Source organism: Enterocloster sp. OA13 (assembly GCF_022440595.1).
Lineage (GTDB): Bacteria > Bacillota > Clostridia > Lachnospirales > Lachnospiraceae > Enterocloster > Enterocloster hominis.
Window position 1 is genome coordinate 57,672 of record NZ_JAKNTF010000001.1, and the last position, 230,686, is coordinate 288,357.

Below are 230,686 nucleotides of genomic sequence, written 5' to 3' on the forward strand. Positions count from 1 at the left end.
CCAGGAGGATGGTTCCCACAATCAGGAAGGTGCTGGACAGGGAAGGACTTCCTGGTGTCTAGAATCCGCCTGGCCCTCAGTTCCGGCAGATGTCCAACTCCTTCATCTTTCCGGCATTTTAAACCCTGCAAGGGCCTGGTTCAGATAGTCATTAAAGGGCTTCATTTTCAGGAAAATATCCACGGCCAATTGTAAGAACTGTTCCGTATCCCCAACAATTGAATCGCTGACCGGATATTCCAGGTACCAGCTTTTAAATTTCAGATATTCTGCCATAGGATGTTCCCTGTCGTAGCCGCGGGGGACATTTTTAAGTGCCATGCCCCTGACCGTGAAGGTTTCCTTGAAATCAGGAGACTGGATAACCTGTTCCCACTGGCCGGGATGCGTAAGGATATGGTCCCGTATCATGGCGGTTGCATCCTTAAACATATCCGTGAAAAGCCCTCCTCCTAAAAAGGACTGGCCGCCGGGTTTTATCATGATATAATATCCCACCGGGATGGGAAGCTTCCCTTTCGAGGAAATATGGGCGCGGAAGGCCGGATTATAAGGGGATTTGTCATGACTGAACCGCGTATCCCTTACCAGCTTAAAGGTCAGGTCCCTGGGATTCTGGTGCAGGATGCTGCGGTCGGTTTTCCCAATCCTGTAAATCAGTTCCTGGATCAGGCCCTCAAATTCAGTCTTGGCTTTCTGGAATCCCTCTTTATGGGAGTGATACCATTGGCGGTCGTTGTTATGGTTTAATTCAGTCAGGTATCTTAATATTGTGTTGTCCGTCATTGACAGTCCCTCCTATGCGTTTTTTACGAATGACAGTGCCGCGGATCCTAAAAAACTGGAAAAGAACTGTTTTGTCCGTTCCGGTGATTCATACATCCGGCAGAATGTAAAATGGGAAGCAAGGCCATCAATGTCTTCCATGGCGTTCTTAAAATTCTCGGCTGTTTCGGGATTGATTTCCTTTGCAACGGTATAATCCAGGGCCTGGGGATCCAGCCGCCGGCTTTTAATGGCATAGTTTATCCGGCTGGCACAATGGCATGTCCCGGAGCCGTATTCGCCGCAGTATTCGGTGAGGAAACCGGCCATTTTCCTGCGTATCCTGGAAAGGCGCTGGCGGTAAGCTTCCGGCGTCATGTTGAGTATGGTCCCGGCTGTGTGGCTGTCTAATTTGAACATGGTGCCCAGGATGAAGATACAGCGGCTTTCCATATCAAGACATTGGAGCATTACATTGGTACAGGACATTTTCAGCTCCTCTGCAAGAAGCTCCTTGTCAACGTCCTGGGTCAGGTCAGGAAGATCCCCGGGCATTCCGCAGCGGATATCATTCCCATAGAATTCAAAATCCAGCGGACGTCCGGCAAACATATGCTTTTTGTAGTTAATCAGGTGGTTGGTGGCAATGCGGAAGACCCAGGTGGAGAAGCTGCTCTCCTTCTTAAAAGAGGAAAGGTGGGTCATCACCTTCAGAAGGATGTCCTGGGACGCGTCCTCGGCGTCAGGAAATGTCCCAAGCATCCGCAGGGAGAGATTGAAGACCATGTCCTGTATGCTGCCGATCAGCGCCTCAAGGGATTCCCTGTCCCCGGCAGCGGCCTTGTCAATTAATTCTGATACATTCTGGTTTTTATTCATTTTCTTATACCTCCTTATTAATTAGACAAGGCATTGGGGGATGTGTGACAGATAAATCTTATTATACAGTCATATCTGGTGTCCCGTATAGTTCTTTTTGAAACCTTACCGCAAAAGTTCAGATGGTACCTCCTCCATAGGCGGGTATCATGTCAATAAAGTCCATACCTGGCCTATCATGAAACGGATTATCTGGAAAGCCGGAGCCTTTCATGATATATTTAATACAGATGCCGTAAGCCACACTCTTGACGGAAAAGGAGCCAGCCCATGCTGATGGTAGAAAAGAAGTGTCCCTGGTGCGGACGTGAGATTGCTAAGCCTAAGTTTTACCGTGGCACATGTGAACATTGCCGGAATGTCTATGAAAGTTTTGTCTTTACTTATGAGAGAAGCCGTTTTACCGGAAAGGTCAGATGGCGGGGGGAGATGAGCCTGCCTGTTTCTTATCTGGTGAGGCTGCTGATTGTGGCGTTTTTCGGGTGGAATGCCCTGCGTGTGCTCCGTCACAGCCATGGGATGTCCCTGTTGCAGGCAGTCATGGCCCTGGCATTTGTTTATTTAATGTTCATCCAGCCCACCCATGTCTATTTGAAAAAAGTGGAAGGAAAAGAAGGCGGGGGACAGCCGGTTTTAGAGGAGGAGTGTATACGAAGGGCCGTATTCCTTTCCGGAGAACCTGTTTATTCATATTATAATACCAGGATGGAAATGGAGATACTGGATCCCGGCGATGCATCTTCTCTTGGAAGGAAGGATGCTGTCTTTCATTTAGCGGAAAATCTGGATGTCATCATGGAGATACCGCCGGATTATCCGGAATATTTTCAACGGCCGGGCATGCCCTTTAAACTATATGACAGGAATGGAACGTGTGTGAACCATGGGATTACGCAGGAATTGTACAGCGAAAACCCGGATCTGTTCCAGGTGCAGCTTAGTCTGTCCGGTCAGGACGGAAAGCTGGATAAAAAAAGTTTTTATCTGGCCTGCGTACCGGTGGTATCGGCGGAGGGAGATATGGAAGGCGGCGGGATTGGCAGTAGCAGAGATGCCGCCCACAGAAACGGACCTTCGGTCGAAAATAAGCTTTTATACGCCATCGTAGACTCCTATGACGGCATGGAAAGCCTGAAGACAGGCGATGCGGTCTATGAGATGATGCTGTATCACTGCAGGGAGATTCAGAAGACAATGCTTCTTCCCGCCGCCATACGCCTGTATAGGGAGGATGGAAAGTTTGTGGGAGGGGGTACGGTTACCTATTATTATTCTAAGCGGTATGTATTTGAAAATAAGAGAAAGTAAATTAGGAAGGTGATGGAAATGATGGAACAGATGTCATTGTTTGATGACCGCGAGGTCTATAATCCCCTGGCAAGCCGGCTCAGGCCGGATGACCTGGACGGGTTTGTGGGGCAGGAACATCTGCTGGGAAAGGGAAAGATACTCCGCCAGCTCATAGAGCAGGACAAGATCCCGTCCATGATATTCTGGGGACCGCCGGGGGTGGGCAAAACCACGCTTGCAGGTATCATAGCCCATAAAACCCATGCTGAATTCATTAATTTCAGCGCGGTCACCAGCGGTATAAAGGAGATTAAGGAGGTGATGGCCCAGGCTGAGAACAGCCGGAGGATGGGGATTAAGACAGTGGTATTCGTGGACGAGATCCACCGCTTTAATAAGGCACAGCAGGACGCCTTCCTCCCCTATGTGGAAAAGGGAAGCATCATACTGATTGGGGCAACCACGGAGAACCCTTCCTTTGAAATCAACGGCGCCCTCCTTTCACGGTGCAGGGTATTCGTGCTCCAGGCCCTGACCCAGGAAAATCTTTCCAGCCTGCTGAAAAAGGCTTTAAAGAGTCCCAAGGGGCTGGGTTATCTGGATGTGGATATTGATGACCATATGCTGGATATGATAGCCCAGTTTGCGGCGGGAGATGCCAGGACCGCCCTCAATACCCTGGAGATGGCTGTGACCAACGGGGAAATAAGTGCGGATAAGACCGCGGTTACCATGGAGGTGCTGAAGCAGTGCATTGGGAAGAAAAGCTTCCTCTATGATAAGAAGGGGGAGGAGCACTACAATATCATTTCCGCACTCCACAAGTCCATGCGCAACTCTGACCCGGATGCAGCGGTTTACTGGCTGGCAAGGATGCTGGAGGCAGGGGAGGACCCTCTGTACGTGGCAAGGCGGTTAATCCGGTTTGCCAGTGAGGATGTGGGGATGGCGGACAGCCAGGCCCTGCCCCTTGCGGTGGCAGCATACCAGGCATGTCATTTTCTGGGTATGCCTGAGTGCAATGTACATCTGAGCCATACGGTCATTTACCTGTCCATGGCCCCCAAGTCCAATTCCGCCTATGCGGCCTATGAGACAGCCAAAGAGGATGCCCAGGCAACCATGGCAGAAACAGTCCCCTTGAACATAAGGAACGCGCCCACGAAGCTGATGGAAGAACTGCATTATGGGGAGGGGTATGTATATGCCCATGACACAGGGGAGAAGATGGCCCGCATGCAGTGCCTTCCGGATGCGCTTATAGACAGGGAATATTACCATCCAAACGGCCAGGGGAAGGAGCCGGAAATTAAAAGGCGTCTGGAACAGATAAGACAATGGAAATCCGGACAATCGGCAGAAGTGTGACAAAGATAAAGCGGCCGTATCCGTGGCTTCCCGATGGGAAGTGAAACGGATGAAAGCCGCTTTTTTAATATGTTTCCTTGTTTATATAGACTTTAATTATAAAGACTTTAATTATAAAGACTTTGCCTCAATACATCCAGCAGATATGCCATGTCCACTGGTTTGGATACAAACCCGGTCATGCCGGCCTGGACAGCAGCATCAGAGTCTTCCTTAAAGGAATTGGCAGTCATGGCAATGATGGGAATGGAGCTGCCGGCCGGATCCGCGCTGGCCCGGATCCGTCTGGTTGCCTCCAGGCCGTCCATCACCGGCATGCGTATATCCATAAGGATTACATGATACGTGCCGGCCGGGCTTTTAGTAAAATGCTCCAGCGCTTCCAGTCCATTGGATACGCGTTCTACATTGGCCCCATTCATCTGAAGCAGCTCGGTCGCGATTTCTGCGTTCAGGTCATTGTCTTCAGCAAGCAGGATCCGCATACCGTCCAGGGGGGCGGCCCCGGGCGTTTTTGGCTCTGGGACTGAGGGCGCAGGGTCCTCAGGGGATGCGGACAGCTGAAATACAACCTGAAAATAAAACTCAGCCCCCTTGTGAGGGGAACTCCTTACCTTCAGCTCACCGCCCATGGCGTTTACAATATTGCTGCTGATGGGAAGGCCAAGGCCTGTCCCGGCGCTTTTTGCACTGGAAGACCCAATCTGTTCAAAGGAATCGAAAATCTTTTTCTGGTATTCTTCCGCAATCCCGATGCCGTTGTCCTTTACTGAGAAGAGGAACGCTGCCTTGGTTTCATCGGATTCTGTTTCCTGGACAAGGAGTTTTACCTGGCCGTTCTCAGGCGTGAATTTGACTGCATTGGACAGCAGGTTGACCAGTACCTGCCTTAAACGGACAGGGTCGCCCTGGATATCGGAATGGATGATCCCTAAATCCACTGTGAACAGGATGCCTTTGGATTCCGCCTGGCTGCGCATCATCCCCTCCAGGTCTGATAACAGGTGGCGGAGGTTGAAACTCTCGTCCATGATTTCCATTTTCCCATTCTCAATCCTGGACATGTCCAGAATATCGTTAATGAGGGACAGCAGGTACTGGGAGGAGGACAGTATCTTTTTTAAATTTGTCTCCACCCGTTCAGGCAGCCGTTCCTCCATACAGGTCAGGTTTGCCAGCCCCATGATGGCGTTCATGGGTGTACGGATTTCGTGGCTCATCCTGGATAGGAACTCTCCTTTGGCCCGGCTTTGGGCTTCTGCTTTTTCAAGCTCCCCCTGAATCATGGCGTTCTTAAGCCGCGCCTTCATGATGAAGAGGATGGATATGGCTGACAGCAGTACAAACGCACTGAAGATAGCTATAAAAGCCACTGGGTTGGCATAAATCAGCTCACCCATTGTCATGGACGAGTACCCCATGGATACCAGATTACGGTCGGAAATGGAATTCTTTTCCTCTTCAGACAGGCTGGAGATGGATTTATTCAGGATTGTCATCAGATCCGGATTAATGGGGCGGTCCATTGCAAAGCTGATTTCCATGTTATTGTTGATACTGCTCAGCGGTATGATGTTGGTATACCTGTGCATCTGCATCTCATGTTCGATTGCAGGGGAAATACCATATACAAAATCAATCTCCCCCCGGTTAACAGCATCCAGGTAATCACGCGGCGTGGCAAAGCAGCGCACCTGTGCAGCGGAAACAGAATCCGGAAGACGGCATCCGGCCATGATTCCGGCTGTCAGACCCTCGGAGGGATAGTTGGCGGATTTGTTTTTGACAATGATATTATTAAGCGTTATATAGGATTTGGAAACCGCAAGGCCGTCAGCGGCAGCCGATTCCTGGGAATCCAGATAATAGCCCAGCATATCAGCCTTTCGATCCTTTACCAGTTGTACGGCCTCCCCGTAGGTATCCGTAAACACATAATTGAAGGACAGGCCGGAATAATCCGAGATGTTTTCCAGCAGGTCGGGAAGGATTCCGCTGTGATGGTCTGTTTCATCGCCCAGGCAATAGAACGGATGCCAGGCATTTACCACGGCAACGGTTACGGCCTGTTTGGATGCAATGTAGTCCTGTTCCTCACTGCTGAACTGGATTTTGGAATTATTAATATTGTTAAAGTTCCTGTCATAATGTTCTTCAGCAAATTTGGGGTCGGAATTAAGGATTTTCTCAAGTCCCATGTTCAGCCCGTCCAGTATATCATCATTTCCGGCATGGGTTACGATATAATAAGGCTGCGCCGGAAATTCCGCAGCAACCCGGTAATGGTCGGCTTCCGATTCATTGCCCAGAAGAAGGTCCACTTCCCCGGCTTCCAGGAAGCGGTACATGTTGCCGTCCCCTCCAATCTCCTTAGAGGAATAGGTACGGATACCGCACTGGAGGTTATTGATCAGGAGGAAATCCCGGAGTCTTTGGCGTTTTTCAAGGGCATTTTCATATACACCGATTATCTTGCCGTTCAGGGTGCTGGGTTCGTAGCTTTTTATGTCCTGGTCATCTTTGTTGCAGAGAAGTACTGCTTTACTGTTGCCCATACTGTATTTGGGGTAGGCAATCTGGGACTCATAGCCGTTCAGATGAAAGATACCCCCTAATAAGTCATATTTTCCTGCAAGGAATTCATCCAGGAGGAAATCCGGGTCAACGCTTACATATTCATAATCCCAATTGTTGTATTTTGCGATTTCATTGAGATAATCGACCATAAGTCCCTTGTAATTGCCATATGCATCAGGATAACATATGCCAGGTACGGGTGAAAATGCCACGGTAAGGGTCCGCGCATCCGCATCCGGTATGTCTTTGTAGGCCGCCGGGGCAGAAGAAGGACTGGAAGCATAAATAATGCCTGTCCACAATGGGGACAGGGAAAGGACAAGAGCCATGATTATTATAATTGTACCCGCACCGCGGTGACGTTTTTCCATGTCAGCACCTCATACCATAGACTACACTATTGGATTATTCTATCACATTTATCATGAAAGAGGCAACCGCATGGTAGGTTATTTGCCAGAAATAATTAAGAAAACCGTTCTTGTTTTTGTTTTTTGCCATGTTATACTGAATCCATGAGATAGAAGATAATGGAAAAGGAGGAGAATATCAGATGCGGGAATATAAGTCCGTTGTAATCGCCCTGATTGCAGCTGTCAGTGCAGTTGCCTGTGTGAGCATTTTTACAGGAGGTCTGGTGGACTACAAGAAAACGGGAGGGGGAAGCGGGATTACGGCCACCGGGTCAGCAAGCTGTGATTTTGAATCTGACCTGATTGTGTGGAGGGGAAGCTTCTCTGTCCACGGAGATACGCCGAAGGAGGCATACAGCACCATTAAAAAGGATGCGCAGCTGGTGAAAAAGTACCTGGAAGAAAACAGTGTGGACGAAGATGAGATGGTATTCAGCTCCATCAACATTTCCCAGACCTATACATCAAGATATGATGAAGAGGGAAGATATCTGGGAGAGGAACAGGACGGCTATGACCTGACGCAGGGCATGACGGTCACCTCCCATGATATTGACAAGGTAGAGGAAATCTCCAGGGATATCACCACGCTGATTGAGGCAGGGGTGGAACTGGAATCCGAACAGCCGGAATACTATTACACAAAGCTGGATGAAATGAAGCTGGATTTAATTGAGAAGGCAACGGCCAATGCTAAGAACCGGATTGATATCATGGCGGCGGGAACGGGCGGAGCCCCCGGAAAGCTTCTGAGCGCCAACCTGGGCGTGTTCCAGATTACGGCGAAGAATTCCAGTTCCGAGTCGTACAGCTATGACGGGGTGCTGGATACCAGTTCAAGGTCCAAGACCGCGATGATTACGGTCCGGCTGAATTACAGCGCCCAGTGAGGACCGGCATGGAATCCTGCGAAGCATGCAGCCGGCAATCGGTAATCTGGGCCGGATGGTTATGGTAATCACTAAAATCCCGCCCAACGATTCCGCGGCATACGAATGGTTTCTAAGTCAGAATTACCCTGCCGGGGATATCAAGGTAATCATGGCAGACCTGATCCATGGCAATCGCGATGAAATGATTATACTTGAACGGTTGGAAACAGATTATTTTTCTGGGATACTGCATATATACCATGTTTCTGATGAAGGAGATGTGGTTGAAATCTATGAAGATGATGTAGGGGAGGTGCAGTTAGGATGGAGATGGTATTACCTATATAAGGATATGGATGACAGTCTGTATTTTGGCGGGGAATATTAAAAGTGTGCAGACCGGTTTATAATACAACCTGTCTGTACGGTCAAGCAGTTGGAACTGCCTGACGTTCTGTTTCATGCGAAGTAATAGTACTCCGTACCCTGTATGGAAATTGTCATGCTGGGATGATTAAGGATATTCCTGATATCCCTCAGTATATTTTTTAATGATTCCATAAATACTTCTTGCGTTTCAACCTCCACAGGATTTCTCACGGTTGTAATTACATGAGCATATTCTGTCAGTCTGCATCCCCTTATTTCTCCACAAACCAGGTTTTTTCTATCGATGAGACCTGTTATATATTTACTGCTTCTTAGAAATTCCTTGTCCGCACACTCTTCCCATAAATGGGACAGATATTCATCGGTATAAAATCTTGTGTCAATTCCAAAAATCGTTATTATATATCTTTCGGTTTTCATAATTCAACCTTCGGTTTTTTATTATTATAATATGTCTTATGAAAGGATTTGCCACAAATCAATTCCAGACCAACAGGGCGTTCGTTCGGTATCCCCCAAATCAGCCATCTGATATCCGGCAACACCTATTTTGTCCCATCCTGCGGCTATATCTTTCTGGTAACGCAACGGGAAGTATCAGCGGGCCGTTTCCTTGCCCCCTGTCAAGGAACATATGGAAATAAAAGCGGCGTTCCTATCTTCCTATATGGAAGTTAGTAAACGCCGCCTGTGCGGTGGTACATGGTACCTTTCTATTCCTTATGCAGAAGGACTACTCCCCCAGTGGTTTCACCTTCTCCACATAGATTTTCCTGAACAGGATGGAACTCAGTACCACGGAGGTGATTTCAGCCAGGGGGATGGAATACCATACGGCATGGAGTCCGAATGCCCGGGCAAAGAAGTAGGCCAGCGGGAGGATACATACCAGCTGTCTGGCGATGGATACAATCAGGCTGTATACGCCGTTGCCCATGGCCTGGAAGACAGAACCCACGATGATGCAGTAGCCTGCAAAGAGGAAGCTGAGGCTTATGATCCTGAGGGCAGGTACTCCGATGGACAGCATGTCCGCGTCCGCCTGGAACAGCTCAAGCAGCTGGGGCGTCATAAGCTGGAATACGGCCAGGCCGATGAGCATGATAAAAACTGCGATACCGATACTCAGGCGGATGGTTTCCATGATACGCTTTTTGTTACGGGCGCCGTAATTGTAAGCAATAATAGGAATCATACCGTTGTTCAGCCCGAATATGGGCATGAAGATAAAGCTCTGAAGCTTGAAATATACGCCAAAAACGGCTACGGCTGTTTCCGAGAAGCTGATAAGGATTTTATTCAGTCCAAAGGTCATGACGGAACTGATGGACTGCATTATAATGGAAGGAACACCCACCTGATAGATGATGGAAATGGTCCTGCCGTGTGGGGAAAATCCTTTGAAGCTGATGCGCACATCCTTGTTTTTTGCATGGTTCAGGATGGCGGCTAAGACCATGGCAACAATCTGTCCGAATACAGTGGCAGCGGCAGCGCCACGGATTCCCATGGCAGGAATGCCAAGAAGCCCGAATATCAGGATCGGGTCCAGTATGATGTTGATGATGGCGCCGGTGCCCTGGGTAATCATGCAGTAGAAGGTCTGGCCCGTGGACTGGAGGATACGCTCGAACATCATTTCCCCGAACAGGCCGAAACTGAAGATACATACAATCTGCAGATATTGGATTCCATATTCAATGATGACCGGGTTATCTGTCTGGCTCTCGAAGAAGATACGCGCCCCGAATATTCCGAACAGGGCAAAGAACAGGAAGCTTACGAATGCCAGGAACAGGCCATTGACAGCGGCCAGGTTGGCATTTTTTGCATTCCGTTCCCCCAGGGAGCGGGACAGAAGGGCATTGACACCCACACAGGTTCCTGCGGACACTGCAATCAGCAGGTTCTGGATGGGAAATGCCATGGAAACAGCAGTGAGGGCTGCCTGGTTAATCATGGATACAAAAACACTGTCCACGATGTTGTAAAGCGCCTGGACCAGCATGGAAATGATCATCGGCAGGGACATGGTAACCAACAGCCTCTTAACGGGCATGGTGCCCATCTTATTCTCTTGTGACATGTAATGACATCCTTTCTCGTTTGTACATGAAAGCTATTGTAGCATTTTCTATATGGTAAAGTCAATGGCATGAAAAGGTCTTGTCCAGGTATTATCTGATGTTATGTAAAACAGGTGACATTTGATTAATATATGCTGGACATGGCGGAATATCTGTGATATCATAAAATAGTAATAATTACTATTATTAAGCAAACGAAGATCAGTAAGAGAAAGGGGTAGGGTTATGGCAGTATACCGTTGCAGGTTCTGTGGTTCAGTGTATGATGAGGAGAAAGAAGGAACAAAGGTCAGTGAACTTCTGGTCTGTCCTGTGTGCAGGGTGGCTTCTGATAAGATGGTGCTGGCTGGCGGCGGGGCAGATGAGCCTGCGCCAGATGAGGAATCCTCCGGAGGGCCGGGCCAGTCAGTACACGGCCTGGGACAGGAAACAGCAGCGGCAGGGCGGAATGGGACACAGCCCGCACCGGCAGATACGGTTTCCTCCGGTCATATTACCGGGGAAGCGCCCGGGTATGACCCGGAATATGCCAGGGTGGGGACGGACAGCCGCTACATGGATGAGATTCATGAGATGGCGGTAAAGGGCCAGTCCATCATTGCCGCCATGGGTACCCAGATGCCCATGCCGGGGTGGGACGACATCCTGTTTTTAGGGGCACAGTTAAATCCTATGCCGTTAGATGAGCATGCCCCGGTTAAGACGGAGACCATTATCGGGAAACATGCAAGGAAACCCATGGTACTGGAGCATCCGGTGTATATCTCCCATATGTCCTTTGGCGCCCTGTCAAAGGAGACCAAGACCGCGCTGGCAAAGGGAAGCGCAATGGTGCGTACAGCCATGTGTTCTGGCGAGGGAGGAATCCTTCCGGAAGAGAGGGAGGCCGCATACCGGTATATTTTTGAATATGTACCCAACCTTTATAGTGTGACAGAGGAGAACTTAAAGAACGCGGATGCCATAGAGATTAAGATTGGACAGGGGACAAAGCCTGGCATGGGAGGCCATCTGCCGGGGAAAAAGGTGACGCCTGAGATTGCGGCGGTCAGGAACAAGCCCCTGGGGCAGGATGTGATCAGTCCCTCACGCTTTCCGGGTATTGACACCAGGGAGGACCTGAAGGCGCTGGTGGAAAAGCTTCGTGAGGAATCAGACGGAAGGCCTATAGGCATTAAGATTGCGGCGGGCCGGATTGAGCGGGATCTGGAGTACTGTGTGTTTGCCGGGCCGGATTTCATAACCATTGACGGCCGCGGCGGCGCCACTGGGGCCAGCCCGAAGCTGATCCGGGACGCCGCCAGTGTCCCCACCATATATGCCCTGTACCGCGCCAGGAAGTACCTGGATGAAGCGGGGGCGGACATTGACCTTGTGATTACAGGGGGACTCAGGGTATCCTCTGATTTTGCCAAGGCCCTGGCCATGGGAGCGGATGCGGTTGCCATTGCCTCTGCAGCCCTGATTGCCGCCGCCTGCCAGCAGTACCGCATCTGCGGCACCGGCATGTGCCCGGTGGGCGTGGCGACCCAGGATGAGGAACTGCGCCGCCGTCTGCCAGGAGAAGCCGCCGCCATGAGGGTCGCTAACTTCCTGCGGGTATCCCTGGATGAGATTAAGACATTTGCAAGAATTACAGGCCATGACGATATCCATGATATGGATGTGGATGACCTGTGCACCATCAACCGGGAAATCTCTGGATTTACCAATATAAGGCATGCCTGATTAGCAGTATGTCCTGTAAACCTGCTCGAAAATCTCCACATGGTGCCGCTCATCCAGTATGATACGGCGCAGGATATCTGTGATATTCTCGTCCCGTATGTAGGCAATCTGATGCTGGTATTTGCTGATGGCGGCCTTCTCACTGTTGATGGCATTGTGCATCAGCGCCGGGAGTTCGCTGGGGTATTGGTTGTAGCTGGGGGACCAGTAGGTTTTTTTACAGCCGTAATGGGTCCACATCCTTGGGGCTTCCCCCAACTGCAGCGCCAGTTTTCCGAAAATTTCCAAATGATGCATTTCCACAATGCTTACCTTGCGGAATATAGTGGCAATCTCATCCTTTTCTTCCATAATCAGGTTATTATATACATACAGGCTGATGGCGGACATTTCAGAGTTAAGGCCTCCGATGTTGTCCAACATGGCCTTGGCATAGGCGGGATTTTTCATTTCGACCTTAATGGGCGGATAGGGAAGGTCGGCTGTGTATCGGAAATCGTCCATGGATAACATGCTATGCTCCTTTATGATATTAAGATTCCATAGTCCAATGTATGAAAAAGGACGTCTGAATATACAAATTTTCTAAAAATGAAAAGTGACAAATTTTAGTTCTTGACTTTATCACGCCGATGTACTATTTTAGTAGATAAATAATTAAAAGCAATGAAAGAGACTCTTGCCTGAGGAATGTAACAGGAAGGGGGCGTCACCGACTGAGAGCGCCGCCGCGCAGGACTGGGCGAAGGGAACACTCTGGAGCTGGTATATTGAAGCGGTTCTGTCCGTACACGGCCAGGACTGACAGTAGGTATACCCGTTGCACACGTTACGTGCAGAGAGAGGAGAACGGACACCTTATGAAGAATGGCGCTGATTTGCGCAGTGCAGCGCTGTCATACAGGTCAAGGTCTCAATGCGGGTGGTACCGCGGGAATGTCTTATGGATGTAATCCCGTCCCGGAATGCAGTTACTGTGTTCCGGGGCGTTTTTTATTGCAGGAAAATGTTCTTACAGGAAAATATTCTTATAGGCAAATGTTCTTGCAGGAAAATGTCCCGGAACCGGATGTCACTGGCGCGTTACAAAATAATAAAACCAATCCAGCGCCAGATTGCAGGCCAGAACGTACCGGTGTGAGGTCTTTATCCAGATAGGGGATTTCTATCCTCATGCACATGCCGGACGTTCCGAAAGGAGCGAATACCATGGAATTTATCAGCGGAGTAAGGGAAAAGGAAGTCCTGGGAATCCAGGAAGTGATAAGTGGGAATCATGAGGGCAGGACGGTCCGCATGAACGGAACCGTGCACACCATACGCCACATGGGCGAGGTGGCATTTGTAATCCTCAGGAAAGCGGAGGGGCTGGTGCAGTGCGTGTGCGAGGGAGCTGCCGGGGATGTGGATATAAAAGATTTAAAGGAAGAATGCGCGGTAGAGGTAAAGGGCGCTGTGAGGAAAGAGGAAAGGGCGCCCCATGGATTTGAAATCCGTCTGGAGGATATAAGGATCCTGTCCCGTCCCGCGGACACCATGCCTATCCCGGTGAACAAGTGGAAGCTTAACACTTCCCTGGAGACAAAGCTGGCACTGAGGCCCATTTCCCTGCGCAATATAAGGGAGCGGGCAAAATTCAAGATTCAGGAAGGAATCGTAAGGGGATTCAGGGATTACCTGTTCAGTCAGGGCTTTACGGAAATACACACGCCTAAAATCGTGGCCAGGGGGGCGGAAGGCGGTTCCAATGTGTTCAAGCTGGATTATTTCAATAAAAAGGCGGAGCTTGGACAAAGTCCCCAGTTTTATAAACAGACCATGGTGGGTGTTTATGACCGTGTGTTTGAGACAGCGCCTGTGTTCCGGGCGGAAAAGCATAACACCACCCGCCATCTGAACGAATACACCAGCCTGGATCTTGAGATGGGCTATATCGATGGATTTGAAGACGTGATGGACATGGAGACAGGCATGCTCCAGTATGTCATGGAACTGTTAAGGAAGGAGTATGGGAAGGAACTGGATATACTGAAGGCAGGGCTTCCCGATGTGAGCCGGATCCCCGCAGTGCGCTTTGACGAGGCTAAGAAGCTGGTGTCTGGGAAATACAACAGGAAAATACGCAACCCATATGACCTGGAACCTGAGGAGGAGCTGCTGATTGGCCGTTACTTCAAAGAAGAGTATGGAAGCGATTTTGTGTTTGTGACCCATTACCCTTCTAAAAAGCGCCCCTTCTATGCAATGGATGACCCGGAGGATTCCAGGTTTACCCTCAGCTTTGACCTTCTGTTTAAGGGGCTGGAGGTTACCACGGGCGGACAGCGGATCCACGACTACCACGCTATCCTTGAGAAGATAGGGAAGCGGGATATGGACAGGGAGGATATAGAATCCTACCTGATGATTTTTAAATATGGAATGCCGCCCCACGGCGGCCTTGGAATCGGCCTTGAGCGGCTGACCATGCGGCTTCTGGATGAACAGAATGTAAGGGAGACCTGTATGTTCCCCCGTGACGTGACAAGGCTGGAACCGTAGCGCGATGTGACAAGGCTGGAGCCGTAGATGGTATGGATGCGCAGCAGTCTGCAGATAGAAAGGAGTAAAAATCATGGCAAATATCATAGATGACGGGACCATTGAGTATGTGGGTATCCTGGCCAAGCTGGAGCTTTCGGAGGAAGAAAAGCAGGAAGCCAAAAAGGATATGGGACGCATGCTGGATTATATTGACAAGCTGAATGAACTGGACACAGAGGGAGTGGAACCCATGACCCATATCTTTCCTGTGAGCAACGTGTTCCGGGAGGATGTGGTGTCTGGCGGGGAGGACCGTGACAATATCCTTGCCAATGCGCCGGAACAGAAGGATGGGGCGTTCAAGGTCCCGAAGACCGTATAGGGAGTCAGAGCAGGAGGACAGGAAGAATGGGATTATCAGAATTAACCGCCCTTGAACTGGGCAGGTATATTAAGGAGGGCCGGGTGACTGCCGTAGAGGCTGTCCAGGCGGCCCTGGAGCGGATAAAGGCATTGGAGCCGTCCATCCACGCATATGTGACCGTGGATGAGGAGGGAGCGTTAAAACGGGCGTCAGAGGTACAGGGACGGATTGAGGCAGGAACCCTTACCGGTCCCCTGGCCGGGGTGCCCATGGCCGTGAAGGACAACATGTGCACAAAAGGACTTAAGACCACCTGCAGTTCCAGGATACTATACAATTTCATACCCACCTACACGGCCCAGGCAGTCCTTAACCTGGAACAGGCAGGAGCCGTGATTCTGGGAAAGACCAACATGGATGAGTTCGCCATGGGGAGCACCACGGAAACCTCGGCCTTTGGCGTCACCAGGAATCCCTGGAACCCGGAACATGTTCCGGGCGGTTCCTCAGGCGGTTCCTGTGCGGCTGTGGCTGCCGGTGAATGCTTTTACGCCCTTGGCTCGGATACCGGCGGTTCCATCCGCCAGCCCAGTTCCTTTTGCGGCGTCACGGGAATCAAGCCGACATACGGGACCGTGTCCCGCTACGGCCTGATTGCCTATGGTTCATCCCTGGACCAGATCGGGCCTGTGGCAAAGGATGTCTCTGACTGCGCGGCCATACTGGAAACGTTGGCAGGCCACGACCCAAAGGACAGCACCTCTGTCAGACGGGACAGCTATGACTTTACCTCCGCCCTTGTGGATGATGTGAAGGGCATGCGCATCGGCGTCCCGGAAAGCTATCTGGGAGAGGGCCTGGATCCTGAGGTAAGGGAAGCGGTGCTGGAAGCGGCCCGGGTGTTAAAGGAAAAGGGAGCCGTGGTGGAAACCTTTGATCTGAAGCTGGTGGACTATGCCATCCCTGCCTATTATGTTATCGCATCCGCGGAAGCCAGTTCCAATCTTTCACGCTTTGACGGCGTGAAGTACGGATACCGCACGCCGGACTATGACGGGCTTCACAGCATGTATAAAAAGAGCCGTTCCGAGGGCTTTGGGCCTGAGGTGAAGCGGCGTATCATGCTGGGATCCTTTGTATTAAGCTCCGGTTACTATGACGCATATTATCTGAAGGCGCTGCGCACAAAGGCCCTGATTAAACAGGAATTTGACCGTGCCTTTGAGCGCTTCGACGTAATCCTGGCGCCTGCGTCCCCGGACACGGCCCCGCGTCTTGGGGAATCCCTCAGGGATCCCTTAAAAATGTATCTGGGCGACATTTACACCATTTCCGTGAACCTGGCAGGCCTGCCAGGGATAAGCGTTCCCTGCGGCAGGGATTCAAAGGGACTTCCCATCGGCCTGCAGCTTATTGGGGACTGTTTTAAGGAAAAGGATATCATCCGGGCAGCCTATGCATATGAATGCACAGGAAAACGGGAGATGCCGGATATGTCCCATTTGGATGTACATTCCGGGAAAGAGGAGGCCATATCATGAGCAGACAGTATGAAACCGTAATCGGGTTGGAGGTCCATGTGGAGCTGGCCACCAAGACCAAGATATTCTGTTCCTGCCCCACTGCATTCGGAGGAGCGCCTAATACCCACACATGTCCTGTATGCACGGGCATGCCGGGTTCCCTTCCGGTGCTGAATAAACAGGTGGTGGAGTATGCGATGGCCGTGGGCCTTGCGGCCAACTGCCGGATTAACCAATACTGCAGATTCGACAGAAAGAATTATTTTTATCCGGATAACCCCCAGAACTATCAGATTTCCCAGCTGTACCTTCCCATATGCCACGAGGGCTGGGTGGAGATAGAGACTGCATCCGGGGTAAAGAAAAAGGTGGGAATCCACGAAATCCACATGGAGGAGGATGCAGGCAAGCTGATCCACGATGAGTGGGAGGACTGTTCCCTGGTGGATTATAACAGGAGCGGCGTGCCTTTGATTGAAATCGTATCCGAGCCGGACATGAGGGATGCCCAGGAGGTAATCGCATACCTGGAGAAGCTGCGTCTGATCATCCAGTACCTGGGCGCCTCTGACTGTAAGCTGCAGGAAGGCTCCATGCGCGCGGACGTGAACCTGTCTGTCCGTGAAGCGGGCGCCCGGGAATTGGGCACCAGGACGGAGATGAAGAACTTAAACTCCTTCAAGGCCATTGCAAGGGCTATTGAGGGGGAGAGGAAGCGCCAGATTGAACTTCTGGAGGAGGGCAAAAAGGTAATCCAGGAAACACGGCGCTGGGATGACAACAAGGAAAGCTCCAAAGCCATGCGTTCCAAGGAAGATGCCCAGGATTACAGGTATTTCCCGGACCCGGACCTGGTTCCGGTAATCATAAGCGATGAATGGATTGCGGATGTCAGGGCAAGGCAGCCTGAGCTGCGCACGGAGAAAATCGCCCGTTATATGGAAGAATACGGACTTCCCCAGTATGATGCCGGGCTGATTACCAGTTCCAAGCACATGGCTGATTTGTTTGAGGAAACGGTCAGACTGTGCAACCGTCCAAAGGAAGTGTCCAACTGGCTTATGGTGGAGGCCATGCGCCTTTTAAAGGAACATGAGATGGACACGGACGATATCCGTTTTTCACCCTCCAACCTGGCGTCCCTGATACGGATGGTGGAGCAGGGGGATATCAACCGCACGGTTGCAAAGACCGTGTTTGAGGAGATTTTTTCAAATGATGTGGAGCCGGAAACATACGTGGAGGAAAAAGGGCTGAAGGTGGTAAATGATGAAGGCGCCCTGCGCAGTGCCATTGAAAGCGTATTCGCGGCCAATCCCCAGTCCGTGGCGGACTACCATGGGGGCAAGGAAAGAGCCATGGGATATCTTGTGGGCCAGACCATGCGGGCCATGAAAGGTAAGGCGGACCCTGCCATGGTGAACCGGATTGTGAAGGAGATGCTGTCCCGCTGATTGGAGAGAAGGAATGGACGGTCCCAAAAAGGCACTCTATAAGTAAAGGCACAAAAAGAGAAGGGAAACATAAGCACAACTTTCACCAATATAAGAAATTTTTGTATTGACGGAAAGCCCCACTTGGTGTATGCTTATGTACAATGCACGAAAGTGTAAACTGGTGGCTGACAGATGTACGCCTGCTGGCTACAAAAGAGTAAAAAGAATAATGAAGGGTATCAAGGAGGATATTATGAAGCCATATGCAGAGATGACCAAAGATGAACTTGTGGCACTGCGCAAGGAACTGAAGGCACAGTACCGCGAAATGCAGGGTAAGGATTTAAAGCTGGATATGTCCAGAGGCAAGCCATGTGTGGAGCAGTTAGACCTTTCCATGGGACTGATGGATGTCCTCAGCAGCAATGATGACCTGACCTGTGAGGACGGGACCGACTGCCGCAACTACGGTGTGCTCACCGGTATTGACGAGGCAAAGGAACTGCTGGCTGACATGATGGAAGTGAATCCTTCCACGGTTATCCTGTACGGCAACTCCAGCCTGAACGTTATGTACGACACGGTATCCCGCGCCATGACCCACGGAATCATGGGCAATACCCCATGGTGCAAGCTGGATAAGGTTAAATTCTTATGCCCCGTTCCCGGATATGACCGTCATTTCGCCATCACTGAGTATTTTGGCATTGAGATGATTAATGTCCCCATGACTCCCCAGGGTCCGGATATGGATATGGTGGAAGAGCTGGTGGCATCGGATGACTCCATCAAGGGAATCTGGTGCGTTCCCAAGTATTCCAACCCACAGGGCTATTCTTATTCCGATGAGACCGTGCGCCGCTTTGCAAGGCTGGAGCCGGCAGCGCCTGATTTCAGGATTTTCTGGGATAATGCATACGGTGTGCACCATCTCTACGACCATGACCAGGACCACCTGATTGAACTCCTGGCAGAGTGTAAGCGCGCAGGCAACCCGGATCTGGTATATAAGTTTGCGTCCACCTCCAAGATCAGCTTCCCTGGTTCCGGCGTTGCGGCCCTTGCCACCTCCCACAACAACCTGGAGGACATCAAGGCACAGTTGAAGAACCAGACCATCGGCCATGACAAGGTAAACCAGTTAAGGCACGTGCGTTTCTTCGGGGATATCCACGGGATGGTGGAACACATGAGAAAGCACGCGGACATCATCCGTCCCAAGTTTGAGGCAGTGGAAGAAATCCTTGAACGGGAACTGGGCGGCCTTGGAATCGGGGAGTGGACCCAGCCAAAGGGCGGTTACTTCATTTCCTTTGATTCCCTGGACGGCTGTGCAAAGGACATCGTGGCAAGATGCAAGAAGGCCGGCGTTGTGATGACTCCTGCCGGGGCAACCTATCCATATGGAAAGGATCCTCAGGACAACAACATCCGTATTGCCCCGACCTATCCGCCGTTAGGCGATCTGGTTACCGCATCTGAGCTGTTTGCCCTGTGCGTGAAGCTTTCCAGTGTTGAGAAGCTGTTAAAGGGCATGGATTAAAGTACCCTTTTAAGGAAAATGATTCAAGTGTAAAAACAGGATCTTTATCAGATAATGATAGGGAGCGGTTCATCCATCCGGAGGGACCTGCTCCCTGTTTCCGTTTTTGCGGCTGAGCCTGCTCTGTTCAGGAAGGCCGATGCAATCATAAGCCGCTTATGCGGCAGGAACATCTGATAAAGGAGGCCAGGGGCCATGAAAGGCGCTTCAGGACGGTTTAAAGGCAAATACGATCTCTTTACCATCTATTTAGTACCAGGCGCAACGGTACTGTTAGCATCCCTTGACAGCTGGACCGACACAAACCTTTCCGTTCTTGGCAATCTGTCAGGCCATAAGTTACTGTTTGCCGTTTGGGGCATTTTTACCGGAATATACTACTGCATCTATGTCCGCTATCTCTTTAATATAGGAAGATACAGGAACATTGCCGGGAAAAGCCTGGTGTACACCGCGGCGGCATTCCTCCTTACAGCGGTTATGATTCCCTATACCCCGGAACAATATCCCTTAAAAGCCCATCTGCACGTGCTGCTGGCATTTTTATCCCCCATCCTTCTGGCATTGGGTATTGTAGGCTTCCTGCGTTTCCTCAGCAGCAGGGACAGGCCAAGGTACAGGCAGGCATGGAATATCATGTGGCTTATGGCTGCCTGCGCCTGCCTGCTCCTTTTGCGGGCAGGTTTTATCACCAGCATCCTGGAAGTGTTCCTGGTGATTGGGCTGTGCGGGTATCTGCGGTATATGGAACGGCTCCTGGTAAGCCGGTAAAACGGTGTTTCGGTGCCTGGAAAAATCCGGACGTGAAAAGAGGCGGAAAGGTCGAATCCTTTCCGCCTCTTTTCGGGCAGTAAAAACAAACCGTTTATATGGAGTGTATTAGAGATATCTCTAACACGTTAGGGGGGCATTAGAATGTGACTTCCTCATCATAGAAGCAGCATTTCAGCAGCTTTTCCATTTCAGCAGGAGTGATGGCCCTTGGGTTGGAACCCGTGCACGCATCACCTACAGCCAGTTCTGCAACGGTTGGCAGCTTATCCATGAATTCCTTCTCATCGATGATCCCGCCTTCATAGTCCCTGATGCAGGTTGGGATATCCAGAGCCTTGTTCATTTCACGGATACGTGCAATGAGGGCATCGGTCAGTTCCTCGTCTGTGTTTCCTTCCAGGTTGATGAATCTGGCAATCTTAGCATATCTTGCAGCGGCCTCAGGTTCTTTGGAGTTATATTTAATAACCTTTGGCAGGTACATTGCATTTGCACAACCGTGAACAATGTGGCCGCCTGAATATGCTGCACCGGTCTTGTGGGCCATGGAGTGGACGATTCCAAGCAAAGCATTGGAAAATGCCATTCCGGCCAGACACTGTGCATCGTGCATCTTATCACGGGCTTCCATATCACCGTTATAAGATGGTATCAGATACCCGTTAATCATCTCGATGGCATGGAGGGCTAACGGGTCCGTATACTCGCAGTTAAGGGTTGACACATATGCCTCGATGGCATGTGTCATGGCATCCATACCTGTGTGTGCGGTCAGCTTCTTCGGCATGGTCTCAGCCAGGGCCGGGTCAACGATAGCCACATCAGGTGTGATGTTGAAATCCGCAAGAGGATATTTGATTCCCTTGCTGTAATCAGTGATAACGGAAAATGCGGTCACTTCCGTGGCAGTGCCGGATGTGGAAGGAATCGCACAGAATTTTGCCTTGGTGCGCAGGGTCGGGAAATTAAATGGTATGATTAAATCGTCAAAGGATGTGTCGGGGTACTCATAGAATGCCCACATGGCCTTGGCAGCATCGATGGGTGAACCGCCGCCCATGGCAACAATCCAGTCAGGCTGGAAAGCCTCCATGGCTTTTGCGCCCTTCATGACAGTCTCAACAGAAGGATCTGGCTCAACGCCTTCAAACAGCTCTACTTCCATGCCGGCTTCCTTCAGATAATCCACAACCTTGTCCAGGAATCCGAAACGCTTCATGGAGCCGCCGCCCACAACAACAAATGCTTTCTTTCCTGTCAGTGTCTTTAATGCTTCAATCGCATCCTTGCCGTGATACAAATCCCTAGGTAATGTAAATCTCATGATAATACCTCCCAGTATATGTAAAATTTATTTAATTTGTTATTTCTTTAACAACTATATGATAGCATGGTTTGCCATGTATGGGTAGGTATGAAAAAGGAATACCGGTATTCCACCACGGATATTGTGCAATTTGTAATAAATATAAAGATAAAAAAACTATTATGGGGAGATAAGCTGTGATATACTGATAATAATTATGCAAAAGGAGGAGAGCCTGAATGAATTTTTTTATGGGTAAGAAGTTTGTGGGTCCTGGCGGGAAAAGCGGAAAAGACGGACCGGAAGTTGTCATTGACAATGGCGCGGAAAGCAATAAGAAGATGAAGCGGATGCTGCGCCCTGTTAAGTTCATAATCATCCTGGTGCTGGTGGCGGTAGCTGCCCTGGATTCCTTTTATACGCTGTCCGAGAATGAGATGGCTGTGGTCACCACCTTCGGAAGGCCTTCCAGTGTCATGACCTCAGGACCTAAGTTCAAGTATCCCTTCATACAGAAGGTGTATAAGATGTCCAAGGAAATCAGGGGCATGCCCATTGGCTACGACCCGGATTACAGTGCCCAGACAGGCGGAGCGCCGCTCATTAACAGCCATATCAATGCGTCCAGCAGGGTGGATGACGGGGAGGGCGGGCCGGAAAACACGGTATCCATTCCTTCTGAATCAGAGATGATAACCAAGGATTTCAACTTTGTGAACGTGGATTTCTATATTGAATACCAGATTGTGGATCCCATCAAGGCTTATATCAACAGCCAGTATGCCATATCCATCCTTAAGAACCTGGCCCAGTCCTATATCAGGGACACGGTGGGTTCCTACAGCGTGGACGAGGTCATCACCACCGGCAAATCCGAGATACAGGCCAGGGTCAAGGCCCTGCTTTCCGAGCGCCTGGAGCAGGAGGACATCGGAATCGGTATTGTCAATGTGACCATACAGGATGCGGAGCCTCCCACCGAGGCAGTGAACAATGCGTTCAAGGCAGTGGAGGATGCCAAACAGGGCATGGACACCAAGATAAACGAGGCCAAGAAGTACCAGTCAGAGCAGCTGCCGGCGGCCAATGCCAGGGCGGATAAGGCTGCCAGGGATGCGGAGGCTTACAGGCAGCAGCGTATCAGCGAGGCGGAGGGACAGGTATCCCGTTTCAACGACATGTATGAGGAGTACGCCAAGTACCCGCTGATCACGAAGAAGAGGATGTTCTATGAGACAATGGAGGAACTGCTTCCGGGCCTGAAGGTCATTGTCAATGGTTCGGACGGCACCCAGACCATGCTGCCCCTGGATTCTTTTGTAAGTGACAGCCAGAAGGGAGGTACCCAGGAATGAGGACACTGACAAAGTTTATGAGGAACATAGGGATTGTTGTAATCGTCCTGATGGCCGTCACCATCTTCAACCCGGTAGTGGTGACAAGGGCCAATGAATACAGCCTGATCATACAGTTCGGGAAGGTGGTGCGCATAGAGGACAGCGCAGGCCCCTCCTTAAAAGTACCTTTCCTCCAGTCCGTACAGAAGATACCCAGGTACAAGATGATATCGGACCTGTACCCCAGCGACGTGACCACCAAGGATAAGAAGGTGATGACCGTGGATTCCTTTGTCATCTGGGATATCAACGACCCGGTCAAGTACCTGTCCTCCTTAAACGCCAGCAAGGAAAAGGCAGAGGTCAGGCTGGGCAATGTGGTGTATAACTCAATCAAGAACGTGCTCAGTTCCACCAACCAGGCGGACATCATATCCGGGCGCGACGGCGACCTGGCAAAGACAATCACGGACAACATCGGCACTGCCATGGATTCCTACGGCATCCATATCTATGCAGTGGAGACAAAGAAGCTGGATCTGCCGGATTCCAACAAGGAATCGGTATACCAGCGGATGATTTCCGAGCGTAACAACATCGCGGCCCAGTATACCGCGGACGGGGAATACCAGTCCTCCCTGATTAAGAACGAGACTGACAAGACCGTGAAGGAAACCGTGGCCAAGGCCGATGCGGAGGCTGAGAAGATCAAGGCCGAGGGCGAGGCAAGATACATGCAGATATTGAGCGAAGCCTATAATGATGAGGCCAAGGCGGATTTCTATAATTACGTGCGTTCCCTGGATGCCATAAAGGCTTCCCTGAGGGGGGATAACAAGACGGTTATCCTGAACGAGGATAGTGAAATTGCGCGGATATTGTCTGGTAATTAAGTTATAGCCATGAATTGATATTATATTTGATATTATATATGGAAGAAAGACAGGTGTATTGATGAAACCCATCGATACGCCTGTCTTTGTTTGTTAAAAAAGCAAATGGATACGTGAAATGAGGTGGGATAATAATACAAAATATACATATAAAAATCCGGACTCATAGAAAAACCCTATGAAAAGTGCACGAAAGACACATTGCTTTCAATTGGATATGTATAATGAATGGCTATATAATGAAGATAACCTAAGATTGAGTCAACACTTTTACCACCCCCTGGTCTAAGATGCAATCTCCGGGAGACATCTGCGCAATAATTGTTAAAAAAATAACAAAATGATGAAGGAGGGTATTACATGGCAACTGCACAAGATTACAGCTTAAGGAAAAAGGTATTTGCGGCATCCTGGATTGTCATTTTCGTGGCAGCGGGAATTTCAGCTTATTCTGTGTTTAAAGCTTCTATTATGGAGGCCACGGGGGGAACGGACAGCCAGATTTCCATTGCTTATACCATACAACAGCTGTTTGCGGCCACACTTGGTATTTTTTCCGGCAGGGCGGTTGATAAGATCGGTCCCAGGATCGTGATTTATCTGGGAGGCTTTCTTTATGGCTTTGGCTGGCTGGTGGGAGGGCTTACCACATCGGTGCCCATGTTTTATCTGTTTTTCGGCGTGGTAAACGGAATCGGCTCCGGCCTTATCTATAATTCCTCAGTTGCCACCGGGCTTAAATGGTATCCGGAGAAAAAGGGGACCATGTCAGGACTTTTACTCATGTCGGCGTCCATCGGGCCATTCCTTACCTCCAGGTTCGGCGAAATCCTGTGCAACGGCCTGGGCCTTGGGGCCAAGGGGCTGTCGGTGATAGGGGCGGCCTATATTGTACTGGTGTGGGCAGTGGGCTGGATCATGACTGTTCCCGGCAAGGACTGGGTGGCGCCTCCCATCCCTGCCTCTGTCACGAACCTTGAAAAGGCGGACAGGGAGTACGGACCTTTGGAAATGCTTAAGACATTGCGCTTCTGGCTGATGATCGTGCTTATGTGTCTGGCCAGCATGACAGGAATCATGTTTGTAGGCGCACTTTCAGGGATTGCCCAGGCCCAGCTGGGGGTAGGGACGGCGGCAGCCTCCTGGATTGTGGGAATCAGCGCACTTGCCAACTTTGTGGGACGGATGGGATTTGGCCGTGTCTGTGACAGGCTGGGGGAGGCCAAGACCGTTTTAATCATACTGATAGTGACCATATTGTCCCTGTTCATTATGAGGAATGCATTTACAATCCCGCTTTTCATTACCTGCCTTATATTTATCGGCGCGGCCTTTGGAGGCGTCCTTGTATGCTTCCCGCCATTTACCCAGAAGGTATTTGGAATGGAGAACAGCGGGGTGAACTATGGAATCATGTTTCTTGGCTATGCATCAGGTTCCTACTTTGGCCCCCAGATTGCAGCCAAGACAAAGATGCTGGGACCGGACGGCGCGGTCATGGCCACTTCCTATGCCAATGCCTACAGTATTGCCATAGGGGTCGGGGTTGCAGGAATTGTGGTATGCCTGCTTCTCATGTATGTGAAAGGCCGTTATGCAAATCAGGTAAAGGCAGCATAAAGGAGGAGAATCGTGGATTGTACAATGAAGAATGAGTTTTCAGGTTTGACCGTCCTGGATCTGTCCAGATATCTTCCGGGCGGATATGCCACACAGGTCCTGGCTGATATGGGCGCGGAGGTCATCAAGGTGGAGGATACGGGCAGGGGGGATTTCTGCCGCCATGATGAACCAAGGATGAATGGGGAGAGCTATTATTTCACGGCGCTTGCAAGGAATAAGAAAAGCCTGTCCGTGAACCTGAAATCCGAAGAAGGAAAGGAAATATTCCGTAAGCTGGCAAGGAAGTCGGATATCATCTTGGAGAGCTTCCGGCCGGGGGTCACGGCCCGCCTGGGCATTGATTATGAACAGATAAAGGCTGTGAAGCCGGACATCATATATTGTTCTTTGTCAGGCTACGGGCAATTCCATCCCAACAGCCAGAAGGCCCTCCATGACATTAACATGCAGGCCCAGTCCGGGTACCTGTCCTTAAACGGAGGCAGGACCAGCCCGCTGCACCTGTGCGACCTGGCCAGCGGCATGGTGGCCGCCCAGGCCATGCTGGCTGCCCTTTATCAGAGAAGCGTCAGCGGGAAAGGGAATTATATTGATATTTCCATGTTTGATTCCTTTGTGTGGTGGAACAGCATGCTGGACAGCCGGTATTACTTTTATGGAGGCAGCCTTGAGGCAAGGGACCTGGAGTACCCGGCTGTGTGCTACAACATCTATGATACAAAGGATGGCGGGAAAATCGCGGTAGGGATGGTGGAGGAGAAGTTCTGGAAGGAATTCTGCCGCCTGACCGGGGCGCCGGAACTGGTGCCTGTACAGATGTGCCGCAGGCATGAGGCGCCTGAAGCATTTTCCAGGATGGAAGGAATCATGGCTTCCAGGTCACTGGCGGAATGGAAGGAATGGCTCAGTGACAAGGATCTGTGTATGGCTCCCGTGCTCAGTAAGGGGGAAGCCATCGAGGATATATTGAAACAGGATAATGGGTTGATTGAGTATCATGCCTTCCCCGGGACCGGGAAGGTGCTTCAGACAAATATCCCCCATAAAATGTCCAATCTTCCCCTGTCCCTGAAGGATGCCCTGCCGCCGCCCGCATTGGGGGAACACTCCCGGGAGCTGCTTTTAAGGCTGGGCTATACCGGGGAACAGGCAAAACGGATGGCAGAGGAAGGGGTTATTAAAGTATCAATAAAGGAGGAATAAGGAATATGGGTAAAAATTGGTTTAGTGTGGATCCTAAGGAACATCTTGGCGGTAAGGTGGCGATTGTCACAGGCGGTGGTACGGGAATCGGGGCTGCCTGCGCCGGGACACTGGCAGCGGCCGGAGCCAAAATCGTGGTGGCGGCCAGAAGGAAAGAGAAACTGGAGTCAACCGTGTCAGATATCAGGGAGGCGGGCGGAGAGGCCATTGCGGTCTCTGCCGATGTGACAAAGCAGGAGGATGTTGACAGGATCGTATCTGAAACCATAGCTGCTTACGGAAGGATTGACATCCTTGTATCCAATGCCGGGATGGCCCTTCCCAGATGCCATACCTTTGATGTTACCAGGGAGGACTGGCGCAGGATATTTGACCTGAACCTGGATGCAGGGTATTTCCTGGCCCAGGCATGCGGAAAGGAAATGGCCAAAACAGGCGGAGGGCGGATTGTGTTCATGACTTCCCAGAGAGGTATCTCCGCCATGCAGAACATTGCCCCCTACTGCATTACCAAGGGCGCTGTGATGGCCATGGTAAAAGCGCTGGCCATCGACCTGGCACCGTACCAGATCAATGTCAATGGCGTTGCCCCCGGCTATGTGATGACGGATATGGTATCCGGCCTCCTGGCGGACGAAGCCCGGCTTAAGAACGTGCTGGATAAGACGCCGCTGGGGAAAATGGGCACCACGGACGAGATGGCGGCCGCTGTATTATACTTCTGCCTGCCCCAGTCATCCTACACAACAGGACAGACAGCCATTCTGGACGGAGGCTGGTCCTGCCAGTAAAGGGTCCATGGACAAAGGGTTATTCAGTTACAAGGATTCTAATAAATGGAGCGCGCCCGGCAATCCGGACCGCTCCGGGAAAAATGAGAGGAGATAGAACTATGAGTGAGACAATGTCAGCAATCATCAAAACAGCCCCAAAGCCAGGATGCATGGAGTATGTGACCGATTTTCCAAAGCCGGAGATTAAAGAGGATGAAATCCTGGTGCAGGTAAAGGCCTGCGGCATATGCGGCACGGACCATTCCCTTTACGGGTGGAATGAGGCGATTGCCAAGAACTACAATATCCAGTTCCCGGCGGTTTTCGGCCATGAGTTTTCCGGGGTAGTAGCGGAAATCGGCCCGGCTGCCCCAAAGAATTTTAAGATTGGGGACAGGGTTGTGGTAAATCCCGTGCTGTTCTGTAATGTGTGTTCTTACTGTGCCAAAGGGCAGATCAACATATGTGATAACCGCCCGTTCTATGGAACGGACCTTCCGGGGGCATTTGCAGAGTATGTGGCCATCCGCGGCACCAACCTGATTCCCCTTCCCGACAATGTATCCTATGAAGAGGGCGCGCTGTTGGAAGCACTTGGCGTTGCCATCAATGCGGTTGACCGGGTAAGTCCCCAGATGGGTGACTGCGCGGTGGTGCTGGGCTGCGGAGCCATCGGCCTGCTGATGCTCAAGGTCTTAAAGTACATTGGTATTGAAAAGGTCATGATTACCGGACTTGGGGTTGATAAGAAACGCCTGGCCCTTGCTGAAAAAATGGGCGCCATCCCGATTAACTGCGATGAGTGCGACCCGGTGGAGCGCGTCAAGGAGCTGACTGGCGGACGCGGCGTGCAGGTGGCCTTTGATGCTGCAGGCAATGCACGCGCCGTGGAGCAGGGCGTCCAGATGCTGGCTAAAAACGGAAAAATCGGTATTTCCGGTCTTCCAAAAGAAAAATCCACCCTGGACATGACCACGATTTCCATGCGTCAGTTAAGCATCATCGGCAATAGGGCATATGAGCGCAAGACCTGGTTCCAGGGCCTGGATATGATGGCAAACGGCCTGGATATCAAGGAAATAGGAAGCCACACACTTCCGTTCTCAGAATTTGAGAAAGCCATGAAGATGCTGGATAACAGAGAGGGACTGAGGATCATCCTGGTTCCATAAGGGGCAGCGCCGGACTGGAGGGTTACATATGTCAGTGTTAAAAAGAGAATATGGAAAAGAGCAGCCTTATATAGGATGCGGCATGTTTAAGATAAGGCTGCCCTTCATCCATTTCCGATTTACGGGGCCGGAAGCGATTACCGGCCTCTGCAACAGTGTTACCTCCCTGGCGGCCATTGCCACCCTGGTGGGGATACTGGGAATTGAAAACAGGCAGGCATGGGCCGTGATTGTATTCAGCTGTCTGGCCTACTGCCTCCACTGGCTGCTGGGGGATGCCACGGTAGGAGGGTGGATTACCCCGGCCCTTGCCCTGGTGATAGTATACCTTAATGGTTATGGGGATGGGATTCCCAGGATGCAGGCCATGGGCGCCTTGCAGATTGAGCTTGGGATCATATTTATCGTGCTGGGAGTGACCGGATGCGCCAGGAAGATTACGGGCATGGTACCGCCCTCCATCAAGGCAGGTATTGTGATGGGCACGGCGGTCACCGCGGCCTTCAGCCAGTTTAAGGAAGGTGCGGGATTATACACCTACCCCATTACCATCTTTGCCGGCTCCATGGTGGTTTTCTACTTCATGTTCAGCACTTATTTTAAGAAGCATTCGGAGCGCATCCATATGTTCCGGATCATGGGGCGGTTTGCATTTGCCTGCGGCGTGTTTGTATGTCTCCTGGTAGGGGCGGTGACGGGTGAGATTGATTATTCCATGGTAAGTTTTACGCAGATTCTGGCTGCGCCTGATTTTGCAGGGGCAATCCGTTCCATGTCACCCTTTTATATCGGCTTTGCTCCTGCGGCAACCTGGTTACAGGCCCTTCCCATTGCCTTTGTGGCCTATATCATTGCCTTCGGGGATTTTATCACGGTTAAGCAGCTGGGGATGGATGCTGCCCGGGAGGATGAGCTGGTGGATTATAACACCAACAGGACCAATGTTGTCTGCGGCCTGCGCAATCTGTTCCTGGGCCTGCTGACCCCGTTCCCGCCTTTGGGAGGGCCTATGAGTGCCCCCTATGCGGTCTCCACGTTCCAGCGTTATAAGAACTCGGGCAGGGAAGGCATGGACAGCATATGGGACGGGTATGGGACCAACATGATCCTGGCCGTGGCGGGGCTGTTCTGCTACCCGCTTTACCTGGTGGCGCTGGCCGGTTCCGGGGCAGTCCTGGCGGTCCTGGTCATGATCCAGGGCTATGTGTGTACCCAGATTGCTGTTTCCCTTGCAGGGGACAAGACGGACCTTGGGATTGCAGGTATGATGTCAGGCGTCATGGTGGCCAAAGGAGGGGCGTGGGGGATCGGCATCGGCATCCTTCTTTACTTCCTTTTGTGCGGGCCGGAAAAAATCAGGCAGGATTACCAGTTCAACCTGCAAAAACAGAAAGAGGAGGATGAGGTGTTGCAATGATTGGATTAGAGGGAATTAAGGTGGTGGATCTGACTGCCTATGTGGCAGCGCCTGCATGTCCGCGGATCTTAGGCGAGATGGGGGCCACCGTGTACAAGGTGGAACCCTTTGTGGGAGATGAACAGCGCACCCAGGGAGCCAGCTGGGGGATGAAGTCCAAGACGGAGTTCGACGATCAGGCTTATGATTTAAGTTCCATGAATAAGCAGTGGATCAGCGTGAACCTGAAGACGGCCCAGGGACAGGAGTTTATTTACCGTCTGATAGGGGATTCGGATATCGTGGTTACCAGCTTCCGTGACCCTGCCCTTAAACGGCTGGGTCTGGACTATGAGACGCTGAGCAGTAAGTTCCCCCACATTGTCTTCGGGCAGATGAGGGGATACGGGGAGCGGGGGCCGGAACGGGATTCCAAAGGCTTTGACGCGACCTCCTATTCTTCCAGGGGCGGCCTGGTCATGGCGTTCCCGCAAAAGGGGGAACACTTCGAGCCGGCCAACGTGCCTGTGGCATTCGGAGACTGGAATGCTTCCGTGGCCCTTACTGCAGGTATCCTGGCAGCCCTGGTGCGCAGGCTCAGGTGCGGCAGGGGGGACAAGGTTGTGGTGAACCTCTACCACTGCGCCATATGGGGAATGTCAAGCGCCGTGGCGGTGTCCCAGCAGGGAGGGGAGTATCCGCGGTCAAGGAAGGAGGTCCCCTGCCCTACCAACAACTGTTACCGCTCCAGGGACGGGATATGGTTTTTGATGTGCTTTGGCCATTACAACAAATATTTTGAACTGGTCATGAAGGTCATCGGCCTGGGGCATCTGATCGGGAATAAGGAATATGACACCCTGGAGGTGCTGAACGAGACAGGGAATAACGTGCAGATGATTGCGTGGATGGAGGAAGCCTTTGCAAAGCAGGATTTTGCCTACTGGGAACAGGTTTTTAAGGAAAATGACATCCCCTTCCAGAAATGCTTTACCATGGATGATATCCTGCATGACGAGGAGGCTTATGCCAACGACATCCTGAGGAAAATCCACTATGATTCACTGGGGGAGGTCAGCGTGCCTACCAGCCCTATCCGGTTAAGGAGCGTGGGGGACCCGGTCCTTTTCCGGTCCAGGCCCATAGGGGCCGACACCAGGAAGGTGATGGAGGAATATGGATACAGCCAGGAGGAAATCACCCGTCTGGAACAGGAAGGGGCGGTAAAATGCTACGACGGCCCTCCGCTTCCTGACAGTGTGACAGCACCCAGCCATGGCCCTGGCTTTGACGGAACAGGAAACTGATGAAAGGGTTTTTGCCCCGCAGGAAGATGCGCGGGGCAAAAGCCCTGAAGGTGCTTCAATAAGGAGGTATTTTGTAAATGAATCTTTCGCAGCTTTACTATTTCCGTAAACTGGCTGAAGTGCAGCATTATACAAAGGCAGCCCAGGAGCTTTACATCACCCAGCCCAGTCTCAGCGCCTCCATCCTGTCCCTGGAAAGGGATTTGGGCATTGACCTGTTCCAGAGGGAAGGACGGGGGGTAAAGCTGACCAAATACGGACGTGACTTTTATATCCATGTCTGTAAAGCCCTGGTTGAACTGGAGGTGGGGATTGACAATGCAAAGGAAAACTCCGGAACCATAGGAGGCGTGATTGATGTGGCCTGCATACCCACGCTGTGCGGGGATTTCCTGCCACGCTCCATTAACAGCTATATGCAGGACTGCAACCCCACCGTCAAGTTCAATGTATTCAACGGAATGACCCCGGCTATTGTGGAAGGCGTCCGTTCGGATGCATATGATGTGGGGTTCTGTTCCATGTCGGAAGGGGAGACAGACCTGTGCTTCACCCCTATCCTTTCCCAGGAATACACCACCATTGTCAATAAAAAGCATCCCCTGGCATCCCTGGCCGGCCAGCCCATGAAGCTGGAGGACCTGGAACCATATGAAATCCTCACTTATCCGGAAAACAGCCCCGTGGGCAGGATCATTAAAAAGGAACTGAGGAAGCATAACCTGAAAGCCACCCACTATGGCTATGATGAGACCACCATTGGGGGCTATACGGCCATCAACCAGGTGGTTGCCATTGTGGCCGACACTCCGCTTCTCAAGCAGTTTGACAACCTGGTCCACCTGAAGGTGGAGCTGGAGGCGGAAGCCAGGCTGGTTTATATGGTTTACCACAGGAATAACTATCTGACGCCTGCCGTGAAGAATTATATCCAGCATGTGCTGGACAAGGGGCCTGGATTCAGCGGTGTCCCCACCTAAGGCATGTCCCCACCTAAGGCATGTCCCCCTTAAGGCAGGTCCCCGCCCAAGGCGGTTTTCCGGCTGCTCCTGCGAAGGGATTCATACCGGGCCGAACAGGAACATGGTAAAGGTGGCGTCCGCCACGGTCTTTCCCTCCGGGGTGGTGATTACCACATGGTGGATTGCGGTTTTGCTTCCCTTGTGGATTGCGTCTGCCTGTACATACAGCTTGCCTGAATCCACGCTCTTGATGAAGTGGATGCAGCCCTGCTGGGTTACATTGGACACTTCGTATGCATAGGTGGCCATTCCGGCCGCCATGTCGCAGAGTGTAAAAATCACTCCCCCATGAAGATTTCCATAAAGATTCAGGGAACATGGGAGGACGTCAAGGGCCAGTCTGGCATGGCCTGGGGCGATTTCCAGGATCTGTGCATGTTCCACTCCTGCCAGGGGCTGGATATGGCGGCGGATGCCTTCCAATATATCCTGTCTCATGTCATCAATACCTCCTGTTTTCATTGATTTCTGATGGGGACAATATATCATACAATGTTGATATGCACAATAGAAAACAGAAATCATAGGTATAATCTATAGATTGTGCACAAAACTTGGGAAAAGGCCGATTGGATATGTGAAACAATATATATTATAATGGAATCATCAAGAGATTGTTAAAAAATTGATAAAAATAAATATAACAAGGAGGAATTACCCTATGAGCAAATTATCACCCCAGCAGTTCCAGGATTATCTGATGCAGATCCGCAGGCTTGCCGAAGGCCCCTTGGAGGAAATCCAAAAAGAAGTGGAAGTTACCAACAAGTTCCCGCAGGAGTTTTATGACCTGGCCATTGAGAATGACCTGTACCGCTGTGCGCTTCCTGAAGAATACGGCGGATACGGATTGTCAGAGCTGGAGATCCTTCAGGTACAGGAGGAATTTTCCAGAGGTCCAGGCGGGATGAGGATGCATCTGCATTATGCGATGGACCTGAACTGGAGGATCCTGGATGATTACGGAAATGATGAATTGAAGGCGGAATACATGCCTAAATTCCAGGACAAATCCGTGTTCACCTGTTTTGCCCTGACGGAGGCCACCGGGGGAACAGGCGCTGACCTGCATACAACCGCGGTAAGGGACGGGGACAGCTACATCTTAAACGGGGAAAAGACCTTGATTTCCCATACGGACTGCTGCGAGTTTGCGTATGTCATTGCAGTGACCAATCCGGAGTCTGATAAGGCCGACCGTTTATCCGCATTTTTCGTTCCCATGGATGCCCCGGGCTTTGAGGTAATCAACATGCCCCACATGATGGGATGCAGGGGAGCCGGCCATGGCGACCTTAAGTTCACGGACTGCCGCATCGATAAAAAATATTTACTGGGCCAGGAAGGCCAGGGACTTGAGATTGCCCTCCACTCCTTATCTGTCTCCAGGGCCCATATCGCTGCCAGCAACCTGGGTATGGCACAGAGGATGCTGGAAATGTCCTTAAAGTACGCGGCTGACCGCGTAACCTTCGGCAAGCCCATTGTCACGCGTCAGGCGATTAAGATGAAGCTTGCCAATATGCAGATGAACATCCATGCCCTGCGCTGTATGGTATATGATTTTGCAAAGGATTATGAGGTGCAGGCCGACGGGAAGTACATAGAGGAAAAGGCAGCCATGTGCAAGCTGTTCAGCATTGATACCGTAAGGCTGGTAAGCGATGAAATGCTGGAAATCTTCGGGGGCGTGGGTTACTTTGAGGACAATCCCTATGGTCCGGTTGAGCGCATGTACCGCGACTGCCGCGCCATGTGGCTGGAGGAAGGCGCCCCCACCGTACAGCGCATTACCATTGCTAAAAGCGCGGTTAAATTCGGCGGTCAGGTAGAGTATGTAATCTAAGTATCCGGCCGGGACACATAGCCTTACATCCCGTATGGACAGGGCCGGCAGCCCTGTCCATGCATATTCCGGCCGGACTGCCGGCCGGGGATGGGGAAGGCGGTTCATCATAAAGAGAGGGAAGGGGAAAGAAAATGGCATTACTATATACAGAGGAACAAAAAGAACTCATTGCCCTGGTCCGGGATATGGCGGAACATGAAATCAAGCCATATGTCCAGGAAGCGGACGAAAAGGGAGAGTGCCCCAGGGAGCTGTTTGACTGGGGGTTTAAGATGGGCCTGCACATGCTGGAAATACCGGCCCAGTATGGAGGAACCGGCTTAAGTTATGAGACAACGGCCATGATTTTTGAGGAGCTGGCAAAGGTGGACGCCGGTTATGCAATCACCTTTGTTACCACCTTTGTGGCGCTGCGCAACGTCATCCTGGCCGGGACGCCGGAACAGGCCCAGTATTTTGCGGATATCATCAACCGGGGAAGCTTTGCAGGATTTGCCCTCACGGAACCCAACGCAGGTTCCGACCCGGCAGGCATCAGGGGAACCGCCGTGCTGGACGGCGATGAGTATGTCCTCAATGCCACCAAGACCTTTATTACCAACGGCGCCCTGTCGGACATCTATGTGGGCTTTTTTAAGACCAGCCCGGAGGCAGGACACAAAGGTATCTCGGCCTTTATTATTGACAGGAACATGCCGGGGGTATCGGTGGGCGCCCATGAAAACAAGATGGGGCTCAGGCTTTCCAATACAACGGACCTGATTTTTGAAAATGTAAGGGTTCCCAGGAACCGCATGCTGGGGCCGGAGGGCTCCGGTTTTAAACTGGCATTAAATGCCCTTAACCTGTCCAGGGCCTTTGTGGCAACCCTGGCCGTGGGCATCATGCAGAGGGCGCTGGATGAGGCTGTGAAATATGCAAAGGAGCGCAAGCAGTTCAATACCCCCATTATTAATTTCCAGATGGTCCAGGCGCTGCTGGCCGATATGGCGATTAAGGTTGAAGCTTCCAGATGTCTTGTCAATAATACGATGAGGATGATGGATGCGGGCAGTCTGGTCCAGAAGGAAGGTTCCATCACCAAAACCTTTGTCACGGACTGTGCCCAGGAAGTCACATCCAACGCGGTACAGGTCTTTGGCGGATACGGATACAGCCGGGAATACCCGGTTGAAAAGCTGATGCGCGATGTGAAGGTATTCCAGATTTTCGAGGGCACCAACCAGATACAGCGCATGACCATAGCAAATGTCCTGAATAAGGAATACAGATAAAGGGGGATTATGATGAAGATTGTTGTATGTGTAAAACAGGTTCCGGATACAACAGAGATAAAGATTGATCCGGTAAAGAATACTTTGATACGCACCGGCGTTCCCAGCATTTTAAATCCCTTTGACAGGAATGCAGTGGAAACAGCCCTTCAGCTGAAGGATACTTACGGCGGGAGCGTGACAGTCCTGTCCATGGGGCCGCCTCAGGCCAAGGCAGTGCTGAGGGAAGCGCTTTCCATGGGCGCGGACCAGGCTTATCTCATTACGGACCGGGCTTTCGGCGGTTCCGATACCTATGCAACCAGCTACATCTTATCCAGCGCCATCCGGCATCTGGGCCCATTTGATGTGGTGCTGGGGGGCAAACAGGCCATTGACGGTGACACGGGGCAGACAGCCCCCAGTATTGCAGAGCACCTGGACATGATACGCCTTACCTATATTGTGTCCATGGAAATAGAGGGGGATAAGGTGACTGCAAAGCGCCAGGTGGAAGAGGGCGTGGAGGTCATTGAGGCAAGGCTTCCCGTGCTGTGTACTGCCACCAAGGAAACCAATAAGCCGCGCTATGCAACCATTAAGGGGAAACTGGAATCCCTGAGGGCTGAGATACCGGAACTGACCCTTGAAGACATGAAGGATATCATTGACACCACGAAAATCGGTTTAAAGGGTTCACCTACCAAGGTGAAAGCAACCTTTACCCCAAAGCGCACGGCCACTGGGGTACACATAGAGGGTGGTCCCCAGAAGATGGCGGCCTCGCTCCTGGACTGTCTGAAAGAGTCAAAGGTACTGTAGAAAGGGGGAAGTATCATGGGTTTTGAGCAATATAAGGACGTATGGGTGTTTATTGAATGTTTTGAAGGAACCCCCAAAAATGTTGGACTGGAGCTTTTGGGGCAGGGCAGGAAGCTGGCAGAGGGACTGGGACAGCAGCTTTGCGCGGTGGTGATAGGAAAGGATGTGGAGGAAGGCATCCAGGAAGCGCAAAGACACGGCGCGGATAAGATTTATGTGGTGCAGGGGGATGAGTACCGCCATTATTCGGCGGACGGATACGGATACGCCTTCCTGCAGCTGTGCAGGAAATACAGCCCCAACACCATTCTGGTGGGAGCAACCATCAATGGCAGGGACCTGGGCTCCAAGCTTGCGGTAAGCCTTCACACCGGCCTGACAGCGGACTGCACGGCCCTCAGTGTGGAGGATACGGGCAACGTGGTATGGGAACGGCCTGCCTTCGGAGGCAACCTGTATGCACAGATCCTCTGCAGTGACACACGTCCCCAGATGGGAACCGTAAGGCCTGGCGCATTTAAGAAGCCGGCTCCTGTGGAAGGGAACCAGGCAGTGGTCATACGGGAGGATATCCATGCAGGAAATATCCGTACCCAGGTAGTGGATTTCATAAAGGCCTGTGCGGACGGCACCATACCGGTGGGAGAGGCGGATGTGATTGTATCCGGCGGACGCGGTATGAAGAATCCGGAGAACTTTGCAATACTCAAGGAGCTGGCCGGCCTTTTAGGCGGGACAGTGGGCTGCTCCAGGGCAGCAGTGGATTCGGGCTGGATGCCGCAGTCCAGACAGGTGGGACAGACCGGCTCCACGGTGACGCCCAAATTATATATTGCATGCGGGATTTCCGGCGCGGTCCAGCATGTGGCGGGTATGAGCGGATCGGGAACCATTGTAGCCATTAACAAGGATGCCTCAGCTCCTATATTTGAGGTGGCGGATTACTGCCTGGTGGGGGATCTGTTTGAGATTGTCCCTGCCCTGATTAAGGAGTTAAAAGCCAGGAAGCAGGCCTGAGGAATGTGATGGATGGAATGAAGGTAAACCAGAAGCAGAAGGAGTATTACCTGGAAAAGGGATACTGGGGACATGAAACCCTCCTGGACCGCTTCATGCGGACCGTGGAGCGGTTCCCGGACAGGGAATATGTGGTGGATGACAGGGGGAACCGTCATACCTACAGCCAGATAGATGTCCTTTCCTCCAGGATAGCTTCCTATTTAAAGGATATGGGGATTGTACCGGGAGACTGTGTATCCTTTCAGGTGCCGGTGTGGAGCGAGTTCATTGTAATCGCCATCGGCTGCCTTAAGGCGGGGGCCGTGATGCATCCCATTGCCATGTGCTACGAAGAGCCTGATCTGATCCATGCCATGAACAAAGCCGATACAAAGATATATTTCGGCACTGCCTGGTTTCGCGGCAAGGATTATGAGGCAAGGCTCCTGGCAGTCATGGACAGGATAGCATCCTTACGGCATGTGGTATTCCTGGACAGCTTAGGCCCGGTCAAAGGCGGATTTACAACCTACAGGGAAATCCTTGAAACCTACGGTCCGCTTCCAAAAGAGGAATACGGCCGGATGGACGGGCTTTGTGTGGCGCTGATACTGGGCACATCGGGAACAACCGGAAGCAATAAGGGTGTGATGCTGACCCACAGCAACATCATATTCAGCGAGGAACAATTCAACCGGGAGCTTGGCCTGGACGAAAATGACATCATGTTCATGCCCGCGCCCCTGAACCATGCCACTGGTTTCCACCACGGCATCATTGCCCCCATGTTATTGGGGGCAAAGGTGGTGCTTCAGCAAAAGTTTAAATGCCCCGAGGCGATTGAGCTTATGAACCGGGAGAAATGCACGTATTCCATGGGTTCCACCCCGTTTATCTACGATATCTTAAAATATCTGGAAAAGGAGGGGGGAGGCATTGGGAGCCTGAAGTTCTATCTGTGCGGCGGGGCGCCTGTGCCTGAGGACATGGTCCTGCGGGCATCGTCCTTTGGTATCTGCCTGTGCGAGGTATATGGATCCACGGAAAGCGTGCCTCATGTGTTTGTCAGGCCACGGGAAGCGCTGACGTTAAAAGAAAGGACATCGGGCCGTCCCCTTGAGGGAATCCAGGTCCGGGCCGTGGATGAACGGGGCAGGGATGTGGCGCCGGGAACCGTGGGTGAGGAGATATCCAGGGGACCCAATGTGTTCGTGGGCTACCTTAAGGACCGGGAGGAAACGGACCGGGTCCTTACCGATGACGGCTGGTTTTACAGCGGTGACCTCTGCGTCATGGACGAAGCGGGTAATATCCGCATTGTGGGCAGAAAGAAGGACATGATTGTCAGAGGCGGGGAAAACCTGAATTCTAACTATATCGATGAAGCCATGGAGGGATGTCCTGGTGTGGCGGACCATGCTGTAATCGGAATGCCGGACGAACGGCTGGGCGAGCGTATATGTGCGTATGTGGTTCCGGAACAGGGGGTATCCGTGAGCCTGGAACAGGTATTGACCTTCATGAAGGAAAAACACGTGCCCAAGCGTTACTGGCCGGAACGGCTGGAACAGATAAAAGAAATCCCGAGAACCGGAAGCGGCAAGGTGAAAAAATATCTGCTTCTGGAAGACTTGAAGAAGAGGGGGTGAGGCTTTGAAAGAGCAGGTTTTTGGCCCCAGAAGAAGCCGGGCCGCCAGAAAGCCCCTTATCCAGTGTCCCGGCGTGGTGTTTTACCGCTGCCATACCTGCGGAAGTGTCTACCAGCGCACCGGATGGACCCAGGCAGAACCTGACATAAGCTGCTGCGGCATCAGGATGGAGCCGCTGGTACCTGTGCGGACTGAGGTCATGGGAAGGTGCGGCACCTTGAGTTATAAGATTGTGGGCGGCTATAACGACAACGCCGTCCAGGTATTCTTTGATATGGAAGAGGGCCATGAACTGGAGTGGCTCTATCTGAAAACCTTTACCGGGGGCTACATGAAATATATAGGGCCTGGAAAACGGTCCCCCTGCGTGTTTGCCCTGGCGGATGAGGATGCATTTTCCTATTGTGATGAAGACCCATGCCTGGAATGCACGTTCTGGTGTAAGCGGGGGTTTGTGGTCTATGGTTATGTGAGTAAGCTGGGACTTGTGGAAATGCCTTTGGACCAGGTCTCGCCTTACTGGCAGTCCGGAGCAAAGTAAAAGCCGCCTTACCGTTCTGACAGGCGGCTGATCATCCGGGCCAGGCATTGAAGGAATTCGTTCTCATCCTTTGAGAAGGAGTAACCGCTTCTGTAGATTAACATATCCTTGTGGATATTGCCGGGATAGCTGCAGTGCTTCTGGATCAGGCCGGTGCTTTCCAGGCAGCTGTAAGGCACCGGGGAGGTCCACATATAGGAACCGGGAATCTGCTTCAATATCTCAAACTGACTGCCTCTGTCATAGATGGAAATGGTTTTACGCGAATTTCCGCCTGTGGCAGAGGCGTCCTGCGCTTCAAAGGTAAAGGACGGGTTCTGGATATCGCCCTGGACGATCTCCAGGCAGTCTGTAAAGTCCAGATAGGTAAGGCTGTCCCTGTCCGCCAGGGGATGATTGGGGGACATGAGCACGTTGCAGGAGAATTCCCACAGTTCCTTCCAGTCCAGGTTTTCATCCTGAAGCATTTTCATGTAATAATTCTCATAGAGGGCCTGGCAGCGTATGATCCCCAGGTCAAAGGCCTTGGAGGACACGCCGCGTATGGTATCCTTGGAATTGGTTTCCTTGTAGCTGAGGCTTACGCTGGGGAAGGCCCGCATGTCCTTCAGGTAATCGGTAAACGCATAGGAAATATAGGTGGCCCTGGGCACGCTTAAGCTGACCTCCAGGGCCCGTTCGCTGTTTTTGACACAGAGGGCCTCAATCTGTTCCTCCTGGACCAGGATGGCCTTGGCATACCGGAGGAATTCCTCCCCACGTCTGGTGGGGACCATGCCGCGGCTGGTGCGGTCGAATATGGGGCATCCCAGTTCGCGCTCCAGTTCCCGGATGATCTTGCTCAGATGAGGCTGGTTCATATAAAAATTCTGGGCTGCTTTTGTGATGGAACCGGTTTTTTCCACTTCAACGGCGTACTTCAAATAAGAAAGATTCATATACAACTCCTGGTATTTTTATGTTATACTATACCAGTATATACCAGAACCGGAATTTTGAAAAGGAAAACAGCAGGGGGTTAACATGGATAAACTGGATTACAGAATACTGAACATACTAAAGGAAAATGGACGGGAGACAGCATCCGATATCAGCAAGGCCATCCATCTGTCTGTGTCAGCTGTGCTGGACCGTATTAAGAAGATGGAGGAAGCCGGGATCATAAAGGGATACACGGTCAGGGTGGATGCAAAGGCCCTGGGCAATGATGTGACGGCCCTGATGGAAATCAGCCTGGAGCATCCCAGGTTCCATGACTCCTTCACGGAGATAATCCTGGAACATCCCAATATTCTGGACTGCTACTATCTGACAGGGGATTATGATTTTGTGCTGAAGATATCCTGCTCCTCCTCAGATGAACTGGAAAGCATTCACAGGACCATCAAAAGCATACCGGGCGTCTCGGCCACCAGGACGCATTTTGTATTAAAAGAAATCAAAAATGTATATTCCGCCATCCCGGAAGAGGAAAAGAAGCGCTTCTGAACACATGAATGATTGGAGATAATAAGAATGAAGACATTGGGCTATTATAATGGAAGGTATGACGAAATTGATAACATGACCATTCCCATGAATGACCGGGTATGCTGGTTCGGGGACGGCGTGTATGACGCGGGCCCCTGCCGCAACTATCATATATTTGCCCTGGACGAGCATGTGGACCGCTTCTTTAACAACGCAGGACTTATGAAGATACAGATGCCCTGTACCAAGGAGGAGCTGAAGGCCCTGTTAAATGACCTGGTCAGGAAGATGGACACAGGGGACCTGTTCGTATATTATCAGGTGACAAGAGGCACGGCCGCGCGTTCCCATGAGTTCCCGGCGGACTGTCCGGCCAATCTATGGGTCATGTTAAAACCCCAGAAAGCACCGGAGCTGACAGCGAAAATCAAGCTGATAACAGTGGAGGACACACGTTTCTTCCACTGTAATATAAAGACCCTGAACCTGATTCCCAGCGTCATGGCTGCCCAGAAAGCCAGCGAGGCCGGGTGCCAGGAAGCCATTTTCCACCGCGGCGGCCGCGTGACGGAGTGTGCGCACAGCAACTGCCATATAATAAAGGAAGGAATCCTGTACACGGCCCCGGCAGACAACCTGATCCTTCCCGGCATTGCAAGGGCGCATCTGATCAGTAATTGTAAGAAGCTGGGGATTCCTGTGAGCGAGACGCCATATACCCTCAAGGAGCTGATGGATGCCGACGAGGTGCTGGTAACCTCATCCACCAAGCTGTGCATGTCGGCGGATGAGATAGACGGCAGGCCCGTAGGAGGAAAGGCGCCGGGACTCCTTAAGAGGATACAGGATGCGGTGAAGTCTGAATTCCTTGAGGAAACCGGTACTGCCTTGGGCAGATAGCGGGTGCTATATTTCTCAGTTAATTGTGTAAGGCAAGGGTTTGGCTGCCTTGACTTTTACAAGGTGCAGTGATAGAATGAAAGGCATGAAAAAGACAGGCGCAAAGATATCATTATTAATCAGTATAATCATAATAGGTACGGCTTGGCTGGCAGGATGCAGCAGGAAGAATGCGGATCCTGTCAGTCGGTCGTCTTTTTTGTTGAACACGTTCATTACAGTGACCCTGTATGATTCTCAGGACGAGACCATCCTGGACGGCTGCATGGAGCTGTGCTCTGATTATGAAAAGCTTCTGAGCAAAACCCTGGAAAGCAGTGAAATCTACCAGATGAACCATAGAAAAGCAGGGGATCGCACCTTCACGGTTTCCGGCGGCACGGCCCGTGTCCTGCAGAAAGGGCTGGAATACAGCCGTATTTCAGAGGGGGCCTTTGACATTACCATCGAACCCTTAAGCACGCTCTGGGACTTCACAGGCAGGGATCCCCAGGTTCCCCGGCCGGATGAAATCCAAAAGGACCTGAAAAAGGTAGGATATGAAAATGTCACACTGGATGGAAACCAGGTGACCTTCTCAAATGATGGGACAACCATTGACCTTGGCGCCATTGCAAAAGGCTTCATTGCAGACGAGATGAAGGCTTACCTGAAGGAAAAGGGCGTAAACAGCGCCGTCATCAACCTGGGAGGCAACGTCCTGTGCGTAGGCAGCCGTCCTGACGGCAGTCCCTTTAAGATCGGACTCCAAAAGCCCTATGCCACCCATACCGAAACAGTGGCGGCCCTGGATATTACCGACATGTCCGTGGTGTCGTCCGGTGTCTATGAGCGCCATTTCATAAAAGACGGCGTCAACTATCACCACATACTGGACCCATCCACTGGTTATCCTTATGAGAACGGCCTGATACAGGTTTCAATCATCTCGCCTCTTTCCGTGGACGGCGACGGTTTAAGCACCACCTGTTTTGCCCTTGGCTTAGAGAAGGGGATGGCGCTGATTGATGGCATGGATGGGATATATGCGGTATTCATGACCGAAGACGGGACGCTGCACTATACTGAGGGCGCAGAAGGGTTTTTGGACTGAAGTTTTTTGGCCTCAGATTTTGGCCTCAGATTCCTCACCTCAATATTGAAAGGCTGGAAAAGGTATGGTATGATGGATGGGAATGTGCGGCCGTTTCAGGAAGGCTGGATTCCATGAATATAATAAGGAAAGGATACCTTGATTTCCAAAGGAGCAAAAATGCTGCATAAGATATGGGAAAAATGTGTGAATTATGAAACGGTCAGTTACCTGATATGTGGTTTCCTTACCACGGCAGTGGACTTTGCCGTATATACGGTTTTAAGACAGATGGATATAGGGGTGGGGATATCCCAGGCCCTGTCCTGGATGGCGGCTGTCCTGTTTGCCTATGTGGTGAACAAGCTGGTTGTCTTCCGCAATTATAACATGAGGCCCTCCTATCTGGTGAAGGAGGCAGGGGCGTTTGTGGCAGCCAGGGCATTTTCCGGCGTGGTTACATGGGTCCTTATGGTGGTCATGGTGAAACTGGGGGGAGACAGGGGGTTTGTATATGAGTTATTCTGTAAATTCACATCCTCTGTGCTTAACATGGTGTTGAATTATGTTTTCAGCAAGCTGTGGATATTCAAGAATAAGCCTGAGTAGGGAAAGGTGACTGTGATGGAACGTGATGAGATCGAGCGGGTTGAACGTGAGCTGGATGCAATCTTAAAGCTTGTTCAGCCGGAAGCGCCCATGCAGGATAAAACTCCGGGGATGGATACGGACCAGGAGGCAGCAGGAGAACAGAAGATAAAAGGCTCAAAGGAAATGGCCCGGGAGGAATGGGCTTTTTCCGGGGAGCAGGAAGAGATTGGAGTACAGACTATGCCGAATAAGGCTCCCGGTGAAGAAGAGATAAAGAATGAGGAACAGCTCCCTTCGCAGGAAAATGCGCCGGAGGAAACTGTTACGGATTCAGGGAAAGAAAAAAAAGAAAGCCAGTCAGGGCGGAAAAGGACGCAGGGAAAAGCGGATAAAGGGAAAAAGCATGGCTTTTGGAATCCGGCCAGGGGCGGACGGCCGGAAGGGGCAATGGCCCGGGACGGTATAACGGATTGGCAGCAGGACAACGGCCCGGATGGCGAGGATGACTGGGATTTGGACGATGGGACGGAGTGGTCCCAGGACGGCCGGGTAGAGTGGAATCGGGACGACCGGACGGAGTGGAATCGGGACGACCAGCCGGAATGGAATCGGGACGACCAGCCAAATGTGAAAATGGACGGGTATTCGGGCCAGGGAAGGGTCCGGCCCATACGCAGCCTTCGGCTGTTGAAGCCGTCGGATGGCCTGGCTGCGGCATTTTTCGTGCCTGTCATTGTGATGATCATCATATTTGCCCAGAGAGGCATTTTCCCCTTTGGGGAGGAAAGCTTCTTAAGGACGGATATGTATCACCAGTATGCCCCGTTTTTTTCGGAGTTCCAGTATAAGCTGACCCACGGGGGAAGCCTGCTGTACAGCTGGGATATTGGCATGGGTGTGAATTTTTCAGCCCTTTATGCCTATTATCTGGCCAGCCCGGTGAACTGGCTTCTGATGTTCTGTCCCAAGCAGTTCATCATAGAATTCATGACGCTGGTGATTGTGCTGAAGATTGGACTGTCAGGGCTTAGCTTTGCATGGTATCTGAAAAAGCATTTCGGCACCAGGGATTTTGGTGTTGGGCTTTTCGGGATTTTTTATGCGCTGAGCGGTTATATGGCGGCGTACAGCTGGAACATCATGTGGCTGGACTGCATCCTCCTGTTCCCGCTGATCCTTCTTGGGCTTGAGCGGCTGGTTAAGGGGGAGAGCGGACTGCTCTACTGCATTACCCTGGGCCTGTCCATCCTTTCCAATTATTATATATCCATCATGATATGTATTTTCATGGTCATCTATGTCATTGCCCAGGTAATCATGAATCCTCCCAAAGGACTGGGAAGATTGGTGCTGACAGGTGTCCGCTTTGCCGTATATTCCCTTTTGGCCGGAGGGTTGGCGGCGGTTGTGCTGCTGCCGGAGATATATGCGCTCCAGGCAACTGCTTCCGGGAATTTTGATTTCCCCAAGACCGTTTCCTCCTATTTTTCCATCTTCGACATGATTGCCAGACATATAGGGAATGTGGGCACGGAAATCGGGCTGGACCACTGGCCCAATATTTACTGCGGTGTTGCCGTGCTTATGTTCTTCCTTCTGTATCTGGGCAGCCGGAAGATCGCGTTCAGGGAAAAGGCAGTGTACTGCGGCCTGCTTCTTCTGTTTTATGCCAGCTTTTCCGTTAATATGCTGAACTTCATATGGCACGGCTTCCATTTTCCCAACAGCCTTCCCTGCAGGCAGTCCTTTATTTACATCGCACTGATGCTGGTGATGTGTTATCAGGCATATACGGGCCTTAGGGAAACGCCGTGGAAACATATCTGCCTGGCTTTCTGGGGCGCCGTCATATTCATACTTCTGGCAGAGAAGCTGGTGGATAACCCGGAACAGTATCACTTCTCCGTGTTTTATGTTGCCATCCTGTTCATTGCCATGTACGCAGGACTGGTGTATCAATATAAAAAAGGAAGATGGAGCCTGGATGCCATCGTCCTGACCGCGCTGGCCGTGGTGTCCATTGAGGCTGCTGTCAATACAGCGGTTACCAGTGTCCCCACTACCAGCAGGACCGCCTATGTGAAGGATAACCAGGATGTGCAGGATCTGGTGTGGAACCTGAAGCCGAATACATTTTACAGGGTGGAAAAATCAGACAGGAAGACTAAGAACGACGGCGCATGGATGAATTTCCCATCAGTATCCCTGTTCTCCTCCACGGCGGATGCGTCCCTGTCGGACTTCTTCCGGGTGCTGGGATGTGAAAGCTCCACCAATGCGTACAGCATTACAGGAAGCACCCCTCTGGTGGACAGCCTGTTCTCCGTGCGGTACGGACTTTACCCGGACCAGCAGCCAACGGGAATCCTGATGGAGCAGGCAGGGCGCAAGGGCGGTGTATGGCTTTATGAAAATGCATTCACGCTTCCGGTCGCCTTCATGCTGCCGAAGGATGTGGAGGCCAACTGGATTACGGATTCCGGGAATCCGGCCCTGGTACAGAATGACCTGTGCGATGTGCTGGGAACCGAACACGTGCTGATTCCCAATGAGAGTGTCACGGAAGGCAAGAAGCTGTCATTTACAGCAGAGGCAACCGGGGATTACTATGTATATGTGACCAATAAAAAGGTAAAGGAAGTATCCGTTACCGTGGGAGAACATTCGGACAGCTTTGACAATGTGGACAGGGGATATTTCCTTGAACTGGGCCGTATTACCAAGGATGAGCAGGTTTATATGGAATCCCGGGACGACGGGAACCCTACCCTGCAGGCTGAAGTATGGAGATTCAATCCCGAGGGACTGAAGGCTGTTTACGGACAGATGAACGCCAATCCCATCACGCTGACCAACTGGACCGATACATCCCTTAAGGGCAGTATCACGGCAGATGGTTCCGGCGTCATGTATACCAGCATTCCCTATGACAAGGGATGGACCATAATGGTGGACGGCAATCAAGTGGCACCGAGAAAGCTTTTCGATACCTTCCTGGCCGTGGACTTAAGCGGGGGAACCCATGAAATCAGCATGACATATGAGCCGGAGGGGCTTCGCACCGGGGCATGGATTACCGGGACATCGGCCGCAGTGCTGGGAATCATCGTGCTGGCAGGATACACAGTCAGACGCAAAGAGCAGAAAAAATACGAAAAAGTAAGGAGATAACAGCCATGAAATTATGGGGTGGACGTTTTACCAAGGAAACAAACCAGCTGGTGCACAATTTTAACGAATCCCTGTCCTTTGACCAGAAATTCTATCACCAGGATATAGAGGGCAGCATTGCTCATGTGAAGATGCTGGAAAAGCAGGGAATCCTTTCAGCGCAGGACAGGGATGATATTATCCGCGGATTGGAAAGCATATTATCCGATTTGGAGAATGGACGGCTGACCATATCCCCCGATTCCGGATATGAGGATATCCACTCCTTTGTGGAGGGAACCTTGACGGAGCGCGTGGGGGAGGCAGGTAAACGCCTTCACACAGGACGCAGCCGTAACGATCAGGTGGCCCTGGATATGAAGCTTTATACAAGGGATGAGATTGATGAGATAGAAAAGCTGGTCAAAGACCTGTTACAGGAACTTCTGGTCATCATGGAGGCCAACACAGATACCTTCATGCCTGGATTTACCCATCTCCAGAAAGCCCAGCCCATCACGCTGGCCCACCACATGGGGGCATACTTCGAGATGTTCTCAAGGGACCGCTCAAGGCTTCAGGACATCCGCAGGCGTATGAACTGCTGTCCCCTTGGCTCCGGCGCATTGGCGGGCACCACCTATCCCCTGGACCGGGAATATACAGCCAGCCTTCTCGGGTTTGACGGCCCGACCCTGAATTCCATGGATTCCGTGGCAGACAGGGATTATCTGATTGAGCTGTTAAGCGCCCTGTCCACCATTGCCATGCATTTAAGCCGGTTCTGTGAGGAAATCATCATCTGGAACACCAACGAATACCGTTTTGTGGAAATTGATGATTCCTACAGCACAGGCAGCTCCATCATGCCCCAGAAGAAGAACCCGGACATTGCGGAGCTGATCCGCGGCAAGACCGGAAGGGTCTACGGCGCCCTGGTATCCCTCCTGACCACCATGAAAGGCATTCCCCTGGCCTATAATAAGGACATGCAGGAGGATAAGGAGCTTACCTTTGATGCCATTGATACGGTGAAAGGCTGTCTAGCCCTATTCACAGGCATGATATCCACCATGAACTTTTGCAAGGACGTGATGGAGGCCAGTGCAAAGAACGGTTTCACCAATGCAACGGACGCGGCAGACTATCTTGTGGGAAAAGGCGTCCCCTTCCGCGATGCCCATGGAATCGTAGGCCAGCTGGTCCTTCTGTGCATCCAGAAAGGCATTGCCCTGGACGACCTTTCCCTGGAGGAGTACAGGCAGATAAGCCCTGTATTTGAGGAGGACGTGTATGATGCCATCAGCATGAAAACATGTGTGGAAAAGCGTATCACCATCGGCGCCCCGGGACAGGATGCCATGAAGCAGGTGATTGGGATCTATAAAAAAATGCTGGCAGAGTAACCGCCCTGGGGAGCGCGTTGGCGGGGATATCGGCCAATGGAAATGCAGGTGTGGATGAAAAGTGGCAGCTGGAGCCGTAGCGGCAGGAGTTGAAACTGTTATGGCTGAAATGATTATGGCTGAAATGATTAGGACTGAAACGGTCACAGTTGAAACGGTTAAAGCCGTAATGTGATTCAAAAGACAAAGGGGTAAAGAACCTGAATCTGTAATTTGAGGGATTAAGGGGCTTTATCCCTTTGGTGTCTTTTGGTTATGGATGTATGGGGGCTATATCCGTGTGGTGATGGGGTTGGCAAACATGGCTGGTTGTGTTGGTGTGGCTGGTTGTGTTGGTATGGCTGGTTGTGTTGGTGTGGCTGGTTGTGTTGGTGTGGCTGGTTGTGTTGGTGTGGCTGGTTGGATGGACATGGCTGGTTGGATGGATGTGGCTGGTCCTGTGGATATAGCCGGCTATACAGACATAACTGTCCTTAAAAAACATTGTCTTGACGTATTTTATAATTAAATATATAATATTTACATCGCGCTAGTTGTAAAAACAACGGAAAGAGGGGAGAGTATGGAGGAATATCTTCACCGTGTGAAAAAATCTCCATTATTCTATGGGATTAATGATAACGAGCTTTACACGCTTTTAAAGTGCTGCGCAGCAGAGCAGGTGCCCTATGAGGACGGGGAATATATCTTCCGGATGGGGGAGTCGGTCAATAAGGTGCTGATTCTGTTAAAAGGCAGGGCGCGCGTGATACAGGAGAATTTCTGGGGACACCAGGAGATGATTTACCATATCAGGGAAGGGGAGCTGTTCGGGGAGTCTTATTCATGTGCAAGGACCCCGGTGCTGCCTGTGAGTGTGGTGACCGAGGGGCCGTGTGAGGCATTGTTCCTGAACTATCAGAGGATGATTACATTCTGTTCCCTGGCCTGCGAGTTCCATACCAGGTTCATCCATAATATGCTGCGGCTTGTGTCGGAACATAATGTGAAGCTGGAGAACAAACTGGAACATGTGTGCAGGAAGTCAACCAGGGAAAAGCTGCTGTCCTATCTGTCGGAGCAGGCCATCTCCCAGGGGGGAAGGGCCTTTGATATTCCCCATAACCGGCAGGAGCTGGCAGAGTACCTGTGCGTGGACCGGAGCGCCATGTCCAATGAACTGAGCAAGATGCGCACCGAGGGAATCCTGGATTTCCAGAAAAACCATTTTGTGCTGTATGACCGTTATGACGGGGAACAGAGGGAAGGTGCCTGAGGTGAAAGCGTATGGGGGAAGAACGGTGGGGGAGATAAAGGACATAAGGACGTAAAGGTATAAGGATATAAAAACATAAGGATATAAGGGTGAATGGAAAAGAAAAGACGCTCAGCATTTTCAGCAGGGCGTCTTTTGACATTGCTTGTATATAATGGCTTGTTCTGCATAGGGTAGCTTATCCCGGATAGGGTAGCTTATTCCGTATATAGTAGCCTATTCCGGATACACGGCATTAAGGCATTTTTCAACAGCATCCTTAGAAATCAGGTTAATGGCCCGGGAGTCATCCATCCTGGTATAATATCCGGTTCCTTCGTCATTTGGGCTTCCGATGAAAAGGGTGACGGTTCCGGTATCCCCGCCCTTTTCGTATGTCCACGAAAGCGTCATGTCGGGGGTGGAGAGTCCGTAGCTTCCCAGTTCCTCGTCCGTTGCCTTATAGGTGGTGCAGGACTGGATGGACAGCCCGCTGATGGCCTCGGCCAGGTTATTGAGGTCGGAATTATCCGGGAGACGGTTTGCCTCATCATCAGGAGAACCTTTATACCAGGCAATATTGTTATCCGCATCCACAGTCTTTTTGGAAAATACCCTGGTGGCGCCATTCCTGGTAACCGTGATTTCCTTTATGTCGGTCCCGGCAACATAGGGCAGGGATTCGGTTTCCACAAAGTCATAAAGGCCTTTGCCGGATGTTTCTGTCAGATAGTTTCCTATGGTATATACCTGGCTGCCGCCTTCCAGACATGCATAGTATTCAGCTGCAGTACTGGCATATCCGGCCGCGGTGTCACCGGTACCAGCCACCTGGTTTCCAATCATCAGGGTTTGGGATGTCCCGTCTTCTGATGTCATGGAGAATTTTACGGCAGGAGGGTTAAGTCCATAGGAATCCAGGCTGTCCGGTGTTTCCAACTGCCGCCCGGCACTTAAACGTGCCAGCGTATCCGCCAGCGTGGTAACCGTGTACTGGCGGATGGGACAGTCCTTATCAGACTGGTAATACCAGGTATCGCCCTCCTTTTTAAAAGCCAGGCCCTGTTGTCCATCCTTCTCCCAGCTGATGGAAGTGAGTCCCTGGAGATTGGTCACATAAATCTGTCTGTCTTCTGTCTGCCCTGCAAGCGCATCTGCCTTCTTGTGCTGGTTCCAGGTTATAAGTCCGTAGGCGGCGCAGAGGACGACCAGGACAACGGCGGCAGGGACCAGTGGGTTTACTTTCTTTTTCATTCAGATTGCCTCCTTACAGCTTACGGCGCTTCATCCAGATTACAAAACCAGCAATCAGGAAGATGACCGGAATGACGATGATGAACAGGGCGCTCCAGAGTCCACCGGATGTTATCATATTATAGGTAATATCCAGACTCTTGCTTGGAATGGACAGGGTGGTGATACCCGGCATTTTGTAGGATACGACATTCATGAATATGGCCAGGTTGGAAATATTCGGGAAACGCATCAGTATATCATTGTCAATGAAAGCCGGGGCTGTGATGACTGTGAACACGGAGGACGTATCCTGTTCTTCATTGACTGTCTCTACTGCGGCGGCGCCAAGTGTGTAGGTGCCGTCTGTCTTTTCCTGTGTGACAGGGTCGACCAGGATCCCGGAATCAGAGGTGGTGAGGAACGGGGAAACGGTCAGACCGTCCCGCAGGTTATCCTGGATGGTCATGCCAGAGGGCTGTACGGCCAGGGCCGCCTGACCGGAGTCCACTCCGGTTAAAAGACCGCTTGAGAAATCATAGTCCGGAATCACATTAAACGGATTGTTGTTATAAAAATGCTGCGGCGCTGAATCTGCTACAAAACCGTTCTTTAAATCCATACCATACATGGAACACAGGGAGGTTAGGTTGGTAAGTGTGTCCTGGGTGGTGCCTGCCAGGAGCAGCAGGTGCCCGCCGTTCTTCAGGTAATCGGTGAGTGTGGTTTTCTCATCCTCGCTGATATCCTTTTGGGGATTGTTTATGATCAACAGGCTGCAGTCTCCGGGGACGGCGCTGTCGGTCAGGAGGTTCAGTTCTTTGGTTTCCATGCCTGACTTATCCATGGCATCGCTGACCGTTGGGGACAAGGCTGCTTCCTGGTGGCCGGACAGGGTATATACGGTGGTCCGGGTTTCATTTGTCACATAGTTGATGGCGCTGGTAATCTGTCCTTCCCCGTCAAAGGCTGTCTCCCGTACCTGCTGGTACTGGTAGTAGGCCATTAAATCAATCTGGATGATATCGCTGAAAGGGATGGCGGTTTTTTTGCCGGTGGCATCGCAGGTTACCAGGATCTGGTTGGTTTGCGTATCCAGGGTGGTCAGGATATCCGGGTGCAGTACCGGGTCATCCTCTGATACCTTGATATGGCTGGACTGGTCTGCGTACAGCTTTACAAAGGACGTAATCCGGTCATCCACGGTATCGGGGCTGGCTACGATATGGATGGTCACATCCTTGTCAAGTTGGTTAAGCAGATCTTTGGTAGTGTCCCCCAGGGTAAGGATCTGGCTGGAACTTAAGTCGTGCTTCATGTATTTTGCCGGAATTTTCCCTATAATCATATTCATGATGATGATGGCGGCAATGACCACAATGGTGAAGACCGCCATGTAACTGCCCTTTTTTAGTTTTCTTGTCATTTCTTCCTCCTTGCTGCCTGACCTGTCTGTCAGCTCCATCTTCGCTTCTGGGTGGCCTGCACCGTGAGAAAAAGAAGTATGCCGGCCATGCTTACATAGTACACAAGTCCTCCGATATCCAGGATATGGGTGTTGACAATGGAATCAAATACATCGGTCAGGACAATTTTCCCCAGGATATCTTTCAGCGCATGTTCCAGAAGACGCTGGTTTAGCAGATAGGTTCCGATAAGTCCGGCCGCCCCCAGTATTTCCAGTCCAAGGGACAGGGGAACGTGGCCCGTAATACGGTACAGGACGAAGCTTACAAGGCTCCAGAGAATCAGAAGCCCGGCCAGGGAGCCATAGGCGGTGGAGGGCAGGAAGTTTAAAAGCCCGGGCCACAGGATTAAAAGCAGGAGTACCCCGAATGTTCCCGCTGCCGCAATCAGCTGGCTTTCCGTAAGGGAGGATATGAAAAGTCCGATGGCAATGTATACACAGCCCATGAGGAAAAATGCCAGTATGGAGGCGTAGTCTTCCGCCAGGTATGCGGTCCCGTTTGCCTTGATGATTAAGGGACAGAGACAGGCAATGACCATGGGGATTGCGAAAATGGTGACCATGGAAAGGTATTTGCCCAGGACAATGTCCCATACAGACACAGGCGCTGTAAGCAGCATCTGGTCGGTGCGGGAACGGCGTTCATCCGCCATGCTGCGCATGGTCAGTATGGGCACTGCAATCATCAGGATCATCAGGATGGAACTAAGGGTATAGGAAAAATACGGATATCCGTTAATCATGTTGAAAACCATGAAGTAAATGCCTATGAACATGGTTACAAAGGCAATGAACACATAACCGGTCATGGAATGGAAATAGGATTTCAGTTCACGCTCATAAATCGCTTTCATTGATGTTGCCCTCCTCTCTGCCGTGTTCTCCCTTTGGGGAACTCTTTTCCTCCAAGGAACTCTTTTCCTCCAAGGAACTCTTTTCTTCCAAGGAACTCTCTTCCTCCAAGGAACTCTCTCCCTTAAATGAATCTTCCCCCGTCAGTTCCAGGAAGACCTCTTCCAAAGATGCCTTTGATGTGGACATGGAGAGGATTGGCATGTGGTTTTGTGCAAATGTATAAAACAAGGTCTCGCGTATATCTTCCGTCTGGTTAAGGGAATGTCTGTCCGCCTGGAGACTCAGGTGACAGACCGGATTTCCCTCCTCCTGAAGGGCGCTGCTTACGGTGATGGCGGAAATGGGCATCAGCAGGTTCATGATATCATCCCTGGCGCCCTTTACATCCAGTTCCAGTCCCGCGGACCCCTCCAGCTGGCGCTCCAGGTTCTCCGGCGTGTCACTGGCAATCAGCTTCCCTTGGGAAATGATCATGATGTGGTCACAGACAGCACTGACCTCAGAGAGGATATGGGAACTGAGTATGACCGTATGTTTCCTGCCCAAATCACGGATCATATCCCGAATCTCGATAATCTGTTTGGGATCCAGTCCGACGGTGGGCTCATCCAGGATGATTACATCCGGTTTGCCGAGGATAGCCTGGGCCATACCCACCCGCTGGCGGTAGCCCTTGGAAAGGTTGCGTATCAGGCGGCCTTTCACGTCCTCGATTTTTACCAGTTCCATGACCTCGTTAATGGAAGCCCTAAGGCTGTCTTTTGGAAGCTTTTTTAATTTTGCGGCAAATACAAGGTACTCATATACGGTCATGTCCGTATACAGGGGCGGTACCTCAGGAAGATAACCCATGCATTTTTTTGCCTGTTCCGGTTCCTCCAGTATATTATGTCCATCGATTAACACTTCCCCCTCTGTGGCGCCCAGATAACCTGTCATGATGTTCATGGTGGTGGATTTTCCGGCACCGTTGGGACCAAGGAAGCCGTAAATCTGCCCGTCCTCCACTGTAAAGCTCAGATGATCCACTGCCAGATGGCCGCCATAATCCTTTACAAGATTTTTCACTTCAATCACTGGTTGTTTCCTCCCGTCTGTTATTTATACGCATATTTACCAAATAGTTTTAAAATTAAAATGTGATAAAATTGTGTTGAAAATATTATTTTTTTAATAATAGTTTCTAAATTCGCAGAATCACGCACAAAGGCGCAAAATATTGCACAGAAAAATGCAAGAAAGGGTATTGCCCTGCATTGCATCAGTTGGTATAATATAGGACAGTTGGTAAAAAAATAACACAATGAGATGTATTGTGATGCCTCAGGGCATCGGAATGGAGGGAACTATGAATCAGATTGATACCATGTCAGTCAACGCAATCCGCGTTCTTGCAGCAGACGCTGTACAGAAGGCAAAATCAGGCCACCCGGGACTTCCTCTGGGTTCAGCAGCCATGGCTTACGAGCTTTGGGCCAACCATATGAACCATAATCCTAAGAATCCCCAGTGGAAGAACAGGGACCGTTTCATCCTTTCAGGAGGCCACGGCTCAACCCTTCTTTACTCCCTGCTTCATCTGTTTGGATATGGCCTGACCAAGGAAGACATGATGAATTTCCGTCAGATGGATTCCCTGACACCAGGACATCCGGAATACGGCCACACGGTTGGCGTTGAGGCCACAACAGGACCTCTGGGCGCAGGCATGGGTATGGCTGTGGGTATGGCTATGGCTGAGTCCCATCTGGCTGCTGTGTTTAACAAGGACGGATATCCGGTGGTTGATCACTATACTTATGTGCTGGGCGGAGACGGCTGTATGATGGAAGGCATTTCCTCAGAAGCATTTTCACTGGCAGGAACCTTGGGCCTTAGCAAGCTGATCGTGTTCTACGATTCCAATAAGATTTCCATTGAGGGAAGCACGGACATCGCATTTACAGAGAATGTACAAAAGCGCATGGAGGCATTTGGATTCCAGCTGCTGACCGTGGAGGACGGCAATGACCTGGATGCCATCGGCAAGGCCATCGAGGAGGCAAAGGCAGATACCACACGTCCTTCCTTCATCACGGTTAAGACCCAGATCGGCTACGGCTGCCCGGCTAAGCAGGGCAAGGCCAGCGCTCACGGCGAGCCTCTGGGCGATGATAATGTAACTGCCATGAAGGAGAATTTAAATTGGCCGTCCATGGAACCGTTCTATGTACCGGATGAGGTGTATGCCAATTATAAGGCACACGCTGAAAAGGGCGCTCAGGCAGAGGCGGAGTGGAATGCCTTATTTGATGAATATTGCCAGAAGTATCCGGAGATGAAGGATATGTGGGACAAGTTCCATAATCCGGAACTGGCTAAGGCTGCATATGACTGTGAGGAATACTGGGCATATGATGAGAAACCGGATGCAACCAGAAGCTTATCCGGCAAGCAGCTTCAGAAGCTTAAGAACCTGATGCCTAACCTGATTGGCGGCGCAGCAGACCTGGCACCGTCCACCAAGACTTATATGTCGGATATGGGGGATTTCTCCAAGGATAACTATGCCGGACGCAACCTGCACTTCGGTGTGCGCGAACTGGCCATGGCAGCCATTGGAAACGGCCTGATGCTTCACGGAGGACTGCGGGCATTTGTCTCCACCTTCTTTGTGTTCAGTGATTACACCAAGCCGATGGCAAGGCTGTCCGCACTGATGGGCGTGCCGCTGACATTTGTATTTACCCATGACAGCATTGGCGTGGGCGAGGACGGACCTACCCATGAGCCGATTGAGCAGCTGGCCATGTTGCGTTCCATGCCTAACTTCCACGTATTCCGTCCGGCTGACGCGACAGAGACAGCAGCAGCCTGGTACAGCGCGGTTTCCTCCCAGAAGACACCTACCGCCCTTGTGCTTACAAGGCAGAACCTGCCCCAGTTGGCAGGCTCCAGCAAGGAAGCCTTGAAGGGGGCATATATCCTGGAGGATTCTTCCAAGGAAGTTCCGGACGCAATCATCATTGCCACAGGCTCTGAAGTTGAACTGGCCGTAGGCGCAAAGGCTGAGCTGGCTAAGGAAGGCATGGATGTGCGTGTTGTCAGCATGCCGTGTATGGATATATTCGAGGAGCAGTCTGAGGAATACAAGGAAAAGGTTCTTCCAAAGGCAGTGAGGAAGAGGGTTGCAGTGGAAGCATTGGGAGACTTCGGATGGGGCAGATATGTTGGCCTGGACGGAGCTGCGGTCACCATGAAGGGCTTTGGCGCCAGCGCTCCCGCAGGACTGCTGTTTAAGAAGTTCGGGTTCACGGTTGAGAACGTGGTGGAGGCTGTGAAGTCACTGTAATATAAGTCTGTTTCCTTAACTGGTTCAGCCAGATTTATAAAACGAAGATATCATATGGTTATCAATGATAATCCCCGGACAGCGGCGGAAGACAGGTGGTTCTTCCGGCTGGCCGGGGATTTTCTGCATGTGTGATGCAGATTGAATATTTAATGTGGGAATGATATAATCTGGTAAGCACCGGCATGTTTTAGGAACGGGAAGAGGTACGATTGACAGATACAAGCTAAAATGGAGGGACTATGCCCACAGATACATTAACCCTATTTTCACAACCCACAGCCCAATGGTTTAAGGATACGCTGGGCAGGCCTACAAAAGTCCAGGAGGATACCTGGCCAGCCATTGCTTCCGGGCACCCGGTCCTGGTCAGCGCACCTACCGGAACAGGTAAGACACTGTCTGCTTTCCTTGTTTTCATAGACCGTCTGTATGCCATGGCAGAAGAGGGGACCCTTAAGGAGGAACTGTACCTGATTTATGTATCCCCATTAAAGTCACTGGCAGGAGACATACAGGAGAACCTGAACCGGCCTTTGGAGGGAATCCGGCAGGAGATGGAGCGCCGTGTGGGTGCTGCCCGGCAGACAGGATATGCTGGTTTGGCAGGAGATGTCCATCCGGCAGGAAAGATCCATCCGGCAGGAAAAATCCATCCGGCAGGAGATGTCCATCCGGCAGGAACCACCAGCCTGGATATCCGGGTTGGGATCCGCACCGGGGACACCCCTCAGAAGGACCGCCAGAGGATGGTAAAACATCCGCCCCACATATTGATCATCACCCCTGAATCCCTGTACCTGATGCTCACTTCCATGACCGGGCAGAAGGTATTAAGGACGGCAAGGGCGGTAATCATTGATGAGCTTCACGCCTTGATTGACACGAAGCGGGGTGCCCATCTCATGCTGTCCATTGCACGGCTGGACCGCCTTTGCGGGAGGCCGCTTCAGCGCATCGGCCTGTCCGCCACCATAGAACCTCTGGAACTGGCGGCCGCGTACCTGTCCCCGGAACCGGCGGTCATCTGCGCGCCGGCCATGGAAAAACAGATCCGGATTGAAATCCTTGGAACCACACCGTCACAGGGCAGGCGCAAGGACCCTGTGTGGGAAGAACTGGGACAGGCCGTGTACCGGCAGTGTCTGTCCTGCCGCAGTGTCATTGCCTTTTCAGAGGGGCGCCGGTATGCGGAGAAATTAGCCTATTACGTAAATCTCCTGGGCGGGGACGGATTTGCCAGGGTACACCATGGAAGCCTGTCCAAGGAACAGCGGGCAGAGGTGGAGCAGGACCTGAGGGACGGCAGGCTGCGCCTTCTGTGCGCCACCTCGTCCATGGAATTGGGGATTGACGTGGGGGAACTGGACCTGGTGATCCAGGTGGGCTGTCCGCGTACGGTTTCCAGTACCATGCAGCGGCTGGGACGCGCGGGTCATGGCCCGGGCCGGGTCAGCGTCATGTACATGTATCCCAGGACGGCTTCGGAGAGCGTGTACTGCGGGATGACGGCCCAGGTGGCAAGACAGGGCGGTGTGGAGCACACAAAGCCCCCAAGAATGTGCCTGGATGTCCTGGCACAACATCTGGTTTCCATGGCAAATGGGGAAGGCTACTGCGTGGAAGATGTCATGGCTGTCCTGGAACGGTCCTATCCTTTCCGGGATGTGACCGGGGAAGATATAAAGGCAGTCCTGTCCATGCTGGCCGGGGATTATGAACACAGGCGGGACATCCCGGTCCGTCCCAGGGTGCTGTATGACCGGATCCATGGCAGGGTGGAAGGGGATGCCTACAGCCGTATGCTGGCCACGGCGGCTGGAGGGACCATACCGGACAAAGGCCTATACACTGCCAAGACGGAGGACGGTGTAAAGCTTGGGGAACTGGATGAGGAATTTGTCTATGAATCCCAATTGGGAGACAAGTTCATGCTGGGGTCATTTGGCTGGAAGATTACTGGGATTGACAAGGACACGGTCTATGTGTCACAGGTGCCGGCAGAGGGTGCCAGGCTGCCCTTCTGGAAAGGGGAAATCAGGGGGCGCACCTTAAAGACCAGCCGGGAATTCGGGAAAATCCTGGCTGGCCTGGAAGCCGCCCATGAGCAGGGACGGCTCCGGGAAGAACTGTCTGCGCTGGGAATGGATGAGGCTGCGGTTATCAATGCATCCGGTTTTCTGGAGCGCCAGATACAGTCAACGGGCGGGCTTCCGGACAATAAAACCATCGTGGTGGAACATTTTACCGACCACACCGGGTGCCATCAGGTCATGCTCCACGCCTTGCTTGGGCGCAGGGTGAACGGCCCCCTGTCGCTTCTGCTTCAGCACATGGTCAGGAATATCTGCGGTTTTGATATCGGGTGCGTGGACGAGGAGGACGGCTTCCTTCTGTATCCCTATGGCAGCGGGGTGATGCCTGAGGGGCTGCTGTACCGGCTGGAACCTGACCAGGTGAGGGAAACCCTGGAAGCCATGCTTCCCCTCACCCCGTTGTTCGGCATGGCCTTCCGCTATAACGCTGCCAGGGCGCTGATGATGGGGATGAAGCAGGGGGGCCGGCAGCCGCTGTGGATGCAGCGCTTAAAGAGCACGGAAATGCTGGATTCGCTGATGAACGAAAAGGACCATCCCCTGATCCGGGAGACAAAACGCGAATGTCTGGAAGACCAGTGGGATATAGACGGCGTCATCCAGATTCTTCACGAGATACGGGCCGGCCTGATTCATGTGAGGGAGGTCTGCACGGATGTGCCTTCCCCCATGTCCCTGCCCCTGCAATGGCAGGTGGAGGCCGCGGAAATGTACGAATATGCCCCTGCCACACCCGGCATCCGCCAGGCTGTTTATGATGAACTTAAATACCTGGAGGGAATCCGTCCCGCGCCAGAGGCTCTGGAGAAACAGCAGGAACGCACCAGACTTCCCCAGGATGAGGCACAGCTTCATTCCATACTGATGACAGAAGGGGATTTGGAGGCAGGGGAGCTTGACGTGCCTGTGGAGTGGCTGGCAAGCCTGGCAGCCCAGGGGCGCGCCCTCTATATTGAACCTGGCCTGTGGATTGCCGCGGAACAGGAAGAAGAGTATGAAAAGGCATTTTCCATGGACGGGCTGGAGGAAGCCGCGGCAATTGTGCGCCGTCTTCTGCGTTACCGCAAAGGACACACACCGGGGCAGATAGGGGAGCGGTATTTCCTGCCGGAGGAAAAGGTAGGGGTAATCCTGGAGCTGTTGTGCAGCCGCGGTGAAATCGTGGAGGCAGACGGGATTTACTATCACAGGAAACTCTATGACAGGGCCAGGCAGTCCACCCTTAAGAACCTGCGCCGTGAGACAGCTACCCAGCCGGGCGCCCACTATGCCGCGCTTCTGGCCGGGAGGGCAAAGCCATACACCCAGGCCGATGAGCAGCTGAAGAAAACACTTGAGCTGTATTGCGGGAGGATGTTCCCGGTCCGTTTCTGGGAAAATGTCCTGCTGCCCCGCCGTGTCCGCAATTATTCGGAAGGAATGCTGGACCGCCTGCTTGCGGAAGGGGATTATTACTGGAAAATGTCCCCGGACGGTGCCCTTTGTTTTTGCCGCTACGAGGACATTGACTGGGACGCGCCGCTGCCGGATATGGAAGGAATCCTTGGTGGGGAGGAACTGCAGATTTACAGGGAACTGAAGAGAAGGGGGGCCTGCTTCTTAAAGTTCCTGGCAGATATCCCAAAGGAAAAGAGCGCCCAGGAGCTGCTGCTTGGCCTGGCGGAAAAAGGCCTGGTCTGTGCGGACAGTTTTGTCCCGGTCAGGCAGTGGCAGAACCGGGAAAAAGTAAAGAAGGCCACGGCCAGACAGCGGGTCAGCGCCAGGGTGATGGCGCTTTCCGCGGGCCGATGGGATATTGTGCGTCCGCTGAAGCCAAAGAAAATGGAAGAGTGGCTGGAGCTTATTTTCCAGGAACAGCCCGTCATGTGCAGGGAAACCTTCCGAAGGGCGGCCGCAGGGCTTGCAGGTTCGCCTTATCTGCCGGGATTTAGTCAGGCCGGGGCTGCCCGGTCAGACGCAGGAGAGGCCGCCGGGGCTGTCCGGTCGGACGCAGGAGAGGCCGCCGGGGCTGCCCGGTCAGACATGAATTATCAGAACGCCATGGAACTTCTTCGCATCTGGGAATACACAGGCCAGGTGCGCCGCGGGTACTTTGTGGAAGGAATGTCAGGTGCCCAGTTTATCAGAAAAGAAGAGTATGAAGGAGTGACGGCGGCATTGAAGGCTCCGGAAGATGGGATTATCTGGCTGAACGCCGCTGATCCGGCCCAGATATGGGGCAAAATACTGGTCCAGCCTGGGGAAAGGGATTTCCTCAATGTGCCTGGCACGGCTGTTGCCCTTCACTGCGGGCGGGTAACGGCTGTTCTGGAGCGGCAGGGCAGGGTTTTACGGGTGTTTGAATCCCAAGGCCTGGAACAGACGCTTCAGGTATTTGTCAACGATTTCAAGGGAAAACGTCTGTTCCCGGAGCTGAAGCGGCTGATTGTCCGGGAATATCCTGAAGGGACAGGGGAGACTTTGAAGAGGGCTGGGTTTTCCAGGGAAATGAACGATTACGTGCTGTACCGCTGACCATATCGTGTTTTTAAATGTTTGATGTGATACCTCATGATGTATCACATCAAACATGATATATTACGGATAGGAGTACATCGGGATACATCACGGCGCATCACGATATGTTAAAGCTTACAGCGCATCACGACACATCACAGGAAGGGATATCACATGGACATACAGATAAGGGAATATACAAAGGAAGACACAAAAGAGGCAATCCGGATATGGAACCATATCGTAGAGGAGGGGAATGCATTTCCCCAAATGGAATGTCTCACAGAATCCACGGGAGAGGAATTTTTCATGGGACAGTCCTATACCGGGATTGGGGTTGACGGGGACAGCGGGGAGATTGCCGGCCTATACATCCTGCACCCCAATAATGTGGGAAGGTGCGGCCATATATGCAATGCCAGCTACGCGGTCAGATGGGACATGCGCGGCTGTCAGATTGGCGAAAAGCTGGTACGCCACTGTATGGAACAGGGGAAAGCGCTGGGATATGGAATCCTCCAGTTTAACGCGGTGGTCAAAAGCAATGGAGCCGCCCTTCATCTGTACCAAAAGCTGGGATTTACCCAGCTGGGCGTCATACCCGGCGGATTCCTGATGAAGGACGGCAGCTTTGAGGATATCATTCCCCATTATATCGTGCTGTAATATTCTGTTATGATTCCCTTTGGCATACGCTGTCCTGTTCCACCAGTTCTACCGGTGTCAATATCTTCACGGGCAGTACTTCGTAGTCGTCAATCTGCTGGAACAGCATGCGGGCAGCGGTCTGGGCCATGAGGGATGCGTGGATTTCCACGGTGGTTATCTTGGGGACCGAGTATTTTGCCTGGTCTGAATTGTCATATCCGATGATGCTGATATCGTCAGGGACCTTCAGGCCTGCCTGGCGGATGGCCTGGATGGCTCCCAGCGCAAGGCGGTCGTTGAAGGCTACAAGGGCGGTGGGGTAAGAGGCGTTTTTTGCCAGCATCTGCTCCACGGCGGCAAGTCCGGCCTCAAACTCCCAGGAGGTGCCGCCCAGGCAGTATTCATTTTTCAGGGTCAGCCCGGCTTCCCGCAGGGCGGTGACACAGCCGCGGCGGCGTTCAATGCTGGTGGTATAACGGCTGTCCCCGTTGATGATTCCAATGGTCCTGTGCCCCCTTTCGATGAGATAGCGGCAGGCGTTGTAGGTGCCGCAGAAATTATCGGAGAGGATGGAGGTCATCTGGTTGTAATAGCTGTTGACCAGGATGGCCGGGATTCCCAGCCCGATTGCCCGGTCCAGATGCCTGTGAGCCACATTGCTGACAAAGAATATGCCGGAAAAACCATGGGACTGGACCAGACCGTCAAAGTCGTCAGACTCATCCAGGGTTGAATAAATCAGGGTGTAGCCTTGTTTGTGGCACTCCTTTTCAGCGCGGTAAAACAGCTGGGCATAAAATGGCTGGGTGATGCGGGAGCTGTTGTTGTCACCCTTTGGCAGCAGGAATGCAATGGGACCGTTCCTTTTGCCGGGCTTAAAGGGGACCTGGACCTGGGGCATGGATTCCTGGGGGCGCCATACCACGACCGTGCCCTTGCCCGCCCTTTTCTCAACCAGTCCGTCGTCCACCAGAAGCTGCAGCGCCTTGCGCACCGTTGTCCTGTCTACCTGGTAGGTTTCCCCGATTTCACGCTCTGAGGGAAGCAGGGCATCCCTCAGATATTCACTGTCCTGAATCCGTTCCTTCAGGTCCTGGTACACTCTTTTATATAAAAATGTCTTGTTTTCTTTCTGGGCCACAATGGTTCCTCCGTTCCTTCAGGCACATGGCAGTGATGAATGTTTAAACACGCCATTACATACCTCATGTTGTATCTTTATAAATATTATCATGGAATGCATGAAATCTCAAGACAGAACTTGCGCCTGACAGAATGGGGAGGGGGTGGGTATGCGGATGATTTCCAAATACGTCCCGTGTCCTATTGTTCCATTGCTTTTTCAAATGCATCCTTCATCAGCTGTTCTGTCAGGGGGCATGGATTACAGGTGATATGTCCTGTGGTCTTTTTCACCGTATCAATGATGAAGTCCATGTCAGGGGTTTCCTTGATATAGGGGGCAAGACACACCGGCGCTCCGATCTCCTCGCGGATTGCCCTTACGCGGGCAACGGCCCTCCTGGCATTTTCCCGGTCCGTGGATTCCGGTTCTGCAACGCCAAGGGCCTCTGCAATCCTGGCATACCGGGCTTCTGCATGATCCATGTTCAGCTCCATGGCAGCCGGAAGGAAGATGGAACAGGCATCGCCATGGGGAATCTTATACATGGCGCCGAGGGGCTGTGCCATGATATGGGCAATTCCGATTCCTGCCGTGATGGCAAGGCCGCCCAGATAACTGCCCAGCATCATGTCGCCTCTGGCCTTCAGGTTTTGTGGATCATCACATGCATCCTTAAGGCTTTTGTTTATCAGTTCAATTGCTTTCAGGCCGTACATCTCAGTCATCGGGCTGGCGTTTAAGGAAACGTAGGATTCAATGGCATGGCTCAGGGCATCCATCCCGGTTGCAGCCGTTATGTGCCTTGGAAGCCCGGTGGTAAGGGTGGGGTCCAGGATGACGATGTCCGCAATCATGGTGGTGTGGTACAGACTCTTCTTAAGTCCGTTGTAGTTGTTGAGCACCACGCTGGTCTTGGTGGCTTCTGCCCCGGTGCCTGAGGTGGTGGGGACGGCGATGAACAGGGGCGGAACCGCGGTGACCTGTTTCCCGTTCATCTGGTAGTCCTCCACGTTGCCGCCGTTGACAGCCAGCATGCCGATGGCCTTGGCCGTATCAATCACGCTTCCTCCGCCCAGTGCAAGGGTACAGTCGCAGCCCTCGGCCAGGAATATGTCCCTGCCTCCGTTGATCATATGCAGGTCCGGCTCCCCGGCAACCTGGTCATAGCATACGTGTCCAATGCCTGCTTCCTCTAAAAGTCCTGCGATTTTATGGTAGCTGTCAGCGATGCTGCTGTATGTAGCAAAGAATACCTTCTTGCATCCGTACCATTTTAAGAGGGACGGGATATCACTGATCTTGTTTTCTCCGAAGATGACCTGGCGGTTGTTTACGATTTCGAACATGGTTTTAATCCTCCTGAATGTTTTCATATGGTTTATTTGTGGTAAAGTGGATGGTAATGATTATTACATGGTAATGATTGTTAAATGGTAGTGATTGTTAAATGGTAATAATCATTAATGTGGCAGGTAAATCACATAGGGATTATAATACAACAGGTTGTATTTGAATATGCCCTTATAATATACCGAAAAAACCATGATGTCAATAGGGAAATGTAAAAAAGTTGAGAAAAAGATACAACTGGTAGCTAAAAATGAAAAGCATAATATGGAAAGGATACATTTTCCATAAAAATTATTAAAAAATGGTTGAAAAAGAACACAACATGTGCTAATATTTGAGATACAAGGGGATAACAAAATAGCAAAAACACAACAGGTTGTATCAAAATAACCGACAGGAGGAATATTTCATGAAAAAGAGATATCTGCTGGCCATGGGTGCGCTGGTCATGGGACTGGCCTGTACCGGGTGTTCCGGGAACAGCGGGCAGTTAGACGGAGGGATTATAAGGATTGCCTACAATCAGGCGCCCACCCATCCCCATTACCAGGCTCTGGAACGCGCAGGTGAGAAGTTTAAGGAAGCCACCGGGGGGAGATATGAGTTCCTGATTTATCCCAACGAGGTGCTGGGGGACCAGAGGGCTACCCTGGAGCTGATACAGAACGGAGCAATCCAGATGGCCATTGTCAACAATGCCATGGTGGAAAACTATAATAAGGATTTTTCAATCCTGGGCCTTCCATATATCTTTGATTCCCAGGAACACCAGAAGGAGGTATTTACCTCAGGCGTACTGGACCCGCTGTTTGAATCCACTAAGGAGGAAGGGTTTGAGGTCATGGCAGCCTATACCGCCGGTTCCAGGAACGTATACACGAAGAAGCCCATTGAAACCCCAAAGGATCTTGACGGCATGAAAATCCGTGTCATGGAATCGCCTACCATGGTTGCGATGATGAAGTATATGGGCGGCGTGGGAACCCCCATGAGCCAGGGTGAGGTATATACCGCCATCCAGCAGGGCGTGCTGGACGGAGGGGAGAACAATGAGATTACATATGTGGACCTGAAACACTACGAGGTGGCGCCGGTATTCTCCAGAACCCAGCACGTGATGATTCCTGACCTGGTGATTGCGGAGAGTGCGTATCTTGAACGGATGAAACCGGAGGACAGGGAGCTTCTGACCCGGATATTGAACGATTCGGTGGAAGATGAGTTTGACCTGTGGAATGAACAGATTGAGATTGCAAAGGAAGCCGCAAAGGAACAGGGCGTTACATTCGTGGATGTGGATATCCGGCCGTTTCAGGAAAACTGTAAAAAGCTTCATGAGGAAGCGGTCAGCGGTTCTTCCTTTGCCGGGGAACTGTACGACAGGATACGCGCCCTGGCCAGATAGTCCTTGGACGGGGATGGTATGTATCGCGCCTAAACAGCCGGAGGAAGGCGGTTTGGCGCCCATAACTAGGAGGAAATGACATGGAGAAGATGAAGAAATTATTTGACCGGGTCCTGGAGGCCAGCTGTATTGCCCTTATGTCGGTGATGACCATTCTGGTTTCCTATCAGGTAATCACCCGGTATATATTTAATAAGCCAAGCGCGGTCAGCGAGGTACTGGCGAGGTATATGTTTGTGTGGATGGTGCTGCTGTGCGCCGCCTATGTGTTCGGCCTGAGGGAGCACATGAACATCCCGTTTGTAAAGGATAAGCTGCCACCAAGGGGAAGGATTGTGTGTGACATCATCGGCGAGGTCATCATTGCCCTGTTCGGCCTTGGGGTCATGGTGGCAGGTGGATATGCGGGCGCTATGCGTCAGATGGGACAGCTGGATTCCGCCCTGCAGATTTCCATGGGAATCATCTATGCGGCCATTCCCTTAAGCGGGATCAGTATTGTATTTTACTTTTTTTACAATGTCTCAAAGCTCCTTAAGGAGTTTAAACATACAGTGTGCGGTAAGGAGGAAGCGTGATGGATGTAGCTGTAGTAGCTGGAATTATAATGATTGTTTCGGTGGTCGTCATGCTGGTCATGGGCGTGCCCATCGGTATCAGTATCGGTATGTCCTCTGCACTGGCCATGATTACCATACTTCCCTTTGGACCGGGTATTGTGACCTGTGCCCAGAAGATGTTCACGGGAGTGAATTCATTTTCCCTTTTGGCCATCCCCTTCTTTATCCTGGCGGGCAATATCATGAATAACGGGGGTATCGCCATCCGCCTGGTAAACTGCGCCAGGCTCATCAGCGGCCGTCTGCCGGGTTCCCTGGCCCAGACCAATATTGTAGCTAACATGCTGTTCGGCGCAATCAGCGGAAGCGGTACGGCCGCAGCCGCGGCCATCGGCGGCACCATGGCGCCCATTGAACTGGAAGAGGGCTATGACAAGGATTATGTGGCGGCGGTCAATATCGCTTCTGCCCCCACCGGCCAGCTGATTCCTCCCAGCAATACCCTGATTGTGTATGCGACCGTGGCGGGAAGCGTTTCCGTGGCAGCCCTGTTCATGGCTGGTTACATACCGGGGATTGCCTGGGGTATTTCCCTGATGGTCATTGCCGGATATATGGCGAAAAAGAGAGGCTATGTATCATCCTTTTCCGTCACACCCAAGGAGGCTGTCAGGATAATATTGGATGCCCTTCCAAGCCTGCTTCTGATCATCATTGTAATCGGCGGCATCTTAAAGGGCGTGTTCACTGCAACGGAAGGTTCTGCCATTGCAGTGGTCTATGCACTGATACTCAGCTTCTGTTACCGCTCCCTGAAGGTGAAGGACCTTCCGGCCATTATCCTGAGTTCCTGCAAGACCACATGTATCGTTATTTTCATGATTGGGGTTTCATCCATCATGTCCTGGGTGATGGCCTATACCATGATTCCCAACGCGATTGCCAATGCCATGCTGACACTTAGCAGCAACAAATACGTAATCCTCCTGCTGATGAACGTGATTCTGCTGGTGGTGGGCACCTTCATGGACCCCACGCCCGCCGTGCTGATTTTCACGCCTATCTTCCTGCCCATCTGCCAGGGCTTTGGCATGGACCCGGTCCAGTTCGGTATCATGATTGTATTTAATCTGTGTATCGGGACCATCACGCCGCCGGTTGGGGTCATCCTGTTTACGGGCTGCAAGGTGGTTGGGATATCCATTGAGGGAGTGATTAAGACGCTGCTTCCCTTCTTTGCAGCTATTGCAGTGGTGCTGCTGCTGGTAACCTATGTTCCGGCCATGTCCATGTGGATTCCGTCCATGCTGGGCCTGGTGAAGTGACGGATATGATTGGAATATGACATTGACAGGATTGCACTGATACCTAAGAATGATATATAATATGGAGGAAATGATGATGAACGATTGCTTTTACTGTGAAAATGGAGATAAACTCAAAAGCCTGATGATAGAAGTGTGTAAATTGGACTATTCCACCGTGTACCTGAACCGGGACCAGAAGCACAAGGGAAGATGCATCGTGATGTTTAAGGACCATAAGACGGAGTATTTCCAGTTGACACCGGAGGAGAATAGGGGCTATTTTGGGGAACTGGCAAAGGTGGCCCAGGCTGTCTGGAACCTGTACCAGCCTGATAAAATCAACTATGCCACCTTTGGCGACGGCGTTCCCCATGTCCACGTGCACGTGGTTCCCAAGTATGAAGGCGGCCTCCAGTGGGGCGAGGCATTCCATGATGACGTGGACAAGGTGCTTCTGCCGGAGGAGGAATATAAGGAAATGGTGGAGGAACTGAGGAAGGAAATACTGGGTTGAAAATAAGCTCCGAACATTAATATACACAGATACACAGGCAAAAAGCATGCCCCGGACCAGGACCATACATCAATAAACCTGGTTGCGGGGCATTTTCCTATTAATTAATTATCCTTCTTGGCTGCTTTTGCCTCAGCCATCTTCATGGCGCGGACCTTTAAGGGCAGTCCGAACAGTGTGATGAAGCCGTCGGCGTCATGGTGGTCATACAAATCCCCTGTTGTGAAGGACGCCAGGGATTCGCTGTATAAGGAGTAGGGGGATGTGGTTCCGGCCTTGATGATGTTACCCTTGTACAGTTTGAATTTCACTTCGCCTGTAACATATTCCTGGGTGGACTCAACAAATGCCTGGACCGCCTCGCGCAGAGGGGTGAACCATTTTCCTTCATATACAATCTGGGCCAGCTTATTGCCCATGTCCTTCTTGGCCTCCATGGTGGCGCGGTCTAATACCAGTTCCTCTAACTGCTGGTGTGCTTCCATAAGGATGGTTCCGCCCGGAGTCTCATACACGCCGTGGGACTTCATGCCCACCACACGGTTCTCCACGATGTCAACAATGCCCACGCCGTGCTTGCCGCCCAGTTCATTTAACTTGCGGATGATGTCGGAAACCTTCATCTTCTCGCCGTTAACGCTGGTGGGAACGCCTTTTTCAAAGGTCATGGTAACGTACTCGGCTTCGTCAGGCGCTTTCTCAGGGCTTACGCTTAACATCAGCAGATGGTCATAGTTCGGTTCCTTGGACGGATCTTCCAGCTCCAGGCCCTCATGGCTGATGTGCCAGAGGTTGCGGTCACGGCTGTAGCTGTTGTCAGCTGAGAAGGGAAGGTCGATGCCGTGCTGCTTGCAGTATTCAATCTCATCCTCACGTGACTGGATGGTCCATACATCGGTCATACGCCATGGAGCGATGATTTTAAGGTCAGGAGCCAGGGCCTTGATGCCCAGCTCGAAACGGATCTGGTCATTGCCCTTGCCTGTGGCGCCGTGGCAGATGGCGGTAGCGCCTTCCTTGCGGGCAATATCAACCAGGCATTTTGCAATGGCGGGACGTGCCATGGATGTGCCTAAAAGGTACTTATACTCATACACTGCATTGGCCTTTACGCAAGGCATGATGTAGTTGTCGCAGAAATCATCCACCAGGTCCTCTATGTATAATTTGGAAGCGCCGGATAATTTGGCCCTCTCGTCAAGTCCGTCTAACTCATTGCCCTGGCCGCAGTCAATGCAGCAGCAGATTACTTCATATCCAAAGTTTTCTTTTAACCACGGGATGATTGTGGTTGTATCCAGTCCGCCGGAATAAGCTAAAATTACTTTCTCTTTCATATTTATATCCTCCTGAAAATATCATATCTCAATGAACTTTCATAAATATACAACATTATGCAGGAAAATGCAAGCGGAAAAATAAAATATTTAAAAAAACTTGCATATTATGCATTTGTAATGTATAATTATGAAAATCGGGAAGCAAGCAGGGAAATACAGTGGATAAAAACCACAAAACAAGCTTTCCTTTTAAAGGAAAAGTAACTATAATGAAAATGCGAAGGAAGATGATTACATTATAATTATAAATGTAAATGAAGAAATATGAATGAAGAAATGTGAATAGTGAATAAAGAAATATGGATGAAGGAGACTGAGTATGATTAAGGTAGGGATTATCGGTTCCACAGGATATGCGGGAGGGGAGCTGGCAAGGCTTCTGCTCCAAAGGGATGACATAGAGATTAAGTGGTATGGTTCCAGAAGCTACACCGGACAGAAATATGCGTCCCTGTACCCGAATATGTATAAAATCGTGGATGAGGAATGCATGGATGATAATATGAAGGAACTGGCCGGACAGGTGGACGTGGTGTTCACGGCAACGCCCCAGGGCTTGTGCGCATCCCTGGTGGACGAGGAAATCCTGTCCATGGTTAAGGTCATTGATTTAAGCGCCGACTTCAGGATTAAGGATGTATCCGTATATGAGGAGTGGTACAAACTGACCCACGCCGCACCGCAGTTCATAGGGGAAGCGGTATACGGACTGCCTGAGGTCAACCGTGACAAGGTGAAAACCGCCAGGCTCATTGCCAATCCGGGCTGTTTCCCCACCTGCTCCTTCTTATCTGTCTATCCGCTGGTGAAGGAGGGACTGGTAGACCCAGGCACAATCATCATTGACGCCAAGTCCGGCACATCCGGCGCCGGCAGGGGAGCCAAGATGGACAGTCTGTACTGCGAAGTGAATGAGAATATCAAGGCGTACGGCGTGGGTACCCACAGACATACGCCGGAGATTGAGGAACAGCTGTCCTATGCGGCGGGCCGGCCGGTGACCATCAGCTTCACTCCCCATCTGGTTCCCATGAACCGGGGAATCCTGGTGACTGCCTATGGTTCCCTTACAAAGGAAGTTACCTATGAAGAGGTAAAGGCTGTTTACGATAAGTATTATGAGGATGAATATTTTGTCCGCGTCCTGGAGAAGGATGTGGTGCCCCAGACCCGCTGGGTGGAGGGCAGCAACTTTGCGGACGTGAACTTTAAGATAGACCCAAGAACCAGGCGGATTGTGATGATGGGCGCCATTGACAACATGGTGAAGGGGGCGGCAGGCCAGGCCATCCAGAACATGAACCTGATGTTCGGTCTTCCGGAGAATACGGGGCTGAAGCAGATTCCTGTATTTCCATAGGCTGGCCGGGAAAGGAATTATCAGAACATGTCAGGAACAATGGATATACTCATCCGTGAGATGACCATGGAGGATTACGACCAGGTATATGGCCTGTGGACGGAAATCAAAGGATTTGGAATCAGAAGCGTGGATGATTCCAGGGAAGGTGTGGAGCGTTTCCTTAAAAGGAATCCAACCACCAGCGTGGTGGCGGTCCAGAACGGCCATGTGGTGGGCAACATCCTGTGCGGCCACGACGGAAGGACCGGGTGTTTTTACCACGTGTGCGTTGCGCCGGGTTACAGGAAGCACGGAATCGGTTACCGTATGGTGCGCGCGGCCATGGAGGCCCTTCAGAAGGAGGGCGTGAGTAAAATCAGCCTGATTGCATTTAAAAGCAACGATGTGGGCAATGCCTTCTGGCAGGGAATCGGATGGACAGAACGGGAAGATGTGAACAGCTATGAGTTTATATTAAATGAGGAAAACATAACCAGGTTCGTGCGTTGACAGGGATGCATATGGATACCGGTATGAAAAACATACGGAATCATGCATAAGCATACATAACCATATAAAGCTATATATAACCATATAGAACCAAGGATAAGCGGGATGGAGGAATGGAAATGAGTGAAGCGGCATTAAAGAAAATACCCGGGGGAGTGACGGCTGCAAAGGGATTTAAGGCAGCGTCCACGGCGGCAGGCATCAAATATAAGGACAGGAAGGATATGGCCATGATTTACAGCCAGGCCCCCTGCAGGTCGGCGGGTACATTTACCACCAATGTGGTGAAGGCGGCTCCTGTTAAGTGGGATAAGGAGCAGGTCACAGGCGGGGCAGCGGCCCATGCAGTGGTCATCAATGCGGGGATTGCCAACGCCTGCACCGGTGAGGAAGGCATGGCATACTGCAGCCGGACAGCGGCGGCAGCGGCCCAGGTCCTGGGGATACCGCAGGAGAGCGTATTGGTGGCGTCCACGGGCGTGATCGGGAAACAGCTTCCCATGGACAGGATTGAGGCCGGGGTCAAGGCCATGGCGCCTCTCCTTGACGGAAGCCTTGAGAGCGGCACCGATGCCTCCAGGGCCATCATGACCACCGACACGAAGAATAAGGAGGTGGCTGTCCAGGTTGAGCTGGGCGGCGTCCAGGTGACCATCGGGGGCATGTGCAAGGGTTCGGGCATGATCCATCCCAACATGTGCACCATGCTGGGGTTTGTGACCACGGACGCGGCCATCAGCAAGGAACTGCTGCAGGAAGCATTGAGCCAGGACATCAAGGATACATACAACATGATTTCCGTGGACGGGGACACCTCCACCAATGATACCGTGCTCGTGCTGGCCAACGGCCTGGCGGGAAATCCCGAAATCACGGAAAAGAATAGCGATTACATGGCCTTCTGTAAGGCGCTTAACTATATCAATGAAACCCTGTCTAAGAAAATGGCCGGGGACGGCGAGGGCTGCACCGCCCTGTTTGAGGTGACGGTGAAGGGCGCTGCCACAAAAGACCAGGCCAGGGTCCTGGCCAAATCCGTCATCACATCCAGCCTGACCAAGGCCGCCATATTCGGACATGACGCCAACTGGGGAAGGATCCTCTGCGCCATGGGTTACTCAGGCGCTGACTTTGACCCGGAAAAGGTGGACCTGTTCTTTGAGAGCGCGGCCGGCCGCATGCAGATCATAAAGGACGGCGTGGCAGTGGACTACAGCGAGGAGGAGGCCACGAAAATCCTGTCTGAACCGGAGGTCACTGCCATTGCGGACATTAAGATGGGGGATGCCCGGGCAACGGCCTGGGGCTGCGACCTCACCTATGATTATGTGAAGATAAATGCGGATTACAGGTCATAAGACCAGCCGGATAGGCATCAGGCAGCCGTCAGGCAGCCATAAGGAGGAAAATGAGATGAATTTGGAACCAATGCAGAAAGCAGCCGTGCTGATAGAGGCGCTTCCCTATATCCAGCGGTTTAACAGGAAGATTGTTGTGGTCAAGTACGGCGGAAGCGCCATGGTGGACGAGGAACTGAAGAAAAAGGTCATCCAGGATGTGGTGCTTTTAAAACTGGTAGGATTTAAGCCTATCATCGTCCATGGAGGCGGCAAGGAAATCAGCAGATGGGTAAGCAAGGTGGGGATGGAGCCTCAGTTCAAGAACGGACTGCGGGTTACGGATGAGCCTACCATGGAGATTGCGGAGATGGTGCTCAACAAGGTGAACAAGAGCCTGGTCCAGCTGGTCAATGAGCTGGGCATCCAGGCAGTGGGCATCAGCGGCAAGGACGGCATGATGTTAAAATGCCATAAGAAGCTTTCCGGCGGCGAGGACATCGGGTTTGTGGGCGATGTGGATGAGGTTGACCCGAAGATCATCTATGACCTGCTGGAAAAGGATTTCCTGCCCATCATCTGTCCCATTGGTTTTGACGGGGATTTCTACAGCTACAATATCAATGCCGATGACGCGGCCTGCGCCATAGCCACCGCGGTACAGGCTGAGAAGCTTGCATTCCTCACGGACGTGGAGGGCGTGTTTAAGGATTTTAACGATAAGGAGTCCCTGATATCCGAGATGACGGTGGAAGAGGCCCAGAATTTCGTGGACAGCGGTATGCTGGGCGGCGGCATGCTCCCAAAGCTCCAGAACTGCATCAATGCCATGAAGAACGGCGTGTCACGGGTACATATCATGGATGGGCGCATCCCCCACTGCCTCCTGTTGGAGGTCTTCACGGACAAAGGTATCGGCACTGCAATATTTAATTCTGAAGAAGATGAGAGGTACTATCATGGCTGACAATCAGTTGATGGAGCGGGCGGAACACGTCCTTTATAAGACATATAACCGTTTTCCCGTGGTATTTGACCACGGGAAAGGAGTCATGCTGTACGATACGGAGGGCAATGAATATCTGGATTTTGGGGCAGGTATTGCGGTCATGGCCCTTGGATACGGCGATGAGGAATATACCAGGGCAGTGGAGGGCCAGCTTCACAAGCTTACCCACATTTCCAACCTGTTTTATAACCAGCCCTCAATTGAAGCCGGGGAAAAGCTGCTGGAGGTATCCCAGATGGATAAGGTTTTCTTTACCAACAGCGGGACCGAGGCCATTGAAGGCGCGTTGAAGATAGCGAAGCGCTACCACTACAACATGCTCCGCCAGTCCATGGGGGACGGCAGCGACGGATGTGAGGACGTGGAAATGGACCTGACCGGAGAAATCATTGCCATGAACCATTCCTTCCATGGCCGCAGCCTCGGCGCCCTGTCCGTGACAGGCAACGCACATTATCAGGAGCCGTTTAAACCACTGGTGCCGGGAATCCGCTTTGCGGACTTCAATGACCTTAAAAGCGTGGAAGCGCTGATTAATGATAAGACCTGCGCGGTCATCATGGAGACAATCCAGGGGGAAGGCGGCATTTACCCTGCAAGCGAAGCATTCATAAAAGGCGTCCGCAGACTCTGTGATGAACATGGCCTGCTTCTTATCCTGGATGAAATCCAGTGCGGCATGGGGCGTTCCGGGAAAATGTTCGCCTGGCAGCATTATGGGGTAAAGCCGGATGTGATGACCGTTGCAAAGGCCCTTGGAAACGGGCTTCCCATAGGCGCCTTCCTGGCCTGCGGCAAGGCGGCCGGGGCCATGGTGCCGGGGGACCATGGAACCACTTATGGCGGCAACCCGCTGGTGACCGCGGGCGCCAAGGCGGTCCTTGATATCTTTGAGGAGCGCCGCATTGTGGACCATGTAAAGGAAACCGGTGCATATCTTTCCGGGAAACTGGACCAGGTTGTGGAAAAGTATGCAGTTGTGAAGGAACGCCGCGGAATGGGCCTGATCCAGGGACTGGAACTGACCGGACCGGCTGCGCCCGTGGTGACCGCCGCTCTGCTGGAGCAGAAGCTGGTGCTTATCAGCGCGGGGACTAATATCATACGGTTCGTGCCGCCGCTGGTGATTGGGAAGGCGGATGTGGATGAGATGGTGAAGCGGCTGGAGGCTGCCATTGATTCGGCATACGGAAAATAGAAGATGGATTGTTGCGGATACAAAAGGAGGCAGGCCGGGCGGCCCGCCTCCTTTGCTTAGGCGCATCCATGACAGGCGCCTGCTGTGATGTCAATCCGCAGACGAGTTCCGGCTGCGCTTCATCAATTGTTCCATGATGGCCGGATATTCTGCGTCAAGGTGGTAGAAGAGAAGGATTAGGATCATTGCCAGGCCAATCAGCGCGGCCCCGAACACATAAAGGTCATAAATCGTGGCTGTGGCTGCCGCAGGCTGTACTTCAGCCAGTCCGTTATAGCCGCTGTATTCCATGATCAGGCCAATCAGGGCGCTGCCTGCGCCGGACCCGATTTTCTGTCCGCAGGAAGCAGAACTGAGGATGACCCCGGGGGAACGGATTCCTGTTTTCCAGTGGCCGTATTCAACCACATCCGCAATCATCACATAGATTAAGGCATAGGTGGCGGAAAAGCCGAATCCCCGCACAAAGGATGAGGCCATTACAAGGCCGGGGCTGGAAGGATTGAACTGGACCATGAAGCTTCCCAGGATGATCAGCACGCAGCCGCAGATGCACAAGGTGCGTTTGTTGAACCTTCGCAGGGCTGCCCCGGTCAGGGGAATGCCGACCAGCATGACTAACTGTCCCGCCATATTGATGGTCCCCATCAGCTCTTCGTTGTTGAGCAGGTATTTACAATAATAAGTCAGCATCGTGCCGTTAAATGTCATGTACAGGGCGGTACAGATGAAATACAGGGTAATGATCCAGAAATATTTATTTTGTGCCAATACGCGCAGGGCCGTGCCCACTGGCAGCTTTTCGCCGTCCAGCCCATCCCCGATATCCAGCCGCTCACGCGTGTGGGAATAACACCACAGCATCAGGCCCGCAGCCAGGACGGCATAGACGGCAGTGACCTTTACCCAGGCCGCCTGGTTTCCGCCCAGGGCGTTGACTATCTTTAAAAATGTCAGTGTTACCGCAATATTGGCCAGGGGGGACATGGTCATGCGCACCACGTTAAGGCGGGAGCGTTCTGCCTGGTCCCATGTCATGAAGGTTAAAAGTGTGGAAAATGATATCTGCAGCATGGTGTAAACCACGGTCATCAACAGGTTATAGGTGATGAAAATATAAACCAGGCGTACATTTTCAGCTGCCTGGGGCACGGTCATCAACAGGATGAAGGCAGCTGCATACGGTATGGACATGCGCAGCAGCCAGACCCTGGCATGCCCGTGCCTGGACCGGGTCCTGTCTACCACAAGTCCGGCGGCGATATCGGACACGCCGTTGAAAATCTGGGATATACCTATGATGGCCCCCACGGCTGCCGCGCTTACGCCGACCACATCCGTATAGAAGAATACCAGAAGAACCGTTGTGATTGAAAAAAGAATATTTGTGGAAATCTCGCCGCACCCGAAGGAGAAAACCTCCAGCCTGCCTATCTTCCCGCCTGCCGCGGCGTCCTTAGTTGTTGGACACAAATCAAACCCCTCCTTAAAAAATATCCGGATGCAGGACGGCATCCGGATAAGAATCAATTAAATATGCCGGACGTAATTCTGGCAGGTTCCCATGTAATAAGGCATGAAGTCCTCACGGTTTGGATAGCTCTTTGTCTCAAGGGGGTTGGTGTAGGTAATCAGGCACTCCTGATATTCAAAGCCGCAATCCCCTATGACCGGTATCTCATCCAGGGCATCCTTGAATCCTCCGATCAGCTTCAGGGAACCGCTGCCCACCCGTTTGTGAAGGGCCAGGAATTCCCTGCGGCTTACGGCGGCAACCGGGTCATACATCATTTCGTTCTGCTGATGGGTAAGGCAGCATTTTAAATGCGCACCGTAACTGATGACCGGCTCCTGACGTCCCAGGTCAGGCCCCAAGTCAGCCTCAATCTCGGCAATGGACTGTCCAAAACGCACCAGGGATGCGGATACATGGTCATTAAACAGGAAAAATTCGGTCCGGCCGTAACGCTTTGGTTCCCCCAGGAATTCCCGCCCCGAGTAAATGACCGCTTCCTGATTGAAATATACAACCGGGGTATATTCAGCCGGTTCCTTCAGATCCTCATACCGGCAGTCAAAACCGAGTATCCCTAAGTCACAGTATGTATATCCGCGGTCCACTGCCTGTGGCCCGTGATTTTTCACTTTTCCCAGCATCAGGGTTGCCATGGGAAGCTCCGGCATGCGGTAGCAGGGTGGCAGCAGTTCCCTGACAAAGTCCTCATCCGTCCTGAACCTTGCTGTAACACACTGGACCTCATAGGTAATCCCCTTGTTTTCTGATACCATCTGACATACCTGGTCAGAGGCAATAAATGGGTTTTGCATTTGCAATATCCTCCTTATTGGTTTATGACAGCGCTGTTTTGTAATACTTATGTTAGCATAAGGAAACGCCTTAAACTACGTATGGGAAGCAGAATCGCAATCATTTTATTGTAAAAATTTATAATAACTTATAGTGAAAATTAATGAAAAATGTGGCTGCAATTGCATTTTCCCACAGATCATATTACTATGATAACAGGAAACACAATTGTTTACTGCTGCTGGCTGTGCCGCGGCCGGAGACAGGATGACACGTTTAAGGAGGCATTCATGATTGTTGCCGTTTCAACGTTATGTGATGAGCTTAGTGAGTACAACCCGGCTGTTTTGTGGGGGGATGTGAAAATCATCCAGTACTTCCGCCCTGTGTACCATGGGGTGGATAATGGATTTTTCCAGGAAAACCTGTATATTGGAAATGTTTCCCAGCTTCCGGAAAGTCCTCCTGAGGCAGCGTGCTGCTATGCGCTGATACAGGATGTCCCCCTTCCCGAGGCATATGTACAGGCCAGCCGGAACACATACATCCTTGTTCCGGGGCAATATGCATCCATTGATTTATACCATATTGCCTCAGACACATTTGAGAGCCAGGTGATTGTGGGCCTGTTTTCCGCTGACCTGCTCCAGTGTGTGCAGCAGAGGAAAACACCGGAGGAAATCCTGAAGAAGGGCCATGGAACCATCAAAGCGCCCCTGTTCCTTATGGATTTTTCAATGGCGGTCCTGGCACGGGCGGGCGAGGGCATCAGTGACCTGCCGGAACCGGTTTTGCAGGAACTCTTTGGCATGGGCAATCAGAGGTCCGGCGGCGCAGGCGAGGCCCAGCCCTTTTATGAAATGTCCTGGGAAGGTTACCGTCTGATATCCTGCCGCATAACCCTGGGAGGACTTCCAATCGCTTATTTGATAGAGGCTGTTCCGGGCGTGCGGATATCCGACCGTTCCTACAAGCTTTTCAGGGTCCTGAGTGATTTCCTTAGCCTCAGGATGCGGGATGACACCCGGTATCTTCCTGATTTCTATTCGCCGGGCAATACCTTTTTGCATGACCTTCTCCAGCAGGAATCCCCTGATGCCGCGGAAACCGCCCATAGGGCCGAGGCATTGGGGATACATCTGAACCGTTATTGTTTTGTGCTGTCGCTGGAACCGCGCCAGGGGAACGGGACGGACGACCAGATGCGCCTGTTTGCATGGAAGCTGCGCCAGATCCTTTCCATGAATTATATGCTGATCCAGGAAGGGCGCCTGACCGTTCTATATGACACGGATTCCCAGGAACCATTTTCACCGCGTAAGCAGAAACAGCTGGATTCATTTCTTATCCATCACGGGATGATGTGCGTGGCCAGCCTCCCCTTTGAGGGACTGCATGAATTTCCTGAGAGCTGCCGCCAGACCGTGGAAGGGCTGGCAGCTGCCCGTAAGCTCTCCATCCGGGACAGCCTGATATTTTACGAAAGCCTTCTAATCCCCCATATGCTGTTGAGATACGGGGAGGACATGAACCTTAGGAAAATGGTTCCCCCGTCCTTGTGGCTGCTCTGCCGTGAGGATGAAGAGCGCGGACAGGAGTTTGTGAAGACCTTGTTTGTGTATATTGAGAACAACTGTAATATGACCCAGGCCGCAAAGGCCCTGAAGGTGCATTATAATACCCTGAAATACCGCATACAGCGGATTTGCGAGCTGACAGGCATTGATTTTTCCAATCCGGATACAATCCTGCGGCTGCATCTTTCGAAGCATATATTACATATTATTGGGTATTTCTGAACTGTTTCCTGTAAGGAGACAGTTTTCCGTAAGGATGTACTTTCCCATAAGAAATCGGGCATGCTGCCGGCGTAAGGCTGGCGGTATGCCCGTTTTTTCCTGATGTTAAGATATTCTTTCGTTTTCATTTATAAAATGTTATATAAATAATGGATGAAATATTTAGTGTAAACATCTATAATGGCCTTATGAAATGAACAACCTGGCTGAAAGTGTTTATTTTTCTTGTAGTACAGGGCGATATATGATATAACTGTATTAATATGAATAGTACAGTGCAGGCATGGATTCAGGAGGGCAGCATGAAAAGTGACAAAAGGACGGATGACATGGAGCGCAGGATTGCTCCGGACGCAATAGGGGATGGCATGCAAGGCGGGACAATGGAAGGAACCGCAGAAGAGAAAACGGATAGGACAACGGATGGAATAACGGATGGAATAGCAGATGGAATGACGGACGGAATAACAGGCGGAATAACGGACGAAGGTATAAGGGAATCCGAAGAAATAGACCGCAGGGTAGAGGAACTGATGGCGCCGGAAGAGGATGACGGGAACGGCAGGAAAAAGAAAAAGAGGAAGAAGAAAAGAGAGGCCGGGGAAAAGAAGACGGGCCTTATAAAACGTATCAAAGGCTGGAGCCGCAGAAGGAAGATCCTTACGGCTGCCGGTGTGGTGGTCATCGCCCTTCTGGCTGGTTCAAAGCTTGGGGGAGGCGGCAAGAGCCCGGGAATCATGGTGGATGTGATGCCTCTGGCAAAACAGGCCATACAGGAGAAGCTGTCCCTCAGTGGTCCTGTGTCCGGTACCGACAGCGTTGACGTGGTATCCAATATCCATGCCGAGATTGTGACCATGAACATAAAAGAAGGCGACCAGGTAAAGAAGGACCAGGTGCTGGCGGTGCTGGACAGCACGGACCTGGAGCGGGAAGTGCAGATTGCCCAGAACGCATACGACCTTGCTGTGAACAACAAGCAGGAAAAAGATAAGGAAGCGGCCCTTGGATACGAGAAGGCAGTCCAGGATTTCCAGAAAGCCAGCCTGGACCACAGCCGCAACAGCCAGCTGTTTGCCAGCGGCGACATTTCCCAGATGGAAATGGAGGCCAGTGCCAACGCGCTGAACGATGCCAGACGCGCCATGGAAGGATATACCGTGGAAAACGGCAGGGGCAGGGCGGATAAATCCTATGACATACAGATAGAGAATGCAAGGTTTGACCTGGAGAAGAAAAAGGAAGAGCTGGAAAATACACAGATAAAGAGCACCATTGACGGAACCGTGGTCCGGGTGAATTCCAAGGTTGGCCAGTTTGCCGACAAGGTGGAGGATGACAAGCCCATATTCAGCATCGAGAATCTGGAGCAGCTGGAACTGGAGATTAAGGTCAGCGAGTTTTCCATCGGCAAGGTGAAGGTAGGGCAGGAAGCGGTCATCAGCGCGGACATTCTGGATGGAGGTACCGTTAATGGCGAGGTCATTAAGATTTCCCCCACAGGCGAGGAAAAGGGCGGCGGTTCAACGGAGCGCGTCATCCCCACAACCATCCGCGTGGACGGTCAGGATACCAAGCTGATTGCAGGCATTACTGCCAAGGCGGAACTCCTGATCCGTGAAGCAGAAGACGCGTTCGTGGTGCCGACCACCGCGCTTTTGGATGAAGGGGACACTACATATATTTTGATTGTCCAGGATATGAAGATTAAGCGGATACCGGTAACCCTTGGGGTGGACGGGGATGTGTCCGTGGAGGTCATCCCGGCAGACGGCACGGTTCTGGAAGAAGGGATGCAGGTTGTCATGAACCCGGGACCCCACCTTATGGACGGCACAGATGTTATTGTGCGTCCGCAGTAGGGGGAGGCGCCTTATGATAAAAAGTAAGAAGACCATGGATGCAGGCAGCGGCGGTCCGGCCCGGATTTCCAAAGAAGATATCATCAAAATGGTCCTGCGCAGGAAAAAGCCGCTCCATGAGACAGCAGGAAGCGGTCCCCTCCTGAAGCTTGAGAACCTGGTCAAGATATATGACACAGGCGCCATCAAGGTGCTGGGCCTTAAAAAGATAAACCTGACCGTGGACCGCGGGGAGTTCGTGGCAATCATGGGACATTCCGGTTCCGGTAAATCCACCCTGATGAACATACTGGGGTGCCTGGACCGGCCCACCCTGGGGCATTATTATCTGGATGGCGTGGATGTGGCTGAGATGACGCCGGATGAACTTTCTGATATCAGGAACCGGAAGATTGGGTTTGTGTTCCAGTCCTTTAACCTGATATCCAGGACCTCCGCGCTTAAGAATGTGGAACTTCCCATGACCTATGCCAGGGTTCCCAAGGCAAAGCGTGTGGAGCGTGCGCATATGCTGTTGGAACGGGTGGGGCTGGGCGCAAGGCAGGACCATATGCCCAATGAGCTTTCAGGCGGACAGCGCCAGAGGGTTGCCATTGCCAGGGCGCTGGCCAACGAGCCGCCTTTAATCCTGGCGGATGAGCCTACCGGTAACCTGGACACGGCTTCCTCCATTGAAATCATGGAACTGTTCCGGCAGCTTCACAAAGAAGGGGCCACGGTTGTGGTGGTAACCCATGAGGAAGACATAGCCGCATTCGCGGACCGGGTCATCCGGTTCAGCGACGGGCAGGTACAGAGTGATACACTTAACACCCATCATCCGGGCGGAGGTCCGGATGACAGGGTGGAAGATATGCTAAAAGTGGAAGATATGCTAAAAGTGGAAGATATCCTAAAAGAGGAGGCAGAAGATGCTGATTGAGAATATGAAGATGGCATTTTCCGCCATCCGCGCCAATAAGATGCGTTCCGCCCTGACCATGCTGGGCATCATCATCGGTATTGGATCCGTCATATCCATTGTATCCATCGGCGATACCATGAGAGGATTGTTCGCCGATTTGTATAAGGATGTGGGAATCACCCAGGCGTATTTCTCCATCGGGTACTGGGTGGATGATGTGAGGCAGAGCGACTATTTTAACCTGGATGAGATGGAGCGGGCCAGGGAGGCCTTCAGCGACCAGATTGCGTATATTGACAGCAGCGCCTTTACCAGCGATGAAGCCTCCTATAAGCGGACAAAGATTAAGTTCGATTATCAGGGCATCGATTATAATTACCAGGATGTACAGCCTGTGAACATTGTGTACGGGCGTTATCTGAACGAGGGCGATATCCTTGGCAGGAAAAAGAATGTGGTCATGGATACGGACAGCGCCAGGATGCTGTTTGGGGTGGAAAATGCAGTGGGCAAGACCTTCAGGACCACCCTGTACGGCTCCACCGATGATTTTACGGTGGTGGGCGTGTACCGGAAAAATATCAATGCCTTCCAGGCCCTCATGATGGGCGGCAGCAACAGCGATAAGGGGTCGGCGTTCATTCCCTATACCCTGCTGACATGGCCCAATGATAATTTTTACCAGCTGCACGTGTATGCAAAGGAGGATGTGAACCTGGACCTGTTTTTCAGCCAGTTCAAATCCTATGTTGCGAAAATGCACGGCAGGCAGCCCGAGGATATCTATATGTACACAGCCATGCAGGAGATGACCTCCGTGGATTCCATGATGGGAGGCCTGTCCATGGCGGTGGGTGGGATTGCGGCCATATCCCTTCTGGTCGGAGGCATCGGCATCATGAACATCATGCTGGTATCCGTGACCGAGAGGACCAGGGAAATCGGTATCAGGAAAGCCCTGGGCGCCAGGACCCGTGATGTACTGATCCAGTTCCTGACAGAATCCGCCATATTGTCGGCGTGCGGAGGCATCATCGGGGTAATCATGGGCGTTGGGCTTGTGTCCATGGGAGGAGCGCTCCTTGGGATGCCGGTCATCATTAAGCCGGGAGTCATACTGGTGGCTGTATCCTTTTCAGCTGTGGTTGGAATCTTTTTCGGACTCTACCCGGCGTCCAAGGCAGCCAAGTCAGATCCCATTGATGCGCTGCGGTATGAGTAGGGCAATATGGCTGTATGGCAGCACAAAGTGAAACGGTTCATGTGTGCCGGAAGAAAGAACCAGATCATCTTCCGGCGTGCATTGGAAAAGAGGTAGTGGATGACAGAGAACAGAAGGAAGGCAGAAGATAGGCTGAAAACATATGGCGGTGTTCGTGAACATGCGGCCAATGGACGCGTTATCGGAGGAGCGGACAGCGCAGCCGGAAAAACAGCTGGAAAAAAATCCGGCAAAAAAGCTGGCAAACAATCTGTCAGGATGCCTGGCGCAAGTACGGTCAGGAATCCGGGTATGCGCCTGAGGATACTGTGCCTGGCGGCATCTTTAAGCGTATCACTTCCGGTGACAGCATGGGCCAGCCCGGAGTTTGCCTATTCCACGGAAAAATGGGCGTCCCTCAGGGATAATGTGATGGAATATGAGGAGCTGGCGGACCTGATTCATGAATACAATGCAACCATAATCAACAACCGGCTTGAGTATGATGATTACAGGGGCAAGAGCAACGATGACCTGAAAAACGCATATCAGGACGTGGCTGACCATCTCTATGATGCCAGCGATAAAATGATGGATACCACGGACGAGGACCAGCCGGGATACGGAAGCGTGGCTGCCAACGCAGCCCTTTCACGGGTTCAGGCCGAGCAGAACCAGGATACGGCCGACTCCATGAATGAGGACGGCTATGTAAAGAAAATGGAATATGACAGGCAGGAGGCTTCCCTTGTAAAGGAGGCCCAGACCAAAATGAATTCTTACTGGCAGAAAGCCAAACAGACGCCTGCGCTGGAGGAAGCGGCCCGGACAGCCCAGAGCCAGTATGAATCCATGGGTGTAAAGGCAGCCCAGGGCATGGCGACCCAGGCAGAACTTCTGGCGGCCCAGGAAAAAGTAGAGGCGGCCAGGGCAGCCATAGAAACCAATGAAAAGGAACAGGACGCGCTCCGCCGTGAACTGTGTGTGATGACGGGCTGGAGCTATGATGCTGAACCGGAGATACGGGAAATCAGCATACCAGGGATGGAGGAAGTGGACCGGATTGACCTGGCAGCTGATAAGGAAAAGGCCCAGGAAACCAACTACAGCCAGGCTGCCAATGAACGCCGCTTGAAGCACACTGGCAATGGGAACCAGTTCGACGTCATGGTGCGGAAGGTGGAAAGCGGACTGCAGCACATAGAGGCTGATGTGGAAGCCAGGTACAAGCAGCTGAAACAGGCCCAGTCAGACTATATACAGGCAGAGGGCGAGTACCAGGTAGAAGCCAGAAGCGCCCAGGCAGCAGAACGCCGCTACCAGCTGGGAGCCATTTCCAAAAATGAATACCTGCAGCAGCAGGGCGGCCTGGCATCCAAGGAGTCGGCCAGGGATATCGCGGGCCTGAAATTCAGGCAGGCCTTGGAGGACTACCGCTGGGCCGTGAACGGGCTGGCGCAGACAGAAGGGGCGTGACAGGATGGGATTCAGATATAAGCGGGAACATATGCCCGGCTTTTGGGACCCGGCGGGGCGCAGGGATGGACATGGTGCAGGAGTGGTATTTGAACGGCAGGCCGGACGCGGACGTATAACCGGAGTACTGACCAGTCCTTCCGCCAGGTTCCTGGCCCTGTTGCTCTCCTGTGCAATGCTGGCCGGAACCGGCGCGGTCCCGGCAAAGGACGGAACCGGTGTGGTGTGGGCGGATGGGATTCCGGCAGGCGCAGACGGGATTCCGGCAGGCGCAGATGGGGGTCCGGCAGGCGCAGATGGGGTTCCGACAGGCGCGGGTGGGATTTCGGCAGATGCGGGTGGGATTCCGGCAGATGCGGATGAGTCCATGGTCATCCGATACAGCGACCTTCCGGAGCTGGTAAAGGCCTATTCGCCTCAGGTGGAGATGGAACGCATCCAATATGAAAGCAGGCTGGGCCGGTATGAGTCTGCCAGGGAAGATATCATGGAGACAAGACGCCTTTTAAGGGAAGAGGCGGATGACATGGAGGAAAACGGAGACACCGAGGGCGCCAGAAGTTACCGCGCCCAGGCAAAAATCCTTGAAGATGCAGCCAAGGACATAGATAAGCAGATACGGTCTGCCAAAGGCAGTTCCAGCACCATGTCGCTGCGGAAGATGGAAGATACCATGATATGGACGGCCCAGAGCCTTATGGGTACCTACCATAGCCTGAGGGCGGAGCAGGAGAGTGCTGCTGCCAACGCTGAGCTTATGCAGGGAAAATATGAGAAGGCAGTAAGACAGGTAGCCCTTGGGACCATCTCGCAGGCAGATGCGGACGAGGCGGGAAAGGCTGCCCAGGCAGCTGTGAACACTGCCCAGGCCCTTGCAGACGACATGGGACGTGTCAGAAAAAATCTTCTCATGGTCATTGGGTATCCGGCGGATTCTGCTGCTGTAATCGACTCCATGCCGTTACCGGAGCAGGGACGGATGGACAATATCACCCTGGAAGTGGACAAATGGAGGGCGATGGGCAATAACTATGAGCTTAGACAGCAAAGAGGCGGCGCCTCCGGCGGAACCAACAAAGAACTTCACGCCCGCCAGAGAGCCATCAACCAGGAGGAAGAAAACCTGTATGCACAGATTGATACCCTGTACCAGGACGCATTAGCTAGCCGGACCGCATGGCAAGGCGCCTGTACGGCCCAGGCTGCCAGGGAGGCAGAGTGGAAGGCGGCATCCCGCAGGATGGAACTGGGTATGCTGTCCAGACAGGAATATATGGAGGCCAGGGCAGTGTATCTTGACGGGGTGGCTGCAAAGGCCCAGGCTGATGTTAATTTCCAACAGGCGATGGACACCTATGACTGGGCGGTAAAGGGATTGACCGGAATCTGATATATACATGGCAGAAGCGCTGATGGAAAAAGCAGTGCTGTTTCATAAAGGGTAAGAGGGATAAAAGGATAGAAAAAGGGGTAAACCGTACCTGACATCAAGGCTGCGGTTTACCCCTTTTTCTTATTTCCCAAAGAAACCGGAAGCCATGACCCTTTTAATAAGTTCTGGCTGAATCAGTGGGTAGGTCCATTCAGAAGGAAGTTCGGGAAACAGCCGTACTTCTTCTATCTCTGACTCCAGCTTTTCGCCAAAACGGAATATTTCCGCATAATACAGCATGCCGAAGGTTTCCTGTCCCGTGGCGTTTACCCGGTTTTTCCCAGTGACGGAATATACACATACAGGCGACATCGTAAACTCTGCGGCCCCTGTTTCCTCAAATAATTCCCTTTCAGCGGTACGCCGGATATCCTCATTTGTCTCACGGTGACCGCCTGGCACCTCAAACGTAGGACGGTCCCTATGCCTGCAGAACACCCATGCCCCCATATGCCGCGCCACGATGACCGCAAACCTGATTTTATCATCCTCAACATCCATACAATCATAGAACTTTACTTCCATCATTACTTCCCACCCCATCCTGGCTTAAAAAGCCCATCAACCGTAGTCCCCAGTTCCTGAGCCAGATGGAATGCCAAAGCCAGGGTAGGGTCATACTTATTATTCTCTATGGCGTTCACTGTCTGGCGGGAAACACCGCACTTCCCAGCCAGTTCCTCCTGGGAAATACCCTTTTCCTTACGCCTTTCCCGAATCGAATTCTCCATGCTCAGTCACCATATTTTCTTCTGTAATACAGAAGATGCGCTAAATAAATGATGGAACTAACGGTCAGGGTAATAAACGGATTCATCCCCTCCACAGAAACGCCCTTTGTAACCGAATGGTACAGACCTTCAATCACACAGAATAGGATATATACTACTATGACAGCAAATGTCCCGGCGCTGGCCTTTTCAATAATCAGCCGCCTTCTCTCATCCCCCTGTTTTCCAAGGGAAATGAACATGACAACATTAACAGCAAGAAGCCCAGCCAAAATAAAAACAGCCAGAACCAATTCAAAATCAATCCCCATAAAATACCTCCAATCATCCAAATACCATCCGCTTAAAATGTAAAAAACTTTTGACACTTTCAGTATATAGAAAACCTGGAAGAATGTCAAGAGTTTTTGACATTTCACCTCTTATTCCCGCCTCTTATCTTACAGGCAGATACACCGGCTTATTTATAAAAAACTGGGAAACAATGGAATACATGGAAGACAAGGACAGAAATATAGTTAAGATACCACCAGAAAAAACAGGACCCCCGGATCAGACCTGGGCATGTGGTATTTCCCCTCATACCGGATTCAAGGGAAGCAGTAGGAAGCAGTAACAACAATACACAGCGGCTGGGTGGAATGGGGATGGGGAGACAGATGCACCCCACCCCAGACCCTTAAATCCTCAACATCCTATACCCCACCCCCACATGTGTCTGTATATACTGTGGCTGGGAAGGTTCTTTTTCAATCTTTTTGCGCAGGGAAGCCATGAACACCCGCAGGGAGGCCACGTCCCCTTCCCAGGCAGCGCCCCAGATTTCCCGGGTAATATAGGAATGGGTCAGAACCTTTCCCACATTGTGGGCCAGAAGGCAGAGGAGCTTATACTCATATGGCGTCAGGTGAAGTTCCTCCCCATCTAAGGAGGCATATCCGGCCGCATAATCAATGGTCAGCCCGCCGTTGGTAAACACGGAGGACTGGACATCTTCCAGGGACTGCATGTAGTTTAAGCGCCGCTGGGTGGAGCGGAGCCTGGCTAACAGCTCATCCACGGAAAAGGGCTTTGTCAGATAATCATCCGCGCCAGCGTCCAGGGCGGCAATCTTATCATCATCCCCGCTTCTGGCACTGATGACAATGATGGGCATGTTGGACCAGGACCGGATTTTCCGTATCACATCCACCCCGTCCATGTCAGGCAGGCCAAGATCCAGAAGGACGATGTCCGGCCGCTGGGAAGCAGCGGTCAGGATGCCCTGTTCCCCTTTATCAGCCCATATGTAATGGTATTCATGCATCTCCAGCGTGGTTGCAATCAGATTCTTTATGGCTTTATCATCCTCGATGATTAAAATTCCTGCCTTATTCATGGAAAGATACCTCCTCTGCGGGTAATGTAAGCCGGAAAATGCTTCCGGACGGTGTGTTATCCAATACTTCGATGGTTCCTTTATGTGCATTCAGGATTGCCCTGCACAGGGGCAGTCCAAGGCCCATGCCGCGTTTCCCGTCCGCGGATTTGTGGCCGGTGGTATAAAACATCTGGAAAATCCTGTCTTTGGATTCATCCGGGATTCCCGGGCCATTATCGCTGACTTCTATGACGGCATTTCCATTGTCCTTATAACTTTTTATGGTGATGCTGGAGCCATCGGGCGTATACTTGATGGCATTGTCAACCAGGTTTGTGATGACCTGTATGATCAGCTGCGCATCCACGCATGCCAGGATGTAATCCCCTTCCTGTGTTACATGGATGGAGTGGTTTTCGTGCCTCCGGTTCACGTGGCGCATGGCCTCGTCAATGACCTCCTCGAGAAGCTCGGTCTCCATGTGCAGCTGGACCGCGCCGCCTTCCATCCTGGTGATGGAGAGCAGGTTCTCCACCAGGGAAATCAGCCACATGGAATCATCGTAGATATCGCTGTAGATACGGTGCTTGTGGGCTTCGTCCAGCGTACCCGCGTCCTTTAACAGGACACCGGCGTTGCCGGAAATGCTGGTAAGTGGGGTGCGCAGGTCGTGGGACATGGAGCGCAGCAGGTTGCTGCGGAGCTGTTCCGCCTTGGCCATGGCGGTTTCTTCTTCCCTTTTCCTGGAAATGAATTCTTTTTCCATGGAGGTGGCGCATTGGTTCAGGATGGCAATTGCAAGACTGTTTTCAAAGTCATCCGGCTCTGTCTCACCCATCCGTATTCCGATAACCCCATAAACCGTTCCGGCGCTTTGGACCGGAAGATAGTGGAATGCGGCCGTGGACAGGATGGAAGTGGCGGCTCCGGTTTCATTTCCCTCCATATAACATTTTCTGGCAGCGGACATTTCCTCCAGTGTGTCGGGGGAGGGCCCGCGGCTTCCCGGGTGCGGGGAGCAGTCCGTAAAGCTGACCGGCGGCAATATGCCGTTCCCGTCCGTCTGGAAACATGCAATGTCACGTTTTAGGAGTTTATTCAGCTGGGTTGCGGCGGCAAAAAGGATGCCGTCCGGCTCCCCGGCTTTCTGAAGTATCTGGCTGGTGTCAAGGATGACGCCGGAGCGGTAGGCGTCCTGCTGGGACAGCCGCGCCTTTTCCTTTATCTGTACCGTATAGGTGCTGGTAAAGACAGCCGCCAGGAAGGTGATTAAAAGTGTGAGCTGGGTGCCTGCGTCCTCTGCCTTGAGCACGAACATGGGCTCTGTGAAAATATAGTTGAACAGCAGGACGCTGGCCAGGGATGCGGCTGTGCTGTACCATCTGCTGGAAGTGACGGCCGCAACCACAAGAACACCCAGGATATATACGGTTATGACATTGGTCTGGGAAAGCCCCATTGCCTCCAAAAGAAAGCCGATGGCCGTGGTCAGCGCCAGGACGGCGGCTGTTTTCAGGGTGTCGGCGAGCTTTGTATGCTTTATGATTCCTATCCTCCTTGTACGGCGGCAGCGGTCCTTATGGGGAACTGCCGCGTAACGCCTGACGTCATTATAACATAATCCAACCGTATTCAACAGTAAGTTGGCAGTATCTTTATATAATCTTTATACCAAGGCTGTTTCCGTTATACCTGTTTTATGCGAACCATGATACCCTTTAGTCAACAGGAGGATCAGATGATATGAAATCCATTGAAAAACAATCGCCTGCCAGGATCATTGCACTTGGCTTTCTGGCTGTGATCCTGACAGGATCTTTTATTTTAATGCTTCCGGCGTGTGTGAAGCCGGGAGTGGATCTTCACTATGTGGACGCGCTTTTCACATCCACCAGCGCGGTATGTGTAACAGGGCTGATTGCCGTGGATACGGCGGATACCTTTACGGCCATAGGACAGACCGTGGTGGCCCTGCTGATCCAGGTTGGCGGCCTGGGGGTTACCTCTGTGGGAGTGGGCGTCATACTGGCCCTGGGACGCAGGGTAAACTTAAAGGAGCGCCTGCTGATCAAGGAGGCCCTGAACCTGGATTCGGGAAAAGGCCTTGTGTGCCTGGTTAAGAATGTACTGAAGGTGACACTGTGCTTTGAGGGAGCTGGCGTGGTTTTGAGTTATCTGGTGTTCTCCAGGGATTACCCGCCCATAAGGGCGTTGGGCATCAGCCTGTTCCATTCCGTGGCGGCATTTAACAACTCCGGCTTTGATATACTGGGCGGTCTTAAGAACCTGACCGGATACAAAGATGATGTGCTCCTGAACCTGACCACGGCCGGACTTATAATTTTTGGCGGGCTTGGTTTCCTTGTCATCATGGATCTCTTCAGGAAGCGCTCCTTTAAAAAGCTGTGCCTCCACTCCAAGGCGGTGATAGTGACCACGCTGATACTGCTGGCAGCAGGCACGCTGTTAATCCGGCTTACGGAGGATATCACCTGGCTGGGGGCATTTTTCACAAGCGTGTCAGCCAGGACCGCGGGATTCAGCACATTTCCCTTGGGAGACTTTACATCGGCAGGCCTGCTGACCGTGTCCATCCTTATGTTTATCGGCGCTTCCCCAGGTTCCACCGGAGGGGGCATCAAGACCAGCACCCTGTTTACGTTATTCCACACCATCAAGGGTGCCGCCACCAATACACAGCCCCATGCATTCCATTATAAGATACCGCAGGAAGCATTTTACAAGGCAGCAATCGTGACCGCACTGTCGGCCCTGGTGGTATTCACAGGAATCTTTACCATGTGCATACTGGAGCCGGGGATTCCCTTTGGGGACATCATGCTGGAGATTACCTCGGCCTTTGGAACCGTGGGGCTGTCCACTGGAATCACGCCCGGCTTAAGCCCGTGGAGCAAATTGCTTGAGATACTCATCATGTATATTGGCAGGCTTGGTCCCCTGACCATTGTCACAATCTGGATATTTAAGCCGGATACATCCGTTTCCTTTCCTGAGGGGAGTATATCGATTGGGTAAGGGGATGGGCAGGACTATTATAGAGGCAGCAGACAGAAATAACCGTAAGGAGGAGATAGAAGATGGCACGGAAACAATCGGAAGAACTGTCATATGGAATCATTGGGCTGGGGCGTTTCGGAAGCGCCCTGGCATACACCCTGGCAGAGGCAGGGAAGGAAATCATGGTGCTGGACTGCAATGAAGAAAAGGTCCGACAGATACGCGGAGTTACGGAACACGCATATGTTGTAAAGGACCTGCAGAAGGAGACACTGAGGGAAACGGGAATCCAGAACTGCGATATCGTGGTGGTGTGCATAGGTGATAAGGTGGATATCAGCATCCTTACCACCCTGAATGTGATTAACCTGGGAGTGCCTCAGGTGGTAGCCAAGGCCAACAGCCCGGAGCAGGGGGAGATACTGGAGAAAATAGGCGCCCAGGTGGTGTATCCTGAAAAGGATATGGCTGTCAGGCTGGCCAAACGGCTGATATCAAAGCGGATCTTCAACCTCTTTGAACTGGAGCAGAATATAGATATCTCCGAGCTTAAGATGACCTCCAAGATAGCGGGTAAGACCGTTATCCAGGCTCAGCTGCGCAACCTTTATGGAGTAAATATCATAGCCATCAGCCGGAACGGATGGCTTACCACGGACATTAAGCCGGAGTATGTGCTGAACCAGGATGACACCATCGTTGTCATTGGGGACAGGGATAAAATCAAACGTCTGGCTGATGACCTGTAGGAGGAACGGTACGATACGTTTCCCCATCATCCAGGGATGTAATTGAAAAAGAAGGTTCAAAGGATATATGGTAGCCTTTGTAATCCGTACAACAGCCATATTTGTCATGATAATAATCCAGGGCGGAGCGGAGGAAATCTTCACTTACTTCCAACTCTTCCGCCATCTCATAGATAGTTGCACATCCTTTTTCATATGCCCGCACCAGTCCTGACAGGCCGATCAGCCTGTTATAGGCCCAGGTGCGGGCTTTGTGCTCCTGCTTGCGGTTGCCCGTATCCTCCTGGTCCAGGATATTACCCACGGTAGTGTAATAGTGCCCCAGTTCCTCCGCCAGCACGGATGCCTTTTCCACAGTGGGGATATCCTGCCGGATTGCTATCTTATTTCCTTTTATCAGTCCTTTGGCATTGGATTTAAACTGTTTTTCCAGAACACGGATATGCTCCGCATCTGTATGTTCCAGCAGCCGTTCAAATGAATTCAAATCATTCCCTCCTTTAAACGCTATCCAAAATACCGCTCGCTGTGCAGTACAGAATATGCTTCAGCCGGTTACATATTGTCGAGGTCTTCTTCCATCAGGCGCAGCTGTTCCGCGTCTTTGGCATCATCATTATGGGCAGCCACGGGTACCAGGGACAGTCCGCGGTCCAGACGGTACGCGGGAATCAGTGTGAGATCATGGACATGTTCCAGGACCTTGGTGCGCCCAGCCTTGTTGAGCATCCCGTAATAACCTGACAATACGGCGAGTCCATGGTCATCCTGGCCCTTATCCTCCTTGCCGTACATCAGTTCACCCGGACTGACCTCCAGGATTTCCGCCATCTTAAAGAGGGTGGCACGCTTAATGTTCGTCACGCGTCCATTCTCATATTTGGCAACCGCTGACTTCTGCAGGCCGAGCCTGGACGCGAGCTCTTCCTGGGTCAGACCCTTTTTTTTTCTGAGACTGCGTATTCTTTCACCTAGTTCCATGATAAGTGCTCCTGTCCTTTTCGTTTAAGGGGATATATCTTCAAAACTGTAATTAGTGTCTTAATAATATCATATTATTTATATAAAAGCAATGATAATCCCATAAAGTGTCTTAAAAAGATTCGAAAAAGCTTGACAGGTGATGAGAGGGGTGGTATCCTGAAAGTGTCTTAAAAAGACACAATAAAAAGGAGGAACAGACATATGTATTTTCAATTAATGCTGCCCGGGGTAAGGGACGGGGAGGAACTGGTTCTTATGGTGGATGGGCAAAGGCATAAGGTGATGAAGCATACCCCAGAAACCTTGAATAAGGCCAGGGAGAAAAACGCGGCATTGGCGCTCATGAAGGAAGACAGACTCAGGGATGTCATGTATTATGCAGAGGTAAGGAAAGAGGGACTGGGGAATGGGGATGGTTTTGACCGGAGGCTGCACCGGCTTCAGGTAGTATCTGCCAGCAGGGATGGAAATGGATATACCCTGCCGAAGATGTATCACTTCTCATTCTATATTCCAGCCTGCCACAAGGAACGTTTCCTGAAACACGAGGCGTTGAACCAGGCTGGTTCCGGAGCGTATTGGGATGCCAAGATGAGTCTGTACGGTGCGGATCATGCAGAGGCATGCATCAGGTTAGGCGGACAGGGACTTGAGGAATCACAGGTAATGGAACAGATCTCACGAATCAACAGGGACATTGACTTGGTGCTGACTCCCATGGATATTGCCAAGTCACTCCTGTTCCAGCATCCGAACCTGGCCAATGCCCAGCCATACACGGCAACCGTGGTGATGAACCGGCATATTGCGCCGCCGGTCGCATATGACAGGGAACAGTACCAGAAGCTTCTTGATTTTGCCACGGCAATCGGGGCAAAGGGCGAAGAGGGCTGGGCCTTCAGGACCTATGCATGGGATGAAAAGAAAAAGGAAGCCATGACATATGAGTACGACGTGCTGGGCCATAAAGCAGGGGACAAGGTAGAGATTTACGATTTGGATGAAGATGTGCTCAAGGAGGCCGGAGCTCCCCTTAAGGGGGCGTTGAAAACGGCAAGCCAGGACAGAAGCCTGCAGAATCAGTCCTGGCATCTGAAACATGGACAGGGCGCGCAGTGCCAGGAGTATAAGACAAGGCAGTGGATGGACCAGAAGAAGGCCATGGCTGCCCCGGAGACGGGAAAAGGCGCAAAGTGGACCGTCAGCCAGTCAGCGTCCATGTGCGGGGTGGAGGTAAAGGAAAAGACCCTGAAGGTTTCAGGCGATACCCTGAAGGTGGATGCGCTTAATAGTTATCTGCGTACCCTGGCCGCCTATGTGGAATATCTTGATGATTCAGGAAAGCCCATGGGAGGCAGGTCCTACAACCGGATCATAGGTCCGGTAGACACCATTATGGGAATCCCGATTCCAGCCGGTGGAACAACCATTGAGACAGCGCTTCCTAAGGACGCTTCAGGAGTAAACCTGTATTTTGCAGGAATGGGAACCTCGGCATATGATTCTCAACTGTGTGCCACGGGGATTGCACTTACAGCTATATTCCAGATGGGTATCCCTTCCTTTTTCCTGGCAGCGGATGCCGGCCTTTTAAATACAAAGGTACTGACCGATGCACTTAAGGACCGTGTGTTTGTGGAAGACGTGGCCAAGCTGATAACATCCATCATACAGCCGCCCATCAGCAGCCAAAGCGCGGAAGAGATGATTTACGGATGGCTGAAGCTGGCAGCCAAAACCATTGGAGGCATCCTCGTAAAGAAACTGTTTGAGAAGATCCTGGTATGGATAATCGGACAGATCACGCTTCAGGAGGCTGCTGCCTGCATTCCGGTTGCGGGATGGATCATGAGGATTGCCAACGTTGCCATTGATGCGGCCATGATTTTAGAGACAACCATTGAAGTGTGTGCGTCCCCTGCCGTCATGACCACCCAGATTACAAGATCCATGGATTTAAAGGCAGAGGTAAGCCCCGATCCAAGACATGGGGAAAAAGGACATCCCGATACAGCGGTCTGGCCCGCCACAGCCCACAGATGGCAGCTTATGCTGTCCTACAAGGGAGGAACCACCAAAACTGTAACAGGTGTTTTTGGGCAGACAAGTACCAAGAAGCCGGTTTTTGCAACATTCAGCAACGTGCCTGCCGGAGGTTCTCTGCGCCTGGTCCTGTCTGTATTCACTAAAAATGACTGGATCTGCGGGAGATGGGACAGCGGCTGGAAGAATGCGATGCCGGATGACGGTGAGGACTATATGGAAGTAAAGGGAGCCATTGAAGAGTTCCTGATTCCCCTTACAATGGATGTGCAGTATGAGCACAAGGAAAAGCTGGCCTATGAAAACGGCGCATACAAGTGGGAATCCGGCCAGATGCCCACAGGAACCGTGGCTGACCTGGGGCATGCGTCAGAAGGCAGATGCCTGTACCGTCTGGGAGGTATTACATACAACAGTGCTTATAAGCAGGCGGGGTATGTATGGAGCGCCGCCGCAGCCGGCGCCGATGCATCCGCGCCCCATCCGGTCCTGTCTGGCAGTGAGGTATCCGGGGACCGGACAGGTGGGATATCGTTCATGATCCAGAACATTTCCACGCTGTCTGACGAGGAAGTCAACAAACGTTTTAAGGAATCCGAAGTTGGTTTTACAGAGGAACCCTGTATTGTTTATGACAAATTCGGGACAGGGGAGGATAATTTTATCCTGGATACCAGAAACAGCCAGTGCCATTTAAGAAAGGTGGATCTGATGGACGGACAGCGGGGATTTAAGCTGTCAGAACCAGCCTACAGCTATGGCAGGTTCATGCAGGCCCATCTGGATGACCTGGTAATCCACCCCAGCGGAACCGTGGTCGGCATTAACTGGGAGACGGATAAGATTGAGGTCCTGAAGCTGCCCGGGGAGGGATGCCTTGACGCGGATGCGCCCCAGTCGCAGATGCTTTCAGGAGAAGGATTCAGGGAAGGGCTGATTAATGGGCCAAAGGCTGTAAAGATAGCATCGGACGGCAGGATCCTGATTCTGGAATCCGGTAACAGGCGTATACAGGGTTTTGATGAGAACGGGAACCCGGTGGCAGGTTTTCAGGGAAGGCGTCTGTTTGAGATGCCGCTGCAGGCAGTGAAGAATGACCTGGACGGGGAACTGTTCACGGATGTGATGGAGGAGGCATACCGTAATGCCGGTCTCACTGGATTGTGCGGGATAACGGACAAAGGATTTTCGGGTGAATTGGATGAAGGTATTGTGTCGGATGCATTTTTACGTGAACTTTCAGACGCAGGCGTCTATATTTACCGTGAAGAAGATAACATCCAGCTGCAGACAAAGGAACCGGGGAATATGTGGAAGATATGTGAGACACAAAGGAATACATCCTATGTGGTCACGAAATCAGATGCAAGCCTGCTGGTATGGGACGGCCTGTCCCGGATGACGGTGTCTGTTGCCGATAAGGGCAGACGCTGGATATTGGATGACCTGCAAGGGGGTAAGTCCTACGTGGCTGAACAGGATGGGATTGACAGGGAAAAGGCGGTATTTTATGAGAACCTGTCCTACATGAATCTTTGGAACGGCGCGGAGGATGATACGTATCTGGACTTCTGTACCGATGCGAAAGGGTACCTGTCCGTACTGTCTTACCACGGCAGCGGGAATCAGGTTTCCGATTATCATGTAGATATTTATAATCCGGACGGAAGCTTCCTCGTGAGGACGCCGGATTCCAGACTGCAGCCGGAAGCACCTCAGTATATCAATGCAGGCAGGCTGGAATCAGATGAATTCAGGAACCTGTACACGCTGAACTTTGAAAAGATTACAGGAAGCAATGGAAAGACGGAGCCGTCTGTCAGCAGATGGGTGCCTACTTCCCCATTGTTTACCCTGGAAAAGGATGCGCAGCAGGAACTGGAGAGCGGAAATCTGGGAAAACTCAGGGAGCGTTTTGGAACCCACGGTATTACGCTTACAGCTTCGGCCAGACTGGTAAGGCAGGAGGACAGGTATCAGATTGAGGATGACCAGAAAGTGGACGGCACTGTAAGACCGGTGGTATTTGATATCATTTATTGTGTGGATGAGTACTATGTCTACAGGCTTCTCAGGAAAGAGGTGGATACATGGAGAAGAAACAGGTAGTGGTGACAGAAGGGAACCCTCTTATACTGGCCGCAGGAGGGACATATGGCTTTGATACCATCACCCTGATGCCGGGAGGCCAGATACGGATACAGGCAAAACCGGGGAATGTTAAAAGGACCATAATCCAGGTAAGGGAAATCATAAAAAAAGGAGAGTAAGACAATGGATATCATCAGTAAGGTAATTGAAGAGCAAAGGGAATATTTTAAGTGTCACAGGGATGGGGATTACAGAGTGAAATCCCCCATCCTCACATCGGACTATCCGGAAGGGGTCCATCTGAACCCAAAGGGAAAAAGCGGGATACAGCCGTCCTACCTTGTATTCAGGAATATAGATGAGCTGAAGCAGATGTGCGTACCGGACAAGCTGGCTGTGATGAATAACGGAGGTAATTTGAACTGGGGCCTCAAGGGCTGGAAAAAGAAGTCCGGGGAATATACGGTGGAGCAGCTTAGTCCGCTGGAAAGGGCGGATATCTGCCATGCGTTTCAGCAGTACATATATGGGGATTCCAGGTTTGCTGAGTCTTACAGGGATATACTGAACCGCCTGTATTTTGAAGAACCGATGATCATTCCTGTATACAGTGTAGAAAAAGTGGTTGTAAAAAAAGGCCATCCCCTGGTTCTGGGAGATGAAGGGACAAGCTGTACGGTGCTGGACTGTAATGAGCTGATTGTGGAGGAAGGGGCGGAAATCATTGCACATGGTGAATGCCAGGTAACTGCGGATAAGCTTGAGTCCGAAAGTGGATCCACCTTCAGTATTGGCGGGAACGGAACCAATGCAGAGGATGAAACCGGAAGGGCCGCGGATGGCAGCAAGGGGAATGACGGAGGCCAGGGACGGGATTCAAAGGACAGCTGTGATGTGAAAGCCCGGGATGCAGACCGGGGATCTAATGGTGATAATGGAAAAAATGGTCAGAACGGAACATCCGGTACCAACGGCGCGGGTGTGGAGTACAAGGTGAAGCAGATGATTGGTACCCACTATGTCTTCAGTTATGGGGGCAACGGGGGCAACGGAGGAAAGGGAAAGGACGGCGGCAACGGCGGGGATGGAGGAGATGCAGCCAAGCCAACCGGCTATTGCGCTAAAGGTAATCCGGGATACGGAGGAAAAGGCGGAGCCGGAGGTAATGGAGGAGCCGGAGGTAATGGCGGCAAGGGAGGAAAGGTAATCATTTACTTCAGCCAGGAAGAGTCTCCTGATGCGCGGATCCAGCTTCTTTCACCGGATGAAGCTGAGAAATTAAAAGGTGTCAGCGGAAGGGGAGGAAAGGCAGGAAAAGGCGGTAAGACAGGACTTGGAGGAAAAGGGGGCAAAGACATAGATGATAAGGGAAATTATGTGCCCAGTGATGCCAAATATAACGGCCCCAACGGGGGTGAAGGAGGAAACGGGTCTCCAGGTAACCCGGGTGTTCCTGGGGAAGTATATGTAAATGGTTTATTCATTGGTTAGCCAGGAGGGTGGATATATGGCAGACATTTATATTGAGACGGCGTCCGGCATATGGGGAAAGGATGGACAGGACGGTATGGATCTTTTGGAAAAAGCCAGGAATGGGGAGCCGGGCCGGGTAAAAGGATTCCTGCACAAACGCTATATACAGGCCACACCAGGCGGGAATGGACAGGATGCAGGAAAGATGCAGGACGGATTCAATGGAGAGAATGGGGCAGAGGGGCAGGACTGTCCCGGCCTGCTCCTGGAATGCAGGGTATTTACGGTTGACCGGCCCATATCCATATGGGCTGTGGGCGGAGCAGGAGGAAACGGCGGAAGCGGCGGAAGAGGCGGACGCGGAGGCGCTGGCGGGGACGCAGGTGAGCAGCTGGCAGCATACATCAATGAATATGGACCTCAAAAAGGCGGCAAGGGAGGCCGCGGCGGAAACGGAGGCGATGGCGGTTCCGGTGGGAATGGCGGAAACGGAGGCAGTGTGACCGTGCGTTTTGGCGCCTCCCGGATTCCTGAACCTGTAACGGTCCAGGCGGATGGCGGAATCGGAGGGAAGCCCGGTCCGGGCGGCGGCTGTGGCCCGGGAGGTCCGGGCGGAATGAATGGGAAGGATACAGGAATAGACAGCAACTCCGCAAAACCAGGATTCATGGGGCTGTTCAGGAAAAAACGATACATTGCCAGACCCAGGATGTCATCCAGGGCTGAGGGCGGCTCTCCCGGTGTGTGCGGAAGTCCAGGCAGGCCTGGAAATCCAGGAAGCCCTGGCCGGATATCAGTGGAACAGGTAGCGAAAGACAGGGAGAAAGCTGAGTAAGATAGGCTGGGCAGCCCTGGCCCTGTTTGAAGGTTCATTGCAGCCAACAGGCAAAATGCAGTCTTCACACCCAAGGGCTTGCCCAGCTTATTACAAAAAAGGAAAGGGAGAAAGGAATGGCAGGCGTACGGATGGTATTCCAGGGCAAGTACAGATTTGCTGCATGGGATAAAAGCAGGATAATAATGAAAACAGACGGAAGCCTTGATGTCCTGGCAGAAAAAGGCGGAGGGGTCCCGGTATCCGAAAGCGGTATGGATGACAGGTTTAATCTTTATGGGATGCATAAAAATGAAACAGTCATCCAGGCAATGAATGGAAATTATATTTCATGGACACCGCGGTTTGGCTATCAGGCAGACCAGGAGGAACAGGAGACAGCAGAGATTTTACGGATTATCAAAAAAACAGAGGAACTGTGGTTTTTTTACCGTGAAGATAAAGAAAGAAACAGATATTACATGAATGTGGAGGATGGTCATCTGTCAGAGATATCCATCAATCAGGAGGACGGATTGCCGGATACAGCCTGTTTCCATGTTGAGACAATTACAGGCAGCCTTAGCCAGCTGGTGCTTTGCGGGGCCAGGGGGGCAGACCTGGAATGGGCGGATTTAAGATATGCGGTTTTGCGGAATGTGGATATGACGGAATGTTCCATGATAAAAACCACACTGGCATGTGCGGATGTCTGCGGTACCATGTTTGACCGGGCGCTGATGAACCTATGTGACTGTAGGAATATGGACTGCAGAGGCGCCAGCTTCATACAGGCTTCCCTTATACAGTGTAATGCTTCAGACCTTAACGCGGCTGGGGGGACATTTACCCAGGCAGTGCTCAGGGGGAGCTGTCTGGACCGGGCCAGCCTGCGGGGGGCTATTTTGCAGGGAGTGGATTTTTCGGACACCTCCTGTCTGGAAACAGACTTTACGGAATCGGCCCTGGATGGCACCACTGTGTTTAAAGGGGCTAAGATGATCCGGTGTAATTTCCGCAGGATGAACCTGAAAGGGCTGCATATGAAAGGTACGGATTTGGAAGAGACGTATTTTGACGGGGCGGATCTGACAGGAGCGGACCTTAGCTATGCAAATCTGAAAAGGGCCAGTTTTACACAGGGAGCCTGTCTGATGAATGCCTGTCTTGCCAATGCCTGCCTGCAGGAATCTGACTTTACAGGCGCTGTCCTTGGAAGCAGCATGGATTTAAACTCCCTTGCAGCGGACCTGACAGACGCCTATATGCCGGACGCCGTGTTCAACCGGGCAGATTTAAACGGGGTAAATATGAGCGGGGTTAACTGGTACGGTTCCCATGCGGGCGCCACAGGAGCATATATGCATCATGTTAATTTTACAGGGGCTAACCTGGGCACCATGAATTTCACCCAGGCTGATTTAAAGGGCTGCATATTTGACCGGGCCGTGCTTATCGGCACAAACTTCAGAGGAGCCGTGCTGCGCCCTGGTGATGGCGGCAGGCGTGTTTCATTTGCTGACGCATCCATCCAGGGAGCGGATTTCTTTGCCAGTGAAATTGAAGACGCCATATTTACCAATGCCGCGGCAGCGGTTCCTGTGGAATGGTACTTTTCCCTGGATGGGAAAAAGTCCGCCCAATACCGGCAGATACTGAACCATGATAACGAACCGGTGTTTGAGGAATTGCGGGAGGTTTTTTCTTATCATGGAATCCATCTTGCAAAGGATGCCTATGTAAAGGTTGAAGAGGATAATTATAGATGGAAGATCATGTCGGGGACAGGGGAGCCTGTTTACCAGATTACAATGGAATTTGGCCTGCTTCAGGTAAGGGGAGGGATTGACGGTGTCCCGCTTATGTCCATAGACGGCAGGGAAGATATTATCCGGCAGCTGGACCGCTGCGTCATACCGACCGGGCTGCAAAACATTTTCAGGGACAGCGGATATGGGCTGGACAAGGATGCGGCAGTGTATGTTGTAGAAGCCGGAACGTGCTGGAGTATTGACAATGGCACCTTCCATCAGGCAAAACTGAAATGGGGATACCTGGAGTTTTATATTGTACGCAAGCCGGGAGGAAGCCTTAATGTATACGGTACGGTATTTGGAACAGTGAGGATTGGACCTGGACATGTTTATGAACAGCAGAGGAATGTGATGGCAGCCACCAAATGGATACCTGACTTATTAAAGGGTGAAAGCATCTGCCCAAACGGACAGAATATATCAGTGGTTACCGATAAAAGACCCTCTGTGCGCATGACTTGGGAACAGGTTTTAAAGGCCGCGCTCCTGCCAAGGGAACCGGAGTGCATACCCGGTCCCATGACATGGTGTTCGCGGGAAAGGGGATGTAGTATAAGTGTATATGCAGAAAGATGACCGCAGAATTGCGGTGGTGGCAATGGGCTGCAGGTTCCCGGGAAAAGCCGGTACGCCGGAGCATTTCTGGGACATGCTTAAAAACCGGACAGATGCCATAAGCCAGATTCCGGAGGACCGGTGGGATATCACACATTTTTATGACAAGGACAGGGAGGCCCCGGGAAAGAGTATTTCCAAGTGGGGCGGCTTTCTTGAAGGCGTGGATTTATTTGATGCGGATTTTTTCGGCATATCCGGGACAGAGGCAAAATATATGGATCCACAGCAGAGGATCCTTCTGGAACTGACCTGGGAAACGCTTGAGAATGGCGGTTATGTACCCCGAAAACTGAGGGGAAGCCGCACTGGGGTATTTGTAGGGAATTTTGGTTCTGATTACCTGATCATGCAGCGCAGGGAACAGGGAGGAAGGGGCATCAACAGCTTTTCCGCGGCCGGCAGTTCAGCTACCATGCTGTCCAACCGGATATCCTACCTATATGATTTCAAGGGGCCGTCCATGTCCATTGACACGGCATGCTCCTCTTCACTGGCAGCCGTCCATCAGGCATGCTTAAGCCTGGAGGAAGGGGATTGTGATATGGCCCTGGCGGCAGGGGTACAGCTCCTGCTGACACCGGATTCCTTTATTGTGGAGAGCAAAAGCGGCTTTCTTTCCCCAACCGGCAGGTGCAGGGCATTTGCAGAGGAGGCAGATGGATACGTAAGGGGCGAGGGGGCGGGTATGGTATTGCTCAAACGCCTGGAAGATGCTGTACGCGACCATGACCGGGTATGTGGAATCATCCTGTCCAGCGGAATGAACCAGGATGGGAAATCAAGTGGCATATATGCGCCTGATGAACAGGCGCAGACACGGCTCATGGAGGCTGTCTGCAGCCGCGCTGGGATCCGGCCAAAAGATGTGCAGTACGTGGAAGCCCATGGAACCGGCACCAAAGCAGGCGACCAGGTGGAGGCGGCGTCCATCTCCAGGATATATGGAAGGGAAAAGGAGCATCCGCTCTATATCGGTTCCGTCAAAACAAATATCGGACATGGTGAATCCGCTGCCGGGATGGCCGGGCTTATAAAACTTCTTCTGGCCATGGAGCATGGGGAGATTCCGGCCACCCTTCACTGCAATCATCCAAGGAGGGAACTGGCCCTGAAAGAAAACGGGATTGAGGTGGTGACAGAAAACAGGAAGTGGATGCCTGAACATGGAAAGAGGACAGGGGCAGTCAACTCCTTCGGATATGGCGGGACGAATGTCCATATGATTGTGCAAAAAGAGGAAGCACAGGAAAACGGGACAGTGCATACAAGGGAAATTTATCTCCTGCCCCTTTCCGGAACCAGTGAGGCTGCCCTGGACAATCTGGCAGCCAGGTACGCTGAGACATTGCCGGGCCAGGATACATTATGGGATATATGTTACACGGCGGCGGTAAGGAGGAGCCACTATCCCTTCCGGGCCATACTGGCATTTACCAGCAGGGAAGAACTGGTCGATATACTGGCAGAGGCATGGACAAAGACAGGGGGAGTACGGTCTTTACCGCAAGGACAGCTGGTAATGTCCGGCAGGCTGAAGCAGCATCTGGGTCATTCAGGACAGGAAGAAATATACCAGTATGTGCGGCCGTATCTGGATGGGGAGGAATTTGAATGGGAACACATCTATCCGGATGGGAAGCTGGCTGCATTGCCAGGCAGCTGCTTTCAGAAAAAATCTTACTGGAACGAGAGCAGGGAGAGCAGGTCCTACAGACTTTGGCCTGCAGATAGTCCGTTATTAGGACGGCGTCTGGCTGTGGCGGGATATGGATGGGAACAGGAGATATCCTTGGAAAGCCATCGGTATCTGTCCGGCCATAAAGTGAAGGGGCGGCTGCTTTATCCAGGGGCAGGATATATATGCACTATGGCAGATGCGGGCAGGATCCTGGAAATGGATAAAAACATCCGGCAGTATCCGGTACAACAGGAGAACGGCTGGTGCCTGAACAATATCTGTTTTCAGTACCCGTTGTATATGGGAAATGAAAGGTCGTGGATTCAGATATTCACAGATGAGCTGACAGGAAACAGCAGGATATATGGCCAGCACCGTAACGGTGGATTCCTGCTTCTTGCCTCCGGGCACAGGGGAAATTTTGAATCAGGCAGCTGGCTGCCCGGCAATCCGGAAAGTCTGAAATCCGGGCTTTTGGTCCATATGGACCAGGAGGAGGTTTATGGAAAACTGAAAGAACGGGGCTTTCTCTATGAAGGTCACTTTAAAGGCATTGAGGAAGCATGGTGCGGCACGGACGCCTGTCTTGCCAGGATATCCGTGGCAGACAGCGGGGAATGGAATACCTGGGAGGTTGACTGCTGTTTCCAGGCTTTGCTGGCAGCGGAGTTTGAGACTGATTTAAACGGGGATTTTGGGTTCCAGATTCCGTCGGGAATCCGCAGATGTGCCATGGGACGGAAAAAGGGACCGTATATTTACGTTTATACTGCATTGGAGTCCAGGACAGGAATCTCTACGGTTGGTAATGCCTTTATCTATTCTGCTGCAGGGGAGTGTCTGGGCCGGATAGAAGGTTTTATAAAGGAATCGCCGGATAAGGGAAACAAGCCGGTTGGAAAAGAGGAAAGTCTCTGGGATAAAACATTTTTGGAACAAACCCGCGGGGCCGGTGTATATGACGGGAATGGCCCGGTTGGTGGAAGGGGCGGTGCGGCTGATGGGACTGGTGCAGCTGACGGGTCCCGGTACCCCGGTTCATATATGCTCGGACAGACCGGGGATATCCTTTCTGTCAGAAATAAGATACTGGATATAATTGCAGATGCCTTAAGCCTGGATGCTGATTCCCTGGATGAGGGGCAGTCCATTGCGCAAATGGAGCCGGATTCCTTATCCATATACGCAATCAAGGCTGATTTGGAAGATATGCTTAAGATACAAGTGTCCCTGGATGGACTTCAGGGCAGTCAGCCCTTGGGGGAATGGATGGATACGATCCTTAAGGATTATGGAAGCATTTAGAAACCAATAGCAGAAGTGCCGCTCCTGACATGGAATATGGTACAGGTACCATACCATGTCACCAGGCGGTACTTCCGTCTTACAGGCATGGAAAGCACCTCTGATTGGTCAGCGGATAGGACCGTGCCATACTGCCAAAAGAAAACGTTATACTTTGACAAGAATATCGATTTCTTACAAAGAATATTGGTTTTAACAGAATAATTAACAGAAATTTTATTCAAAATGTAGAAAATGCACAAAAAATATGCGATGTATTGACATACAGTTGTCTATTGTGATAGACTCAAGTTGTCAGAAGATGACGTAACTAAATAAAAGTATAAGTATTCAAAACTTATATATGCTCAAAATAGGTTGAGCGTTTCTACCAACTACCGTAATAGTTGACTATAAGTTTTCACAATCAGTACTGCCCGGGGCGCCGGGGACAGACAGTTGTGGAACCTTAGGAACAGCGGTGGTTTTTTTATTTGCCCGGGCCCGCCGCTGTCCAGGTGGATACGGACAGGAGGAGCATATGGCAGAGAATTTTGTATTAAAAGGCAATATCTGCTACAGCCAGGATGCCCAGACCCTTGTAACCGTAGAACAGGGATATCTGGTATGTCTGGATGGCAGGTCGGCCGGAGTGTACAGAGAACTTCCCCAAGAGTATGCATCATTTCCCCTGACGGATTATGGAGACCGGATGATTGTTCCGGGGCTTGTGGATCTGCATCTCCATGCGCCACAGTATTCATTCAGGGGACTTGGTATGGACTTAGAACTGCTGGAATGGCTGAATACAAGGACATTCCCGGAGGAAGCCAAGTACAGGGACACGGAGTATGCGAAGAAAGCATATTCCATATTTGCGGATAACATGAAACGCAGCGCTACAACAAGAGCATGTATTTTTGCCACCCTTCACAGGGAAGCCACCGAGGTACTGATGGACCTGATGGAGGAAAGCGGATTAAAGACCATGATTGGAAAGGTGAACATGGACAGGAACAGTCCTGACTTTCTGATTGAGGACAGCGCAGAGGCGTCTGCAGAAGAAACCGTGAGATGGCTGGAGGAGATAAGCGGCAGGTACAGGAACACGGAACCAATCCTCACGCCGCGTTTCATCCCCACCTGTTCCGATGAACTGATGGAAAGACTGAAAGAGATACAGACCCGCTACGGTCTGGCCATGCAGTCCCATCTGTCGGAGAACCAGGGGGAGATTGCATGGGTAAAGGAGCTTTGTCCATGGTCCGGATTTTATGGGGATGCATACGACCATTTCGGACTGTTTGGCAATGACGTGAGGACCATCATGGCCCACTGCGTATGGCCGCCTGAGGAGGAGGTCGCCAGGATGCGGGATAACGGAGTTTTCGTTGCCCATTGTCCCCAGTCCAATACCAACCTGTCATCCGGAATCGCGCCGGTGAGGACCTATCTCGATGAGGGCATCCAGGTGGGACTTGGGACAGATGTGGCCGGGGGCGTTGGGGAATCCATATTCCGGGCCATGGCAGACGCCATCCAGGTATCAAAGCTGCGCTGGAGACTGGTGGATGAGAGCCTTAAGCCACTGACCGTGGAAGAAGCATTTTACCTGGGAACCAAGGGCGGCGGGGTCTTCTTTGGAAAGACAGGAAGCTTTGAACCGGGGTATGAACTGGACGCAGTGGTACTGAATGATGAAAGCCTCAGGCATCCGCAGCCGCTGGATTTAAAAGACAGGCTGGAGCGGTTCATCTACATTTCAGATGAACGTCATATAGATGCCAAGTATGTAGCCGGCTGCCAGGTATTCTGAACAAGCCGGAATTAAAACTGAATATGTGAGAAAGAGCGGTAAGGGGTAAACGTTCTTTAGATAGAAGTAAAACCACATGTACTTAAAACCAAGGAGGTATGAAGTATGGAAAACAAAGCAAATCAGGGGTTTTTAGAAAAAGTATTTCATCTATCAGAACATCACACAGACGTGAAGACAGAAATCATCGCGGGAATCACGACATTCATGACCATGGCGTACATACTTGCAGTTAACCCGAACATCTTAAGCGCCACAGGCATGGACAGGGGAGCTGTTTTCACAGCCACCGCACTTGCGTCACTGGTGGCGACCCTGCTCATGGCGGCATTTGCAAACTATCCCTTCGTACTGGCTCCCGGCATGGGACTGAACGCCTACTTTGCTTACACAGTTGTACTGCAGATGGGTTACACATGGCAGATGGCCCTGGCAGCCGTATTCGTGGAAGGTGTCATCTTCATCCTGCTGTCACTGACCAATGTCCGTGAAGCCATCTTCAACGCCATACCAATGAACCTGAAACATGCAGTATCCGCTGGTATCGGACTTTTCATTGCATTCATCGGTTTACAGAATGCCAAGATTGTAGTGGACAGCGCCACGCTTGTATCCGTGTTTTCATTTAAGGGATCCTTGGAGGCAGGGACCTTTAACTCAGTAGGCATCACGGTGCTTCTGGCCCTGTTAGGCGTACTGATAACCGGTATCCTGGTTGTGAAGAATGTAAAGGGTAACATCCTTTGGGGAATCCTGATTACCTGGATCTTAGGAATCATCTGTGAAGTGACCGGACTGTACCAGCCCAATGCAGAGCTTGGCATGTTCAGCGTATTACCGGATTTTTCAAGCGGACTTGGTATCCCAAGCATGGCATCTACCTTTTTCAAGATGGACTTCTCCGGTATCCTGTCACTGAACTTCGTGACCATCATGTTTGCATTCCTGTTCGTGGATATGTTTGATACACTGGGAACCCTGATTGGTGTTGCATCCAAGGCCGACATGCTGGATAAGGACGGAAAGCTTCCGAAAATCAGGGGCGCGCTGCTGTCCGATGCCATCGGTACCTCCCTTGGCGCTGTATTTGGTACATCCACCACAACCACGTTTGTAGAGAGTGCATCCGGTGTTGCTGAAGGCGGAAGAACAGGCCTTACATCCGTAGTAGCTGCTATTTTCTTCGGACTGTCCCTGTTCCTGTCACCGATTTTCCTGGCCATCCCGTCATTTGCAACGGCTCCGGCCCTGATTATTGTAGGTTTCCTGATGATATCCTCTGTCCTGAAGATTGACTTTAACGATTTCACGGAAGCCATCCCAAGCTACATCGCAATCATCGCAATGCCTTTCATGTACAGTATTTCCGAAGGTATTGCAATGGGCGTCATCTCCTACGTGGTAATCAATGTAGTGACCGGCCATGCGAAAGATAAGAAAATCAGCCTGTTAATGTATGTCCTGGCTGTGCTGTTTGTTCTGAAATACGTATTGATTTAACTACTGATATAATTAATTTTGCACACAGGCGCCTGAATGACAGGCGTTAAGTGCCACAGAGGAAACTTCGTGATACTAAGTTCGAAAGGACCTCACTAAGTATCACGGAGTGCTTTCGCACCTGAGCGCCTAAAAGGCAGGCGCTAAGTGCCACAGAGGAAACTTCGTGATACTAAGTTCGAGAAAGGACCTCACTAAGTATCACGAAGTGCTTTCGCACCTAAGTGCCTAAAAGACAGGCGCTAAGTGCCACAGAGGAAACTTCGTGATACTAAGTTCGAAAGGACCTCACTAAGTATCACGGAGTGCTTTCGCACCTAAGCGCCTAAAAGACAGGCGCTAAGTGCTCAATGCAGGAGGGAGATAGAATGGGAATTGGTAAGAACATGACCCGCGTTGATGCAAAGGATAAAGTGACCGGGGAAGCCAGGTACACGGCTGATTTAGAGCCCAAGGGCCTTCTGACGGCCAAGGTGGTGCGCAGCACCATTGCCAACGGCGTGGTAAAAAGCTTTGATTTAAGCGAGGCACTGGCTGTCCCCGGGGTTGTGAAGATTGTCACATGTTTCGATGTGCCGGATATCCAATTCCCCACTCCCGGCCATCCATGGTCCGTGGAGACTGCCCACCAGGATATTGCAGACAGGAAGCTCCTCAATACCCGGGTCAGGGTATACGGCGATGACATCGCTGCCGTGATTGCAGAGGATGAGATTGCCGCTGCAAGGGCGGCCCGCCTGGTAAAGGTGGAGTACGAGGAATATGAACCATTACTGACAGTGGAAGCAGCCATGGCAGAGGGGGCAACCCGGCTGCACGATGAAAAACCCGGCAATGTGATTGCACATTCCTCCTTCACAGTGGGAGAGGGTACCTATGAGGAGGCGGTGAAAGAGGACGGCCTGGTGGTGATTGACAGGGATTATAAGACCCAGAGCGTGCAGCACTGCCATATCGAGACGCCTGTTTCCTTTGCCTATATGGAAAAGGACCGCATCATTGTCACCACCTCCACCCAGATTCCCCACATCGTGCGCCGCGTCATCAGTCAGGCCCTGGGGCTGCCCATGGGCAGGATCCGCGTCATCAAGCCGTACATCGGAGGTGGTTTCGGCAACAAGCAGGATGTGCTCTATGAGCCGCTGAACGCATTCCTTACCACCCAGGTGGGCGGGCGCGGCGTGAGGATGGAAATATCCAGGGAGGAAACCCTTGGATGCACCCGTGTACGCCACGCCATAGAGCTTAAGGTAAAGGCGGCTGCCAGAAAGGACGGCACCCTGGTGGCAAGGAAGCTGGAGGCTTACTCCAACCAGGGAGGCTATGCGTCCCATGCACATGCCATCGTAGCCAATACATCCAATGAGTTTAAGCAGATATATCATGATGAAAAGGTTCTGGAGTCCGACGCGTATACGGTGTACACCAACATTGCCACAGGCGGGGCCATGAGAGGATACGGAATCCCCCAGGCAGCCTTTGCGGCGGAGTGCATGGCGGATGACCTGGCCCTGGCCCTACATATGGATCCTCTGGAGTTCCGCAGGAAGAACTGTATGAGACCGGGATATGAAGACCCGCACACCCATGTGAAATGCAACACCTACGGACTTGAGGAATGTATGGAAAAGGGCCGCCGGTTCATTCACTGGGACGAGAAGCGCAAGGAATATGAAAACCAGACAGGTCCCATAAGAAAAGGAATCGGAATGGCCATCTTCTGTTACAAGACAGGCGTATATCCCATTTCCCTGGAGACAGCGGCCTGCCGGATGGTACTGAACCAGGACGGCTCCATGCAGCTTTCCATGGGAGCAACTGAAATCGGCCAGGGCGCCGACACGGTGTTTACCCAGATGGCGGCGGAAGTGACAGGGATAACAGAAGACAGAATCAATGTCATGTCCACACAGGATACGGATATAACGCCCTTTGACACAGGGGCCTATGCATCCAGGCAGACCTATGTAAGCGGCATGGCGATTAAGAAGACCGGGGCCATATTTAAGGAAAAGATACTGGAATATGGCGCTTATATGCTGGACCGCAGCCAGGACACACTGGATGTGGAGAACAATTCCGTGGTGGATAAGGAGACGGGGGAAACTCTTCTTGCCATGGAGGAACTGGCTGCCACGGCCTTTTACAGCCTGGACCGTTCCGTCCATATCACGGCAGAGGCAACCAGCCACTGCAAGACCAATACCTTTGCAACCGGCGTATGCTTTGCCGAGGTAGAGGTAGATATGCCTTTGGGCAAGGTAAAGGTTACCAATATTGTAAATGTCCATGACAGCGGTAACCTCATTAACCCCAAGCTGGCGGCTGCCCAGGTACACGGAGGCATGAGCATGGGGCTTGGATACGGACTCAGCGAACAGCTGCTCTTTGATGCAAAGGGAAGGCCGTTAAATGACAACCTGCTGGATTACAAGCTGCCCACATCCATGGACACGCCGGACCTAAACGCGCTGTTTGTGGAACTGGATGACCCAACGGGACCATTTGGCAACAAGGCCCTGGGCGAGCCGCCGGCCATTCCGGTGGCGCCGGCCGTGCGCAATGCGGTGCTTCATGCCACGGGAGTCGCAGTGGATTCCCTGCCCCTGGACCCGCAGAAACTGGTGGAACACTTTAAAGCAGCAGGACTTATATAGGAAGGGCGGTGTTGGCATGTATGATATTGAAAAATACTATCAGGCAGTTGATGTAGACGATGCGGTGCGCGCCCTCTCAAAGGACCCGGAAGCAGTGGTGATTTCCGGGGGGAGCGACGTACTGATTAAAATCAGGGAAGGAAAGCTGGCAGGCTGTTCCCTGGTGAGCATACACGGGATTAAGGAACTGGAAGGCATCCGTGTGGAGGAGGACGGCACCATAGCAATAGGCCCGGCTACCACATTTTCCCATATTACAAACAATAAGATAATACAGGAGCTGATCCCAATCCTGGGAGATGCAGTGGACATGGCAGGCGGCCCCCAGCTTCGCAATATCGGGACAGTGGGCGGCAATGTATGCAACGGCGTCACCAGTGCGGACAGCGCCAGCAGCCTCTGCTGCCTGGATGCCATCCTGGTATTAAAAGGACCAAAGGGCATGCGGGAAGTGCCAATCAGCCAGTGGTACACCGGGCCAGGCAGGACCGTGAGGGAGCATGAGGAAGTGCTGGTTTCCATCCGGATTAAAAAGGAAAATTACGAAGGCTACGGCGGCCACTACATCAAATATGGAAAAAGGGGAGCCATGGAGATAGCAACCCTGGGCTGCGCCGTAACCGTAAAACTGACAGAAGACAAAAAACAGATAGCAGATCTGCGCCTTGCATACGGAGTGGCTGCGCCCACACCCATCCGCTGCCGTGAGACAGAGCAGTCGGTCATCGGCATGGAGATTGGGGAGGCGCTGGCTGAGAAGGTTGGAAAGGGAGCGCTGACGGAAGTGAATCCGCGTTCCAGTTGGAGGGCATCCAAGGAGTTCCGCCTGCAGCTGGTGGAAGAACTGGGCAAGAGGGCTCTCAGACAGGCAGTAATCAACGCAGGAGGTGAGTGGGATGCTTAATATCGTTCATATGACTGTCAATGGAAAAGAAGTGGAATTGGCCGTGGACCCAAGGGAATCCCTGTTAGACACCCTGAGGAACCGCCTTGGACTGACCAGCGTGAAAAAAGGCTGCGAGGTTGGGGAATGCGGCGCATGCACCGTGCTGGTTGACGGCGAGGCCATTGACAGCTGCATTTATCTGACCCTGTGGGCCGAGGGACGCCGTATCATGACTGTGGAGGGCCTTAAGGGACCGGGCGGCGAACTAAGCCCCATTCAGACCGCATTTATTGAGGAAGCAGCCGTACAGTGCGGTTTCTGCACACCGGGATTAATCATGTCCGCGGTGGAGATTGTAGGCACAGGCAAGCGGTACAACCGCGAGGAACTGCGCAAGCTGATTTCCGGTCATCTGTGCAGGTGTACCGGATATGAGAACATCCTCAATGCAATGGAGCGTATTGTGGAGGAAACATATAAGGTGGTCGGGAAATAACGGCCCATGGATAGGGAGATGCGGTGTATGGCCGGGACCCTGAGGAAGTCCTGGCCGGCATCTTAAAATATAAGGGTTTGGGATAACCCATAGTGAAAAGAGAGGGCGCCGCAGGTAATGCGGCGCCCGATTCATTAACTGGTTCTATTGAAAGACTGGTGAAGCAACTCTTGGGGATAAGGGGAGTTTTTTATAGGAAATACCTCGCTGCTTTTTTTATCAGGAAATCTAATGTAAAGAAAACCGATTCATTATAAAATAGCGGATTGGCACAACATAAAAGTGGCACAATAAAAGACATTAGAGAAAAAGCGAGGGCTGTAATCATGACTGATACGAATTTAAGCGAATATGAAACCTACCTGCGCAGCGAGGAACGCAGCGCCAACACCATAGCAAAGTATATCCGGGATTTAAGGGCATTTTTCTCATTCATGGGAAATAAGCCTCTTTGTAAGGAAGCAGTGGTAAGCTTTAAGGGATATCTGACCGAATCCTATGCACCGGCCAGTGTTAATTCCATGCTGGCAGCGGTCAACGGCTTCCTGGAATGGTCCGGCATGGCACAGATGAAAGTCAAGCCGCTGAAAATCCAGAAGTGTCTTTTTGCAAGGCCGGAAAAAGAGCTGACCCGGGAGGAATACTGGCGGCTGATAAAAGCAGCGGAGGAAAAAGACAATGACCGTCTCTCAATGCTGCTTCAGACAATATGCGCCACCGGTATCCGTGTGTCCGAGGTGCGCCACATAACCGTGGAAGCCGTGCGGGCCGGACAGGCTAAGGTGGACTGCAAAGGGAAGAACCGTGTGGTGTTCCTGCCAAAAGTATTATGCCGGGCATTGCAGCGGTACTGTAGGAGGTATGGGATTGACATCGGGCCGGTCTTTAAGACCGCCAGTGGGAAGCCACTTGATCGGACAAATATATGGAGGGATATGAAAGCGCTCTGTAAGAGGGCGGGCGTGGAGCCGGGCAAGGTTTTCCCGCACAATCTCCGCCACCTGTTTGCAAGGACTTATTATAAGCTGGAAAAAGACCTGTCAAGGCTTGCCGACCTGCTGGGACATTCCAGTGTAACCACCACACGTATCTATACAATGGAAAGCGGCAGGTCCCATATCCGGCAGTTAGAGCGCATTGGCCTTGTCCTGGCAAAAAAATAAACGGCAACATAATAGCAATTATGTTGTCGCCCGGACAGATTTAAAACAATATGGTACATAAACAGTTTAACATGGCCAATGGAAAAAAGCAAGAATCGCTGTAAGTACAAAGTAAAATCGAAGTAAAACAGCATGAAAAACAGACCGGGGAAAGAGATTCTTTTTCACCGGTTTATTTTGCATACCATTTTGCGGGTTTTGGGGCAGATGCGGTTACATTTCCTCCCAAGACAGAGAATGGGCGACAACATAATTGCTATTATGTGGTATCCTTACTGCCAGGTATGAAGGGAGCAGCCATGGGATTTAAGGGATTTGATGGCAAACATCCTAAAACTGTTGAAAAAGTACAATTTTTGTGTAAAATATGGAGGGGGATTTACAGGGAAATGGGGTTATATTACTGGAATTAGAGGAGCATTTATGTTAACATATAGGTAGGGGCAATCAGGCCCTGTGGAGAGAGAACGGAACTGCGTGTTCCAAAAATGTGGGATAAAGGTGAGTATGCAACATGTTTGATATTAATATGGACAAAGTATATGTAAAAACCTTTGGCGGCTTTGATCTGTATTATAGAGGCGAGCTGATATACTTTTCCAGCAGTAAGGCCAAGGAATTACTGGCAGTTCTTGTGGACTGGAGAGGTAAGGCGGTCACGCTGGCCCATCTGGCAGGCGTTTTATCAGAGGGAGAGCGGGATGAGGCGGCAGCCAAGCAGGCTGTCCATCTGGCATGGCACAGGCTGAAGCAGACTCTTAAAAAGTACGGAATCGAAAAAATCGTCATTAAAGGAAGAGGCACATATGCCATCAATAAGGAGCAGATTGTCTGTGACAGTTATGATATGGTGCGTCAGGTAGAGGGCGCATCTAATTACTTTGCAGGTGAATATATGCCGGAGTACAGCTGGGCGGAAGTAACGCTGTCAAGTCTTATGAGGGACTATTTTGAAGAAAAATTTTAGGAAAATTCTGAATTAAATACATAGAAAAGCAAATAATAACAATATATTAGGTTTTCCGGAAGCGAAAAAGAAGCAATCTGAAAAGATAGCTTCTTTTTTTATATGTACATAAATAACAAATTATAACCAATATTTCCAGAAAACTACAAAAAATTACTGGCAGCATGGAATTGAAACGGTTTTGTAACGAAACTGAAAGCAATAGGGTGGTATATCCTTACAGAGAACAGTACTATGCGGCTGGAATTAATGGGAGTAACAACGCTGATGTCGGTAGTGAAAAATGCGAAGATATTCGTAAAGACCTTTGATGGTTTTGATGTCTATGTGAATGGCAGGTTAATTTATTTTCCCAGCAGCAAGGCTAAGGAGATGCTGGCGGTTTTGGTCGAAAAACGAGGAAGCAGCGTATCGTTATCCCAGATGACATATTTATTATATGAAAGTATAGAAGAAAAGACCGCAAAAAACAACCTGAGGGTAATTTATTACCGCTTGCGCAGAAGCCTTGAGGAATATGGGATTGAACACATATTAATAAAGAAACGGGGCAGTTATGCAGTGGACACGGAGCTGTTCCTGTGCGACTTCTACGAGTTCATAGAGGGCAATCCTGATTATATTACCCTGTTTTCCGGGAGTTACATGCCGGAATATTCCTGGGCAGAGGATACATTGCCGTATCTGAAGAATTTATACCGAAAATACAATGGAGTGTTGAAATGACATGACGGGAATGATTGATATACACACCCATATCCTTCCAGGCATTGATGACGGGGCAAGGGATTGGGATGAAAGCAGGAGGATGCTGGAAATGGCTTACAGCCAGGGGATACGCCATATTGTGGCCACGCCCCACTATTCCAGAAGAGGACTCCGCCCTGAGATATACGAACTGTCTGCCAGACTTTCCGAGGAGGCCCAAAAGATTGCATCTGATTTTAAAACAGGTCTGGGACAGGAAACCTATTACCATGAGGGGCTGGTAGAAAACCTGAAACAGGGACAGGCCCTGACCCTCGCGGGAACCCGTTACGTGTTGGTGGAATTCGACCCACAGGAAGCTTACCACAGCCTGTATCAGGCAGTAAGGAAAATGACCATGGCCAGATACATACCGGTCATTGCCCATGTGGAACGGTACTTTTGCCTGAGGGAAGGCAAGAACCTGGAAGAACTGCTCCAATGCGGCTGCAGGCTTCAAATGAACTACAGCAGCCTGGTGGGGAACGGCATATGGAACCGGGAGGTGCGGTGGTGCCGCAGGCAGGTTTTGGAAGGCAGGATCCATATCCTGGGTACGGACATGCACAGGATGGATTACAGGAAACCAGATATCCAGGCAAGCCTTGGATGGCTGGAAAAACATGTTGGGGAACATGCATTAAATGCCCTGGTCAGCAGCAATGCAGACACAATATTACAAAAAGGAAAAACAGGAGAATAGGGAAAAAGTATGGAAAAGACATATGAAGATGACGAGATTGAGATAGACCTCTTGGAGCTGCTGGGGGAGTTCCGGCGCAAGATATGGATTATATTGGGAGTGATAGTCCTGTTCGGCGGAGTAGCCGGCGCATTCAGTAAATTTGTCCTCACGCCCCAGTACAAGTCCACTGCCATGGTTTATATCCTCTCCAAAGAAACCACGCTGACTTCACTGGCAGACCTGCAGATAGGCAGCCAGCTGACAAAGGACTATAAAATCATCGTTACCAGCAGAAGGGTGCTGAACCAGGTAATTGATGATATGAAGCTGAATCTTACATACAAGGAATTGCTGGAAAAGGTTACCATAGACAATCCCCAGGATACCCGTATCCTGTCCATATCAGTGGAAGACCCGGCGCCTGACATGGCAAAACTGATTGCAGACAAAATTGCCACTGTTTCTTCCGATTACATTGGGGACATCATGGAAATGGTGCCGCCTAAGCTGATTGAAGAAGGAGAAATCCCCATACAGAAATCCAGCCCAAGCAATGTGAAGAACGCCCTTATCGGCGCGTTGCTGGGAGCTGTGATTGTATGCGGCTTGATTACGGTCCAGGTTGTGATGAACGATACAATCCGCACCGAAGAAGACGTTACCAAATACCTGGGACTGTCCGTACTGGCATCCGTGCCAATCAGGGAGGGAGAAAAGCCGGAGGACAAGGAAGCCATGATATCTTCCAAATCCAAAACCAAGACAGCTCCCGGGAAATCCAGGAAAAAGAAAGGCGGCCGTGCATCATGAAGCAGATAATTACACTAAACAGGGAAATGAAAGATGACTATCACTACAACGAAGCCATCAAGACCCTGAGGACCAACATACAGTTTTGCGGAAGCGGCATCCGGACCATCATGCTGACCAGTTCCCTTCCCGATGAAGGAAAAAGTGACATTACATTTGCAATGGCATCATCCCTGGCACAGATTGGGAAAAAGGTTGTGATGATAGACGCCGACATACGTAAATCCGTCCTGGTGTCCAGGTATCAGCTGGAGACGGAAGTATACGGCCTGTCCCAATACCTAAGCGGACAGAAGAACTTGGAGGAAGTCCTCTATGATACGAATGTGGAGAACCTGAGCATGGTATTTGCCGGTCCATATTCCCCCAATCCCGCCGAACTTCTGGAAGAGGACCTGTTTGGAAAAATGATTGAAACGCTTAAGAATGAATACGACTATGTTATTATAGACACGCCTCCCATGGCCAACCTGATAGACGGGGCCATTGTCGCAAGACAGTGCGACGGCGCCGTGATGGTGGTGGAAAGCGGATGCATAAGCTACCGCCTGGAACAGCGGGTAAAAAGCCAGCTGGACAAGAGCGGCTGCCGTATCCTGGGCGTGGTGCTCAACAAGGTGAGCATGGAACGCAGCGGATACTACAGTAAGTACTATGGCCGTTACGGGAAATATGGAAAATACTCCAAATATGGGAAGTATGGCAAATACGGAAAATATGAAAAATACGAGAAGGCGAATGCATGAGCTGGCTGCGCAATCATAAAAACACAGTATACCGTGTCGGTATTGGGTTAGCGGCGGTTTCCCTGGTTGGTTTCATATGGACAGGCGTGGGTCTGTACAGACAGCGGAAAGCCATAGAAGCAGAAATCGCAGCCAGGAACTACACGGCAGACACGGGCGGACAGCAGAATGATACATACCTGTTCAGCGGGGACATTGTTGAATATAACGGAAAAAAATACAGGCGCAACAGTTATGTAAAAGCCATCCTATGCATGGGCGTGGACCGCGCAGGGGAAATGACAGAAAAGACCACATCTGGTTTTGGGGGACAGTCCGACGGAATATTCCTCATTGCCCAGGATACGGTTCGCAATACCATAAAAATACTGATGATACCCCGGGACACCATGACAGATATAACGCTGACAGATTTAAGCGGCAATATATTAGGAAAGGATATGCAGCATCTGACCCTGGCCTATGCTTACGGCGACGGCAGGGAAAAAAGCTGCGAATACATGGTGGATGCGGTATCCGGCCTATTAGGCGGATTGAAGATAGAGTGGTATCTGGCGGCAGACATGAGCGCAATTCCCATGCTGAACGATGAGGTGGGCGGCGTGACCGTAACCATTGAAACAGAAGGCATGGAACAGAGGGACCCTGCCCTGGTAAAGGGAGAAACCGTAACACTTAAGGGGAAACAGGCAGAGACATTTGTCCGGTTCAGGGATATAAAAATAGGGCATTCGGCCTTATTCCGGATGGATCAGCAGCAGCAATACATCAAGGCATTTTTTGAGGCAGTACAAAAGGGGTCTGCCCATGACAGCGGCCTGGTGGTACGGCTGTTCGACAAGGTCCAGGAATACATGGTAACCAACATGGCCAAGGACCAGTACCTTAAGATTGCCATGGATGCCGTGGGAAGCGGAAGACTCAGCGATGAGGATTTCTACACGGTTCCCGGAGAGGGAGTAGTAACTCCCCGGTATGATGAGTTCTACGCGGACCAGGAGGCGCTGACGCCTGTCATACTGGAACTGTTTTACCGGGAACTTCAATAAGGTGCAATAACCGGCGTGGAAACATGCTGTTTATTGAATATAAAACTCTTAGGAGAAAAGAAAGGAGAGGTGAAGGATATGAAAAAGAAATGCGCAGCAGCTTTAGTGTTGGCAGCAGCTCTGGCAGTACAGCCAATGTGGGCGTTTGCAAGCAGCAGCTCATCCAGCAGCGGCAGTGACGGAAGCGGTTCAATCACTTCCTCAACAACAACCAACACAAGTGCAAACTCCAACACCACAGTAACTGTATCGTCCAGCGGTGTAAAGACCACAGGCGCAACAACCAGTGCAAGCCCAAGCGGAAGCACAATCGGAGTTGCTGTAGACACTGTGACAACCACAGGCCAGCAGGTAACAACCAACTCAAAAGGCCAGGCTGTTATCGGCGATACAGCAGTTGGATTTGCTCCCAGCGTAGCAGCAACAGCAGGTCTTCCTGAGAACGTAGTATCTGCAATCAATGAGATCAACGCAGGAAAACCACTGACTGAGGCTGTTCAGACCCTGGACCTGACTGGCTACAACGCCCTGACCGGTACCCATGCAATCATTACCATGGATGCCAACACAGGCGCTGTGAAGACAGGTGCTGTAGAAGTATCCCTGTATGTACCAAACCTGGTTGAAAACCTGGCTAATGTACAGGTACTGTTCTACGACAATGCTACAGGCCAGTGGCAGCTGATTCCAGCCGTTAAGGTGGATCCGGTTACCAAGACCGTAGCTGTCAATGTTCCTGGATCAGGTACATTATCCGTAGTGTACAAGAACCAGTAATATTGCACTGACTGCATTGAAAAATGCTGACCGGGGGTATCAGGACACAAGTGTCATGCCCCCCGGTTTTAAAGGGAATTGTCCCGGGAGATCATAAGAAAAAGTCTGGTGGGGAAAAATGTATCGAAAAGCAGATAAAGGATGGATGAAGCATCTGGATTTCACATTAATCGATGCAATGTGCCTGCAGTTAGCCTATATTGCAGCCTACTTTGTGCGCCATGGGGTCCACTGGCCTTATGGAAGCCAGTTATACCGGAATATGGTATTGGTTTTTTTGCTGATTCAGATATTCGTTACATTCTTTGGTGAAAGTTTCAAGAATGTGCTGAAACGAGGGTACTTAAAAGAATTTACTTCGACAATAAAGCATGTGGGTCTTGTGATATTGATTGCGGCATTTTACCTGTTTGCAACCCAGCAAGGGGAAGAGTACTCAAGAATCACATTGATAATGACCGGTATCCTGTATGCAGTAATTACTTATGCGTGCAGAATCTTCTGGAAGAAATATCTTCTTACCAGGGGAGAAGGCGGAAGGGGAAAGCGGTCCCTTCTTATCCTGACTTCAATGGATATGGTGGAAGAAGCGGTGGAAAACATCCGCAGCAACAATTATGAGTGTTTCAGGATTGTAGGTGTGACGCTGCTGGATGCTGACTGGACCGGGCGGAATATAAACGGGATAGACATTGTGGCAGACAAAGACACCGTGGCAGAATACGTATGCCGGGAATGGGTGGACGAGGTATTTATCAATCTTCCCAAAAAGATGCCTTTGCCGCAGGAACTGATGGATAGTTTCATTGACATGGGTGTAACCGTACATTTGAAGCTGATTGAGATGGGAAGGCTGAAAGGCCAGATGCAGCATGTGGAACGCATGGGCACATATACGGTGCTGACCAGCAGCATCAACATGGCTTCCTGGCGCCAGGCGTTTTTTAAACGCGCCATGGACATTGCCGGAGGAATCGTGGGCTGCATATTAACCGGGCTTCTGTTCCTCATTGTTGCCCCTTGTATCTACATCCAGTCGCCAGGGCCAATCTTCTTTTCCCAAGTCCGCATCGGAAGGAATGGAAGAAGGTTTAAACTATATAAATTCCGCAGCATGTACATGGATGCGGAAGAACGGAAAAAGGAATTAATGAATCAGAACCGCGTAGAGGGCGGGATGATGTTCAAGATAGAGAATGACCCCCGGATTATTGGGGGCGCAAATGGGATTGGGAACTTCATCCGGAAATACTCCATTGATGAATTCCCGCAGTTCTGGAATGTGCTGAAGGGGGATATGAGCCTGGTAGGCACAAGGCCGCCTACGGTGGATGAGTGGGAGAAGTATGATCTGCACCACCGGGCCAGATTGAGTATAAAGCCGGGCATTACCGGGATGTGGCAGGTGAGCGGGAGGAGTGAGATTACGGATTTTGAGGAAGTCGTGAAGTTGGATAGGGAGTATATAACGGAGTGGAAGCCTGCGTTGGATATGAGGATATTGATGAAGACGGTGCAGGTGGTGTTGGGGAAGGGTGGGGCGATGTAGGTAGAGGAAGGATGCGCTCGGTATTTTTGTTTTGGTGCAAATAATAACAATTATTTGATGAATGTTGAAAGGATATTTAATCCTAAAAGCAGGAATAACTGGAGGGAGGAGATGATATTTATGGATCTGGTCAGAGAAGGGAAAGGATATAAAGGCAGATTAGGCAGTAGCAGGATGAGCGGTCGATATATACCATGGATGGCGGGACCGTTTGATAACAAAAAAGGACAATGCGGTGAGATATATCCGGGGTGGGGGAATTATTAGAAAACATTTTACAGTTACCTCTTCTCGGATTTTGTATGCCCGTTAGGCTGTTTCAGATTTATAAAGTATGCAGAATCTAAGGCGTTAGAAGAAGATCTTTTTAATGGGTCTACATTGATTGTCTTATAGGTAGTATTTCGGGGCAAATATTGATAAGAAGATGTTTGGACAGTAAGAGGAACTGGGCCGTAGGAATGTCCGACCTAAACTTTCAGTGGAATAAAAATTGCGAAAAATTGGTCTTGCCCATATATACCCTCCGAAGGTATATATATGGGCAAGGCGGCAACTGTTAATTTACATGAAATTTAGTGTAAACCTACGTGAAAGATGATAAGCAACTGAAAATTTAACGTAGACCTATTGGAAGGAATATATTAGGAAATTAGCGGCCGCGGGCATAGGAAAGCATTATATCCACAGCGTTAAGAATTGATATGCACTGTGATAATAGAGAAAGAACTAAAAAGAAAGTAGAGGGCAATACCATATGGTGGAGAGGAGAAAAAGAATATTATTTGTTGTCGAAGCCATGGGCGGCGGTGTATTTACATATATCGTTGATTTGGCAAATGAGCTTGTAAAAGAATTTGATATGTACATCGCCTATGGAATTCGGAAACAGACACCTAAGGATTATAAGCAATATTTTGATAAGAGAATCAGTTTGATTCAGGTTGAAAACTTTGAGCGTTCTATCAATCCGGCGAGGGATTTAAGAGCATTTTATGAAGTTAAAAATATAGCAAATAAGATAAAGCCGGATATTATCCATTTGCATTCATCCAAAGCTGGTGTAATCGGGAGAGTTGCCTTTAATGGGTATAAAGTAGATAGGAAGGAGGTGCCATTATTCTACACACCCCACGGCTATAGCTTCCTCATGAAAAATCACAGTGCATTAAAACGAACTGCCTATAGGCTTATTGAGAGTGCCTGCGGGAAACTTAATTGTACCACCATTAGCTGCAGCGCAGGTGAGCATCAGGAATCGCTGAAACTCAATAAGAGGGCGGTTTACATTAACAATGGTATTAACGTGGAGAAGCTGGTACAGACACTTGGCAAGATTAAAATAGGGAATCATCCGTTCACAGTGTTCACACTGGGGCGTATTTGCTACCAGAAAAATCCGGTGATGTTTAATCAAATTGCGGAAGCTATACCGGATGTAAGATTTCTATGGATTGGTGATGGTGAGCTTCGAGAAGAACTGAAAAGTAAGAATATAGAAATTACTGGCTGGGCAGACAGAAAAACCGCGCTGACAAAAGCAATGTCGGCTGATGTGTTTTTACTTACCTCCCTGTGGGAAGGACTTCCGGTTAGTCTACTGGAAGCTATGTACATGAAAAAGCCTTGCGTGGTTTCGGATGTTATTGGAAATCATGATGTGATTGAGAATGGTAGGAACGGGCTTGTTTGTGGTGATGTTCAGAAATTTATAGAAGCAATCCGTAGTATCCAGAGGGAAATGAGCGGTCAGAGCTTTGAAAATGAATTTGAATCAACTTCGATTTATCTGAAAGCAATAGTTAGAGGTAAAACTGAGAAGTTAATCGAAAGGGCATTTGAGGATATCATGAAAAAATATAATACAAAAGTGATGGCTATGGTATATAACGAAATTTATACCTGTGGTTGTTGGGGGGGGGGGGGATTCTTCTCATTTGGAGTAGTTTCCAATGTCGACAGCCTGCTCCTAAATCTAAACTCGTTTACGCACACTGTATATGAAAGGATGGTGGCGTAAATGGAGAGAATATTACATGTATCCAAGTATTATTATCCGTACGCAGGGGGAACTGAGCAGACAGCTAGAGATTGCGTTACATCGTTACAAGGTAAATATTTGCAAAAAGTTATTGCCTTTAATACTGAGAGGAATGATCAAGTTGATGTGACAGATGGCGTGGAGGTTTATAAATGCGGTTGCTTTGCGAAGGTTTCATCTCAATCAATTTCAAAATCATATAGAAGAATACTGAAAAGGATAATGAGGGAGTTTGCCCCAGACATTGTGGTGTTTCACTATCCAAACCCCTTTGTAGCCTCGATTCTTCTGGGGGTATTAAAGAAGCATAGGGCAAAATTACTGGTATATTGGCACTTGGATATCACACGTCAGAGATTTTTGAAGCTATTCTTTGCACAGCAGAATAAACATCTTCTGGAACGGGCAAACAGGATTATAGCTACCTCACCCAACTATATTGAAGGAAGCCCATGGCTGAGAATAGCTCGCAACAAATGTGTTGTAGTACCTAGCTGTATCAATGTTAAGAGAATGCAGTTAAATGATGAGATACGAAGGCGAGCGAAAGAAATCAGACAAGAAAATCTTGGGAAGATTGTATGTGTAGCAGTTGGGAGACATACAGAATATAAAGGCTTCAAGTACTTGATAGAAACGAGCAAACTTCTTGACGAAAATTTCAGGATCTTCATAACAGGTACGGGAGAGCTAACAGAAGATTTACATAGAGAAGCAGCAGGAGACAATAAGGTAGTATTTACTGGAAAAGTGGATGATGCAGAGTTAAAAGCGTTGATTTATGCTTCTGATATTTTCTGTTTTCCTTCCATTACAAAGAACGAGGCGTTTGGATTAGCCCTAGCAGAGGCTATGTACTACGAAAAACCTGCGATTACATTTACGATTCCGGGTAGTGGGGTGAACTATGTAAACCTTAATGATGAAACGGGTATCGAGGTCGACAATCGGAATGTCAAGAAGTACGCAGAGGCAATTGAAAAACTTGCAGAAGATAAAAACTTGCGAAAGAAGTATGGAGAAGCAGGGAGAATGCGTGTTATGAATAACTTCTTGTCGACACAGTACAGTGAGAATATTAGAAATCTTGTAAAAGAAATAATAACGGAGTAAACACTTATGATTATTACAAAAACGCCTTTCCGTATGTCCTTTTTCGGCGGCGGAACAGATATGGAGAATTATTTCAGAGAGAATGGTGGTGCAGTCCTGTCAACCACATTCGACAAGTATTGTTATGTGAATGTGCGGCATCTTCCGCGTTTCTTTGATTATTCTACAGAGCTGTCTTATTCTAAGACGGAGCGTGTGGCTGATGTAGAGAATATTCAGCACCCAGCAATTCGCAATGCTATGAAACTGTTGGATATGCATGAGATACGTCTTACATATGAAGCCGATCTTCCAGCACGTTCTGGTCTTGGCACAAGCAGCTCTTTTGCTGTCGGTATGCTGAACGCTTTCTATGCTTTGAAGGGAAAGTACGCTGATAAAAAGAAGCTAGCAGATGAAGCAATATATTTGGAGCGTATCCTTTGTAAAGAGGCGGGAGGATGGCAGGATCAGATTGCAGCATCTTTTGGCGGATTTAACCGTATTAATTTCGATGCTGATGGTTATGAAGTTCTTCCTGTGATTATCAGTCCGGAGAGAAAGAAACAGCTAAATGAAAACCTGATGATGTTTTTTACTGGATTTACACGCTTTTCTTCGGATGTACAGAAAGCCAATAATATTACAGCATCCGATAAAAAAGCACAGCTAAAAGAAATGTATGTGCTCGTGGATACTGCAGAAAGAGTCTTGACAGAAAAAGAACGTAGCTTGGATGATTTTGGCTATTTACTTGACCATACATGGAAATTGAAACGGCAGACCGGAAGTGCTATTTCCACCAACAGCATTGATGCACTTTATCAGAAGGGTATTAAAGCTGGGGCTCTTGGCGGCAAACTGTTGGGAGCCGGCGGTGGGGGATTCCTTGTGTTCTATGTGCAACCTGAGAAGCAAGAAGCAGTCCATTGGGCGATGAAGGATTTAATGTATATCCCGTTCCAGTTTGAAAATGGCGGAACAAGGATAATTCACTATACGCCGGAGACATATGAGCCGAGGGCGTAAACGATGGTTCGGCATCTGACTCTAAGCATATCGTAGGGGAGCTGAAGAAGCGTTTCAAAATTCTCCGTCCAGTGAGTCATGAGTTCGCAGAAAATTTGAAAGAGGCTGATCTTGTTCGCGGAGCAGAGCTCTCTAAAAACTTAGAGTGTTCTCTGATGGCGATACCGCTTGTGGCTTATGAGGCATTGACGATTGCTTACATTAACGATGTGGATGGGGAGTGTCTGTGAAGCAACTCTTCGGGTATGTACGAGAAGGGGATGTGTTCCTCGGCATCTCAACTTCAGAAAACAGCAAAAACAATATAAACGCTACGGTAGTAGCACGTGCTTTGGGAATAAAAAATAATTGGATTAGCAGGGAAAACTAGCGGTGAGCTTGCGATAGTCGCAGATGTGGCTGTTAAAGCACCAGAGACAGATAGTTACATGATTCTGGAGTTACATCTGCCTATATATCACTGTTGGTGCCTGATGCTGGAGACTACTTTTTGGAAAGTAATTATCTACGGAAGCAGGAAAATTATACGATGAAATTATATATAAACGGTCGGTTTTTAACACAAAGAATAACAGGCGTTCAGCGGTACGCTATTGAGATTGTAAAATGTCTTGATGAGCTTTTAGATGAAAAAGATGATGTGACGATACTCATGCCACCGGAAGTTCAAGTTAATTTTCTTGAATTAAAAAGAATAAAGCAGAAAACCGTAGGAAAGTTTACAGGACATCTATGGATTCAGATAAGCCTGCCTCTATTTGTAAAGAAAAATGGTGGTGAACTATTGAGTCTTTCGGGTACAGCCCCGATTTTCTTACCTGGCTTTTGGACGGTTCATGATATAACATTTATCAGACAGCCGGAGTCATTCGACTGGAAATTTCGTGCAGTGTATAGGATGGCTTTATGTTTAGGCCTTAAAAGATGCAAGAAAATTTTTACTGTATCAGAGTTTTCTAAAAATGAAATAGTAATATATTTTAATATTCCGGAAGATAGAATTCAGGTGGCTTATTCATCGGCAAACTATTTGCTCGATACAGAGTATCAGACAATAGATGTTTCTAAATTTGGTGTTGAGCCCCAAGAATATTACTTGAGTGTAAGTAGTCGAAATCTACATAAAAATCAGAATTTCATTGTGAAGTTGGCCCGTAAATATCCGGAGAAAAAATTTGTTATTGTGGGTGGTCAGCATAAGTCGTTTAATTCTGTAACGGAAAATGATACAGCAAATCTTATTTATACAGGATATGTGAGCGATGATGAATTGGCAAGCCTATATAAATTTTCTAAGGGTTTTATTTTCCCATCTATTTACGAAGGATTTGGGTTACCTCCACTTGAGGCTATTGTTCAGGAGTGCAGATCCGTGGCTTTGTCAGACATATCAGTATTCAGAGAAATATATGACCAAGCATATTTCTTTGATCCTAATGATGTCGAAAGCTTTTCTTTTGAAAAGTTTAATGAAATAGATATCACTGAAAAAGAAAGAAAGCAGTATATAGAGAAGTATTCATTTAGCGTGGCGGCAAAGATATACAAAAACGCTGTGGAATCAAGTCGTAAGTAACTTTGAAGCATTAAATTTAATATCTGGTTTAACTTACTTATGCGAAGGGAATTGACTAATTTAAGAAAAGGAATGAAATCAATGTTTGTAGTGGTTTTTATCGCTGTTTTTGGATCGAGTATCATCGGAGCGACCTTATTTGGAGTTTCTTTAAATAAATTGGTGCTGGTTCCGCTTGAAATATATTTGTTATTTCAAAACGGTAGAAATTTAAGATTTCAAGTTGGCGGGCGACAAAAGAAATTAATTAGTTGGTATATTGTCGCATGCTTAGGAAGTTTGTCTGGGATTCTTTTTTCCGTGATTTATAATACGAAAGTTACAGATGAATTGATTCAACGGGCAGGGCTGCAAATATTCTCATATCTTTTTCTACTGCTTCCAGTAGCCTTGATGCTATGGAATTCTAGGCAGAAATATGAGTACGCTGCTTGCTTTAGAAAAGCTCTCATTTGGACAGCGAGAATACAGACATTGTGGGGAATTGCACAGTTTGCTCTTATGCAAACAATCAGGTTTGATTTAAATAGCATTGTTTTAGGAGGAGTATTCGGAGGCGACTGGACCAGATATTCCAATATAGCGAATTCTTCAGTGGGCGTAGTTATGCGAGTTACTGGAATCAATAGAGATGCGGCCTTTTTGGGACTATTATTGTTAATAGGTTTTATTTTGGAGACAAAGACTATTCATAAATTTCTATATGTTGTATGTGCTTTACTTGCATTGTCTAGAGTTGCTTTAGTTAGTATCGTATTTATTGTGTTATATCAACTGTTTATAAAACTAAAATCACGGACAATAAATAATAAGGCTCTAAAGAAGTCTGCCAAATATGGAGTAGTGGTCATAATTTTAATTATCGTATTTGTTAGGATTTACTGGCAATCTCCTGCTTTGCAGCAACAGATTATACGTGTACTTGAACGATTTTCAACAGTTATAACTGGAGAGGATGGAACAAATCGACATATTGGTTACCCTATTGCCGTGGTTCAGCTAGAACTGTTTGATATTCCGCTTATACAGAAATTTGTAGGAGTTGGCAATCAATGCGGCGGAATACTTATGTCTTACTACAGCAATGCTATTCAATGGCTGGGATTAGCATCATCTATGTTGAAATTAAACTATGTGTGGACAGTTGAGTCTGATATTGCAAGTGTATTTTTGGAGACGGGAATAATTGGCGGAATATTGTATTACAGCTTCTTTTACAAGTGTTTTCGTGCAGCTGGGATAGATACCAAAAAGAGAAGCCTTGTTTTAGGATTAGCTGTTTTTGGAATAATGTACAATATGGCGGGAGGATCCTTTATTCAGCTTGTTTACATAAGCTTATTTGCAACAGACTATGTGCTGACTGAAGATACTGAGGTGAGTATAAATGGAGCCAAAAAAAATAAATATAAAAGAAAGCGTGTATATAGTTCTGGTGAATTACTGCAATCCGAACATTACAGTTGATTGCATTATGAGCCTTCAAAAAGCAGGCATGCGACTATCACATATCATTGTTGTTGACAATAAATCGCCTGATGATAGTCTGAACGTTTTGAAAAGGATTAAAGGAATTGTAATAATTGCTTCTGAACTGAATGGTGGTTTTTCATATGGAAATAATCTGGGAATAAGATATGCAATGGAACAAAATTGCTCAAGCGTTATTCTTCTGAATAATGATACAGTTGTTGCAGAAGATTTCTTTGAAAAAATTTTTGAAGGCGATGACGGCAGTGTGAATGTTCCGAAGATTTATTATTACACTAATCCAGATATTTTATGGTATGCAGGTGGGAAGATTGATTATAAGAGAGGGCGACAGGTACACTTTGGGGAAAATTTAAAGGATAGCGCTGAATTCTCTTCAGAAAAAAACATAGATTATGCGACTGGATGTTGCATGATGATTCCACGCTCAGTACTTGATAAAGCTGGTCTTTTGGATGAGCAATATTTTATGTACTGGGAGGATATGGACTATTCTCTTCGCCTGAAGGAGGCTGGAGTAAGTATTCGTTATCTTCCGAATGCCAAAGTTTGGCATAAGGTAGGGATGAGTGGCGGCAGTCAATCGAGGATGGCTATATACTATAGCAATCGAAATAGGTTCTTTTTAATGAAAAAGTACAGGTTTGGTTCAACTGCATGGTTATATACAGTGATAACGAGATTTATGAAGTATATTCAAAGTCTTATTCATGGAAATAATGACCGAGTAATACTAAGAGCTTGGTGCGATTATAGAAAAGGGATTATGGGTAAAGTTGATATCTAACAAATGGGAGTGTGAATAGATGAAGAAAGTTGTAATTTATGGATATTATGGACAAAAGAATACAGGTGATGACTATATAATGCTTTCTGTAATCAACAGTGTATTAAAATCAAGAGTTCGTGATATTTATGTTATTGTAAAAGAAATTTGTTTTGCTAATTATTCATTCCCGAAGAATGTCCACTTTCTGGCACTTAGCAGGAACAAACTAATACGACAATTGCAGATTACGTTTCACGCATGCAAATGTAATAAATTCATTATAGGGGGGGGGGGGGTATATGGCCAAACGATTCAATTGGAAAGGTATTATGCAATTACCTGTGGGTGACTTTATCCAGTTTTTTTGGAACAAGAATTGTTTTGTATGGAATTGAGGTTACCGAAATTAGAAATAACATAAGCAGAAAACTGTGGAGAAAACTTTTAAAGAAAGTTGATTGGGTTACTACCAGGACACAAAACAGTCAAAAAATTCTTATGAGTATCACGAATGAAAGAGAGGTTTTGTTTTTTCCGGATATTACATTTGCCTTGAGAGATTTGGACATGAATAAATATTTTAAGAGAATTAAAACACCTGAGATTTATGAGAATTTTATATTGTGGGCGCTTGCAATGCCTTGGTCATTAGAGGAGTTACAAAATAAACATTTTAAAGATAGGTATAACACTTTGGTTTCCGCATTAATAGATGCTCACCATTACATTGATAGGGTGTTTCCAGACTGCAAGAATGTACTTGTCCCCTTTCTACATCCTAGCGATATGGCTTTTGCTCAAAACTTAATCTCATTGGGATTTGATAATGCTGAAATTTATCAAGGCAGTTTGGCAGAAATTCGTCCATTGTTTGCTAAAGCAAAGCTTGCTATTGATATGCGATTTCATAGTGTTATATTTTCTATGTTTGAAGCATGTCCCTTTGCGGCAATATCTTATTCACCTAAGACTACTGATACGTTGCAGGATAATAGACTGAAGTGTTTTACTGAATTTGGAATACGTGAATCTTCATATTTTTATAGGGAGTTTGATTTAAATAAAGACGAGTTTCTGGAATTAATTGATAGAATTTCTGATGGTGGGGAACGAAAGGCAGATAGAGAAAACTTAATGTCAGAGGCGTTAAGGGGCGAAGAGAAGCTTATTTCGTGGCTGAACGGTTAATATTTTCGCTTTTGAAATTACTTTGAATCAAAAATATCGGTTGATGCTTTGGACACAACACACTTTGATTTGGGGCTTGTAAGGAAGCTGTGAGAGAAAATGAATTTAGATAATAGTTTTAATGCTATGGTGACTGGAATCAATGGTCATTCAATGACAATAGGAATACTTGGTGCACCTATTAACAATGGAAACATGGGATGCCTCGCGTTGACGTATTCCCTTCTTGCTATGCTTGAGGAGATTGCCAACGATTTAGGCACAGTGTTTACCTATTACAATTTTGAGGGTGTTGGGGACCCGACCAAGACGCACATATTGTGCCGGAATCTAGGAATTGAAGAAGAACGAGTTAAAAGCTTTAATATATATCCGGTGGAGAGCTTTTTGGGATTATGCCATCGACCACACAAAGTCTTTGGTACTTTCTCAGCATTGAAGGAATGCGATTTGTTCATTGATTTGACACAGGGAGATTCGTTTGCTGATATTTATGGAGATTCAGTATTTAATAAAAATGCTAACGGAAAGCTTCTTGTAGAGAAAGTGTTGAAGAAGCCGCTTATCTTAGGCCCGCAGACATACGGACCCTATCAAAATAAAAAAAATAAAGAAAAGGCGAAAAGGGCTATTGATAAAGCAGCCTTGGTTATTGCGAGGGATGAGGCATCGATGCAATATGTTAAGTACTTTACAGATAAAGAAGTGTATACAACTACTGACTTGGCATTTATATTACCTTATAAAAGTGGTGGCTTGAATCGTTCCACTACAGTAGAACACGCCACCACATCGGAACATTTCAATATAGCGGTCGGTGTTAATGTATCTGGGTTGCTTTCTAAAAACAAGCTGGAGACAACTCCAACGGAATTTCACTTAAAAACAGATTATGATGCTTATATAGAAGCACTACTGTCTTGGCTTATAAATGCTGATTATAATGTGAGCATTATACCACACGTTGTCGCTGATTATGAATACGGCAGACTTATTGCTGAAAAATTCCCAAGAGTGAAGTTGGTGGAAATGTATCAGAACCCGATGGATATAAAAAGTAAGATTTCTGAATTTGATATTTTTATCGGAGCGCGGATGCATGCAACAATAGGAGCTTTCTCATCTGGTGTAGCAACTATTCCGACCGCATATTCCAGAAAGTTCAATGGTCTATATGAGAGCGTAGAGTATCCATATATTGTAGATTTATTAAACTCATCAACAGAAGAGAATTTGGAAATGACGAAAATGTATATCAAGGATTATGTGAAGTTGAAGGTGGCTGCTGAGAAAAGCATGGAGCATATCAATCTTTTGGAAAGGCAAACAATTTCTCTTTTGAAAGAACAGATTGTAAAATGCTGAATGTTCAATAAATCCGTGAGCGTAGAATGGTAAACAGAAGTTAGAATATACTAGTACGAGGAATGAATCACTATGATTGATAACAAAAAAAATATTGAGATAGTAGTAAATTGTTTAAAGAGACATGGAATTCGTCATGTTGTTATTAGCCCTGGTGGAACAAATATTACTTTTGTAAAGGCAGTTCAAGATGATACTTATTTTCGTTGTTACTCTGTTGTCGATGAGCGGAGCGCAATGTATTTTGCGATAGGCATCTATCTCCAAACGGGGGAATTTGTTGCTACATCATGTACCAGCGCACAGGCTACGAGAAATTATCTTCCTGGGCTAACAGAGGCGTTTTATAAGAATGTTCCGATTTTAGCCATAACTATGTCGAAGCATCCTCGATTCACCTATCAAGAGTATATGCAGGCACCAGATCAATGTTCATTGCCAAAGGATTGTGTTAAAGCCTCTTATTCATTACCAGTGATTTCGGAGAAAGATGATATTCTCCACAGCATTAGAGTTGCAAATGAGGCAATTCTTGAACTTAGTCATCATGGAACAGGTCCTGTTCAATTATGTATACCGTGGCTTGATTTTCCGCTTGGAGAGTTCAAACCTCAGGAGCGGACAGTGTTAAGATATGAAGTCGGGCATGAGTGGAATATAAGCTTACGTGATAAGAAAGTTTTGCTTGTTGTAGGCGAGCGTCGTCCTTTAAAAAATGATGAAAAAGAAGCCATAGAATTATTTTGCGAAAATTGTAATTGTGCGGTTTATGTAAATCATCTATCGAATTTTAGAGGGAAATATTCATTTGAGGGAAATCTTTTATTTTCGACCATATCACGTGGTGATTTTAAGAAAGATTTGAAGCCTGATGTTATTATTTCTATAGGAGGTCAAACGGGTGACTACCCACTTTACGGAATTCTCTCAGAACTGGACTTAGAGGACACGGAGCACTGGAGAGTGTCGCGTGACGGGAATGTGATAGACACATATGATAAACTAACAAAAATATTTGAATGCTCGGAGAAATATTTCTTTTCTAAATTATCTTCTACAGACGGGGTTAAACATACATATTATGAGACCATTATGAGCTATTCACAGTTTGACAGAAATATAGAAATTCCGTTTTCAAATGCATACGCAGCACGTTCATTAACTCGGATTATTCCACATAATAGTAATGTTCAATTTTCTATTTTGAATAGCCTACGCAATTGGAATTTGTTTGAATTTAAAAATGAGGTCAAGTGCTTTTCAAATGTGGGGGCTTTTGGCATTGATGGAGGGATGTCTACCCTTATTGGACAAAGTATGGTTTCTGATAATCTGTGTTTTATGATAATAGGGGATCTTGCATTTTTATATGATATAAATTCGCTTAGCATACGCGGTCTAAAAAATAATATTAGAATCCTACTTGTTAATAATGATGGTGGTGTAGAGTTTAAACTGGGTATTGTTGATAACAAAAGTACCGACAAATATATAGCAGCCGGTGGGCATTTTAAAAACGCTAAAGGTTGGGCTGAAACGTGTGGATTTAGATATATATGTGCTAAGAGTAAAAAGGAGTTTGATGATTTAAAGGAGGAGTTTGTGGTAGACGGTGAGCAACCCATCCTTTTTGAACTCTTTGTTTCAGATGTTAATGACGCAACTGCATATAGTAAATTAATTAAGGCCAATAAAGACACTTCAACAGCTGATGCTCTAAAGGATGGAATTAAATTATCGGTTAAAAAATTTCTAGTCAAAGGAAGGTAACTTGACATTATGATTTGAATTTTTCTGTTGCTTAACAAGCAAAATTAGAATGCATAATAAAATCTGAGGAAGGATTTTTTATGACAAAAAATAAGATTAAAGGATTGTTAAATAAATATACCAGCCTGTCGGTCCAGGTTAAAGCCTCATTTTGGTTTCTAATCTGTGGGTTTCTTCAAAAAGGTGTATCGATTATTACAACGCCAATATTTACGCGTCTTTTGTCAACAGCGGAATATGGACAGTATAGCGTATTCAATTCCTGGCTGGGAATTGTGTCGGTTTTTGTCACTTTGCAGCTTTATTCTGGTGCTTTTACTCAAGGCATGGTTAAATTTGAAAATAAAAAGACGAAATATGCATCTTCGATTCAGGGACTGTGTCTAACGCTTGTTGTTTGCTGGACGATAATATACCTTCTGTTTCATGAGTTTTGGAATAATCTTTTCGAATTAACTATAGTTCAGATGCTCGCCATGTTGGTTTTGATTTGGTCAACATCAGTTTTTAATTTTTGGTCAGTCGAGCAAAGAGTAGATTTAAGATATCATACGCTAGTGACAATTACTATTGTCGCAACACTAGCCAAACCTCTCGTTGGGATTGTCTTTGTAATCCTTGCCGAGGACAAAGTCACAGCCAGAATTCTAGGGTTAGCCCTTGTTGAGCTTGTTTGTTATACCTGGATGTTCTTCTCACAGATGCATCGAGGGAAGACCTACTTTGATAGGAGTTTTTGGAAACACGCACTTTTGTTTAATCTTCCATTGCTTCCGCACTATTTATCTATGGTGGTTTTAAATAGTTCGGATAGAATTATGATTAATAATATGGTCGGCTCTAATGAAGCGGGAATATATAGTTTGGCTTATTCTATTTCACAAATTACGACTGTGCTAAACACTGCACTTTTGCAAACTATAGAGCCGTGGATGTATAAAAAAATCAAAGCCAAACGCATGGAAGATTTGTCTGGCGTAGCCTATCCTGCAGTTATCGGCGTATCTGCAGTGAATATTCTTTTGATTGCCTTTGCTCCAGAAGCCATTGCACTTTTTGCTCCGCCTGCCTATTATGATGCAATTTGGGTCATTCCGCCTGTGGCAATGAGTGTATACTTTATGTTTGCATATAGCTTTTTTGCAGTGTTTGAATTTTACTATGAAAAAACAAAGTATATTGCTATCGCAACTGTATCAGGGGCGGTTCTCAATATTGTTTTAAATTACATCTTTATAAAATTATTTGGGTATTGTGCTGCCGGATATACAACTCTGGCTTGCTTTATTATTTTTGCAGTGTATCATTTCCACTTTATGAGAAAGATATGTAAGAAAGAAATGGGAGAAGTATCGCCGTATAGTACTAGAATACTGCTTATTATAACCGGAATCTTTATGGTACTTGGATTTGCACTCCTGTTTACTTATTATAATGTTTTTGTACGATATGTCTTTATTGTATTGCTCTTCATAGTGGTCATTATTAAGCGTAAAACTATTCTCAAAATGGCGAAGAAAATACTAGATATAAGACATTCCGCAGAGTGAGTTTTATCTCGAATTGTTGAGGATGTTACATTTTAATTTTCATTAAGGGGGACATATGAGCCTAAAATCAAATGTAAAGAATACATTAAAACTTTTACGAAGTAAGAAAATGGTACCTATCCCACAGCCTGTCAATGTACAGAAGCTGCTTGCTGGAAAGATTGCGTTGATTACAGGAGGCAGTGGCGGGATTGGTTTTGCAATGGCAAAAGCGTTCCTCGACAGTGGATGCAAGGTAATCATTGCAGGAACGAATGAGAAGAAGCTGTGGAATTGCTGTGAGAAATTGATGGCAGAATGCTCGGACTTATCGGCAGAGTGCATGGAGAATTCGTACGCTGGGAGCCTGGGGGTAGGGGGGGGGGGGTATGTCGCATACATCGAACTCAATGTGCTTGATGTGAAATCAATGCCTGACAAAGTACGATGTGCGGCTGCAAAATTTCCAGAAAATAGAATTGACATCCTTGTAAATTCCGCTGGTCTCAATGGTCGAGCAAATTTTGAGCGTATGACCGAGGAAGAATATGACAATGTAATGGATGTCAACGCCAAGGGCACGTACTTCATGAGTCAGGCGGTTAGCCAATTCATGATAGAGAAAAAGATAAAGGGACACATTCTTAATGTTGCTTCCTCTTCTGCCTTACGACCGGCCAGTACGCCATATTGTATGAGTAAATGGGCAGTACGAGGCATGACGGTTGGCTTTGCCGACATCCTCCTTCCATATGGGATTGTGGTGAACGCCATTGCACCTGGGCCGGTGGCCACTCCTATGCTTGGAAAACAAGATGACGATTCAATCGATAATCCAGATATGGTAGGTGGGCGGTATGCTATGCCTAGTGAGATTGCCTCACTTGCTGTGTTCATGGTCAGCGATATGGGCAATCTGATTGTCGGAGATACCTATTACATGACGGGCGGAAGTGGCCTTATTACGTTGCATCATTAAAATGTCGTTGTATCGCTAATCGGGTAAAACCACGCAGTTGTTTTTCTCTATCGATTCTTCACGAACAAAGGAATTGCTATCTGCTTTTCCTTCACTAATATCACAGAGGAGAAGAATAATGCAAGTTTTACTACTTGGAGGAACCGGAGCAATGGGAATATCGCTAAAGGATATTCTGGCGAAGCGCGGAGATCAGGTGTATCTTACATCCCGCAGTGATCACAAGGATGATAGAAACATTCATTATATAAAAGGAGATGCTCACGATGATGCGTTTATGACTGAAATCCTGAAAGATGGATACGATGCCATTGTTGACTTTATGATATACGGCTCGGGGGAGTTTGAAAAGAAAGCATCGAGGCTGCTTAATTCTACGGATCAATATATCTTCACCAGCTCGAGCCGAGTATATGCAAATTCCAAGACATGGATAACAGAAAAATCTCCTAGGTTGTTAGATGTGTGCAAGGATGAGGATTACCTTAGAACCGATGAGTATGCACTTGCTAAAGCGAGAGAAGAAAACATTATTATTGAATGTGGTAAAAGGAACTGGACAATTATCCGCCCATATATTACATATAATACAGAACGAATTCAGTTGGGAGGATTGGAAAAGGATATCTGGCTCAGGAGAGCGTTGGGAGGTCGTAGTATTCCACTTCCAAAAGATGTGGCAAATTGTCAGACAACATTGACTTATGGCGGTGATGTTGCTGCTGCGATTGCTGCACTTATAAGAAATGAGAAGGCTTATGGAGAGGTGTTTAATCTGACAGGGACAGAACATATGATATGGTCTGATGTTGCTAAGATTTATCTTGATGTAATTAAGCAAACAAACAACTTTATTCCAGAAATATATATGCCTGAAAGTAGTGTAGAGCTTTATCAAAAGGCCGGTAATGGGTATCAAATAATATATGACAGATTATATAATCGAGTTTTTGATAATGCTAAATTGCAGGCAGCGTGCGGTGGAAATTTGACTTTTTGTTCCATAAGGGAAGGTCTGACGAAATGTGTTACCGAATTTATTGAGAAGCCAAGATGGAGAGAAGATTCTCCTAGGGTAGAGGCCTACTTGAATAGAACCTTTAAAGAAGGATTACATATGGATTGCTTTACGAATAAAAAATCTCTGATTAAATATTTAGGATGGTATTATATACCGGGAGTTATGAATACCGTCAGAAAACTGAAATGTACACATTAGCAAGGAATTCTGAACGTGGCTATCCATCCGATAAATCAGAAGCGGAGTTAGTTTGGATAAGTAGATGGTTTCTCTAACATAATATATGGAATAGTTGAAATCTTGTAAAAAAGAGGGAAGTTGAATATTACGGAGCGGCGGAGCCACATGTCCGGACTAAAAGTGAAATCCCCGGCGTAGGATGAGTATTCCAGAGCTTCAGGGTTCTTCCGCATTTTTGGGACCATCCCAAAGATTGTGTAAACCTCCAAACTGATGTAAGATAAAATCACACAGTTTGGAGGTTTTATTATGGCAAGAAAAAACGACACACCACAGAAAGCTGCTATGCGGGAACTCATGAAGGGCTACTTAAAACAGAATGATGTGAAAATCAAAGACGGTACCGATGTGAATGCAATCATGAGGGACATGATGTCGGTCATTCTGGAGGGTGCTCTGGACGAGGAGCTGGACGAGGAACTGGGCTATTCCAAATACGATTACCACAACAAGGATACGGCCAACAGCCGCAACGGACATTCCCAAAAGACCCTGCATACCAGCTACGGCGATATGGGGCTTGATATCCCCAGAGACAGAGCCGGGGAGTTTGAACCGCAGGTCATCAAGAAATATCAAAACACGGTCACTCAGGACATGGAGGAAAAGATCATCTCCATGTACGCAAAAGGGATGACTACGAATGACATCGAGAGCCACATGAGGGAACTCTACGGGATTGACATTTCCGACAGCACCATAAGCCGTATCACAGACAAGATACTCCCCATCGTAAAAGAGTGGCAGGAACGCCCTCTGGATGAGATATACGCTGTTGTATTTCTGGATGCAATCCATTACCATGTACGCAACGAAGGACGCATTGCAAAGCAGGCGGTATACATCGCCATAGGGATTGGCATGGATGGAAGGAAGGATGTTCTGGGGATGTATGTGGGGCAAAATGAAAGTGCAAAGTTCTGGCTGTCCATCCTAAACGGATTGAAAAACCGCGGAGTAAATGATATCTTGATTGCATGTGTGGACGGCCTGACGGGATTCCCCCAGGCAATCGAAGCGGTATACCCCCAGACAGAGATTCAGCAGTGCATTATCCATCAGATCCGGAATACAACGAAATTCGTATCCTACAAAGAAATCAAGCCGCTAATGGCTGATTTAAAGCGGGTATATACTGCACCGACAGAGGATGCAGCCTTGGGTGCCCTAGAAGATTTCAGTGAGAAATGGGATGGTAAGTACCCCAAGATATCGAAATCCTGGAGAGAGAATTGGGCAAATCTGTCAACATACTTCAAATATCCAGAAGCGGTGAGACGCCTGATATACACGACAAATACGATAGAGGGGTTCAATCGCCAGCTACGGAAAGTGACAAAGTCAAAGACGGTATTTCCTTCTGATGACAGCCTGTTAAAAATGCTATATCTGGCGATGATGGACATCACGAAGAAATGGACCGGGCACCGCCAGGACTGGGGCCAGATCCACTCCCAGCTGGAGATATATTTCGAGGAGCGTTTATCCTGATTATAAGCAGAAGCGGGCTGCCAAATCAGTTTTTCTTGACATGCCCAAAAACAGCATTATAATACAGAGAAAGGGCAAGGCCCGAAAAAACGGCTTTGCCCTTTGGTAACCAATGACATATCTTGTATCAGTTTTTTGAGTTTACACAAAATTTGAAACGGTCTCGCATTTTTCCGTTATCTTAACCTCAAGAATACATTAGTTTCGCTTCCAGCAAAACTTTGCTACAACGTCCATACATAGTTCGCTTTACCATTTTTAATTTACTGTTTGTTCCTTCAACAAATCCATTCGACAATGGACTGGCTACGGAATTTTCTATAGCAGATAGGTCTTTCTCTATGCCTTTTGCAAAACGAGCAATCTCTTTTTAGTTTGAGTCTTCGTATCTCTCAATAAAGAGATAGAGTAACGACATATTTTTACGCTGGTTTATTTCGCGGAATTCACGGACGCAGGCAAGCATTTCTTTTGGTTGGGGGTAGTGCTCCATCAAATATACTTTGTGAGCTGTCGTGATTTCCGTGTCCATCCACAGGAAACGGAATACCCCGCTCCTCGACAGATGATCATACTTTTGAAGTTCCCTTTTCTTCCGGATGGATTCTGTAGAAGTGCTTTTATACACCGCTAATCTATATGCAGACGTTCTATGATTTTGTTCATGTAGTCATATGCCGCTGTCTGCCTACCTTGGTAGCCTTTTTTTAGCAGACCACGGTAGACATCCTTCCTGCTGATGCCGACAGAAGGTTCACTGATGATATAATCATAAAATTGCTCCATACCGCTACGGAGATTCTTACGGCACAGGGATTCATAATCCCCATTTAGATACTTTGTGACCGTATTTCTTCCGCAACGCGCTATTTGGGCGATGGTCCGTTTACTGCATCCTGCCGCATCGTATTCATGGATGGCATTGTATAACTGTACACTTTTTTCATTGTATTCCGTAAAGTTATCCACACAGCATGGGATTTTTTACCCTCAGTGGTTCCCTGGAATCCTGTCTCCTGGCCGGATTTATCATAATCTTTGGGAATTTTAATATCTAAAATAATTATTCAATGGATTATACGGAAAAATGCGGAAGAACCTCACCACACCAGACAGGCGGCTCCGCCGCACCGTAATATTCATTAAAGGTTTACACAATCTTTGGAATACTCCTTTATAGAACCAAGAAACATATCTTATATCAGTTTTTTAGTTCCCACAAAACTTGAAACAGTCTTTTTATGTCTATTTTATCCTACGCCTTGTGTATTTCACAAATTCATAGAAATACTTCTTATAAAAAACATAGACATAGGTTGCTGTCATTAAACTATAAATTATAACACCGGCAACAACCTCAAATACAATTGATGAAATACGTGCACCTGCATAATATCCAATAATTCTGACCACTATAAGCATTAATGTTCCTGCAATTACTGAAAATAGAATATCTTTTCCGAATTTCGTATTTGCTACAAACTTAACTGCGATAGGTGTTTGGATAATAGAAACAGTACTATAGGAAAAAATAGTTGCAATTGCTGCACCTTCTGCTCCCCAGAAATTAATAAAAATCAAATTTAAAAAAAAGTTAACCATAGCACCAATGGTTACTGCCATTGTATATGTCTTATCGTTATTGGTAGGAATAAGAATCTGGGTACGAACATAATTATTCCAACCAATTAGTGGTATGGTAATAGATAAAATAATTAGCAATCCAACTGTCTGTTCATATTCACCACCTAAAAAAATTATTATAAAATCAGGTGATATCGCTGCCAGTCCAAAAGCCATTGCAAAAGAAAGGAGTATAACAAAAGTACCTGACATACTGAGTATCTCGTTAGCTTTTTTTCCTACCTTCTTAGTAAATATATTTGACATTCGAGATAGCATTACAGTACCATAGGCCGTTATAAAACCAAGCGGAATACGAATGAATTTATCTGCATATTCATAACATCCCAAAGCTGTCAAATCACCTCTCCAACCCAACATAAATTTATCAATCATACGGTACATATTGGTTGCAATAACAGCTATGAACAAAATTAGAAGTGGTTTAACATGCTTTATGCAGTCTTTAAAATTTGTCTTTCTAAATTTCACATATTTAGGAATGAAGCTCCATAATGCAACTTGACTCACTAAAGTGCCACCTGACATAATCAGAGAATATTTCCAGAGATCATTTTTTGTTTTTACAGTGATAAATATTAAAAGTACTGTACATATTTTAATAATCATGTTTCTTGTTACTGTTATTTTGAATTTTTCAATACCAAAGAAGAACCAATTAACGTCAAATAAAGAACTTGCAACAAACAGCCCTTGTATTGCTAAGAAAATTTTAAATTTTCCTCGAACAAAAAACGTTAGCCCCAAATATACGATTATTACAATAACCGATATTATTACATGTAACTCAAAAATTTCAGAAAATACACGATTTTTTTCATCTTCATTTTCTCTAGTACAAGCAATACAGCGATTCCCATATGATTCAATGCCTAGATTTGCAAAAACGACAAAATAATTTGCTATTATATATGTGTAAGAATAAATACCAACATTTTCAGCACCTAATATTCTGGAAATATAAGGTGCTGTAATCAATGGTAATATAATTATTAATAATTGGTATAATGACTGATATACAAAATTTTTTTTAATGGAACCCACTTCACTATCTCCTCATGTAGTAACTTACTCCGATTCTCTTTAGAAATTTCTTCGAATAAATATCACCACTATCTCCTCCGCATTCAATATAAGTCAAATAAGCAGATGCGGCATCATCAACAATTAAATCGTTGTATCTATTTTCTCCACACACGACTGAGGCCATGTGTCGATCCCATATACTGTCTCCCCATATATCATTACCTTTAAATACAGAGCATCCGAAATCTATTAATCTAAATGATTCAACTTCATACTCTTTATTTATGATGCACATTATATTACCAGATCTAATATCTCTATGAATAATATCATGTGAGGAAAGGCAATCCAAACAATTAAACAAAAAAGATGCTAAGAGTCCAAGTTCCCTTTTGTTTAATAATCCTCTCTTTATATGAATAGAAAGTAAAATACCGTCTATAAAAGGAAAAGCAATCCATTTGTATCTTTTACTGGAATTATAACTCAGTAAAAACAATTCATTGGAAACAATGTCTTGCTTTAATAATTGATTGATATGAATCTCATTTTTTATACTTTCGAATACTGGATTTTCATTCCCTTTTATAAACAATCTTTTACTACCATCTTGAGCTGTCAAAAAAATACATCCACTATTACTTTCACTATACGTATATTGACAATTTATCATCCAATTAGGGTGTTCTTTTTCTATTGATTTTGTGTACATGCTTTTTGTTAATACTTGATGCACATCACCAATAGCGCTTGAACTCTTTTCAACTATTTTATTCCACAGTAGCAGCAAGATTTCTTTTAATAACAGAAATCTTTGTTTTTTTTTATTACATATTAGTTTATCTACATAACTAAAATTTTTTATTCTTTTATAATCAAAATTATAACTGTATTTTTCAATATATAATCTGAATATATCTTCTGTTGTGGATTTTTTTTTGATTAGCTGTCTACTAATCCAACAGGGTTTAATGCAAATACAGAGAGAGTAGAGTAACTTGATTATTTCAATATCTGCCTCTGAAACAGAACTGATATTCTGCCCCAATTTATTAGCTCTAGCAAATAAATCTTTCTCCCAATCAGATGTAATCCCTAACTGTTTAAATGATATGATTCTAAATTTTCTTCTATCAACCTCCATACTTGAAAAATTTCGCTTAATTGTATTTGTATTATTACATAAGACCATTACTTCAATTGGGTTAAATACTTTATCATTTAATATCAATATTGGCTGTGTTAAATTAGTATCTATGACTTCCCATCTAATCATATATTACCTCCCATATTAAATCCTTAATTTGTATCCGAATACTTTTCGATCTATTGTGGAGATAATGGTATAAAGTTTACTTTTCAGTTTTCGTCTTAAATGACAGTTGTTTTCATTTATATATACTGACACATCTATTGGATAAGTAATGGAATACTGACATTTTTCCAAATATTCTATTAGCAATTCCATATGTCTTAAGTGATTGGTGCCGAACAAAATGTCTAATTTTTCCTTATAATCCTCTGCAATTCTAGATTTGTGAATATACGCGTGGTAAAGTAAACTATAATTGTAGTCTATTTTATCCGGAATAAAAAAGCCATTTGGTGAATATACTCTGTTAATAATCATATGTTTTTCCCATTCTTTACAGTAATATCCATCACCCACATATCTGTAATCAAAATAGACTATCTGATTACCAATTTTCACTTTATGATGTACCCTTGTTTTACTCTTGAACACTTTTTTTCCACCAATTATGCACTCCAGAATTTTGTAATTATCTGTAAGTAAATCTATGTCTCCATGCTCATCCGTATTAAATTGATTTGGAAGATAATCAAAATTTCTTAATACAACATAGTTTACTGACTGATTTAAAACATAAAACATTTCTTGCAAATTATTCCATCCATCTAATCCAGATATATTTCTAGTCCACTTATCTGGAATTGCCCCTGGATTCTTTATCAAATCTTCTATACTTATTCCCAAAAGAAGTGTTAAATCGTGTCTCGTTTCTGCCTCGTTATTTGTACCATGAACACGACTCCCCTTATATTCTGGGTGTTTAATGTTTCTTATATTCTTTTCCCATGTCCAAGAACGAAACTTCTCTTTTCTATCAAATATATTTATATTTACAGTCTCTTGTCCACGAGTGGTTTTCCGCTTTTCATATTTCGGTGATGAATCACATACAATAATAATTGAAAACGTACCATTGCCGCATTCCTGGATTTTTTTTGCCCCACTTGGAAGTTTTTGACCATAAAAGCGAGATAGGTTATCACAAAATCTATTTTTATCCCAAGAGACATCCACTATCTTAATTATCTCTAACTCCTTCGCAATATCGTCAATTATCTTCTGCTTCATTCTCTCTGCCTTTTCCCAAATAATAAAGAGATGATATTCTTTCATAGGTTATACGCTCTAGACTTTCTTAATGTATTTTGCTCAAGAAGCCTTTATTTCAAGGACTATGAGCAATTGGTTTATAAATTATAACAATGACTTAGAGTGAAACGCTGGGTTAAAACTATATCTTTTCTATTTCAATATATATTCTTTATCATTCTTCAGCTATAAATTTCCTATTCTATGCGAAAAACACTTTTTACTAACCATCAACTTGAATTATATATAATCTATAACTATTGATTTAATGCGATACTATTTTATAGTCCCATGATTTTCAGCCTGACCTTTAGCTAATATTTCTCTTTTAATTCTGTAACTTTCCTACATTGATTTACCATGATATCCGTCAACACCTCATATGCAAGCACAAGAACACAAATAGTAAATAAATTTGATGGAATATTCTTTGGTGAAAATATATCGGAATAGTATGACATAGCATAAATGTAATATATAAATGAAAACAATATAATTTTGATATTATTTCTAGCACTATTTATAGAATAATTTGAAATAATCTTGTAGCAATAACCTCCAATTAAATACAGAACAAATATACGAAACATCATATATAATAATCCTTTATCATATAGTGATGCCCAACAAATAGTAGCGACATTTCCGCCATAACTAAGTCTCCCTAAATAGACAAATTCTGGCACAGCTTTTGATGAGCCTAAAAACAGAGTGCTATTAGAAAATGCCATACTAATCTTAGTATTTAAAACAGCTATTGGACTTCCAATATAGTAGGCTAGATAGTAAACTATTGATGTAGCGTTAGAAACGCCTCCAGATGTTTTTACAACAGCCCTTGCCGCAAATGCAATTACAAGAACCATTAAAAATATTGGTGCCATTTTTTTCAATACTACGCGAGTTGATTTTTTATTCTGCTTTCTTGTCCTTTCGTGGTTCATTTTCCATAGAAGTGCAAAGTCTAAAAGCACAGCCAGTGCAATTCTCAACATTTCCGTTCTCGAAGCTGAAAAAATAGTTATAGCAAATCCACAAACCATACATATTATATAGGGTAAGTTTTTCAAAAAGCTCTCTTTTAGAACAAGAAAATTGTTAGCAAACATAAAAGCCGAAATATATGCTCCTGCCATGACGACTTTAAAACCCTGCCGAATGAAGAAATTCATTTTATCCAAACCTTCATTAAAATATGCTGATTTCATATAAGCAAAGGCGTTCAGGGTGGAACCACCATTTAACAACCCCACTCTGTATGACTCTAAGCCATACAATATTGTACACAGTACGATAATTACTACTAGTGCTATACGAACAGATTGATTCAAATATATTGTTTTTATTCCATATATACTGCCATTATTCATGTAACTGGTTGTTCCCTTCTTTATTCTAATCCTAATCTTTCGGGAAACTGCTTCACCAAGCGTCATAGATAACAATCCTAATGATATTACTAAGACTGTTGATTCGCTTATAACAAAATTCCAAACATTGGAACAATATAAAGCAAGAAGCGTAGATACCAAGAATCCAAGAGAACTAATTGTGGCAGGACTAAAGATATCACCTTTAAATAAATGAAGATTTATCAATATAACAATTATTTCTATGAAAATAAGAATCAGCGCTGTTTGCATAAGTATCGTTCCTCGTTCATTTGCTATAACATAATTAAGTACATCATTAAAACCTATTCATTGCTACTGCTAGCTTCAAAAGCATTGTAGCCATCATTGAAGGCTTCCGAAATTCCCAATCAGTTAATATCCTAAATTTCTCTTTGATGCTGTGTTGATAATTGCTTAGAGTCTTTAAAAACACTTTATCCTCTTCTGACATGTAATTCGTGTAACCTTCCAGCAAATCCTGTACTGGATTCATATAAATCACATCTCCTGTAATAAAATTTTTAAGCCGCTTAAGCCGCCCTTTTTTCACATCTCCATCCATAGACTCATTATTTTCATATCTAATATGGTAGAATTTTGGATCCTTACAGAAATATACTTGTCCAATCCAATAACCCAGCAGTCCTACCCAGTAGTCATGTGATATATTATTGTTTTTTGGGCGATATGTTTGTATTAACTCCATCAGTTTCTTATCCCACACCATTCCGCATCCTTGGAAGAATTCTGTAGAAATCGCCATCTTGTGATTTGGGGGACAGGGAATTCGTTTTTCCTGCTCGCTTCTCAATCGAAGTTTCTTGTCAACCGAAATACAATTACAATGAGCCAATTTGCATCTATTGCTTTGCGCTCTTTTCACATTTCCTTCTTTATTAATCTGATTTTCTTTGATATCAGATTCCATCAATTTAATACAAGATATTAACTTGTCAGAAAACCAAATATCATCCTGATCGGAAAATGCATAATAATCAAAATTGGGAAAGGCCATGTAGATAAGTTCCATAAAACTTTGTTTGAAGCCAAGGTTTGCACCATATATGCAGAAGATTTTTTCAGGATATTTTTTTTCCAACTGTCTCAATATATTAATGTTATCTATGTCAGATCCATCGTCTCTAATGAATAAAGACACATTAACTTCTTCCTGAAGGATGATGCTCTCAACTTGCCGAATTATTTTATTACCGCCATTGTAAGCAGATAGTAGAACAAGGACATTTCTGCTCATATTCTTTTTCTCCTAGACTTTTTAAAATCTATACTTGCTTAAGCTTTATATGATAATAGTTCATATGTACTCATTTCTTGATTTTTTCTATAATTCCTGTTGTCGATTTACCTTCAACAAAAGGTATAAGAACGAGTTTTCCATTTCTCGCTTTAACCTCATCGGTTCCAACAACATATTCATTGCTGTAATCCCCGCCCTTCACAAGTACATCTGGTTGAATTTTCTTTATAAGCTCTAAAGGTGTATCCTCTTCAAATATAACAATATAATCAACAAATCCCAAAGCCGCTAGCAATTCTGCACGTTCAGCTTCCTCATTTACTGGTCGATTATTACCTTTTAGCCTTTTCACTGAAGCATCGCTATTTAAACCTATGACTAGAATTTCTCCCAGCTTTGCTGCTTCCTGCAGATATCTGACATGTCCAATATGCAGTATATCAAAGCAACCATTTGTAAACACGATTTTTTTATCATTGTGTGTTTTTCTAAATTCCTCAACAGTTCTTCCCTTTATTATCTTGTGCATTACTCCGCTGGCCTCGCCTGTGAGTATCTCTCTTATTTCCTTCCAATAAACTGAGGATGTTCCAACCTTGGACACTTGGATTCCGCCGGCAATATTCGAGATATTTACACATTCTCTAATTGGGAATCCATTAACCATACATGCTGCAAGATATGCAATTGTGGTATCTCCTGCCCCAGTAACATCAAACACTTCTTTACTTATAGATTCTATGGAATAAGGTGCCCCATCACCTATTAGTACCATTCCTCTAGCTCCGCAGGTAGTAAGAACGTATTTACTGTCACAAAGATTCCGTAGATATTGAGAAGCTTCAATAATTTCTTGATTACTTGCCGTTGTCCGTCTGGTAAGTGCCTTTAACTCTTTAAGGTTAGGTTTAATGAGATATGCCCCCTTATATTTTTCAACGTTTGAGTCTTTTACATCAATAATAACAGGTATCTTTTCCTTTCGAGCTTTTTGTAAAATCCCCTGTGTAAAATCATATGTTAACAGCCCTTTCATATAATCCGAGAGAATAATTAAATCATACTCACTCACCTTTTTTTCAAAAAGCAATAATAATTTTTCACATTCAGAATTACTCAATAATTCTGTATCTTCGACATCTAACCTTAAAACCTGTTGGTTATTTCCCGCCAGAAATCTGACCTTTTCAGTTGTATGTCTGTTTGCCACTATAAGCAAATCTGTATTGATTCCCTGTTCCTTAAAAATACTTTTAAGTTTCTCTCCATTCTTATCTAACCCGATTAGAGACATTATTGAAACATTTTGTTCAGCAGCTACAAGATTTGCCGCAACATTAGCGGCACCACCAGGAACACTATGCTCCAATTTTTTACGGAAAACAGGAACAGGAGCTTCCGGTGAGATCCTCTTTATTTCTCCTTTAAAGTAAGTATCTATCATGACATCGCCAATAACAAGAATATTTTTATTATCAATTTGATTTAACAGGCTCATCAAAACACCTCCATATTTTATATCGTATGTACTGTTGCTTAATCCAGTACTTTATTTTTTTGATAACTTAACGTTTCTATATCTAGAACCTTATCTATTTCTTTCAATACATCTTCAAGCTTAATTGCATCAACGCAGATAGAACACCTATTTTTAATAATTCTTTTCATGCATTCAGAATTGCCGGAACCTATGTAATAGCCAGTTATACAGCATCTCTCACAACTCATATTCTTTAAAACAAAAATAGGAAGTTTATCTCCACTATTTATCTCGTCTACCATGTATGGAAATACTTGATACTTAGCATGGACACCAACAATACATATTGCTGGAACTCTTGCCGCGACAGCCATATGTATTGTCGCGCTGTCATTAGAAAGAACTAAATCAGCATGCTGAACAATTGCTGACCAGTCCGAAAAGCTACTTTTTCCTATGTGACTGACCACCGCTTCAGGGTGATTTACTTTAGACAAAATTAGAAACTCAAACTTCTCTTCATTAGTTCCACCACACAAATGTGACCTTAGACCATATTTCTCAAATATATGGTCTATAGCAGCTGAAAACCTATCCGCCGGCCAACACTTGGCCATCATGGAAGACCCCGGACAAACAACACAATAATGTTTATCGTTGATTATCTTATCTTTTGGAAGTAACATCGGTAAACGTGCCTTGTATTCTGTATCGCCAAGATAGTGCATTAATAATCTATGCATTTGAAGTATCATATCTGTTTTTTCTGGCCTGACTCTTTCAGTGTAGGCAATCTTTGTAAAAACAGCCATAATAAAAGGCTTCTTAACATCCATATTCCTAGTTAGACCAATCTTTCTATTCGCATCACTTGCAGCAGAAAACACTTCTGCGGACAGGCTCGTACCAGGCACAATTAGTATGTCGGCTTCCCCTCTATACTTCTTTACTATTTTTTGATAATATCTATAGTCCTCTAAAAACAACTTAAAATCTACAGATTCATAGATAATGTTCTCTGGTAAGGGAAGAGTCTCCTTCATAAAAGAGAAAACTTGTGGTCTGACAAGCATCTTAACTGTATAGCCCTCACATTCGGGATAAATTTTAGTATACCGCTGTAAAGAAGGCTGCAAAATTATTGAATCACCCAAAATCTGTTGGAATACTATAAGTATCGTTTTTGTCGAATGACTTTTATTGCTCTTTTTAACTCCTTTAAAAAATGCATCCAAAGCAATCATCGCTCTGTTCAGTTGCAATTTAATGTCCATTATCTGTACCTATCCTCACTTTTCATATATAATTAGAATTCTAATTTTTAAATGTATATTCATTGTAATCGCGTTTTCCTAGAAGGTTTACGACTACCGAATATATAGAATATTAAGGCAGAAATATGAGTGCCATATTTTATGTAGTGAGAGGGCATATTTTCTTTCAGTAAACCAAATTTTTTATCCCACAATCTATAATAAGTTCTTCTTGTTCCAATGCTTGTAATACCATAGTTGCTGTGTTGTCCCACCTTAAGAAATATCTTTTCCAGATTTATGGCATCTTTCTTTTAACATTAGCAAAAGAATAAGGAACTATATTAGCACGATTCAAACAGTGAAGGAGTTTTTTACATTTCCATTTCATTTATACTAAACTGCCTAAGCTACGTAATTCTTTTAGTTTTTTAAATCAGAGCCCTTATTACTGTTCTCATCAAATTATCTACGTATTTTTACTAATACAGGAATGTCCTTGAGTATAACTTTTTCAGTTATACTTGTGCCTGTCGGAACAGGAAAGTTAAATCATCACAAAAACAAAATCCATTCCATCATTCCCAGCAACCGATACACCTATCAACTCAATATATCCAAACAAGAATGAACTTTGGCGATTTTACCACATATACTGATAATAATTAAAATTATTTAAAATCCTTTGAATATGTTTTGCTATCTACTTCAGTAGAGTTTGTTTCCTAAATTAGTTTGTTTTTCTGATGCATCATTTTTTGTATACCAGTTCCTGTTATTCGATTATGTAAAATTGTAATTGCTATATTAATTTATTTCACCATTCAATAATCAATCTGTAAGTGGAATGATATAGTAAATGTATTGCAGAGTGTTCTTGATTTTTGTTTTAAGACTCATAGCGTCTTAATGATAGTCAATAGCTATTATAGAACTTCTTATATTTCTGTTTCATTACTTCTGTGTTATAAATGTTTATTACATCCTGATATGCCCTCTCTGGTAATTCGGTCGGGAATTCCTTCATCGCAGCCTTTATTCTCTTTGCATAATCCTCTGCCTTTTCACAAACATACCCATTTACGCTGTCCTGTATTACGCTTTTATTTCCCATAACATTGCTGACAAGAATCAGCTTTTTGATATACATGTTCTCAATAAGGCTCATAGCGATTGCTTCCCCCAAAGAACAGAGAATAAATGCATCTGCGCTTTTCGCCATTGCCAAAGCCTCTTTCCGAGGCTTCCAACCAGTAATTTCTATATTTGGAGCTGTGAGCTGATATTCCAACTCTCCATTTCCTATCCAAACAAACCTGGCTTCCGGTACAAGTTCTGCAATCCTATTGAAAAGCTGTGGTTGTTTCTGGACACAGGCACGACCAAGGGTAAAAACCGTGAACTTGTCATTTTTAAAAGAATCAATGTTATCGAGGGAAGTAGAAAGCTCTACCAAGTTCACACCGGTTTCTATGTATGCTGTCCTCTTGGAAAGCCCTTTTGCAACCCTGTCTTCACTTTCGCAACAAGTCAAAGTAACAGCATTTGAAAACTTACCAAGTATAGTTTCTATTAGGGCATACATCTTGCACTTAACTCCACTACCCATCAGAATATGTGCATAGCCATGTGGGGTGTAGACAACTGTGTTATTCTTTCCCTTAAAAGCCAGCCGACCAAATCCGCCAGCCACAGATGAGTGCAGATGGATTACATTTGGTTTCACGGTTCTCTCTATTGTCCTCAGTTCATTAATTACTTTGATATCATTTAATATGTTAATCATTCCCTTTGATTTAAAACTTTTGATTTCAAACGTATGAACTCTATTATCCAAGAATTCCCTATAATTCGTTGGTGTCTGAGGGCGAATTGCATAAGCAAGATAGACCTCGAAATCATTACACATATCATTGCAAAGCTGGGAGACATAGGTGAAAACACCACCACCAAAAGCTTCACATACCATTAAAATCCTCTTCATATATTCATCCTCTTACAAAATCTTATCAAAAACCTTCAATGATGCTGAAATCACCTGATTTTTGCTGTAATATTTATAGTCATCTAGCAGACCTACCATCTAACGTACTTCTGATGTACTTATACTGGATTTTTCTGCTTTTTTCATCATCAACGAGGTAATGTGGTTCAGCTTCCGATTTCTATTCAGAAATATATCCGTGAGAAGTCCTTGTCCACGCTACATCATTTTTATCTACACCTTTTTTCAAACGTTTAGCCCCCTAGCGGGCAACATCTATATCGAACAACTGCTTTGGTAAGCAGAAGTGCAATTTCCAATTTAGAAGTGGTCATTTACTTTTCAATCTATAGCTTTTAATTAGGGAGAAAGCTATTGGATTTATAATGCAATCTACTTAAAATTTTAACAGACCTCCTAAAATTCATACTGCCTATATTCAAATCATTAAGTAAAATATCTCGCTACATTATGTGTTGCTTACGCAAACAATTACTTATAGATTTGAATAGACCTATCCAACATGCTATATGCAGGGCAGATTAAAAACAGTTACTTTAAATTTAGGACAGACATTATATGGAATATCATAATAATTGTTATTATTTGCACCAAAACAAAAAAATCCCCACCCCCAGCAGCCAATACCACCACCAAAGGATAGGGATAAATTAAAACTATCTATTTCAATTCTCCGCCATCAAATAAAAAATTACGTGCATTATACCGTTCAAGCACCTGCCGTCTGCGGTCAATGGACACTTCTGTATAAATTTGTGTAGTCACGATACTTGCATGTCCGAGTAGTTCCTGTACGTCCCGAATTGAAGCTCCATTATTGAGAAGTTGGGTTGCAAAGCTATGTCTTAAATAGTGTGGGGTAGAGCTTGGGTTGATGGAAGATAAGTCCCTGTATTTATGAAAGAGATTTTCTATACCGTAGATTGATAATCTGTCACCATATCTATTCAGGAATATTGCATCAGTTACCGGGTGGAGTTCATTACGTATATTCAGCCAGTTATTTAATTTTTTTATCACTTCCGGGGATGAGATGTAAAGTAAGCGTTCTTTACGGCCTTTGCCGTGTATGAGCAGGGTTCTGTCTTCTGAATCATAATGTGCTAAATTAAGTGCGCTAATCTCGCCAATACGCAGCCCAAGGCAGAAGAGTAGTTCTATTACCACGCTATTCCGTATATTTAGGATTTTGTGAAAGGAAGACCGTGACCGACATACCTGTGCATCTGCCACTGAAATAAGTTTTCGGATTTCAGCTGTTGTAAGGGTACGGGGAAGGTTTTTAGGGAGCTGGAATTTCCTGGTTGAAAAACGGAAAAAGCGTTCTGTTGAAAGGCCTTCCTGATTTATATAATGAAAAAATTGACGGATAGATATATATTTTCTCTGGATGGAACTAGCCTTTTGCTTTAAAGTGGACTGCAAATAATGAAAATAACTTAATATGGTATTCTGGTCTAATGTTTCAACCTGTGAATTCCGGCACCAGCACATAAAACAATGCAAATCACTGTTGTAGGCATTGAGCGTTCTGTTTGATAGATTACGTTCCACAGATAGCAATTGTAGGAAAAGCGTGGTTTGTTGTGATAACTGTTCATAAGAATACTTCATAGATATAATACCTCCTAGTTTTTAATGACGCAGATTACAATACACGATTGCACTGCAGGTTAATGGGTTTTGCATACACTATGTATGAGTTTAATCCATATTTTAACTGAAAAATGATATCACTTCTATAAGTTGAAGATATATGGGGTTTATTTATCGGAATATGTTTTGTAGGTATTCGATTTCTGTTTTGATTCACAAAGTAGTAAGTATCATGGTTAATTCATAAAAAGTTATGCTTCATGTATCACTGTGTTTGATATGGTTTTACATACATTGTATACTGACATCATTAAACCTAGTGGATATTTCTATGGTAATGAAGATGTTACTAATTCTGATCCAGCTATGCTAATAGTTGTGCTCAGAGTTGATTTTTTGGGTGGGGGTGTGATTTATGAGATATGAGCGAAAGATAAATTAGGAATAAGTAAGAAATGAATGAGAAAATAATAGGGTATGGATGGGCCATAAATCGGACATGACCAGGTATAATAATCAGGCATAAGCGGGGATATAAGTCAGGCATCAACAGGGAATAGGTCAGGCATCAATCAGGACATAAGACATGCGCGAGAGGGACATGAGAAAGGCATAGAACAGGGCATAAGTCAAGAATGGGAGAGGCATAAATCAGGGATAAGCGGTGCATAGGTCAAGTATGAATTGATTATAAATCAAGCATGAATGGGGCATATGAATGAGACATGGAAGGACCATAAGTAACGCATGGGGAGAACATAAATAAACGAACCATCAAAAGGTACCAAAGATTTTCTGATAAATTAGTTTTGATGATTAAGCTGGTAGGATATTACGAAGTAAAGAATATTCCTAAATATGCTAACACCAATGGGCCTCATAAAAGCATCACCACCCATATCCATAAAGATAATCAAAAAGATTTGTCTAGTAAAAGCCAGCCCCATCAAAGCGACTGGCCCTTTCTCCCCACCCCACGTTTCAACCCACCCCGCATAATCTCCGTTTTACAATTCAATATCCCGCCCGCCACAGCAATCCCGGATTTTTTCAAAAAATCCAGGGATTCCTCCACAGCGCTGCGTAGCACACAATCCTGGCGTACGACCAGAAGCACGCCGTCCATAAGACCGCGCATATGCTGTACATCAGAGAGGGTACCGACCGGAGGGGTATCGATGATGATATAGTTATATGTATCCTTCATGGCACGGATGGCCGGGAAGACCTGGTTATCCGCATGGAAAATGTTCTCCTGTGCGAAACCCTGTATGGTATAAATCCCATTGTACATCCGTTCCACCTGCTGCCTTAAGTTTTCACCTGTCCGTGGCTCGGTGCGTTTGTCACCGTCTTTGGGTTTGTGTTTTCTGGCCAGCTGGTAAAGCACACCTTTTTTGAAGTCGAAATCCAGAAGCAGCACCTTACATCCAAGTTCGGTCAGACGCAGGGCCAGATTATAGGCAACGGTTGATTTGCCTTCTCCCGGGACACTGGAGGTAACGGCAATTACCTGCTGGTTTTCCTTTTCAGCGAGATAGCAGAATACTGCTGCCAGCCGCCCGTAAGCTACCTGATATTCCTGCGGCAGGTCTTTGTTGTCAAGATATCCATCGGCTGTTTCCTTTTTTGAGTCTATGTAAGGAATTTCTCCGATTATATCAAGGCCCAGGGCCTCCAGGGAACTGTTGTTGCGTATTTTAGGGACGAACAGGTAGTAGACAGTGCCCAGCACACAGCCAAGAAGCAGTCCGGCTGCGATTCCGATTGCTACATTACGGAAAGAGGCGGATGAGACACCTGTGGCCTGTCCCGGTGTGTCGATGACGCTGACAGAGCCGATATCCATTACTTCCAGCATGACATCCGGAAGAACCTCCATCAGCCGGTTCAGTAAGTCCACCGCCTCATGTGGATTTTCCCAGTGCAGGGTAAGCCACATAAAGGCTGTGTCCTCCTCTATGGTCACGTTAATGCCTGATTTTAACTGTTCCAGGGAAATGTCCCTATATGCATCCGTATCCAGGACTAATCCCAGCACGCGGTTGCTGGTTGCCAAAAGCTGTACGGTTTTTACAAGGTTCCTGGCAAGCTGTATATCCTCATTCTTGGGGATAGGGGTTCCGTTTTGGTAGACATCATTGGTATTCCGGGCATTTACAATCATGGAGGCCCTGGTTTCGTAAGTAGTCCCTCTATCCAGGGACAGGGCAGTGCCGGCCAGGGCGCCCAGAACCATAAGGAATAAGACAATCCAGCGAAGGTCCCAGATTGAATGGAGAAGGTCGGGAATGTAGATTTCTATTTCATCATTAGTATCCGGCATCGAGGTACCTCGCACTCTGTCATTTGTATGGGAAAATAAATCCCCCTCCCATCATTTTACCAAAAACCGCGGAAACATCAAGTTTATTGTATGTTTTAATCACGGACATTTAATCATAAGTATTTTATCACGAACATTAAATTACGGGCATTTAATCACGGGTATTAATACCGAACCGTAGGTTTTAATTCCGAACATTCTTGACATATCCGGGACCAGGAACTATAGTAGGTAAAAGGCATTGGTCCGCCGTGGTATGGGCGGGGAACCGCAGTGTGGACGGATGCATTTTCATTATATATTTTTCGTTAGGAGTTAATATTGAACTTTTTATCCCAACAGACTTGGAAGTACATTTTGATAGATATTTTAGTAGAACTAAAGTATTTGCCGGTTGCCCTTGCAGCAAGTATTTTAATAGGCAGTATCCTGATGGTTTGTTCACGGAACAGGAAAAGGGCCTTTTTAAGCATTCTCTGTATCATCTATTTTATCATGATATTCATCATAACCATATTTGAGCGTGAACCGGGATCCAGGACGGGAATCAGCCTTACCCTGTTTGAGACGCTGGGGGGACCCCGTGCCAATGCCTATGTTATTGAGAATATCCTTCTGTTCATCCCTTTTGGTTTTTTTGTCCCCAAGATGTGGAAATGTTTGAGACGTCTGTCAGTCTGTGTATTTGCGGGTTTTTGTTTCAGCCTTGCCATAGAGGTAACCCAGCTTCTGACCCAACGCGGGCATTTTCAGGTGGACGATATCCTGATGAATACCATCGGTGCGGGGATTGGGGCCGTGATTGGTTTAATCCGGTTCCGAAAGCCCAATTAATGTTGACAACATTTGGAATCTTGTTATAATTATATACTTAGGAAACGAACTATTGGCGTTAAACCTATGCCAATATAGATAATATTAACCAGCAAAAAGAGGAACCACCATGGAGACAGGCAAACTAATCAATAAAATATCCATCCGCCTCAGGCGCCGTTCGGACAAAACAGGCAGGCTCCTGGGCATTACAGAGGCCCAGGGCCGCATTCTGGAGTTTATCCTGGTAGAGAGCAATGACAGGCAATTGTTTCAGAAAGACATTGAAAAGGAATTTGGCCTGCGCCCGTCTACGGCCACGGAGCTGTTAAAGACACTGGAAGAGCAGAAGATGATTCAAAGGGTCTGCAGTGACTGCGATGGCAGATATAAGGTCATCCAGTTTACGGAGGCTGCTGAACACATACGGCTGGAACTTCAGCGCCAGATTCAGCAGACAGAGGCGCTGCTTATGAAGGGGATAACCCATGATGAATTGGATGTTTTTATGCGGGTTGGGGAAAGGATGCTGGAAAACCTGGATGATTAATCATTGTTCTATCCAAACACCTGTCTGAGTAAATGGATGCGGCTATGTTTCAGGATTGGCAACAGTCTGGGTTATCCCTGATTGTCATAAAGATTATGAAGAGTATAATAAAGAAAGAGTGTAATAAAAAAAGAGTGTAATAAATAAAGAACGTAATAAAAATTGTAATAAGATTTGTAATAAACATTGTATTAAGGATACCAAAAAAATATATAGAATTCACACTACATACTACATAAAAGGAGTCCCTAACCATGTCCACCCAAAACCCCACTTCAAATCAACTGTCTGATGATTTCACCCAAGGCAATATCGTCACCAAATTAATCAGATTCATGATACCAATCCTGGGCGCCCTGATTCTCCAGGCAATGTACGGAGCCGTAGACCTTCTGGTAGTAGGCCGGTTTGGAACGGATGCAGGTATTTCAGCAGTTGCAACCGGAAGCAATATCATTAATCTTGTGACATTTGTCATAACAGCCCTTACAATGGGGGTTACCGTACTGATCAGCCGGTATCTGGGGGAAAGACGCGCCAGCCGTATTGGCAGTGTCATAGGCGGCAGTATCTGTTTTTTCGCTGTGTTTACAGGAGTGGTCATGGTTCTGCTGTTGGCCGGGGCTCCGGCATTTGCATCGTGGCTCAATGCACCTGAGGCTGCTTTTGATTTGACTGTCCAGTATGTAAGAATCTGCGGCGCGGGCATTATCTTTGTGATTGCGTATAATGTAATCAGCGGAATTTTCAGGGGCCTGGGGAATTCTAAGCTGCCTTTGATATTTGTATTGATTGCATGTCTTGTGAATATTGCAGGTGATTTATTGTTTGTAGCGGTTTTCCGTATGAACGTGGCAGGGGCTGCACTGGCTACCATATTAGCCCAGGCAATCAGCGTTATCCTTTCCCTGTTCATCATCAGAAGGCAGAACCTTCCTTTTACATTTTCAAGGAAGGACATGGGTTTTAACAGCGAAATTCCTGTTTTCCTGAAGCTGGGCATCCCGCTGGCGCTGCAGGAAATGCTTACGAATATTTCCTTCCTGATTCTGTGTGCCATTGTCAATGGAATCAGTCTGGAGGCTTCTTCCGGTTATGGGATTGCGCAGAAGGTTATTTCCTTTATCATGCTGATACCTTCTGCGCTTATGCAGTCCATGTCGGCATTTGTGGCTCAGAATGTGGGAGCGGGAAAGGAAGAGCGCGCAAGAAAGGCCATGCTTACGGGGATGGGGCTTGGCGCTGCTGTTGGGGTGTTTATTTTTGTGGTTGCATTTTTCAGAGGTGATATACCTGCCGCTGTGTTTACATCAAATGAGGCGTATATCGTCAGGGCGGCAGAGTACCTGAAGGGCTTCAGCTTCGAGGCAATCCTTACCTGCCTGGTATTCAGCTATATTGGATATTTTAATGGACATGGCATGTCGTTTCCGGTCATGCTTCAGGGGATTACGGCTTCATTCCTGGTCCGTGTACCTCTTTCCTATCTGTTCAGCATAAAGGAGGGGGCCAGCCTGTTTGATATCGGGTTGGCGGTTCCGGCAGCCTCTGTATATGGCATTGTATTTTTTTCTATATGTTATGTACGGTATAACCGAAAGACAGAGGGGAAATGCTGATGGACAGCTGGTGCACCAACAAGCCGGCCAGTCTGCCTTGGCCAGTCATCCGGCCTGTTCTGGCAAGCTGCGTTTTGTCTGTTCCGTCAGACAGACCAGTCCATCCTGGCAAAGTGCCCTATTCATTCTGGTAAGCCGTCCGTCCCATCTTAGCAGACTGTCCGACTCAGCCTGGCAGGCCGCCAAGACCGGCTGTATCCCGACCACCCGCATGGCTCTATTTATCCTTACTATGTCCCAGCTTCTTATGGCTTTCTTTATACTGGCGGAGATATTCCATTTGCTGTTCATCGTCCGCTTCACGGTCATATGGAGTTGTATTACAGGCGCAGCAGTATAAGGCAAACGCAATAAGAATAAGAAGCAGGATAATAATAATCAGCCAGGGCATATAACCTCCATCTCCGGAATATAGCTAGAAAGTAACTACCGTGAAAGCGATATAAGGCAATATAAATGCGGTAAAAAGCAATACGGATGTAGTAAAAAGCAATATAAATGCAATATAAAGTAACATAAAAATGGTGCCGGGAAAAATAAAAGCGCCTGCTATGTACAGTAAGTAAAAAACTAAGAACATTAAAATCTATAAATGATAAAAAAATAGGTAAACAAAATATAACAGACATCAAAAAAGGGTGAAAATATCAAAAAGGGTGCAAACATCAAAAAGGGTGCAAACATCAAAAAGTGCAAATATTAAAAAGGGTGCAAACATAAAAAAAGTGCAAATATTAAAAAGGGTGCAAACATCAAAAATGCTACAAATATTAAAAAGAGTGCAAACATCAAAAATGCTACAAATATCAAAAAGGGTGCCAGGCCGGCCGCAATCCGCTGCCCTGGTACCCTTACTATAATCTATCCACATTCCATAAAACTATGCATATCCCGATTGAATCATGCCCTTCCATTCATTTCCCATCACTTCTCATCACAAACCTGGAAAATATAGAACTTCAGATAATAACTCTCATCCGCCGCCCAAAGAATCGGATGGTCGCTGGCCTGGGTCCGGTATTCCACCTGACGCAGCCGTTTATGGACATTTCCCGCGGCTTCCCGGATGGTCTTTGTGAACAGCTCCGGATCCATGAAATGGGAACAGGAGCAGGTGGCCAGGTAGCCGCCGTCCTTTACCAGCTTCATGCCGCGAAGGTTGATTTCACGGTATCCCTTTACTGCGTTCTTGATGGAATTCCTGGACTTTGTAAATGCAGGGGGATCCAGGATTACCACATCAAATTTCTGTCCCTCCTGTTCCAGTCTTGGCAGCAGGTCGAACACATCCGCGCATTCAAAATGCACCCTGTCACCAATCCTGTTGAGCTGTGCGTTCTCACTGGCCTGATCCACGGCCAGCTGGGAAGCGTCCACTCCGAGCACTTCCTTAGAACCTGCCAGTCCGGCGTTCAGTGCAAAGGAACCCGTGTGGGTGAAGCAGTCCAGTACCTTGTCCGGCAGGATGCGCCTGCACAGGTTCTGCACAGCCAGGCGGTTATACTTCTGGTCCAGGAAGAAACCTGTCTTCTGACCGTCTTCCACATCCACTATGTAGCGGACGCCATTTTCCACAATCTCCACCTTGGTGTCAAATGGTTCACCGATAAATCCTTTGTACCGCTCCATGCCTTCCTGGAGGCGTACCTTGGCATCGCTTCTCTCATATACGCCGCGGATGGTTATGCCGTCCTCGGACAGCACTTTTTTGAGCATTTCCACAATTACGGGTTTCAGCCGGTCAATACCCAGTGCCAGTGATTCCACAACCAGCACATCCGAGAATTTGTCAATGACAATGCCGGGAAGGAAGTCGGCTTCGCCAAATATGATCCGGCAGCTGGATGTGTCCACGGTGGCCTTCCTGTATTCCCACGCATTCCTCACCCGCATTTCAAGAAAGGCGTCGTCTATGACCGCGCCCTTTTTTCTGGACAGCATGCGCACCGTCAGCTTGGAGTTGGTATTAATGAAACCCTGTCCAAGGAAGAAACCGTCAAAGTCTTCCACGGACACAAGCTCCCCATTCTGGAAATCCCCTGTAATGGTATCAATTTCATTGTCGTAAATCCATGCCCCGCCAGCCTTTAAGGTGCGTCCCTGGCCTTTTTTTATGCGGACCGTGGCTGTTATTGTATATAGATTCTTAGATTCCATGAAATACTCCTGTCATAAATGAATTTTACACGTTTACCATCATATCATAACATGGAAGAAAATTCATCCGGATTTTTCTGCTGAACTTGTTTTCCTAAAATGAACTTGCTTTGACAATTTTTCGTCTGAACTTGCCCTGACATTACTGCCTGGTATTACTGCCTGGTGTTACCGGGTGCTGAAAATGCTCCGGCATTACTGTCTGTCATCCTCCGGTACCCGTCTGATAGATATCCGTCAGGCATAAGGGTCAATCTCCAGGACCCCAATCCCCTGCGTGATGATCTGTTCCGTCAGCCTGGCCATCTGCATGGGCGTTTCCTTAAGCCCTGTCTGCAGCCAATACTGGACAATTCCCACGCAGCCGGACACGATAAAGGAAAAGAAGGCGTCAAATGCAGCCGCATTGCCGGAGCGGAAGACCTCCATCCAGTCCTTCAGGCATTTTTCTCGGATTAGCTGCTTCAGGCGGTTCACAAAGTTCAAATCGCCGTTTTCGCCCAGCAGGATTTCAATCAGGTCTGCATTTTCATATACCAGGGTGTAGATTTCATTGAAAATAACGGCTGGCCTCTGTTTTAAATCCACGGCATCGTGCTTTAATACCAGCTGGTTAAATTCATCCTGAAGCTCGGTTTCAGTCTTTTCCAGAAGGTCGAACACATCCTTATAATGAAGATAGAACGTACCCCGGTTCAGATCAGCCATGTCTGTCAGTTCCCGGACCGTAATTTCCTGGACCTTTTTTTCCTTTAATAATGAAATGAGACATTCCCGCAGCTGTTTTCTGGTTTTCCGGACCCTCCGGTCCATGGATTCTGTACTCATGATTTTATCCTCCTTTAGTGTACAGGGATAGGGAGCACTTGGCTCCCTGGAGTTTACATATTTTTAACAAATTTTTCCTGAACAAAAAATGAAATAGTGTTTATTAATGAGCAAAAACCTGAAAATTAATCATTGTATTTTTGCCATAACTTAGTATAATCCATTATAGTCAATTAATAAACAAATGTCAATTAATAAAATGGAAGTTGCTTATTGAAACAAAAGACGTATAATAGAATTATATAGATTAACACAGGATTTTCCAGATTCCAGCTTGCCTGGATTATGGTTTGAGGGGGGAAATGACAGGATGTACTACAAAAAATGTTATGGGAAATGCTTTTTGCTCCTGCTGTCAGCCGCAGTGTTCGGCATATATCCGGGATTGGGAGTGGTTTGTGCGGGGGCAGAGGAGAACATATCCGCAGCCCAACCCAACCTCCCCCATGCCATGGTTCCCGGATGGAACCAATCAGGGGAAGACTGGTACTGGATGGATTCCGGTAATACCTTACATAAAGGATGGCTGCAGACAGGCGGCCGTACCTACTACCTGGATGAAGACGGCGTCATGGTCCGCGGCTGGCGGGAAGTGGATGGGGAGTGGTACTATTTCCATGAGGATGGCGGCATGAACCTGGGTGAGCTGGTCCTGGACAACGGGGTCTATGGATTCTCCAGGAGCGGGGCCCTGGAATCCGCTCAGTGGGTGGAGAATTCAGGTGGAGGCGCTTATGATGCAGGCTGCTATGACGAGGAAACCCAGTCGCTTTTTGATGACCTGAATGAGGAGAAAAAGGAACGTTATTTTGATGAACATCCTGACCGGGAAGAGGAATACGACGGGGATATGCACCGGGTGTATGACCGCTACGCAGGCTTTAAGATGGATATGAACCTGAATAAGGCAGCGGCCCACCGGCTTCACTCAGCCATGGCAGGCGGTTATATGGATGATAAGATACCTGGTGAGGGAACGGTGAATGATTATCTGGCCACGGTTCCCTACCGTAAGAACGCAACGTGCCTGGAACTTTATATCAGGAACTGTAAGGACCGGGCAGAGGTATTTTCCAAGGTGATGGCAAAGACAGGGGACCGGTACGACGGGAAGGGTGACAGGAAATATGCCCTGGAGTATTACCGCAGCCTGGGCATGGCACACGCGGAAAAGGATGGGGCGCATTATTTCATGATAATACTGATGCGGTGATATAAGGAGCATGGAACATGGGACAGAAACTGTTTGACAGGATTAAGAACAGAATACACGGGGTTAAGGGACAGGAGGTAGCCGGAACAGTATCGCCGGCCGCCCGTCTGGCCGGTTTCATCATACATAAAAAGGGATGGATTGAAAGCGTATTTGTGGCGGGGTGTATTTTCTCCCTGATAGCCATGCTTTTTGTGAACGTGAACTATGATTTGACGGAGTATCTTCCGGAAACAGCCCAGTCCTGTATCGGCCTGGACCAGATGGAGGCGGAGTTCGGATATCCCGGCACGGCCAGGCTGATGATTAAGGACGTAAGCCTGTACGAGGCAAAGCAGTATAAGGATAAGCTGGAGGCCGTGGACGGCGTGGACCAGATCCTGTGGTGCGACAGCACGGTTAATATCTATGCGGGAGAGGATTTCATCAACCAGAAGGACATTGAGGATTACTACAAGGACGGCTGCGCTGTCATGGACATAACCTTTGACGAAGGGGATACGGCCAAGAAGACTTCACAGGCCATCGACGAGATGAAGGCCATCACCGGGGATAAGGGTTATTATGTGGGTATGGCGGTCCAGAACAAGTCCCTGACGGAAAATGTGGAAAGCGAGATGAACCTGATTCTTACCGTGTCGGTCATCATGATCTTTGCTGTGCTGTGCCTTACCACCACGGCCTGGTCAGAGCCTTTCCTGTTCCTTTTGGTCATGGGCGTGGCTATCCTGCTCAACAGGGGAACCAATATTTTCATAGGCACTGTTTCGTTCCTGACCAACAACGTGGCAATGGTGCTGCAGCTGGCAACGTCCATGGACTATTCCATATTCCTGCTGGATGCATTTTCCAGGGAAAGGCAGAAAGGGCTGCCGGAAGAAACAGCCATGGTCAATGCCATCGAGGCTGCCATCAATTCGATTTTTGCCAGCAGCCTGACAACCGTGGTGGGCTTCCTGGCCCTGGTGTCCATGAAGTTTACCATCGGGTTCGACATGGGCCTGGTGCTGGCAAAGGGAATCATTTTCAGCCTGATTACCGTGGTATTCTTCATGCCGGCCATGATCCTCAAGTTCACGAAGTGGAATGACAGGACCAGGCACCGCCTCTTCCTTCCAAGCTTCCGGAAGTTCAGCGAATGGGTGTACCGGGTGCGGTATGCTTCCCTTATCATCATGATCCTCCTTACGCCCCCGGCGTACGTGGCCCAGGGAATGAATGATTTCCTGTATGGCAACAGCGCGGTTGGCGCCAGCGAAGGAACCCAGGTGTATGCGGATGACCAGGAGATATCCCGGATGTTTGGCCGGAGCAACATGCTCCTGGCTTTGTACCCCAACACATCACCGGTACTGGAAAAGGAAATGTCCGATGAAATCGAGGATCTGCCCTATGTGAAGAGTGTGATGTCCATGGCCAACACACTTCCCCAGGGAATACCGGAGGAATTCCTGCCCTATTCCATTACAAGCGAACTCCATACCGGCAGTTCGTGCAGGATGCTGGTGTATATAAGGACAAAAACAGAAAGCGACCAGGCTTTCAGGTGTACCCAGGAAATTGAGGATATCATAAAGCGTTATTATCCGGAGGATTCCTATCTGGTGGGTGAGACACCATCCACCCAGGATATCAAGACCACCATTACCTCGGATAATTCAAGGGTAAATATGCTGTCACTGTTAGGCGTGTTCCTGGTTGTGATGTTCAGCTTCCGTTCATTTATCATACCTGTGATTGTCATGGTGCCCATTGAGGTGGCGATTTTCCTGAATATGGCGATGCCGTATCTGCAGGGGGACACCATGGTGTTCATGGGATATATCATAGTCAGCAGCATACAGCTAGGAGCCACGGTGGATTATTCCATCCTGCTGACCAACAATTATGTGTCTGCCCGTAAGAACCTTCCTAAGAAGGAGGCGTGTATTGAAGCCCTGATGCTGTCCTGCCCGTCCATATTCACATCGGGCACCATCATCATCCTGGCCGGATATATCATTCATTTTATATCCACCACGGCTGCAATCGGGGATTTGGGGCATTTAATCGGAAGGGGCGGTCTGTTCAGCGTAATCCTGGTGCTGACCGTGCTGCCTGCCCTGTTAGTGCTCTTTGACCGTATCATCACCAGCAATGAATGGGACCGTCTGCAAAAATATCTGAAGAGACGGCATGAGAAGCGCAAGGCCCTGTTAAAGGCCGGATTGGGAACCATTGTCAATAAGGTGTCCATGGGAAACAGAAATAAGAACATACCAGCGGAGGTGGATAGTGATGAGGTATAAATATAAAAGAATCATGACAGCCGGCCTGGCCGCGGTCATGCTTTGCACCAATGCAGGCGGAGCCGTGCCGGTATATGGCGCAGAGGCGGCTGTGGATGTGGATGAGACCATGTATATCAACCTGGATTATTACGGAAGGCCTGACAAGATAAATGTGGTCAAGGGCTTGAGCCTTAACGGCAGGACGGAATTTACGGACTACGGTACCTATCTGGACGTTACCAATATGTCCAACCAGGCAACCCCGGATTTGGGGGAGGGAACCGTTACCTGGAACTTTCCGCAGGCCCAGAAGGAGCGTTTTTATTACAAATGCGCCATTGATAAAAGCCAGATAACCCTGCCCTGGGATTTTGATGTGTCCTATAAGCTTAACGGTGTCCCCACGGACGGTGATAAGCTGGCTGGGGCGTCCGGCCTGGTGGAGATTAACATCAAGGCAGAGCCTAATGACAATGCAAGGGAGTATTACCGCAACAACATGATGCTTATGGTAGCTGTGCCCGTGGACATGGGGAAATGCTACAGTGTGGAAGCAGAAGGTTCCCAGACCCAGAATCTTGGAGAGACAACAGCCGTTGTGTTCACGGCCCTTCCCGGTGAGGATGGGGACTACACGGTGCGCATCGGCACGGACAGCTTTGAGACCATCGGGGTCATCATGGCCATGATGCCGGGCACGGTGGAGGATTTGGAACATATCAAGGATTTAAAGGAAGCAAAGGATACATGGCAGGATGCAGGGGATGAGCTTTACGACAGCCTGGAGCAGATGGCCAAATCCGTGGAAGGCATGCGCCAGGGCGTGGGCCAGGTGCGCGGGAGCCTGGATTCAGCGGAGAGCGCAAGGCAGAAATGGAGCAGTTCCAAGGACAGTATCCTGGCGGGGAATGACCAGACACTGGCCTCCCTGACCTCTGTGTCACAGCAGCTGGAAACCATGATACCCCATCTTCAGACCGCCAAGGAGTCGGCAGAAGTAATCCATAAAAGCATGGGCGATATTGTGAATACCATGGGGGAAATGCAGGACCCCTTAAGGAAACTGCACACCAGGCTCAATAACATCAAGAGCAGTGCGGAAGGGATTTCCGGAAATATCCCGGAGCTTATGGAACTGATGCAGCAGCTTATTGCCCTGGACGCCCAGCTGCAGGCAAGTGAACAGGTTTATGTAACAGGAATTGCAACTGCCGGTTCGGGAATCAGCCTTCTGGATGAGGAAGAACTGGAAGAACAGGCAAGCCGCTCCCATAGGAACAACAGTGGGACCGGGAGCGGACAGACCGCCTCAGGCGGAACGGATGCCGCCGGAACGGACGGCGCCAAAGATGAGGGCAATAAAGGCGGCCAGGGTGCGGATGGAGCCGGGAACCCGGATGATAAGACTGGTAATGGGAACAGCCAGGGAAGTGGAGGAACCACGGATGGGAGCGCTGGCCAGGGTGGCGGAACCACGGATGGGAAAGACAGTCAGGGAAGTGGAACCACGGGAGGAAGTGCTGGCCAGGGAAGCGGGACTACCGATGGAAAAGGTAATCAGGGAAGCGGAACCACGGACGGTAACGCTGGCCAGGGAAGCGGGACTACCGATGGGAAAGGTGATCAGGGAAGCGGAACCACGGACGGTAACGCTGGCCAGGGAAGCGGGACTACCGATGGGAAAGGTGACCAGGGAAGCGGAACCACGGACGGTAACGCTGGTCAGGGAAGCGGGACTACCGATGGAAAAGATAACCAGGCAAGCGGAACTACGGACGGTAACGCTGGCCAGGGTGGCGGGACTACCGATGGAAAGAATAACCAGAGCGGCGGAACCACGGACGGTAAGGATAACCCAAGCAGTGGAACTACAGGCGGTAACGCTGGCCAGGCCAGCAGTTCTACCGATGGAAAAGATAACCAGGCAAGTGGAACCACGGATGCTAAAGACAATCAGGCTGGCGGAACCACGGTAGGAAAGTCCGGCCAGGCAAGTGGAAGCCGGAGCAATAGAAGCGCCAGCGCTAACGCCAATGCCAACGCCAGCACCAATGCCAGCAACAACGCCAATGCGGGCACCATCACAGTAACAGCGCTTTCCAGCACATCCAAATCAGGAAAAACCGCGGCCATTGAAAAACACAATGTACCCCTGGTAAGCGCCCCCGAGGTTCCGGTGGATATGCAGACGCTGATGGAACTGTTAGCTGGCAGGCAGTCCATGCTGACGGATATATCCAAAAAGAGCAGTGAGCTTTCCGGCCTTATGTCCAACCTCATGGATGATACTTCAGACTCTGCCAAATACAGTGCGGAAATCGTGGATAACCTGGATATCCTCATCGAGGACCTGACCGCGCTCCACGATTCCCTGGACGCCTATTATCCCGATTTACAGGACGCCCTGGACGATTCCAAGGAACTGGTGAGCCGGACAACACAAGCGCTTAACAACGGCATCAGCACCATGACCATTGTCCAGAACACCTTAAAGGACAGCAGCGATGACTTTGACGCGGCTGCGCGTGAGAGCCTGCGGGGCAGCATGGAGCTTTTAGACAAGAGCCTGAGCATATTTGACAGCACGACCGCCATGCGCCAGGCCGGACGCACCATGAAGGATACCATTGACAATGAACTGGACAAATTCGACACGGATAACCGGTTCCTGTTCATGGATCCATCCGCGGAACGGGTTTCATTTACTTCAGATAAGAACCGGCCGCCAAAGACGCTGCAGATAGTCCTGCGGACCGATGAAATCAGTGTGGATGACGACGAGGCCAAGACCGCGGACGCAGAGGTGGCAAAGGCAAAAGAAAGCCCGCTGCGCAGGATGTGGAACGTACTGGTACAGATGTGGAAGGCGATGGTAAGCATTTTCAAAAACAGGTAGCAGGTGCAGGGGATTTCTAGTATAATGGTATCCAAAGGGGGTAGGGGATACCGTGGCTGAGATGAACAAACAGGAAAAAACCAGATATAAGCTGGCAGCCTCCATGAAGGAATGCATGAAGTCAGCTCCCGTGGATAAGATTACGGTCAAGGAGATTGTGGAGGGCTGCGGCGTTACCCGGCAGACATTTTACAGGAATTTCCTGGATAAATATGACCTGATAAACTGGTATTTTGATAAGCTGGTGCTTCAGTCCTTTGAACAGATAGGGATGGGGCACACGGTGGGCGAAAGCCTGACACAGAAGTTTGAATTCATAGTCAATGAAAAGGTGTTTTTCACGGAAGCGTTCCGCTCAGACGACAGGAATTCATTAAAAGAGCACGATTTTGAACTGATTCTCCAGTTCTATACAGACCTCCTGGCGAGGAAGGACAGCAGGGCGCTGGACCAGGAGCTGCATTTCCTTTTGGAAATGTACTGCCAGGGTTCGGTTTACATGACGGTAAAATGGGTCCTGGGAGGCATGAAGGATTCTCCCCGGGCCATGTCCGCCAAACTGGTGGATGCCATGCCGCCCAAGCTGGCAAATGTGTTTGACCGTTTAAAACTGCTGTGATTTTGGCGCGTGCCGGAATCATGGAAAAAGCGTAAACCGGTCAATGAAGCAGACTGGTAATAGTACACAATGAAAATAGTAAAGCTGCACAAAAACAGAGAAAAAGTGACAGACAGAGATGTTTGTCACTTTTATTTTTCCACTGCCGTTGTTATAATATTAACAAATGAAACAGGCAATTGCGGCGGAACATTCCGGACGCATTTTATAAGAGAAGGAGAGGTAAATCATGGCAAACAGAATTGTATTAAATGAGACATCCTATCACGGCGCAGGCGCAATCGCAGAGATTGCCAATGAGGCAAAGGCAAGAGGATTCAAGAAGGCATTTGTCTGCTCTGACCCGGACCTGATTAAGTTTAACGTAACCAGCAAGGTGACAAAGGTATTGGAGGACGCAGGCCTTGCCTATGAGATTTATTCCAATATCAAACCCAATCCCACCATTGAGAACGTACAGACAGGCGTTGCTGCATTTAAGGCTTCTGGGGCTGATTATATCATTGCCATCGGCGGAGGCTCCTCCATGGATACATCCAAGGCCATCGGCGTCATCATTACCAACCCTGAATTCGAGGATGTGAGAAGCCTGGAGGGCGTTGCACCTACCAAGAACCCATGTGTTCCAATCATTGCAGTTCCAACCACAGCCGGAACCGCGGCAGAGGTTACTATCAACTACGTAATCACGGATGTTGAGAAAAAGCGTAAATTCGTATGTGTGGATACACATGATATCCCTGTTGTTGCGGTGGTGGATCCGGAAATGATGTCCTCCATGCCAAAGGGACTGACCGCGGCAACCGGAATGGATGCGCTGACCCACGCAATCGAGGGCTACACTACCAAGGGAGCCTGGGAAATGACGGATATGTTCAATTTAAAGGCAATTGAGGTCATTGCCCGCAGCCTGCGCGATGCTGTAGAGAACAAGCCTGAGGGCAGGGAAGGTATGGCCCTTGGACAGTACCTTACCGGCATGGGATTTTCCAACTGTGGTCTGGGAATCGTCCATTCCATGGCCCATGGACTGGGGGCATTATATGATACTCCTCATGGCGTTGCCAATGCAATCATCCTTCCGACTGTCATGGAATACAATGCGCCGTGCACAGGAACCAAGTTCAGGGATATTGCCATTGCAATGGGCGTTGAAGGCGTGGAGGACATGAGCCAGGACGAGTACCGCAAGGCAGCCGTGGATGCAGTGAAGAAGCTGTCCGCAGATGTGGGCATCCCTGCTGACTTAAAGGAAATCCTTAAGCCGGAGGATGTGGACTTCCTGTCCCAGTCAGCCATGGATGACGCATGCCGTCCGGGCAATCCAAAGGATCCGACCCTGGAGGATATCAAGAACCTGTATCTGTCACTGATGTAATACCCGGACAAGGACCGGGGATTTGGAAGTCCCATATGGGGATAAGTATCAGGATAACGGATAAGACAAGTTAGATGATAAAGCGGATATGTCGCCGGCAGGGCGCTGTATCCGCTTTATTTGGATATGCTGGTCCGGGAAGGATAAATTGTATTTAACCATGAAAAATGTACATGGCAACTTCCACGGCCATGTGATACAATCTATAAAACAATCTAAATATCTGGAGGCATATATGGCATTTAAAATTACAGTTTTAAACAAAGATAATGAGATGAAGGCGTCCATGGAGGGGGCCTCACAGGCAGTCCTGGCCTGGAAAGGGGAGTATGAGGAAGGGGACAGGATTGAATTTTGCCTGCCCGAGAAGAACCGTTTTTATATTGTGCGTGTAGACGATACAATGGATGAATCCTATATCTATGCAACGGAGGATGTATTGGCCTATGACATACCATTTGCAGAAAAAAAGACATCCTATAATCCGAAATCCTTTACAGGGGAACGCCATTACCTGACCATCCGGTATGCTGCTGACTATGAGATTAGAGCTTACAAAAACCTGGCAAAGAATGTGATGGACCAGCACGGGGAACATGGATATTATCCCCATGCCTATGCGAACGTGGAAACCAGGGGGGAAGCCGTGTTCGCTGCCCGCAACGCCATTGACGGCGTGACGGCTAACCTGTCCCATGGAAAATGGCCTTATGAGTCATGGGGAATCAACCAGCAGGATGATGCACAGATGACGCTGGACTTCGGACGTCCGGTGGATTTTGATAAGATCGTACTTTATACAAGGGCGGATTTCCCCCATGATAACTGGTGGGAAAGCGTGACCTTCACATTCTCCGACGGAACGGAGGAGACTGTCAGCCTGGAGAAGAGCGTGGAGCCGCATGTCATTCCCTTGAAGAGGCAGGGGATTTCCTGGCTTAGCTTTGGTCAGCTTATAAAGGCAGATGACCCGTCACCGTTTCCGGCATTGACACAGATTGAGGTGTATGGGGTGGAGATGGGTGGCTGACGGATGGGGCGGTGAGTGCTGCGTCCGCGGAGCGGGCCAGGACGGGCCTTGTCCCAGTGGCGGGGCGGTCGCAGCCGGGTGGATTCCTCAGGGCGGCGGTGGCTGGGACGCTGGGTTCCGGAGGGGCAGCTTCTAAGGCCTGACAAGCTAAAAGACGGGGGAGCGGTGCTATTCGCTGGGAAATCCTGAAGGATTTTCTCAGCTCAGAGCACCTTGGATTCTTGCTTTGAGGCAAGAATCCACCCCCGTCTTTTAGCTTGCCAGAACCTAAGAAGCTGCTCCCTCCTGCACTATGCGTCCCAGCCACCGCCGCCCTGAGGAATCCATCCGGCTCCGCCCACCCCTCCTGGGACAAGGCCCGCCCTGGCCCGCTCCGCAGACTGGGGATTCCGGGCGCGATGTGTGTCAAACACGCATCTGGGAAGCAAAAATGGGTTTCTGGCGCTGATGGTTTCTTGATGGCGACATGTGTTGTGTGCTTTTGGGGCGGGCTTGACCAGTGATGGGTCAAGAGATAGGTAAGCCTGATTTTTGTATGGACTTTGACTTTGGCGTTCTTTGAGTTCTGGCTAGGTTAAGCTGGTCAGGTTTAAGCTGGTCAGGTTTAAACTGTTTCAGGTTAAATCAGATAAGGTTTTATCAGATAAGGTTCAGATGCTGTCAACTAACCAGGCCTGTCCTGGGGCTAGGTCTTTTGTGAAGATCCTTCCTTTGTCGCGGTCGTATTTGGCCTGATGGTATTTGAAGAGCATCTTGCCGTCCGGCATTGGGCCTAGTATTTCGATTTTTCCTGTTACATGGGACATGGCGTAGCGGATGCATTTGCCCTGGCCGTTTTGCAGGTACTTGGCGGCTTCTACGATTTCGTAGCCTTGCTTCAGGGGGAGCTGGAACTGGTTTTTAACTCCGGATACGGGGCGGCACTGGAAGATGTAATAGGGAATCACGCCGCAGCGTGTCAGGTCTTTTAACAGAAGCCCCAGGGTCTGGCTGTTGTCGTTTACTCCCTTTAGCAGGACGGTCTGGTTTTTGACAACGATTCCTGAGTCCAGCAGGGCCTTTATGGCTTTTCTGGCTTCATGGGTTATTTCATTTGGATGGTTAAACTGGGTAACCACATAGATCTGCTTTTTCTGTGTATAGGTTTTGAGAAGAGCCAGAAGTTCAGGGTCATCATAGATTCTCATGGGAAGGACCACAGGGGTGCGGGTGCCGAACCGTATCAGGTCCAGGTGGGGGATGGAACTGAATTGTTCCAGATACCGTCTGATGACCTGATTGCTGTTTAGGAATGCATCGCCGCCGGATATGAGGATGTTGCTGATCTCGCTGTGCTGGCTTACATAGGAAGCCATTTCCTCTATGTTGTCAGCGGTTTCATCATCGGAGATGCCTACCAGACGTTTCCGGAAACAATGCCTGCAGTACATGGCGCAGCGGTGGGTGGAAAGTATGAGCGCTGTCTGGCTGTATTTGTGCTGTAAGCCGGATATGACCGTGTTGTCCGCTTCCCCGCTGGTATCAAAGTCCCCGCTTAAGTCTGTTTCCTCAATGGATGGTATGCACATCCGGAACACCGGGTCTGTAAATGGGTTGTCCCAGTTGATTAGGGACAGGTAGTACCGCGTGACCGTCATGGGGAACTGGCTGAGTATCCTGTCAAGATGTTCTACCTGGGAATCCGTCAGGTCCATGTACTCCCTCAGTTCACTGGCTTTTGTAATATTGGTTCTCACTTCTTCTTTCCAATTCATGTAATCATCCCCTTCATTATTTAGTTCACATAAAATTATAACAGATGGAGAAACACCGTCCTATGAATAAAATATAAAGAAAGTATAAACTTTTATAAAAAAGTATAAAGTGATTTGGATTTCATTTCCATTCATGGTAATGGAAAGCGCCACACACAGCCTGGATGGCTGCATGTGGCGCTTAAAAAGGGGATATATAGCTTTACAGCAGGACAATACCGTTACCGGCACCAATCCGGTCTGCTCCGGCTTCCACCAGTTCTTTTGCAAATTCCGGTGTGCGGATGCCGCCGCTGGCCTTTACCTGGAGTCTGTCGCCTACTGTCCTGCACATGAGTCTTATGTCCTCGAGGGTGGCTCCTCCAGTGGAAAATCCGGTGGAGGTCTTTACGAAGGCAGCGCCTGCTTCCTCGGACAGCTGGCAGGCCTTTACCTTCTCCTCGTCTGTCAGAAGGCATGTCTCTATGATTACTTTTACGATGGCGGGCTTGGACGCCTCAACCACTGCCTTGATGTCATCCCTTACAAAATCCCAGTTCTTATCTTTGACAGCGCCGATATTGATGACCATGTCGACTTCATGGGCGCCGGCCTTCACGGATTGCGCGGCCTCGTATGCCTTGGCCGTGGTGAGCATGGCTCCCAGGGGGAAACCTACCACACAGCAGGTCTTGACATCGGAACCCTTTAACAGGGACGATACCAAGGGAACATGACAGCTGTTGACGCATACGGAGGCAAAGCCGTGTTCCCGGGCTTCCCCGCAGTAGCGTGTGATGGTTTCGGTCGTGGCGTCAGCCTTCAGCATGGTGTGGTCAATCATTTTTGCAATTTCCATTATTTTCTCTCCTTTTTTTACAGCAGAGCCGATTTTTGATATTAAAAGCATAGCACAAACCATAAATATTTTCAAGTGAAATCGGTTACACGAATTATGAAATGAAAAGCAGTAAAATATGATGTGATAATTGCACAAAATAGTGTAAATAATTTTGAAAAATGATGTAATTTGCACAATAAAAATATAAATTAATGTTGACAAGGGGGAGAAAATATGCTATTTTAAAATTGTAATGATGAAAGCGGTTTCAAAAAAGATTGGATGTATGGGAAGAGTGTATGAACATATATGATATTGCCAAAGAGGCAGGCGTTTCCCCGGCCACCGTTTCCAGGGTCCTGAACAACCACAGGAACGTGAAGGAGGAGACAAGGAATAAGATATTGGAAGTCATCAAGGGTAAGAATTACTCCCCCAACATGGTGGCGCGCAACCTGAGCGTGGGGATATCCAGGAACATCGCGTTTATGGTCCCGGATATTGAGAATCCGTTTTTCAGCAAGATTCTTCATGGGATATCCGACAAGGCCATGGATAATGATTACAACGTGTTCATGTTCGGTACGGCGGAGAATACGCAGCGGGAACACAAGATACTGGATTCCCTGAAGATTGAGATGATAAAGGGCCTGATCATAATCCCTGTGTCGGAGTGCGACCAGGAGACTGCTTTAAGGCTGGAAGAGTTTGAGGCCCAGGGGGTTCCGGTGGTGCTCATTGACCGGGATATCAGGAACGGAAGGTTTGACGGGGTGTTTTCCGAGGACGCGGAGGGCGCTGCCGGGGCAGTGGAGTGCCTGATACAGGAAGGCCACAGGAAGATAGCCATCATCACAGGCCCAAGCACCTCCAGGCCGGGCCATGAGCGCCTGAAGGGATATAAGAAAGCGCTGGAGAATCACGGGATACCTGTCAACAAGGATTACATCATATGCGGCAACTTCATGGAAGAGGATTCTTACAAGGCCATGATGAAGCTTCTGGACATGGATGACCCGCCCACGGCAGTATTTTCATCGAATAACATGACCACCCTGGGATGCTTAAGATGCCTGAAGGAACGCCGCCTTAAGCTGGGCAGGGACATATCGGTGGTGGGATTTGACGACATCAAGGAACTGGAATACACGGACACACATCTGACTGCCGTTACAAGACCCGTCTATGAGATGGGATGCGAGGCCATGAGGATTCTGGAGAGAAGGTTCCAGGACGGAGAGGAGATGATGGGGGAAAAGCTGATTATACAGAGGAATCTGGTAAAGACGGGCCTGATTAAGCGCGGCTCAGAAAAACATAAAGAATTTCAGGAGGAGAAACAGGATGAGTAAGGTTGCTGTATTTGGCAGTTTTGTAGTTGACCTGATGGCGAGAAGCCCGCACCTTCCGGTACCGGGGGAGACGGTGAAGGGTTCCATGTTCAAGATGGGGCCAGGGGGAAAGGGATTTAACCAGTGCGTTGCCGCACACAAGGCAGGGGCAGATGTGATCATGATGACAAAGCTTGGAAGGGACAGCTTTGCCAATGTTGCACTTGATACCATGACAGAACTGGGGATGGACAAGGACCACATCTTTTTCTCAGATGACAAGGAGACAGGAATTGCCCTGATCCTGGTGGACGAGAACACCAGCCAGAATGAGATCATCATTGTACCGGGCGCCTGCAATACCATTACCAGGGAGGAGATTGACAGTATTGAATCCATTATTAAGGAATCCGAGTATGTCCTCCTTCAATTGGAAGTGAACCAGGATGCCAATGAGATGGTGGTGGACATGGCGGCCCGCTATGGATGTAAGGTGATTGTGAACACGGCGCCGTATTCCGCCATAACGGATGAGTTCCTGTCCAAGGTTTACATGGTGACGCCCAACGAGGTGGAGGCAGAGGAACTGACCGGTATCCCGGTATCGGATTTGGAGTCCGCCAGGAAGGCGGCAGGGTTCTTCTATGACAAGGGTGTGAAGAAGGTCATCATAACCCTTGGATCAAGGGGGGTATTTGTTTCATCGGACGGCAGGGAAGAGATTGTGCCCGCATTTAAGGTGGATGCCGTTGATACTACCGGGGCAGGGGACGCCTTTAACGGAGGCCTCCTGGCAGCCCTTGCGGAGGGGAAGGATATATGGGAAGCAGTGCGGTTTGCCAATGGACTTGCTGCGTTGTCGGTCCAGAAGCTGGGGACCACCCCGTCCATGCCGGTGCGTGAGGACATAGATGCATTTTTAGAGAGAAACTAAGCGCCTGGGGAACAGACGCTGAGTGACAGAATGAGGAGGAAATGAATATGTTAAAAGGTATACCTACAAGAATCAGTTCAGACCTGTTAAAAGCCCTGGCCGACATGGGCCATGGGGATTTACTCATCATCGCGGATGATTTTTATCCGCCCATCACCAAGACCCCGGGCGGGGTCAGCATACAGGCCAAGGGCAACAGCGCCGCGGATATGATTGAGGACATCTTAAAGCTGATGCCTCTGGATGTGGATTACTGCGAATATCCGGTGGAATACATGATTCCTGACAAGGACTCCGGCATTTCCATGGACAGGCCAAAGGTGTGGGACGATGCAATTGATGCAGTGGTTAAGAACGGGTATGCGCCGAAGATTGTGGGGGAGATTGAGCGCAGTAAGTTTTATGAGAAGGCCGGCCGGGCTTATGTGACCGTGTGCACCAGCGAACGCCAGCCTTACGGATGCTTTATCTTGCAGAAGGGTGTCATGTAATGTAACCAATGATTGTTGGGGAACAGTCGTTTATTTAGAGAAGGAGGATTAACTTATGAAGAAAGGTTTAGCAAAGAAAGCAACATCAGTCCTGCTGGCATCAGCCATGGTATTATCGCTGGCTGCATGCGGAGGCAAGAAGGCGGACGCACCGGCATCCACCGCTGCACCGGCTGCCCAGGACACCAAGGCAGAGGCTAAGGCGGAAGATACCAAGGCCCCGGAATCAGCAGAAGGCAAGACCTACAGCATCATTTATTTGACGCCGTCCACCGCGTCCCAGTTCTGGACCTATGTGGGCATTGGGATTGAGAACGCCATGAAGGACATGGAGGAGAAGGAAGGGGTTAAGATTGAATTCTCCACCGTGGGACCGGCTGAGGAAAGCCAGACAGAGGACTATGTAACTGCATTTGAACAGTGTATTGCCAAGAAACCGGACGCAATCGTCACAGCCACTCTTGCTATCGACGCAACGGTCCCGAAGGCAAAGGAAGCAACCCAGAACGGGATTGTGCTGAACTTTGTCAACTGCGGCCTTGGGGTTGGGGATGACGGCGCCCATGAGGAGGACTACAACCAGTTCTATTACTGCTCCAATGACACCATCGGGGAGATGGCTGCCCAGGCCTTTCTGGATGCAATGGATGCCAAGGGGATGGACAAGACCAAGGGAACCATCGGCATCAACATGAACGTTGAGAACGAGGCGTTGAACCACCGTATCCAGAGCTTCCGCGACTACATGGCAGCCAATGCCCCCGAACTTACCCTGACCGATACATATTACAACGGCAACGTGGTGGAGACATCACAGGCCAATGCTGAGAATATCATTTCCACCTTTGGTTCAGAACTGATCGGTATGTATTCCGGCAACAACATTACCGGCGACGGCGTGTGCCTGGCAGTACAGGCAGCCGGAATCGGCGACAAGATTGTTTCCGTTGCAGTTGACTCAGATGACACTGAGATTGCTGCTCTTGGAAATGGTTCCCTGGATGCAATCATTGTCCAGGATGCCTACGCACAGGGCTACAAGTGCATGGAGAATGCCATTCAGACGTTAATTAACGGGTCAAATCCAGAGTCCGCCAAACAGGTGAACTGTCCTCCTGTTGTCATCACAAGTGCCAACATGAATGATAAGGATATGCAGGATCTCCTTGATCCGACACGTCTCAAAAAGTAATCCATGGGTTTCAGTTACTGTTAAAAGGAGGCTGTTTTAGGACTGCCTCCTTTTTATAAAAGGGGATAAGTCAATGCAGGATACGATTTTAAAGATTGAACATATCAGTAAGTTTTATCCCGGCGTGACGGCACTGAATGATGTCAGCTTCGAGATAAAAAAAGGCGAGGTCCGTGCACTGGTAGGCGAGAACGGAGCCGGTGACCGTGTTATAATAAGACCAAGTTAGCAAGGAACCCAATGAAATCAAGGGTTTGCGGCTACTTTGGTCTTAATTTATTATACCACAATCGAACTGCTTTTTCATTAAAAATCCAGTGTCGTTTTCCAAAGAGTGGGATATTTTAAGGCTAGGGGTCGCAACCGGGTGGTTTGGGACCTGCTTATACTTAGTCCTATTCCAAATATCCTTTTCTTTTGCTTCGTCCGAAGTAAAAACTCTCTTTCGGGAGAACAGCGCTGTTAAAAATAAATGAATATAGAGGACTAAGTGAAGCAACTTTGTTAGCTGACCTTAGTCCTCTTATGCATTTTAGGAGGAAAAGGGTATGCAGATACTATTTATTGTGATTATTTTTTTGATAGTGTTGCCAATGGTCGTAAGTATTTCGTTGGCTGTGACAGCAAAGAAATCAGACGAAAGATTACGCACCATCTGTACTTCTCTTGAAAAGAAGGGCAGGTGAGCGTGATGCGAGAGTATACGACAGGAAATCGAATCGTAGATGCAAGTGCCGAAATCAGTATTACCGGCAACATTACACCACAAGCATGGTATAAGACGATTGTTAAAGAGACGGGAAAACCGCATTTGGCTGCAATCGTTATATTATCAGATATTGTCTATTGGTATCGTCCTACTGAATTGAGGGACGAAAGCACTGGACAGATCATTGCAATTCGTAAAAAATTTAAAGCTGATTTACTCCAGAGAAGTTATCAACAGATTGCGGAACAGTTTGGATTGAGTAAAAAAGAAGCTACTAATGCAATCATCTTTTTGGAGAAATTAGGCGTAATAAAAAGAGTATTCAGGACAATAAACTTGAATGGACTTGTTGTAAATAATGTACTGTATATTGAGTTGATTGTTGAGAAATTGAAAGAATTAACGTATCCGCACTGTTATGATGCCCCTATCCCTTCTATGGGAGACAGGGGGGAAGACATTGTAGAGGAAATCGTTGAAGGACAGTGCTTTACTGTGAATAATAGTGAGATGGCAGTCATTGGTGAGGGAGCTGTCTCCCCAAAAAGAGAGAGGGTATCACCCAAAAAAGAGATACCTGCCACGCCGCAAAATAGCAGGTGCCACTTTTCAGAAGGTACAGCACTATCTGGTAACAGGCAGACAAATACAGATATTAACACAGATATTTCAACGACAGATTATACCAATCCAGTCCAGTCCTATCAAAAAACGTTACAGGCATTTAGAGAAAAGATTGGATACGATGCGTTATGTATTGATCGTCCCTTTGATATTGATCGTCTGGATGAAATTGTGGGAATTGCAGTTGACGTACTGACTTCAACGAAGGATACGATTCGTATTAACCAGGAAGAAAAACCAACAGCCATTGTTAAATCGGTGTTTTGGAAATTAGATATGTTTAGAATACAGTTTATTTTAAATAACCTGTCAGAGACGAAAACAAAAATCAGGAATATGCGTGCAGTGTTGCTAACCGCCTTATATAATGCGACATTCACATTAAGTAATTCCGTTATGAATCAAGTGGTGATGAATGGTGACATCTCCCCTCAATATGCATGAGCAAAGGGGGTGATGAGCAGTTACTAGGGTTAGACAATTACGCATAGAGAAGAATTTGACACAGTGGGAATTGGCGGACAAGCTGGATATCAGTCTCCGCACATATCAGAGAATTGAATACGGGCAACAAAAGCCGTCCTACAAAGTCATTTTAGTCTTGCAAAAGATATTTAACGAGAATATTGAATCTATCCTGCAGGAATTATAACTGCCAAATAAGAAGTGGAGGAAAATATGTTTGATATTAACAAGCTGGAGGTAATGGACATAGTATTTGCCGATGAAGCACATGAGCGTTTCTTTTATGAAAAGGTGCGGGAACTTCCAAATTCACGCAGGGACAGTGAAGAAATTGCTATGATATATACTCTTGGTATCTGTGACAAGACAAGGGCAGCTTTTTCAAATATTGTGGATCAAAGAACTTTTCAGGTGAATCCGTTGGTTTTATTCGCTGGGTGGCAGACATCTGCTTCTGTGAAGGTAACACGGCTGGCGATTAACCTCTATACTGGATTTTCGCAGGAAGTAAAACGGGACGATTCAATAGAAGGATATCATATAGGGGAAGACAGTTCAGATTATGCTGTTGAAGAAATCTTTGATTGCCCATATGCAAAATATTTTCTGGAAGCCGTTAAACTGCGTTATGACATATAGAGGAGGTAGAAACGATGAAAATGTATAAGATTGACCAAATCATGGAGTTATTACAGTTAGGAAAAGAATCAGAAGATTGCTATGTGGGTTTTGAGAATAATGACAAGGGAAATCTTGTTATTATATTAAAGCAACATGAACCAGATTGGGAAGATGATGAGGGTTTCGGAGAAGCGGTTGAAGAAGTCGAACTTTTGGAACATTCTGGAGAATATTAAACATAAGGAGGAGACAGTCATTATGGATAGAGAAATACTTGGAATCGACCATGGTAACAGACAGATGAAAACGGCGAATACCGCATTTTTGTCTACAGTAACACAGAATAAGGTGAAGCCCAGTAATCTAAATCAGATTTTGGAGTTTAAAGGTAAGTATTACTCAATCGGTGGCAGTAGGGAAGATGTGGATACAAAAGTTGATAAAACAGTGGACGATGATTACTACATTCTCACATTGGCATCACTTGCCGCTGAATTGAAAGCCAGAGGAAAGAATCAGGCGGCGGTCAGGCTGGCTACAGGATTACCACCGAGGTGGTATGAATCGCAAATGAAAGCATTCAGGAAATACTTGGGCAGGGAAAGGGAGTTATCTTTTCGTTATCAGGGAGAAGGGTTCAATGTCTTTCTGGAAGGCGTGAGCGTATATATGCAGGGGTTTGCAGCAATCACAGATATATTGGCAGAGACACAGGGAAAATCCTGCCTTCTGGTAGATATAGGAGGAGGAACCGTTGATGGAGTTCCAATAGAAAATATGCGACCCAGTGGAGCACAGCCTATTATAGATAATAATGGTACAATAAAGTGTATATCCAATGTAAATGAGGCATTAATGGCTGAGTTTGGGGAAAAAGCCAAACCATATATCATTGAAACGATAATGCGGACAGGTACATATGCGGGTGACGAAGCCTATCTTCGTGTAATCCGAAAGGCATTGAACCAATATACGGAATACATCTATAGCTTGATAAAAAAGCACGGATACAATCTGCATTTGGAAAAAATAATCTTTATGGGTGGAGGAGCCGCAATCATGCAGAATTTTGGTGATAACGAGGGTAAGGACGTAATCTGTATTCCGGATATACATGCAAATGCAAGAGGATATGAAGAAACTTTAAAGAGCATATGGAAGGCCAGGCAGAATATGGCCGGTTAAGGAGGCCATAAATGGACGATAAATATGTTACAACGCTTCGGCTTTATAAAAATAACCCGGTACATTTCCAGGCACTTACCTGTCTGGAAGAGTACAACCGGGAGCTGTTTACTTCTCAAAATGACTATATTGCCGAGGCGGTAATCTATTATTCAGAGTATCTGAAGCAGAAGGCTGAATATGAGAAATTGGAAAGTATCCTCTCAAACATAAGAGAGCAAGAGGAATACTTCCGTGAACTGACAAAACGTGCATTGGAAGACGTACTGAGATCAGTGCAGACGACTACTATTCCTGCAGTTACTGGAAGTGACACGAAAGCAAAAGAGGAACAGGAACCCCAAAGTGAGAGTGAACGATCAGCGGAGACGGCGAACCAGGCGACAGAAAAGGATTTTAATCTGCTTAATTTCTATAGTTCATTCACTGGATTTGAAGACGAAGGAGAAGATTGAATATGACCATATTATGTGCTATGATAAAATTTATAGGAAAATTATTACTTGGAATTGCGTATGCAATATTAAAAGTTGTATCATTTAGTGTCAAAGTGATAGGCTGTATGTTTTTATTTGTATTTCATATTTTCATGCTTTTAGTAGACATGGGAACCCCTTCCTAATAAGTCAAGGAGAGTACAATTATGGCTATTTGTAAAATTTGTGGCGGAGAAATGCTGGAACATGTGGGTTGTAAAATAGGGATATGCAATTGTAATGGAAAGAGTTACCCGCGTATCATTTTTGGTGCAGAGAAAAGGTTTGAGGATGTATTTGGCGAAGATGATATCTGCCCAGATTGTTTTGCGCCATTTGGGAGTTTTCACCATTTGGGCTGTGATATAGAGGAATGTCCGGTATGTGGAGAAGCAATTTATGGTGATTGCGAATGCCAGTTGATTCTTCCCGATTTAGCGGATATGGAAGAAATGTTAAAGTAATAGTGAATAATGAGTATCACTGTGGTAGGCTGATTCGTCAGCCTGCTTTTTTTTGCGCTTTTCTTGGTACTTATAATGAAAAATAAATGAAGCGGGGTAGTGTAAAGAACATGTCTGGATGCTTTACCAGGAGATTGTAGGGCGGTACTACACTCCGCAATAAAGGGAACCATTTCCAAAGATTAATAAGTTGACCAACCAATTGAAAAGAAGAGGAGGAATAGGAAGCGAATATAAGAGTTTTTACAAAAAAGTAAGAGGTAACGAAGGAGACAAATGCAAATACAGTGTACGACTGGATACGTATGGATGTGGCTGTCAGCACGATTGTGATTATTGTTATGCACGGTCACTTCTGTCTTTTCGTGGATTTTGGAACCCATCAGCGCCGAGCATCGCAGATATTGATAAGATTAAGAGGAAGATTCGGAAGATACCTCCGGGAACCATCCTGCGCATGGGTGGAATGACAGACTGCTTTCAGCCTTTTGAAGCGGAACATCATGTGACTTATGAGACAATCTGTGAAATGAACCGGTGTGGTGTTGGATATCTGATTGTAACAAAATCCCATTTGATCGCACAGCCCGAATATCTGGAAATTTTGGACAAGGATCTGGCCCATATACAAATCACGGTCACGACTTTAGATGATAACAAGGCTTTGACCTATGAAAAAGCAAGTATCCCATCAAAAAGAGTAGAGGCAATAAAAAAATTGCAATCTGCGGGATATGATGTGTCAATCCGGTTAAGCCCCTTGATTGAGGATTTCATGGACTTTGACAGCCTAAATTCATTAGGGATCAATCGCTGTGTTGTGGAATTTTTGCGTGTCAATAGCTGGATCAAGAGCTGGCTGCACGATGTTGATTTCAGTGGGTACAGGTTAAAACAAGGAGGATACTGCCACTTACCACTGGAAAAAAAGATGGAAATCATCAAGAAGATCAGGATACCGGAGATAACAGTTTGCGAAGATGTAACAGAACATTATGAGTATTGGAGAGATAACTTCAATCCAAATAAGGATGATTGCTGTAATCTGCGATTACATAACGGATGATGAAATAAAGAAGTGGAAATGAAAGTTCCTTTAAATATATGCTGACAGGCAGGAAGGGCGTGAAGATGAACCGGATTCGTGACGAACCTAAATCGTAAGGGAAATGACTTGAGTGGGTTACTGAACTTTAGCAGAAAAGGGGAAACCGTTGGATAAAAAAAGTTTTGAGTATGGTGGATATCATTTTTATCCATTAAGGACATTTGAGGATAAAGATGGCGATTTTATGGAACGCGCATGCAAACTGCGGGATGACCGGGAACTAGGGATGACATCCACTGATGAACCATGGAGAAAATATGCATATGATTATGAAGCTTTTTATAAAGCTGCCGGCGGCAAGAAATATGATATTTTTCTATGTGAAGAAAACCGCAGGCAGTACGTACCGTGCGGTCATGGCTTGCAGGAATTTGTTAATGCCCCGATCAAGAGTAAAAATAACAGGGCAGTCCGCTGAGAGTATGATGGCGCGGGTATTAAGAAAAACACATGGAATGGGCTGATCTTCAGTCCGTTTTTATTTTTGAAAATCAATTAAATTAGAAAACCAGTAGGAGGTATGTAAATGAAAACAAAGATGAGAAACTATCTGATCGCTAAGGTAATGAAGGTAAAAGCGGCTATTAACAACAATAAGGCGGAGGGGTTCGTTGATACGGCCATCAAAATTTTAATGGCTGTTGTGATTGGAGCGCTGCTTCTGGCAGGGCTGTATGCACTGTTTGGTGATACAGTGCTGCCAACATTAACACGGCGTATTACTGAAATGTTTAACTATGCTGGATAGAAAGGCAGTTCAAACAATTGTATTTTTGCTGTTGCTTTTGCTGGCATCTGTCACGGACTTAAAGAAGAGAATCGTGCCGGATCTGTTATGTATGCTAATTGCATTAACCGCCGCTATTTCTTTTCGTCCAGAACAGTTATGGGGGATTTTCAGCGCACTCCCATTTCTTCTTGCAGCAGTTTTTTGCGGAGGAATGGGGGGCGGTGATATCAAACTGATGGCAGCCGCAGGACTTGTCCTGGGACTTCCAGCAGGGATTTTTGCAACTATTTTGGGATTATTACTGGTACTTGCTTATTCTGTGTTTTTGAAAATATGTAAGAAAACCCAGGTTATCGCAGTGCCGTTAGTACCCTTTTTATCGGCTGGGTGTGCAGCGGGGTATTTGATTGGATAGGAGGATGGAATGAAAAGAAAAGCATTTTATTGTATTTGTGTAGCGGCTCCAATTACCTTTGTGGGTGCTGTCCTGGCATTTTACAGATGCCGGAGGAAAAAGAGATACTTAGTGAGGTAATCACGGCGGCAGGTATTCCCTGCCGCATTTAAAACGATAATTTTGATTTGATTGAAAGGAATGGATAATAAGTATGAAAATATTAAAAAGCCGTACCGTGCTTGGAGTAATATGCATTGTGGTATCACTGCTCATTTGCTTCGGAGTTACCCCTTTATTTAATAAAGAGGTCAGTAAAAAGGTAGAAATCGTGCGGGTGGTAAAGGATATAAAAATCGGGGATAAAATCACTGGCGATATGGTCAGGACTGTTGAGGTGGGAAGTTTAAATCTGCCGTCTGAAGTCATGAAAAATAAAGAAAATGTCATTGGGAAATATGCATCTGCAGATATGGCTCCAGGCGATTATATCATTAATAGCAAGGTCGCAGACGAACCGGCTGCGGAGAATGCCTACTTATATAATTTATCAGGAGAGAAACAGGCAATATCCGTGTCGGTCAAATCTTTTGCAACGGGGTTATCCGGAAAACTCAAATCTGGTGATATTGTATCTGTGATTGCACCGGACTACCAGAAGCAAGGCGAAACAGTGATTCCTCCCGAACTCAAATATGTCGAAGTTATTGCTGTAACTGCAGGCAGTGGCTACGATGCCAATACAGGAGAAGAAGACCCGGAGGAAAAGGAACTGCCCAGTACGGTGACACTCTTGGCAACACCGGAACAGAGCAGGATACTCGCCATGATGGAGAAGGACGGGAACCTGCACATATCTCTTGTATACAGGGGAACAAAAGAAAATGCAGCAAAGTTTATTACAGAGCAGGAACATGCTTTGCAGGAACTTTACCCGCCGGAAACGGAGGCGGCGGAAGCGGAAACTGGACAGCCCGAGGAACAGATAGAAGGGAGTGCAGAATAAATGCTGAACTTTAAAATCAAAAAGCGCGCAAATCAGCCTGAGAGCGAGGAAGTGCATGAGGTGGGAAAACATCAGGCCCAGATACTGGCTGTCTGGGGTAGCCCTGGATGCGGAAAGACTACGGTTTCTGTGAAGATTGCAAAACACTTAGCGGAAAAGAAGAAAAATGTAATTCTTGTGCTGTCCGATATGACTTTACCCATGATGCCTTGTATCTGTCCAATGGACGAGTTAGAAAACATATGGTCCCTTGGCAATGTACTGGCAGCGCCACATGTTACAAAAGGGCTTATAGAAGAAAACTGTATTGTCCACAAAAAAATAAAGTATCTGGCAATGCTTGGCATGTTAAGAGGGGAAAATGAATACAGCTATGCCCCCTATGAAGCGGAACAGGCTTTGGAATTTCTTACAGGGCTGCGGGAATTGTCCTCATACATTATTATTGACTGTAGCAGTTATATATCTAACGATATTTTATCGGCAGTTTCTCTAATGGAAGCAGATGCTGTTCTGCAGATAGTAAATTGCGACCTTAAATCTATCAGTTACCTGGCAAGTCAGTTACCGTTACTTCAGGAACCAAAATGGAGAATAGAGAGGCATTTAAAAACGATCAACAACATAAAGGGGCAGGAAGCCATTAACCATATGGAACAGGTGCTTGGAAAAGTAAGTTTTCAGATTCCGTCTGCATCCGAAGTTACGGAACAGGGGATGGCTGGGAATTTGTTGATTGGTCTGGAGGGGAAAAAAAGCCGTGGTTTTAAAAATGAAATAGATAAGATTGTTAAGGAGGTATATGGATGTTAGGGGAAAGAAAGACGCGAGGAGTATTTAATGAGGGAAAAAATTCAGAGTGGGGTTCGCGGATGCAGGAACTTATGCCAACACAGGCAGCCCCAGTGGAGCCGGTTGCAAGAGAGCCGGTAGAAGTGGTGAGTAAGAGTGCAGATGACCTCTTTTTTGCAGCCGTGGAGGGGAAAGATTTTGCAACGGTGCTACAGGAGGTACAGGAACACATTGCCAGCCGTTACAGCTCCCTTTTGACTGATGGAAATAATGATGATGTAAAAAGGCAGATGAAGCGTTACATTACTAAATATGTTCAGGAAAACCGGGTTGCAGTTCAGGGAATGTCAAATCAGGAACTTGTTGACAACCTATACACGGAAATGGCGGAGTTTTCTTTTCTAACAAAGTACATTTTTGGAGAGGGAGTGGAAGAAATAGACATTAATAGCTGGAAGGATATTGAGATCCAGTACAGCGGTGGTGGGACTGAAAAGTTGGAAGAACATTTTGACAGCCCTTCTCATGCTATTAATGTGATCCGCAGGATGCTCCATGTTTCAGGAACTATCCTTGATGATGCAAGTCCTGTGGTGACTGGAACACTGGCTAAAAATATCCGTATAGCGGTGTTAAAAACTCCAGTTGTAGATGAAGAGGTAGGTCTTGCCGCTTCAATCCGAATCGTAAATCCCCAGAGTATGAAAAAGGAGGATTTTATTTCTGGTGGAACTGCCACGGGAGAGATGTTAGACTTTTTGAGTGAATGTATTCGGTATGGAATTTCGGTGTGTGTTGCAGGTGCTACAAGTTCCGGAAAAACAACGGTGGCCGGCTGGTTGCTTACTACAATCCCTGACCGGAAAAGAATTTTTACTATTGAAAATGGTAGCCGTGAACTTGATCTAATAAGGGAGGAAAGTGGAAAAGTGTTAAATTCCGTTGTCCACACTCTTACAAGAGACAGTGAGAATGACCGGCAGCGAATTGACCAGATTGCCCTTTTGGATATTGCGCTTCGATTTAATCCTGATATTCTGGTGGTCGGAGAAATGAGAGGGGCGGAAGCAAACGCCGCCCAGGAAGCTGCAAGAACTGGTGTGGCGGTGGTTACAACCATCCATTCCAATTCGTGTGAGGCTACATACCGCCGTATGGTGTCCTTGTGTAAGCGTGCCGTGGATATGTCGGACGAGACATTGATGGGATATGTGACCGAAGCATACCCTATCATAGTCTTTTGTAAGCAGTTGGAAAACCGGCAGAGGGTAATCATGGAGATTATGGAATGCGAGATAAAGCCTGACGGTACACGGAGATATCGTCCACTGTATCAGTACGAGATCATGGAGAACCAGTTGGAAGGAGATTATTTTGTGGTTAATGGGAAACACAGGGTAATGAATTCCATTTCGGATGGGCTTTATAAGCGTTTGCTGGAGAATGGGATGCCAATGGAGACACTTAACCGGTTCCGTTCAAAGGGAGAGGGAGGAGAGGAATCTTGACAAGTATACAGCTTCTTGCATGCCTTGGTATGATAGTGGGTGGATTTCTTCTTTTGGGGATTCGACCAATAGAATTTACAGATGGACTGTTCGGCTTTCTGGCAAAAGAACCTGAGAATATTCGGAATGAAATCCATACAGTAACAAAAAGGAAAAAAGCAAGATTTCTGAAAAAGGCAATCATTGAGGCACAGCAGGTACTTAAAATGACGGGTAGGGAAAAGCAATTTTCGGTTATTTGTGCTGCCGCCCTGGTGTTGTTTGCTGTGGGGGCCTCGGTTGCCATCATGATTGGAAATTTTTTTCTGGCTCCGGTGATGGCTGTTGGATTTATGTTCTTCCCTTTTTGGTATGTAATTCTGTCAGCCAGTAATTACAAAAAAAATGTAGCCGCAGAGCTGGAGACAGCATTAAGCGTTATTACGACGGGCTATCTGCGGACGGAGGACATTCTAACTGCGATAGAGGAAAATATTCAGTATTTGAATCCGCCAGTCCAGAGGGTATTCCAGGATTTTATTGTGCGGATCAACTTAGTAAATCCGGATGTTCATGAAGCACTAAAGGAGTTGAGGGAGAAAATTGATAATGATGTATTCCGCGAATGGTGCGATGCCCTGTGTGATTGTCAGTATGATCGGAGTTTGAAGACAACATTGACACCAATCGTAACAAAATTAAGCGATATCCGTATCGTCAATGCTGAACTGGAATATTTGATTGTGGAGCCGAGGAAAGAATTTATCACGATGGCAATCTTTGTGATTGGTAATATCCCGCTGCTTTATTTTCTCAACAAGAGCTGGTATGACACTTTGATGCACACACCAATGGGACAGGTGATACTTGCCATTACTGCGGCAATCATCTTTGTCTCTACTGCGGTCGTTGTCAGGCTGACAAAACCGATAGAATACAGGAGGTAGGGAGATGTCAGTGTTATTACTGTTATTATTTGGAGGATTTCTCTTTCTGGGAATGTTCTTCCTGGCAGCGGATTTGTTAAAAATGCCATATATGAAGACAGAAAAGGCATTACTGGACAGGGGAAGAAATAGTAAAAAAGGGTCGGCGGCGTTAGATACGTTTTTACTGCAAGGAGCCATGAGATTGTCTCATGTAATCCGAATGGACGAATATCGGAAAAGCCGAATGAAAAATGTGCTGAAAGCAACAGGGATTAATATGACACCGGAAGTATATCAGGCGTATGCACTTACAAAAGCTGGTTTACTGATGGCTGGCATTATTCCGTGTTTGTTTCTTTTTCCGCTCCTAACACCTGTTATTGTGTTTCTTGCTGTCATGGTTTACTTTAAGGAAATTCAGCGCGCAGACGAGATGTTAAAGACGAAAAGAAAGTCAATTGAAGACGAACTGCCACGTTTTGTTGCTAATCTTGAACAGGAGCTGCAGAATAACCGTGATGTGCTTTCAATGGTAGAGAATTTTAGAAAAAATGCCGGTGCGGAATTTGGGGAGGAGCTAGGTGTACTTGTGGCAGACATGAGATCCTCCAGTTATGAGGCGGCACTTACTCGATTTGAAGCACGGTTAAACTCTCCAATGTTGTCTGATGTTGTCAGAGGACTGATTGGGGTTTTGCGTGGAGATAACAGCGTGGTATATTTCCAGATGCTTGCTCATGATTTTAAACAGCTTGAATTACAGAAATTAAAAAGTGAGGCCCAGAAAATACCGCCTAAAATCAGGGTTTTTTCGTTTCTCATGCTTATGTGCTTCTTATTGACTTACCTTGCGATTATCGTGTTTGAAATCATTAAGTCATTAGGAGGTATGTTCTAGCTCCAAATGAAAGGAGGTCAAGGAACTTGAAAAAAATATTAAAAACTAATCGTGGAGAGGGATATATAGACATATGCGTACTGGTATTGTGTGCCATGCTGGTGATTGCATTGGCGGTCAGCGTATTTCCGGTTTTTTTGGCTAAGAATCAGTTAGATACATTTGCTGTGGAATTGTGCCGTGAGGCTGAAATGAGTGGCAGAGTCGGAACTGAGACCACTAGGCGGGAACAGGTATTACGAGAAAGGACCGGACTAAATCCTAAAGTTGAGTGGTCAAAAAAGGGTAATATCCAACTAAATCAGGAGATTACTGTAAAATTGACGTTGCAGCGGGACCTTGGGTTATTTGGGAATTTTGGTTCCTTTCCAATTACCTTAAGGGCTAGTGCTACAGGAAAGAGTGAGGTATATCATAAATGAAGCGCCTGATTTGCTGTTTAAAAGATAGGCGTGGTTCCTCTTTCCCATTTGTGATTGCGGTTACATTGGTATTGATGTTAATAATGTGCGGATTTTTGGAGTTTTATCGGCTAAAGATCATAGCCAATGGCGTAAGGGACGCGGCACAGGAGGCTATCATGATAACTGTAAATGATAATTATGCAAACGTTTATCACGGTGTCAGGGAAGGATACAGTGGAGGATATCAGCCCAATAATGGAGGTTTTAAGTATAGTGTAGATAAAGGAAATGTGCTGTCAAAAATGGATAAAATCCTTGGAACAAAAGTTGAATCCGGGCGGCATGTAAAATATACAGGTGGGGTTCTGGAATATAGCATATCGGATTTAAGTGTTACTGCACGTAATGCGCCGCTTGCACCTGGAACACCGGAAAATGAACAGAGATTTGAAATTGATGCAATCGTAACATTAAAAGTACCGGTCCAGTTTGCGGGAAAACGTCTACCTGAAATGAAAATCAGGCTAAAAGTGCAGGCTGGATATATAGAAGTGTTTTAGAATTCAATAGACAGAATTGGAAAAATGTAGTATGTTTGATGCGACAGAATGTGAACCAGGAAGGAGAACTATATGAATGATAAAGTGAAAAAAGGTATGATTATTGCGGGTTGCGTGGTGTGTTGTGTTATTCTTGCAGTGATGATTGCAAGTAATTTCAGAAAGCCAGCAAAAACAAAGGATAAATTAGCAGAGAGCCAGTCTACAGAAATAGAAGTGAAACCGGAAATCAAAAAGTCCGAATTAGACAAGAAGTCAAAAGAGACTGAAAGTAAAGAAGAGGAATCGAAGAAAGAACCGGAGACTACGGAGGAGCAGAAAGAATCAGAGGAGGAAAAAGAGGGAAATAAGGACAACGGGCAGCCTGTACAGAATATTCAGCCCAGAGTGACTAAACCGGAAGAACCAGATCCAGAAGTATTAAAAAATCCTAATCAGAAACCAGATGGGGAGAGCGTGCAGGGCACGCCGGTTCCGGAAAACCATGATGAAGTAAAACAGCCGGAGACAGACACGGTTCCTGGAGCCGCACCAGAAGGTGAGTCACAGGAAGGAAAAATATATGCCCCAGGCTTTGGATGGATTGATGACATTGGGGAAGGGGAAGGCATTGAAGACAGTAACATTTATGAAAACGGTAATAAAATTGGGATAATGGATTAATTATCAATAGGTTGGTTAAATAGATGCATGACAGAAAGGCTATGAATTGTAGCGCCCTCCTGCTAAGCATAGAGAGAAATCAAAGATATAAATTTTATCGTTCGGCACAGCTATTTATGGCTGTGCTTTTTCATTGGAAAGGAGAACATTTGGGAATTTGAAAAGCAGAATAAGTTGGCTGACAAGGATTGTACTGTTCAGCCTGTGTTTTTTGATCATGTCGGTTCCAGCGTATGCGGCAGGGGAAGGTAATGTGGACGGCGGAGGCGGCAGCATGGGACAAGGTTCTTCGCAAAATTTTTGGTCCCCAGGTGATGAAGGGGTACGTGTATCGGTGATAAGTACAAGTGACCATAAAGTAGTAGGCACGCCTATTGACCTTACCAATAAAAGCCCATCTGATATTAGGCTTCATTTTGGAAAGGTGAGCAAGATGTCTTATACATCAGGTCATGGAATTGGTATATCCGGTTCAAGATACCAGTACATAAGACCAGCACAGAGACTTCCTATAATTATAAGTTCACAAAGTCTGGGACCATCAAGTATTGCGGAAATAAAGCGGTACTTTACGGACGAGCAGACGATACGTGGGATAGCAGGTTATATGGGAATAGATTTTGATATACTTATCAGCGGCGAGTACAGAATTATGATAGAGCCGATTGCGTATGTGACATTGCAGGGAGTAAGAGTTGCTATGACAGCAACGGAAGCGGCTTTATATGATGAGGTTGCAGGCGGGGTGGTATATTCCTGGTTACGTTCAGTTACCTTTCAAAATCTGCCCCTTGCAATGTTTCTCGAAAAATCTGATTTAGGATATCCTGCGTGGAACGGTCCAACTACCGGATTGCGTTCACATCAGGAAATCAAAACTTCGTTGGGACTTGGAATCATACGTTTTAATGGGGAGTTGCCAGAACCATCACCGGAGGTTACGACTTTTGATTATGAATACCGCACTAACACGGAGGTTATCACCAGTATCCGCGTGAGTGGCGGTCAAAGTGATCCGGACCATAAGGTATCTGTGACATTTAAAATACAAGGGAGAAATTATAAGGTGGACAGCGTATATTATCCCGAGGGAGGAAGTCAGCTTGCCTGGGTTCGGTGGACAACACCATCTACAGAGCAGACTATGGAAATTCCAGTAACAGTAAGAGGTGGTGGCCGTACAGACAAAGGGACTATACGGGTTAAGATAGTAAACCTGGACAAGAATCCACCGCCGAATCCAGTTGCAGATGACCGTAATGACAGTTATGCGAGGCCGGCAGTTCCATCAAAGAGTCAGCAAACGTCCGCTGATTGGAGTATTTGGCGACCATACTGGTATTCTTACTGGGTATGGCATAGTGGTGACGATGATGATGATGGATACTGGTGTGATCATGGCTGGTGGAAGTTCAATATTGATAGATATCATGCAAGTTTGAACGCAACAATGCGCGTCCAGCCAGATGATAAATCCCCTACGGCCCATGGCAAAACATTAAAAAGCGGATACGGATTTAACGAATATGTGAACAGTTCTGTGAGCACGAATCAGTCCAGTGCCGTGACTGGAGCCCAAAATGCCGTGACGTATTTTCCGGAGTTTCAATACAAGAAATACTGGCGTTTATTGGAGCGGATGTCGGGTGGGTATCATTCCGAATTTGAGTTCAAAAAAAATCAATACAGTACATTTAAGCGGAGGACACATTTCACTCCGATATGGATGCCAGATGGCAAATATACACCCTATACATGGTTAATAGATGCCTGGACACCAGCAGGAATGTTATCACTAAACCTGACCGATAATCTGACAATCAGCGGTAATTTGTGGACGGACTGGCATATCGCACCACAGAGACTAGATTAAAAAATAAAGTAAAAATAAATAAACAGTTACCAAAGAGGGAGACGCAGAGATCTTCCTCTTTTTGTTATTAGGAAGGAATGAAGTGGCATGTACGATAAAAACAAAACTTTGGATACCCTGAAAAATGAAATCTTCTTGTCAAAAGACAACCTGTATCTAGCGGAGGAAGCGTTAAATTCTGATCAGATACCCTATGAAACGGTAAAGAAGATTATGGAGGTTGGAGGATATAGAAATAAAATAAATGCTTTGCGCAAAGCGTATTTGATGGGTGTAAATTTTGACAACCTTATCGGTCTTGTACATGATTCAGACGGCCCGGAGGAAATCAGGTCAATAGCTGGGGCACTGGAACGGAAACTGGAAATCCAGAAAATTCAGATTGTGGCAGATGGAAAACACGATTACAGACAAATGGATTTAGTGTTTTATGGGTTTTATACTGGCAGAAGCATACAGGAAATGGAACTGGCAACAGATAACCGGTTTGATGAAGAGCAGATTGAAGAAATCCTGTCGGGTTTTCGCTATGGGCTTGCCTATGAACAGGTGGCATTTTATGCGAAAGAAGAATTTGATTGTTACCAGATGCGGACCATAAAAAGGGCGTTTCTGTACGATAATCTGACAGTGGAGGAGGCGGCAATATTTGCTTTACCCAGTAATAACACAAAGAAAATGCGCCAGGAGATTAGAAAGATAGTAGCACAGCGCGGTAAAACAAAGAAATCCAATCTGTAATCGTGAGAAAGGATAAACACATGGAGAAAGAAGCAATGGAAGATATCCTGCGATTGGCAGAGGATGTAAGCAGCCTTGTGATGGACCTTGGACCATTTGGGCTTACGGACGAAGATGAAGTAAAAAAAACACCGCAGGACCGGATACATGAGACATATCAATGGCTGTCCGAACCAAAGGGCTGTAAAGAAGCGTCCGAGTATTTTAAGGAATTGCTTGCAATACTGGATAAGACGGACGCAGAGTATCAAAGAATCGCTGATATATGTGAAAGAATCCATAAGGTCCAGGAAATAAAGCCATGGAAAGAAAAAGTAACTGTTAGAAACAGTCCCAGCTGTCGCAGATGACCAGGGCCTGGATATGTCCATAATATAGGACAGATTAAGGAAACAGAATCCCTTCAAGTAGAGAGGTTTCATAGATTCCTCTGGTAAAAATCTAAATAGAAATGCAAAAAGGAGGGATAAGAAGTTGTGGCCACGTAAAACGATAGTCTCTTCGACGCTTATTGGATTTAGAGACGAAGAGCATTGAACGGATTAAATTAGCAAGTGAAATGTCAAAGAGGTACTATGATGCCCCCATAATCTGTACTTACAGTGGGGGCAAGGATTCTGACGTACTTCTGGATTTGTTTATCCGGTCAGGAGTTGAATTTGAGGCCCACAATTCTCATACAACAGTCGATGCTCCCGATACGGTGTACTATATCAGGGAGAAATTTCGAGGTTTAAAAGAAAAGGGAATCCCATGTATTATCCATATGCCGCCACTGAGCATGTGGCAGTTGATTGTCAAAAAGAAGATGCCGCCCACCAGGATGCAGCGTTACTGTTGTGAAATCCTAAAAGAGAACACAACACCGGACAGACTGGTATCAACAGGTGTGCGCTGGGACGAAAGCACCAAACGGTCCAAAAGGGGACAGTTAGAAGCGGCTGCCCCAAAAGTCGAGAATAGGATTACTCTGATGAACGACAACGATGATAAGCGGCTGGTTATTGAGCGGTGTGCAATCCGTGGCAGGGTAGTGTCCAACCCAATCATTGACTGGACACATAAAGACATCTGGGATTATATCCGTTCCAACCATATGCCTTATAATCCGCTTTATGATATGGGTTATAAAAGAGTTGGCTGTGTAGGGTGCCCGATGGCTGGAAAAAACCGCTACAAAGAGTTTGCTGACTTCCCAAAGTATAAGGCAGCTTATATCCGGGCGTTTGATAAAATGTTAGTGGCAATCCATGCGGCGGGGAAACCTACTAAGTGGAAGAACGGAGAGGACGTGTTCCGGTGGTGGATGGAGGATAAAAATGTAGAGGGACAGTTGTGCCTCGCGGATTTTATGGACATGGGACCAGACTAAAACAATAAATCAACAACAGGAGGTTTACGTTCCAACCGGAACTAATTTATATAAAAAAGTGAATGAAAGCAGTACCGATTGAGTTAAAGGCGGCAAATGAATATGTCGCGCAGAATCATAGGCATCATAGCCCTGTATACCGGGACAAATTCCGTGTCGCATGTACTGAGCATGGCAGAATATGTGGCGTGATACAGTGCGGCAGGCCAGTATCCAGGCATTTAGACGATGGAAAAACGCTGGAAGTAACGCGTTGCTGCACAGACGGTACAGCCAATGCCTGTAGCTTCCTATACGGGCGGGTAGCCCGGATTGCAAAAGAGATGGGATATGAGCGGATTATCACTTATATCCTTATCTCTGAATCCGGTGCTTCCTTAAAAGCGGCAGGGTGGGAATGTGAGAAAGAGATTGCAGGGGGCGGCTCCTGGGATACACCTGCCAGGCGCAGACATACAACAGCACCGCAATGTAAAAAGCAAAGATGGATGAAAAATTTGTGTAAAGAAGGTGATGAGAGTCGAGAATCGGAATTATAGATGCTGATTTATTGGATAAGAACAGGCACCGCATGCCGAATCTGGCATGCATGAAGATCAGCGGATTCCATAAGCAGATGGGGGATCAGATACATTTGCTGACGGAGTATTCAGGCTTCAATGAGTTTGATAAGGTATATCTGTCAAAGGTCTTTACGGCTACGAGGTATCCGCCGGAAGTCTTAAAGATGGAGAATGTAGAATATGGAGGTACTGGGTTTTATTTAGACCAGGCTCCCGAGCTGCCCTACGAAATAGAGCATGCCATGCCGGATTACAGTCTGTATGCGGATTGGCTTAAAGGTAAGGGAGAAGAAGGAAAAAAGAGTAAGAAGTATAAGTATTATCGGGATTATTCTATTGGGTTTTTAACAAGGGGCTGCTTTAGGCAATGCCCTTTTTGTGTGAACAAAAATAAAACGGTATCCGTTCCTGCAAGCCCAGTGTACGAATTTTACAATCCACAGAAAAAGAAGATCTGTCTGCTGGATGATAATTTTCTGGCATGTGGGGAGTGGAGTGCATTATTGGGACAACTACGGGAAACCGGCCGTCCGGTCCAGTTCCGGCAAGGACTGGATATCAGGCTGATTACCAGGCAAAAATCCAGGGAACTGGCATCTTGTAGATTGGATGGCGACTTATTATTTGCCTTTGACAATATCAAGGATAAAGAAACAGTCATAGAAAAGATGAAGATCATAAACCCAATATTCCAGGAATCAAAAAGGATCAAGTTCTATGTATTAACTGGGTTTGATGCAGATGGAAGATATGACTGGACTTTCTGGAAACAGGATATCTTACAGGCATTTGAGCGTATCCGGATTCTAATGGGGGTGCGTGCGTATCCATATATCATGCGGTATGAGAAATATCAGGAATCACCTTACCGGGGAATGTATGTAAACCTGTCCAGGTGGTGTAACCAGCCCCAGATGTATAAGCAGATGAGCTTCCGTGAATTTTGCCACTTGTCAAAAGAAGGGAGCGCCTGCAGAACGTATCTGGAGGAGTATGAAAGAGACTTTCCGGAAATCAGCAGTTATTTTGACATGAAATTTTAAACTCTGATTCAGGAGGTGGTGCTATGAAGTTTACAGATGAAGAATTAGAGATAGCCAGAAGCGTGGACCTGGTGTCTATTGCTGAAAGGCAGGGCTTCACGGTGAAGCGGGTAGGCAGTTACTATACATTGAAAGAACATGATTCTATAAGGATTAAAAATCGTAGGAGCTGGCTGCGTTTTTCCGTACCCGAGGGCCAGGACGGTCACAACGGGGATAACATTGAGTTTCTGAGACAATTTTGCTATATGGATTTTCGTGAGGCGGTTATCTATTTGTTGAACGAGGCCGGTTATCGGTATGAGGATAAATCATTTAAAGATGATACAAGCAGGAAAAACCACGAGAGAAGAAAGGAAGAGCAAAATAAAGAACAAGAAGGGAAAGGGGAGTTTGTGCTTCCCGAACCAAACGACAATTATCGGAGGTTATATGCCTATCTGTTAAAAACGCGCTGCCTGAGCAAAGAAGTAGTTGACTGGTTCGTTAAAAAAAAGCTGATTTATGAAACACGCAGATATCATAACGTGGTTTTTATTGGCAGGGATTCCTTTGGTACAGCACGGTTTGCCAGTATGAGGGGAACGGTGGATAATTATGGAAACCCGTTTAAAGGGGACGTGGAGAACAACGATAAAACCTATGGTTTCAATGTAAGAAACAAGAAAAATAAAGAAGTCAAGGTATTTGAGGCAGCCATTGACCTGATGTCTTATATGGATTATAAGCGTGATGGGCAGTCAAACAAGTTGGCATTAGGGTCAACCTGGGACGGGGCATTGGACCGGTTCCTGCTAGAAAATCCACAGATTAAACGAATAAGCCTGTATCTTGATAATGATAAGGCAGGCCGGAAAGCAGCGGCACTTATACGCAAGAAATATATAGAGATGGGATATCACGTTAAAGTCCGGTTCCCGCCATATGGGAAAGATTGGAATGAATTTCTTGTTGCAGAAAGAAAAAAGGCAGTGATTCAATATTTGAACAGGAATAGCAATCTGGACCGGAAACAGGCAATCGGATAATTTCATAAAAGCAAGGAGATAGTATGGATTATTTTAATTTCAAAGAAGAGTTTCTCTATCAGTTCATTGACCTGATGGAGAAAAGCAAAACGTTAGGAGCGTTGAACTTGGTTATGGAAGGACTACCAGGTGAATCAATCACAATGACTTTCAAGGATAGGTACTGCCCTATGGTCAGCATAGAGGAACTGTTTTTGAGAAGCCAGTATGAAATGCTGCCAGTCAGGATATTGGCTTCGGAGACACTGCAGGAATTTCAGACGGCGGAAACCGGAGGTATCCGATTGAAGATGGATACGGTCAAGAATCCATTGTTTGTAGAGTTCCATGCAGTGAATGCAAACAAATACCAGATGAGGCTGGAAGAATTGGAGCTGCCGTATACCAGACTGGGAGATATGTGTATCTTTTATCGGTTCCGTGTGAAAGAGGAAAGTGAAAAACTTGTATACACCATGCCCGTAGATGAAGAGGACTTACAGCGGTGGGGAATGCATGTAGATCAACTGCATGCGTGCGTGTCAGACAATGCTTTCTCCCAGTATAGTGTGCAGATTGAACCGGTTGCAGCCGTTATACGGGAAGGCTTGGAGGCAGGCTTTACGCTTGGGAGAGGAAAGATTACAAATGAACGCGCAAGTGCCTGGCGGCTGACAGGTCCGGGAGGCGCGGCAGGCATGCTTTATAGGAATATTCTGGATGAATTTGCAGAAATGGTCAACACGGATCTGTACCTGCTTCCAGTAACAGCAGAGGAAACCGCTATATATGCCGCCGACCAGTATACACCTGCTGACCTTCAGATGCGTCTCGAAAGAAAAAAATCCTTAAAGGGATTTGTAAGCCATCCGTTGTCAGAGTCGGTTTTGTATTATAGTCTCAAGAGTAAAACCCTGACGGTGCACCAGTCTTCATTGGTGAAAAAAACCCTGGTCTAAGAGTCGGTACGGGAGTCTACAGATGCAGGAAATGGTAAATAGACGAAGAGGAGAACCAAAATGCGCGAATATGATGAAAACCATGCATATGAGGAAGTCCGGGAGGATTTCATTAAAGAATATAAGGCACAGCTAGAACGCAGAGGAAATGGGGAGAAGTTGGAAATAGTGGCGGAAGGTACTCCTTTTGAATCCTTTACATACAAAGGGAATGGACCTTTATTATGTACCAGTATCTCTATGGAACTGGTGTACAGAAATTGCTATATTTTTGCCATTCGAGAGATTGATGAGGCCGTATCTACTATCTTGGAGATTCAGGATGAGGCAGAATGGATATCCCCGGAGCGGCTGGAACAACTGGAACATGTAATAGTGTTTCCGGTAAATCTATCACATTGCAGGGATAAGCTGGAAGAAAATGATATTGCATATTTTCCCTTCGAAGATATGGCGATCACTTATCAATTCTGCATTGAGGACAATGAGAGGTCGTATCGCAGGGATGTTACAAGGGAATGGCTGAATAGGCAGGGGATAAATGCAAAGGAACTCTTTGAAAAAGTAAGGTATAAAGACCTGGAGCAAATTTGGGGCGAAATTAAAACCATAGAGCAGGTGGGAAAAAAATCAGAGGATTCACAGCAGGCTGCTTTGTATGGCGTCAATGGCTTTGGTGCTGCCCTTTATCCAAAAGTGATGGAGCAGGTAGTAAAAAAAATGGGCAGTGAAGTGCTGATTGTACCTGAAGAAACCTATACGGCTTATATTCAGACACCGGATATTATGAGTGCTGCAAAACTGCAAGAAGAATTACAGGAGGACAATCGTGTGAAACTGGTGACTGGCGATAGGCACCTTGTACTTTCTGGGAAGATATTTAAGTACGATACCGGCAGGAAAAACCTGGTCCCGGCAATGGAACATACCATTGAAAAGCATAGAGTGAAATGAAAACCGCTTTAATCGGGAGAAGCGCAGACGGCCAGAAGGGAAGGAGATAGATGTATTATTATAGTGAGAACGAAGCATATGACGAATTACGAGAGGATTTTATTGATGAATTTCAAGACCAGCTACAAGAAAGAGACAGAGGGGAGGAACTGAAGCTGATAGCTGAAGGCACGCCATTTGAAGCCATTATGCTGAAAGGTGGAGGGGAGTTAGTTTGCCCCAGTATTCCGATGGAATTGGTGTATCTTAACTGCTATGTTGCTGAGAACAACGAGTTAGACGAGGCGGTCACGCAGATTCTGGGTATATTTGATGGGGATGAGTGGATACCGCGCGAACAATTTGAGCAGATAGAGCATGTACTTATATATCCTATGAATTTGGCAGAATATGAGGATAAACTGGTGGAGGGAAACATTGCATATATGCCATATCAGGATATGGCGGTCACTTTCCAATTCTGTATTGAAAGAGGGGAGAGATCGTACTGCGGAGATGTTACAAAAGAGCATTTGGAAAAATGGGGAATCGGTGTGGAGGAACTTTTTGAGAAAGTCAGATACAAGGATGCAAATGAAATAGGAGTGGGTATCGTAAATATGTACGATTCACTTACAAACAGATATGAAAATGATAAAACAATCCTTTTTAGGCCGGCGGATGGTGTGCCATTGGAACTGAAGCAAGTCTACAATGTCTATGGTGTGAATGGCTTTGGTGCAATCTTCTATCCGAAAGTTATGGAACTGGTGTATGATAAATTAGGGGACGAGATGCTGATTGTTCCCAATGATGCCTTTGGTGCTTATGTCCATGCGCAAAGTGTTGGGAATCTGTCAGACTTATATGAGAGCCTGACCAGTGAGAATATAATGAAAGAAGAAACAGGGGAAATACGCCATAAACTATCTGAGCGGGTTTTTAAATACGATCTGGAAAGCAGAAACCTGATTCATGCAGTTCCTCCGAAAATTGAGAAACAAAAATTGAGATAGGTAGGTGGGTTAGTGGATTGATGAACTTAATAAACTATGACCAATTTAAGGTTGCTTATCTACAAAAAATAGCAGAACTTTTAGACCAGCATGGTTATTCCATCAGACCGGTCGTGATAGGGGAAGGGTTATCGCTGGAAAAGGCAACCCTGGATTTAGGCGATAAAATCTGTCATTGCATAGACCTTCAGGAAATTTATTCGGATTATTGCAAAAATGCTAGACCAATGTTTTCTATTGTGAAGGATACATTGGATTGTTTCCGGGAGTTTGGTACAGTACAAAGAGAACAGGTGGAATGCATAGAAAGTGTTTTAGCCTGTGTAACAAACTTTGAGAAAAGCAAAGAAATCCTGCGGGGTAAGGGTATACCATATTTGGCAGTAGGTGACATGGCAGTATATTTCAGGTTTGATTATGAGCTGCCTTTCGGCGGTACAATGGAAAGTATTGTAACAAAAGACCATCTCCTAAAATGGAAGTTTTCAGCCGAAGAATTATTCAATATTGTTAGGCAATGCGAGGCACAGAAAATCGGTGCCTGTGCTTATGACTGGGTGGAAAGCCTTCAACCATATGATTTTGGCCATATACCTGTGATTGCAAGAGCAGAAGATATCTACAATGCGCCATATGAGCTGTATGGATTGAACGGTGCCGGGGCGATACTTTACCCCGAAGTGCTGCGTCAATTTGAAGAGGCTTTTCATGAGCGGGTCATAATCGTACCGTATTCAGAACGAAAAGCGGCCATATTACCGGAAAGCCGTATACAGGATATGTGGGTACAAAGAAAAATCCGGGAGTATACGGAGGATACGGACGCGCGGTTATTTTTGTCCAGGCAGGTTTATTCGTATACAGAGGGGAAGTTTTACAGGCTCAAGGGTGGTATAGAACAATTACAGGCTGTCATTGATCAGAAATTGGAGACAACTATGAATCATGAGAAAACACTGGTCGGTAAAAAGCAAAGCAGATAAAATCTCAAGGAGGACAGACAAAGATGGAATATGAAGAATTCATCCAGTTTTTTACCCATGAAGTCAACTATAATTTAAAAATGCTGGGTGTTCCATGGCGGGCTAAGTATGAGAACACAGGCGGCAGAGAAGAAGTTTTGGTGGTAATCCATGGTGGAGGGCATGATTTTCCTCCGATTAAAGTTCACGATTATTACCAGGAGTTTTTGCAGGGGATGCCCTGGGGAGTCGCTGCACGGAAAGCAACACAGGATTTCTTTGATGATGAGAGCACAAAATGTGCACTGATGGATATGGGGCTTTTTCATGCAGATATGGTAATTCCCACTTTTATGAACACAGAGGAAAATGAGGAACTATTGAAAACCGTTCCATATTCAAGGTTTGAAGATTTAGCAGTTATACTTCAAATTGCATATCAGTCCCTGGGCGGTATCAATCTCAACCTTGTGGTAACAGACGATATCTTACAGGGATGGGGGCTGAGGTATGATGAACTTTATCAAATGGCCCTGGATAATCCGAGGAATGTTGAGTCTGTACAGATGATAGAGTTGCACAAGATGATAGATATTATATCACCCGATGAAACAGTAGAGGATTTACCTCCCTTCTATGTGGTAACGAATACTGGTCAACATTTAGGCGCTGCAGGTATTCTTTACAAAACCAGAATGTATGAACTTGCAGAAACTATGGGGGATGATATCTTATTGGTTCCTATGAGCGTTGACCATTTTTTGGCAATGCCGCTTTTAGACCAAAAGGGCATAGATTATATATCTAATGCACTACACAGTAGTAAAGAGGTAATCACTGGAAGTATAAAGCCCCTGTCTGGGAATCTATACCACTATAATTGTGAAACCGCACAGTTTCGTATGATTACTCCCAGCCAGTTAAAAGAAACGAAAAAACGAGGCAGATAGGGGGAGGGTTTGAGAAACGATAGATATTCAATCATAGAGAAAAGGGAATTTTATGAAACCTTTGTATATGAATTAAACAATAATTTACAAAAGATGGGATTAGGGTGGAAGGTGGTGCTGCCTGACCATATTTCGGATGGCTGTGTGATCAGTTTACAGGGCAGCCCAGAGAAAGGCTCAGAAATATTTCCTTTTGTAGCATATAACCGTCATACACAGTTGGGAGAACCCCTGTGGCTGGTAGTCAGGAATTCGCTAGAGTTTTTATTGCGGGATGACCGGATCACCAAAGCCGCATTTAAAGAGATGGGGGTGTTATCGCCAAATCTAGTAGTTCCGACATTGATGAACGCGAAAAGAAATCAAGAGGTATTGGACAATTTCCCACATAAGCTATATGGAGACGGGGACCTTGCCATTGTATTGAGGATTATTTATCATTCAACAGATTGTTTGCTTGAAGATATGCACCTTAATTTAAGAGTGACAAGTGAAATGCTGAATGAGTTTGGAATGGATTTTGATACCCTTTATCAGTGGTCGCTTGATAATCCGGAAAATCAAAGGGCTGTTTCCGTGGAACCGTTTGGGACAGAACCGGAAAAGAAGGATATCTACATTATGACAACAGAGAGCTTTTACTGGGGTGCTTCTGCTTTTTTATACAAAGAAAAAGTACACGAGCTGTCAGATAAACTGGGTGGCGATATGATACTATTTCCTACAAGTATCAATCAATGCGTGGCATTATCAAATAAAAACAGGGACGGAAGAAAATGGATTCAGGAAACCCTCTACGACTCTAAACAAAATGGTTTTCAGCAGAGGGAAAAAGATTTATCCGATTATATTTATGTTTATAGCCGGAAAACAGATGAGATCCGTAAAACAAGTCAAAGGATGCGGCAGAAGCCAAAAGTGAATAAAAACCATAGCAGGTGACTTTTCAGAGCGATTCAGAAAAGAACCTGCTTTTTTCATTTAATCATAAAGGAGATAAGAATATGAACCTCAAATTATATAAACAGTTTTCAGATGCTTACCAGCAATGTATTCGTTCCGCTTTTGAGGATTCCGCAATTCGCGGGGAAGTTAGAACGGTGGCTAGGGGTCTCCCGACCGAGGGAATCACAATTTTATTTGAGCAGGAGGGGCGGTACTGCCCCGTCATTCCGGTAAGGGAGGCTTTTTTGAGAGCGGAGATGTTTGACACCTGGGAAGAGGAATTGGCAGACCGGGCGATGGAAGTGTTCTCTGATGCGGAAGCGGAAGATCTGCGTATTGCAGTAGGCCAGTTGGAACAGCCGGAATATGTGGCAGTATATGCCGCAAACCATAGAAGTGACCTGGAAGCCCTGAAAAAGAATGATATGCCTTACCAGGTTATGGGGGACATGGTGCTCTACTATATGTTTCACGCACCGCTGGGAGACGGGCGTTATTATCAGGCAGAAGTAACCAATAAACATCTGGCATCCTGGAAAATGAGAAAAAGTGATTTTCATAATTTTGTACTGGAACATTCGCTGGTATCCATGGAGAGCAAAATCTATCCGTTGTGTGAGAAGATTGAAAATGTGCTGGAAGGTATTTCGTGCTGTCTGAACAATGGAGAGGCAGAGGATAGCCTTGGTTATGTGGTCACGGGACCTGGAGGAGCGGCAAGTGTATTATACTGGGATACCTTACAGGAACTTAGCCGCCTGATGCCGGATAGCTTTTATATTTTGCCATATTCAGAGAGGGAGGCTTATATCCTGCCTGATACTATGGGAGCACTGGCACCAGCATTTTCCATTGAAGATGTCCACAAGAATGGGAACCGTCAGGTTCGACACAGCTTGGCTGGGTATGCCATATCAAGTCATGGTTTCCACTATTCACCATCGGAGAACAAGAACAAATTGCTGACCATACGCGAATGGTTGAAGGGTGTAAATGAATGACATATGAAGAATATAAACAGGGACTGATTACAGAACTTGGGCGTCACATTGATGAAGAGCATCAGAGATTGATAGTAATAGCAGAAGGTACGGACAATGAGGAAATAGCCCTTGAACTTATGCAGCCGCCTGTGTGTAGCCAGTCATTGTCAATCCATAGCTTATATAGACAGTGGAAAGAAGGCGAATTAACGGCCCAGGTAAGCAGTATCTGCGATTATTTTGAAAAAAAGCGTGCTATTGAAACGATTGAGCAGTTAGAAAATGTTACGATTTGGGCGGCTAATTTTGAAAAGGCAGCCGAAAAGCTGGAAGGGAATGATATACCATATCTGCCTGTTGGGGATATGGCTGTATATTTTCAGTTCTTTGATGAAGTCTATGACGAGGATGAACAGTGGCCTCTGGATTATAAAAGACCTGTCCAAAATGAACATTTAAAGCAGTGGGGACTTACGGTACAGGAATTATTTGATAAAGTCAAATATTTCGATATGAATGAACGCTTTCAGACGGTTTTGGATACGAGCAGAGCTGTTCTGGCTCATACATTAGGGGCATTAAGCGGGGCGCTTCCAGACACAAAAGACTATTACGGGGTGTACAGCGAGAATGGGATTGCAATCATGTTCTATCCCGAGGGTTTGAGTGAAATCTCAAGGCGTTTGGATGATGACCTGTATGTTATGCCGTTATCAAATGATAAAATCCTTGTCTGTCCAATATCAGGACACAGTTTGGAAACTTTGCAGGAAATAGTAAAAAAGAGCAATGAGATGGATAAAAGAGCAGAAGTGTTCCCTGTCCAGGTCTCTAATATGGTGTTCCAGTTTGATGCCGAAAGCCTTGCAATCCAACCGGCGGCACAGATAGAGAAAAAAACGAGACATAAGGCAAGATAAGATGAAGGCAAATCTTTGAAAGGGGGTGGTTAAGCCCAATCCAATAAAAATTCAGCAGTCATAGAAATTTAATTTGTACCAGTAGCTCGTAACTTATTCGGAAACTGATTACATTCAAACATTTGAAAGGAGGTAAGAGGTAATCCCGGGTAAAATGTGTAGCTACACCCTCTAAGAAGGGAATTGGATTATAAATTAATAAATTTTTGTGAGTTTGACAAATATGCAGTAAAAAGTTATTGCGCCATACATGGGGTTGACGAGAGTGCCAACCTTGGGGATATTACGAAAGTTGATGAGAAAAAGCTACCTTATTTCAACTTTATCTGCGGTGGAAGCCCGTGTCAGGATTTCTCCCTAAGTGGGAAGCTGGCCGGTTCCGTCTGGAGGTGCAGAGATTGCGGGCATGAGGTAAACCCGCTGCAGGTACATTGGAGCAAACGGGATTTTTGTGAAAAATGCGGCTCAAAGAATCTGGATAAAACAAGGTCCTCTCTCCTTGTAGAGTGGCTTCGGGTTATCCGGGAAGTAAAGCCGATGTTTGGAATTTATGAGAATGTAAAAAATATTGTTCAGGCAAGGTTTCTAAACAGCACATTCCGTCTATTTGAGCAGGAATTGCAGGAATATGGATACAACACCTATTGGAAGATATTGAACGCGAAAAATTATGGGATTCCGCAAAACCGGGAACGGGTATACCTCGTCCTGATTAAAAAGGAATGTGATAATGGAAAATTCGTATTCCCAGAGCCAATGGAAAACGGGAGGCGGCTGATGGATATCCTTGAAGATGAGGTAGATGAGAAATATTATCTGTCAGATGATAAAGTGCAGAAACTGATTACAGACATGAAGGAGCGGAAAGCGCTTCTGTATATGCCTGGGGAAGAGGAACTGAAACAGTGGGAAAATAAACTGTATAAAGTTGGACAGGTTCAGGGGTATCTTGGCGATCCCCAGACTGGCAGGGTATACTCTGCAATCGGTTCCAGCCCTACTTTGCTGGCAAGCGGTGCCGGAAGAAATAAAATAGCCGTGGTCGGAAGTATTGGAAATTCCCAACAGAGTGTTATACTATCAGGGATGGGAACTGCCAATACCCAGCTTGCGAGCCACGACCAGACAAAGATTTTGCAAGTGGGGGCAATCCGTGGAAGATATAATGAAGAGGGAAGAGTCGAACAGCACCTGGAACTAAAGGATAAGCCTTGGTGCAGCTATGCGATTACCTCCGTACAGAAGGATAACATCATTCTGGTGCGGCAGGACACCGTAAAAGGCTACGAGGAATGTATGGCAGAGGGAGTTGTAAATATCGCCTATCCGAATGCTGCCGGAAAACGGGGCCGGGTACAGGGACATGGGACCATCTGCCCGACAATCACTGCGCAGGGAAATTCCCTGTGCAGGCTGGAATCAATCCTTCGTATCAGGCGGCTTACACCATTAGAGTGCTTCAGGCTGATGGGTTTTGATGATGAAGATTACCAGAAGGTCCTGGAAGCGGGCATCAGTAACAGCCAGGCATATAAGCAGGCAGGAAATTCGATTGTAGTGAATGTCTTAACCAGTATTTTTGAAGCTTTATATAGCGCTATGCCTTAGGTTTTTATACAAGGGCATAATCATAAAACACAACAAAACCGAGCCAACCTACACTAAAACGTCGCTATTTCTTTGTGAAAAGCGACGTTTTTTTATGGCCCGGACTGAGAAAGGAGTGGTGACAACCATATAATCTAAAAAAGAAAGGGGGAAGTTTTTTCGTTAGCCAGGCTGAGAGGTCTGGCTTTTTTCATTTCAAAACAAGGAGGTTAGCGAATGGCAGATGACAAACTGAAAGCAGGCCCGGAGTCCCCTGGCGAGGGCTCTGTTGGGGATGCTCAAACTGTGACGAAGCCCCCTGTCCCGGAAACGGTAGAGGAGCCCGCAGCTGGCACCGGCCCGGTACGCCAGCCGGAACAGTCTGTTACCCCTGGAATGGGCGGGGATGTTCCAGCCCAGCCTGCGCCGCAGGTTGAAGCTGATAAGGTGAAAAAATCCCCCGACCAGGATAAAAAAGTGGAACCGGAGGAAAAGACGGCAAAACGCCGGGGCCGTCCCCCCAAGGAGCAGGATTCTCCCCAGGGGGACAAACCGGAAAAGGGGCCGGAGCCCCGCACAGGCCGCCCGGCCAAGGCTGACAAGGCGGCCCGTGGCGAGTCCCCGTCCCCAGCTCTGGACAAAGTGTCCAGAAGTAAGGAACAAGAGCTTACCCTCGCCCAGCGTGGGGGAAAAATACGACGGGAACGCAATCAAAATGTGAAAGATTTTTTGTCGGGCAAGCGTGAAACTCCCTTTGCGGATGGTAAGCAACCGCCTAAATCCACTAAGGCCGCCCCGGTCAAGGAGGCGGAGGCACCTGCCCCGGAGATCAAGCTGCCGCCTACGCCGGAGGTGCCGCCCCGCCCGGTGGAGCAGGGAAAAATCGTCTATTTGAAGCTGTCAGAGCTTCATCCATTCCATACCTTGCGGGATCACCCCTTTAAGGTGCAGGACGATAAGGCGATGGACGATCTGGTGGGGACGATCAAGGAACACGGCATTATGACCCCCGCCACCGTCCGCCCGGAAAAAGACGGCAACGGCTATGAGATCATCGCGGGCCACCGCCGCTGTCATGGCGGTGAGCGGGCTGGCTTGGATGAGATCCCCTGTATTGTCCGTGAGATGACCGATCTTGAAGCTGTCCGTGAAATGAAGAACAGCAACAAGCAGCGGGGCGACCCTCTCCCCAGCGAATTGGCAAAGCTCCTGGATTTGGAGCTGGAAGCCATCAAACGCCAGGGGGCCCGGCCCAAAAATGACAAGGAAGCGGAGGCCCTGGGTAAGCTCTCGGTGGAGATCGTGGGCAAGGAGCATGATATGAACTATAAAAAGGTGCTCCGCTATGTTCGCCTTAACCATCTTGTCCCGGAGCTTCTGGAAAAGGTGGACGCTAAAAATATGGGATTTATGCCCGCTGTGGAACTGTCGTATATCAAGCCGGAAAACCAGCGGCTTATCGCCGTGTCCATTGATGGGGAGCAGTCCTCCCCCTCGGTCAAACAGGCAAAGCGGCTCCGGGAGCTCGACCAGGAGGGCTTGCTCAACGGCGATGTGATCGATGGTATTTTGAGCGAAGAAAAAAGGGAGGTTGACAACGTGATCATCAGTACCGACGAACTCAACAAGTATTTCGGCAAGGAGGTCACTCCTGCCAAAATGAAGGAGCAGATCATAGCCCTGCTGGACGAGTGGAAAGAGAAACAGCCGCCCGAACTGGCAAAGCCTGAGAAGAAACACGAGCTCGATAAGTGACCGGGCCCCGCCTCTGGACACTTTGTCCAGAGGTACGCGCCCTGCGCTTGGGATGGGCTCTGCGGTGATATATCCCCCGTCGCCGGGGTTTATGCTGCACAGCCGGGAGTGGGCCGTCAAGGGGCGGAACGCCCGCCGCTTGCGGCGGCCTGCCCTTTACGGCCTGCCCCGGCTGTGCTATTTCCGGCAAGCGGCGGGGGTATATCCTCCAGAGCCGCCCCCTTTCCCTGGATAGGGAAAGGGCGGGGGGATAGGGTTGACCCCCTACCTATTAAATATAAGAAAAAGAAACGGAGGTTTTGATTATGAAGCGACCCCTTGCGTATGTGACCGCCGCATGGCGCGGCGGCGAGTGCGAGGTCATGGAGCAGGCAGCTAAATACTGCCGCATTGTCTATGATGCGGGATATTCCCCCATCTGCCCTATGCTCTATCTGCCGCTGTTCCTCAATGACGCAGTGCCGGAGGAGCATAAAAGCGGTATTGATATGGGGCGCGACCTGCTCCGGCGCTCCCGCGTGCTGGTGGTATGCGGGAGCTATGTCAATGTAGCGGTGAAAAATGACATCGCTGTGGCCCAGCGGCTGGGGATCACCGCCACCACCCTGGACGGCATCCTCACCGTCAAGGGCCAGAGGCGGCGCTGATATGGCGGTCATTGAGGCGTATGTCACCAACCTGGGGAAATACAACGAGGGTGAGCTGGCAAGCGAGCCGTTGAAATTCCCCACGACTACGGAGGAAGTACAGGCGCTCCTTAAACGGATCGGCGTTGACAATATCCAGTATGAGGAGATTTTTATTGCCGACTATGACGGCGACCTGCCGGAACTCAACGCCTGCCTGGGAGAATACGAAAGCATTGACGAGCTCAACCATCTGGCCTGCCTGCTCTCCGAGCTGGATAAAAGCGATTTGGAAAAGTTTGAGGCGGCTGTTGCCAGCGGCGAGCATACCTCCGGCGTGGGCGACCTCATCAATCTGGTGGAAAATCTGGATTGCTACGATTTCTATATCGGCGTGTCTGATGATGAAACCCTGGGCCGCATTTACGCGGAGGACATGGAACTAATCAACATTCCCGAAAACCTGCGGGATTATTTCGATTATGAGGCGTATGGCCGGGATATGCGGATCAATGAGGATGGCGGGTTTGTCAAAGGCGGTTTTTTCCTCCCCAACGGCAGCCAGTTTATTGAATACTACCACGGGCTGGAGGACATTCCAGACGAGCACAAGGTTTTTGCTTATCCGCAGCTTTCCATCCGGGAGCAGATGGCGGCTTATAAAGAAGTCATTGACCGTTTTCCCCAGGCGGCGGAACGCCCCCGCCCGGAGCAAAGCCATACAGACCGATAGCGGCACTTCTGGACACATTGTCCAGAAGTGCTTTTTTCGTGTGGAAGGAGGGATAAGGGCTGATAGACGAGGACGTTTCCAGACGTACCATAGCAGTATCTATTAAGGCAAGCAAGCTCACGGCGCGGGGGCTTGCCTATGTTCTCCAGGCGGTAGGCCGGAAGATCGCCAAACATCACCGGGCCAAGCAGACGCCCCACGGCAGGCAGACGGTGGGGCAGCTCATGGGCCACGGGGCTGCCACCAACAGTATCGAGGTGGAGGCCCCGGCCCTCTTTGACCGGGTAGCCCGGAAATGGAATGTGGACTACGCCTTTTATCAAGTCGCGCCGGATAAGCACCTGCTGTTCTTCAAGGCGGGGCAGGCCGACGCGATCACAGCCTGTTTCTCCGAGTATTCCAAACGGCTGCTAAAGCGCACCAAATCCACAAAAGCCCCCATCCGGGAGCAGATCAAGGAGGCCGCCACAGAAGCGGCCCGCCAGCCCGCCCAAAAGCTGGAACGCACAAAGGAGGCGGTGCATGAGGACAGGTAGTGTCAAAAAATATGTGATACCAAACATCCCCTATTTGTTTGTGCTGTGGGCCTGCCTAAAGCTGGGGACAGCCTACCGGCTGGCCGCTGGCGCGGATTTCCCCCATAAGCTCATGGGCCTGGGGCAGACGGTGGGCCCGGCCTTTGCCAACCTTGCGCCGGGGCTTGATCCCTTTGACTGGCTTGTTGGCATTGTGGGCGCGGTGGGCTTCCGGCTGCTGATCTACTTCAAGAACAAGAACGCAAAGAAATTCCGGCGGGATGAGGAGTTCGGGAGCGCCCGATGGGGCGGGCCTAAAGATATAGCCCCTTTCGTCGATCCAGTCTTTGAAAACAATGTTATCCTCACCGGGACGGAGCTTCTTACCATGAACACCCGCCCCAAAAATCCGGCCAACGCCCGCAACCTCAACGCCTGTGTGATCGGTTCGTCCGGCTCCGGCAAAACCCGGTTCTGGCTCACCCCGCAGCTTCTCCAGGCCAGCGCGAAGAAAAAGGGCGGGTGCAGCTTTGTGGTGGTCGATCCAAAGGGCGGGGTTCTCTCCCAGGTGGGGGCTTTCCTGCAACGGAGGGGCTATCGGATCAAGGTGTTCAATTCCATTGATTTTTCCCAAAGTATGCACTATAACCCCCTGGCGTATATCCGCAACGAGGCTGATATTCTAAAGTTTGTCGATACCCTCATAGCCAACACCAAAGGCGAGGGCAAGGAGGGTGATCCATTTTGGACAAAGGCGGAAACGCTTTTGTACTGCGCCCTTATCGCCTATATCATTTTCGAGGGCCCCGCCGAGGATCGGAATATGAATACCCTGGTGGATATGATCTCCGGCATGGAGGTGAAGGAGGACAACGAAAACTTTATGAACGCGGTGGACTATATGTTCAAGGGGCTGGAAAAGCGCAAGCCGGATTGCTTTGCGGTGAAGCAGTACAAGAAATATAAGCTGGCCAGCGGTGTTGTATGCTCTAAAAGACTTCTTAATCAAGCGGTTGGGAAGTCTCTTAGAACACACAACCTAAAACCGAAGAAAGGAGCGCAAGTTATGAGAAAAAACGAGAAAATCACTGCTCTGTATGAACGATTGAGCCGTGATGACTTTGGCAAAGATGATGACCAGCAGCGTGAGAGCAATTCCATTTCCAATCAAAAGGCTATGTTGGAGGAGTTCGCCGCACGGCAGGGGTTTACGAACATTGTCCATTTCACGGACGATGGCATTAGTGGTACTTGCTTTGACCGTCCCGGATTTTTGGCAATGATGAAAGAAGTGGAAGCCGGGAATGTGGAGTACCTGTGTATCAAGGACATGAGCCGCATGGGTCGTGACTATCTGAAAGTCGGTCAGATTATGGAAATCCTGCGTCAGCGTGGCGTTCGCCTTATCGCCATCAATGACGGCGTGGACAGCGCCAGAGGGGACGATGATTTTACCCCTTTCCGCAACATTATGAACGAATACTACGCCAGAGACACCAGCCGTAAAATCCGTTCCACTTTTCAATTCAAAGGCAAGTCCGGCAAGCACCTCACAGGCACGGTTATTTACGGCTATCTCTGGAACGAAGCCAGAGACCAATGGTTGGTTGACCCCGAAGCCGCCGAAGTGGTAAAGCGTATCTTTTCCATGACGATTGACGGCTACGGTCCGTATCAGATCGCCAGCAAGCTGAAAGAAGAAAAAATCCTCATTCCGTCCGCTTACCTTGCCCGGCACGGCGAGGGTGTGAATAAAAACAAGACTTTCAAAGATGTGTACGGCTGGGGTTCTTCCACCATCTGCAACATTCTTGAAAAGCGTGAATATCTGGGACACACCATCAACTTCAAGACCCGAAAGCACTTCAAGGACAAGAAAAGCCATTATGTCCCGGAGGACGAATGGACGATTTTCGAGAATACCCATGAAGCTATCATTGACCAGCAGACCTTTGACCTTGTGCAGAAAATCCGTGGGAATGTCAGACGCTACCCGGACGGCTGGGGCGAAGCAGCTCCCCTCACGGGCTTGCTCTATTGCGCCGATTGCGGCGGCAAGATGTATGTCCACCGCACCAACAACGGCAAGCGTATTTCTCAATATACCTGTTCCCAATACAGCAAAGTCCCAGTTGGAAAGCTCTGCATGACACAGCACCGTATCAATGAAGATGTGGTACTGTCCCTTGTCTCTGAAATGCTGAAAGCCATTGCAGAATATGCCAAGTATGACAGAGCCGAGTTTGTCCGTGTGGTGCAGGAAGCACAGTCCAGCCAGCAGACGGCAGAGGTCAGGAAACAGCGGACACGCCTTGCCACAGCAAAGCAGAGAGTTTCCGAGCTGGAAGTCCTGCTCTGCAAAATCTATGAGGACAACATTTTGGGAAAGCTGTCCGACAGTAGATACGCCACTCTGGACGCTCAATACGAAAAGGAACAGTCCGAGCTTACCGCCGAAATCTCTGCTCTGGAAAAAGCTATCAAGAGCTATGAAAAACACGAAAAGGACGCTGACCGTTTTATCGCTCTGATTGACAAGTACGAGAACTTCGACAAGCTGACCATTGCCATGCTCAATGAGTTTATCGAGAAAATCCTTGTGCATGAGCGTGACCGCAAAGGCAGTATACAGACCACACAGGAGGTCGAGATTTACTTCAATTTTGTCGGGCGTTTCGTTCCCCCAGCGTTTGGAGAAGAGGAGCTTACCCCGGAGGAATTAGAGGAAATCCGCAAGCGTGAGGAACGCAAGGATAGGCTTCATCAGAACTACTTGAAGCGGAAAGCCAGCGGAGCGCAGAAACGATACGAGGACAAAATCAAGAAGCGGAAAAAGGCAGAAATCGAAGCCAAGAAAGCCGCCATTCGTGCGGAGGATATTGCAAAGGGCGTGTTCGTCCCTGTCAGCAGTTTACCGCAGAGAGAGCCGATGAAAGGAGTACAAACAGCATGAATATCACTTACACACAGAACGGCGATTATCTTATCCCGAACATCGTTATCCGCAAGACCAAGCCCCTCGGACATTACGGCAGACTTCGCAAGGCGTATTTAGAAATGCACCGCCCGATACTGTTCAATGAACTGGTGCTATCCGACAAGCTCTTTGAACATTGCGCCGAGATTGACGAAGCGGCACGAAACCGCATGGAACTGATCGTGCCGGAGCTGGCAAAACAGTACGGCGTGACCGAGCAACTGAAAGCTGAAAACCAAATGGAATGGGTGCGGCAGATGAACGCTTGCAAGGCACAGGCAGAGGAAGTTGTGAAAGCAGAATTGATTTATGATTGAGTGAGGAAGTCCGGGCAGAAAACTGTTCGGACTTTTCTCATATATTCCAAAGTTGCGATAGAATTGTTCACGAGTTTTATGGTATAATTTGAATGCGAAAAATCGTAGAATTGGAAGTTGGTAGGAGGTTGCTTTATGAGCCTTGATAGGAAAATAAATCGCATTCAATTTCTCTCAGGAAATTCGCTAAAGGTTATTGCTGTACTGACAATGCTTATTGACCATCTATGTAAAATTGTGCTGCAATGGCTGCTATCAAACTACTGGGGGGCTATGGCAGATAACGGGCAAATGTCGTGGGAGAGATTCCGAGAGATAGATTATTTCATACGGTTTGATTTGCAAAGCATTGGGACGATTGCTTTTCCGCTATTCTGTTTTTTGCTGGCAGAAGGATTCCAACACACAAGAAGTAAAAAACGCTATATTGGGTTGATGCTTGCATTTGCCCTTATTTCGGAAGTTCCATTTGACATAGGTTTCTTTAGTGCGTATTCACGAATGGAAGATACATTTCCGTTTTACTTGAAGTATCAAAATGTATTTTTCACCTTGTTTTTAGGCTTATTGACATTGGTATGCCTTGAAAGATTTTCGTGTAAATCAGACCTACCGGTGGATAGAATAAAATCAGCAGTCCTGCAAGTTCTCAGTGTAGTGCTTTTTTCCGGCATTGCGGAAGGAATCCATTGTGACTACGGTATGCAGGGGATCTTATTCATATCAGCATTTTATATTTGCCGTAATCACCGAATCTATCAAGTGTTGCTGTTCCTTTTGGCTTACATGGGGACAACGGGGAATCAACCGCCTTTATGTACGCTTCTTGCCTGCTTGCTTATTCTGCTATACAACGGAAAGCGTGGTAAACTGAAGCTAAAATACTTCTTCTATGTTTTTTATCCAGCACATATCCTTGTCCTATATTTGATTCAGATAGGACTCGGAAAATACTTACTGAAATGACTAATTCCAGTTTGTCGAGAAATTAAGCCGGAGCAAACCCCTTTAGGAACTAAAGGGCGCACTTCTATACTCTCTGTCGAGAGTAGTGCGTCCTGCGGAGCTTCATTCTCCGTCAGCAGAAGAAAACTGCATGACCGAGAATGTTGCGTCACTTCGTTCCGTCAAGGTGGCTACACCCCCTTGCGCCGCTAAAGCGGCTATCCCCTGTGGACTTGCCGTCCGCAAACGGTTTTGACAAACCGTTCGCCGCCAGCAAGTTTGAAAATCAAGAATCTTAATTTGATAAAGGAGTGTGATTCTATGAAAAAGAAATTACCCATAATCCTCTTGGGTGTTATTTTGGCTTGTGTGTTGGTTTTCGGTTTCCTTTATGCAAACAATGACATTGGTAAAACCGCAAACAGTTTAGAAGCAGACATTCGCCAATCTCAAAAAATTTTGGATGATTGGATTGTTGATGGAAGCATTTCCGACACAATGGCTGCATTTATTTCTTACCCACAGGACAAGACAGACCACACTTTTTCTGTCTATGTAAATCGCCCTGGCTTGTCTTTTGGATATTTCTTCCGTGGTGGTGGAGATATAGTTGAGGTTGATGATTACATTGCAGAGTTTGTTGTTGAGGGAAATAACGAAAGGGCATTTATCTCAATGAATACCCAAAATATTGTTCGACTTGAAGTAGATGATGGCAACGGCATTCAGGTGATTGATATTGATAGTGGCAAGCCTTTCGCCATTGTCCTGCCCCTCAATGTAGGAAACATCTGTTTCTATGATACGAATGGAAATGTTGTGGAATATCTTCGCCAACAACTTTGACCAACTTCAATTTACCGAACTGAACACAACAACTGAATACCGAAAAACTGACCGTTGACTGGTCGCAATCTGCGAAAAGTTGACGGTCTTTTTTTATCCCCATTTTCAAAAAAGGAGGTCACGAAAAATGGCAAAACCGAAAAACCTTGAACAGCTCCGAGCCGAAAAGGAACAGGTCGAGACACAGCTTGCACAGGAACAGCACAAGCTGGAGCGTCTGGAGAACAGAAAGAAGTATCTGGAGAAAGGCGAGAGACAAAAGCGCACCCATCGTCTTTGCAATCTGGGCGGCACGATTGAGAGCCTTGCCCCGGAGGTCAAAGATCTCACACGCACCGAAATGACAGAGCTGATGGAACAAATCTTTTCTCTGTCCGAAGTTCAGCAAGCCGTCCGTCACATGGCGATTACCCACATCAGCCAAGCAAACAGAGAAAAGGAGTTGAAAGCCGATGGCACTATTTCATCTGAGCGTCACGCAGACTAAGCGAAGCACAGGACAGTCCGCTATCGCTTCTGCCGCCTACCGAGCCGGGGAGCGATTGTATAGCGAGTATTACGGCGAGTACAGCGACTACACCAGAAAGGGCGGCGTGATCTGCTCCGACATTCTCCTGCCGTCCCATGCTCCCCCGGAATTTGCAGACCGTCAGACCTTGTGGAATGCCGTGGAAAAAGCCGAGCGTGGAAAGAACGCCCAGCTTGCATACAGCTTTGACATTGCCTTGCAGAATGAATTTTCCCTTGAGGAAAACATCGCTCTTGCAAGGCAATTTTTGTTGGAGAACTTTGTGAGCCGGGGCATGGTGGTTGACTTCGCCGTACACCAGCCAGACCGTGAGGACGGCGGCATACCCAATCCACATTTTCATGTGCTTTGCCCCATCCGTCCCATCGAGCAGAACGGCAAATGGGGACTAAAGCAACGCCGGGTGTACGAACTGGACGAGGACGGCAACCGTATCCGAGACCAGAACGGAGAGTTTGTTTTCAACGCCGTTCCCACTACCGACTGGGGCAGTCCCGAAACGCTGGAACATTGGCGTGAAGCATGGGCGGAGATGTGCAATGCCAAGTTTGCGGAAAAAGGTATTGATGTTCGTATCGACCACCGCAGCTATGAACGGCAAGGCGTGGATTTACTTCCCACTATCCATGAAGGCGCAACCGTCCGGGCAATGGAGAAGAAAGGCATACGCACCGAAAAGGGCGAGTTCAACCGCTGGATCAAAGCCACCAATGCCGTTATCCGGGACATCAAGAAGAAAATCACTCTCCTGTTTGATTGGATTGCCGAAGCAAAAGCAGAGCTTGCCAAGCCGCAGACCCCCGACCTTGTTTCTCTGCTGAACGCCTACTACACCCAGCGCAAAGCCGGGGCTTATTCCCAGAAAGGCAAAATCAGCAACCTAAAGGAGATGAACGAGACTTTCAATTATCTCCGGGCAAACGGCATTTACACCCTTGAAGATTTGGAAAGCCGTGTCAGCGAACACAGTGCTGCCACAGAGAGCTTGAAGAAAACGCTGGACGAACAGACTGCCCGAATGAAAGCAATTAAGCAGCTCTATGACAGCTCCGCTGCTTTCCAGAGCTTGAAGCCTGTCTATGACGGCTTGCAGAAAATCAAGTTTGAGAAGCCCAGAGCCAAGTACAAGGCAGAGCATGAAGCGGAACTGAAACAGTTCTACGCCGCCAGACGAAAGCTGACCGGGGAGTTCCCAGACGGCAAGGTGGATATGAAAAAGCTGTCCGACGAGTATGACGAGCTGGAACAGGCGCACAACACCACCTATGGCGAGTTTAAGACCGTCAGAGACGATTTACACCGTCTTTGGAAGGTCAAGTCATGTGTAGATACTGCCGCCCGATTTAACGAGCGTACAGAGGAACAAATGCTCCAAAATCGACCCCAAACACGACACAAAAAGGAGGATATGACACGATGAAAAAATACGACTGGAAGAACGAGTACAACCCCATCCGCAGAACGGCAAAACGCCTTTTGAGCGGAGAAGCTTTGACCGATGGCAGACCGCTTTCCGACCTGATCGAGCTGGACGAACACACCCGGAAATGCCTTGCCTTTGAAGCCACCCTCACCGACCGCCAGATTGATATGTTGCAGGAGCTGGGCTATCTGCCTGTTATCATGAGACAGTACGGCGAGGAATGTGCGAACTGCCCCTACACGCTGGACGAGCGTGAGCATGGCATTTGCAGACGATGCGCTGTTTTCAAGAAGTAAGGAGGACGCCCATGCAGTACACCCAAGCACAGATCGACCGGGCAAACGCCGTCAGTCTGGAAGATTTTCTCCGCACACAGGGAGAGACGCTTATCAAAAGCGGACGGGAATACCGCTGGAAAGAACATGACAGCCTGACCGTCCGGGGAAACAAGTGGTTTCGCCACAGCCAGAGCAAGGGCGGCTATCCCATTGATTTTGTCATGGAGTTTTACGGCAAGTCCTTTCCCGAAGCTGTCCAGCTCTTAACCGGCGAAAGCGGTGAGGGACAGAGCGAAGCCAGCACAGCACCGCCCACAGCGTTTCACTTGCCCTTGCATAACAGGACAGCCGACAGAGCAATCCAATATCTCACAGAAAGCCGAGGTCTCAACAAAACGCTTGTTGAGGCTTTTCTTCTTTCCGGGGATATTTACGAGGACGCAAAGCGGCACAATGTTGTGTTTGTCGGCAGAGACCGAAGCGGTACGCCGAGATACGCCCATGTGCGAGGAACGGCAGACCCATTCAGACAGGACATTGCCGGGTCTGACAAATCCTATCCGTTCCGACACGAGGGTAATGGCAATCAGCTCTTTGTCTTTGAAGCGCCGATTGACCTGTTATCGTTTATCTGCCTTTATCCGCAGGATTGGCAGACAAGAAATTATCTTGCCCTGGGCGGCGTTTCGGGCAAAGCCCTTGACCGTTTCCTTTCTGAACGCAAGGACACCCGAAAAGTGTTCCTCTGCCTTGACAGCGACACCGCAGGAAGCGAAGCCTGTACCCGACTGGCACAGTCCATTCCCGGCAAGATCGCCGTCATGCGCCTTGTCCCGGCAAGGAAAGACTGGAACGATGTTCTCCGTCAGCAAAAGGACATTCCGAGCCACAAATTCATAGCCGAAACAATCACGCTGCGAGAGCTGCCCACCGCCCAGCCTGTTCCCATGCTCCGCATGGCAGATGTGGAGCTGACGAGCGTGGAATGGCTATGGTTTCCCTATATCCCCTTTGGAAAGTTGACCATCATACAGGGCAACCCCGGCGAGGGCAAGACCTACTTTGCCATGCGTCTTGCGGCGGCTTGCACCAACCGAAAGCCCTTACCCGGTATGGAGACACTTGAGCCTTTCAATATCATCTATCAGACCGCCGAGGACGGTCTGGGCGATACCGTTAAGCCCCGGCTGATGGAAGCTGACGCAGACCTTGAACGAGTGCTTGTTATTGATGATAGAGACACGCCGCTGACCCTTGCTGATGAGCGCATCGCAAGAGCAATCCGAGAGAACAACGCAAGGCTGGTTATCATTGACCCGATGCAGGCGTTTCTGGGCGCAGATGTGGACATGAACCGGGCAAATGAAGTCCGTCCCATCTTCCGTAGTCTGGGAGACATTGCACAGGCTACCGGATGCGCTATCGTGCTGATCGGACACCTCAACAAAGCCGCAGGAACGCAAAGCACCTACCGGGGATTAGGGTCTATCGACATTACGGCGGCAGTCCGCAGTCTGCTCTTTATCGGCAAGCTGAAGGACAGCCCCACAACAAGGGTACTTATCCATGAGAAAAGCTCCCTTGCGCCGCCCGGACAGTCCCTTGCCTTTTCTCTGGGAGACGAGAAAGGCTTTGAGTGGATAGGGGCTTATGACATTACCGCTGACGAGCTTCTTGCCGGGACGGACACCGCCAAGACCGAGAGCAAGACCGCACAGGCGCAAATGCTCATTCTGGAACTGCTTGCGGACGGAAAGCGTATGCCGAGCGCAGAACTGGAAAAGGCAGTCAATGAGCGTGGGATTTCCTCACGCACCATGAGAACGGCAAAGAGCCGTATCGGGGACAGACTTGTGACCGAGAAAGACGGCACAGCATGGGTCTGCTATCTCCGAGACTGACAACAGGAACACGGCAAGCATGGCAAAGACGGCAAGGTTTTTATAGATACCTTAATGTTGCCGCCTTGCCTTGTTCCCTCATACCGACACCGCCCGATGATGAACAGTCACCGGGCATTTTTTATTTACAGGAGGATTTTGAATGAACAATACCGCAACCAACACCGCCACTTGCCCGACTGTCAGAAAGCAGATCGGCAAGACAACCTATATCGTCCGTGTCCATTTCAGCCAGACCGCAAAAGAGACGATGGAGGACAAAATCAAGCGTCTGCTCCGTGAGGAAGTCCGCAAAATGTGACTTCTTTTTGAATTTGATGAAAAAGTCCTTGACTTTTCGTCTCTGGCAAGACGGCCAAAAGTATTCTGATCTCCTGCGGCTCCCGGCTGGCCCCCTTTGACATCCCCCAGCTTAGGGAGATCATGAGCTATGACGAGCTGGGGCTTGACCGTATCGGAGATCGGAAAACGGCGGTGTTCTTCACCATTTCCGACACCACGCCAACCTACAACTTCCTTGTGGCTCTGGCTTTTTCGCAGATGTTCAACCTGTTGTGCGAGAGGGCCGACAATGTTCATGGGGGCCGCCTGCCCCATCATGTGCGGGTGCTGTGGGACGAGGCGGCCAATACAGGGCAGGTGCCCAACCTGGAAAAGCTGGTGGCCGTTATCCGTTCCCGTGAAATATCGCTGACGCTCTTTTACCAGCAGATGGCGCAGTGCAAGGCCATTTATGACAAGCACGCGGAAACGATCATGGGAAATATGGACAGCGTGGTTTTCCTGGGTGGCAGGGAAAGCTCCACCATCAAGGAGATTTCGGAAAACTGGCTGGGAAAAGCGACGATCTCCATGCAGACGGACAGCCGCACACGGGGCCAGTCCGAAAGCTATGGACTCAACACCCAGCGTTTGGGCCGGGAGCTTTTGACCACCAGCGAGATCACCACCATGCCCGGAAATAAGTGCCTGTTACAGCTTCGGGGCCTGCCCCCGTTCTATTCCCCAAAGTACGACTTGAAGCAGCACCCCAACTACAAATATACGGCTGAGGCCGATAAAGTGAAAAACGCCTTTTCCCTCGATCAGCTCATCAACCGCCGCAGGCGGCCTGGGCTGAATGAGGCTTGTGAGGTGTACGAGGCAGACGGGACAGACACAGGGCCCATAGGCGAGGACGAGGACATCCTCAACTATGACGATGTGGATGACCCGGACGCCTATGTATAAATCCCACTTCTGGACAAAGTGTCCAGAGGTCGTAACCTGCCGCCAGAAATGGCGGCTTTTTTCATAGCCGGGGGCTCCCCCGGAGAAATGGAGGCTCTATGCAGTTTTTTTCTTCCGCGATTGATACTTTGCAGACCCTTGTTGTTGCCCTCGGCGCTGGTCTTGGCGTGTGGGGCGTTGTCAATCTGCTGGAGGGCTATGGATCGGATAATCCTGGCTCAAAAAGCCAGGGCATGAAGCAGCTCATGGCGGGCGGCGGCATCATCCTGCTGGGCACCACCTTGATCCCCCTGCTGTCCGGGCTGTTTTAAGGTAACGGCTTATGGATTTTCTCACCGACTGGCTCACAAACTGGCTCAAAGAGCTGCTGATTGGCGGGATCATGGGCAACCTGGAGGGGCTCACCGATTACGTCAACGCCCAGGTCGGGGAGATTGCGGTACAAGTGGGGACTACCCCGGCGGCTTGGAACGCCGGGGTTTTCTCCCTTATACGCCAGCTTTCCGAAACGGTGATCTTGCCGATTGCCGGTCTGGTGCTGACCTTTGTTGCCACCTATGAGCTGATACAGATGCTTTTGGAAAAGAACAATATGCACGAGTTTGATGTGGCGAATATCTATAAATGGATGTTCAAAACGGCTTGTGCCATTCTCATCCTGTCCAACACCTTTAATATCGTTATGGCGGTGTTCGATGTGTCGCAGTCCGTGATCGCCCAGGCGGGCGGGCTCATCCAGGGCTCCACGGACATCACGCCGGATATGATGGCGGAGCTGGAAACCACCCTGGAGGGCATGGACTTGGGGCCGCTTCTCGGCCTGTGGCTCCAATCCTCTATTATCGGTGTGACCATGTGGGCGCTGGGCATTGTCATTTTTGTACTGGTCTATGGCAGGATGTTGGAAATCTATTTGCTGACCAGCTTGGCCCCCATCCCTATGGCTACCCTGGCCCACCGGGAGGTGGGGCAGACGGGCCAGAATTATCTGCGTTCCCTGTTCGCCGTGGGCTTTCAAGGGATGCTCATTCTGGTATGTGTTGCCATCTATGCGGTGCTCGTCCAAGGGATCGTCACCAGCGGAGATCCCATTGGGGCGATTTGGGGCATTGTGGGCTACACAGTTTTGCTCTGCTTTATGCTGTTTAAGACGGGCGGCATCGCCCAGCGCATCTTCGGGGCGCATTGAGAGGAGGCGCTTCAATGGAAAAAACGACATTCGATACCTCTGGACAAAGTGTCCAGAAGTCCCCGGAGGGCCTGTTCCTGCAAGACGGCATCGCGGGGCTGCGCTCTCTGCCCCGTCATTCGGTGGATATGCTTTTGACCGATCCGCCCTATGGCACCACCCGGAACTTTTGGGATGTGCCGCTGCCCCTCCCGGAGCTGTGGGAGGCGGTGAAATGGGCCGTCAAGCCGGAGGGGGCGGTGCTGTTCTTCGCACAGTGCCCCTATGATAAGGTGCTGGGGGCTTCCAACCTCCCCATGCTCCGCTATGAATGGGTGTGGTACAAGAGCCGGTGCACAGGTTTCCTCAACGCGAGGCGGGCCCCGCTGAAAAAGACGGAGAATATTCTGGTGTTCTATCAGAAACTTCCGCTTTATAACCCGCAGTTTGAACAAGGTAAGCCCTACAAGAAAATCGCGGGCAACCGTGGGGACAGCACCAACTACGGAAAGTTCATCCGCTCCGGCAGCGGATCGGAGGACGGCCTGCGCTTTCCCGGAAATGTGCTGGCCTTTCCCACCGTCCAGCGCACCGTCCATCCCACGCAAAAGCCTGTGGCGCTGAGCGAGTATTTCATCAAGACCTATACCCGGCCCGGCGAGGTGGTGGCGGACATCTGCGCTGGCTCTGGCACAACGGCAGTGGCTGCCCTCAACACAGGCCGCCGCTTTATTTGTTTTGAAACTGTCCCGGCCTACTACGCTGCCGCCAGTGAGCGCATCCGTGCGGCGCGGGCAGCGGTGGAGGCTGGGGAGAAAGGAGTTTAACTATCGGACGCTATTCTATCATTTATGCCGATCCCCCCTGGCGCTACACAGCGAAAAAGGTACAGGGGGCGGCGGAAAACCATTACCCCACCATGAGCATATCGGAGCTATGCGCGTTGCCTGTGGCCGACCTTGCGGCCAAGGACAGCGCGCTTTTTTTGTGGGCCACATTCCCGCAGCTCCCGGAGGCCCTGCGGCTGATCCAGGCGTGGGGCTTCACTTATAAAAGCGTGGCTTTCGTCTGGCTCAAACAAAACCGCAAGTCCCCCGGCTGGTTTTACGGCCTGGGCTTTTGGACACGGGGCAACGCGGAGGTCTGCCTGCTGGCGACACGGGGACACCCCAAACGGCAGGCGGCAAATGTCCATCAGTTTATCATTTCCCCTGTTCGGGAGCACAGCCGCAAGCCGGAGGAGGCCCGTGAAAAGATCGTGGCCCTTATGGGCGACTTACCCAGGGTGGAGCTGTTCGCAAGACAGTCCCCGCCCGGCTGGGACGTGTGGGGAAATGAGGTGGAGCCCACGATCCCGGACTTCTGGACAAAGTGTCCAGAGGAGGCAGATCAAAAGGAGGGCTTGTGAGCGGGCTCACTTTGGGGAGCCTGTTTGACGGGATCGGGGTTTTCCCCCTGGCGGCGTCGCGGTGCGACATCCGCCCCCTGTGGGCAAGCGAGATCGAGGCCGCCCCTATCTCTATCACCCGGCGGCACTTCCCGGATATGGCCCACCTGGGGGACATCACCAAACTGGACGGCGGGGCCATCCCTCCCGTCCATGTGCTGACCTTTGGCTCCCCCTGTCAAAATCTTTCACAGATCGGCAGGCGTGAGGGGCTGGACGGCACCAAATCCGGCCTGTTTTTTCACGCCATCCGTATCATTCAAGAAATGAGAAAGGCCACCAATGATCTATATCCAGTTATCTCTGTTTGGGAAAACGTCATGGGAGCGTTTTCTTCAAATGACCGGATGGACTTTAGAGCCGTCCTATCCGCTTTCACAGACACCGAAATTTCAATGCCTGCTTCGGGAAGATGGGCAAACGCCGGAATGGTGCGAGGGGGATGCCCCGATCTCGCATGGCGGCTCCTGGATGCCCAGCATTGGGCAAGGCCCCGGCTGGCCCGACGCCAGCGCGTCTTTCTTGTGGCAGACTTTGGAGGGCGGCGTGCTCCCGAAATATTGTTTAAGCCCCGCCCAATGCTCCCACTTCCTGCGCCTTGCACAGCGGGCGGGCTGCCCGCCCCCGGCGGAGATCGAGGCCCTGTTCTTGAAACAGGGGGGCGCGTACCCGTCACCAGACCCTTTCAAGGGTTCCGTATGCGGGGAGCCGCCAAGGAGGGGGAACAAACAGCGTTCCAAAACAGTTTCGGATTTCCAACTGACCCTTTTCCCACTCTGTTAGCCGGTACGGTGACACCGTTCGCTTTTTGGTACGAGGACGATCCGGCAGGCGGCTGTATTCGTTTCCCTACGGAATTGGAATGTGAGCGGCTGATGGGCTTGCCGGAGGGGTGGACGAAGTACGGGGCTGACGGCAGGGAGATCAGCGCGTCCCAGCGGTACAAGGCCCTGGGCAACGCCATCGCCCTGCCCTGCGCGGAGTATATCATGGCGGGGATCGCGGAGGCCCTGCGTTAAAACTGCCTGGGCTTCTGGACAAAGTGTCCAGAAGTGGCCGGGCCGGAAAGGAGTGATCAAAATTCCCTATGTGAATGTTCCCAACGATCTGTCAAAGGTCAAAACCAAACTTGCCTTTAATCTGACGAAACGCCAGCTTGTGTGCTTCGGGATCGCGGCGGCGGTGGGCGTCCCGTCCTATCTGTTGGCCCGGAGCTCCATCGGCAACACCGGGGCCATGTTCCTTATGATGGCGGTGGCGCTCCCCGCATTTTTGCTGGCTATGTATGAGAAAGACGGGCTCCCGCTGGAAAAGGTGGTGCGAAACATCATCCGGGCCCGTTTCCTGCGGCCTGGGGTGAGGCCCTACCGAACAGAAAACATTTACGCCCCGTTCACCCATCGGGGCGCTGCGGGAAAGGAGGATGCGATTGCAGAAAGCAAAAAATCAAAAGCGCGGCCCCGGAAAGGCCGCTGACCGGAAAGCTGCGTTGTCTGCCCAGCAGACGATCCCTTATCTGGTGATGCACCCGGACGGGGTGTGCCAGCTCCCCGGCGGGCTCTATACAAAGACGGTGGAATATGAGGACATCAACTATTCCGTGGCAAGCACCGAGGATCAGACGGCGATTTTCGGCGGCTGGAGTTCGTTCCTCAATTACTTTGACACCTCTTTGCCGTTCCAGCTCTCCTTTATCAACCGCCGCTCCCGTTCCCGGAACAAATACCGGGTGAACATCCCCCAGGCCCAGGATGACTTCAACAGCGTCCGGGCCGAATTTACCGGGATGCTAAAAAACCAGATTGCCCGGTCAAACAACGGGATCGAGCGGTCAAAATATATCACCTTTGGGCTCCCCGCCGATGGGATCGGGGAGGCCCGGCCCCGGCTGGAGCGTGTGGAGGCCGATGTGACAGGCAATCTCAAACGGCTGGGGGTACCTTCGGAGCCCCTGGACGGGCGGTCACGGCTGGCCCTGCTCCACAGCCAGATGCACCCCGGCAGCCGGGAGCCGTTCCGCTTCTCCTGGCAGGACATTCCCAAAACAGGGCTGGGTACCAAAGACTATATCGCCCCGGACAGCTTCGACTTTAGGCAGTCCCGCCTGTTCCGGGTGGGCCAGTATTGGGGCGCGGCTTCCTATTTGCAGATCATGGCTTCGGAGCTCTCCGATAAGCTCCTGGCGGAAATCCTGGAGCTGGACGCAGAGCTGACCGTGACCATGCACATCCAGACGGTGGATCAGCTCAAGGCCATTAAAACGGTAAAAGGCAAGCTGTCCGACATTGGAAAAATGAAGGTGGAGGAACAGCGCAAGGCGGTGCGGGCCGGGTATGATCCCGACATCCTGCCCCCCGACCTCATTACCTTTTCCAAAGACGCGGCGGAGCTGCTGGCCGACCTGCAATCCCGCAACGAGCGGATGTTTCTGCTGACTTTTACGGTGGTGAACATCGCCCCCACCCGCCAGCGGCTGGAAAATGATATTTTCACGGTGGGCGGCATCGCGCAGAAATACAACTGTGCCCTAAAGCGTCTGGACTGGCAGCAGGAGCAGGGCTTTGTGTCCTCCCTGGCCCTGGGCTATAACGAGGTGGAAATCCAGCGGGGCATGACGACCAGCTCCACGGCGATTTTCATTCCCTTTATGACCAGGGAGCTGCGGATGGCGGGGCCGTCCCTCTACTACGGGATGAACGCCCTTTCCCACAATGTCATCATGGCTGACCGGAAAAAGCTGAAATCGGCCAACGGCCTGTACCTGGGCTCTACCGGATCGGGAAAATCCTTTGCGGCAAAAAGGGAGCTCCTAAACGTGTTCCTCACCATCCCCCAGGACAGAATTTTGATCGTCGATCCAATGGGCGAGTATGCCCCGCTGGTGCGGCGGCTGGGCGGGCAAGTCATTGAGATCGCCCCCGGTTCTCCCAACCATATCAACCCTATGGACATTCGGCTGGATATGGATGAGGACGAGAGCCCGCTTTCAATGAAAGCGGATTTTTTGTTGTCCCTGTGCGAGCTGGTGGTGGGCGGCAAGGATGGTTTACAGCCTATCGAAAAGACGGTGATCGACCGCTGTGTGCGGCTCATCTACCGGGATATGGCCCTGGGGATCGGGGACGGCAAGCCGCCCTTGCTCCAGGACTTGTATGAGGAGCTTCTGAAACAGCCGGAGCCGGAGGCCCGGCGGGTGGCAACCGCCCTGGAGCTCTACTGCACCGGCTCCCTCAACCTGTTCAACCACCCGACCAATGTGGACTTGACCGCCCGCGTGGTGTGCATCGTCCTCAAAGGGCTGGGGGAAAACCTGCGGAAGATCGCCATGCACATCACCAACGATTTTGTCACTTCGGCGGTCAACGTGAATTTCCACAACGGCATTTCGACCTGGTGCTACTTTGACGAGTTTCACATTTTGCTCCGGGATGCCCTCACCGCCAGCTACTTTGTGGCCGTGTGGAAGATGCTCCGCAAAAAGGGCTGCGTCCCCAGCGCACTTACGCAGAATGTGAAAGACCTGTTAGCCAGCCGGGAGATCGAGGCCATTTTGGACAACACCGACTTTATGATCCTGTTGGCCCAGGCCCAAAGTGACCGGGCGATCCTGGCAAAGCAGCTCGGCATTTCCGAGCACCAGCTTTCCTATATCACCCACAGCAATTCCGGCGAGGGCCTGCTGTTCTATGGGGATGTGACCATCCCCTTTGTTGACCGTTTCCCCAAAGGGGAGATTTACAACCTGCTCACCACCCGCCCGGAGGATTTGAAGAATGAAGCGAAAACCGAATAGGCCAAAACAAGAGCCAATGGAACGCCCAGGCTCCTGGGAGAGCACCGCCGATCCTGGCGAGGCCGCTGGGGGCGGCTCCCCAGGTGATGCTGGGGCTGCGGACAGCGGCACCTCTGGACAAAGTGTCCAGAAGTCAAAATTTCGGCAAAAGAGCCAGCAGGAACAGGCCGCCGCGTCCAAGCTCCGTATGGAAAAGCGCGGGGAAAAGCTGGAGGCGGCCAAAGATAAGCTGGCAAAGCAGAAGCCACCCAAAAAGCCCGGCCCGGTGAGGCGGGTGGGCCGGGCCGCTGGCGGTACGGTTCACGGCTTCGTGCATGGCAAGCTCTTTGAGGTGGAACAGGAGAATGTGGGCACCGAGGGAGCCCACCGTTCCGAGCTGGCGGGTGAAACCGCCCTGCGGCATGGCTCCCGCTTCGTCAAGAAGAAAATCCGGGAACACCCGGCAAAGGCTGTCCAGCGGGCGGAGTCCAAATATATCAAGGCTGCGGCGGATCATCAGTTCCGCGTGGCGGCCCAGGAGCACCCGGAGCTGGAGAAAAATGCCTGGAAACGGTTTTGGCAGAAACGGCAATACCGCAAGCAGGCACGGCAGACCGCCAGGGCTGGGGCGGCAAAGGCGGCAAAACAGACTGCCGCCGCCACGGAAAGAGCCGGAGCCCAGGCGGTGGGCTTCATCAAGCGGCATCCCGTGGGGGTGCTCCTGGCCCTGGCCTGTGTGCTCCTGCTCTTTATCATGCAGTCCTGTTCGTCCTCCCTGGTGATGTTTGGCAACTCCGGCGCGGGGGCCGTGGGCGCTACCACCTATCCATCAAAGGATGAGGACATCCTGGGGGCTGAGGCCGCCTATGCGGATATGGAGGCGGAGCTGCAAAACTACCTGGACACCTACGAAAGCACCCACGACTATGACGAATACCATTTTGACCTGGACGGGATTGAACACGATCCCTATGTGCTCATCTCCATCCTCTCTGTGCTTCACGAGGGGGAATGGACGCTTGCCCAGGTACAGGGCACCCTGGAAATGCTCTTTGACCGCCAATACATTCTCACCGAGGATGTGGTGGTGGAGGTGCGCTACCGGACGGAAACCCGCACAGACAGCGAGGGCAACGATTATGAGGTGGAAGTCCCGTATAACTGGTATATCTGCTATGTGACGCTGGAAAACAAAAACCTTTCCCATCTCCCCCTGGAGCTTATGGGCGAGGAGGAGCTGGCCCGGTATGCCCTCTATATGTCCAGCCTGGGCAACCGGCCCGACCTGTTCCCGGAGTCCGGGTATGTGGACAAATACACGAAACCGCCCGCCGACTACGATGTGCCGGAGGAATATCTGGACGATGAAACCTTTGCGGCTATCTTGGGCGAGGCGGAAAAGTACCTGGGTTATCCCTATGTGTGGGGCGGCAGCTCCCCCGCCACTTCCTTTGACTGCTCCGGCTTCGTATCCTGGGTGATCAATCACTCCGGCTGGGATGTGGGCCGCCTGGGGGCCCAGGGGCTCTACAACATCTGCACCCCCACCAGCGCGCCCCGCCCCGGCGATCTGGTCTTTTTTGAGGGTACCTATGATACAAGCGGCGTTTCCCACTGTGGTATCTATGTGGGGGACGGGATGATGATCCATGCGGGCGATCCCATCAGCTACGCGAATTTGAATACAAGCTACTGGCAGTCCCATTTCTACGCCTACGGGCGTTTACCATGATTGGAGGTACTCTATGGCGGCAAGCAAAAGCCAAAAAATCCAGGCCGAGATCGAAAAGGTCAAGGCCAAAATCAACGAGCAGCAGGCCCGGCTCAAGGAGCTGGAGAAAAACAAGCTGGAGGCGGAAAACAGCGAGATCGTGGACATCGTGCGGGGTCTGAGCATTTCCCTGGAGGAGCTGCCCCTGGTGCTTCAGCAGCTCCGGGAGGGTACTTCTGGACAAAGTGTCCAGAAGTCGGGGCCTATGGAAAAGGAGGAAAATTGAATATGAAACGATGGAAGTCTTTGACGGCGGCGCTTTGCGCCGCTGTTCTTTTATGCGGATTCAGCACCACCGCCTATGCTGGGGGCGGCGAGTATGAGGACTACGGCGATCCCACAATGGAAACCCTGGCCCCGGAGCCGGAGCCTACCATAGAGCCCGGCCAGGGCTTTTCGGAGGAGGGCGGTTTTGTGACCCGCGACCTGCTCTATGACGAAAACACCAACAAGCAGTTTATCACCGTCCAGACCAGCGGCGGGGCTACATTTTATTTCGTCATTGACTACGACAAGCCCGTGGACGAGGAGGGCGAACAGTACGAAACCTATTTTCTGAATGTGGTGGACGAAGCCGACCTGCTGGCCGCAGCCGAGGCCGCTGGCGTGGAACAGGCGGTGTGCTCCTGCTCTGAAAAATGCGAGGTGGGGGCTGTCAATACAGAGTGCGCCGTCTGCTCTGTCAATATGGGAAAATGCGTGGGCGTCGCCCCGGAGCCTGCGGAAACTGAGGAGCCTGCGGAGGAGCCGGAAACAGGCGGCAGCATGGGGAGGCTCCTTCTCATCCTGGCAGTGGCTGGGATCGGCGGCGGGGCCGCGTTCTATTTCAAGGTGATCCGGCCCAAACAGCAGCAGGCCGCCGAGCCGGAGGAGGACTACGGCGAGGAGGACTATGAGGACGACGGCCCGCCCTGGGACGAGGACGAAAACAGCGAGGAGGATGAGGAATGAACTTTACCAATAACCCCTATGAAAAAATGATGAAACAGAAGCCCCGGCCTCTGGCCCCCTCCATCCCCAAAGCGCCCAAAGGCTCCCGTTGCTCCGGGTGCCCCTACTGGCGGGGGATCAGCTGCGTGTCCTGCTACCGGGAGCTTTTGAAAACCCCTGCCGGGAGGTGATGGGGTGGCCCGTGAACTGACCCGCGAGGAAAAAAGGAAAATCCGCGCCCTGGTGGTGAAGTGGTGCGCCAACTATAACAAGGAATATGGATGCCTGCCCCTGGAGTGCGAATGTTATATGTTCGGCAAATGCTGGACGGGGGCCTATTGCCGTTATTTCCGGGAGGCTGTCCTGCCCCTTGATCCGGCGCTGGAGGCGGCGCTCTTGACCGAGGGCCCGCCCCCGGTTTTCAAACCCTGCCCCATCTGCGGCGGGGCTGTCCCCGTGGATGGGCGCATGGCCTACTGCTCCGAGGTTTGCGCCCGGATCGCCCTGCGGCGGCAAAAGCGGGAGTATATGCGGAAAAAGCGGAGGTGATGTGTGGAAAATTAGGCCCCGGAAAACCCGCTGATCACAAGGCTTTCCGGGGCCGGTTTTGGGGTGGGCCGTATGTTTCTTTGGCCTACCCCCGTTTTAGCCAAATGCTTTCCACATCCCCACGCTGTCACTTCTGGACACTTTGTCCAGAGGTGGCGGCCTATTTGATTATGACAAGGAGGCGGTATTCTGGAAGAAAATCAAGGCTATGTGATACGCCACACGATCCTGTTTGACAACAAATGTGGCTTTGTGCTGGGGGAAAACCCCAAGGCTCCAAACCCCTATGTAACATGGCAATTCAACGAGCAGGACGGGCACCGGGACTTCTTTTGGGGCCACTATCACAACGAGCCGGATATGGCAGAACGGGATTTTCACAATCGGGCTGAGGACTATCAGCGGCGCTATCATGTGTTTGAGGTAGAGCAGGCCCCGGACAAGGAAACCTACAAATACTACTCCACCCAGCGGCCCATCGACATCGGCACCTACCCGAACAGCTACTTTAACCGTCCTGTCCACATGGATTTATATTTCACCCGCCTGGAAGTGACGGGTGAGGCGTTCCAGGCGTGTGGTGCCATCACCTATGCCCAGCCGCTGACTGAGCGGGAAATGCAGGATTATGAACTGCGGCCCTCCCGTGAAAATCTGGACATCCGGCGGCAGATGGATGCCCAGGCCCAGGTGGTAGGCAAATGGGAGGACGCCCACCATGTCCCGGAACAAAGGCGGCTGACCTGGTTTTATCCCGACTTTGGCAGCTATGTGGCGAAAGAGTATGTCACCCCGGAGCAGCTTACCGCCCGCGCCCGTGGGGTGGAGCGTCAAGTAGCAGCTAAGGCCCACAAACAGGCGAAAGAAAAACAGCCGATTGCCGAACAAATCAAGGCCGCCCAGCGGGAGGCCCTGGAGCACCGGGAGCCGGAGGCTCCAAAAAAGAAAGCCCCCGATAGGGGCGAGCGTTAGGAGGTATGTGTATGGAAAAACAGAGGGAACAGGATCGGGCCGACCTGGAAATGAAAAGGCTGTGCGGCGTGTTTGGCTCCCCCCAGCCCCCGGAGGAGGAAAAGCCGCTGGACAAGGTAAAGGAGCCGCCCCGCCCCTATCGGAGCCGGGAGCGCGAGGAACGGTGAGCCAGAAAAAGCGCCGCCGCCCTGTCCATCTTCATGTGATGGTGTCCGAGGAGGAGCTGGCGCTGATCCGGGAGCGCATGGCCGAGGCGGGTGTCCGTAACCTGGGGGCCTATGTGCGGAAAATGGCGCTCAACGGCTATGTGCTCCATGTTGACCTTTCGCCCGTCCGGGAGTTGGTATCACTCCAGCGGCGGTGCTCCAACAATCTAAACCAGGTGGCGATCCAGGCGAACACCTACGGCGGCATTTACCCGGAGGAGATCAAGGCCCTCCAGCGGGACTATGAAACCCTGTGGGAGCCGCTGTCCGACCTGCTCAAAAAGCTGTCGGCGGTGGTGGAGCTTTAACCCTTGCCGGGGAGCGCAACGCTCCCCGGCTGCCCCGGCTTCTGGACACTTTGCCCAGAGGTGGGGGCAGCCGGAGTCATCCTTGTTGGCCCCCTCTTACTGAGTTATAATATACATATAGAGGCAAATAGCAAACTTTTGTAGGAGG

205 protein-coding genes, 4 pseudogenes and 1 riboswitch (1 of these 210 running past the window's edge) are annotated in these 230,686 nt (G+C 48.5%); of the genes and pseudogenes, 169 read left to right on the forward strand and 40 right to left on the reverse strand.

Features of this window, described 5'->3' with window-relative positions; translation table 11 throughout:
* Window positions 1-62, forward strand: partial view of a patatin-like phospholipase family protein gene (locus MCJ35_RS00265; protein WP_025483528.1) — the 3' end only. It extends 820 nt beyond the left edge of the window; the window shows 62 of its 882 coding nt (coding positions 821-882); its start codon lies off the left edge, out of view; its stop codon occupies window positions 60-62.
* Between the two features lie 40 nt (window positions 63-102).
* Here the strand turns inward: MCJ35_RS00265 and MCJ35_RS00270 are convergent, their stop codons facing one another.
* Window positions 103-786 carry a DUF2461 domain-containing protein gene (locus MCJ35_RS00270; protein WP_025483527.1) on the reverse strand — a complete coding sequence of 228 codons (684 nt, stop codon included), beginning with the start codon at window positions 784-786 and terminating at the stop codon, window positions 103-105.
* 12 nt (window positions 787-798) lie between these two features.
* A complete protein-coding gene (locus MCJ35_RS00275; RefSeq protein ID WP_025483526.1) occupies window positions 799-1,644 on the reverse strand; it encodes an RNA polymerase sigma factor in 846 nt (281 codons plus the stop codon).
* A gap of 270 nt (window positions 1,645-1,914) precedes the next feature.
* On the opposite strand from MCJ35_RS00275, the gene MCJ35_RS00280 reads away from it, so the two are divergent.
* Window positions 1,915-2,952 carry a hypothetical protein gene (locus MCJ35_RS00280; RefSeq protein WP_025483525.1) on the forward strand — a complete coding sequence of 346 codons (1,038 nt, stop codon included), beginning with the start codon at window positions 1,915-1,917 and terminating at the stop codon, window positions 2,950-2,952.
* Window positions 2,953-2,973: 21 nt separating this feature from the next.
* Window positions 2,974-4,302, forward strand: a complete 1,329-nt coding sequence (locus MCJ35_RS00285; protein WP_025483524.1) for a replication-associated recombination protein A — start codon at window positions 2,974-2,976, stop codon at window positions 4,300-4,302.
* Window positions 4,303-4,409: 107 nt separating this feature from the next.
* On the opposite strand, the gene MCJ35_RS00290 is transcribed toward MCJ35_RS00285, so the two are convergent.
* Window positions 4,410-7,250 carry an ATP-binding protein gene (locus tag MCJ35_RS00290; protein WP_240299305.1) on the reverse strand — a complete coding sequence of 947 codons (2,841 nt, stop codon included), beginning with the start codon at window positions 7,248-7,250 and terminating at the stop codon, window positions 4,410-4,412.
* Window positions 7,251-7,432: 182 nt separating this feature from the next.
* Here MCJ35_RS00290 and MCJ35_RS00295 point away from each other — a divergent pair, with 182 nt between their 5' ends.
* Complete coding sequence (locus MCJ35_RS00295; protein WP_120057703.1) at window positions 7,433-8,182, forward strand: SIMPL domain-containing protein; 750 nt, start codon at window positions 7,433-7,435, stop codon at window positions 8,180-8,182.
* A 61-nt stretch (window positions 8,183-8,243) separates the two neighbouring features.
* Complete coding sequence (locus MCJ35_RS00300) at window positions 8,244-8,552, forward strand: hypothetical protein (RefSeq protein WP_155858405.1); 309 nt, start codon at window positions 8,244-8,246, stop codon at window positions 8,550-8,552.
* 71 nt (window positions 8,553-8,623) lie between these two features.
* On the opposite strand, the gene MCJ35_RS00305 is transcribed toward MCJ35_RS00300, so the two are convergent.
* Window positions 8,624-8,974 (reverse strand): hypothetical protein, encoded by a 351-nt coding sequence (locus MCJ35_RS00305; RefSeq protein ID WP_025483520.1) that lies wholly within the window; start codon window positions 8,972-8,974, stop codon window positions 8,624-8,626.
* 313 nt (window positions 8,975-9,287) lie between these two features.
* Window positions 9,288-10,640, reverse strand: a complete 1,353-nt coding sequence (locus MCJ35_RS00310) for an MATE family efflux transporter (RefSeq protein ID WP_008721319.1) — start codon at window positions 10,638-10,640, stop codon at window positions 9,288-9,290.
* A gap of 226 nt (window positions 10,641-10,866) precedes the next feature.
* Between MCJ35_RS00310 and MCJ35_RS00315 the strand changes: the two genes are divergently transcribed.
* Window positions 10,867-12,369 (forward strand): glutamate synthase-related protein, encoded by a 1,503-nt coding sequence (locus MCJ35_RS00315; protein ID WP_025483518.1) that lies wholly within the window; start codon window positions 10,867-10,869, stop codon window positions 12,367-12,369.
* Here MCJ35_RS00315 and MCJ35_RS00320 read toward each other — a convergent pair whose 3' ends face one another.
* Complete coding sequence (locus tag MCJ35_RS00320; RefSeq protein ID WP_025483517.1) at window positions 12,370-12,882, reverse strand: ferritin-like domain-containing protein; 513 nt, start codon at window positions 12,880-12,882, stop codon at window positions 12,370-12,372.
* Between the two features lie 696 nt (window positions 12,883-13,578).
* Between MCJ35_RS00320 and aspS the strand changes: the two genes are divergently transcribed.
* The 6 genes from aspS to MCJ35_RS00350 all read left to right on the forward strand — a co-directional run bounded on the left by aspS (window position 13,579) and on the right by MCJ35_RS00350 (window position 20,529).
* Window positions 13,579-14,910: an aspartate--tRNA(Asn) ligase gene (aspS, locus tag MCJ35_RS00325; RefSeq protein ID WP_025483513.1), complete on the forward strand. Its 1,332-nt coding sequence runs from the start codon at window positions 13,579-13,581 to the stop codon at window positions 14,908-14,910.
* Window positions 14,911-14,983: 73 nt separating this feature from the next.
* On the forward strand, window positions 14,984-15,274 hold the full coding sequence (gatC, locus tag MCJ35_RS00330) for an Asp-tRNA(Asn)/Glu-tRNA(Gln) amidotransferase subunit GatC (protein ID WP_008721329.1): 291 nt from the start codon (window positions 14,984-14,986) through the stop codon (window positions 15,272-15,274).
* 26 nt (window positions 15,275-15,300) lie between these two features.
* Window positions 15,301-16,797: an Asp-tRNA(Asn)/Glu-tRNA(Gln) amidotransferase subunit GatA gene (gatA, locus tag MCJ35_RS00335; RefSeq protein WP_025483511.1), complete on the forward strand. Its 1,497-nt coding sequence runs from the start codon at window positions 15,301-15,303 to the stop codon at window positions 16,795-16,797.
* The gene (gene gatB, locus MCJ35_RS00340; RefSeq protein ID WP_240299306.1) at window positions 16,794-18,233 is read left to right on the forward strand and encodes an Asp-tRNA(Asn)/Glu-tRNA(Gln) amidotransferase subunit GatB; all 1,440 of its coding nucleotides are present in this window, start codon (window positions 16,794-16,796) and stop codon (window positions 18,231-18,233) included. Before gatA ends, gatB begins: the two co-directional genes overlap by 4 nt.
* Window positions 18,234-18,468: 235 nt before the next feature.
* Window positions 18,469-19,758, forward strand: a complete 1,290-nt coding sequence (locus MCJ35_RS00345) for an aspartate aminotransferase type Ic (RefSeq protein ID WP_008721335.1) — start codon at window positions 18,469-18,471, stop codon at window positions 19,756-19,758.
* 195 nt (window positions 19,759-19,953) lie between these two features.
* On the forward strand, window positions 19,954-20,529 hold the full coding sequence (locus tag MCJ35_RS00350) for a hypothetical protein (protein ID WP_008721336.1): 576 nt from the start codon (window positions 19,954-19,956) through the stop codon (window positions 20,527-20,529).
* Window positions 20,530-20,668: 139 nt separating this feature from the next.
* On the opposite strand, the gene MCJ35_RS00355 is transcribed toward MCJ35_RS00350, so the two are convergent.
* On the reverse strand, window positions 20,669-21,856 hold the full coding sequence (locus MCJ35_RS00355; RefSeq protein WP_025483509.1) for an iron-containing alcohol dehydrogenase: 1,188 nt from the start codon (window positions 21,854-21,856) through the stop codon (window positions 20,669-20,671).
* A 221-nt stretch (window positions 21,857-22,077) separates the two neighbouring features.
* Here MCJ35_RS00355 and hflK point away from each other — a divergent pair, with 221 nt between their 5' ends.
* The 9 genes from hflK to MCJ35_RS00400 all read left to right on the forward strand — a co-directional run bounded on the left by hflK (window position 22,078) and on the right by MCJ35_RS00400 (window position 32,522).
* Window positions 22,078-23,193 carry an FtsH protease activity modulator HflK gene (gene hflK, locus MCJ35_RS00360; RefSeq protein WP_008721339.1) on the forward strand — a complete coding sequence of 372 codons (1,116 nt, stop codon included), beginning with the start codon at window positions 22,078-22,080 and terminating at the stop codon, window positions 23,191-23,193.
* A complete protein-coding gene (gene hflC / locus MCJ35_RS00365; RefSeq protein WP_008721341.1) occupies window positions 23,190-24,068 on the forward strand; it encodes a protease modulator HflC in 879 nt (292 codons plus the stop codon). The genes hflK and hflC overlap by 4 nt, the downstream gene beginning before the upstream one ends.
* 360 nt (window positions 24,069-24,428) lie before the next feature.
* Complete coding sequence (locus MCJ35_RS00370; RefSeq protein WP_008721342.1) at window positions 24,429-25,688, forward strand: MFS transporter; 1,260 nt, start codon at window positions 24,429-24,431, stop codon at window positions 25,686-25,688.
* Between the two features lie 12 nt (window positions 25,689-25,700).
* Complete coding sequence (locus MCJ35_RS00375) at window positions 25,701-26,894, forward strand: CaiB/BaiF CoA transferase family protein (protein WP_240299307.1); 1,194 nt, start codon at window positions 25,701-25,703, stop codon at window positions 26,892-26,894.
* A 5-nt stretch (window positions 26,895-26,899) separates the two neighbouring features.
* Entirely contained in the window at window positions 26,900-27,685 is a 786-nt protein-coding gene (locus MCJ35_RS00380; protein WP_008721347.1) for an SDR family NAD(P)-dependent oxidoreductase, read from the forward strand.
* A 101-nt stretch (window positions 27,686-27,786) separates the two neighbouring features.
* Entirely contained in the window at window positions 27,787-28,839 is a 1,053-nt protein-coding gene (locus MCJ35_RS00385) for a zinc-dependent alcohol dehydrogenase (protein ID WP_008721349.1), read from the forward strand.
* Between the two features lie 28 nt (window positions 28,840-28,867).
* On the forward strand, window positions 28,868-30,256 hold the full coding sequence (locus tag MCJ35_RS00390) for a membrane protein (RefSeq protein ID WP_025483506.1): 1,389 nt from the start codon (window positions 28,868-28,870) through the stop codon (window positions 30,254-30,256).
* On the forward strand, window positions 30,253-31,542 hold the full coding sequence (locus MCJ35_RS00395) for a CaiB/BaiF CoA transferase family protein (RefSeq protein ID WP_008721352.1): 1,290 nt from the start codon (window positions 30,253-30,255) through the stop codon (window positions 31,540-31,542). The genes MCJ35_RS00390 and MCJ35_RS00395 overlap by 4 nt, the downstream gene beginning before the upstream one ends.
* A 77-nt stretch (window positions 31,543-31,619) precedes the next feature.
* On the forward strand, window positions 31,620-32,522 hold the full coding sequence (locus MCJ35_RS00400; RefSeq protein WP_008721357.1) for a LysR family transcriptional regulator: 903 nt from the start codon (window positions 31,620-31,622) through the stop codon (window positions 32,520-32,522).
* An 81-nt stretch (window positions 32,523-32,603) separates the two neighbouring features.
* Here the strand turns inward: MCJ35_RS00400 and MCJ35_RS00405 are convergent, their stop codons facing one another.
* Window positions 32,604-33,002 carry a PaaI family thioesterase gene (locus tag MCJ35_RS00405; RefSeq protein WP_008721358.1) on the reverse strand — a complete coding sequence of 133 codons (399 nt, stop codon included), beginning with the start codon at window positions 33,000-33,002 and terminating at the stop codon, window positions 32,604-32,606.
* A gap of 223 nt (window positions 33,003-33,225) precedes the next feature.
* Here MCJ35_RS00405 and MCJ35_RS00410 point away from each other — a divergent pair, with 223 nt between their 5' ends.
* The 6 genes from MCJ35_RS00410 (at window position 33,226) to MCJ35_RS00435 (ending at window position 39,677) form a co-directional block, all read left to right on the forward strand.
* The gene (locus MCJ35_RS00410; protein WP_008721360.1) at window positions 33,226-34,410 is read left to right on the forward strand and encodes an acyl-CoA dehydrogenase family protein; all 1,185 of its coding nucleotides are present in this window, start codon (window positions 33,226-33,228) and stop codon (window positions 34,408-34,410) included.
* A 134-nt stretch (window positions 34,411-34,544) separates the two neighbouring features.
* Window positions 34,545-35,687, forward strand: coding sequence for an acyl-CoA dehydrogenase family protein (locus MCJ35_RS00415; protein ID WP_025483504.1), 1,143 nt, complete (start codon window positions 34,545-34,547; stop codon window positions 35,685-35,687).
* Between the two features lie 12 nt (window positions 35,688-35,699).
* The gene (locus tag MCJ35_RS00420) at window positions 35,700-36,488 is read left to right on the forward strand and encodes an electron transfer flavoprotein subunit beta/FixA family protein (protein WP_025483503.1); all 789 of its coding nucleotides are present in this window, start codon (window positions 35,700-35,702) and stop codon (window positions 36,486-36,488) included.
* A 15-nt stretch (window positions 36,489-36,503) separates the two neighbouring features.
* Entirely contained in the window at window positions 36,504-37,505 is a 1,002-nt protein-coding gene (locus tag MCJ35_RS00425) for an electron transfer flavoprotein subunit alpha/FixB family protein (RefSeq protein ID WP_025483501.1), read from the forward strand.
* Window positions 37,506-37,513: 8 nt separating this feature from the next.
* Window positions 37,514-39,136 carry an AMP-binding protein gene (locus MCJ35_RS00430; RefSeq protein ID WP_240299308.1) on the forward strand — a complete coding sequence of 541 codons (1,623 nt, stop codon included), beginning with the start codon at window positions 37,514-37,516 and terminating at the stop codon, window positions 39,134-39,136.
* Window positions 39,137-39,140: 4 nt separating this feature from the next.
* Window positions 39,141-39,677, forward strand: a complete 537-nt coding sequence (locus MCJ35_RS00435; RefSeq protein ID WP_025483499.1) for a hypothetical protein — start codon at window positions 39,141-39,143, stop codon at window positions 39,675-39,677.
* An 8-nt stretch (window positions 39,678-39,685) separates the two neighbouring features.
* On the opposite strand, the gene MCJ35_RS00440 is transcribed toward MCJ35_RS00435, so the two are convergent.
* Window positions 39,686-40,615, reverse strand: coding sequence for a LysR family transcriptional regulator (locus tag MCJ35_RS00440; RefSeq protein WP_025483498.1), 930 nt, complete (start codon window positions 40,613-40,615; stop codon window positions 39,686-39,688).
* Window positions 40,616-40,700: 85 nt separating this feature from the next.
* Between MCJ35_RS00440 and MCJ35_RS00445 the strand changes: the two genes are divergently transcribed.
* The 8 genes from MCJ35_RS00445 (at window position 40,701) to MCJ35_RS00480 (ending at window position 49,521) form a co-directional block, all read left to right on the forward strand.
* Window positions 40,701-41,165 carry an Lrp/AsnC family transcriptional regulator gene (locus tag MCJ35_RS00445; RefSeq protein WP_008721373.1) on the forward strand — a complete coding sequence of 155 codons (465 nt, stop codon included), beginning with the start codon at window positions 40,701-40,703 and terminating at the stop codon, window positions 41,163-41,165.
* A gap of 27 nt (window positions 41,166-41,192) precedes the next feature.
* Entirely contained in the window at window positions 41,193-42,047 is an 855-nt protein-coding gene (locus MCJ35_RS00450) for a D-amino acid aminotransferase (RefSeq protein ID WP_025483497.1), read from the forward strand.
* Between the two features lie 133 nt (window positions 42,048-42,180).
* Window positions 42,181-43,140, forward strand: a complete 960-nt coding sequence (locus tag MCJ35_RS00455) for an FAD:protein FMN transferase (protein WP_025483496.1) — start codon at window positions 42,181-42,183, stop codon at window positions 43,138-43,140.
* A 159-nt stretch (window positions 43,141-43,299) separates the two neighbouring features.
* Window positions 43,300-43,728, forward strand: coding sequence for a GtrA family protein (locus MCJ35_RS00460; protein ID WP_025483495.1), 429 nt, complete (start codon window positions 43,300-43,302; stop codon window positions 43,726-43,728).
* Between the two features lie 15 nt (window positions 43,729-43,743).
* Complete coding sequence (locus tag MCJ35_RS00465; protein WP_240299309.1) at window positions 43,744-46,881, forward strand: YfhO family protein; 3,138 nt, start codon at window positions 43,744-43,746, stop codon at window positions 46,879-46,881.
* Between the two features lie 5 nt (window positions 46,882-46,886).
* Window positions 46,887-48,266 (forward strand): argininosuccinate lyase, encoded by a 1,380-nt coding sequence (gene argH, locus MCJ35_RS00470; RefSeq protein WP_025483494.1) that lies wholly within the window; start codon window positions 46,887-46,889, stop codon window positions 48,264-48,266.
* Window positions 48,267-48,567: 301 nt separating this feature from the next.
* On the forward strand, window positions 48,568-48,774 hold the full coding sequence (locus tag MCJ35_RS00475; RefSeq protein WP_155858403.1) for a hypothetical protein: 207 nt from the start codon (window positions 48,568-48,570) through the stop codon (window positions 48,772-48,774).
* 54 nt (window positions 48,775-48,828) lie between these two features.
* Window positions 48,829-49,521 (forward strand): Crp/Fnr family transcriptional regulator, encoded by a 693-nt coding sequence (locus MCJ35_RS00480; protein ID WP_008721384.1) that lies wholly within the window; start codon window positions 48,829-48,831, stop codon window positions 49,519-49,521.
* A 216-nt stretch (window positions 49,522-49,737) separates the two neighbouring features.
* On the opposite strand, the gene MCJ35_RS00485 is transcribed toward MCJ35_RS00480, so the two are convergent.
* Genes MCJ35_RS00485 through MCJ35_RS00500 form a run of 4 tightly spaced genes read right to left on the reverse strand, consistent with a single transcriptional unit; the run spans window position 49,738 to window position 54,133 of the window.
* Window positions 49,738-50,754, reverse strand: a complete 1,017-nt coding sequence (locus MCJ35_RS00485; RefSeq protein ID WP_025483492.1) for a DUF4340 domain-containing protein — start codon at window positions 50,752-50,754, stop codon at window positions 49,738-49,740.
* 13 nt (window positions 50,755-50,767) lie between these two features.
* Window positions 50,768-52,159 (reverse strand): DUF7088 domain-containing protein, encoded by a 1,392-nt coding sequence (locus MCJ35_RS00490; protein WP_025483491.1) that lies wholly within the window; start codon window positions 52,157-52,159, stop codon window positions 50,768-50,770.
* A gap of 29 nt (window positions 52,160-52,188) precedes the next feature.
* Window positions 52,189-53,055 carry an ABC transporter permease gene (locus MCJ35_RS00495; RefSeq protein ID WP_025483490.1) on the reverse strand — a complete coding sequence of 289 codons (867 nt, stop codon included), beginning with the start codon at window positions 53,053-53,055 and terminating at the stop codon, window positions 52,189-52,191.
* The gene (locus MCJ35_RS00500; protein ID WP_025483488.1) at window positions 53,039-54,133 is read right to left on the reverse strand and encodes an ABC transporter ATP-binding protein; all 1,095 of its coding nucleotides are present in this window, start codon (window positions 54,131-54,133) and stop codon (window positions 53,039-53,041) included. The genes MCJ35_RS00495 and MCJ35_RS00500 overlap by 17 nt, the downstream gene beginning before the upstream one ends.
* Window positions 54,134-54,404: 271 nt before the next feature.
* Here MCJ35_RS00500 and tkt point away from each other — a divergent pair, with 271 nt between their 5' ends.
* The 3 genes from tkt to MCJ35_RS00515 all read left to right on the forward strand — a co-directional run bounded on the left by tkt (window position 54,405) and on the right by MCJ35_RS00515 (window position 61,645).
* Complete coding sequence (gene tkt, locus MCJ35_RS00505) at window positions 54,405-56,387, forward strand: transketolase (protein ID WP_025483487.1); 1,983 nt, start codon at window positions 54,405-54,407, stop codon at window positions 56,385-56,387.
* Window positions 56,388-56,629: 242 nt separating this feature from the next.
* A complete protein-coding gene (locus MCJ35_RS00510; protein WP_240299310.1) occupies window positions 56,630-60,997 on the forward strand; it encodes a DEAD/DEAH box helicase in 4,368 nt (1,455 codons plus the stop codon).
* Window positions 60,998-61,153: 156 nt separating this feature from the next.
* The gene (locus tag MCJ35_RS00515; RefSeq protein WP_008721402.1) at window positions 61,154-61,645 is read left to right on the forward strand and encodes a GNAT family N-acetyltransferase; all 492 of its coding nucleotides are present in this window, start codon (window positions 61,154-61,156) and stop codon (window positions 61,643-61,645) included.
* Between the two features lie 7 nt (window positions 61,646-61,652).
* Here MCJ35_RS00515 and MCJ35_RS00520 read toward each other — a convergent pair whose 3' ends face one another.
* Together MCJ35_RS00520 and MCJ35_RS00525 are read right to left on the reverse strand one after the other, a co-directional pair.
* Window positions 61,653-62,768, reverse strand: a complete 1,116-nt coding sequence (locus MCJ35_RS00520) for a GntR family transcriptional regulator (RefSeq protein WP_008721403.1) — start codon at window positions 62,766-62,768, stop codon at window positions 61,653-61,655.
* A 182-nt stretch (window positions 62,769-62,950) separates the two neighbouring features.
* Entirely contained in the window at window positions 62,951-64,099 is a 1,149-nt protein-coding gene (locus MCJ35_RS00525) for an iron-containing alcohol dehydrogenase (protein WP_240299311.1), read from the reverse strand.
* A 413-nt stretch (window positions 64,100-64,512) separates the two neighbouring features.
* Here MCJ35_RS00525 and MCJ35_RS00530 point away from each other — a divergent pair, with 413 nt between their 5' ends.
* The 4 genes from MCJ35_RS00530 (at window position 64,513) to MCJ35_RS00545 (ending at window position 67,889) form a co-directional block, all read left to right on the forward strand.
* The gene (locus tag MCJ35_RS00530; RefSeq protein ID WP_025483483.1) at window positions 64,513-65,508 is read left to right on the forward strand and encodes a TRAP transporter substrate-binding protein; all 996 of its coding nucleotides are present in this window, start codon (window positions 64,513-64,515) and stop codon (window positions 65,506-65,508) included.
* A gap of 80 nt (window positions 65,509-65,588) precedes the next feature.
* On the forward strand, window positions 65,589-66,086 hold the full coding sequence (locus MCJ35_RS00535; protein WP_025483482.1) for a TRAP transporter small permease: 498 nt from the start codon (window positions 65,589-65,591) through the stop codon (window positions 66,084-66,086).
* Window positions 66,086-67,393 carry a TRAP transporter large permease gene (locus MCJ35_RS00540; protein ID WP_008721407.1) on the forward strand — a complete coding sequence of 436 codons (1,308 nt, stop codon included), beginning with the start codon at window positions 66,086-66,088 and terminating at the stop codon, window positions 67,391-67,393. The genes MCJ35_RS00535 and MCJ35_RS00540 overlap by 1 nt, the downstream gene beginning before the upstream one ends.
* A gap of 70 nt (window positions 67,394-67,463) precedes the next feature.
* Window positions 67,464-67,889: an HIT family protein gene (locus MCJ35_RS00545; protein WP_240299312.1), complete on the forward strand. Its 426-nt coding sequence runs from the start codon at window positions 67,464-67,466 to the stop codon at window positions 67,887-67,889.
* 104 nt (window positions 67,890-67,993) lie between these two features.
* Here the strand turns inward: MCJ35_RS00545 and MCJ35_RS00550 are convergent, their stop codons facing one another.
* The gene (locus MCJ35_RS00550; protein WP_008721409.1) at window positions 67,994-69,226 is read right to left on the reverse strand and encodes an argininosuccinate synthase; all 1,233 of its coding nucleotides are present in this window, start codon (window positions 69,224-69,226) and stop codon (window positions 67,994-67,996) included.
* Window positions 69,227-69,548: 322 nt separating this feature from the next.
* Here MCJ35_RS00550 and argC point away from each other — a divergent pair, with 322 nt between their 5' ends.
* The 5 genes from argC (at window position 69,549) to MCJ35_RS00575 (ending at window position 74,625) form a co-directional block, all read left to right on the forward strand.
* Window positions 69,549-70,589 carry an N-acetyl-gamma-glutamyl-phosphate reductase gene (gene argC, locus MCJ35_RS00555; protein ID WP_008721411.1) on the forward strand — a complete coding sequence of 347 codons (1,041 nt, stop codon included), beginning with the start codon at window positions 69,549-69,551 and terminating at the stop codon, window positions 70,587-70,589.
* A 27-nt stretch (window positions 70,590-70,616) separates the two neighbouring features.
* Window positions 70,617-71,081 carry a GNAT family N-acetyltransferase gene (locus MCJ35_RS00560; protein WP_025483479.1) on the forward strand — a complete coding sequence of 155 codons (465 nt, stop codon included), beginning with the start codon at window positions 70,617-70,619 and terminating at the stop codon, window positions 71,079-71,081.
* Between the two features lie 119 nt (window positions 71,082-71,200).
* Window positions 71,201-72,439, forward strand: a complete 1,239-nt coding sequence (gene argJ, locus MCJ35_RS00565; RefSeq protein ID WP_155858401.1) for a bifunctional glutamate N-acetyltransferase/amino-acid acetyltransferase ArgJ — start codon at window positions 71,201-71,203, stop codon at window positions 72,437-72,439.
* A gap of 55 nt (window positions 72,440-72,494) precedes the next feature.
* Window positions 72,495-73,385, forward strand: a complete 891-nt coding sequence (gene argB / locus MCJ35_RS00570; RefSeq protein WP_008721415.1) for an acetylglutamate kinase — start codon at window positions 72,495-72,497, stop codon at window positions 73,383-73,385.
* Window positions 73,378-74,625 carry an aspartate aminotransferase family protein gene (locus tag MCJ35_RS00575; protein WP_240299313.1) on the forward strand — a complete coding sequence of 416 codons (1,248 nt, stop codon included), beginning with the start codon at window positions 73,378-73,380 and terminating at the stop codon, window positions 74,623-74,625. The genes argB and MCJ35_RS00575 overlap by 8 nt, the downstream gene beginning before the upstream one ends.
* Window positions 74,626-74,715: 90 nt before the next feature.
* On the opposite strand, the gene MCJ35_RS00580 is transcribed toward MCJ35_RS00575, so the two are convergent.
* Complete coding sequence (locus tag MCJ35_RS00580; RefSeq protein WP_025483475.1) at window positions 74,716-76,098, reverse strand: MFS transporter; 1,383 nt, start codon at window positions 76,096-76,098, stop codon at window positions 74,716-74,718.
* A 57-nt stretch (window positions 76,099-76,155) separates the two neighbouring features.
* Window positions 76,156-76,953, reverse strand: coding sequence for an acetoacetate decarboxylase family protein (locus tag MCJ35_RS00585; RefSeq protein ID WP_025483474.1), 798 nt, complete (start codon window positions 76,951-76,953; stop codon window positions 76,156-76,158).
* Window positions 76,954-77,223: 270 nt separating this feature from the next.
* On the opposite strand from MCJ35_RS00585, the gene MCJ35_RS00590 reads away from it, so the two are divergent.
* From MCJ35_RS00590 to MCJ35_RS00615, 6 genes are all read left to right on the forward strand, one after another.
* The gene (locus MCJ35_RS00590) at window positions 77,224-78,732 is read left to right on the forward strand and encodes a PucR family transcriptional regulator (RefSeq protein ID WP_025483472.1); all 1,509 of its coding nucleotides are present in this window, start codon (window positions 77,224-77,226) and stop codon (window positions 78,730-78,732) included.
* A 452-nt stretch (window positions 78,733-79,184) separates the two neighbouring features.
* Window positions 79,185-80,594 (forward strand): efflux RND transporter periplasmic adaptor subunit, encoded by a 1,410-nt coding sequence (locus MCJ35_RS00595; RefSeq protein ID WP_034576540.1) that lies wholly within the window; start codon window positions 79,185-79,187, stop codon window positions 80,592-80,594.
* Between the two features lie 88 nt (window positions 80,595-80,682).
* Window positions 80,683-81,516: an ABC transporter ATP-binding protein gene (locus MCJ35_RS00600; RefSeq protein WP_050927345.1), complete on the forward strand. Its 834-nt coding sequence runs from the start codon at window positions 80,683-80,685 to the stop codon at window positions 81,514-81,516.
* A complete protein-coding gene (locus MCJ35_RS00605) occupies window positions 81,506-82,720 on the forward strand; it encodes an ABC transporter permease (RefSeq protein WP_008721425.1) in 1,215 nt (404 codons plus the stop codon). Before MCJ35_RS00600 ends, MCJ35_RS00605 begins: the two co-directional genes overlap by 11 nt.
* 99 nt (window positions 82,721-82,819) lie before the next feature.
* Window positions 82,820-84,175 (forward strand): coiled-coil domain-containing protein, encoded by a 1,356-nt coding sequence (locus MCJ35_RS00610; protein ID WP_025483468.1) that lies wholly within the window; start codon window positions 82,820-82,822, stop codon window positions 84,173-84,175.
* Between the two features lie 4 nt (window positions 84,176-84,179).
* The gene (locus MCJ35_RS00615) at window positions 84,180-85,565 is read left to right on the forward strand and encodes a hypothetical protein (protein WP_240299314.1); all 1,386 of its coding nucleotides are present in this window, start codon (window positions 84,180-84,182) and stop codon (window positions 85,563-85,565) included.
* 123 nt (window positions 85,566-85,688) lie between these two features.
* Here MCJ35_RS00615 and MCJ35_RS00620 read toward each other — a convergent pair whose 3' ends face one another.
* The 3 genes from MCJ35_RS00620 to MCJ35_RS00630 are packed head-to-tail and all read right to left on the reverse strand — an operon-like array spanning window position 85,689 to window position 86,649.
* Window positions 85,689-86,135, reverse strand: coding sequence for an NUDIX hydrolase (locus tag MCJ35_RS00620; protein WP_353656056.1), 447 nt, complete (start codon window positions 86,133-86,135; stop codon window positions 85,689-85,691).
* Window positions 86,135-86,338 carry a helix-turn-helix transcriptional regulator gene (locus tag MCJ35_RS00625; protein ID WP_025483463.1) on the reverse strand — a complete coding sequence of 68 codons (204 nt, stop codon included), beginning with the start codon at window positions 86,336-86,338 and terminating at the stop codon, window positions 86,135-86,137. Before MCJ35_RS00625 ends, MCJ35_RS00620 begins: the two co-directional genes overlap by 1 nt.
* 2 nt (window positions 86,339-86,340) lie before the next feature.
* Window positions 86,341-86,649: a DUF2178 domain-containing protein gene (locus MCJ35_RS00630; protein WP_025483462.1), complete on the reverse strand. Its 309-nt coding sequence runs from the start codon at window positions 86,647-86,649 to the stop codon at window positions 86,341-86,343.
* Between the two features lie 83 nt (window positions 86,650-86,732).
* Here MCJ35_RS00630 and MCJ35_RS00635 point away from each other — a divergent pair, with 83 nt between their 5' ends.
* The gene (locus tag MCJ35_RS00635; protein ID WP_155858400.1) at window positions 86,733-86,954 is read left to right on the forward strand and encodes a hypothetical protein; all 222 of its coding nucleotides are present in this window, start codon (window positions 86,733-86,735) and stop codon (window positions 86,952-86,954) included.
* A 63-nt stretch (window positions 86,955-87,017) separates the two neighbouring features.
* Here the strand turns inward: MCJ35_RS00635 and MCJ35_RS00640 are convergent, their stop codons facing one another.
* The gene (locus tag MCJ35_RS00640) at window positions 87,018-87,716 is read right to left on the reverse strand and encodes a response regulator (protein ID WP_008721437.1); all 699 of its coding nucleotides are present in this window, start codon (window positions 87,714-87,716) and stop codon (window positions 87,018-87,020) included.
* On the reverse strand, window positions 87,709-89,241 hold the full coding sequence (locus tag MCJ35_RS00645; protein WP_025483461.1) for an ATP-binding protein: 1,533 nt from the start codon (window positions 89,239-89,241) through the stop codon (window positions 87,709-87,711). The genes MCJ35_RS00640 and MCJ35_RS00645 overlap by 8 nt, the downstream gene beginning before the upstream one ends.
* Window positions 89,242-89,441: 200 nt before the next feature.
* Between MCJ35_RS00645 and MCJ35_RS00650 the strand changes: the two genes are divergently transcribed.
* Window positions 89,442-90,734, forward strand: a complete 1,293-nt coding sequence (locus MCJ35_RS00650) for a TrkH family potassium uptake protein (RefSeq protein WP_025483460.1) — start codon at window positions 89,442-89,444, stop codon at window positions 90,732-90,734.
* A gap of 62 nt (window positions 90,735-90,796) precedes the next feature.
* Complete coding sequence (locus MCJ35_RS00655; RefSeq protein WP_008721443.1) at window positions 90,797-91,465, forward strand: potassium channel family protein; 669 nt, start codon at window positions 90,797-90,799, stop codon at window positions 91,463-91,465.
* Here MCJ35_RS00655 and MCJ35_RS00660 read toward each other — a convergent pair.
* On the reverse strand, window positions 91,440-91,952 hold the full coding sequence (locus MCJ35_RS00660) for an ImmA/IrrE family metallo-endopeptidase (RefSeq protein WP_008721445.1): 513 nt from the start codon (window positions 91,950-91,952) through the stop codon (window positions 91,440-91,442). The genes MCJ35_RS00655 and MCJ35_RS00660 overlap by 26 nt on opposite strands.
* 68 nt (window positions 91,953-92,020) lie before the next feature.
* Complete coding sequence (locus MCJ35_RS00665) at window positions 92,021-92,446, reverse strand: helix-turn-helix domain-containing protein (RefSeq protein ID WP_120057727.1); 426 nt, start codon at window positions 92,444-92,446, stop codon at window positions 92,021-92,023.
* A gap of 204 nt (window positions 92,447-92,650) precedes the next feature.
* Between MCJ35_RS00665 and MCJ35_RS00670 the strand changes: the two genes are divergently transcribed.
* The 34 genes from MCJ35_RS00670 (at window position 92,651) to MCJ35_RS00835 (ending at window position 137,693) form a co-directional block, all read left to right on the forward strand.
* Window positions 92,651-96,601 carry an NHL repeat-containing protein gene (locus tag MCJ35_RS00670; RefSeq protein ID WP_025483456.1) on the forward strand — a complete coding sequence of 1,317 codons (3,951 nt, stop codon included), beginning with the start codon at window positions 92,651-92,653 and terminating at the stop codon, window positions 96,599-96,601.
* Window positions 96,583-96,762, forward strand: a complete 180-nt coding sequence (locus MCJ35_RS00675; RefSeq protein WP_008721451.1) for a hypothetical protein — start codon at window positions 96,583-96,585, stop codon at window positions 96,760-96,762. The genes MCJ35_RS00670 and MCJ35_RS00675 overlap by 19 nt, the downstream gene beginning before the upstream one ends.
* Window positions 96,763-96,766: 4 nt before the next feature.
* Window positions 96,767-98,074 carry a hypothetical protein gene (locus MCJ35_RS00680; protein WP_025483454.1) on the forward strand — a complete coding sequence of 436 codons (1,308 nt, stop codon included), beginning with the start codon at window positions 96,767-96,769 and terminating at the stop codon, window positions 98,072-98,074.
* Between the two features lie 16 nt (window positions 98,075-98,090).
* Window positions 98,091-98,891, forward strand: coding sequence for a hypothetical protein (locus MCJ35_RS00685; RefSeq protein ID WP_025483453.1), 801 nt, complete (start codon window positions 98,091-98,093; stop codon window positions 98,889-98,891).
* Between the two features lie 116 nt (window positions 98,892-99,007).
* The gene (locus MCJ35_RS00690) at window positions 99,008-101,260 is read left to right on the forward strand and encodes a pentapeptide repeat-containing protein (protein WP_025483452.1); all 2,253 of its coding nucleotides are present in this window, start codon (window positions 99,008-99,010) and stop codon (window positions 101,258-101,260) included.
* Window positions 101,247-104,285, forward strand: a complete 3,039-nt coding sequence (locus MCJ35_RS00695; protein WP_025483451.1) for a beta-ketoacyl synthase N-terminal-like domain-containing protein — start codon at window positions 101,247-101,249, stop codon at window positions 104,283-104,285. Before MCJ35_RS00690 ends, MCJ35_RS00695 begins: the two co-directional genes overlap by 14 nt.
* Window positions 104,286-104,602: 317 nt before the next feature.
* A riboswitch (purine riboswitch) is annotated at window positions 104,603-104,698 on the forward strand.
* Window positions 104,699-104,805: 107 nt separating this feature from the next.
* Entirely contained in the window at window positions 104,806-106,080 is a 1,275-nt protein-coding gene (locus tag MCJ35_RS00700) for an amidohydrolase family protein (RefSeq protein WP_025483450.1), read from the forward strand.
* 105 nt (window positions 106,081-106,185) lie between these two features.
* Window positions 106,186-107,580: an NCS2 family permease gene (locus MCJ35_RS00705; RefSeq protein WP_025483449.1), complete on the forward strand. Its 1,395-nt coding sequence runs from the start codon at window positions 106,186-106,188 to the stop codon at window positions 107,578-107,580.
* Window positions 107,581-107,948: 368 nt separating this feature from the next.
* Window positions 107,949-110,237, forward strand: a complete 2,289-nt coding sequence (xdhA, locus tag MCJ35_RS00710; RefSeq protein ID WP_025483448.1) for a xanthine dehydrogenase subunit XdhA — start codon at window positions 107,949-107,951, stop codon at window positions 110,235-110,237.
* A gap of 16 nt (window positions 110,238-110,253) precedes the next feature.
* Window positions 110,254-111,141 carry a xanthine dehydrogenase subunit XdhB gene (gene xdhB, locus MCJ35_RS00715; RefSeq protein WP_008721467.1) on the forward strand — a complete coding sequence of 296 codons (888 nt, stop codon included), beginning with the start codon at window positions 110,254-110,256 and terminating at the stop codon, window positions 111,139-111,141.
* Complete coding sequence (gene xdhC / locus MCJ35_RS00720) at window positions 111,134-111,619, forward strand: xanthine dehydrogenase subunit XdhC (RefSeq protein ID WP_025483447.1); 486 nt, start codon at window positions 111,134-111,136, stop codon at window positions 111,617-111,619. The genes xdhB and xdhC overlap by 8 nt, the downstream gene beginning before the upstream one ends.
* A gap of 326 nt (window positions 111,620-111,945) precedes the next feature.
* Window positions 111,946-112,782, forward strand: a complete 837-nt coding sequence (locus MCJ35_RS00725; protein ID WP_034576503.1) for a tyrosine-type recombinase/integrase — start codon at window positions 111,946-111,948, stop codon at window positions 112,780-112,782.
* A 514-nt stretch (window positions 112,783-113,296) separates the two neighbouring features.
* Complete coding sequence (locus MCJ35_RS00730; protein WP_008721474.1) at window positions 113,297-113,749, forward strand: hypothetical protein; 453 nt, start codon at window positions 113,297-113,299, stop codon at window positions 113,747-113,749.
* Window positions 113,750-113,983: 234 nt separating this feature from the next.
* Window positions 113,984-114,475 (forward strand): AfsR/SARP family transcriptional regulator, encoded by a 492-nt coding sequence (locus MCJ35_RS00735; RefSeq protein WP_330507567.1) that lies wholly within the window; start codon window positions 113,984-113,986, stop codon window positions 114,473-114,475.
* Window position 114,476: 1 nt separating this feature from the next.
* A complete protein-coding gene (locus MCJ35_RS00740; RefSeq protein ID WP_025483443.1) occupies window positions 114,477-115,199 on the forward strand; it encodes a CpsB/CapC family capsule biosynthesis tyrosine phosphatase in 723 nt (240 codons plus the stop codon).
* 9 nt (window positions 115,200-115,208) lie between these two features.
* Window positions 115,209-115,991, forward strand: a complete 783-nt coding sequence (locus MCJ35_RS00745) for a YveK family protein (protein ID WP_008721480.1) — start codon at window positions 115,209-115,211, stop codon at window positions 115,989-115,991.
* On the forward strand, window positions 115,988-116,737 hold the full coding sequence (locus MCJ35_RS00750; RefSeq protein ID WP_025483440.1) for a CpsD/CapB family tyrosine-protein kinase: 750 nt from the start codon (window positions 115,988-115,990) through the stop codon (window positions 116,735-116,737). Before MCJ35_RS00745 ends, MCJ35_RS00750 begins: the two co-directional genes overlap by 4 nt.
* Entirely contained in the window at window positions 116,734-117,786 is a 1,053-nt protein-coding gene (locus MCJ35_RS00755; RefSeq protein WP_240299316.1) for an LCP family protein, read from the forward strand. Before MCJ35_RS00750 ends, MCJ35_RS00755 begins: the two co-directional genes overlap by 4 nt.
* A 78-nt stretch (window positions 117,787-117,864) precedes the next feature.
* Window positions 117,865-118,563: a hypothetical protein gene (locus MCJ35_RS00760; RefSeq protein WP_025483439.1), complete on the forward strand. Its 699-nt coding sequence runs from the start codon at window positions 117,865-117,867 to the stop codon at window positions 118,561-118,563.
* Window positions 118,564-118,681: 118 nt separating this feature from the next.
* The gene (locus MCJ35_RS00765; RefSeq protein ID WP_025483437.1) at window positions 118,682-120,112 is read left to right on the forward strand and encodes a sugar transferase; all 1,431 of its coding nucleotides are present in this window, start codon (window positions 118,682-118,684) and stop codon (window positions 120,110-120,112) included.
* Between the two features lie 757 nt (window positions 120,113-120,869).
* The gene (locus tag MCJ35_RS00770) at window positions 120,870-122,132 is read left to right on the forward strand and encodes a glycosyltransferase (protein WP_240299317.1); all 1,263 of its coding nucleotides are present in this window, start codon (window positions 120,870-120,872) and stop codon (window positions 122,130-122,132) included.
* Window positions 122,133-123,266, forward strand: a complete 1,134-nt coding sequence (locus MCJ35_RS00775; RefSeq protein ID WP_025483434.1) for a glycosyltransferase — start codon at window positions 122,133-122,135, stop codon at window positions 123,264-123,266. It abuts the gene before it with no gap.
* A gap of 6 nt (window positions 123,267-123,272) precedes the next feature.
* Window positions 123,273-124,274 carry a GHMP family kinase ATP-binding protein gene (locus MCJ35_RS00780; protein ID WP_025483433.1) on the forward strand — a complete coding sequence of 334 codons (1,002 nt, stop codon included), beginning with the start codon at window positions 123,273-123,275 and terminating at the stop codon, window positions 124,272-124,274.
* 529 nt (window positions 124,275-124,803) lie between these two features.
* Window positions 124,804-125,850, forward strand: coding sequence for a glycosyltransferase family 4 protein (locus tag MCJ35_RS00785; RefSeq protein ID WP_025483432.1), 1,047 nt, complete (start codon window positions 124,804-124,806; stop codon window positions 125,848-125,850).
* An 81-nt stretch (window positions 125,851-125,931) separates the two neighbouring features.
* The gene (locus MCJ35_RS00790; RefSeq protein ID WP_025483431.1) at window positions 125,932-127,317 is read left to right on the forward strand and encodes a hypothetical protein; all 1,386 of its coding nucleotides are present in this window, start codon (window positions 125,932-125,934) and stop codon (window positions 127,315-127,317) included.
* Entirely contained in the window at window positions 127,238-128,128 is an 891-nt protein-coding gene (locus tag MCJ35_RS00795) for a glycosyltransferase family 2 protein (RefSeq protein WP_240299318.1), read from the forward strand. Before MCJ35_RS00790 ends, MCJ35_RS00795 begins: the two co-directional genes overlap by 80 nt.
* Before the next feature lie 19 nt (window positions 128,129-128,147).
* Window positions 128,148-128,459 (forward strand): hypothetical protein, encoded by a 312-nt coding sequence (locus MCJ35_RS00800; RefSeq protein WP_240299319.1) that lies wholly within the window; start codon window positions 128,148-128,150, stop codon window positions 128,457-128,459.
* Window positions 128,456-129,298: a polysaccharide pyruvyl transferase family protein gene (locus MCJ35_RS00805; RefSeq protein WP_240299320.1), complete on the forward strand. Its 843-nt coding sequence runs from the start codon at window positions 128,456-128,458 to the stop codon at window positions 129,296-129,298. Before MCJ35_RS00800 ends, MCJ35_RS00805 begins: the two co-directional genes overlap by 4 nt.
* A 99-nt stretch (window positions 129,299-129,397) precedes the next feature.
* Window positions 129,398-130,663: a polysaccharide pyruvyl transferase family protein gene (locus tag MCJ35_RS00810; protein WP_025483427.1), complete on the forward strand. Its 1,266-nt coding sequence runs from the start codon at window positions 129,398-129,400 to the stop codon at window positions 130,661-130,663.
* Between the two features lie 72 nt (window positions 130,664-130,735).
* A complete protein-coding gene (locus MCJ35_RS00815) occupies window positions 130,736-132,433 on the forward strand; it encodes a thiamine pyrophosphate-binding protein (protein WP_025483426.1) in 1,698 nt (565 codons plus the stop codon).
* A gap of 80 nt (window positions 132,434-132,513) precedes the next feature.
* Window positions 132,514-133,983, forward strand: coding sequence for a lipopolysaccharide biosynthesis protein (locus MCJ35_RS00820; protein WP_240299321.1), 1,470 nt, complete (start codon window positions 132,514-132,516; stop codon window positions 133,981-133,983).
* A gap of 55 nt (window positions 133,984-134,038) precedes the next feature.
* Entirely contained in the window at window positions 134,039-134,941 is a 903-nt protein-coding gene (locus MCJ35_RS00825; RefSeq protein WP_240299322.1) for an SDR family NAD(P)-dependent oxidoreductase, read from the forward strand.
* A gap of 118 nt (window positions 134,942-135,059) precedes the next feature.
* Window positions 135,060-136,160 (forward strand): NAD-dependent epimerase/dehydratase family protein, encoded by a 1,101-nt coding sequence (locus MCJ35_RS00830; protein WP_025483425.1) that lies wholly within the window; start codon window positions 135,060-135,062, stop codon window positions 136,158-136,160.
* A 327-nt stretch (window positions 136,161-136,487) separates the two neighbouring features.
* Window positions 136,488-137,693, forward strand: coding sequence for an IS256 family transposase (locus MCJ35_RS00835; RefSeq protein ID WP_240299775.1), 1,206 nt, complete (start codon window positions 136,488-136,490; stop codon window positions 137,691-137,693).
* A 187-nt stretch (window positions 137,694-137,880) separates the two neighbouring features.
* Here MCJ35_RS00835 and MCJ35_RS00840 read toward each other — a convergent pair whose 3' ends face one another.
* The 11 genes from MCJ35_RS00840 to MCJ35_RS00890 all read right to left on the reverse strand — a co-directional run bounded on the left by MCJ35_RS00840 (window position 137,881) and on the right by MCJ35_RS00890 (window position 154,076).
* The gene (locus MCJ35_RS00840; protein WP_353656097.1) at window positions 137,881-138,057 is read right to left on the reverse strand and encodes a transposase; all 177 of its coding nucleotides are present in this window, start codon (window positions 138,055-138,057) and stop codon (window positions 137,881-137,883) included.
* Between the two features lie 881 nt (window positions 138,058-138,938).
* Entirely contained in the window at window positions 138,939-140,381 is a 1,443-nt protein-coding gene (locus tag MCJ35_RS31760; protein ID WP_240299323.1) for an oligosaccharide flippase family protein, read from the reverse strand.
* A gap of 4 nt (window positions 140,382-140,385) precedes the next feature.
* A complete protein-coding gene (locus tag MCJ35_RS00850; protein WP_240299324.1) occupies window positions 140,386-141,639 on the reverse strand; it encodes a protein kinase domain-containing protein in 1,254 nt (417 codons plus the stop codon).
* A gap of 15 nt (window positions 141,640-141,654) precedes the next feature.
* The gene (locus tag MCJ35_RS00855; protein WP_155858397.1) at window positions 141,655-142,743 is read right to left on the reverse strand and encodes a hypothetical protein; all 1,089 of its coding nucleotides are present in this window, start codon (window positions 142,741-142,743) and stop codon (window positions 141,655-141,657) included.
* A gap of 335 nt (window positions 142,744-143,078) precedes the next feature.
* Window positions 143,079-144,407 carry an O-antigen polymerase gene (locus tag MCJ35_RS00860; protein ID WP_025483419.1) on the reverse strand — a complete coding sequence of 443 codons (1,329 nt, stop codon included), beginning with the start codon at window positions 144,405-144,407 and terminating at the stop codon, window positions 143,079-143,081.
* A 46-nt stretch (window positions 144,408-144,453) separates the two neighbouring features.
* On the reverse strand, window positions 144,454-145,413 hold the full coding sequence (locus tag MCJ35_RS00865) for a glycosyltransferase (RefSeq protein ID WP_025483418.1): 960 nt from the start codon (window positions 145,411-145,413) through the stop codon (window positions 144,454-144,456).
* Window positions 145,414-145,483: 70 nt separating this feature from the next.
* Window positions 145,484-146,914, reverse strand: coding sequence for a D-glycero-beta-D-manno-heptose 1-phosphate adenylyltransferase (gene rfaE2, locus MCJ35_RS00870; RefSeq protein WP_034576481.1), 1,431 nt, complete (start codon window positions 146,912-146,914; stop codon window positions 145,484-145,486).
* A gap of 38 nt (window positions 146,915-146,952) precedes the next feature.
* The gene (locus MCJ35_RS00875; protein WP_240299325.1) at window positions 146,953-148,170 is read right to left on the reverse strand and encodes a glycosyltransferase family 9 protein; all 1,218 of its coding nucleotides are present in this window, start codon (window positions 148,168-148,170) and stop codon (window positions 146,953-146,955) included.
* Between the two features lie 895 nt (window positions 148,171-149,065).
* Window positions 149,066-150,133 carry a glycosyltransferase gene (locus MCJ35_RS00880; RefSeq protein WP_034576479.1) on the reverse strand — a complete coding sequence of 356 codons (1,068 nt, stop codon included), beginning with the start codon at window positions 150,131-150,133 and terminating at the stop codon, window positions 149,066-149,068.
* Between the two features lie 681 nt (window positions 150,134-150,814).
* Complete coding sequence (locus MCJ35_RS00885) at window positions 150,815-151,768, reverse strand: tyrosine-type recombinase/integrase (protein WP_025483412.1); 954 nt, start codon at window positions 151,766-151,768, stop codon at window positions 150,815-150,817.
* A 928-nt stretch (window positions 151,769-152,696) separates the two neighbouring features.
* The gene (locus tag MCJ35_RS00890) at window positions 152,697-154,076 is read right to left on the reverse strand and encodes a tyrosine-protein kinase domain-containing protein (RefSeq protein WP_025483410.1); all 1,380 of its coding nucleotides are present in this window, start codon (window positions 154,074-154,076) and stop codon (window positions 152,697-152,699) included.
* A gap of 432 nt (window positions 154,077-154,508) precedes the next feature.
* Here MCJ35_RS00890 and MCJ35_RS00895 point away from each other — a divergent pair, with 432 nt between their 5' ends.
* The 3 genes from MCJ35_RS00895 to MCJ35_RS00905 all read left to right on the forward strand — a co-directional run bounded on the left by MCJ35_RS00895 (window position 154,509) and on the right by MCJ35_RS00905 (window position 157,058).
* Window positions 154,509-154,910 (forward strand): VanZ family protein, encoded by a 402-nt coding sequence (locus MCJ35_RS00895; protein ID WP_240299326.1) that lies wholly within the window; start codon window positions 154,509-154,511, stop codon window positions 154,908-154,910.
* Window positions 154,911-155,019: 109 nt separating this feature from the next.
* The gene (locus MCJ35_RS00900; RefSeq protein WP_227795266.1) at window positions 155,020-155,439 is read left to right on the forward strand and encodes a MarR family winged helix-turn-helix transcriptional regulator; all 420 of its coding nucleotides are present in this window, start codon (window positions 155,020-155,022) and stop codon (window positions 155,437-155,439) included.
* Between the two features lie 254 nt (window positions 155,440-155,693).
* A complete protein-coding gene (locus tag MCJ35_RS00905) occupies window positions 155,694-157,058 on the forward strand; it encodes an MATE family efflux transporter (protein WP_227795267.1) in 1,365 nt (454 codons plus the stop codon).
* A gap of 924 nt (window positions 157,059-157,982) precedes the next feature.
* Here MCJ35_RS00905 and MCJ35_RS00910 read toward each other — a convergent pair.
* Both MCJ35_RS00910 and MCJ35_RS00915 read right to left on the reverse strand, forming a co-directional pair.
* Entirely contained in the window at window positions 157,983-159,215 is a 1,233-nt protein-coding gene (locus MCJ35_RS00910) for a class I SAM-dependent rRNA methyltransferase (RefSeq protein WP_025483405.1), read from the reverse strand.
* Between the two features lie 237 nt (window positions 159,216-159,452).
* Window positions 159,453-160,043, reverse strand: coding sequence for a TetR/AcrR family transcriptional regulator (locus tag MCJ35_RS00915; RefSeq protein WP_025483404.1), 591 nt, complete (start codon window positions 160,041-160,043; stop codon window positions 159,453-159,455).
* Window positions 160,044-160,353: 310 nt separating this feature from the next.
* On the opposite strand from MCJ35_RS00915, the gene MCJ35_RS00920 reads away from it, so the two are divergent.
* The 6 genes from MCJ35_RS00920 (at window position 160,354) to MCJ35_RS00945 (ending at window position 169,449) form a co-directional block, all read left to right on the forward strand.
* On the forward strand, window positions 160,354-161,256 hold the full coding sequence (locus MCJ35_RS00920; protein WP_025483403.1) for a hypothetical protein: 903 nt from the start codon (window positions 160,354-160,356) through the stop codon (window positions 161,254-161,256).
* A gap of 17 nt (window positions 161,257-161,273) precedes the next feature.
* Complete coding sequence (locus tag MCJ35_RS00925) at window positions 161,274-163,544, forward strand: efflux RND transporter permease subunit (protein ID WP_025483402.1); 2,271 nt, start codon at window positions 161,274-161,276, stop codon at window positions 163,542-163,544.
* On the forward strand, window positions 163,534-166,422 hold the full coding sequence (locus tag MCJ35_RS00930) for a methyl-accepting chemotaxis protein (protein ID WP_240299327.1): 2,889 nt from the start codon (window positions 163,534-163,536) through the stop codon (window positions 166,420-166,422). Before MCJ35_RS00925 ends, MCJ35_RS00930 begins: the two co-directional genes overlap by 11 nt.
* Window positions 166,423-166,474: 52 nt before the next feature.
* Entirely contained in the window at window positions 166,475-167,041 is a 567-nt protein-coding gene (locus MCJ35_RS00935) for a TetR/AcrR family transcriptional regulator C-terminal domain-containing protein (protein ID WP_008721549.1), read from the forward strand.
* A gap of 229 nt (window positions 167,042-167,270) precedes the next feature.
* Window positions 167,271-168,419 carry a lactaldehyde reductase gene (gene fucO / locus MCJ35_RS00940; RefSeq protein ID WP_008721552.1) on the forward strand — a complete coding sequence of 383 codons (1,149 nt, stop codon included), beginning with the start codon at window positions 167,271-167,273 and terminating at the stop codon, window positions 168,417-168,419.
* A 235-nt stretch (window positions 168,420-168,654) separates the two neighbouring features.
* The gene (locus MCJ35_RS00945) at window positions 168,655-169,449 is read left to right on the forward strand and encodes a hypothetical protein (RefSeq protein WP_025483395.1); all 795 of its coding nucleotides are present in this window, start codon (window positions 168,655-168,657) and stop codon (window positions 169,447-169,449) included.
* Between the two features lie 650 nt (window positions 169,450-170,099).
* Here the strand turns inward: MCJ35_RS00945 and MCJ35_RS00950 are convergent.
* Together MCJ35_RS00950 and deoC are read right to left on the reverse strand one after the other, a co-directional pair.
* Entirely contained in the window at window positions 170,100-171,203 is a 1,104-nt protein-coding gene (locus tag MCJ35_RS00950; protein ID WP_025483394.1) for a KamA family radical SAM protein, read from the reverse strand.
* Window positions 171,204-171,405: 202 nt separating this feature from the next.
* Window positions 171,406-172,041, reverse strand: coding sequence for a deoxyribose-phosphate aldolase (gene deoC / locus MCJ35_RS00955; RefSeq protein WP_025483393.1), 636 nt, complete (start codon window positions 172,039-172,041; stop codon window positions 171,406-171,408).
* 281 nt (window positions 172,042-172,322) lie between these two features.
* Between deoC and MCJ35_RS00960 the strand changes: the two genes are divergently transcribed.
* From MCJ35_RS00960 to MCJ35_RS01300, 70 genes and pseudogenes are all read left to right on the forward strand, one after another.
* Window positions 172,323-173,375: a LacI family DNA-binding transcriptional regulator gene (locus MCJ35_RS00960; protein WP_008721562.1), complete on the forward strand. Its 1,053-nt coding sequence runs from the start codon at window positions 172,323-172,325 to the stop codon at window positions 173,373-173,375.
* On the forward strand, window positions 173,368-174,288 hold the full coding sequence (gene rbsK, locus MCJ35_RS00965; RefSeq protein WP_008721563.1) for a ribokinase: 921 nt from the start codon (window positions 173,368-173,370) through the stop codon (window positions 174,286-174,288). The genes MCJ35_RS00960 and rbsK overlap by 8 nt, the downstream gene beginning before the upstream one ends.
* Window positions 174,289-174,335: 47 nt before the next feature.
* Complete coding sequence (locus MCJ35_RS00970; RefSeq protein ID WP_008721565.1) at window positions 174,336-174,779, forward strand: RbsD/FucU family protein; 444 nt, start codon at window positions 174,336-174,338, stop codon at window positions 174,777-174,779.
* A 55-nt stretch (window positions 174,780-174,834) separates the two neighbouring features.
* The gene (locus tag MCJ35_RS00975) at window positions 174,835-175,971 is read left to right on the forward strand and encodes a substrate-binding domain-containing protein (RefSeq protein ID WP_025483391.1); all 1,137 of its coding nucleotides are present in this window, start codon (window positions 174,835-174,837) and stop codon (window positions 175,969-175,971) included.
* A gap of 73 nt (window positions 175,972-176,044) precedes the next feature.
* A pseudogene (locus MCJ35_RS00980) lies at window positions 176,045-176,191 on the forward strand (galactose ABC transporter ATP-binding protein); the annotation flags it as partial.
* A 471-nt stretch (window positions 176,192-176,662) separates the two neighbouring features.
* On the forward strand, window positions 176,663-177,748 hold the full coding sequence (locus MCJ35_RS00985; protein ID WP_006567846.1) for a DUF6017 domain-containing protein: 1,086 nt from the start codon (window positions 176,663-176,665) through the stop codon (window positions 177,746-177,748).
* A gap of 37 nt (window positions 177,749-177,785) precedes the next feature.
* Window positions 177,786-177,956 (forward strand): annotated as a pseudogene (locus MCJ35_RS00990) (helix-turn-helix transcriptional regulator); the annotation flags it as partial.
* A gap of 26 nt (window positions 177,957-177,982) precedes the next feature.
* A complete protein-coding gene (locus tag MCJ35_RS00995; protein WP_180215615.1) occupies window positions 177,983-178,408 on the forward strand; it encodes a DUF6075 family protein in 426 nt (141 codons plus the stop codon).
* Between the two features lie 14 nt (window positions 178,409-178,422).
* Window positions 178,423-178,626, forward strand: a complete 204-nt coding sequence (locus tag MCJ35_RS01000; RefSeq protein ID WP_006567843.1) for a hypothetical protein — start codon at window positions 178,423-178,425, stop codon at window positions 178,624-178,626.
* Window positions 178,627-178,648: 22 nt separating this feature from the next.
* Window positions 178,649-179,575 (forward strand): ParM/StbA family protein, encoded by a 927-nt coding sequence (locus MCJ35_RS01005; RefSeq protein ID WP_006567842.1) that lies wholly within the window; start codon window positions 178,649-178,651, stop codon window positions 179,573-179,575.
* An 11-nt stretch (window positions 179,576-179,586) separates the two neighbouring features.
* Window positions 179,587-180,030, forward strand: coding sequence for a hypothetical protein (locus MCJ35_RS01010; RefSeq protein WP_006567841.1), 444 nt, complete (start codon window positions 179,587-179,589; stop codon window positions 180,028-180,030).
* A gap of 188 nt (window positions 180,031-180,218) precedes the next feature.
* Window positions 180,219-180,515 (forward strand): hypothetical protein, encoded by a 297-nt coding sequence (locus MCJ35_RS01015; protein ID WP_006567839.1) that lies wholly within the window; start codon window positions 180,219-180,221, stop codon window positions 180,513-180,515.
* Window positions 180,516-180,717: 202 nt separating this feature from the next.
* Complete coding sequence (locus MCJ35_RS01020; protein WP_173794383.1) at window positions 180,718-181,581, forward strand: SPL family radical SAM protein; 864 nt, start codon at window positions 180,718-180,720, stop codon at window positions 181,579-181,581.
* Between the two features lie 148 nt (window positions 181,582-181,729).
* A complete protein-coding gene (locus tag MCJ35_RS01025; protein ID WP_006567837.1) occupies window positions 181,730-182,041 on the forward strand; it encodes a hypothetical protein in 312 nt (103 codons plus the stop codon).
* A gap of 108 nt (window positions 182,042-182,149) precedes the next feature.
* On the forward strand, window positions 182,150-182,371 hold the full coding sequence (locus MCJ35_RS01030; protein WP_006567836.1) for a DUF6133 family protein: 222 nt from the start codon (window positions 182,150-182,152) through the stop codon (window positions 182,369-182,371).
* Window positions 182,361-182,768, forward strand: coding sequence for a prepilin peptidase (locus tag MCJ35_RS01035; RefSeq protein ID WP_006567835.1), 408 nt, complete (start codon window positions 182,361-182,363; stop codon window positions 182,766-182,768). The genes MCJ35_RS01030 and MCJ35_RS01035 overlap by 11 nt, the downstream gene beginning before the upstream one ends.
* 193 nt (window positions 182,769-182,961) lie before the next feature.
* Entirely contained in the window at window positions 182,962-183,753 is a 792-nt protein-coding gene (gene cpaB, locus MCJ35_RS01040) for a Flp pilus assembly protein CpaB (RefSeq protein ID WP_006567834.1), read from the forward strand.
* Window positions 183,754-184,566, forward strand: coding sequence for an AAA family ATPase (locus MCJ35_RS01045; protein WP_006567833.1), 813 nt, complete (start codon window positions 183,754-183,756; stop codon window positions 184,564-184,566).
* Window positions 184,560-186,053, forward strand: a complete 1,494-nt coding sequence (locus MCJ35_RS01050) for an ATPase, T2SS/T4P/T4SS family (protein ID WP_006567832.1) — start codon at window positions 184,560-184,562, stop codon at window positions 186,051-186,053. Before MCJ35_RS01045 ends, MCJ35_RS01050 begins: the two co-directional genes overlap by 7 nt.
* Complete coding sequence (locus MCJ35_RS01055; protein ID WP_008724712.1) at window positions 186,050-186,979, forward strand: type II secretion system F family protein; 930 nt, start codon at window positions 186,050-186,052, stop codon at window positions 186,977-186,979. Before MCJ35_RS01050 ends, MCJ35_RS01055 begins: the two co-directional genes overlap by 4 nt.
* Window positions 186,980-186,983: 4 nt before the next feature.
* Window positions 186,984-187,859, forward strand: a complete 876-nt coding sequence (locus tag MCJ35_RS01060; RefSeq protein WP_006567830.1) for a hypothetical protein — start codon at window positions 186,984-186,986, stop codon at window positions 187,857-187,859.
* 26 nt (window positions 187,860-187,885) lie between these two features.
* Complete coding sequence (locus tag MCJ35_RS01065; RefSeq protein WP_008724714.1) at window positions 187,886-188,281, forward strand: DUF4320 family protein; 396 nt, start codon at window positions 187,886-187,888, stop codon at window positions 188,279-188,281.
* A gap of 158 nt (window positions 188,282-188,439) precedes the next feature.
* Entirely contained in the window at window positions 188,440-188,823 is a 384-nt protein-coding gene (locus MCJ35_RS01070; protein ID WP_330367881.1) for a hypothetical protein, read from the forward strand.
* Window positions 188,824-188,895: 72 nt separating this feature from the next.
* Window positions 188,896-189,486, forward strand: a complete 591-nt coding sequence (locus MCJ35_RS01075; protein WP_006567827.1) for a DUF6550 family protein — start codon at window positions 188,896-188,898, stop codon at window positions 189,484-189,486.
* 217 nt (window positions 189,487-189,703) lie between these two features.
* Window positions 189,704-191,359 carry a DUF8195 domain-containing protein gene (locus MCJ35_RS01080; protein ID WP_006567825.1) on the forward strand — a complete coding sequence of 552 codons (1,656 nt, stop codon included), beginning with the start codon at window positions 189,704-189,706 and terminating at the stop codon, window positions 191,357-191,359.
* 87 nt (window positions 191,360-191,446) lie between these two features.
* On the forward strand, window positions 191,447-192,100 hold the full coding sequence (locus MCJ35_RS01085; RefSeq protein WP_006567824.1) for a hypothetical protein: 654 nt from the start codon (window positions 191,447-191,449) through the stop codon (window positions 192,098-192,100).
* Between the two features lie 20 nt (window positions 192,101-192,120).
* Window positions 192,121-192,450 carry a hypothetical protein gene (locus MCJ35_RS01090; protein ID WP_006567823.1) on the forward strand — a complete coding sequence of 110 codons (330 nt, stop codon included), beginning with the start codon at window positions 192,121-192,123 and terminating at the stop codon, window positions 192,448-192,450.
* Between the two features lie 209 nt (window positions 192,451-192,659).
* Complete coding sequence (locus MCJ35_RS01095) at window positions 192,660-193,472, forward strand: phosphoadenosine phosphosulfate reductase family protein (protein WP_330367879.1); 813 nt, start codon at window positions 192,660-192,662, stop codon at window positions 193,470-193,472.
* A gap of 62 nt (window positions 193,473-193,534) precedes the next feature.
* Entirely contained in the window at window positions 193,535-194,011 is a 477-nt protein-coding gene (locus tag MCJ35_RS01100; protein ID WP_006567821.1) for an XF1762 family protein, read from the forward strand.
* Between the two features lie 32 nt (window positions 194,012-194,043).
* Window positions 194,044-195,078 (forward strand): hypothetical protein, encoded by a 1,035-nt coding sequence (locus MCJ35_RS01105; RefSeq protein WP_006567820.1) that lies wholly within the window; start codon window positions 194,044-194,046, stop codon window positions 195,076-195,078.
* 23 nt (window positions 195,079-195,101) lie between these two features.
* On the forward strand, window positions 195,102-196,106 hold the full coding sequence (locus MCJ35_RS01110; protein ID WP_006567819.1) for a DUF3991 and toprim domain-containing protein: 1,005 nt from the start codon (window positions 195,102-195,104) through the stop codon (window positions 196,104-196,106).
* Window positions 196,107-196,249: 143 nt separating this feature from the next.
* Entirely contained in the window at window positions 196,250-197,044 is a 795-nt protein-coding gene (locus MCJ35_RS01115) for a DUF5688 family protein (protein WP_240299328.1), read from the forward strand.
* Between the two features lie 60 nt (window positions 197,045-197,104).
* Complete coding sequence (locus MCJ35_RS01120; RefSeq protein WP_006567817.1) at window positions 197,105-197,998, forward strand: DUF5688 family protein; 894 nt, start codon at window positions 197,105-197,107, stop codon at window positions 197,996-197,998.
* Window positions 197,999-198,048: 50 nt separating this feature from the next.
* Window positions 198,049-198,993: a DUF5688 family protein gene (locus tag MCJ35_RS01125; RefSeq protein ID WP_006567816.1), complete on the forward strand. Its 945-nt coding sequence runs from the start codon at window positions 198,049-198,051 to the stop codon at window positions 198,991-198,993.
* A gap of 20 nt (window positions 198,994-199,013) precedes the next feature.
* A complete protein-coding gene (locus MCJ35_RS01130) occupies window positions 199,014-199,976 on the forward strand; it encodes a DUF5688 family protein (protein ID WP_006567815.1) in 963 nt (320 codons plus the stop codon).
* A gap of 23 nt (window positions 199,977-199,999) precedes the next feature.
* Window positions 200,000-200,905 carry a DUF5688 family protein gene (locus MCJ35_RS01135; RefSeq protein ID WP_006567814.1) on the forward strand — a complete coding sequence of 302 codons (906 nt, stop codon included), beginning with the start codon at window positions 200,000-200,002 and terminating at the stop codon, window positions 200,903-200,905.
* Window positions 200,906-200,914: 9 nt separating this feature from the next.
* A complete protein-coding gene (locus tag MCJ35_RS01140) occupies window positions 200,915-201,847 on the forward strand; it encodes a DUF5688 family protein (protein WP_006567813.1) in 933 nt (310 codons plus the stop codon).
* A gap of 62 nt (window positions 201,848-201,909) precedes the next feature.
* A complete protein-coding gene (locus MCJ35_RS01145) occupies window positions 201,910-202,851 on the forward strand; it encodes a DUF5688 family protein (protein ID WP_233458277.1) in 942 nt (313 codons plus the stop codon).
* On the forward strand, window positions 202,848-203,753 hold the full coding sequence (locus MCJ35_RS01150) for a DUF5688 family protein (RefSeq protein WP_006567811.1): 906 nt from the start codon (window positions 202,848-202,850) through the stop codon (window positions 203,751-203,753). Before MCJ35_RS01145 ends, MCJ35_RS01150 begins: the two co-directional genes overlap by 4 nt.
* Before the next feature lie 183 nt (window positions 203,754-203,936).
* Window positions 203,937-205,361, forward strand: a complete 1,425-nt coding sequence (dcm, locus tag MCJ35_RS01155) for a DNA (cytosine-5-)-methyltransferase (protein WP_034576466.1) — start codon at window positions 203,937-203,939, stop codon at window positions 205,359-205,361.
* 216 nt (window positions 205,362-205,577) lie between these two features.
* Complete coding sequence (locus MCJ35_RS01160; RefSeq protein ID WP_025483381.1) at window positions 205,578-207,095, forward strand: ParB/RepB/Spo0J family partition protein; 1,518 nt, start codon at window positions 205,578-205,580, stop codon at window positions 207,093-207,095.
* A gap of 305 nt (window positions 207,096-207,400) precedes the next feature.
* Window positions 207,401-207,742, forward strand: coding sequence for a DUF7768 domain-containing protein (locus MCJ35_RS01165; protein WP_025483379.1), 342 nt, complete (start codon window positions 207,401-207,403; stop codon window positions 207,740-207,742).
* Window position 207,743: 1 nt separating this feature from the next.
* The gene (locus MCJ35_RS01170) at window positions 207,744-208,454 is read left to right on the forward strand and encodes an antirestriction protein ArdA (protein WP_025483377.1); all 711 of its coding nucleotides are present in this window, start codon (window positions 207,744-207,746) and stop codon (window positions 208,452-208,454) included.
* 101 nt (window positions 208,455-208,555) lie between these two features.
* On the forward strand, window positions 208,556-208,990 hold the full coding sequence (locus tag MCJ35_RS01175; RefSeq protein WP_240299777.1) for a PcfB family protein: 435 nt from the start codon (window positions 208,556-208,558) through the stop codon (window positions 208,988-208,990).
* Window positions 208,977-211,922, forward strand: a complete 2,946-nt coding sequence (locus MCJ35_RS01180) for a DUF4368 domain-containing protein (RefSeq protein ID WP_025483375.1) — start codon at window positions 208,977-208,979, stop codon at window positions 211,920-211,922. Before MCJ35_RS01175 ends, MCJ35_RS01180 begins: the two co-directional genes overlap by 14 nt.
* Window positions 211,919-212,263, forward strand: coding sequence for a TnpV protein (locus tag MCJ35_RS01185; protein ID WP_025483374.1), 345 nt, complete (start codon window positions 211,919-211,921; stop codon window positions 212,261-212,263). The genes MCJ35_RS01180 and MCJ35_RS01185 overlap by 4 nt, the downstream gene beginning before the upstream one ends.
* Window positions 212,264-212,398: 135 nt before the next feature.
* Window positions 212,399-213,229: a TraX family protein gene (locus MCJ35_RS01190; protein ID WP_025483373.1), complete on the forward strand. Its 831-nt coding sequence runs from the start codon at window positions 212,399-212,401 to the stop codon at window positions 213,227-213,229.
* A 300-nt stretch (window positions 213,230-213,529) separates the two neighbouring features.
* Entirely contained in the window at window positions 213,530-214,054 is a 525-nt protein-coding gene (locus MCJ35_RS01195; RefSeq protein WP_015516227.1) for a hypothetical protein, read from the forward strand.
* A gap of 127 nt (window positions 214,055-214,181) precedes the next feature.
* Window positions 214,182-214,541: a DUF3847 domain-containing protein gene (locus MCJ35_RS01200; protein ID WP_025483370.1), complete on the forward strand. Its 360-nt coding sequence runs from the start codon at window positions 214,182-214,184 to the stop codon at window positions 214,539-214,541.
* Window positions 214,507-216,003 (forward strand): MobQ family relaxase, encoded by a 1,497-nt coding sequence (gene mobQ, locus MCJ35_RS01205; RefSeq protein WP_025483369.1) that lies wholly within the window; start codon window positions 214,507-214,509, stop codon window positions 216,001-216,003. The genes MCJ35_RS01200 and mobQ overlap by 35 nt, the downstream gene beginning before the upstream one ends.
* Window positions 216,000-216,302, forward strand: a complete 303-nt coding sequence (locus tag MCJ35_RS01210; RefSeq protein WP_024729653.1) for a hypothetical protein — start codon at window positions 216,000-216,002, stop codon at window positions 216,300-216,302. The genes mobQ and MCJ35_RS01210 overlap by 4 nt, the downstream gene beginning before the upstream one ends.
* A gap of 11 nt (window positions 216,303-216,313) precedes the next feature.
* On the forward strand, window positions 216,314-218,185 hold the full coding sequence (locus MCJ35_RS01215; protein ID WP_025483368.1) for an AAA family ATPase: 1,872 nt from the start codon (window positions 216,314-216,316) through the stop codon (window positions 218,183-218,185).
* A gap of 142 nt (window positions 218,186-218,327) precedes the next feature.
* Window positions 218,328-218,486 carry a transposon-encoded TnpW family protein gene (locus tag MCJ35_RS01220; protein ID WP_006428300.1) on the forward strand — a complete coding sequence of 53 codons (159 nt, stop codon included), beginning with the start codon at window positions 218,328-218,330 and terminating at the stop codon, window positions 218,484-218,486.
* A gap of 41 nt (window positions 218,487-218,527) precedes the next feature.
* Window positions 218,528-219,415: pseudogene (locus tag MCJ35_RS01225) on the forward strand (VirD4-like conjugal transfer protein, CD1115 family); the annotation flags it as partial.
* Between the two features lie 98 nt (window positions 219,416-219,513).
* Window positions 219,514-219,726, forward strand: coding sequence for a Maff2 family protein (locus tag MCJ35_RS01230; protein WP_002578752.1), 213 nt, complete (start codon window positions 219,514-219,516; stop codon window positions 219,724-219,726).
* A gap of 11 nt (window positions 219,727-219,737) precedes the next feature.
* Window positions 219,738-220,604, forward strand: coding sequence for a VirB6/TrbL-like conjugal transfer protein, CD1112 family (locus tag MCJ35_RS01235; RefSeq protein WP_025483366.1), 867 nt, complete (start codon window positions 219,738-219,740; stop codon window positions 220,602-220,604).
* A 14-nt stretch (window positions 220,605-220,618) separates the two neighbouring features.
* Entirely contained in the window at window positions 220,619-221,410 is a 792-nt protein-coding gene (locus tag MCJ35_RS01240) for a DNA-methyltransferase (protein WP_025483365.1), read from the forward strand.
* Window positions 221,411-221,412: 2 nt separating this feature from the next.
* Window positions 221,413-221,991 (forward strand): MT-A70 family methyltransferase, encoded by a 579-nt coding sequence (locus tag MCJ35_RS01245; protein ID WP_081739064.1) that lies wholly within the window; start codon window positions 221,413-221,415, stop codon window positions 221,989-221,991.
* Window positions 221,988-222,542: pseudogene (locus MCJ35_RS32480) on the forward strand (DNA cytosine methyltransferase); the annotation flags it as partial. The gene MCJ35_RS01245 and the pseudogene MCJ35_RS32480, both read left to right, overlap by 4 nt.
* Before the next feature lie 279 nt (window positions 222,543-222,821).
* On the forward strand, window positions 222,822-223,049 hold the full coding sequence (locus MCJ35_RS32485; protein WP_331515856.1) for a DNA cytosine methyltransferase: 228 nt from the start codon (window positions 222,822-222,824) through the stop codon (window positions 223,047-223,049).
* Between the two features lie 61 nt (window positions 223,050-223,110).
* Window positions 223,111-223,506: a PrgI family protein gene (locus tag MCJ35_RS01255; protein WP_025483362.1), complete on the forward strand. Its 396-nt coding sequence runs from the start codon at window positions 223,111-223,113 to the stop codon at window positions 223,504-223,506.
* The gene (locus MCJ35_RS01260) at window positions 223,454-225,823 is read left to right on the forward strand and encodes a VirB4-like conjugal transfer ATPase, CD1110 family (RefSeq protein ID WP_369522177.1); all 2,370 of its coding nucleotides are present in this window, start codon (window positions 223,454-223,456) and stop codon (window positions 225,821-225,823) included. Before MCJ35_RS01255 ends, MCJ35_RS01260 begins: the two co-directional genes overlap by 53 nt.
* Window positions 225,804-227,534 (forward strand): C40 family peptidase, encoded by a 1,731-nt coding sequence (locus MCJ35_RS01265; RefSeq protein ID WP_025483359.1) that lies wholly within the window; start codon window positions 225,804-225,806, stop codon window positions 227,532-227,534. Before MCJ35_RS01260 ends, MCJ35_RS01265 begins: the two co-directional genes overlap by 20 nt.
* A 13-nt stretch (window positions 227,535-227,547) precedes the next feature.
* Entirely contained in the window at window positions 227,548-227,799 is a 252-nt protein-coding gene (locus MCJ35_RS01270) for a DUF4315 family protein (protein ID WP_025483358.1), read from the forward strand.
* 2 nt (window positions 227,800-227,801) lie between these two features.
* A complete protein-coding gene (locus MCJ35_RS01275; RefSeq protein WP_025483356.1) occupies window positions 227,802-228,524 on the forward strand; it encodes a DUF4366 domain-containing protein in 723 nt (240 codons plus the stop codon).
* On the forward strand, window positions 228,521-228,694 hold the full coding sequence (locus MCJ35_RS01280; protein ID WP_166460027.1) for a hypothetical protein: 174 nt from the start codon (window positions 228,521-228,523) through the stop codon (window positions 228,692-228,694). Before MCJ35_RS01275 ends, MCJ35_RS01280 begins: the two co-directional genes overlap by 4 nt.
* Before the next feature lie 4 nt (window positions 228,695-228,698).
* Complete coding sequence (locus MCJ35_RS01285; RefSeq protein ID WP_025483355.1) at window positions 228,699-229,052, forward strand: cysteine-rich VLP domain-containing protein; 354 nt, start codon at window positions 228,699-228,701, stop codon at window positions 229,050-229,052.
* Window positions 229,053-229,262: 210 nt separating this feature from the next.
* Window positions 229,263-230,024 (forward strand): defense against restriction DarA-related protein, encoded by a 762-nt coding sequence (locus MCJ35_RS01290; protein ID WP_051400576.1) that lies wholly within the window; start codon window positions 229,263-229,265, stop codon window positions 230,022-230,024.
* An 11-nt stretch (window positions 230,025-230,035) separates the two neighbouring features.
* Window positions 230,036-230,191: a hypothetical protein gene (locus MCJ35_RS01295; RefSeq protein ID WP_015563773.1), complete on the forward strand. Its 156-nt coding sequence runs from the start codon at window positions 230,036-230,038 to the stop codon at window positions 230,189-230,191.
* Window positions 230,188-230,538, forward strand: coding sequence for a plasmid mobilization protein (locus tag MCJ35_RS01300; RefSeq protein WP_002578766.1), 351 nt, complete (start codon window positions 230,188-230,190; stop codon window positions 230,536-230,538). Before MCJ35_RS01295 ends, MCJ35_RS01300 begins: the two co-directional genes overlap by 4 nt.
* The last annotated feature ends 148 nt before the right edge of the window (window positions 230,539-230,686 follow it).

Coding starts and splice junctions, on each gene's coding strand:
- MCJ35_RS00270 (WP_025483527.1), bottom strand. CDS start 786: ATGACGGACAACACAATATTAAGATACCTGACTGAATTAAACCATAAC.
- MCJ35_RS00275 (WP_025483526.1), bottom strand. CDS start 1,644: ATGAATAAAAACCAGAATGTATCAGAATTAATTGACAAGGCCGCTGCC.
- MCJ35_RS00280 (WP_025483525.1), top strand. CDS start 1,915: ATGCTGATGGTAGAAAAGAAGTGTCCCTGGTGCGGACGTGAGATTGCT.
- MCJ35_RS00285 (WP_025483524.1), top strand. CDS start 2,974: ATGGAACAGATGTCATTGTTTGATGACCGCGAGGTCTATAATCCCCTG.
- MCJ35_RS00290 (WP_240299305.1), bottom strand. CDS start 7,250: ATGGAAAAACGTCACCGCGGTGCGGGTACAATTATAATAATCATGGCT.
- MCJ35_RS00295 (WP_120057703.1), top strand. CDS start 7,433: ATGCGGGAATATAAGTCCGTTGTAATCGCCCTGATTGCAGCTGTCAGT.
- MCJ35_RS00300 (WP_155858405.1), top strand. CDS start 8,244: ATGGTAATCACTAAAATCCCGCCCAACGATTCCGCGGCATACGAATGG.
- MCJ35_RS00305 (WP_025483520.1), bottom strand. CDS start 8,974: ATGAAAACCGAAAGATATATAATAACGATTTTTGGAATTGACACAAGA.
- MCJ35_RS00310 (WP_008721319.1), bottom strand. CDS start 10,640: ATGTCACAAGAGAATAAGATGGGCACCATGCCCGTTAAGAGGCTGTTG.
- MCJ35_RS00315 (WP_025483518.1), top strand. CDS start 10,867: ATGGCAGTATACCGTTGCAGGTTCTGTGGTTCAGTGTATGATGAGGAG.
- MCJ35_RS00320 (WP_025483517.1), bottom strand. CDS start 12,882: ATGTTATCCATGGACGATTTCCGATACACAGCCGACCTTCCCTATCCG.
- aspS (WP_025483513.1), top strand. CDS start 13,579: ATGGAATTTATCAGCGGAGTAAGGGAAAAGGAAGTCCTGGGAATCCAG.
- gatC (WP_008721329.1), top strand. CDS start 14,984: ATGGCAAATATCATAGATGACGGGACCATTGAGTATGTGGGTATCCTG.
- gatA (WP_025483511.1), top strand. CDS start 15,301: ATGGGATTATCAGAATTAACCGCCCTTGAACTGGGCAGGTATATTAAG.
- gatB (WP_240299306.1), top strand. CDS start 16,794: ATGAGCAGACAGTATGAAACCGTAATCGGGTTGGAGGTCCATGTGGAG.
- MCJ35_RS00345 (WP_008721335.1), top strand. CDS start 18,469: ATGAAGCCATATGCAGAGATGACCAAAGATGAACTTGTGGCACTGCGC.
- MCJ35_RS00350 (WP_008721336.1), top strand. CDS start 19,954: ATGAAAGGCGCTTCAGGACGGTTTAAAGGCAAATACGATCTCTTTACC.
- MCJ35_RS00355 (WP_025483509.1), bottom strand. CDS start 21,856: ATGAGATTTACATTACCTAGGGATTTGTATCACGGCAAGGATGCGATT.
- hflK (WP_008721339.1), top strand. CDS start 22,078: ATGAATTTTTTTATGGGTAAGAAGTTTGTGGGTCCTGGCGGGAAAAGC.
- hflC (WP_008721341.1), top strand. CDS start 23,190: ATGAGGACACTGACAAAGTTTATGAGGAACATAGGGATTGTTGTAATC.
- MCJ35_RS00370 (WP_008721342.1), top strand. CDS start 24,429: ATGGCAACTGCACAAGATTACAGCTTAAGGAAAAAGGTATTTGCGGCA.
- MCJ35_RS00380 (WP_008721347.1), top strand. CDS start 26,900: ATGGGTAAAAATTGGTTTAGTGTGGATCCTAAGGAACATCTTGGCGGT.
- MCJ35_RS00385 (WP_008721349.1), top strand. CDS start 27,787: ATGAGTGAGACAATGTCAGCAATCATCAAAACAGCCCCAAAGCCAGGA.
- MCJ35_RS00390 (WP_025483506.1), top strand. CDS start 28,868: ATGTCAGTGTTAAAAAGAGAATATGGAAAAGAGCAGCCTTATATAGGA.
- MCJ35_RS00395 (WP_008721352.1), top strand. CDS start 30,253: ATGATTGGATTAGAGGGAATTAAGGTGGTGGATCTGACTGCCTATGTG.
- MCJ35_RS00400 (WP_008721357.1), top strand. CDS start 31,620: ATGAATCTTTCGCAGCTTTACTATTTCCGTAAACTGGCTGAAGTGCAG.
- MCJ35_RS00405 (WP_008721358.1), bottom strand. CDS start 33,002: ATGAGACAGGATATATTGGAAGGCATCCGCCGCCATATCCAGCCCCTG.
- MCJ35_RS00410 (WP_008721360.1), top strand. CDS start 33,226: ATGAGCAAATTATCACCCCAGCAGTTCCAGGATTATCTGATGCAGATC.
- MCJ35_RS00415 (WP_025483504.1), top strand. CDS start 34,545: ATGGCATTACTATATACAGAGGAACAAAAAGAACTCATTGCCCTGGTC.
- MCJ35_RS00420 (WP_025483503.1), top strand. CDS start 35,700: ATGAAGATTGTTGTATGTGTAAAACAGGTTCCGGATACAACAGAGATA.
- MCJ35_RS00425 (WP_025483501.1), top strand. CDS start 36,504: ATGGGTTTTGAGCAATATAAGGACGTATGGGTGTTTATTGAATGTTTT.
- MCJ35_RS00430 (WP_240299308.1), top strand. CDS start 37,514: ATGGATGGAATGAAGGTAAACCAGAAGCAGAAGGAGTATTACCTGGAA.
- MCJ35_RS00440 (WP_025483498.1), bottom strand. CDS start 40,615: ATGAATCTTTCTTATTTGAAGTACGCCGTTGAAGTGGAAAAAACCGGT.
- MCJ35_RS00445 (WP_008721373.1), top strand. CDS start 40,701: ATGGATAAACTGGATTACAGAATACTGAACATACTAAAGGAAAATGGA.
- MCJ35_RS00450 (WP_025483497.1), top strand. CDS start 41,193: ATGAAGACATTGGGCTATTATAATGGAAGGTATGACGAAATTGATAAC.
- MCJ35_RS00460 (WP_025483495.1), top strand. CDS start 43,300: ATGCTGCATAAGATATGGGAAAAATGTGTGAATTATGAAACGGTCAGT.
- MCJ35_RS00465 (WP_240299309.1), top strand. CDS start 43,744: ATGGAACGTGATGAGATCGAGCGGGTTGAACGTGAGCTGGATGCAATC.
- argH (WP_025483494.1), top strand. CDS start 46,887: ATGAAATTATGGGGTGGACGTTTTACCAAGGAAACAAACCAGCTGGTG.
- MCJ35_RS00475 (WP_155858403.1), top strand. CDS start 48,568: ATGGCTGGTTGTGTTGGTGTGGCTGGTTGTGTTGGTATGGCTGGTTGT.
- MCJ35_RS00480 (WP_008721384.1), top strand. CDS start 48,829: ATGGAGGAATATCTTCACCGTGTGAAAAAATCTCCATTATTCTATGGG.
- MCJ35_RS00485 (WP_025483492.1), bottom strand. CDS start 50,754: ATGAAAAAGAAAGTAAACCCACTGGTCCCTGCCGCCGTTGTCCTGGTC.
- MCJ35_RS00490 (WP_025483491.1), bottom strand. CDS start 52,159: ATGACAAGAAAACTAAAAAAGGGCAGTTACATGGCGGTCTTCACCATT.
- MCJ35_RS00495 (WP_025483490.1), bottom strand. CDS start 53,055: ATGAAAGCGATTTATGAGCGTGAACTGAAATCCTATTTCCATTCCATG.
- tkt (WP_025483487.1), top strand. CDS start 54,405: ATGAATCAGATTGATACCATGTCAGTCAACGCAATCCGCGTTCTTGCA.
- MCJ35_RS00510 (WP_240299310.1), top strand. CDS start 56,630: ATGCCCACAGATACATTAACCCTATTTTCACAACCCACAGCCCAATGG.
- MCJ35_RS00515 (WP_008721402.1), top strand. CDS start 61,154: ATGGACATACAGATAAGGGAATATACAAAGGAAGACACAAAAGAGGCA.
- MCJ35_RS00525 (WP_240299311.1), bottom strand. CDS start 64,099: ATGTTCGAAATCGTAAACAACCGCCAGGTCATCTTCGGAGAAAACAAG.
- MCJ35_RS00530 (WP_025483483.1), top strand. CDS start 64,513: ATGAAAAAGAGATATCTGCTGGCCATGGGTGCGCTGGTCATGGGACTG.
- MCJ35_RS00535 (WP_025483482.1), top strand. CDS start 65,589: ATGGAGAAGATGAAGAAATTATTTGACCGGGTCCTGGAGGCCAGCTGT.
- MCJ35_RS00540 (WP_008721407.1), top strand. CDS start 66,086: ATGGATGTAGCTGTAGTAGCTGGAATTATAATGATTGTTTCGGTGGTC.
- MCJ35_RS00545 (WP_240299312.1), top strand. CDS start 67,464: ATGATGATGAACGATTGCTTTTACTGTGAAAATGGAGATAAACTCAAA.
- MCJ35_RS00550 (WP_008721409.1), bottom strand. CDS start 69,226: ATGAAAGAGAAAGTAATTTTAGCTTATTCCGGCGGACTGGATACAACC.
- argC (WP_008721411.1), top strand. CDS start 69,549: ATGATTAAGGTAGGGATTATCGGTTCCACAGGATATGCGGGAGGGGAG.
- MCJ35_RS00560 (WP_025483479.1), top strand. CDS start 70,617: ATGTCAGGAACAATGGATATACTCATCCGTGAGATGACCATGGAGGAT.
- argJ (WP_155858401.1), top strand. CDS start 71,201: ATGAGTGAAGCGGCATTAAAGAAAATACCCGGGGGAGTGACGGCTGCA.
- argB (WP_008721415.1), top strand. CDS start 72,495: ATGAATTTGGAACCAATGCAGAAAGCAGCCGTGCTGATAGAGGCGCTT.
- MCJ35_RS00575 (WP_240299313.1), top strand. CDS start 73,378: ATGGCTGACAATCAGTTGATGGAGCGGGCGGAACACGTCCTTTATAAG.
- MCJ35_RS00585 (WP_025483474.1), bottom strand. CDS start 76,953: ATGCAAAACCCATTTATTGCCTCTGACCAGGTATGTCAGATGGTATCA.
- MCJ35_RS00590 (WP_025483472.1), top strand. CDS start 77,224: ATGATTGTTGCCGTTTCAACGTTATGTGATGAGCTTAGTGAGTACAAC.
- MCJ35_RS00595 (WP_034576540.1), top strand. CDS start 79,185: ATGACGGACGGAATAACAGGCGGAATAACGGACGAAGGTATAAGGGAA.
- MCJ35_RS00600 (WP_050927345.1), top strand. CDS start 80,683: ATGGTCCTGCGCAGGAAAAAGCCGCTCCATGAGACAGCAGGAAGCGGT.
- MCJ35_RS00605 (WP_008721425.1), top strand. CDS start 81,506: ATGCTGATTGAGAATATGAAGATGGCATTTTCCGCCATCCGCGCCAAT.
- MCJ35_RS00610 (WP_025483468.1), top strand. CDS start 82,820: ATGACAGAGAACAGAAGGAAGGCAGAAGATAGGCTGAAAACATATGGC.
- MCJ35_RS00615 (WP_240299314.1), top strand. CDS start 84,180: ATGGGATTCAGATATAAGCGGGAACATATGCCCGGCTTTTGGGACCCG.
- MCJ35_RS00620 (WP_353656056.1), bottom strand. CDS start 86,135: ATGATGGAAGTAAAGTTCTATGATTGTATGGATGTTGAGGATGATAAA.
- MCJ35_RS00625 (WP_025483463.1), bottom strand. CDS start 86,338: ATGGAGAATTCGATTCGGGAAAGGCGTAAGGAAAAGGGTATTTCCCAG.
- MCJ35_RS00630 (WP_025483462.1), bottom strand. CDS start 86,649: ATGGGGATTGATTTTGAATTGGTTCTGGCTGTTTTTATTTTGGCTGGG.
- MCJ35_RS00635 (WP_155858400.1), top strand. CDS start 86,733: ATGTCAAGAGTTTTTGACATTTCACCTCTTATTCCCGCCTCTTATCTT.
- MCJ35_RS00640 (WP_008721437.1), bottom strand. CDS start 87,716: ATGAATAAGGCAGGAATTTTAATCATCGAGGATGATAAAGCCATAAAG.
- MCJ35_RS00650 (WP_025483460.1), top strand. CDS start 89,442: ATGAAATCCATTGAAAAACAATCGCCTGCCAGGATCATTGCACTTGGC.
- MCJ35_RS00655 (WP_008721443.1), top strand. CDS start 90,797: ATGGCACGGAAACAATCGGAAGAACTGTCATATGGAATCATTGGGCTG.
- MCJ35_RS00665 (WP_120057727.1), bottom strand. CDS start 92,446: ATGGAACTAGGTGAAAGAATACGCAGTCTCAGAAAAAAAAAGGGTCTG.
- MCJ35_RS00670 (WP_025483456.1), top strand. CDS start 92,651: ATGTATTTTCAATTAATGCTGCCCGGGGTAAGGGACGGGGAGGAACTG.
- MCJ35_RS00675 (WP_008721451.1), top strand. CDS start 96,583: ATGGAGAAGAAACAGGTAGTGGTGACAGAAGGGAACCCTCTTATACTG.
- MCJ35_RS00680 (WP_025483454.1), top strand. CDS start 96,767: ATGGATATCATCAGTAAGGTAATTGAAGAGCAAAGGGAATATTTTAAG.
- MCJ35_RS00685 (WP_025483453.1), top strand. CDS start 98,091: ATGGCAGACATTTATATTGAGACGGCGTCCGGCATATGGGGAAAGGAT.
- MCJ35_RS00690 (WP_025483452.1), top strand. CDS start 99,008: ATGGCAGGCGTACGGATGGTATTCCAGGGCAAGTACAGATTTGCTGCA.
- MCJ35_RS00695 (WP_025483451.1), top strand. CDS start 101,247: ATGCAGAAAGATGACCGCAGAATTGCGGTGGTGGCAATGGGCTGCAGG.
- MCJ35_RS00700 (WP_025483450.1), top strand. CDS start 104,806: ATGGCAGAGAATTTTGTATTAAAAGGCAATATCTGCTACAGCCAGGAT.
- MCJ35_RS00705 (WP_025483449.1), top strand. CDS start 106,186: ATGGAAAACAAAGCAAATCAGGGGTTTTTAGAAAAAGTATTTCATCTA.
- xdhA (WP_025483448.1), top strand. CDS start 107,949: ATGGGAATTGGTAAGAACATGACCCGCGTTGATGCAAAGGATAAAGTG.
- xdhB (WP_008721467.1), top strand. CDS start 110,254: ATGTATGATATTGAAAAATACTATCAGGCAGTTGATGTAGACGATGCG.
- xdhC (WP_025483447.1), top strand. CDS start 111,134: ATGCTTAATATCGTTCATATGACTGTCAATGGAAAAGAAGTGGAATTG.
- MCJ35_RS00725 (WP_034576503.1), top strand. CDS start 111,946: ATGACTGATACGAATTTAAGCGAATATGAAACCTACCTGCGCAGCGAG.
- MCJ35_RS00730 (WP_008721474.1), top strand. CDS start 113,297: ATGTTTGATATTAATATGGACAAAGTATATGTAAAAACCTTTGGCGGC.
- MCJ35_RS00735 (WP_330507567.1), top strand. CDS start 113,984: ATGCGGCTGGAATTAATGGGAGTAACAACGCTGATGTCGGTAGTGAAA.
- MCJ35_RS00740 (WP_025483443.1), top strand. CDS start 114,477: ATGACGGGAATGATTGATATACACACCCATATCCTTCCAGGCATTGAT.
- MCJ35_RS00745 (WP_008721480.1), top strand. CDS start 115,209: ATGGAAAAGACATATGAAGATGACGAGATTGAGATAGACCTCTTGGAG.
- MCJ35_RS00750 (WP_025483440.1), top strand. CDS start 115,988: ATGAAGCAGATAATTACACTAAACAGGGAAATGAAAGATGACTATCAC.
- MCJ35_RS00755 (WP_240299316.1), top strand. CDS start 116,734: ATGAGCTGGCTGCGCAATCATAAAAACACAGTATACCGTGTCGGTATT.
- MCJ35_RS00760 (WP_025483439.1), top strand. CDS start 117,865: ATGAAAAAGAAATGCGCAGCAGCTTTAGTGTTGGCAGCAGCTCTGGCA.
- MCJ35_RS00765 (WP_025483437.1), top strand. CDS start 118,682: ATGTATCGAAAAGCAGATAAAGGATGGATGAAGCATCTGGATTTCACA.
- MCJ35_RS00770 (WP_240299317.1), top strand. CDS start 120,870: ATGGTGGAGAGGAGAAAAAGAATATTATTTGTTGTCGAAGCCATGGGC.
- MCJ35_RS00775 (WP_025483434.1), top strand. CDS start 122,133: ATGGAGAGAATATTACATGTATCCAAGTATTATTATCCGTACGCAGGG.
- MCJ35_RS00780 (WP_025483433.1), top strand. CDS start 123,273: ATGATTATTACAAAAACGCCTTTCCGTATGTCCTTTTTCGGCGGCGGA.
- MCJ35_RS00785 (WP_025483432.1), top strand. CDS start 124,804: ATGAAATTATATATAAACGGTCGGTTTTTAACACAAAGAATAACAGGC.
- MCJ35_RS00790 (WP_025483431.1), top strand. CDS start 125,932: ATGTTTGTAGTGGTTTTTATCGCTGTTTTTGGATCGAGTATCATCGGA.
- MCJ35_RS00795 (WP_240299318.1), top strand. CDS start 127,238: ATGGAGCCAAAAAAAATAAATATAAAAGAAAGCGTGTATATAGTTCTG.
- MCJ35_RS00800 (WP_240299319.1), top strand. CDS start 128,148: ATGAAGAAAGTTGTAATTTATGGATATTATGGACAAAAGAATACAGGT.
- MCJ35_RS00810 (WP_025483427.1), top strand. CDS start 129,398: ATGAATTTAGATAATAGTTTTAATGCTATGGTGACTGGAATCAATGGT.
- MCJ35_RS00815 (WP_025483426.1), top strand. CDS start 130,736: ATGATTGATAACAAAAAAAATATTGAGATAGTAGTAAATTGTTTAAAG.
- MCJ35_RS00820 (WP_240299321.1), top strand. CDS start 132,514: ATGACAAAAAATAAGATTAAAGGATTGTTAAATAAATATACCAGCCTG.
- MCJ35_RS00825 (WP_240299322.1), top strand. CDS start 134,039: ATGAGCCTAAAATCAAATGTAAAGAATACATTAAAACTTTTACGAAGT.
- MCJ35_RS00830 (WP_025483425.1), top strand. CDS start 135,060: ATGCAAGTTTTACTACTTGGAGGAACCGGAGCAATGGGAATATCGCTA.
- MCJ35_RS00835 (WP_240299775.1), top strand. CDS start 136,488: ATGCGGGAACTCATGAAGGGCTACTTAAAACAGAATGATGTGAAAATC.
- MCJ35_RS00850 (WP_240299324.1), bottom strand. CDS start 141,639: ATGATTAGATGGGAAGTCATAGATACTAATTTAACACAGCCAATATTG.
- MCJ35_RS00855 (WP_155858397.1), bottom strand. CDS start 142,743: ATGAAGCAGAAGATAATTGACGATATTGCGAAGGAGTTAGAGATAATT.
- MCJ35_RS00860 (WP_025483419.1), bottom strand. CDS start 144,407: ATGCAAACAGCGCTGATTCTTATTTTCATAGAAATAATTGTTATATTG.
- MCJ35_RS00865 (WP_025483418.1), bottom strand. CDS start 145,413: ATGAGCAGAAATGTCCTTGTTCTACTATCTGCTTACAATGGCGGTAAT.
- rfaE2 (WP_034576481.1), bottom strand. CDS start 146,914: ATGAGCCTGTTAAATCAAATTGATAATAAAAATATTCTTGTTATTGGC.
- MCJ35_RS00875 (WP_240299325.1), bottom strand. CDS start 148,170: ATGGACATTAAATTGCAACTGAACAGAGCGATGATTGCTTTGGATGCA.
- MCJ35_RS00880 (WP_034576479.1), bottom strand. CDS start 150,133: ATGAAGAGGATTTTAATGGTATGTGAAGCTTTTGGTGGTGGTGTTTTC.
- MCJ35_RS00885 (WP_025483412.1), bottom strand. CDS start 151,768: ATGAAGTATTCTTATGAACAGTTATCACAACAAACCACGCTTTTCCTA.
- MCJ35_RS00890 (WP_025483410.1), bottom strand. CDS start 154,076: ATGCCGGATACTAATGATGAAATAGAAATCTACATTCCCGACCTTCTC.
- MCJ35_RS00895 (WP_240299326.1), top strand. CDS start 154,509: ATGGTTTGTTCACGGAACAGGAAAAGGGCCTTTTTAAGCATTCTCTGT.
- MCJ35_RS00900 (WP_227795266.1), top strand. CDS start 155,020: ATGGAGACAGGCAAACTAATCAATAAAATATCCATCCGCCTCAGGCGC.
- MCJ35_RS00905 (WP_227795267.1), top strand. CDS start 155,694: ATGTCCACCCAAAACCCCACTTCAAATCAACTGTCTGATGATTTCACC.
- MCJ35_RS00910 (WP_025483405.1), bottom strand. CDS start 159,215: ATGGAATCTAAGAATCTATATACAATAACAGCCACGGTCCGCATAAAA.
- MCJ35_RS00915 (WP_025483404.1), bottom strand. CDS start 160,043: ATGAGTACAGAATCCATGGACCGGAGGGTCCGGAAAACCAGAAAACAG.
- MCJ35_RS00920 (WP_025483403.1), top strand. CDS start 160,354: ATGTACTACAAAAAATGTTATGGGAAATGCTTTTTGCTCCTGCTGTCA.
- MCJ35_RS00925 (WP_025483402.1), top strand. CDS start 161,274: ATGGGACAGAAACTGTTTGACAGGATTAAGAACAGAATACACGGGGTT.
- MCJ35_RS00930 (WP_240299327.1), top strand. CDS start 163,534: ATGAGGTATAAATATAAAAGAATCATGACAGCCGGCCTGGCCGCGGTC.
- fucO (WP_008721552.1), top strand. CDS start 167,271: ATGGCAAACAGAATTGTATTAAATGAGACATCCTATCACGGCGCAGGC.
- MCJ35_RS00945 (WP_025483395.1), top strand. CDS start 168,655: ATGGCATTTAAAATTACAGTTTTAAACAAAGATAATGAGATGAAGGCG.
- MCJ35_RS00950 (WP_025483394.1), bottom strand. CDS start 171,203: ATGAATTGGAAAGAAGAAGTGAGAACCAATATTACAAAAGCCAGTGAA.
- deoC (WP_025483393.1), bottom strand. CDS start 172,041: ATGGAAATTGCAAAAATGATTGACCACACCATGCTGAAGGCTGACGCC.
- MCJ35_RS00960 (WP_008721562.1), top strand. CDS start 172,323: ATGAACATATATGATATTGCCAAAGAGGCAGGCGTTTCCCCGGCCACC.
- rbsK (WP_008721563.1), top strand. CDS start 173,368: ATGAGTAAGGTTGCTGTATTTGGCAGTTTTGTAGTTGACCTGATGGCG.
- MCJ35_RS00970 (WP_008721565.1), top strand. CDS start 174,336: ATGTTAAAAGGTATACCTACAAGAATCAGTTCAGACCTGTTAAAAGCC.
- MCJ35_RS00975 (WP_025483391.1), top strand. CDS start 174,835: ATGAAGAAAGGTTTAGCAAAGAAAGCAACATCAGTCCTGCTGGCATCA.
- MCJ35_RS00985 (WP_006567846.1), top strand. CDS start 176,663: ATGCGAGAGTATACGACAGGAAATCGAATCGTAGATGCAAGTGCCGAA.
- MCJ35_RS00995 (WP_180215615.1), top strand. CDS start 177,983: ATGTTTGATATTAACAAGCTGGAGGTAATGGACATAGTATTTGCCGAT.
- MCJ35_RS01000 (WP_006567843.1), top strand. CDS start 178,423: ATGAAAATGTATAAGATTGACCAAATCATGGAGTTATTACAGTTAGGA.
- MCJ35_RS01005 (WP_006567842.1), top strand. CDS start 178,649: ATGGATAGAGAAATACTTGGAATCGACCATGGTAACAGACAGATGAAA.
- MCJ35_RS01010 (WP_006567841.1), top strand. CDS start 179,587: ATGGACGATAAATATGTTACAACGCTTCGGCTTTATAAAAATAACCCG.
- MCJ35_RS01015 (WP_006567839.1), top strand. CDS start 180,219: ATGGCTATTTGTAAAATTTGTGGCGGAGAAATGCTGGAACATGTGGGT.
- MCJ35_RS01030 (WP_006567836.1), top strand. CDS start 182,150: ATGAAAACAAAGATGAGAAACTATCTGATCGCTAAGGTAATGAAGGTA.
- MCJ35_RS01035 (WP_006567835.1), top strand. CDS start 182,361: ATGCTGGATAGAAAGGCAGTTCAAACAATTGTATTTTTGCTGTTGCTT.
- cpaB (WP_006567834.1), top strand. CDS start 182,962: ATGAAAATATTAAAAAGCCGTACCGTGCTTGGAGTAATATGCATTGTG.
- MCJ35_RS01045 (WP_006567833.1), top strand. CDS start 183,754: ATGCTGAACTTTAAAATCAAAAAGCGCGCAAATCAGCCTGAGAGCGAG.
- MCJ35_RS01050 (WP_006567832.1), top strand. CDS start 184,560: ATGTTAGGGGAAAGAAAGACGCGAGGAGTATTTAATGAGGGAAAAAAT.
- MCJ35_RS01060 (WP_006567830.1), top strand. CDS start 186,984: ATGTCAGTGTTATTACTGTTATTATTTGGAGGATTTCTCTTTCTGGGA.
- MCJ35_RS01070 (WP_330367881.1), top strand. CDS start 188,440: ATGATAACTGTAAATGATAATTATGCAAACGTTTATCACGGTGTCAGG.
- MCJ35_RS01075 (WP_006567827.1), top strand. CDS start 188,896: ATGAATGATAAAGTGAAAAAAGGTATGATTATTGCGGGTTGCGTGGTG.
- MCJ35_RS01080 (WP_006567825.1), top strand. CDS start 189,704: ATGTCGGTTCCAGCGTATGCGGCAGGGGAAGGTAATGTGGACGGCGGA.
- MCJ35_RS01085 (WP_006567824.1), top strand. CDS start 191,447: ATGTACGATAAAAACAAAACTTTGGATACCCTGAAAAATGAAATCTTC.
- MCJ35_RS01090 (WP_006567823.1), top strand. CDS start 192,121: ATGGAGAAAGAAGCAATGGAAGATATCCTGCGATTGGCAGAGGATGTA.
- MCJ35_RS01095 (WP_330367879.1), top strand. CDS start 192,660: ATGTCAAAGAGGTACTATGATGCCCCCATAATCTGTACTTACAGTGGG.
- MCJ35_RS01100 (WP_006567821.1), top strand. CDS start 193,535: ATGAAAGCAGTACCGATTGAGTTAAAGGCGGCAAATGAATATGTCGCG.
- MCJ35_RS01105 (WP_006567820.1), top strand. CDS start 194,044: ATGCCGAATCTGGCATGCATGAAGATCAGCGGATTCCATAAGCAGATG.
- MCJ35_RS01110 (WP_006567819.1), top strand. CDS start 195,102: ATGAAGTTTACAGATGAAGAATTAGAGATAGCCAGAAGCGTGGACCTG.
- MCJ35_RS01115 (WP_240299328.1), top strand. CDS start 196,250: ATGACTTTCAAGGATAGGTACTGCCCTATGGTCAGCATAGAGGAACTG.
- MCJ35_RS01120 (WP_006567817.1), top strand. CDS start 197,105: ATGCGCGAATATGATGAAAACCATGCATATGAGGAAGTCCGGGAGGAT.
- MCJ35_RS01125 (WP_006567816.1), top strand. CDS start 198,049: ATGTATTATTATAGTGAGAACGAAGCATATGACGAATTACGAGAGGAT.
- MCJ35_RS01130 (WP_006567815.1), top strand. CDS start 199,014: ATGAACTTAATAAACTATGACCAATTTAAGGTTGCTTATCTACAAAAA.
- MCJ35_RS01135 (WP_006567814.1), top strand. CDS start 200,000: ATGGAATATGAAGAATTCATCCAGTTTTTTACCCATGAAGTCAACTAT.
- MCJ35_RS01145 (WP_233458277.1), top strand. CDS start 201,910: ATGAACCTCAAATTATATAAACAGTTTTCAGATGCTTACCAGCAATGT.
- MCJ35_RS01150 (WP_006567811.1), top strand. CDS start 202,848: ATGACATATGAAGAATATAAACAGGGACTGATTACAGAACTTGGGCGT.
- MCJ35_RS01160 (WP_025483381.1), top strand. CDS start 205,578: ATGGCAGATGACAAACTGAAAGCAGGCCCGGAGTCCCCTGGCGAGGGC.
- MCJ35_RS01165 (WP_025483379.1), top strand. CDS start 207,401: ATGAAGCGACCCCTTGCGTATGTGACCGCCGCATGGCGCGGCGGCGAG.
- MCJ35_RS01170 (WP_025483377.1), top strand. CDS start 207,744: ATGGCGGTCATTGAGGCGTATGTCACCAACCTGGGGAAATACAACGAG.
- MCJ35_RS01180 (WP_025483375.1), top strand. CDS start 208,977: ATGAGGACAGGTAGTGTCAAAAAATATGTGATACCAAACATCCCCTAT.
- MCJ35_RS01185 (WP_025483374.1), top strand. CDS start 211,919: ATGAATATCACTTACACACAGAACGGCGATTATCTTATCCCGAACATC.
- MCJ35_RS01190 (WP_025483373.1), top strand. CDS start 212,399: ATGAGCCTTGATAGGAAAATAAATCGCATTCAATTTCTCTCAGGAAAT.
- MCJ35_RS01195 (WP_015516227.1), top strand. CDS start 213,530: ATGAAAAAGAAATTACCCATAATCCTCTTGGGTGTTATTTTGGCTTGT.
- MCJ35_RS01200 (WP_025483370.1), top strand. CDS start 214,182: ATGGCAAAACCGAAAAACCTTGAACAGCTCCGAGCCGAAAAGGAACAG.
- mobQ (WP_025483369.1), top strand. CDS start 214,507: ATGGCACTATTTCATCTGAGCGTCACGCAGACTAAGCGAAGCACAGGA.
- MCJ35_RS01210 (WP_024729653.1), top strand. CDS start 216,000: ATGAAAAAATACGACTGGAAGAACGAGTACAACCCCATCCGCAGAACG.
- MCJ35_RS01215 (WP_025483368.1), top strand. CDS start 216,314: ATGCAGTACACCCAAGCACAGATCGACCGGGCAAACGCCGTCAGTCTG.
- MCJ35_RS01220 (WP_006428300.1), top strand. CDS start 218,328: ATGAACAATACCGCAACCAACACCGCCACTTGCCCGACTGTCAGAAAG.
- MCJ35_RS01230 (WP_002578752.1), top strand. CDS start 219,514: ATGCAGTTTTTTTCTTCCGCGATTGATACTTTGCAGACCCTTGTTGTT.
- MCJ35_RS01235 (WP_025483366.1), top strand. CDS start 219,738: ATGGATTTTCTCACCGACTGGCTCACAAACTGGCTCAAAGAGCTGCTG.
- MCJ35_RS01240 (WP_025483365.1), top strand. CDS start 220,619: ATGGAAAAAACGACATTCGATACCTCTGGACAAAGTGTCCAGAAGTCC.
- MCJ35_RS01260 (WP_369522177.1), top strand. CDS start 223,454: ATGCGATTGCAGAAAGCAAAAAATCAAAAGCGCGGCCCCGGAAAGGCC.
- MCJ35_RS01265 (WP_025483359.1), top strand. CDS start 225,804: ATGAAGCGAAAACCGAATAGGCCAAAACAAGAGCCAATGGAACGCCCA.
- MCJ35_RS01270 (WP_025483358.1), top strand. CDS start 227,548: ATGGCGGCAAGCAAAAGCCAAAAAATCCAGGCCGAGATCGAAAAGGTC.
- MCJ35_RS01275 (WP_025483356.1), top strand. CDS start 227,802: ATGAAACGATGGAAGTCTTTGACGGCGGCGCTTTGCGCCGCTGTTCTT.
- MCJ35_RS01280 (WP_166460027.1), top strand. CDS start 228,521: ATGAACTTTACCAATAACCCCTATGAAAAAATGATGAAACAGAAGCCC.
- MCJ35_RS01295 (WP_015563773.1), top strand. CDS start 230,036: ATGGAAAAACAGAGGGAACAGGATCGGGCCGACCTGGAAATGAAAAGG.